The 230,686-nt window shown below is 63.6% G+C and carries 197 protein-coding genes, 3 tRNA genes and 1 other RNA gene (2 of these 201 only partly in view); 74 read left to right on the forward strand and 127 right to left on the reverse strand.

Annotated elements, in window-relative coordinates:
* The 3 genes from rpoC to ENE74_RS09730 form a co-directional block, all read left to right on the forward strand.
* On the forward strand, window positions 1–3,212 hold the 3' portion of the coding sequence (rpoC, locus tag ENE74_RS09720) for a DNA-directed RNA polymerase subunit beta' (RefSeq protein ID WP_127690752.1). 1,039 nt of this gene lie to the left of the window's left edge; the window shows 3,212 of its 4,251 coding nt (coding positions 1,040–4,251); the start codon falls outside the window, past its left edge; the stop codon is at window positions 3,210–3,212.
* A gap of 166 nt (window positions 3,213–3,378) precedes the next feature.
* Complete coding sequence (locus tag ENE74_RS09725; protein ID WP_127690753.1) at window positions 3,379–3,789, forward strand: hypothetical protein; 411 nt, start codon at window positions 3,379–3,381, stop codon at window positions 3,787–3,789.
* A gap of 77 nt (window positions 3,790–3,866) precedes the next feature.
* Window positions 3,867–4,934 (forward strand): PA0069 family radical SAM protein, encoded by a 1,068-nt coding sequence (locus ENE74_RS09730; RefSeq protein ID WP_127691156.1) that lies wholly within the window; start codon window positions 3,867–3,869, stop codon window positions 4,932–4,934.
* On the opposite strand, the gene ENE74_RS09735 is transcribed toward ENE74_RS09730, so the two are convergent.
* The 5 genes from ENE74_RS09735 to ENE74_RS09755 form a co-directional block, all read right to left on the reverse strand.
* Window positions 4,931–6,520 carry a long-chain fatty acid--CoA ligase gene (locus tag ENE74_RS09735; protein ID WP_127690754.1) on the reverse strand — a complete coding sequence of 530 codons (1,590 nt, stop codon included), beginning with the start codon at window positions 6,518–6,520 and terminating at the stop codon, window positions 4,931–4,933. The two genes, ENE74_RS09730 and ENE74_RS09735, sit on opposite strands and share 4 nt — an antisense overlap.
* Window positions 6,521–6,618: 98 nt before the next feature.
* A complete protein-coding gene (gene dnaE, locus ENE74_RS09740) occupies window positions 6,619–10,176 on the reverse strand; it encodes a DNA polymerase III subunit alpha (protein ID WP_127690755.1) in 3,558 nt (1,185 codons plus the stop codon).
* A 42-nt stretch (window positions 10,177–10,218) separates the two neighbouring features.
* Entirely contained in the window at window positions 10,219–10,698 is a 480-nt protein-coding gene (locus ENE74_RS09745; RefSeq protein ID WP_127690756.1) for a glutathione peroxidase, read from the reverse strand.
* A complete protein-coding gene (locus tag ENE74_RS09750; RefSeq protein ID WP_127690757.1) occupies window positions 10,695–11,366 on the reverse strand; it encodes an ABC transporter ATP-binding protein in 672 nt (223 codons plus the stop codon). The genes ENE74_RS09745 and ENE74_RS09750 overlap by 4 nt, the downstream gene beginning before the upstream one ends.
* Window positions 11,359–12,609 carry a lipoprotein-releasing ABC transporter permease subunit gene (locus ENE74_RS09755; RefSeq protein WP_127690758.1) on the reverse strand — a complete coding sequence of 417 codons (1,251 nt, stop codon included), beginning with the start codon at window positions 12,607–12,609 and terminating at the stop codon, window positions 11,359–11,361. The genes ENE74_RS09750 and ENE74_RS09755 overlap by 8 nt, the downstream gene beginning before the upstream one ends.
* 451 nt (window positions 12,610–13,060) lie before the next feature.
* On the opposite strand from ENE74_RS09755, the gene ENE74_RS09760 reads away from it, so the two are divergent.
* A complete protein-coding gene (locus ENE74_RS09760; protein ID WP_206517685.1) occupies window positions 13,061–13,531 on the forward strand; it encodes an Hsp20 family protein in 471 nt (156 codons plus the stop codon).
* Here the strand turns inward: ENE74_RS09760 and ENE74_RS09765 are convergent.
* Entirely contained in the window at window positions 13,516–15,717 is a 2,202-nt protein-coding gene (locus ENE74_RS09765) for a ComEC/Rec2 family competence protein (protein ID WP_127690760.1), read from the reverse strand. The two genes, ENE74_RS09760 and ENE74_RS09765, sit on opposite strands and share 16 nt — an antisense overlap.
* Before the next feature lie 37 nt (window positions 15,718–15,754).
* Between ENE74_RS09765 and gltX the strand changes: the two genes are divergently transcribed.
* Window positions 15,755–17,209 (forward strand): glutamate--tRNA ligase, encoded by a 1,455-nt coding sequence (gltX, locus tag ENE74_RS09770; protein WP_127690761.1) that lies wholly within the window; start codon window positions 15,755–15,757, stop codon window positions 17,207–17,209.
* A gap of 22 nt (window positions 17,210–17,231) precedes the next feature.
* Entirely contained in the window at window positions 17,232–18,518 is a 1,287-nt protein-coding gene (locus ENE74_RS09775; protein ID WP_127690762.1) for a citrate synthase, read from the forward strand.
* Between the two features lie 58 nt (window positions 18,519–18,576).
* Here ENE74_RS09775 and ENE74_RS09780 read toward each other — a convergent pair whose 3' ends face one another.
* Window positions 18,577–19,944 (reverse strand): sensor histidine kinase, encoded by a 1,368-nt coding sequence (locus tag ENE74_RS09780; protein WP_241241932.1) that lies wholly within the window; start codon window positions 19,942–19,944, stop codon window positions 18,577–18,579.
* Window positions 19,941–21,035: a DUF2336 domain-containing protein gene (locus tag ENE74_RS09785; protein ID WP_127690763.1), complete on the reverse strand. Its 1,095-nt coding sequence runs from the start codon at window positions 21,033–21,035 to the stop codon at window positions 19,941–19,943. Before ENE74_RS09785 ends, ENE74_RS09780 begins: the two co-directional genes overlap by 4 nt.
* Window positions 21,036–21,358: 323 nt before the next feature.
* On the opposite strand from ENE74_RS09785, the gene ENE74_RS09790 reads away from it, so the two are divergent.
* Window positions 21,359–21,637 (forward strand): Rap1a/Tai family immunity protein, encoded by a 279-nt coding sequence (locus ENE74_RS09790; RefSeq protein WP_127690764.1) that lies wholly within the window; start codon window positions 21,359–21,361, stop codon window positions 21,635–21,637.
* Window positions 21,638–21,640: 3 nt separating this feature from the next.
* Here ENE74_RS09790 and ENE74_RS09795 read toward each other — a convergent pair whose 3' ends face one another.
* From ENE74_RS09795 to ENE74_RS09810, 4 genes are all read right to left on the reverse strand, one after another.
* Window positions 21,641–22,915 (reverse strand): Xaa-Pro dipeptidase, encoded by a 1,275-nt coding sequence (locus ENE74_RS09795; RefSeq protein WP_127690765.1) that lies wholly within the window; start codon window positions 22,913–22,915, stop codon window positions 21,641–21,643.
* Window positions 22,916–22,940: 25 nt separating this feature from the next.
* Entirely contained in the window at window positions 22,941–24,338 is a 1,398-nt protein-coding gene (gene lpdA, locus ENE74_RS09800; protein ID WP_127690766.1) for a dihydrolipoyl dehydrogenase, read from the reverse strand.
* A gap of 57 nt (window positions 24,339–24,395) precedes the next feature.
* Window positions 24,396–24,728, reverse strand: coding sequence for an endonuclease domain-containing protein (locus ENE74_RS09805; RefSeq protein WP_127690767.1), 333 nt, complete (start codon window positions 24,726–24,728; stop codon window positions 24,396–24,398).
* A gap of 98 nt (window positions 24,729–24,826) precedes the next feature.
* Window positions 24,827–26,092 carry a pyruvate dehydrogenase complex dihydrolipoamide acetyltransferase gene (locus ENE74_RS09810; RefSeq protein WP_127690768.1) on the reverse strand — a complete coding sequence of 422 codons (1,266 nt, stop codon included), beginning with the start codon at window positions 26,090–26,092 and terminating at the stop codon, window positions 24,827–24,829.
* A gap of 164 nt (window positions 26,093–26,256) precedes the next feature.
* Between ENE74_RS09810 and ENE74_RS09815 the strand changes: the two genes are divergently transcribed.
* A complete protein-coding gene (locus ENE74_RS09815; RefSeq protein ID WP_127690769.1) occupies window positions 26,257–26,712 on the forward strand; it encodes a universal stress protein in 456 nt (151 codons plus the stop codon).
* A gap of 115 nt (window positions 26,713–26,827) precedes the next feature.
* Here the strand turns inward: ENE74_RS09815 and rnr are convergent, their stop codons facing one another.
* The 6 genes from rnr to ENE74_RS09845 form a co-directional block, all read right to left on the reverse strand.
* The gene (gene rnr / locus ENE74_RS09820; RefSeq protein ID WP_127690770.1) at window positions 26,828–29,176 is read right to left on the reverse strand and encodes a ribonuclease R; all 2,349 of its coding nucleotides are present in this window, start codon (window positions 29,174–29,176) and stop codon (window positions 26,828–26,830) included.
* Window positions 29,177–29,220: 44 nt separating this feature from the next.
* Entirely contained in the window at window positions 29,221–30,630 is a 1,410-nt protein-coding gene (locus ENE74_RS09825; protein ID WP_127690771.1) for an L-serine ammonia-lyase, read from the reverse strand.
* Between the two features lie 45 nt (window positions 30,631–30,675).
* Window positions 30,676–34,854: a translocation/assembly module TamB domain-containing protein gene (locus ENE74_RS09830; protein WP_127690772.1), complete on the reverse strand. Its 4,179-nt coding sequence runs from the start codon at window positions 34,852–34,854 to the stop codon at window positions 30,676–30,678.
* Complete coding sequence (locus tag ENE74_RS09835) at window positions 34,854–36,980, reverse strand: autotransporter assembly complex protein TamA (RefSeq protein WP_241241933.1); 2,127 nt, start codon at window positions 36,978–36,980, stop codon at window positions 34,854–34,856. The genes ENE74_RS09830 and ENE74_RS09835 overlap by 1 nt, the downstream gene beginning before the upstream one ends.
* A 148-nt stretch (window positions 36,981–37,128) precedes the next feature.
* On the reverse strand, window positions 37,129–37,611 hold the full coding sequence (locus ENE74_RS09840; protein WP_127690773.1) for a DUF1465 family protein: 483 nt from the start codon (window positions 37,609–37,611) through the stop codon (window positions 37,129–37,131).
* A gap of 116 nt (window positions 37,612–37,727) precedes the next feature.
* Window positions 37,728–37,925: a YdcH family protein gene (locus ENE74_RS09845; RefSeq protein ID WP_206517686.1), complete on the reverse strand. Its 198-nt coding sequence runs from the start codon at window positions 37,923–37,925 to the stop codon at window positions 37,728–37,730.
* Between the two features lie 173 nt (window positions 37,926–38,098).
* Here ENE74_RS09845 and ENE74_RS09850 point away from each other — a divergent pair, with 173 nt between their 5' ends.
* Entirely contained in the window at window positions 38,099–38,257 is a 159-nt protein-coding gene (locus ENE74_RS09850) for a YdcH family protein (protein WP_127690774.1), read from the forward strand.
* A gap of 192 nt (window positions 38,258–38,449) precedes the next feature.
* On the opposite strand, the gene ENE74_RS09855 is transcribed toward ENE74_RS09850, so the two are convergent.
* The 3 genes from ENE74_RS09855 to ENE74_RS09865 all read right to left on the reverse strand — a co-directional run bounded on the left by ENE74_RS09855 (window position 38,450) and on the right by ENE74_RS09865 (window position 40,908).
* Window positions 38,450–38,854 (reverse strand): PilZ domain-containing protein, encoded by a 405-nt coding sequence (locus ENE74_RS09855; RefSeq protein WP_127690775.1) that lies wholly within the window; start codon window positions 38,852–38,854, stop codon window positions 38,450–38,452.
* 91 nt (window positions 38,855–38,945) lie between these two features.
* Window positions 38,946–39,407, reverse strand: a complete 462-nt coding sequence (dksA, locus tag ENE74_RS09860) for an RNA polymerase-binding protein DksA (protein WP_127690776.1) — start codon at window positions 39,405–39,407, stop codon at window positions 38,946–38,948.
* Window positions 39,408–40,110: 703 nt separating this feature from the next.
* A complete protein-coding gene (locus tag ENE74_RS09865) occupies window positions 40,111–40,908 on the reverse strand; it encodes a hypothetical protein (RefSeq protein WP_206517687.1) in 798 nt (265 codons plus the stop codon).
* Between the two features lie 139 nt (window positions 40,909–41,047).
* Here ENE74_RS09865 and serS point away from each other — a divergent pair, with 139 nt between their 5' ends.
* The 3 genes from serS to ENE74_RS09880 all read left to right on the forward strand — a co-directional run bounded on the left by serS (window position 41,048) and on the right by ENE74_RS09880 (window position 44,340).
* Entirely contained in the window at window positions 41,048–42,328 is a 1,281-nt protein-coding gene (gene serS, locus ENE74_RS09870) for a serine--tRNA ligase (RefSeq protein ID WP_127690777.1), read from the forward strand.
* Window positions 42,329–42,436: 108 nt separating this feature from the next.
* Window positions 42,437–43,201 (forward strand): 5'/3'-nucleotidase SurE, encoded by a 765-nt coding sequence (surE, locus tag ENE74_RS09875; protein WP_127690778.1) that lies wholly within the window; start codon window positions 42,437–42,439, stop codon window positions 43,199–43,201.
* A gap of 83 nt (window positions 43,202–43,284) precedes the next feature.
* Complete coding sequence (locus tag ENE74_RS09880) at window positions 43,285–44,340, forward strand: potassium channel family protein (protein WP_127690779.1); 1,056 nt, start codon at window positions 43,285–43,287, stop codon at window positions 44,338–44,340.
* 7 nt (window positions 44,341–44,347) lie between these two features.
* Here ENE74_RS09880 and serB read toward each other — a convergent pair whose 3' ends face one another.
* The gene (serB, locus tag ENE74_RS09885) at window positions 44,348–45,247 is read right to left on the reverse strand and encodes a phosphoserine phosphatase SerB (RefSeq protein WP_127690780.1); all 900 of its coding nucleotides are present in this window, start codon (window positions 45,245–45,247) and stop codon (window positions 44,348–44,350) included.
* Here serB and miaA point away from each other — a divergent pair.
* The 7 genes from miaA (at window position 45,246) to leuA (ending at window position 53,282) form a co-directional block, all read left to right on the forward strand.
* On the forward strand, window positions 45,246–46,190 hold the full coding sequence (gene miaA / locus ENE74_RS09890; protein WP_127690781.1) for a tRNA (adenosine(37)-N6)-dimethylallyltransferase MiaA: 945 nt from the start codon (window positions 45,246–45,248) through the stop codon (window positions 46,188–46,190). The genes serB and miaA overlap by 2 nt on opposite strands.
* Window positions 46,191–46,382: 192 nt before the next feature.
* Window positions 46,383–48,104: a biosynthetic-type acetolactate synthase large subunit gene (ilvB, locus tag ENE74_RS09895; protein ID WP_241241964.1), complete on the forward strand. Its 1,722-nt coding sequence runs from the start codon at window positions 46,383–46,385 to the stop codon at window positions 48,102–48,104.
* 42 nt (window positions 48,105–48,146) lie between these two features.
* Complete coding sequence (locus ENE74_RS09900; protein ID WP_127690783.1) at window positions 48,147–48,512, forward strand: hypothetical protein; 366 nt, start codon at window positions 48,147–48,149, stop codon at window positions 48,510–48,512.
* Entirely contained in the window at window positions 48,512–49,027 is a 516-nt protein-coding gene (ilvN, locus tag ENE74_RS09905; protein ID WP_127690784.1) for an acetolactate synthase small subunit, read from the forward strand. The genes ENE74_RS09900 and ilvN overlap by 1 nt, the downstream gene beginning before the upstream one ends.
* A 230-nt stretch (window positions 49,028–49,257) precedes the next feature.
* On the forward strand, window positions 49,258–50,277 hold the full coding sequence (ilvC, locus tag ENE74_RS09910) for a ketol-acid reductoisomerase (RefSeq protein WP_127690785.1): 1,020 nt from the start codon (window positions 49,258–49,260) through the stop codon (window positions 50,275–50,277).
* Between the two features lie 325 nt (window positions 50,278–50,602).
* Complete coding sequence (locus ENE74_RS09915) at window positions 50,603–51,235, forward strand: YceI family protein (RefSeq protein WP_127690786.1); 633 nt, start codon at window positions 50,603–50,605, stop codon at window positions 51,233–51,235.
* A gap of 370 nt (window positions 51,236–51,605) precedes the next feature.
* Window positions 51,606–53,282, forward strand: coding sequence for a 2-isopropylmalate synthase (gene leuA, locus ENE74_RS09920; RefSeq protein WP_127690787.1), 1,677 nt, complete (start codon window positions 51,606–51,608; stop codon window positions 53,280–53,282).
* A gap of 518 nt (window positions 53,283–53,800) precedes the next feature.
* Here the strand turns inward: leuA and ENE74_RS09925 are convergent.
* On the reverse strand, window positions 53,801–55,327 hold the full coding sequence (locus ENE74_RS09925; RefSeq protein ID WP_127691161.1) for an aminoacyl--tRNA ligase-related protein: 1,527 nt from the start codon (window positions 55,325–55,327) through the stop codon (window positions 53,801–53,803).
* A 138-nt stretch (window positions 55,328–55,465) separates the two neighbouring features.
* Entirely contained in the window at window positions 55,466–56,053 is a 588-nt protein-coding gene (gene phaR, locus ENE74_RS09930; RefSeq protein WP_127690788.1) for a polyhydroxyalkanoate synthesis repressor PhaR, read from the reverse strand.
* A 97-nt stretch (window positions 56,054–56,150) separates the two neighbouring features.
* Between phaR and ENE74_RS09935 the strand changes: the two genes are divergently transcribed.
* Both ENE74_RS09935 and ENE74_RS09940 read left to right on the forward strand, forming a co-directional pair.
* Window positions 56,151–57,167, forward strand: a complete 1,017-nt coding sequence (locus ENE74_RS09935; protein WP_241241934.1) for an alpha/beta fold hydrolase — start codon at window positions 56,151–56,153, stop codon at window positions 57,165–57,167.
* Between the two features lie 43 nt (window positions 57,168–57,210).
* Window positions 57,211–58,383 (forward strand): acetyl-CoA C-acetyltransferase, encoded by a 1,173-nt coding sequence (locus ENE74_RS09940; RefSeq protein ID WP_127690790.1) that lies wholly within the window; start codon window positions 57,211–57,213, stop codon window positions 58,381–58,383.
* 42 nt (window positions 58,384–58,425) lie between these two features.
* On the opposite strand, the gene alr is transcribed toward ENE74_RS09940, so the two are convergent.
* The 12 genes from alr to ENE74_RS10000 form a co-directional block, all read right to left on the reverse strand.
* A complete protein-coding gene (gene alr / locus ENE74_RS09945; RefSeq protein ID WP_127690791.1) occupies window positions 58,426–59,478 on the reverse strand; it encodes an alanine racemase in 1,053 nt (350 codons plus the stop codon).
* A gap of 18 nt (window positions 59,479–59,496) precedes the next feature.
* Window positions 59,497–61,098 (reverse strand): MFS transporter, encoded by a 1,602-nt coding sequence (locus ENE74_RS09950; RefSeq protein ID WP_127690792.1) that lies wholly within the window; start codon window positions 61,096–61,098, stop codon window positions 59,497–59,499.
* Window positions 61,099–61,175: 77 nt separating this feature from the next.
* Window positions 61,176–61,547 (reverse strand): tRNA-binding protein, encoded by a 372-nt coding sequence (locus ENE74_RS09955; protein ID WP_127690793.1) that lies wholly within the window; start codon window positions 61,545–61,547, stop codon window positions 61,176–61,178.
* A gap of 3 nt (window positions 61,548–61,550) precedes the next feature.
* Complete coding sequence (locus tag ENE74_RS09960) at window positions 61,551–62,234, reverse strand: DUF2490 domain-containing protein (RefSeq protein ID WP_127690794.1); 684 nt, start codon at window positions 62,232–62,234, stop codon at window positions 61,551–61,553.
* Between the two features lie 87 nt (window positions 62,235–62,321).
* Entirely contained in the window at window positions 62,322–64,307 is a 1,986-nt protein-coding gene (locus ENE74_RS09965; protein WP_127690795.1) for an acetyl-CoA carboxylase biotin carboxylase subunit, read from the reverse strand.
* Window positions 64,307–64,702 carry a lysozyme inhibitor LprI family protein gene (locus ENE74_RS18720; protein WP_127690796.1) on the reverse strand — a complete coding sequence of 132 codons (396 nt, stop codon included), beginning with the start codon at window positions 64,700–64,702 and terminating at the stop codon, window positions 64,307–64,309. The genes ENE74_RS09965 and ENE74_RS18720 overlap by 1 nt, the downstream gene beginning before the upstream one ends.
* Window positions 64,703–64,835: 133 nt before the next feature.
* Window positions 64,836–65,072, reverse strand: a complete 237-nt coding sequence (locus ENE74_RS09975) for a hypothetical protein (protein WP_127690797.1) — start codon at window positions 65,070–65,072, stop codon at window positions 64,836–64,838.
* Complete coding sequence (gene bioB / locus ENE74_RS09980) at window positions 65,069–66,067, reverse strand: biotin synthase BioB (RefSeq protein ID WP_127691162.1); 999 nt, start codon at window positions 66,065–66,067, stop codon at window positions 65,069–65,071. The genes ENE74_RS09975 and bioB overlap by 4 nt, the downstream gene beginning before the upstream one ends.
* 130 nt (window positions 66,068–66,197) lie before the next feature.
* Window positions 66,198–68,333 carry a methylmalonyl-CoA mutase gene (gene scpA / locus ENE74_RS09985; protein ID WP_127690798.1) on the reverse strand — a complete coding sequence of 712 codons (2,136 nt, stop codon included), beginning with the start codon at window positions 68,331–68,333 and terminating at the stop codon, window positions 66,198–66,200.
* A 126-nt stretch (window positions 68,334–68,459) separates the two neighbouring features.
* Complete coding sequence (locus ENE74_RS09990; protein ID WP_127690799.1) at window positions 68,460–69,236, reverse strand: enoyl-CoA hydratase-related protein; 777 nt, start codon at window positions 69,234–69,236, stop codon at window positions 68,460–68,462.
* 160 nt (window positions 69,237–69,396) lie between these two features.
* Window positions 69,397–69,837 carry a methylmalonyl-CoA epimerase gene (mce, locus tag ENE74_RS09995; RefSeq protein ID WP_127690800.1) on the reverse strand — a complete coding sequence of 147 codons (441 nt, stop codon included), beginning with the start codon at window positions 69,835–69,837 and terminating at the stop codon, window positions 69,397–69,399.
* Window positions 69,838–69,918: 81 nt separating this feature from the next.
* Window positions 69,919–71,451, reverse strand: coding sequence for an acyl-CoA carboxylase subunit beta (locus ENE74_RS10000; RefSeq protein WP_127690801.1), 1,533 nt, complete (start codon window positions 71,449–71,451; stop codon window positions 69,919–69,921).
* Window positions 71,452–71,561: 110 nt separating this feature from the next.
* Between ENE74_RS10000 and ENE74_RS10005 the strand changes: the two genes are divergently transcribed.
* Complete coding sequence (locus ENE74_RS10005; protein WP_127690802.1) at window positions 71,562–72,977, forward strand: helix-turn-helix domain-containing protein; 1,416 nt, start codon at window positions 71,562–71,564, stop codon at window positions 72,975–72,977.
* Window positions 72,978–72,997: 20 nt separating this feature from the next.
* Here ENE74_RS10005 and gor read toward each other — a convergent pair whose 3' ends face one another.
* Together gor and pgi are read right to left on the reverse strand one after the other, a co-directional pair.
* Window positions 72,998–74,344 (reverse strand): glutathione-disulfide reductase, encoded by a 1,347-nt coding sequence (gene gor, locus ENE74_RS10010; protein ID WP_127690803.1) that lies wholly within the window; start codon window positions 74,342–74,344, stop codon window positions 72,998–73,000.
* Between the two features lie 48 nt (window positions 74,345–74,392).
* Entirely contained in the window at window positions 74,393–75,892 is a 1,500-nt protein-coding gene (pgi, locus tag ENE74_RS10015) for a glucose-6-phosphate isomerase (RefSeq protein ID WP_127690804.1), read from the reverse strand.
* 184 nt (window positions 75,893–76,076) lie between these two features.
* Here pgi and lepB point away from each other — a divergent pair, with 184 nt between their 5' ends.
* The 3 genes from lepB to era are packed head-to-tail and all read left to right on the forward strand — an operon-like array spanning window position 76,077 to window position 78,509.
* Window positions 76,077–76,898 (forward strand): signal peptidase I, encoded by an 822-nt coding sequence (lepB, locus tag ENE74_RS10020; protein WP_127690805.1) that lies wholly within the window; start codon window positions 76,077–76,079, stop codon window positions 76,896–76,898.
* Complete coding sequence (gene rnc, locus ENE74_RS10025) at window positions 76,898–77,563, forward strand: ribonuclease III (protein ID WP_241241935.1); 666 nt, start codon at window positions 76,898–76,900, stop codon at window positions 77,561–77,563. Before lepB ends, rnc begins: the two co-directional genes overlap by 1 nt.
* 37 nt (window positions 77,564–77,600) lie before the next feature.
* Window positions 77,601–78,509 (forward strand): GTPase Era, encoded by a 909-nt coding sequence (gene era / locus ENE74_RS10030; protein ID WP_127690806.1) that lies wholly within the window; start codon window positions 77,601–77,603, stop codon window positions 78,507–78,509.
* Window positions 78,510–78,611: 102 nt separating this feature from the next.
* On the opposite strand, the gene topA is transcribed toward era, so the two are convergent.
* From topA to plsY, 3 genes are all read right to left on the reverse strand, one after another.
* On the reverse strand, window positions 78,612–81,179 hold the full coding sequence (gene topA / locus ENE74_RS10035) for a type I DNA topoisomerase (protein WP_127690807.1): 2,568 nt from the start codon (window positions 81,177–81,179) through the stop codon (window positions 78,612–78,614).
* A gap of 105 nt (window positions 81,180–81,284) precedes the next feature.
* On the reverse strand, window positions 81,285–82,370 hold the full coding sequence (dprA, locus tag ENE74_RS10040; protein WP_127690808.1) for a DNA-processing protein DprA: 1,086 nt from the start codon (window positions 82,368–82,370) through the stop codon (window positions 81,285–81,287).
* A 3-nt stretch (window positions 82,371–82,373) separates the two neighbouring features.
* Window positions 82,374–82,973, reverse strand: a complete 600-nt coding sequence (plsY, locus tag ENE74_RS10045) for a glycerol-3-phosphate 1-O-acyltransferase PlsY (RefSeq protein ID WP_127690809.1) — start codon at window positions 82,971–82,973, stop codon at window positions 82,374–82,376.
* Between the two features lie 138 nt (window positions 82,974–83,111).
* Between plsY and murI the strand changes: the two genes are divergently transcribed.
* The 4 genes from murI (at window position 83,112) to ENE74_RS10065 (ending at window position 87,949) form a co-directional block, all read left to right on the forward strand.
* Entirely contained in the window at window positions 83,112–83,915 is an 804-nt protein-coding gene (gene murI, locus ENE74_RS10050; RefSeq protein ID WP_127690810.1) for a glutamate racemase, read from the forward strand.
* A gap of 151 nt (window positions 83,916–84,066) precedes the next feature.
* Window positions 84,067–85,287, forward strand: coding sequence for a 5-aminolevulinate synthase (gene hemA / locus ENE74_RS10055; protein ID WP_127690811.1), 1,221 nt, complete (start codon window positions 84,067–84,069; stop codon window positions 85,285–85,287).
* 48 nt (window positions 85,288–85,335) lie between these two features.
* A complete protein-coding gene (locus ENE74_RS10060; protein ID WP_127690812.1) occupies window positions 85,336–86,337 on the forward strand; it encodes a ligase-associated DNA damage response exonuclease in 1,002 nt (333 codons plus the stop codon).
* Window positions 86,330–87,949, forward strand: a complete 1,620-nt coding sequence (locus ENE74_RS10065; RefSeq protein WP_127690813.1) for a cisplatin damage response ATP-dependent DNA ligase — start codon at window positions 86,330–86,332, stop codon at window positions 87,947–87,949. The genes ENE74_RS10060 and ENE74_RS10065 overlap by 8 nt, the downstream gene beginning before the upstream one ends.
* A 174-nt stretch (window positions 87,950–88,123) precedes the next feature.
* On the opposite strand, the gene ENE74_RS10070 is transcribed toward ENE74_RS10065, so the two are convergent.
* The 4 genes from ENE74_RS10070 to ENE74_RS10085 all read right to left on the reverse strand — a co-directional run bounded on the left by ENE74_RS10070 (window position 88,124) and on the right by ENE74_RS10085 (window position 91,151).
* Window positions 88,124–88,636 (reverse strand): fasciclin domain-containing protein, encoded by a 513-nt coding sequence (locus tag ENE74_RS10070; RefSeq protein WP_241241965.1) that lies wholly within the window; start codon window positions 88,634–88,636, stop codon window positions 88,124–88,126.
* Between the two features lie 188 nt (window positions 88,637–88,824).
* Window positions 88,825–89,562: an anti-sigma factor gene (locus ENE74_RS10075; protein WP_127690815.1), complete on the reverse strand. Its 738-nt coding sequence runs from the start codon at window positions 89,560–89,562 to the stop codon at window positions 88,825–88,827.
* Window positions 89,555–90,133, reverse strand: coding sequence for a sigma-70 family RNA polymerase sigma factor (locus ENE74_RS10080; RefSeq protein ID WP_127690816.1), 579 nt, complete (start codon window positions 90,131–90,133; stop codon window positions 89,555–89,557). Before ENE74_RS10080 ends, ENE74_RS10075 begins: the two co-directional genes overlap by 8 nt.
* Window positions 90,134–90,164: 31 nt before the next feature.
* Window positions 90,165–91,151, reverse strand: a complete 987-nt coding sequence (locus ENE74_RS10085; RefSeq protein ID WP_127690817.1) for a threonine ammonia-lyase — start codon at window positions 91,149–91,151, stop codon at window positions 90,165–90,167.
* A gap of 64 nt (window positions 91,152–91,215) precedes the next feature.
* On the opposite strand from ENE74_RS10085, the gene ENE74_RS10090 reads away from it, so the two are divergent.
* From ENE74_RS10090 to ENE74_RS10105, 4 genes are all read left to right on the forward strand, one after another.
* Entirely contained in the window at window positions 91,216–92,421 is a 1,206-nt protein-coding gene (locus tag ENE74_RS10090; protein ID WP_127690818.1) for a saccharopine dehydrogenase family protein, read from the forward strand.
* Between the two features lie 50 nt (window positions 92,422–92,471).
* Window positions 92,472–93,644, forward strand: a complete 1,173-nt coding sequence (locus ENE74_RS10095; protein WP_127690819.1) for a carboxynorspermidine decarboxylase — start codon at window positions 92,472–92,474, stop codon at window positions 93,642–93,644.
* 136 nt (window positions 93,645–93,780) lie between these two features.
* The gene (locus ENE74_RS10100) at window positions 93,781–94,974 is read left to right on the forward strand and encodes a type III PLP-dependent enzyme (protein WP_127690820.1); all 1,194 of its coding nucleotides are present in this window, start codon (window positions 93,781–93,783) and stop codon (window positions 94,972–94,974) included.
* A 139-nt stretch (window positions 94,975–95,113) separates the two neighbouring features.
* Window positions 95,114–95,551 carry an MAPEG family protein gene (locus ENE74_RS10105; RefSeq protein ID WP_127690821.1) on the forward strand — a complete coding sequence of 146 codons (438 nt, stop codon included), beginning with the start codon at window positions 95,114–95,116 and terminating at the stop codon, window positions 95,549–95,551.
* Between the two features lie 6 nt (window positions 95,552–95,557).
* On the opposite strand, the gene ENE74_RS10110 is transcribed toward ENE74_RS10105, so the two are convergent.
* From ENE74_RS10110 to ENE74_RS10145, 8 genes are read right to left on the reverse strand one after another with little or no spacing between them, the layout of a single operon-like run.
* A complete protein-coding gene (locus ENE74_RS10110; protein WP_127691164.1) occupies window positions 95,558–96,772 on the reverse strand; it encodes a class I SAM-dependent RNA methyltransferase in 1,215 nt (404 codons plus the stop codon).
* The gene (locus ENE74_RS10115; protein WP_127690822.1) at window positions 96,763–98,172 is read right to left on the reverse strand and encodes an NAD(P)H-hydrate dehydratase; all 1,410 of its coding nucleotides are present in this window, start codon (window positions 98,170–98,172) and stop codon (window positions 96,763–96,765) included. The genes ENE74_RS10110 and ENE74_RS10115 overlap by 10 nt, the downstream gene beginning before the upstream one ends.
* Window positions 98,169–98,528: a hypothetical protein gene (locus ENE74_RS10120; RefSeq protein ID WP_127690823.1), complete on the reverse strand. Its 360-nt coding sequence runs from the start codon at window positions 98,526–98,528 to the stop codon at window positions 98,169–98,171. The genes ENE74_RS10115 and ENE74_RS10120 overlap by 4 nt, the downstream gene beginning before the upstream one ends.
* Window positions 98,509–100,230 (reverse strand): dihydroxy-acid dehydratase, encoded by a 1,722-nt coding sequence (gene ilvD / locus ENE74_RS10125; protein WP_127690824.1) that lies wholly within the window; start codon window positions 100,228–100,230, stop codon window positions 98,509–98,511. The genes ENE74_RS10120 and ilvD overlap by 20 nt, the downstream gene beginning before the upstream one ends.
* A 44-nt stretch (window positions 100,231–100,274) precedes the next feature.
* Window positions 100,275–100,988 (reverse strand): N-formylglutamate amidohydrolase, encoded by a 714-nt coding sequence (locus ENE74_RS10130; protein ID WP_127690825.1) that lies wholly within the window; start codon window positions 100,986–100,988, stop codon window positions 100,275–100,277.
* Window positions 100,988–101,836, reverse strand: a complete 849-nt coding sequence (locus ENE74_RS10135; protein WP_241241937.1) for a 4-(cytidine 5'-diphospho)-2-C-methyl-D-erythritol kinase — start codon at window positions 101,834–101,836, stop codon at window positions 100,988–100,990. Before ENE74_RS10135 ends, ENE74_RS10130 begins: the two co-directional genes overlap by 1 nt.
* Window positions 101,833–103,413, reverse strand: a complete 1,581-nt coding sequence (locus ENE74_RS18500) for a tetratricopeptide repeat protein (protein WP_127690827.1) — start codon at window positions 103,411–103,413, stop codon at window positions 101,833–101,835. Before ENE74_RS18500 ends, ENE74_RS10135 begins: the two co-directional genes overlap by 4 nt.
* A gap of 58 nt (window positions 103,414–103,471) precedes the next feature.
* Window positions 103,472–105,124, reverse strand: a complete 1,653-nt coding sequence (locus ENE74_RS10145) for an electron transfer flavoprotein-ubiquinone oxidoreductase (protein WP_127690828.1) — start codon at window positions 105,122–105,124, stop codon at window positions 103,472–103,474.
* A gap of 143 nt (window positions 105,125–105,267) precedes the next feature.
* Between ENE74_RS10145 and ENE74_RS10150 the strand changes: the two genes are divergently transcribed.
* Genes ENE74_RS10150 through moaB form a run of 3 tightly spaced genes read left to right on the forward strand, consistent with a single transcriptional unit; the run spans window position 105,268 to window position 108,306 of the window.
* Window positions 105,268–106,023, forward strand: coding sequence for a uracil-DNA glycosylase family protein (locus ENE74_RS10150; protein ID WP_164847444.1), 756 nt, complete (start codon window positions 105,268–105,270; stop codon window positions 106,021–106,023).
* Window positions 106,023–107,789 (forward strand): lytic transglycosylase domain-containing protein, encoded by a 1,767-nt coding sequence (locus ENE74_RS10155; RefSeq protein WP_127690830.1) that lies wholly within the window; start codon window positions 106,023–106,025, stop codon window positions 107,787–107,789. Before ENE74_RS10150 ends, ENE74_RS10155 begins: the two co-directional genes overlap by 1 nt.
* Window positions 107,779–108,306 (forward strand): molybdenum cofactor biosynthesis protein B, encoded by a 528-nt coding sequence (moaB, locus tag ENE74_RS10160; protein ID WP_127690831.1) that lies wholly within the window; start codon window positions 107,779–107,781, stop codon window positions 108,304–108,306. Before ENE74_RS10155 ends, moaB begins: the two co-directional genes overlap by 11 nt.
* A gap of 134 nt (window positions 108,307–108,440) precedes the next feature.
* Here moaB and ENE74_RS10165 read toward each other — a convergent pair whose 3' ends face one another.
* From ENE74_RS10165 to ENE74_RS10185, 5 genes are all read right to left on the reverse strand, one after another.
* Window positions 108,441–110,378: an acetyl/propionyl/methylcrotonyl-CoA carboxylase subunit alpha gene (locus tag ENE74_RS10165; protein WP_127690832.1), complete on the reverse strand. Its 1,938-nt coding sequence runs from the start codon at window positions 110,376–110,378 to the stop codon at window positions 108,441–108,443.
* On the reverse strand, window positions 110,375–110,836 hold the full coding sequence (locus tag ENE74_RS10170) for a nuclear transport factor 2 family protein (protein ID WP_127690833.1): 462 nt from the start codon (window positions 110,834–110,836) through the stop codon (window positions 110,375–110,377). The genes ENE74_RS10165 and ENE74_RS10170 overlap by 4 nt, the downstream gene beginning before the upstream one ends.
* 80 nt (window positions 110,837–110,916) lie before the next feature.
* The gene (locus ENE74_RS10175; protein WP_127690834.1) at window positions 110,917–111,411 is read right to left on the reverse strand and encodes a hypothetical protein; all 495 of its coding nucleotides are present in this window, start codon (window positions 111,409–111,411) and stop codon (window positions 110,917–110,919) included.
* On the reverse strand, window positions 111,411–113,012 hold the full coding sequence (locus tag ENE74_RS10180; RefSeq protein WP_127690835.1) for a carboxyl transferase domain-containing protein: 1,602 nt from the start codon (window positions 113,010–113,012) through the stop codon (window positions 111,411–111,413). Before ENE74_RS10180 ends, ENE74_RS10175 begins: the two co-directional genes overlap by 1 nt.
* 118 nt (window positions 113,013–113,130) lie before the next feature.
* The gene (locus ENE74_RS10185) at window positions 113,131–114,288 is read right to left on the reverse strand and encodes an isovaleryl-CoA dehydrogenase (protein ID WP_206517688.1); all 1,158 of its coding nucleotides are present in this window, start codon (window positions 114,286–114,288) and stop codon (window positions 113,131–113,133) included.
* Window positions 114,289–114,376: 88 nt separating this feature from the next.
* On the opposite strand from ENE74_RS10185, the gene ENE74_RS10190 reads away from it, so the two are divergent.
* Window positions 114,377–115,249, forward strand: coding sequence for a LysR family transcriptional regulator (locus tag ENE74_RS10190; protein WP_127690837.1), 873 nt, complete (start codon window positions 114,377–114,379; stop codon window positions 115,247–115,249).
* Between the two features lie 31 nt (window positions 115,250–115,280).
* The gene (locus ENE74_RS10195) at window positions 115,281–115,679 is read left to right on the forward strand and encodes a c-type cytochrome (RefSeq protein ID WP_127690838.1); all 399 of its coding nucleotides are present in this window, start codon (window positions 115,281–115,283) and stop codon (window positions 115,677–115,679) included.
* Between the two features lie 16 nt (window positions 115,680–115,695).
* On the opposite strand, the gene ENE74_RS10200 is transcribed toward ENE74_RS10195, so the two are convergent.
* The 3 genes from ENE74_RS10200 to ENE74_RS10210 all read right to left on the reverse strand — a co-directional run bounded on the left by ENE74_RS10200 (window position 115,696) and on the right by ENE74_RS10210 (window position 119,990).
* Window positions 115,696–116,448 carry a sulfite exporter TauE/SafE family protein gene (locus tag ENE74_RS10200; RefSeq protein WP_127690839.1) on the reverse strand — a complete coding sequence of 251 codons (753 nt, stop codon included), beginning with the start codon at window positions 116,446–116,448 and terminating at the stop codon, window positions 115,696–115,698.
* A 21-nt stretch (window positions 116,449–116,469) separates the two neighbouring features.
* Window positions 116,470–119,208, reverse strand: coding sequence for a preprotein translocase subunit SecA (gene secA / locus ENE74_RS10205; protein ID WP_127690840.1), 2,739 nt, complete (start codon window positions 119,206–119,208; stop codon window positions 116,470–116,472).
* Window positions 119,209–119,291: 83 nt separating this feature from the next.
* Window positions 119,292–119,990 carry a uracil-DNA glycosylase gene (locus ENE74_RS10210; protein ID WP_127690841.1) on the reverse strand — a complete coding sequence of 233 codons (699 nt, stop codon included), beginning with the start codon at window positions 119,988–119,990 and terminating at the stop codon, window positions 119,292–119,294.
* 23 nt (window positions 119,991–120,013) lie between these two features.
* Between ENE74_RS10210 and folK the strand changes: the two genes are divergently transcribed.
* The 3 genes from folK (at window position 120,014) to ENE74_RS10225 (ending at window position 120,972) form a co-directional block, all read left to right on the forward strand.
* The gene (gene folK / locus ENE74_RS10215; RefSeq protein ID WP_127690842.1) at window positions 120,014–120,538 is read left to right on the forward strand and encodes a 2-amino-4-hydroxy-6-hydroxymethyldihydropteridine diphosphokinase; all 525 of its coding nucleotides are present in this window, start codon (window positions 120,014–120,016) and stop codon (window positions 120,536–120,538) included.
* A 41-nt stretch (window positions 120,539–120,579) separates the two neighbouring features.
* Window positions 120,580–120,655 (forward strand) — tRNA-Lys (locus ENE74_RS10220).
* Between the two features lie 110 nt (window positions 120,656–120,765).
* On the forward strand, window positions 120,766–120,972 hold the full coding sequence (locus tag ENE74_RS10225; protein WP_127690843.1) for a hypothetical protein: 207 nt from the start codon (window positions 120,766–120,768) through the stop codon (window positions 120,970–120,972).
* Window positions 120,973–120,976: 4 nt separating this feature from the next.
* Here ENE74_RS10225 and ENE74_RS10230 read toward each other — a convergent pair whose 3' ends face one another.
* The 6 genes from ENE74_RS10230 to tpiA all read right to left on the reverse strand — a co-directional run bounded on the left by ENE74_RS10230 (window position 120,977) and on the right by tpiA (window position 127,220).
* Window positions 120,977–123,202, reverse strand: coding sequence for a DPP IV N-terminal domain-containing protein (locus tag ENE74_RS10230; RefSeq protein ID WP_127691165.1), 2,226 nt, complete (start codon window positions 123,200–123,202; stop codon window positions 120,977–120,979).
* Window positions 123,203–123,313: 111 nt separating this feature from the next.
* Window positions 123,314–123,388, reverse strand: a tRNA-Val gene (locus tag ENE74_RS10235).
* Window positions 123,389–123,485: 97 nt separating this feature from the next.
* Window positions 123,486–124,163: a Crp/Fnr family transcriptional regulator gene (locus tag ENE74_RS10240; protein ID WP_127690844.1), complete on the reverse strand. Its 678-nt coding sequence runs from the start codon at window positions 124,161–124,163 to the stop codon at window positions 123,486–123,488.
* 97 nt (window positions 124,164–124,260) lie between these two features.
* Complete coding sequence (locus ENE74_RS10245) at window positions 124,261–125,895, reverse strand: CTP synthase (protein ID WP_127690845.1); 1,635 nt, start codon at window positions 125,893–125,895, stop codon at window positions 124,261–124,263.
* 106 nt (window positions 125,896–126,001) lie between these two features.
* Complete coding sequence (gene secG, locus ENE74_RS10250; RefSeq protein ID WP_127690846.1) at window positions 126,002–126,400, reverse strand: preprotein translocase subunit SecG; 399 nt, start codon at window positions 126,398–126,400, stop codon at window positions 126,002–126,004.
* A gap of 70 nt (window positions 126,401–126,470) precedes the next feature.
* On the reverse strand, window positions 126,471–127,220 hold the full coding sequence (gene tpiA, locus ENE74_RS10255; protein ID WP_127691166.1) for a triose-phosphate isomerase: 750 nt from the start codon (window positions 127,218–127,220) through the stop codon (window positions 126,471–126,473).
* Window positions 127,221–127,409: 189 nt separating this feature from the next.
* Between tpiA and ENE74_RS10260 the strand changes: the two genes are divergently transcribed.
* From ENE74_RS10260 to ENE74_RS10290, 7 genes are all read left to right on the forward strand, one after another.
* Window positions 127,410–129,362, forward strand: coding sequence for a SurA N-terminal domain-containing protein (locus ENE74_RS10260; RefSeq protein WP_127690847.1), 1,953 nt, complete (start codon window positions 127,410–127,412; stop codon window positions 129,360–129,362).
* Window positions 129,363–129,365: 3 nt separating this feature from the next.
* On the forward strand, window positions 129,366–130,880 hold the full coding sequence (trpE, locus tag ENE74_RS10265; RefSeq protein ID WP_127690848.1) for an anthranilate synthase component I: 1,515 nt from the start codon (window positions 129,366–129,368) through the stop codon (window positions 130,878–130,880).
* A 7-nt stretch (window positions 130,881–130,887) separates the two neighbouring features.
* Window positions 130,888–131,472, forward strand: coding sequence for an anthranilate synthase component II (locus tag ENE74_RS10270; RefSeq protein ID WP_127690849.1), 585 nt, complete (start codon window positions 130,888–130,890; stop codon window positions 131,470–131,472).
* A 167-nt stretch (window positions 131,473–131,639) separates the two neighbouring features.
* A complete protein-coding gene (trpD, locus tag ENE74_RS10275; RefSeq protein ID WP_127690850.1) occupies window positions 131,640–132,632 on the forward strand; it encodes an anthranilate phosphoribosyltransferase in 993 nt (330 codons plus the stop codon).
* Complete coding sequence (gene trpC / locus ENE74_RS10280; RefSeq protein WP_127690851.1) at window positions 132,629–133,417, forward strand: indole-3-glycerol phosphate synthase TrpC; 789 nt, start codon at window positions 132,629–132,631, stop codon at window positions 133,415–133,417. The genes trpD and trpC overlap by 4 nt, the downstream gene beginning before the upstream one ends.
* A complete protein-coding gene (gene moaC, locus ENE74_RS10285; RefSeq protein ID WP_127690852.1) occupies window positions 133,414–133,902 on the forward strand; it encodes a cyclic pyranopterin monophosphate synthase MoaC in 489 nt (162 codons plus the stop codon). Before trpC ends, moaC begins: the two co-directional genes overlap by 4 nt.
* Window positions 133,902–135,083 carry a molybdopterin molybdotransferase MoeA gene (locus ENE74_RS10290; protein WP_127690853.1) on the forward strand — a complete coding sequence of 394 codons (1,182 nt, stop codon included), beginning with the start codon at window positions 133,902–133,904 and terminating at the stop codon, window positions 135,081–135,083. Before moaC ends, ENE74_RS10290 begins: the two co-directional genes overlap by 1 nt.
* Before the next feature lie 65 nt (window positions 135,084–135,148).
* Here ENE74_RS10290 and ENE74_RS18235 read toward each other — a convergent pair whose 3' ends face one another.
* Window positions 135,149–135,316: a hypothetical protein gene (locus ENE74_RS18235; RefSeq protein WP_164847445.1), complete on the reverse strand. Its 168-nt coding sequence runs from the start codon at window positions 135,314–135,316 to the stop codon at window positions 135,149–135,151.
* Between the two features lie 150 nt (window positions 135,317–135,466).
* Between ENE74_RS18235 and lexA the strand changes: the two genes are divergently transcribed.
* A complete protein-coding gene (lexA, locus tag ENE74_RS10295; protein ID WP_127690854.1) occupies window positions 135,467–136,156 on the forward strand; it encodes a transcriptional repressor LexA in 690 nt (229 codons plus the stop codon).
* A 27-nt stretch (window positions 136,157–136,183) separates the two neighbouring features.
* Here the strand turns inward: lexA and bla are convergent, their stop codons facing one another.
* From bla to ENE74_RS10315, 4 genes are read right to left on the reverse strand one after another with little or no spacing between them, the layout of a single operon-like run.
* Entirely contained in the window at window positions 136,184–137,161 is a 978-nt protein-coding gene (gene bla / locus ENE74_RS10300; protein WP_127690855.1) for a class A beta-lactamase, read from the reverse strand.
* Window positions 137,162–137,221: 60 nt separating this feature from the next.
* The gene (locus tag ENE74_RS10305) at window positions 137,222–137,557 is read right to left on the reverse strand and encodes a 2Fe-2S iron-sulfur cluster-binding protein (RefSeq protein WP_127690856.1); all 336 of its coding nucleotides are present in this window, start codon (window positions 137,555–137,557) and stop codon (window positions 137,222–137,224) included.
* The gene (locus tag ENE74_RS10310) at window positions 137,554–138,684 is read right to left on the reverse strand and encodes a cysteine desulfurase family protein (RefSeq protein WP_127690857.1); all 1,131 of its coding nucleotides are present in this window, start codon (window positions 138,682–138,684) and stop codon (window positions 137,554–137,556) included. Before ENE74_RS10310 ends, ENE74_RS10305 begins: the two co-directional genes overlap by 4 nt.
* The gene (locus ENE74_RS10315) at window positions 138,681–139,691 is read right to left on the reverse strand and encodes a cysteine desulfurase family protein (RefSeq protein ID WP_241241938.1); all 1,011 of its coding nucleotides are present in this window, start codon (window positions 139,689–139,691) and stop codon (window positions 138,681–138,683) included. The genes ENE74_RS10310 and ENE74_RS10315 overlap by 4 nt, the downstream gene beginning before the upstream one ends.
* 137 nt (window positions 139,692–139,828) lie before the next feature.
* On the opposite strand from ENE74_RS10315, the gene ENE74_RS10320 reads away from it, so the two are divergent.
* Window positions 139,829–140,485 (forward strand): alpha/beta hydrolase, encoded by a 657-nt coding sequence (locus tag ENE74_RS10320; protein WP_127690859.1) that lies wholly within the window; start codon window positions 139,829–139,831, stop codon window positions 140,483–140,485.
* 35 nt (window positions 140,486–140,520) lie between these two features.
* Here ENE74_RS10320 and ENE74_RS18240 read toward each other — a convergent pair whose 3' ends face one another.
* Entirely contained in the window at window positions 140,521–140,679 is a 159-nt protein-coding gene (locus ENE74_RS18240) for a hypothetical protein (RefSeq protein ID WP_164847446.1), read from the reverse strand.
* On the reverse strand, window positions 140,676–141,119 hold the full coding sequence (locus tag ENE74_RS10325) for a DUF3429 domain-containing protein (protein ID WP_127690860.1): 444 nt from the start codon (window positions 141,117–141,119) through the stop codon (window positions 140,676–140,678). The genes ENE74_RS18240 and ENE74_RS10325 overlap by 4 nt, the downstream gene beginning before the upstream one ends.
* Window positions 141,120–141,244: 125 nt before the next feature.
* Between ENE74_RS10325 and ffs the strand changes: the two genes are divergently transcribed.
* The 11 genes from ffs to ENE74_RS10380 all read left to right on the forward strand — a co-directional run bounded on the left by ffs (window position 141,245) and on the right by ENE74_RS10380 (window position 151,643).
* Window positions 141,245–141,342, forward strand: an RNA gene (gene ffs / locus ENE74_RS10330) — signal recognition particle sRNA small type.
* 61 nt (window positions 141,343–141,403) lie between these two features.
* Window positions 141,404–143,038, forward strand: coding sequence for a DNA polymerase III subunit gamma/tau (locus ENE74_RS10335; protein ID WP_127690861.1), 1,635 nt, complete (start codon window positions 141,404–141,406; stop codon window positions 143,036–143,038).
* Window positions 143,035–143,358: a YbaB/EbfC family nucleoid-associated protein gene (locus ENE74_RS10340; RefSeq protein ID WP_127690862.1), complete on the forward strand. Its 324-nt coding sequence runs from the start codon at window positions 143,035–143,037 to the stop codon at window positions 143,356–143,358. The genes ENE74_RS10335 and ENE74_RS10340 overlap by 4 nt, the downstream gene beginning before the upstream one ends.
* 114 nt (window positions 143,359–143,472) lie before the next feature.
* Window positions 143,473–145,869 carry an endopeptidase La gene (gene lon / locus ENE74_RS10345; RefSeq protein WP_127690863.1) on the forward strand — a complete coding sequence of 799 codons (2,397 nt, stop codon included), beginning with the start codon at window positions 143,473–143,475 and terminating at the stop codon, window positions 145,867–145,869.
* Window positions 145,870–146,002: 133 nt separating this feature from the next.
* A complete protein-coding gene (locus ENE74_RS10350) occupies window positions 146,003–146,299 on the forward strand; it encodes an HU family DNA-binding protein (RefSeq protein ID WP_277601372.1) in 297 nt (98 codons plus the stop codon).
* A gap of 269 nt (window positions 146,300–146,568) precedes the next feature.
* A tRNA-His gene (locus tag ENE74_RS10355) sits at window positions 146,569–146,645 on the forward strand.
* A 267-nt stretch (window positions 146,646–146,912) separates the two neighbouring features.
* On the forward strand, window positions 146,913–147,962 hold the full coding sequence (locus ENE74_RS10360; RefSeq protein ID WP_127690865.1) for a Leu/Phe/Val dehydrogenase: 1,050 nt from the start codon (window positions 146,913–146,915) through the stop codon (window positions 147,960–147,962).
* Between the two features lie 120 nt (window positions 147,963–148,082).
* Window positions 148,083–148,535: a ribose 5-phosphate isomerase B gene (gene rpiB / locus ENE74_RS10365; protein WP_127690866.1), complete on the forward strand. Its 453-nt coding sequence runs from the start codon at window positions 148,083–148,085 to the stop codon at window positions 148,533–148,535.
* 12 nt (window positions 148,536–148,547) lie between these two features.
* The gene (glyA, locus tag ENE74_RS10370; RefSeq protein ID WP_127690867.1) at window positions 148,548–149,882 is read left to right on the forward strand and encodes a serine hydroxymethyltransferase; all 1,335 of its coding nucleotides are present in this window, start codon (window positions 148,548–148,550) and stop codon (window positions 149,880–149,882) included.
* A gap of 129 nt (window positions 149,883–150,011) precedes the next feature.
* Window positions 150,012–150,473: a transcriptional regulator NrdR gene (gene nrdR, locus ENE74_RS10375; RefSeq protein WP_127690868.1), complete on the forward strand. Its 462-nt coding sequence runs from the start codon at window positions 150,012–150,014 to the stop codon at window positions 150,471–150,473.
* Window positions 150,474–150,548: 75 nt separating this feature from the next.
* Window positions 150,549–151,643: a TrmH family RNA methyltransferase gene (locus ENE74_RS10380; RefSeq protein ID WP_127690869.1), complete on the forward strand. Its 1,095-nt coding sequence runs from the start codon at window positions 150,549–150,551 to the stop codon at window positions 151,641–151,643.
* Window positions 151,644–151,744: 101 nt separating this feature from the next.
* Here ENE74_RS10380 and ENE74_RS10385 read toward each other — a convergent pair whose 3' ends face one another.
* The gene (locus ENE74_RS10385; protein ID WP_127690870.1) at window positions 151,745–152,053 is read right to left on the reverse strand and encodes a chorismate mutase; all 309 of its coding nucleotides are present in this window, start codon (window positions 152,051–152,053) and stop codon (window positions 151,745–151,747) included.
* 209 nt (window positions 152,054–152,262) lie between these two features.
* On the opposite strand from ENE74_RS10385, the gene rpsD reads away from it, so the two are divergent.
* Window positions 152,263–152,877, forward strand: coding sequence for a 30S ribosomal protein S4 (rpsD, locus tag ENE74_RS10390; protein WP_127690871.1), 615 nt, complete (start codon window positions 152,263–152,265; stop codon window positions 152,875–152,877).
* 62 nt (window positions 152,878–152,939) lie between these two features.
* Here the strand turns inward: rpsD and ENE74_RS10395 are convergent, their stop codons facing one another.
* Window positions 152,940–154,856: an alpha/beta hydrolase family protein gene (locus ENE74_RS10395; protein WP_241241939.1), complete on the reverse strand. Its 1,917-nt coding sequence runs from the start codon at window positions 154,854–154,856 to the stop codon at window positions 152,940–152,942.
* A 217-nt stretch (window positions 154,857–155,073) separates the two neighbouring features.
* Here ENE74_RS10395 and ENE74_RS10400 point away from each other — a divergent pair, with 217 nt between their 5' ends.
* The 4 genes from ENE74_RS10400 (at window position 155,074) to ENE74_RS10415 (ending at window position 159,488) form a co-directional block, all read left to right on the forward strand.
* On the forward strand, window positions 155,074–156,057 hold the full coding sequence (locus ENE74_RS10400) for an agmatine deiminase family protein (RefSeq protein ID WP_127690872.1): 984 nt from the start codon (window positions 155,074–155,076) through the stop codon (window positions 156,055–156,057).
* A 16-nt stretch (window positions 156,058–156,073) separates the two neighbouring features.
* A complete protein-coding gene (gene aguB, locus ENE74_RS10405) occupies window positions 156,074–156,937 on the forward strand; it encodes an N-carbamoylputrescine amidase (RefSeq protein ID WP_127690873.1) in 864 nt (287 codons plus the stop codon).
* A 524-nt stretch (window positions 156,938–157,461) separates the two neighbouring features.
* Complete coding sequence (argJ, locus tag ENE74_RS10410) at window positions 157,462–158,688, forward strand: bifunctional glutamate N-acetyltransferase/amino-acid acetyltransferase ArgJ (protein WP_127690874.1); 1,227 nt, start codon at window positions 157,462–157,464, stop codon at window positions 158,686–158,688.
* Window positions 158,689–158,696: 8 nt separating this feature from the next.
* Window positions 158,697–159,488 (forward strand): inositol monophosphatase family protein, encoded by a 792-nt coding sequence (locus ENE74_RS10415; protein WP_127690875.1) that lies wholly within the window; start codon window positions 158,697–158,699, stop codon window positions 159,486–159,488.
* A gap of 117 nt (window positions 159,489–159,605) precedes the next feature.
* Here the strand turns inward: ENE74_RS10415 and trxA are convergent, their stop codons facing one another.
* From trxA to ENE74_RS10460, 9 genes are all read right to left on the reverse strand, one after another.
* The gene (gene trxA, locus ENE74_RS10420; RefSeq protein WP_127690876.1) at window positions 159,606–159,926 is read right to left on the reverse strand and encodes a thioredoxin TrxA; all 321 of its coding nucleotides are present in this window, start codon (window positions 159,924–159,926) and stop codon (window positions 159,606–159,608) included.
* Between the two features lie 35 nt (window positions 159,927–159,961).
* Window positions 159,962–163,429, reverse strand: coding sequence for a double-strand break repair helicase AddA (addA, locus tag ENE74_RS10425; protein WP_127690877.1), 3,468 nt, complete (start codon window positions 163,427–163,429; stop codon window positions 159,962–159,964).
* Entirely contained in the window at window positions 163,407–166,391 is a 2,985-nt protein-coding gene (addB, locus tag ENE74_RS10430) for a double-strand break repair protein AddB (protein WP_127690878.1), read from the reverse strand. The genes addA and addB overlap by 23 nt, the downstream gene beginning before the upstream one ends.
* Window positions 166,384–167,103 carry a nucleotidyltransferase family protein gene (locus ENE74_RS10435; RefSeq protein WP_164847447.1) on the reverse strand — a complete coding sequence of 240 codons (720 nt, stop codon included), beginning with the start codon at window positions 167,101–167,103 and terminating at the stop codon, window positions 166,384–166,386. Before ENE74_RS10435 ends, addB begins: the two co-directional genes overlap by 8 nt.
* Window positions 167,100–168,080: an aminoglycoside phosphotransferase family protein gene (locus ENE74_RS10440; RefSeq protein WP_127691169.1), complete on the reverse strand. Its 981-nt coding sequence runs from the start codon at window positions 168,078–168,080 to the stop codon at window positions 167,100–167,102. Before ENE74_RS10440 ends, ENE74_RS10435 begins: the two co-directional genes overlap by 4 nt.
* The gene (tsaE, locus tag ENE74_RS10445; protein ID WP_277601367.1) at window positions 168,077–168,532 is read right to left on the reverse strand and encodes a tRNA (adenosine(37)-N6)-threonylcarbamoyltransferase complex ATPase subunit type 1 TsaE; all 456 of its coding nucleotides are present in this window, start codon (window positions 168,530–168,532) and stop codon (window positions 168,077–168,079) included. The genes ENE74_RS10440 and tsaE overlap by 4 nt, the downstream gene beginning before the upstream one ends.
* Window positions 168,522–170,885 carry a PAS domain-containing sensor histidine kinase gene (locus tag ENE74_RS10450; RefSeq protein WP_206517689.1) on the reverse strand — a complete coding sequence of 788 codons (2,364 nt, stop codon included), beginning with the start codon at window positions 170,883–170,885 and terminating at the stop codon, window positions 168,522–168,524. The genes tsaE and ENE74_RS10450 overlap by 11 nt, the downstream gene beginning before the upstream one ends.
* A gap of 166 nt (window positions 170,886–171,051) precedes the next feature.
* Window positions 171,052–172,464 carry an adenosylhomocysteinase gene (gene ahcY, locus ENE74_RS10455; RefSeq protein ID WP_127690879.1) on the reverse strand — a complete coding sequence of 471 codons (1,413 nt, stop codon included), beginning with the start codon at window positions 172,462–172,464 and terminating at the stop codon, window positions 171,052–171,054.
* A 132-nt stretch (window positions 172,465–172,596) separates the two neighbouring features.
* Window positions 172,597–173,157, reverse strand: a complete 561-nt coding sequence (locus ENE74_RS10460; protein WP_127690880.1) for a YqgE/AlgH family protein — start codon at window positions 173,155–173,157, stop codon at window positions 172,597–172,599.
* 139 nt (window positions 173,158–173,296) lie between these two features.
* Here ENE74_RS10460 and ENE74_RS10465 point away from each other — a divergent pair, with 139 nt between their 5' ends.
* On the forward strand, window positions 173,297–173,779 hold the full coding sequence (locus ENE74_RS10465; protein WP_127690881.1) for a peroxiredoxin: 483 nt from the start codon (window positions 173,297–173,299) through the stop codon (window positions 173,777–173,779).
* Between the two features lie 154 nt (window positions 173,780–173,933).
* On the opposite strand, the gene ENE74_RS10470 is transcribed toward ENE74_RS10465, so the two are convergent.
* Complete coding sequence (locus ENE74_RS10470) at window positions 173,934–174,299, reverse strand: hypothetical protein (protein ID WP_127690882.1); 366 nt, start codon at window positions 174,297–174,299, stop codon at window positions 173,934–173,936.
* Window positions 174,300–174,512: 213 nt separating this feature from the next.
* Window positions 174,513–175,601 carry a polysaccharide deacetylase family protein gene (locus tag ENE74_RS10475; protein WP_206517690.1) on the reverse strand — a complete coding sequence of 363 codons (1,089 nt, stop codon included), beginning with the start codon at window positions 175,599–175,601 and terminating at the stop codon, window positions 174,513–174,515.
* A gap of 100 nt (window positions 175,602–175,701) precedes the next feature.
* On the opposite strand from ENE74_RS10475, the gene ENE74_RS10480 reads away from it, so the two are divergent.
* Complete coding sequence (locus tag ENE74_RS10480) at window positions 175,702–177,186, forward strand: AMP nucleosidase (protein ID WP_127690883.1); 1,485 nt, start codon at window positions 175,702–175,704, stop codon at window positions 177,184–177,186.
* Between the two features lie 9 nt (window positions 177,187–177,195).
* Here the strand turns inward: ENE74_RS10480 and ENE74_RS10485 are convergent, their stop codons facing one another.
* The 3 genes from ENE74_RS10485 to ENE74_RS10495 form a co-directional block, all read right to left on the reverse strand.
* Complete coding sequence (locus ENE74_RS10485) at window positions 177,196–178,395, reverse strand: GGDEF domain-containing protein (RefSeq protein WP_127690884.1); 1,200 nt, start codon at window positions 178,393–178,395, stop codon at window positions 177,196–177,198.
* 239 nt (window positions 178,396–178,634) lie between these two features.
* Entirely contained in the window at window positions 178,635–179,525 is an 891-nt protein-coding gene (locus tag ENE74_RS10490) for a bestrophin family protein (RefSeq protein WP_127690885.1), read from the reverse strand.
* 81 nt (window positions 179,526–179,606) lie between these two features.
* Window positions 179,607–180,380, reverse strand: a complete 774-nt coding sequence (locus tag ENE74_RS10495; protein WP_241241940.1) for an alpha/beta fold hydrolase — start codon at window positions 180,378–180,380, stop codon at window positions 179,607–179,609.
* Window positions 180,381–180,536: 156 nt separating this feature from the next.
* Between ENE74_RS10495 and ENE74_RS10500 the strand changes: the two genes are divergently transcribed.
* The 3 genes from ENE74_RS10500 to ENE74_RS10510 are packed head-to-tail and all read left to right on the forward strand — an operon-like array spanning window position 180,537 to window position 183,666.
* Window positions 180,537–181,019, forward strand: coding sequence for a MarR family winged helix-turn-helix transcriptional regulator (locus ENE74_RS10500; RefSeq protein ID WP_127690886.1), 483 nt, complete (start codon window positions 180,537–180,539; stop codon window positions 181,017–181,019).
* Window positions 181,012–182,118, forward strand: a complete 1,107-nt coding sequence (locus ENE74_RS10505) for an HlyD family secretion protein (RefSeq protein WP_127690887.1) — start codon at window positions 181,012–181,014, stop codon at window positions 182,116–182,118. Before ENE74_RS10500 ends, ENE74_RS10505 begins: the two co-directional genes overlap by 8 nt.
* A gap of 6 nt (window positions 182,119–182,124) precedes the next feature.
* Window positions 182,125–183,666 (forward strand): DHA2 family efflux MFS transporter permease subunit, encoded by a 1,542-nt coding sequence (locus tag ENE74_RS10510; protein WP_127690888.1) that lies wholly within the window; start codon window positions 182,125–182,127, stop codon window positions 183,664–183,666.
* 3 nt (window positions 183,667–183,669) lie between these two features.
* Here ENE74_RS10510 and ENE74_RS10515 read toward each other — a convergent pair whose 3' ends face one another.
* The 12 genes from ENE74_RS10515 to ENE74_RS10570 form a co-directional block, all read right to left on the reverse strand.
* A complete protein-coding gene (locus ENE74_RS10515; protein ID WP_127690889.1) occupies window positions 183,670–184,695 on the reverse strand; it encodes an aspartate-semialdehyde dehydrogenase in 1,026 nt (341 codons plus the stop codon).
* Window positions 184,696–184,919: 224 nt separating this feature from the next.
* The gene (locus tag ENE74_RS10520) at window positions 184,920–186,815 is read right to left on the reverse strand and encodes an XrtA/PEP-CTERM system amidotransferase (RefSeq protein WP_127690890.1); all 1,896 of its coding nucleotides are present in this window, start codon (window positions 186,813–186,815) and stop codon (window positions 184,920–184,922) included.
* An 11-nt stretch (window positions 186,816–186,826) separates the two neighbouring features.
* Window positions 186,827–188,350: an exosortase A gene (gene xrtA, locus ENE74_RS10525; RefSeq protein ID WP_127690891.1), complete on the reverse strand. Its 1,524-nt coding sequence runs from the start codon at window positions 188,348–188,350 to the stop codon at window positions 186,827–186,829.
* On the reverse strand, window positions 188,347–189,594 hold the full coding sequence (locus tag ENE74_RS10530; protein ID WP_127690892.1) for a TIGR03087 family PEP-CTERM/XrtA system glycosyltransferase: 1,248 nt from the start codon (window positions 189,592–189,594) through the stop codon (window positions 188,347–188,349). The genes xrtA and ENE74_RS10530 overlap by 4 nt, the downstream gene beginning before the upstream one ends.
* Window positions 189,591–190,436 carry an XrtA system polysaccharide deacetylase gene (locus tag ENE74_RS10535; RefSeq protein ID WP_127690893.1) on the reverse strand — a complete coding sequence of 282 codons (846 nt, stop codon included), beginning with the start codon at window positions 190,434–190,436 and terminating at the stop codon, window positions 189,591–189,593. Before ENE74_RS10535 ends, ENE74_RS10530 begins: the two co-directional genes overlap by 4 nt.
* Before the next feature lie 29 nt (window positions 190,437–190,465).
* A complete protein-coding gene (locus ENE74_RS10540) occupies window positions 190,466–191,620 on the reverse strand; it encodes an XrtA/PEP-CTERM system-associated ATPase (protein WP_127690894.1) in 1,155 nt (384 codons plus the stop codon).
* An 18-nt stretch (window positions 191,621–191,638) separates the two neighbouring features.
* Window positions 191,639–193,267, reverse strand: coding sequence for a hypothetical protein (locus ENE74_RS10545; RefSeq protein ID WP_241241941.1), 1,629 nt, complete (start codon window positions 193,265–193,267; stop codon window positions 191,639–191,641).
* Entirely contained in the window at window positions 193,264–194,208 is a 945-nt protein-coding gene (locus ENE74_RS10550) for a P-loop NTPase family protein (protein ID WP_127690896.1), read from the reverse strand. The genes ENE74_RS10545 and ENE74_RS10550 overlap by 4 nt, the downstream gene beginning before the upstream one ends.
* 19 nt (window positions 194,209–194,227) lie before the next feature.
* Window positions 194,228–195,733: an XrtA system polysaccharide chain length determinant gene (locus ENE74_RS10555; protein WP_127690897.1), complete on the reverse strand. Its 1,506-nt coding sequence runs from the start codon at window positions 195,731–195,733 to the stop codon at window positions 194,228–194,230.
* Window positions 195,734–195,761: 28 nt separating this feature from the next.
* Window positions 195,762–196,406, reverse strand: coding sequence for an XrtA/PEP-CTERM system exopolysaccharide export protein (locus tag ENE74_RS10560; RefSeq protein WP_127690898.1), 645 nt, complete (start codon window positions 196,404–196,406; stop codon window positions 195,762–195,764).
* Between the two features lie 155 nt (window positions 196,407–196,561).
* Window positions 196,562–197,809, reverse strand: coding sequence for a pyridoxal-dependent decarboxylase, exosortase A system-associated (locus tag ENE74_RS10565; RefSeq protein ID WP_127690899.1), 1,248 nt, complete (start codon window positions 197,807–197,809; stop codon window positions 196,562–196,564).
* A complete protein-coding gene (locus ENE74_RS10570; RefSeq protein ID WP_127690900.1) occupies window positions 197,806–199,365 on the reverse strand; it encodes an acyl-CoA ligase (AMP-forming), exosortase A system-associated in 1,560 nt (519 codons plus the stop codon). Before ENE74_RS10570 ends, ENE74_RS10565 begins: the two co-directional genes overlap by 4 nt.
* 30 nt (window positions 199,366–199,395) lie before the next feature.
* Between ENE74_RS10570 and ENE74_RS10575 the strand changes: the two genes are divergently transcribed.
* Together ENE74_RS10575 and ENE74_RS10580 are read left to right on the forward strand one after the other, a co-directional pair.
* Complete coding sequence (locus tag ENE74_RS10575) at window positions 199,396–200,445, forward strand: GNAT family N-acetyltransferase (protein ID WP_127690901.1); 1,050 nt, start codon at window positions 199,396–199,398, stop codon at window positions 200,443–200,445.
* Between the two features lie 13 nt (window positions 200,446–200,458).
* Window positions 200,459–200,758, forward strand: a complete 300-nt coding sequence (locus ENE74_RS10580; RefSeq protein WP_127690902.1) for an acyl carrier protein — start codon at window positions 200,459–200,461, stop codon at window positions 200,756–200,758.
* 123 nt (window positions 200,759–200,881) lie between these two features.
* Here the strand turns inward: ENE74_RS10580 and ENE74_RS10585 are convergent, their stop codons facing one another.
* The 3 genes from ENE74_RS10585 to ENE74_RS10595 all read right to left on the reverse strand — a co-directional run bounded on the left by ENE74_RS10585 (window position 200,882) and on the right by ENE74_RS10595 (window position 206,014).
* Entirely contained in the window at window positions 200,882–204,202 is a 3,321-nt protein-coding gene (locus ENE74_RS10585) for a choice-of-anchor I family protein (protein ID WP_127690903.1), read from the reverse strand.
* A gap of 201 nt (window positions 204,203–204,403) precedes the next feature.
* Window positions 204,404–205,606, reverse strand: coding sequence for a hypothetical protein (locus tag ENE74_RS10590; protein ID WP_127690904.1), 1,203 nt, complete (start codon window positions 205,604–205,606; stop codon window positions 204,404–204,406).
* A 99-nt stretch (window positions 205,607–205,705) separates the two neighbouring features.
* Complete coding sequence (locus tag ENE74_RS10595) at window positions 205,706–206,014, reverse strand: Hpt domain-containing protein (RefSeq protein WP_127690905.1); 309 nt, start codon at window positions 206,012–206,014, stop codon at window positions 205,706–205,708.
* An 83-nt stretch (window positions 206,015–206,097) separates the two neighbouring features.
* On the opposite strand from ENE74_RS10595, the gene ENE74_RS10600 reads away from it, so the two are divergent.
* The gene (locus tag ENE74_RS10600; protein ID WP_127690906.1) at window positions 206,098–208,416 is read left to right on the forward strand and encodes a coiled-coil domain-containing protein; all 2,319 of its coding nucleotides are present in this window, start codon (window positions 206,098–206,100) and stop codon (window positions 208,414–208,416) included.
* A 3-nt stretch (window positions 208,417–208,419) separates the two neighbouring features.
* Here ENE74_RS10600 and ENE74_RS10605 read toward each other — a convergent pair whose 3' ends face one another.
* The 22 genes from ENE74_RS10605 to ENE74_RS10710 form a co-directional block, all read right to left on the reverse strand.
* Window positions 208,420–208,683, reverse strand: coding sequence for a DUF1467 family protein (locus tag ENE74_RS10605; RefSeq protein ID WP_127690907.1), 264 nt, complete (start codon window positions 208,681–208,683; stop codon window positions 208,420–208,422).
* A gap of 9 nt (window positions 208,684–208,692) precedes the next feature.
* Window positions 208,693–210,330 carry a ribonuclease J gene (locus ENE74_RS10610; RefSeq protein WP_127690908.1) on the reverse strand — a complete coding sequence of 546 codons (1,638 nt, stop codon included), beginning with the start codon at window positions 210,328–210,330 and terminating at the stop codon, window positions 208,693–208,695.
* 79 nt (window positions 210,331–210,409) lie between these two features.
* Window positions 210,410–211,180 carry a type III pantothenate kinase gene (locus ENE74_RS10615; protein WP_127690909.1) on the reverse strand — a complete coding sequence of 257 codons (771 nt, stop codon included), beginning with the start codon at window positions 211,178–211,180 and terminating at the stop codon, window positions 210,410–210,412.
* A 34-nt stretch (window positions 211,181–211,214) separates the two neighbouring features.
* Window positions 211,215–211,919: a biotin--[acetyl-CoA-carboxylase] ligase gene (locus ENE74_RS10620; protein WP_127690910.1), complete on the reverse strand. Its 705-nt coding sequence runs from the start codon at window positions 211,917–211,919 to the stop codon at window positions 211,215–211,217.
* A gap of 17 nt (window positions 211,920–211,936) precedes the next feature.
* Window positions 211,937–213,388: an NADH-quinone oxidoreductase subunit NuoN gene (gene nuoN, locus ENE74_RS10625; RefSeq protein ID WP_127690911.1), complete on the reverse strand. Its 1,452-nt coding sequence runs from the start codon at window positions 213,386–213,388 to the stop codon at window positions 211,937–211,939.
* On the reverse strand, window positions 213,388–214,956 hold the full coding sequence (locus tag ENE74_RS10630) for an NADH-quinone oxidoreductase subunit M (RefSeq protein WP_127690912.1): 1,569 nt from the start codon (window positions 214,954–214,956) through the stop codon (window positions 213,388–213,390). The genes nuoN and ENE74_RS10630 overlap by 1 nt, the downstream gene beginning before the upstream one ends.
* Window positions 214,956–217,031 (reverse strand): NADH-quinone oxidoreductase subunit L, encoded by a 2,076-nt coding sequence (nuoL, locus tag ENE74_RS10635; RefSeq protein WP_127690913.1) that lies wholly within the window; start codon window positions 217,029–217,031, stop codon window positions 214,956–214,958. The genes ENE74_RS10630 and nuoL overlap by 1 nt, the downstream gene beginning before the upstream one ends.
* Window positions 217,032–217,041: 10 nt before the next feature.
* Window positions 217,042–217,347 (reverse strand): NADH-quinone oxidoreductase subunit NuoK, encoded by a 306-nt coding sequence (nuoK, locus tag ENE74_RS10640; protein ID WP_127690914.1) that lies wholly within the window; start codon window positions 217,345–217,347, stop codon window positions 217,042–217,044.
* Window positions 217,348–217,486: 139 nt separating this feature from the next.
* A complete protein-coding gene (locus tag ENE74_RS10645; RefSeq protein ID WP_127690915.1) occupies window positions 217,487–218,098 on the reverse strand; it encodes an NADH-quinone oxidoreductase subunit J in 612 nt (203 codons plus the stop codon).
* A gap of 135 nt (window positions 218,099–218,233) precedes the next feature.
* Window positions 218,234–218,713 carry an NADH-quinone oxidoreductase subunit NuoI gene (gene nuoI / locus ENE74_RS10650; protein WP_127690916.1) on the reverse strand — a complete coding sequence of 160 codons (480 nt, stop codon included), beginning with the start codon at window positions 218,711–218,713 and terminating at the stop codon, window positions 218,234–218,236.
* Entirely contained in the window at window positions 218,710–219,765 is a 1,056-nt protein-coding gene (gene nuoH / locus ENE74_RS10655) for an NADH-quinone oxidoreductase subunit NuoH (RefSeq protein ID WP_127690917.1), read from the reverse strand. Before nuoH ends, nuoI begins: the two co-directional genes overlap by 4 nt.
* 109 nt (window positions 219,766–219,874) lie before the next feature.
* On the reverse strand, window positions 219,875–221,887 hold the full coding sequence (gene nuoG, locus ENE74_RS10660) for an NADH-quinone oxidoreductase subunit NuoG (protein WP_127690918.1): 2,013 nt from the start codon (window positions 221,885–221,887) through the stop codon (window positions 219,875–219,877).
* Window positions 221,887–222,297 (reverse strand): clan AA aspartic protease, encoded by a 411-nt coding sequence (locus tag ENE74_RS10665; protein WP_127690919.1) that lies wholly within the window; start codon window positions 222,295–222,297, stop codon window positions 221,887–221,889. The genes nuoG and ENE74_RS10665 overlap by 1 nt, the downstream gene beginning before the upstream one ends.
* Window positions 222,297–223,595 carry an NADH-quinone oxidoreductase subunit NuoF gene (nuoF, locus tag ENE74_RS10670; protein WP_127690920.1) on the reverse strand — a complete coding sequence of 433 codons (1,299 nt, stop codon included), beginning with the start codon at window positions 223,593–223,595 and terminating at the stop codon, window positions 222,297–222,299. Before nuoF ends, ENE74_RS10665 begins: the two co-directional genes overlap by 1 nt.
* A gap of 144 nt (window positions 223,596–223,739) precedes the next feature.
* On the reverse strand, window positions 223,740–224,405 hold the full coding sequence (locus ENE74_RS10675; RefSeq protein WP_127690921.1) for a complex I 24 kDa subunit family protein: 666 nt from the start codon (window positions 224,403–224,405) through the stop codon (window positions 223,740–223,742).
* Window positions 224,406–224,750: 345 nt separating this feature from the next.
* On the reverse strand, window positions 224,751–225,986 hold the full coding sequence (locus ENE74_RS10680; RefSeq protein ID WP_127690922.1) for an NADH-quinone oxidoreductase subunit D: 1,236 nt from the start codon (window positions 225,984–225,986) through the stop codon (window positions 224,751–224,753).
* On the reverse strand, window positions 225,986–226,873 hold the full coding sequence (locus ENE74_RS10685; protein ID WP_127690923.1) for an NADH-quinone oxidoreductase subunit C: 888 nt from the start codon (window positions 226,871–226,873) through the stop codon (window positions 225,986–225,988). Before ENE74_RS10685 ends, ENE74_RS10680 begins: the two co-directional genes overlap by 1 nt.
* A 16-nt stretch (window positions 226,874–226,889) precedes the next feature.
* The gene (locus ENE74_RS10690) at window positions 226,890–227,432 is read right to left on the reverse strand and encodes a NuoB/complex I 20 kDa subunit family protein (protein ID WP_127690924.1); all 543 of its coding nucleotides are present in this window, start codon (window positions 227,430–227,432) and stop codon (window positions 226,890–226,892) included.
* Complete coding sequence (gene ndhC, locus ENE74_RS10695) at window positions 227,423–227,797, reverse strand: NADH-quinone oxidoreductase subunit A (RefSeq protein ID WP_127690925.1); 375 nt, start codon at window positions 227,795–227,797, stop codon at window positions 227,423–227,425. Before ndhC ends, ENE74_RS10690 begins: the two co-directional genes overlap by 10 nt.
* A 211-nt stretch (window positions 227,798–228,008) precedes the next feature.
* Window positions 228,009–228,821 carry an inositol monophosphatase family protein gene (locus tag ENE74_RS10700; RefSeq protein ID WP_127690926.1) on the reverse strand — a complete coding sequence of 271 codons (813 nt, stop codon included), beginning with the start codon at window positions 228,819–228,821 and terminating at the stop codon, window positions 228,009–228,011.
* A gap of 151 nt (window positions 228,822–228,972) precedes the next feature.
* Entirely contained in the window at window positions 228,973–229,536 is a 564-nt protein-coding gene (gene efp / locus ENE74_RS10705; protein WP_127690927.1) for an elongation factor P, read from the reverse strand.
* A 91-nt stretch (window positions 229,537–229,627) separates the two neighbouring features.
* Window positions 229,628–230,686, reverse strand: the 3' portion of a protein-coding gene (locus ENE74_RS10710) for a L,D-transpeptidase family protein (RefSeq protein ID WP_127690928.1). The gene runs 21 nt beyond the window's last position; the window shows 1,059 of its 1,080 coding nt (coding positions 22–1,080); its start codon lies beyond the right edge, outside the window — the gene reads right to left on this strand; the stop codon is at window positions 229,628–229,630.

Raw genomic sequence — 230,686 nt, forward strand, 5'->3', positions numbered from 1 at the left:
GCGTCGACTATTCGGGCCGGTCGGTCATCGTGACCGGGCCGGAATTGAAGCTGCACCAGTGCGGCCTGCCGAAGAAGATGGCGCTCGAACTGTTCAAGCCGTTCATCTACGCACGCCTCGATGCCAAGGGTCTGTCGATGACCCTGAAGCAGGCGAAGAAGTGGGTGGAAAAGGAGCGCAAAGAAGTCTGGGACATCCTGGACGAGGTCATCCGTGAGCATCCCGTGATGCTCAACCGCGCACCCACGCTGCATCGTCTTGGCATTCAGGCGTTCGAGCCTGTGCTGATCGAAGGCAAGGCGATCCAGCTTCACCCGCTGGTCTGCTCGGCGTTCAACGCCGACTTCGATGGCGACCAGATGGCCGTGCACGTGCCGCTGAGCCTTGAGGCGCAGCTGGAAGCGCGCGTCCTGATGATGTCCACCAACAACATCCTGTCGCCCGCGAACGGCAAGCCGATTATCGTCCCCTCGCAGGACATGGTCCTCGGCATCTATTATCTGTCGATGGAACGCGAAGGCGAGCCGGGCGAAGGCATGATCCTGTCCGACATGCAGGAAGTGCATCAGGCGCTGTTCGCTAAGGCCGTGACCTTGCACAGCAAGATCAACAGCCGTGTGCCGCAGACCGACGAGAACGGCAAACGCTATATGAAGCGTTATGAAACCACCCCTGGCCGCATGCTGCTGGGCGAATGCCTGCCGCAGAGCCACAAGGTGCCGTTCGACGTCATCAACCGCCTGCTGACCAAGAAGGAAATCGGCGACGTCATCGATCAGGTCTATCGTCACACCGGCCAGAAGGACACGGTGCTGTTCGCTGACGCCATCATGGCGCTAGGCTTCAAGCATGCCTTCCAGGCCGGCATTTCCTTCGGCAAGGATGACATGGTCATTCCGGACTCCAAGGTCGGCACCGTGGACGAGACCAAGGCGCTGGTGAAGGATTATGAGCAGCAGTATCAGGACGGTCTCATCACCCAGCAGGAAAAGTACAACAAGGTGATCGACGCCTGGTCGCGTTGCGGCGATGTCGTGGCGAACGCGATGATGGACGAAATCCGGGCGCAGCCGAAGGACGCGAACGGCCGGATGGCGCCCATCAACTCGATCTACATGATGGCGCACTCCGGTGCCCGTGGTAGCCAGGCGCAGATGAAGCAGCTTGCCGGGATGCGCGGCCTGATGGCCAAGCCTTCGGGCGAGATCATCGAAACGCCGATCATCTCGAACTTCAAGGAAGGCCTGACCGTCCTTGAATATTTCAACTCCACCCACGGCGCCCGCAAGGGTCTGGCCGACACCGCGCTCAAGACGGCGAACTCGGGCTATCTCACCCGCCGTCTGGTCGACGTCAGCCAGGATTGCACGATCGTCGAGGAAGATTGTGGCACCAGCCGCGCGCTGGAAATGAAGGCGATCGTACAGGGCGGCAGCGTGATTGCCTCGCTCGGCGAACGTATCCTTGGCCGTACCACGGCGGAGGACATCGTCGATCCGAAGGACAACAGCGTTGCCATCCCCGAAGGCACCTTGCTGGACGAAGCCTTGATCCTGAAGATCGAGGCGATTGGTACGCAGGCTGTAAAAATCCGCTCGCCCCTTATCTGCGAGAGCAAGATGGGCGTGTGCGGCAAGTGCTACGGGCGTGATCTGGCTCGCGGTACTCCGGTCAACATCGGCGAAGCGGTTGGCGTCATCGCGGCGCAGTCCATCGGAGAGCCGGGCACGCAGCTTACGATGCGGACCTTCCACATCGGCGGCGCGGCGCAGCTCAACGAAACGTCGAACCTGGAAGCGGTGGCAGACGGTACGCTCGAACTGCTCGACATGCCGACGATCACCGACAGCCGTGGCCGTCGCCTCAGCCTTGCCCGCAATGGCGAGCTGGCGATCATCGATCAGGAAGGCCGCGAGCGCGCGGTCCATCGTCTGCCTTATGGTGCGACGATCCTGTTCGAAAATGGCGCGCCGGTGAAGCTGGGCGATCGCATCGCCGAGTGGGATCCCTTCACCATGCCGGTCATCACCGAAAAGCCCGGCGTCGTGAAGTATCAGGATCTGATCGACGGCAAGACTCTGGTGGAGCAAACCGACGAAGCGACGGGCATCGCCCAGCGCGTCGTCACGGAGTTCCGCGGATCAGCACGGTCGAAGGAAGACCTGCGGCCGCGCCTCACCCTGCTCGACGATGGCAGCGGCGAAGCGGCGCGTTACATGCTGGCGATCGGTGCCACGCTCTCGGTCGAGGACGGGCAGACCGTTCAGGCCGGTGACGTGCTCGCCCGCGTCAGCCGCGAAGCTGCCAAGACGCGCGACATCACCGGCGGTCTGCCGCGCGTCGCCGAACTGTTCGAGGCCCGCAAGCCGAAGGACAATGCGATCATCGCCAAGGTCTCCGGCCGGGTGCAGTTCCTCAAGGATTACAAGGCGAAGCGCAAGATCGCCATCGTGCCCGAGGACGGCGGCGAGCCAGTCGAATATCTGATCCCCAAGAGCAAGGTGATCGACGTGCAGGAAGGCGACTTCGTGAAGCGCGGCGACAATCTGATCGGTGGCTCGCCTGATCCGCACGATATTCTCGAAGTGCTCGGCATTGAGCCTTTGGCCGAATATCTCGTGTCGGAAATCCAGGAAGTCTATCGCTTGCAGGGCGTGAAGATCAACGACAAGCATATCGAGACGATCGTGCGCCAGATGCTGCAAAAGGTGGAAATCACCGACGGCGGTGAAACCACCCTGCTGGCGGGCGAACAGGTCGATGCGGAGGAAATGCACGAGATCAATGCCAAGCTGTCACCGGGGCAGCAGCCTGCGGTCGGCAAGCCCGTGTTGCTCGGCATCACCAAGGCGTCGCTCCAGACTCGCAGCTTCATCTCGGCGGCGTCCTTCCAGGAAACCACCCGCGTCCTTACCGAGGCTGCGGTGCAGGGTAAGAAGGATACGCTCGTCGGTCTGAAGGAAAACGTCATCGTCGGCCGCCTGATCCCGGCCGGCACCGGTGCAGGCATGAACCGTCTGCGCGTGGCGGCCTCCAGCCGCGACGCCGCGCTGCGCGCCCAGATCAGAGGGCTTCAGGCCCATCTGATCGCGCCGCAGACCGCCGCCGAGGAACATGCCGCAGAATTGCAGCAGGGACCGGAAGCGGCGATCGGTGACGATCCTCTGGGTGCCGTTCAGGGTGAAGACTTCACCACGAGCGACATGGACTGAGGGATCGGGAGCGATCCTGACGAGCATGATCCGTTGACCAAAAATATCCGTCGGAGGCTGTCCTCCGGCGGATATTTTCGTTTCGGGAACCGGACCGGACATGTTCGGTTATATGCCTCGCAAGCCATTGCCGTGAAAATCGGCGTCGCGAGGGAACGGGCTGGATATGGCCGGACGTAGCATTGTTGCAGTGGCCGCGACATTCGGGCTTGCCGGGGTGGTCGGCGTCACGCTTGGGCAGTTCGCGATCACGCAACCGCATAGGCCTTTGGAAGCCAACGCGATTGCCGATCAGGTCGGCAATCCCGACGCTTCTTATGGCCCGCCCTCTTCGGTCTACGCGGAAGCCGCGCGGCTCAACGACGCTGTTGCGCCTGCCCCCGTTTGCAAGGGCTGCGGCCCTACACTCGCCCAACGGCGCGATAACGCCTATTTCGGCGATACGGACATATCATCTGCGGACGGCAGCACGCTTGGTCCCAATGATGGCAGGCAATCGGCTGGCGACGCCTATGACCTGGAAACAGCGGAGGCATATTCCGACAGCCTCCCGGATGCCGCCCCGGAAACGCTGTAGCTTCCATCATCACCCCGATGGTTTCGTCACGGACAGGCGGCGCTTGCAAATATGTTCCTTTTATGTTCTCATCCCCTATGGCTGGCATCAGGGGACGGGGCGCAACGCAAAACAACGAAAGCGACCGCTTCTCGACAGCCCAGCGTCTTGAGGATGGGGACTGGCGCGATATGGCTGCCGACGTGGACGGCGTAGCGGCCCCGCCACGCACCAGCGTCACGATCGAGCGTGCCCGCACCATCATAGCCCGCAATGCATCGCCCGACATCGGCTTTGACCAGTCGATCAATCCCTATCGCGGCTGCGAGCACGGGTGCATTTATTGCTTCGCCCGGCCGTCGCATGCCTGGCATGATCTGTCGCCGGGTCTGGATTTCGAAACCAAGCTATTCGCCAAGCCCGATGCCGCTGCGCTGCTCCGGCGGGAACTGGGGCGACGTGGCTATGTGGTGTCGCCGATCGCAATGGGGACCAACACCGATCCGTATCAGCCAATCGAGCGCGACTGGCACATTACCCGCCAATGCATCGAAGTGCTCGCGGAAACGCGGCATCCGTTGTTCATCACCACCAAATCAGACCGTGTGCTGCGCGATATCGACTTGTTGTCGGCCATGGCGCGGGACAATCTTGTGGCTGTCGGGATATCGGTAACGACTCTGGATGCCAAGGTCGCAAGTACGTTGGAGCCGCGCGCGACGCATCCCGAAAGGCGCATCGCGGCGATCGCCCGGCTGGCCGATGCCGGAGTACCCGTCCATGCCTGCGTGTCCCCCGTGATACCGGCGATTACCGATCATGAAATTGAAACGATCGTCGCGCGCGTCGCTGCGGCGGGTGCGCAGGGCGTGTTCTGGATCCCCGTGCGCCTGCCGCACGAAGTTGCGCCACTGTTTCGCGCGTGGCTGGATGCGCATTATCCCGACCGGGCGTCGAAGGTCATGGCCATCATACGGGACATCCGCGGCGGGCGGGACAATGACCCGCGTTTCGGCCATCGAATGCGAGGTCAAGGCGTGTGGGCAGAGCTGATCCGCGCTCGCTTTGCCAAGGCCAAGGCAAAGGCTGGTCTGCCCGAAACGCGTACTGTGCTGCGCTCTGACCTTTTCCGGCCGCCAGAAGGCGATCAGTTGCGCCTGCTCTAATCGGCCAGCACGACCGATGCGTATGTTTCCCGCAACGCGGTCTTGAGCAATTTGCCGGTTGCCGTGTGCGGCAGGCTGTCGGCGAAGAGGATGCGGTCCGGTAGCCACCATTTGGCCACCCGCGTGGCCAGATGCGCCCGTATGTCGGCCTCGCTGACGTCCGATTCGCCCTTGCGGACAACGATCAGAATGGGGCGTTCGTCCCATTTCGGATGCGGCAAGCCGATTGCCGCGGCTTCGGCGACCCCCGGACAGCCGATGGCTTCGTTTTCCAGGATGACCGAACTGATCCATTCGCCGCCGGACTTGATAACGTCCTTGGCCCGATCCTTGATCTGCATGATACCGTCCGGTCGGATAATCGCGACGTCGCCGGTATCGAACCAGTTGTCGGCATCGACCGCAGGGCCACTGTCGTCGCCGAAATAGCGGGCGATCACCCAAGGTCCGCGCACCTGCAACCGCCCGGCTGTCTTGCCATCGCGCGGCAGCACAGCCCCATCGTCATCGACCAGCCGCATTTCCACCCCATAGGGCACGCCTCCCTGATGCGCGAGCAGATCGAGCTGTGCGGCACGTGGCAGCGTGGGGAAGTCAGCCGCCTTGCGCGAGACCGTGCCGATCGGCGAAAGCTCGGTCATGCCCCACAGGTGGCTGACGCCGATCCCCATGTCCATCAACCGGTTGACCATGGCGCCGGGTGCCGCCGAACCCCCGATGACAACCCGCGTCAGTGGCGGCGGGACGACCCCTGTGGCATCGGCATGCGCCAGCACGCCGAGCCATACCGTCGGAACCGCCGCGCTGTGCGTCACCTTTTCATCATGCATGAGGCGGCATAGCAACGCGGGATCGTTGACCGCCGAAAGCACCAGTTTCGATCCGGCCATCGGTGCGGCAAACGGAATGCCCCATCCGCAGACGTGAAACTGCGGAACAACGGGCAGGATGCAGCTTTCAGGCCCAAGCCCGAAACAGGCGGGCATGATGGCCGTCATCGCATGCAACACAGACGAGCGATGGCTGTACAGCACACCTTTCGGATTGCCGGTCGTGCCGCTGGTGTAGCACAGCATGCAGGGATCGCGTTCGTCGCCCTGTGCCCATGCAAAGTCGTCGTCTTCATCAGCGATCGCGTCAGCATAATGGCCCGCCGTACCATCGAAGCGGATGAAATGAGTGACGCTCGGCAAGCGCGGCTTCAGGCGTTCGACCAGCGGGGCAAAGGTGGCGTCATACAGCAGGACGCGATCTTCGGCGTGATTGGCAATATAGGCGATCTGGTCTTCGAACAGGCGCGGGTTGATCGTATGCAGCACTGCGCCCATGCCCGTTGCGCCATACCAGGATGATACATGGCGGCCGTGGTTCATCGCCAGCGTCGCCACCCTGTCACCCGGCTTTACGCCCTGCCTTACCAGATGACGTGCGAAGCGGCGTGCGTCGCTGTGGATCGTGCCCCAGGTGCTGCGCTCCACCAGGCCATCGGCATAGACGCTGACCACTTCCTGCAAGCCATATTCACGCGCCGCATGATCGATGATGGTAGACAAGCGCAGCGCGAAATCCTGCATTCCGCCAATCATCGTCACTCTCCTGTCGGCATTCTTATCGTTCGATGGTGCCCTGCCTGGAAGCGATAGACAAGAGGAACGGGAATATCGCTGAGGGGCGGTCTGCGGTATCAGGAAACGAGCGCGAGGCGGGGCGGCTCGGGTGTCGCGAAGCGATGGGCGACGACCCCCGGCACATTGGCCAGGCGTTCGGCGATTTCGGCGTCGATCATGAAATCGCGCCCCAGCCTGACCCGAACGACCCGCCCGTTTTCAAGACTGCACCGGACGCCAACATCGCTCCGTCCGCCCCGGTTGGCTGCCAATATCGCCGCGATCTGCGCGACAGCCGCAGCACTTGCGATGTCGAGCCACAATTCCATCCGTGTCGATCCGGCGATGCGCGTAAAGGGCTGGACTCCGCGCACCGTGACGCGCGGGGTTTCCTCGCCCGGCTGGCGATCCAGCTCGACCGTCAGCAAGGCGCATTCGCCATCCTTGGCAAGGGCATCGATTGCCTTGCAGGCATCGTCGTCAAAACAGCTCGCCTGGAACTGGCCGCTGCTGTCTGAAAAAGTAGCGGAGACATAGCGTCCTCCGCGCCGGGTGTCGCGCCAGCGGACATCCTCGACCAGAGCCGCCATCATCGCATGGGCACGGCCATCCCCATTCATCGCAACCGGATGTGCGCATATCGCGCCAAAGCTCCGTGCACCGCGTGCTTCAGCGATATGCCGATAGCGATCGACCGGATGGGCCGAGAAGTAGAAGCCGAAGGCCTCTTTCTCCTGCGCCATCCGGTCGGCGATAGACCAGGCGGCGTGGGGCGGAATGTGGACGTCGGCATGCGCGATTTCGGCGTCGCCGAACAGGCCGCCCTGCCCGCTTTCCCGCGCATCGGCCGCGCTGGACGCAACCGAAAGGATGGTTTCCGCCGCCGCATGGACCCCGGCGCGATCGGGATTGACGCCGTCGAATGCGCCCGCTGCGGCAAGGCTTTCGAGCTGACGGCGATTGAGCAGGCGCGGCTCCACACGATCCGCGAAATCGTCGAGATCCTTGAACGGCCCGTTGGCTTCGCGCTCCAGGACGAGCGTCTCCATGGCCTTTTCGCCCACGCCCTTGAGGCCACCCAAAGCATAACGGACAGCAAAGCCGAAGCGTGGATCATCGTCCTTGTCGTTCGGCACCGATACCGGCTCCACCGAGAAATCTGCCTCGCTCAAATTGATATCCGGCGGCAGGCAGGACAGGCCCATGCGCCGCATGTCGTCCACGAAAATGGTCAGCTTGTCGGTCAGATGGATGTCGAACGCCATCGACGCGGCATAGAACTCCGCTGGATAATGCGCCTTCAGCCATGCGGTCTGATAGGCAAGCAGCGCATAAGCGGCGGCATGCGACTTGTTGAAACCATAGCCGGCGAACTTGTCGATCAAGTCGAACAGCTCGTTCGCCTTTGCCTTGCCGATCTGACTGCGCTCGGCACAGCCCGTCACGAAGCGTTCGCGCTGCGCGTCCATCTCCGCCTTGATCTTCTTGCCCATGGCGCGGCGCAGAAGATCTGCGTCGCCCAGGGAATAGCCCGCAAGGATCTGCGCGGCCTGCATGACCTGTTCCTGATAGACGAAGATGCCATAGGTCTCTTCCAGGATCGGCGCGAGCAGATCATGCGGATATTCAATGACTTCCTGGCCATTTTTGCGCCGCCCGAACATCGGGATGTTATCCATGGGACCGGGGCGGTAGAGCGAGACCAGCGCGATAATGTCGCCGAAGCTGGTGGGCTTCACCGCCGCCAGCGTCTTGCGCATCCCTTCCGATTCAAGCTGGAACACACCCACCGTATCACCGCGCTGGAGCAGGTCATAAACCGCTGAATCATCCCATGACAGCGTATCGAGATCGACCGTCACGCCGCGCTTGGCCAGCAATTGCACCGCCTTTTGCAGGACGGAGAGTGTCTTGAGACCGAGGAAGTCGAACTTTACCAGCCCGGCTGCCTCGACATATTTCATGTCGAACTGCGTCACCGGCATGTCCGATCGGGGATCGCGATAGAGTGGCACCAGTTTTGACAGCGGGCGGTCACCGATCACCACACCGGCGGCGTGGGTGGAGCTGTGGCGGGGCAAGCCTTCCAGCTTCAGCGCAAGATCGATGAGCCGCCGCACCTGCATGTCGCCATCATATTCGGCCCGGAAATCCGCAACGCCGTTGAGCGCCCTTTCCAGGGTCCAGGGATCGGTGGGATGATTGGGGATCAGCTTGGCGAGCCGATCGACCTGCCCATAGCTCATCTGGAGGACGCGCCCGGTATCTTTCAGAACCGCGCGCGCTTTGAGCTTACCGAAGGTAATGATCTGCGCGACATGATCGCTGCCATATTTCCCCTGAACATAGCGGATCACTTCGCCGCGCCGCGTTTCGCAGAAATCGATGTCGAAGTCCGGCATCGAGACGCGTTCGGGGTTGAGGAAGCGTTCGAACAACAGGCCCAGTTGCAACGGGTCGAGATCGGTGATCGTCAGCGCCCAGGCGACGACCGACCCCGCACCGGACCCACGCCCCGGCCCTACCGGAATGTCATTCTGCTTCGCCCATTTGATGAAGTCCGCAACGATCAGGAAGTAGCCGGGAAAACCCATCTGGTTGATGATGGTCAGCTCGAAATCCAGACGGCTGAAATAGTCGGGGAAACGCGCGCGCAAGATGTCGGGGTGAAGATCGGCCGGTGGCGCGTCGTCCTGTAGCGAAACCAGTTTGCGCAACCGCATTTCCAGCCCCGCTGTGGCATCGTCCCGCAACTGCTGCTTTTCGCCTTCCAGATCGCCGGCCAGGCTGGGCAGGATCGGCTTTCGCTTGGGCGCTGCGACGGCGCAGCGTTGCGCGATCACCAGCGTATTGGCCAGCGCCTCGGGCAGATCGTCGAACAGCCGCTTCATTTCAGCGGCCGGTTTCATCCAGGCATCCTGAGAGCTTTTGCGGCGATCGTCGCTATCGACATAGGCGCTGTCGGCAATGCAAAGCATCACGTCATGCGCCGGGTGAAAATGGGGTTCGGCAAAGCAGGTCGGATTGGTCGCCACCAGCGGCAGGTCTCTGGCATAGGCCAGATCGATCAACTCGGCTTCGGCCTTGCCTTCGACCGGGTCGAGCCTGCGCACGATCTCGACATAGAGGCGATCTGGAAACAGCGATTGCAGGCGGTCGGCATAGGCACGGGCGGCGTCCGGCTGCCCTTCGGCAAACAGCCGTGCCAGCGCCCCTTCCCCACCGGCCGTCAAGGCGATCAGCCCGTCCGTGCGGCCTTCAAGATCGTCGAGCGAGACATGCGCCTGCTCCTCGATCGGCCGATCGAGATGCGCCATCGATACCAGATCGCACAAATGGCCATATCCCGTCTGATCCTGCGCGTAGAGCGCGAGCCAGTCATGCAACGGCGCCGCATTGACCGGACGACCGGGACGCGCCACGCCGATCATCGCGCCGACGATCGGCTGTACCCCCTCGCTCTTGCAGGCATCGGAAAACGCCATGGCGGCATAAAGACCATTCCGGTCGGTCAGCGCGACCGCCGGAAAGCCCAAGGCGCGAGACTGCTTCGCAATGGCCTTCGGCTCAATCGCGCCATCCAGCATGGTGTACGAAGAAAAGACACGGAGCGGGACGAAGGCGGCATGCGACATGCCAAGACCCTAGGGGAGATAGTCTGATTCGCGGAAGTGAAATCAGAGCAAGGCGTCGATCTGTGCGCGCAGCGATTCCGGCTTTACGGTCGGGGCATGGCGCGCGACCACATGGCCGCTGCGATCCACCAGAAACTTGGTGAAGTTCCACTTGATCGCCTGCGTGCCGAGCAGTCCGGGCTGCTGCGCCTTCAGCCACACGAACAGCGGATCGGCGGTCGCGCCATTGACGTCGATCTTGGCGAACAGCGGGAAGGTCACATCAAAATGGAGCGAACAGAAGCGCGCGATCTCCGCCGCATCCCCAGGCTCCTGCGCGCCGAACTGATTGCATGGAAAGCCAAGCACCGAAAGGCCGCGCTCCGCATATTCGCGATGCAGCGCCTCCAGCCCCTCATATTGCGGCGTGAACCCACATTGGCTGGCCGTATTCACGATCAGCAGCACCCGACCGGCATAGTCCGCCATCGACTGCATGGTGCCATCGGGTTTGCGCACCGTAAAGTCGGTGATGGCCGTCATGCCAATATGCCTCCATGCAGGCGGACGACGCGATCCATCTTCGCCGCCAGCCGTTCATTATGGGTTGCGACCAGCGCGGCCGATCCTTCCTCGCGCACCAGCCGCAGAAACTCGGCCAGCACGATGTCGGCAGTGGTTTCGTCCAGATTGCCCGTCGGTTCGTCGGCAAGGACCAGCGCGGGCCGATTGGCCAGCGCACGGGCGACGGCGACGCGCTGCTGCTCGCCGCCCGAAAGCTGGCTTGGCCGGTGATCCAGACGATGACCAAGGCCAAGTGTCGTCAACAGCGTTTCGGCCCGGCGGCGCGCATCGGCGGCAGTCACGTCGCGGATCATCTGCGGCAGGATGACATTCTCCACGGCGTTGAAGTCGGGCAGCAGATGATGGAACTGATAGACGAAACCCAGACTGTCACGGCGCACCCGCGTCCGGCCATCGTTCGAAAGCTGCGCGGCCTCCTCGCCCGCGATGCGGATGGACCCTTCGAACCCACCTTCGAGCAGCCCGACCGCTTGCAGCAGAGTCGATTTCCCCGACCCGGACGGACCCAGCAGCGCCACGATTTCGCCCGGAGCCACCGACAGGTGAACACCGCGCAGCACATCTATCGTCGCATCGCCCTGCGTGAAGCTGCGCCGCAGATCGCTGACGTTGAGGACATCACTCATAGCGGAGAACCTGCACGGGATCGGTATTGGCGGCCTTGAACGCCGGATAAAGCGTTGCAAGGAAGCTGAAGACCAGCGCCATGACGCAGATGCCGACGATCTCGAACGGGTCAGGCTTCGATGGCAGCTCGGTCAGGAACCGGATCGAGGGATCCCAGAGATTCTGGCCGGTGACGAACTGGATAGCGTTCACGATCGCCTGACGGAAGAACAGGAAGGTGAAGCCAAGCGCCAGGCCGGCGACCATGCCGAGCGTCCCGATCGTGATCCCGACGGTCATGAATATCTTCACAAGCCCCGATCGGGACGCACCCATAGTGCGCAGAATGGCGATGTCCCGCGTCTTGGCGCGCACCAGCATGATGAGCGAGGACAGGATGTTGAACACCGCCACCAGCACGATGATCGAAAGCACCACGAACATCGCCACCCGCTCCACCGCCAGTGCCTCGAACAGTGATGCGTTCATCTGCCGCCAGTCCGTGACGACGGCCCGTCCCGTCACTTTTTCGGCCAGGGGCTGAAGGATGGTCTGGACACGGTCGGCATTGACCGTTTCGACTTCGATCATCCCGACGACATCGCCCAGCAGCAGCAGGGTCTGTGCGTCCTCCATCGGCATGATGATGAACGCCTTGTCATATTCATAAACGCCCACTTCGAAGATCGCGGCGACGTCATAGCTGATTTCGCGCGGCACCGTGCCGAACGGTGTCGTCCGCCCGGCGGGATTGATGATGCTCAGCCGTCCGCCGACAGAAACACCCAGATTTTCGGCCAGGCGGGCGCCGATCGCAATCTTTCCGGCATTCGGCGTCAAGGCGGCAAGCGATCCGGCGAGCACCTTGCCCTTCAGCGTCTCATTGGTGCGAATGTCCTGCACCGTCATGCCGCGCACCAGCACGGCCTCCACCCGCCCCTGATAATTGCCGAGCAGCGGCTGTTCGATCAGTGGCGTCGCGCTGGTCACGCCCGGTGTCGCCTTCGCTTCCTTCAATATGTCGCGCCAGTCTGGCAGGCGACCGCCATAGCCCTGCACGACGGCATGGCCGTTCAGTCCCACGATTTTCTCGAACAGTTCGGCGCGAAAACCGTTCATCACGCTCATCACGATGATGAGCGCGGCAACGCCCAGCATCACCGCGACGAGGCTGATCCCGGCGACCAGAAAGATGAATCCTTCCCCCCTGCCCGGGAGGAGATAGCGACGCGCAATCATCCGCTCGTATCGCGAAAGAATCATGTCGGGCTCTGTAATGGTGCCAAAGTCATGACGCCGCTCTAGGCATCGCCTTTCGGCTAGGCAAGGCATGCCGCCTGTTGCCGATAGAACACAGGGCGTTCCCAAAATGAATCAGTTATTCACTTTCACCGTGACAGGCGGCGGGCGGGGGCATAGCAACACAATTGAAACATAGGCAATGGCCGTGGTTCAGGGATGTCGCAGTCCCGGTCTGGAGCTTGGGGGCTGAAAGACTGGTTGACGCGATACCAAGGGGGAGACGAGCAATCGTCCATCTACGCCCGGATCGGCAACGGTCCGGGCGTTTATGATTCCCGACAGACAGCCTCTTGAAGCCTCGCCGCTTACAACCATATTTCCTCTGTCCGGTCGCCGTTCGGGTCCGGGCAAGCATCAGGCAGGTGCCGTTATTTGGGCCTGCCGCAACATTCATTATGCTCTTGAAGGAGATATGAAAATGCGTGGTTTTGACCTTACTCCCTATCGCCGCTCGACCGTGGGTTTCGATCGTCTGTTCGACCTCATCGAAAACAACGCCCGGATCAACGCAGGCGACAACTATCCTCCTTTCAACATCGAGCGGCTGAGCGAAGACAAATATCGCGTCACGCTGGCGGTGGCAGGTTTCCGTCCTGACGAGCTGGAGATCACGGCACAGCAGAACCTGCTGCAGGTCAGCGGCCGCAAGGAAGACGTGAGCAAGACCGAGCAGGGCAAGTATCTGCATGTCGGGATCGCGAATCGCAGCTTCGACCGTCGCTTCGAACTGGCCGACTTCGTCCGCGTGGAAAGCGCCGATCTGGCCGATGGTCTACTGGTGATCGAGCTTGTGCGCGAAGTGCCCGAAGCGATGAAGCCCAAGAAGATCGCGATCAACGGCGGTCAGCTTATCGACATCAACAAGGATCAGCGCGCCGCATAAGGCCGCGGGTCACTGTTTCGTCGGGGAGCCATGCCATCATGGCTCCCCTTTTGCCGTATGGAATCGTAAAGCATCCATGGATGCGCGTCGCCCGGCATACGCACCGTTCGGAGGCTTCGATTGCGCAGCGTGATGGCAACGCCACCGGTTCGCCCGAGCATGGCCCGGTCCAGCTTCAGCCATCGCGGCACACAGCTCCGCGGCAACCGCCGGTCACTGACCACGATGTCGGCCGCGCGACATGCCGCGGCGAGCGCGGCCGGATCGACCAGATCGCGGCTGCGCGTCGCCAGCAGGCGCCAGCGTTCATGCCCGGATGACAGAAGCACGGCGCACATGTCGGCGTTGCATCGCGCGTCCGGCAAGTCGGCCAGCGCCAGCACCGCGCCGTCCATGCCCGCGCTTTCCGCCATCGCGTCGCGGACATAATCACCCGCACGATCGCGCAGCAGGGCCATGCCGCCTGCGGTCCGCACGGCAAGATGGCGGCCATCGCCGGTAACGATCAGATCGGGTGACGGCGTCGTCGCCATCATGATCGACCCCGCTGCAACAGGCAGCAGGCCGATCCAGCGCCATCGCGTGCGCCAAAGCAGGCACCACAGCCCCCCCGCGACGACCAGGGCGAATGGCAGCTTGCCAAATGTCGGCAGCAGCGCAACGGCATAAGGCTGCGCGGAGACTGCATGTGCCAGCCAGAGCAGCAGCCGCAATGCCTGCTCCACCACCCACCAGGCAGGCGTGCCGAGGCTGAGACCGGGCAGCAGGCCGATGCCGTCCAGAATCAGGGCCAGCGCCTCAAACGGCATGATAACGAAGGTGGTCAGCGGGATCGCGATCAGATTGGCGAGTGACCCCAGCACGCCTGCCTGATGGAAATGGTACAGCGCGATCGGTGCCAGCACCAGTTCAACGGCGACCCCGGTCAGGAACAAGGCCAGGATGCCGCGCGCCAGCCGCCATGGCCATCCCTCGTCACGGGCATGGGTAATGGCTCGGAACACGGGATGTTCGGCCAACGCGACGATCGCGATCACGGCCGCAAAGCTCATCTGGAAACTGGGGCCGACAAGCGATTCGGGCCACAGGCACAGCACGAAGATCGCGCCCGCTGCGATCAGCCGCAGGGTAATCGCTTCGCGCCCCAGCGCCAGCGCACCAAGCACCAGAAGCGCGGCAATACATGACCGAATCGTCGGCACATCCGCACCGGTCATCAGCGTATAGCCGATGCCCGCCAGCGCACCGCCAAGCGCGGCGATCAGCATCAGCGGCCAGTGGAGCGCGGCCCGCGGGCTGAGTGCCATCACGCGGAACAGCAGGAAAATGACGGCACCGACCAGCGCGGTGACGTGCAAGCCGCTGATCGACAGCAGATGCGCCAGGCCGCTGCGCCGCATCGCCTCGGCATCCTCCTCGCTGATGGCACCCCGATCCCCGGTCGCCAGTGTCGCCGCGATCGCGCCAGCACCACCCTCCACGCGCGACTGAATGTGCCGGGACAGCCGCTGGCGCAGCGGCTCCGTCTGCACGCTGGCGGGGGTGATGCGTTCAATCGGCGGCAAGGCCCGGCCCGTTGCCCCAATGCCCTGGAAATAGGCGCGCTGTGCAAAATCATAGGCACCCGGCACCGCAGGCGGCGCAGGCGGCATCAGACGCGCACGAAAGCGGATCACCGCGCCGGTCGTCATGAACGGCTGCCAGTCCTGATCGGCGACGTTCACCCGGATTCGGTCCGGCAGGTCGGGGCGACCGACCGGACGGATCATGAGCCGTGTCATCGCCTGTGCCGGCAGCGGCTCGACGGCGGCGATCCTGCCGTCCAGCGCGACGAAGGCCGGACGTGCCAGCGGCGCTGTGCCCAATGCCGCCGCCTTGATCCAGATGATGAGGCAGCCCGCGGCAGCCAGCAGGCCTGCCGCCACGATCATCCGGCGCAATCGCCCGCCGTGCGGCAGAAGCGCCCCCGCGACCCCCACGGCAAGCGAAAGGGTGCAAAAGGCGGCCCATGCCATCGGATCGGGCAGGATGAACCACGCGGCGATGCCGACGCCGAACCCGACGGGTAGCCAGAGCGGGACATGGTCCCTCTCCCGTTCGAGCCAGGTTTCGCAAGCCGCAAGGACCGCCGCGGCCCAGCGCCTTGCTGCACCTGCAACACGGGTTTGTCGCGGCTCAAAAGCCATGCTAGGGGCGTCGCAATTCTGGGTCACTTCTTGCCGAATGTCGGGGAATCACTGCGTGAGCGCAACCATTGAAAACGTGCCGGTCGTCACGCGCTTTGCCCCCTCTCCCACTGGATTCCTGCACATCGGCGGCGCGCGGACGGCGCTGTTCAACTGGCTCTTTGCGCGGCACCATGGTGGGACGTTCCTGCTGCGGATCGAGGACACCGATCGTGCCCGCTCCACCGAAGAAGCGATCACTGCGATCTTCGACGGTCTCGACTGGCTTGGCCTCACCAGTGACCAGGAACCGGTGTTTCAGTTTGCCCGCGCCGCCCGTCATGCGCAGGTGGCGCAGGCGATGCTGGAGGGCGGTCATGCCTATCGCTGCTATGCGACCCCGGAAGAACTGGCCGAATTGCGCGAACAGCAGCGCGCGATGAAGCAGCCGATGCGCTACGACGGGCGGTGGCGCGACCGCGATCCTTCGGAAGCGCCGGATGGTGCGCCCTTCGTCATCCGCCTGAAGGCCCCACAATCTGGCGAAACGGTGATCGAGGATGCCGTGCAGGGCCGCGTCGTCGTGCAGAATGCCGAACTTGACGACATGATCCTGCTGCGCTCCGACGGTACGCCGACGTATATGCTGGCGGTGGTGGTGGACGATCATGACATGGGCGTCACCCATGTCATTCGCGGCGACGATCATCTTAACAATGCCTTCCGGCAGCTTTGCATCATCCGCGCGATGGGCTGGCAGGAACCGGTCTACGCACACATTCCCCTTATCCACGGCTCTGATGGGGCTAAACTGTCCAAGCGGCATGGCGCACTGGGTGTCGACAGCTATCGCGACGACATGGGGATGCTGCCAGAGGCGGTGCTCAACTATCTGCTGCGGCTGGGCTGGGGCCATGGCGACGAGGAGTTCATTCCGATCGACCGGGCCATCGCCCTGTTCGATCTGGGCGGCGTCGGCCGCTCGCCGTCGCGGTTCGACATCAAGAAGCTGGAAAATCTGAACGGGCATTACATCCGCGAGGCCGAGGACAAGCGTCTGGCTGCGCTCGTCGCGCCGCGCGTTGCCGAACGTACCGGCCGGGACGTCGCGGATATCGACACGGCGCTGCTGACTGCGGCCATGGCCGCGCTGAAGCCGCGCGCGAAGACGTTGGACGAAATCGCCGATGGCGCGCTTTTTCTGTTCGCAAATCGCCCGCTGGATTTTGACGAGAAGGCGCTTGCTCTGCTAGACAATGATGCGCGCGCGCTGATCGGAACGACCGTTGACGCCCTTGCCCCTCTCCAGTCCTGGACGGCAGAGGCGATCGAGGAAGCAATACGGCATGTCGCAGAGGATGCCGGACTTGGTCTTGGCAAGGTAGCCCAGCCCCTGCGTGCAGCACTTACGGGGCGCACTACCTCGCCGGGCATATTCGATGTGCTCTTTCTGCTCGGGAAAGAGGAAACCCTGTCACGACTTTCGGACGTGCGTCATGCCCCTGCGGTCTGACGCGGCATAAACGGAGAACAATATGGCCGACACCAAAGCCACGCTAACGATCGGAGACGCCACGAAGGATTATGACATCCTCGATGGTTCGGTTGGTCCGCAGGTCATCGACGTGCGCAAGCTGTACGCCAATACCGGCATGTTCACCTACGATCCGGGGTTTACCTCGACCGCGAGTTGCGAATCCAACATCACCTACATTGATGGCGATGAAGGGATTCTCCTGCATCGCGGCTATCCGATCGAGCAACTGGCCGAACAGTCGAGCTTCATGGAAGTGGCCTATCTTCTGATGAACGGCGATCTTCCCGACAAGGAAACGCTCGACAAGTTCACCTACACGATCACGCGCCACACCATGGTGCATGAGCAGCTGTCGACATTCTATCGCGGGTTCCGCCGCGACGCGCATCCGATGGCTATTCTGTGCGGCGTCGTCGGTGCATTGTCGAGTTTCTATCATGATTCGACGGACATCAACGATCCGTTGCAGCGGACCATCGCCAGCCATCGCCTGATCGCGAAAATGCCGACGATTGCCGCCATGGCCTATAAATATTCGGTCGGTCAGCCGTTCCTCTATCCGCGCAACGACTTGTCCTATACCGGCAATTTCCTGCGCATGACCTTCGGCGTTCCGGCGGAGGAATATGTGGTCGATCCCGTCGTCGAAGCGGCGATGGACAAGATTTTCATCCTGCATGCCGACCATGAACAGAATGCCTCGACATCGACCGTGCGTCTTGCCGGGTCGTCGGGCGCCAATCCCTTCGCCTGCATCGCGGCGGGCATCGCCTGCCTGTGGGGACCGGCGCATGGCGGTGCGAACGAAGCGGCGCTCAACATGCTGCGCGAAATCGGTACGCCGGACCGTATCCCCGAATATATCGCGCGCGCGAAGAACAAGGACGATCCGTTCCGCCTGATGGGCTTTGGCCATCGCGTGTACAAAAACTTCGATCCGCGCGCCAAGGTGCTGTCGAAGGCCGCGAGCGAAGTGCTCGACAAGCTGGGCATCAACGATCCCGTGCTCGATACCGCGCGCGAGCTGGAGCAGATTGCGCTCAACGACCCCTATTTCATCGAAAAAAAGCTGTATCCAAACGTCGATTTCTACAGCGGCGTCATCCTTTCAGCGATCGGCTTCCCGACCGAGATGTTCACCGTGCTCTTCGCCCTGGCGCGCACCGTCGGCTGGGTGGCGCAATGGAACGAAATGATCTCCGACCCGGCACAGAAAATCGGTCGCCCGCGCCAGCTCTACACCGGCCCGGCGCAGCGCGACTATGTGCCGGTTGCGCAGCGGTAAGCAGCGACTGCTTGGATCCTAGCAAGAAGGCGGCACCCGCAAGGTGCCGCCTTTTTCGTCAGGCCGCAGGAAGGGTGAGGACGAAACGGGCACCCTGGCCAGGTGCGCTGTCGACTCGGATATCGCCATCCATGGCACGAGCAAGGCGGCGGGAGATATAGAGGCCAAGGCCGCTGCCCCCGGCCTCGTCTCGTCCCAACCGTTCGAACTTGTCGAAAATCCGTTCATGGTCTTCGGGGGCAATGCCGTTGCCCTGATCGGCCACGGTCACATTCGCCCGTCCGTCGTCGCTCTGATCGACACGAATCCAGACCATCGAACCTTCCGGCCCATAGCGGACGGCATTGCCGATCAGGTTGACGAGGACCTGCAGCACTCGCCGGAACTCGCCCCGCGCCATCAGATGCTCATGCTCGTCCGGCGCGTCGAGGCGTATCCGCCTGTCCGCTGCCTTGACGCCTAGCAGACCCGCGGCGCGGCGGGCCAGATCGGCGAGATCGACATCCTCGATCGTAACCGTGAAATCAGGGCGGTCGATCGCTTGTAGATCGGCCAGGTCATCGACGAGCGCCATCAGATGGCGTCCCGCTGAGGCAATGTCGGCGGCATAGCCTGCATAGTCCGGGCGCAACGGCCCTTCGCGTTGGCTGCTGATCGTCTCCGCATTGGCAATGATCCGCCCGAGCGGCTGGCGCAGCGCACGGTCAAGCCGACGCCCGAACATCGGCAGCGAAAGTCCCGGCGCATCGTCCGTGCGATCGGGCGTCTTGTACTGGACGACCGGCTGCGTCCGACAGCGATAGCCCGTCAGGCGTCCGTGCGCGTCGAACATCGGCATGCCGGACAAAAGACAGGGCGTCTCGTCCGGTCCGGTAGCACGCTGGCCATTGAACGGGCGGCGCTCTGCAAAGGCGCGCAATATCGGCAGATCGCCATCGGTGTCGGCGGCAATGCGGAACCATCCCGCCAGCCTGCTGCCGACCTTTGGCAGCATGGCGTCGTCGCTTCCGGCATCGTCGGCATCGACGACGACGAACCGCAACTGCGCGTCGATCTGCCACCACCAACCGTCGCCGCTCGCCAGCAGGTCGGCGCTCCGGCCCTTGTCCTCGGGCACAGCGGTCTGCGCCGGGCGCTCGCGCCATTCGATGATCGTGAGGTCGATCTGTTCACCCCGCGGCTGGGCGCGAACCCACATGTCGATATCGCTCGACGGTCCTGCCGCAATCACCGGTCGCGACAGCGGAATGTTGAGACGCAGCGCCAATCGCGCCAATGCCGCCAATTGCGGCACGGCCAGCGGGCCATCGACGCTGCCGCCAGCATGCCGTTGCAGCGTCGCCAGCGGCGGATCGGCGGACAGCAACCGGCCGTCGGCATGCACGGTCGCGCGCAGCACATCCTGCATGGTGATGGCGCCGGTCATGCCGCCCGCCTGCCCCGGATCGTGGCGAGCTTGGCACGCAGCGGCATCGGACAGCGAATGTCGGCCAGATGCGCGTCGGCGTCCGCCATCGTCATGGCGTCATAGTGATCGGCAAGATGAACGAGCGAAGGATCGGCCTGCGTCCCGCGCACCACTTGCAGATCGAGCAGCAGATGCCGGTAATCCTCCGCACTGCCCCCCAGGCAACGGCAGAGCGCGGCGATATCTCCCTCGCTGCCATGAACCAGGCGGTCCAGGATCATCTCCCCGCTGGTGCCGAGGATCTCCCCGGCGAGCGCCGTAAACAGCAGATAACGCCGTTCACCCAGCGCATGGCCAAGCAATGGGCCGTGCAGTCCGGCTGCCTGCGCCATCCGGGCGAGCCGCGATGCCAGCGCAAATCCGCCCGCGCCTTCGTCATGCCCGGCAAGGACATGGAGCGCCGCGTCGGTCATCGCCGCCAGCGCGACCGGTTCCTCCGCCAGGCCGGACCGGTTCAGCGTCACGGCGAGAAGCGCGGCGACGGTCCAGACCAGTTCGGCGAAATGCTCCGCAGGTAGATCGGCGCGCATCACTGCCCCTTCGGGCCCGCGTGTCGACCATCGGCTTTCCGCGCGCGCGAGGGCCGCCGCGGTTTCGACGATGGCGACATTGTCCGAATCGAGCAACGTGGCGGTGCCATGGATGCTGTCGGCGGATGTGTCGGCATGACTGCGCACGGCCTGTCCGGCCAGCAGGCTGGCGGCGGCGCGCAGGCGCATATGGGCCAGCAGGTCCGGCGAGAGCAGCGCGGGCTGGTCGCCGATGTGCGGCCAGGCAACGGGTGCCGCCAAGGCACCGCTCAGGCGGCCGACGGGGCTGCCGCGCGCCGCATCGACCATCGCTGCTTCGACCGAGGTGACGCATCCCGCAAGATGACGCCGCGTTTCGCTCATCAGCGCGTCCGGCCAGCCGTTGCGATGGTCGGCGAACAGCGCATTGAGATCGATGACATGGCGTACGCAGGCGGCCACCGGTCCTGCGCCCGAAGCGACGGGTGACCAGGAACCCGGTGGCCCGGCGTCAGATATGGCGAACGGTATGGCGCTCATGCTGCCGCTATAGAGGCCTGTCGTTAACAGGCACTAAACCTTGAAAAACGCCCGATCGAACGGGGCCGATACCGGCCTTGCCCTGCGAACCTCCGTCGCGGGATGCCGATCGCTGCCAAGGACAGACGTCCGCTTCCATTCGTCGCTGTCCTTCCGCCATCCGTCGCACAAAAGGGCGTTACCACAGCGTTAGCACTTTATTGCCGTGGTGCGTCGCGCGCCGACAGGTCATAGTGCAACGCATGGCCATTCCCGTCTGTTTGCGCGCTCTCGGCGTTGCCGCCGTCCTGCTGCCGTCGCCGCCCGCAGGTGCACAGACTTTCATGTTCGAAACTGGGACCACGCTCTACGCCAAATGCCAGAACAAGGCCCCTGAATATGCGCTGGCATGCACCGCCTATATCGTGGGCGTTGTCGACGGCATCAAGAAAGACATCTTCCTTGGCCGCGCGCCGGACAATTGCTGGCCCGACAGGCTGGGTGCGGAGCAGGTCCGCGATCTGGTGGTCAAATATCTGCGCGCCTACCCCGATCAGCGCAGCTTTCCGGCCTCGCTGACGGTGAGCGTCGCTTTGAACGACGCCTATCCCTGTCAGAAATAGGCGTCAGTCGGCGACCAGCACACCGCCCTTGATGACCGCGTCGGGCTTTTCGAGCAGGCGCACGTCGCTCAGCGGATCGCCGGTGACCGCGACCATATCGGCATAGCGGCCCACGGCGATCGCGCCGACATCCTTGTCCTTGCCCAGAGCCTCTGCCGCATTGCGGGTCGCGGCCTGAATTGCCTGGATCGGGGTCATGCCGTATTCGACCATCACCTTGAACTGTCTGCCGACCTGATCGTGCGGCATCACACCCGCGTCCGATCCGAATACCATGCGTACGCCCGCGGCATGGGCCTTGCGGAAATTGTCGCGCTGAATCTGCGCGATTTCGCGATCCTTGCGCAGATTGTCGGGGAGGACGCCGTTTTTCGCGCCTTCGGCCTGGGTATAGTCGGTGTTGTAGATATCCATCGAGAACCAGACCGGCTGCTTGCGGGCGACGGCCAGCTTGATGCCTTCGTCATCCACCAGGCTCGCATGTTCGATCGTATCGATGCCCGCCTGGATCGCGGCCCTGATTCCGGCTGCGCCATGCGCGTGGGCGGCGACGCGCAAACCCCATTGATGTGCCTCATCGGCAATGGCGCTCAGTTCCTCGACGGACAATTGCTGCTGGCCCGGCTCGGTATTGCGGGAGAAGACACCGCCCGTCGCACACACCTTGATGACCTCTGCCCCATATTTCCGCTGCTCGCGGACCCTGACGCGCAGCGCCTGGGCACCATCGGCGACCGCCTCGCCCTTTGCCTTGAAACTCGGCGGCAGATAGGTCTGGTCGCAATGACCGCCGGTTGCCCCCAGCGCATGGGCAGCGGGCACGATCCGCGGGCCTGTGGCATAGCCCTGGTCGATCGCCTGCTTCACCCCCACGTCGTTATATTGCCCCGATCCAACGTTGCGGACCGTCGTGAACCCGGCCCGCAGCATCTTGCGCGCATTGTTCGCGGCCACCACTGTCCAGAAACTGTCGGTATATTGCAGGCCGTTGTATCCGCCGACCTCTGCCAGGCTGTCGAGATGGACATGCATGTCGATCAGGCCGGGCACCAGCGTTTTGCCGCCCATATCGATCTGCCGCACGTCGCTGCCCCAGCGTACCGTGCGTGCATCCGCAATGCCGGTGATGCGACCGTCGGTGACGAATATTGCCGGATGATCCACCGTTTTGCCGGTCAGCACGTCGATCATCCGGTCAGCGGTCACGACGACCTTTTCGGCATGGGCGGCACTGCCCAGCAGCGCGGCAGCAGCGACAAGAACGCAAAGCCTCAACATGGCATATCCCCCCGAAATCTTGTCGTCAGATGTGCAGCGCGCGGCCGTAAGCGCCGAGCACGCTTTCATGCATCGATTCCGAAATGGTGGGATGCGGGAACACGGTTTCCATCAGCTCCGCCTCGGTCGTTTCCAGCGTTTTGCCGATCACATAGCCCTGAATCATCTCGGTCACTTCCGCACCGACCATATGCGCGCCGAGCAATTCGCCGGTCGCTTCGTCGAACACGGTCTTCACGAAGCCGTCGGTTTCGCCCAGCGCGATCGCCTTGCCATTGCCGATGAAGGGGAACTTGCCCACCTTCACCTTGTATCCGGCTTCCTTCGCCTTCGCCTCGGTCAGGCCGACGGAGGCGACCTGCGGATGGCAATAGGTGCAGCCCGGGATATTCAGCTTGTCCATCGGATGCGGATGGCCGCCCGAAAGATGCTCGACTGCGATAATCGCCTCATGGCTTGCCTTGTGCGCCAGCCAGGGTGCGCCGGTGATGTCGCCGATCGCATAGATGCCGGGCACGTTGGTGCGGCAATACTCGTCGGCTTCGATATGGCCGCGCGGGTCCTTGGCGATCTTCAGTTCTTCAAGGCCAATGCCTTCATTGTTCGGCACGATGCCGACCGCGACGATGACATGGCTGAACTCTTCGGTCGTGACCTTGCCGTCCTTATCCTTGATCTCCGCACTGATGCCCTTGCCCGTGTCGGTGATCTTCTGCACGCCGGTCGACGCGCGGATGTCCATCCCCTGTTTGGTGAGGTTCTTCGCCATGAAATCGCTGACGTCTGCGTCCTCCACGGGCAGGATGCGGTCGAGCATTTCCACGACCGTCACCTTCGCACCCATATCGTTGTAGAAGCTGGCAAACTCGATCCCGATCGCGCCGGAACCGATGACGAGCAGCTTGGTCGGCATTTCGGGCGGCACCATCGCATGGCGATAGGTCCAGATGCGCTTGCCGTCCGCCTTGGCGAAGGGCAGGTCGCGGGCGCGCGCGCCAGTGGCGATGATGATGTTCTTCGCCGCCAGATCGGTCGCCTTGCCATCCTTGGTGACGGAGAGCGTGCCCTTCCCCGTCAGCTTGCCGTCACCGAAATAGACGGTGATCTTGTTCTTCTTCATCAGGCCGGTGACGCCCTGATTGAGCTGCTTGGCGACGCCCCGCGAACGCGCCACGACCTTCTCGATGTCGAAAGCGGGCTTCTGCACCGACAGGCCATATTTGTCGGCATGCTGCATGTAATGATAGATTTCCGACGAGCGCAGCAGCGCCTTGGTCGGGATGCAGCCCCAGTTGAGGCAGATACCGCCCAGACTCTCGCGCTCCACGATCGCGGTCTTGAGACCCAGCTGGCTCGCGCGGATCGCGGCGACATAGCCGCCGGGACCGGAGCCAAGCACGATAAGGTCGAATTGGTCAGCCAAGGGTATCTCCTGTGTAAGGCCCCTCCCCCCTTGCGGGGGAGGGGTTGGGGAGAGGGGTTAGTCGATAAGGCGGCTCGACGCCGCCTTATCGACTTCCAGCGCAACCATGATGGCGGCGAGGACACCTTCCTCATCATTCATAATGTCATTGTTCCATAGACGAAGGATTTTGAAGCCCTGTGATTTCAACCAGTCATCCCGCTTCGTATCATAAGCATTATCCGCATGCTGTGATCCATCCACTTCGACGATCAACCGATATTCGAAACAGACAAAATCGATAATGTATGGGGTAATCGGCTGCTGGCGCTTGAACTTGAAACCACCGAGCCGCTTACCTCTCAAGAGCATCCATAATTTGCGTTCGGCTTCCGTCGGATTGGAGCGCATATGCTTGGCCCTGCCAAGCGCGACTTGCTTCGCAAGCCGCTCCCCTCTCCCCAACCCCTCCCCCGCGAGGGGGGAGGGGCTTCTCCGAGGAGCTTCTCTCAAGCCAGCATCGCCAGCGGGTTTTCCACCAGTTCCTTAAACGCCTTCATCAGTTGCGCGCCATCCGCGCCGTCGATGGCGCGGTGGTCGAAGCTGCCCGTGGCGCTCATCACGGTCGCGACGCCCAGCGCATCGTCGACGATATAGGGGCGCTTCTCGCCCGCGCCGATCGCCATGATCATCGCCTGCGGCGGGTTGATGACGGCTTCGAACTGCTTGATGCCGAACATGCCCATATTGCTGAGCGAAGCGGTGCCGCCCTGATATTCCTCCGGCTTCAGCTTGCCGTCCTTCGCGCGGGCGGCCAGATCCTTCATCTCGGCCGAGATGGTGGCCACGCCCTTGGACCCCGCATCCACGATGATCGGTGTGATGAGGCCCGAGGGGATCGATACCGCCACCGAAATATCGGCGCGCTGGAACTTGAGCAGCGTATCGCCGGCAAACTGCACGTTGCACGCCGGGACTTCCAACAGGCTCACCGCCAGCGCCTTGATGAGCAGGTCGTTGACGGACAGCTTGACGCCCCGCCCCTCCAGCCCCGCGTTCAATTCGCCGCGCAGCTTCAGCAGCTTGTCGAGGCGAATATCCACGGTCAGGTAGATATGCGGCACCGTCTGTTTGGATTCGGTCAGGCGGCGCGCAATCGTCTTGCGCATGTTGCTCAGCTTCACCGCTTCATGCGGAATGCCATGATCCTGCGCGACGATTGGCGCGGCGGCCGCTGCTGGAGCGGGAGCAGGCGCAGCACTGGGCGTCGGCTTGGCGGTCGGTTTCGCACCATCCAGATCGGCCTTGACGATGCGGCCATTGGGGCCGCTGCCTTCGATGCCCGACAGATCGACGCCGGTGGCCTCGGCGAGGCGGCGCGCGAGCGGACTGGCCTTGACGCGGTCGCCGCTCGCAGCGGGCGCCTTGGCCGGAACCGGGTCGGCCTTCGGTGCCGGAGCGGCTTCCGCCTTTGCGGGTGCGGGATCGGCCTTCGGCGCTTCGGCCTTGGGCGCAGGGGCGGCGGCGTCCTCGCCCTCGACCGTCAACGTCGCGATGACCGTGCCGACCTTCACGCCGTCGGTCCCTTCAGCCACCAATATGCTGGCGATCACGCCTTCATCGACGGCCTCGAACTCCATCGTCGCCTTGTCGGTCTCGATTTCCGCCAGAAGATCGCCGGACTTGACCGTGTCGCCTTCCTTGACCAGCCACTTCGCCAGCGAGCCTTCTTCCATGGTGGGAGACAATGCCGGCATCTGGATGTTGATTGCCATGAGGGTGCAGCCCTTCTCGTATCTGATTCCGTGGGGAGGGAAGCCCGTTACTTGACGCTTTGGCCGCTACGGTCAAGGGCGGAGACGGTGCATATCCGGCAAAGCCTTGCGCGGCGAAGATTTATGCCGCAGATTCCGGGGACGGTTTCAGGGGCGGACATAAGATGCGGACATATCTGGTGGTGGTCGATGAGACTCCCGAAGCCGAAGTGGCGCTGCGCTTCGCCGCCCGCCGTGCCGCCAAGACCGGGGGCGCCGTACAAATCCTGGCGCTGATCCCGCCCACAGAGTTCGTGCAATGGGGCGGCGTTCAGGCGACGATAGAGGAAGAGGCGCGGCAACGCGCTGAGGCGCTGGTGATGGGGGCGGCCGGTACGCTGATGCAGGAATCGGGCATCCGTCCGACAATCACCGTCAAGCAGGGCGATGCCGTCACTCTGGTGCGCAGGACGCTGGATGAAAATCCCGATATCGCCGCGCTGGTGCTGGGTGCGGCGGCCACCGGCGCACCGGGGCCACTGGTCGCCCATTTCGCCGGGACCGACGCGGGCAGCCTGCATTGTCCGATCATGGTGATACCGGGGTCGCTGGATCGGGATGCCGTGGACCGGCTGAGTTAGGTGCCAATATCAAACCGTTCGCCCTGAGCTTGTCGAAGGGTACTACTGAACGAAGTGAAGTGGCTTCGCCTGCGGCTCAGCAGAAGGCTTCGACTGCGCTCAGCCCGAACGGATTTTATCGTTTGTTCTTCCCCCGCGGATTGTTGCTGTGCCGGATGTTCCCCGGTCGCCCGCGCCGCTGCAATCCGCCGGTTGCGCGTCCGGGTCCCCGATTGGCCGGTCCGCGATTGGGGCCGCGGAAGGGCAGATGGCTCGCACCCTCGGGCAGTTCGAACCGCAGCGACCCGTTGATCGGGTCGGCCTCGACCAGCCGCAGTTTCAGCCGCTGACCCTGCGTATAGCGATCGCCCGTGGTCATCCCTTCCAGCGCGCGGCCCGCCTCGTCATAATAGAACCGCTCGGCCCCCAGCGTCGATACCGGCACCAGCCCGTCACCGCCCAGCCCATCCACCGTCGCGAAAAAGCCGAAGTTCTGGACACCCGTGATTCGTGCATCCATCACTTCGCCGACATGCAGCGCAAGATAGGCCGCGACATAGCGGTCGACGGTTTCCCGTTCGGCTTCCATCGCCCGCCGTTCATGCTGGCTGATGAGTTCGCCCACACGGCTCATATTGGCCATGTCCTCGCCCGATAGCGATGTCTTGTCGGGCAGGTTCCTGTCCTTCGGTGCGGGCATTTCCAGCCCATAGGCCCCCACCAGCGCGCGATGGACCAAAAGGTCCGCATAGCGCCGGATAGGCGAGGTGAAATGGCCGTAGCTGCCCAGCGCCAGGCCGAAATGCCCTGCGTTCTGCGGCCCGTAATAGGCCTGCGTCTGGGTCCGCAGGATTTGCTCCATGATCTGCGGCTTCACATCGCTGTCGCCGATCTTTTCGATCAGGCGGTTGAACGTCGCCGGGCGGATCACCTGCCCCATCGCGAACTCGATGTCGAAGGTCTTGAGATAGTCCTTCAGCGCAATCAGCTTTTCCCGGCTCGGCGGCTCGTGGATGCGGTACATCACCGGCGCTTTCTTCGCCTCCAGCGCCTTGGCGGCGGCGACATTGGCGGCGATCATGTAATCCTCGATCAGGCGATGTGCATCGAGCCGCTCGCGCACCGCGACGCTGACGATCTTGCCCGCTTCGTCCAGCACCACCCGCCGTTCGGGCAAGTCGAGATCGAGCGGCTCCCGCTTGTCCCGTGCCTTGGCCAGCAATGCCCAGCACGCCCAGAGCGGCTTGAGGGCCGTTTCCAGCAACGGGTTGGCCGCCGTGCCGTCGATCGCCGCCTGCGCCTGCTCGTAAGGGATATTCGCCGCCACCCGGATCACCGCGCGGGTAAAGCGCCAGGACGTGACCTTGCCGTTCCGGTCGATGACGAGATGGCAGGCCAGTGCGGCGCGATCTTCCCGGGCGCGCAGCGAACACATGTCGGACGACAACTGATGCGGCAGCATCGGCACGACGCGATCGGGGAAGTAGACGCTGTTGCCGCGTTTGCGCGCTTCCTTGTCCAGCGCGCTGCCGGGACGGACATAATAAGACACGTCGGCGATGGCGACGATGGCGCGGAAGCCGTCGGGATTGGCGTCGTCATCATCGGGCGCGGCCCACACCGCATCGTCAAAGTCGCGAGCGTCCACCGGATCGATCGCGACGATCGGCAGATGGCGCAAATCCTCGCGCTTCGCTTCATGCAAAGGCAATCTGGCAACGGTCAGCGCCTCTTCCTCGACCCGGTCAGGAAAGGTGAAGGGAATACCGAACTTGTGAATGGCGATCAGGCTGAAACTCTTGGCCGCAAACGGGTCGCCCAGCACGTCTGTTATCCGCGCGGTTACTTTTGGCGCGCGTCCGCCTGCTTCCGCCAATACCAGATCGCCCGGCTTTGCCTGTCCCATGTCGGAAATGCGGGCGACAGTGCGGTTGCGCTTATCGACCGGGCGGAGCACCAGCGCGCCGCCTTCCTGCTTTTCGACTACGCCCAGCAGCAGTTCTTCGCCCTTGGCCAGCTTCTTCATGGGATGCGCGACCCAGCCCGCACCCGCTTCCTCGGTCCGCGCCAATATGCGGTCGCCCACCGTCAACGCGCTGCGCTTCCCACGCTCCACGATGCGCAGGCGCGGTGGGGGGACACCATCGGCTTCCCAGCGTTCGGGGATGCCGATCAGCGTGCTGCCATCGACATCCGCGATCCGCAGCACCGTGACTTTGGGCACGCCACCCATTTTGTGGAAGGCCCGCGCCGGGCCGATGTCGAGCAGGCCCTCGTCTGCCATATCCTTCAGCAGCGCCTTGAGCGTGATCTTCTCCTGCCCCTTCAGCCCGAAGGCGCGCGCGATTTCCCGCTTTCCGGCCGGGGTTTCGGCGGTCGTGATGAAATCGATGATCTGCTCGCGCGACGGAAAGCCGGCCGGACGGACCTTGGCGGGTTTCGGGCGCGGTGATGCGGTGCGGGGCACTTTGGGAGGGGAAGCCATAGCCCGCTATAGGGCCGGGCATGACCGGTTACGAGTCCCGCCTGTCAACAGGCCACGACATTGACCGCCAGCCCCCCAAGGCTTGTCTCCTTGTAGCGACTGGCCATGTCTTCGCCCGTCTGGCGCATCGTCTCGATCACCGCGTCGAGACTGACGATGTGCCGCCCGTCGCCCTGTAGCGCCAGATAGGCGGCGTTGATCGCCTTCACCGCACCCATGGTGTTGCGTTCGATGCAGGGGATCTGGACGAGCCCGCCGATGGGATCGCAGGTGAGGCCCAGATTATGCTCCATCCCGATTTCGGCGGCATTCTCCACCTGCGCATTCGTGCCGCCCAGCACCGCCGCCAGCCCCGCCGCCGCCATGGAGCAGGCAACGCCCACTTCACCCTGGCACCCCATTTCGGCGGCGGAGATTGACGCGCGCTTCTTGTAGAGAAAGCCGATCGCCGCGGCCGTGAGCAGCAACAGCCGCTCGCCTTCGCGGTCGGCACCCGGCACGAACTTGCGGTAATAACGAAGGACCGCCGGAATGACGCCCGCCGCGCCGTTCGTCGGTGCCGTCACGACACGGCCTCCGGCGGCGTTTTCCTCGTTCACGGCCAGCGCGAACAGGCTGACCCATTCAAATATCGCCGCAGGCTGCATGCCTTCCTGACCTGCGCGGAGCCGGGCATGGATCGCCTTCGCGCGCCTGCGGACCTTGAGGCCACCGGGCAGCATGCCTTCCTCCCGCATGCCGCGATCGATAGATCCGTGCATCGCATCGATCACCGTGTCGAGAAACGCCTCCGTCTCGGCCTGCGTGCGCCAGGCCCCTTCGTTCCGCAAAACGATCGTGCCGATGCACAGCCCTGTTTCCTCGCCACGTTCCAGCAATTCGACGCCCGATGAAAAGGGCAGCGGCTGCACCAGATTATGGCCCAGCGCTGGTGCCGTATCCCCCGCACAGTCGATGGTCTCACCCGCCACGACCGCACCGCCGCCGACCGAAAAATATTCCCGGACCACTGTTTCCCCGCCCGCCATCCGCGCGCTGAAACGCATCCCGTTGCTGTGCTGCTCCAGAAAATCGCCCTTGCAGAACAGCAGGTCGCGGCTTTCGAGGAACGGGATCGTCCACGCGCCGAACCGAATCACCGCCTCCGCGCGGATGGCCGCTATGCGCGCGCTCATATTTTCGGGATCGACAGCTTCCGGCGTTTCGCCGCACAGCCCCAGCAGGATCGCAGTGTCGGTCGCATGGCCATGGCCCGTCAGCGCCAGCGATCCGAACAGTTCGCACGTGATGCCCTCCGGACAGGCGGCCAGACTTTCCATGAACATCCGCGCGGCGCGCATCGGCCCCACCGTATGCGAACTGGATGGCCCGACGCCCACGGTGAACAGGTCGACGACGCTGATCGCTGCGCTCGCATCTATCCGGGAACGCTGTCGGGGGCGGGGATCGGTCATGCTCCGCTCATGACTTCGAATGCAATGTCACGTCAATGGGCTTTCTCAATAATCCTTCGACACCCGCACGTTGGCGCTCTGCCGTCCCAGCGTAGAAACGCTCGACAGGAGCGAAAGCCACCGCGTGACCTGATACTCGATCCGCGTCGCCGAATAGCCCTGCCCGTCGGTGATGATCTCCACATAGGTGCGCCGCGTCAGATATTTGCCCGCTGCAACAGACGTGCCCTGTCCCTGCGTCGGGTCGGCGGGCAATATGCGCAGCCGGTCGAGGCCCGCCGCCTTGCGCACGGCATTGATCGGGTCGAGGCCGCCGCCACCGCCCTGCAGCGAAGTTACGGCGGCGGCCAGTTGAAGGGCCTCGGGCGCCGACAAATTGGTGATCGAGGTGCCGAACAACAGCCGGGACAGAAGCTCGTCTTCCGGCAAGGCGGGCACACTGGTGAAGCTGATGACCGGCTTCAGGCTGGTCCCCGTCACCCGGATGGCCGCGTTGATGCCGTTGATGTTCGCCTCCGCCTCGATATTGAGCGTCGGGTCGGTCGGGGTTGCGCCGTCAAAGCGGATTCGCCCTTCGGTCAAGTCGAACCGCCGTCCGGCAAACTCGTAACCACCCCGCACCAGATCGACCGTGCCCTGAATGGCCGGTGCCGTCACCGTGCCGCCGATATCCAGGTTGGCGCGCCATTCGCTGTCGAGGCCAAGGCCGGTAACCGTCAGGCGATTGCGCGCCCGCGCCTTGATCGCCAGTCTCCAGGATGCGGTCGTCGCCGCCCGCTCGAACTCCTCGCCGCGCCGGTTGACTTCGATGACGCGCAGTTCCGGTATCGCTGCAACCGCCGCCGCCTGTCCCAGGGTGAAGCGGCTGCGGATCATGTCCACATCGCCCGCTATCGTGCCGCCGATGCCGTCGGACGTGATGCTGATCGGCCCCGTCACGGTCGCGCCGATATCGTCGCGTTCCAGCAGCGTCGCATTGTCGGCCTGCATCTTGAGGTCCATGGCCACGCCTTTCCCGCCACCGAAATCGAAAGCGCCACTGCCGCTGACGGTGCCACCGCCGCGCGCGGTCCCCGCAAAGCTGGAAATGACAAGCCGCGATCCGCTGAACCGGCCGCGCGTCTTGATGTTGCTCACCCGCATGCCCGTGATCGGACTGTCGATCGTTGCATTGTCGCTGGCGATCGAGCCAGTGATAACGGGATTGGCCAGCGTACCACGCACGTCCGCCGCAATCGCTGCCGGGCCGGTCAGGTCGATGATCTCGATCCCCGTGAGACGCCACAGCGTATCCGCCGTCCCGTTATAGCGAAGCTGCGCGAACAGGGGCGCGCCCTCGATACGCTGCATCAGGTCGCCTGACCCGAGCGGCGTCAGCAGCGCCTGCGCCCGCCCGATCGTCTTGTTTTCGGCGGTGATGATCGCGCGCGCGGCCAGGCGCGTCGCCGTCAGGTCCGCATTCACGCCGACATCGACCGGTCGCGAGCTGAGCGCAAGGCCCGATCGTGTCAGACCCCTGATGCGCAGATGCGCCTCACCGGTCGGCACCCCGTCGCGCGGCTTGGCATAGCTCAGCGTGCCCGTCGCAAGGCCGCCCAATCCCAGCTCGTCATAAACAAGATCGAGCATGGCCAGAGGCAATTTGTCGAGCCGCGCTTCGATCTCGGTCGCTTCGCCGCCCAGCCGCCCGGCAAATTGCGCGCTGCCGCCCCGATAGCGGATCGTGGTCGGTGCGAGCCGCCAGCCGTCGTCGGTCCGCGTCAGTATCGCGCGACGGCTCACCGCAACCGGGCGCCTATCGAGCGTGCCCGTCAGCATCAGGCCGATCTGGTCCGGCGCGACATCGACGTCGAACTTCAGGTCGAACAGGCGACCACGCTGACCGACGATACCGCCGGTGACCTTGCCCTTGCCATCGGTCAGCTTCGCCTTGGCATCCATGCGGTTGATCCGCATCGGGCCGATCAGCAGCCCACGGGCGGTTATATCGGCATCGACGCTCGTGCCCGCGGGGTCGAGCAGCAGGCTGGCCGTCAGCTTGCCGCGCCGCACGCTGATCGCGGTTGGCCCGTCGAACCGGGCGTCGGTTGCCGTCAGCTCGGTCGTGATCTGCTGGATGCCGTTCACTGGCTTCATTCCGACGAAACCGGCAACGGCCCCGGTCACGTCCAGCCGCCCGTCTAGGCCTCCAGTCACCGGCAGGATCGTGCCACGCGCCACGGCACCGGCCACCGCCAGCCGCTCGACATTGATCGCCGTCTGCCCGCCCGCAGGTAACGCGATCGTGCCATTGCCTGAAAACGGACCAAGCACCGATCCGCCCTCCGCCGTGAAGCGATAGCCGATCGGATCGGGCAGCAGCTTGACCGCCACCGCCCGCAGACCCGCCGCGTCGAGCGGTCGGGCCAGGACTAGATCGACAGCGGGCCGGTCGATCCTGCCATCCAGCACCAGCGTAAGCGGGCCATAGGTCTGATGGTTGCCGCCGCCTTCGAAATGGAATGTCCCGTCGGGCCGTCGGTAGCCATTGGCCGACAGGCTGAGCAGCGGCGCATCGAGCTTGATCCCGCTCAGCAGCAATCGGCCGTCCGCGCCCAGCGCCAAGGCCGATCGCAGCCGCGGCAGTCCACCGCCCAGGGTTCGGAAAAAGCTGTTGTCGAGCCTGCGCATCCGCGCATCGGCCTGCCCGCGCAGACTGAAGCCGCCGCCCGCGCCCGGCACCGCCTGCACCTTCGATCGCACATCCACGATGCCAAGGCCGGGAATGACGAGGCCGTTGATGTCGCCTGTCAGCCCGATGTCATAGCGTCCGGTCTTGAGGTCGGCGAGCACGACAAGCGCACCGCGCAACTTGTCCGATCGGACTTGCAGCGGTGTGGACGTGATCGTCTGCCCGTTGATCTGCAACGCCCCTGCCAGCGTGAAATTGCGAACGATGCCTGCAACCATGTCGCCCTGCCCGTCGAGCTGCCGCGCCGACAGGTTGACGGGCAGGATGATTGGTCCGCCATCGGCACGCCGCCCCTGCCCGCGCGCCTTCACGTCGCGCAGCACCGTCTTTCCGAAAGCAAGGCGCGTGGCCGACAGCAGATATTCGAAACCCACGGTCCTGATCGGTCCGTCAAGCCGTACCCGCGCAAACACATCCTGACCGGTCATCGTCTTGAGCAACGCTTGCGGCCGGGCCAGCTTCGCGTCGATCAGCAGATTGTCGAACCCGCTGTTGCGCAGGTCGATCGCGCCGTCAGCGGTCAGGTCGATCGCCGCCGACCGAACTTTCAGAACCCCGTCGATGACGCGGTTTTCCAATGTCCCGCTGGCCGTCAGATCGAGCTTTGGCGCGGACAGGCGCTGGATGAGGCCATTGCCCGCGATCGCCTGTCCCTCAACAGTACCGCTGAGCTGATAGCCACCCTTCTGTGCGCCAAGCCGCAGGGATATCGCAGGCACCTTGTCGAGCGTTGCGATCGCCGTTCCGTTCCACCGGGTCCATGTGCCGTCGCCTTGCACCCGCAGATTGGCGTCCTGCGTCAGCCCGGCCATTTTCCCCAGCACGCCGCCCCTGGGCGCATTGACCGTCACATCGACATCGAAACGGTCATCGTCCGGGCGGCTGTCGAGCGCGAGCAGAAGCGCGTCCGCGCCGTCAAGCACCCGCGCCGACAGATCGATGACCGCGCGGCCTGCGCGTATGTCGGCATCGCCTTCGATCGTCGCAACCTGCGCCCGCCCCGTCACGGCCTGGGCGAGCGTCAGCCGCTCGACGCGAAGCTGCATCAGGCGAATATCGAAATCGGGCAGGATTGGACCCTGCACGCGGGAGGGACGAAGCGCGGGCAGCTTGTGCAGCGTTGCGCGCGGCATGATCAGCCGGTCGATGTCCAGCCGGTTCGAAAGCCAGGCGATCGGCCACCAGTCAAGCTGCACACGCGGCGCGGAAAAGAACAGGCCGCCCGGATCGTAAATCCGCAGGTCGATCAGCCGCGCCTTGCTGTAGATACTGCCTTCGATCGCGCCGACACGAATGCGCAGGCCCGATTCCGGCGCGACCCGCTCGATCCGGCTAATGAGAAAACGATGCCCGGCGCTGGTATCCAGCCAAAGCGCCGCGCCCGCAATTGCGAGCACGAGCGTCAGGATGATGCCCGATACCCAACGTTGCCAGCGCCGGCCGGTCTTGCGTGGGGGCACGCTGGCCACGGCAGGTTCGTCCGTCTGTGCCATCAGAAGGCCTGCCCCAGCGAGACGTAGACCGCGATCTTGCTGTCGCCCGGCTGCGGATTGATGGGCGTTCCGACGTCGATGCGGATCGGCCCGAAATTGCTGTAATAGCGCAGGCCGACACCGGCCCCGATGCGTAGATCGCTGAACCGCGGCAGCGCGGCGGTCGAGATATTGCCCGCGTCGATGAACGGCACCACACCGAAAGTGCCGAAGCGCACGCGGGCCTCCAGCGAGAACTCCGCCAAGCTCTTGCCGCCGATCGGATCGTTGTTGGCGTCGCGCGGTCCGATTGCCTGATAGCCATAGCCGCGCACCGATCCCCCGCCGCCAGCATAGAAACGCCGCGACGGCGCAATGCGATTGACGGTCGATCCCAATATTGTGCCGAGCCGCGCGCGCGCCGCCAAAGTGACGCTTTCGCCCATCGGCTGATAGACGCTGCCGTCGATCTGGGTGCGGACATAGGCGAAGGTGCTGTTCTGGAAAGACACTTCCGGGCTTATCCGGCCGCCCAGGCGGAACCCGCGCGTCGGATTGAGCAAATCGTCGCTGCCGTCATAGGTGAGGCCGCTCGGCAAGGCCCCGATCAGAAAGGTGCGCCGCCCGCCCGCCAGGCGGCTGAAACTGTCCCGTTCCTGCGAGGCGATCAGTTCCGCGCCGACGCTCCACACCCATTTCTTCTGGAAGATGATGTTGGTCTGCCGCTCCAGCGCACCCGAAAGCTGGATCGTCCGCGCGGCAAAGGCGTCACGGTTGATGTTGCTGACCGAAAGCAGCCCGGTCAGCACCTGATCGCGCTTCATGAAGTTGTTGCGGCGATAGGTGAGCGATCCGGTCTGCTCCTGCGTGCCCAGAACGCCGCGCGCGGTGACCGCCCCCTCCGGCGGGAAGAAATTGCGATGCTGCCAGCTTGCCTCGACGCGAAACCCTTCCCCTGTGCCATAGCCGACTTCCCCGGCTATGGTGCGCGGCGGGGCGGCGGTGACGTCCACGGCCAGATCGACATGCTCGCCGTCGCCCGCATCGGTCGGTGTCAGGGTGACGGACGACACAAGGCCCGTCGCCACCAGCGCGCGCCGCAAATCCTCGACATCCGATGCCATGTACATATCGTCAGGCCGGAACCGGGCGATCCGTTGCACATGTCGCGCGCTGAAAAGATCATCGTCCTGCAGCACGATCTGGCCGAACCGGCGATAGCCGCCCGGCGTCACGATGATATCGAGATCGCCCTGGCGCGCCTCATGATCCACGCGCACCACCGGCTCATCCACCTTGGCGAACGGAAAGCCGTTTTCCCCCAGGGCCGTCGACAGCGATGCCTGCGCCCCGACAATCCGGTCGGCGTCGATCGGATCGCCGATCTTGACCGTGAACGCCTCGCGCAGCACCGGTTCCTTCGGCCCTGCCGCCTCGATCCCCGGCAAGTCGATCGATGCCAGCAGATATAATGTGCCCGGCACCACGTCCATCGTCACCAGCAACCGGTCGTCGCCCGCGGCGGGCGCGGCGACCGACCCGCGGATACGCGCATCATAATAGCCCTTCGCCCGCATCAGCCGGTCGAGCAGTTCGGTATCTTCCCTGATCCGGCGATTGATCTGCGCGAGGTTGGCGGGCTTGCCATCGCCTTGCTTGAGCGCCGAAAGCTCGTCGAAGCGGCTCGAAAACAGGCTGTCGGTGATGCCATCTAGCCCGTCCAGCACAACGCGGTAACGGCGTTCTCCGGCGGCATCCATGTCAGCCTCCGTCAGCGCCGGGCCATCCGCCGCCTGCCCGGCCGCGCCTGTTGTTCCCGGCTGGCTGGCGGCCTCGGCAGCATCGGCCACCGGCACGGCCTCCTCAGTGGCCTCTGCGGGTGCGCTGCTGTCCGGTGTTTCGGCCAAGGGCGGCGCGATGATGTCGCTGGCGTCCATATCCGGCCAATCGACACCGATATCGGGCAAGGGCGCGAGCGCCGCCTCAGGATCGATCGACAACGCATCGGTCGTCGCCGCATTCGGCTCCGTCTGATCGGCTTCTGTGCCGGACGTTGCCGGCATAGTCGGTACGCTGGTCTGCGCCCGCGCAAGCGGCGGGACCAGCGATGCGGACGCCAGCCCGAGCCAGACAATGCGCGACGACATGATGAGCAACAATCTGGGCCGCGCGCCGTATACCATCATCCCGCTCTAGCCGATAAATTGACGACGGCGCCAGCCATGATGACCGGTCGACAGCGCATTGCGCATTTCAACGCGTCAGAACGCGACGGGTTGCACAGCCATATGCGCTTCAGAACGCCTTGGCCAGCCGATCGATCAGCGCATGGGCGGGGCCGTGGCGCATTTCGGGCGCAAGCGCCTGCCCTTCCCAGAACCGCGACTCCAGCCGCTTGACCCGGTCGTAAAGATCGCCGCTGCCTGAAATGAGCGCGCGCGCCGCAAAAGGAAAATGCGCAATGCCATGCATTTCGGTCGCGGCCGCCTCGCCCAGGCTGAAACGTTCCTCACGCAATATCGCGGTGTCGATCTCGCCCCGCTGCCAGGCCTTTTGCCCGAGCAGCCATGCGATGACATGCATAAGACGCGTCGTCACCTTCAGCGATTCGCACGAAAAGACGATGCGGCTCATCGGCTCCAGCGCCTCGCGGTCCGACGCGCCCAGGCGATCGAAATAGGCGCGTGCCTCATCGGCCATCACCATTGCCTCGACATAGAGGCTGTCGACCAGACGGCGGTGGAGCCCGGTATCGAGGATATAGGATGCAGCGGCCATGATTGAGGATGGCATAATGCCGAGCCGCTGTCAGGCATGTTTACGCTTATGCAACGATGATATCGGCTGCTGTCCCATTTCGGTTCGATGGAGCGCCGTTCGGCGGCGACCGCTGGTCAGGCTATGATGTCGGGAATCAGCGCATCCTCAAGCACCGCGATCTCGTCGCGCAGCCGCAGCTTGCGCTTCTTCAGCCGTGCAAGCTGCAACTGATCCCCGGTTCCACTGTGCACCAGGGCGCCGATCGCCATATCGAGATCGCGATGCTCGATTCGCAACAGTTCGAGGCGTCGCATGATGTCTTCGGGCGTCATGCGGAGCATCATTGCCGATCATCGATGCCGGTGCAATCCACTGTCTTTGTCGAGGCATGATGCGGATTGTCGCAAATCCCGGCGCACTTGTCGCAGACCACAAAAAGAAGCGAGACAGACCACGCGAATCATGATCTATTCGATCATCCGGAACTTATGTGAAGGAGACCAAAATGGACAATACGCACTTGTCTGCCCTGCAAGCCAAGCATGCAGGTATCGAAGCCCGGATCAAGGCTGAAACAAGCCGCCCCCTGCCCGATGCGATCCTGGTAGCGACCCTTAAAAAGCGCAAATTGCGCGTGAAGGAAGAGATCGCTTCGGCGCATTGACGCCACCCGTTGCGCTGGTCTCCGCGGACCACGGGGACCAGCCCAGACGGTCGGGCACCATCCTGACAGGCAGCCTAACTTTCCAGCAGCTAATGTATCGTTCCTCGGCTTTCGCAGGGGAACAAGACATACATGCGCGAAGGGGATAATCGCCATCCCCGCATCCTCAGCCGAGCGGCTGTTTTCCGGTCTTCAGCGGCGATTGACCGGAAAGGTAGGCCGAAGATAATCCGGCATATGCTTGATGGCGTCGCTCTCGGCGATCGGGCGTCGCGCGGCCTGCGGATCTATCTCCCGGTCGAAAGTCACCCCGATACGATCGTCTCTGACCCAGGCCACCGTGCCCCTGACCGTGCCGACCCCGCGCAATTTCATCGATACGCGATCGCCGACCGCAACCGGCGTTTCGCAATCCGCCATCAGCCCGGTGGCCGACAAGTTGCGGACACGTGCGCTGCCCATGTCCCGGCCGTCGGCTGCGCTCAGCACGGTGAGCAGAAACAGGCTGTCGCGGCGTGACCGGCGTGCCGGACCGCGTTCATCCGGCCCCAGCTCGCCCGGAGCCAGCTTGCCCGGATCATCAGCTTCGTTGTTCATCGATGAAATATCCAGATCGACCGCTTATCTGCCGGTCCGGATAGCATGGTGAGAATGGAGGAAGCGTTAATCCGCCGCCGGTCCCCGCCGATCAGTCGTCGCGTGAGACCTTTTCCTGACGCTCGTGCCGTTCCTGCGCCTCGACTGTCATCGTCGCGATCGGCCGGGCCTCGAGGCGGCCAAGCGAAATCGGCTCGCCGGTCACTTCGCAATAGCCATATTCGCCGTCATCGATCCGTCGCAGCGCCGCGTCGATCTTGGCAATCAGCTTGCGCTGACGGTCGCGGGTGCGCAGTTCGATCGACCAGTCGGTTTCGCTCGACGCGCGGTCATTGAGATCGGGTTCGCGCAGCGGCTCGTTCTGCAGAACGGCAAGCGTCCCTTCCGCTTCCGCCAATATCTGCTTCTTCCAGTCCAGCAGCTTCTGGCGAAAATACTCGACTTGCAGGGGGTTCATGAACTCTTCGTCCGCCGACGGGCGATAATCTTCCGGCAAGGCGACAGCGCCTTGTGCCGATGCGCCGCCTTTGCCGGAATTGAGGACCGATGCCATTGCGCTCTCCGAAACGGGACAGGGACCGGGGCGGGAACCCGGCCGCCTGTTATGATTGAGCGCGCCTATAGCCACCGCAAAGGCCTGATACAAGCGGCCTTTCATGCGTCTCGCGGCGATCCCCCACGCCGTGCCGAATCAATATTGCCGACCATGCACGCCGACGGCGGGACAAGGCTGTGCGGCTGACGGATTTCGACATGAGGCATGCACCTGACGGTGCCGGGCTGTATCGCGCTGGGACATTAACCATGTTCCTTTACGCCGACTTCATGCTTTTCTTGCCGCCCCGTTCCCAAACGCAGTTAACGCCGTTGCAGTTAACGCTTTCTTTTGCCTTTCTTGCAGAAGGAGTTGTCTCACCTCGTCCGCAGGACCATCGGATGACGGCGTGGCACAGGAATTAATAAGAGTGTGAAGCTATGTCGGTTCGGATGGCTCTAGCCAAACTTTGCGCTGTCACCTGCGGGGGTGCTCTGATCGGCGGCGGCGCCGTCCATGTGGCGGAAAAGCCGCGCCCGGCCAACGTCCAGAGCCTGAAAATAACCAAGAAGGCGCCGGCCAAGCGCCGCTATGCGCAGCGTGTCGTCAAGAAACGGATCGTGCGGACCGCTGCCAATTGCGCGCCGCAGACCATTACTGTGACGACTCAGGCCGCACCCATTCCTATGCCCATGCCTGCGCCCTTGGCGGAAGGCCCCTCTTATGCAGGCGGCGGCGGTGGCGGCGTACCGGTCGTGATCGGCGGCGGCGGCGGCTTTGGTGGCAGCGGCGGCGGGTTCTTCGGCGGCTTTTTCGGCGGCAGCGGCGGTGGCGGCGGCAGCGTCGTCGTATCATCGACCACCAGCGGCGGATCGACATCGACCAGTGGCGGGTCCAGCTCCACCAGCGGCGGCTCGACCAGCTCGGGCGGATCGTCCACGTCCACGGGCGGCGTATCGACGTCTACCGGCGGTGTTTCCACGTCGACCGGTGGCGTCTCCACGTCCACCGGCGGTCTCAGCTCCACCAGCTCTACGGGTGGATCGAGCACATCGACAGGGGGCGTCAGTTCCACAAGTTCTACTGGCGGCGTCAGCTCCACCAGTTCGACGGGCGGCTCCAGCACCTCCACCGGTGGATCCAGCACATCGACCGGCGGGGTAAGCTCGACATCGACCTCCTCAACCGGCGGATCGTCCACATCCTCGTCCACCGGCGGCGTCAGCACGACCTCGTCGACATCGACGGGTGGCGTCAGCACCACGTCGTCCACGTCGTCGGGTACTATCTCGTCATCCAGCTTCGGCGCGACGAGCAGTTCGACATCGACCTCTTCGTCCACATCTTCGTCGACGAGCAGCAGCACGTCGAGCAGCACCAGCTCCTCGACGTCCTCGGGCAGCAGCGGCTCCAGCGGCGGACACCCGCCGCCGCCGACCGACGTGCCCGCGCCGCCGATGGTACTGCTGTTCGGCGCTGCCGCGGCCGCGCTCGTGGCGCGCCGCCGCTTTGCCGCCAAGGCACCCGTCGAGGCCAGCGAAGCGGCCTGAGCACAATCTTCTGCGGGGGAGATGAGGGCGGGCCTGCCAGTCGGGTCCGCCCTTTTCTGTGCGCTCGTCCCTTGCGCCGTTTACCGTGCGGCGGCATAGGGTGCGGCCATGCATGACATCCGCGCCATCAGGGACAATCCCGCCGCTTTCGACGCTGCGCTTGCCAGGCGTGGCCTGCCGCCACAGTCGTCCGAAATACTGGCGCTGGACGAGAAGCGCCGCGCCATCGCGACCGCGCTGCAAATCAATCAGGCGCGTCGCAACGAAGCCAGCAAGGCGATCGGTCAGGCGATGGCCGCCAGCGACGCCACCACCGCCGATGCGCTGAAAGCCGAAGTGGCTTCGCTCAAGGAAAGCCTGCCCGCGATGGAGCAGGAAGATCGCGATACGTCCGCGGCCCTCGATGCCATGCTTCTCGCCATCCCCAACCTGCCTGCCGACGATGTGCCGGAAGGTGCCGACGAAGCCGCCAATGTCGAAGTCTTGCGCTGGGGCGCGCCACGCGCGTTCGATTTCACGCCACAGGATCACGCCGATTTCGGTCCGGCACTCGGCCTCGATTTCGAAAGCGCCGCTGCCATGTCCGGCGCGCGCTTTGCGGCGCTGCGCGGCGGCATGGCGCGGCTGCACAGGGCGCTGGCCCAGTTCATGCTGGACCGGCAATCGGGCGAAAACGGCTATGAGGAAGTCAATCCGCCCCTGCTGGTGCGCGACGATGCGCTGTACGGCACCGGGCAATTGCCGAAGTTCGCCGAAGACCTGTTCCATACGACCGACGGCCGCTGGCTCATCCCCACCGCCGAAGTTACCTTGACCAACCTCGTGCGCGACCAGATCGTCCCGCTCGATGGGCTGCCGCTGCGCTTCACGGCGCTCACACCCTGCTTCCGGTCCGAGGCCGGCTCGGCGGGGCGCGACACGCGCGGCTTCATCCGCCAGCATCAGTTCGAGAAGGTGGAGCTGGTGGCCATCTGCTCGCCGGACGATTCACCTGCCGAACATGAGCGCATGGTCGCCGCGGCCGAAGGCATTCTCCAGGCACTCGACCTGCCCTATCGCAAGATGCTGCTGTGCAGTGGCGACATGGGCTTTTCCGCCGCCAAGACCTTCGACCTCGAAGTCTGGTTGCCCAGTCAGCAGACCTATCGCGAAATCAGCAGCATTTCCAACTGCGGCGACTTTCAGGCGCGACGCATGAATGCCCGCTTCAAGCCGGAGGGGGAGAAAGCGACGCGCTTCCTCCATACGCTGAACGGCTCCGGCCTCGCCGTCGGCCGCACGCTTGTCGCCGTGCTCGAAAATTATCAGCAGGCGGACGCGTCCGTCATCATCCCCGACGTCCTTGCCCCCTATATGGGCGGCGTGACGCGGCTCGAACCGCGCCCCTAGCCGTTCGCCCTGAGCGAAGTCGAAGGGTTCCACCGAACGCAGTGAGGTACCTTCGCTTTCGCTCAGGCGACGGCTTCGACAAGCTCAGCCCGAACGGAGTTTTTTTCCATGCGTATCCTCCTGACCAACGATGACGGCGTCCACGCCCCCGGCCTCAAGGTGCTGGAAACCATTACCCGCACCCTTTCGGACGATATCTGGATCGTCGCCCCGTCGGAGGAACAGTCCGGTGCCGGACACAGCCTTACCCTCTCCCGCCCCCTGCGCATCCGCAAGCATGGTGAAAAGCACTATAGCGTCAGCGGCACGCCGACCGATGCCGTCATGATGGCGATGGGGCAGCTGATGAAGGATTGCCCGCCCGACCTCATCCTTTCGGGCGTCAATCGCGGCGCCAATCTGGCGGAGGACGTGACCTATTCCGGCACCGTCGCCGCCGCGATGGAAGGCGCGATCTCGGGCGTGCGGTCGATCGCGCTCAGCCAGGTCTACGCACGTGAGGGCATGGGCGACAGCGTGCCGTTCGCCTGTGCCGAGGCATGGGGCGAAAAGGTGCTACGCCCGCTGATCGCCATGCCCGCGGGCAAGCGGATGCTCATCAACGTCAATTTCCCCGCGATCGATCCTGATGCGGTGAAAGGGATCCGCGTCGTTCGCCAGGGATTCCACGACATCGACCGCACCCGCATCGTGGAGGGGACCGATCCGCGCGGCTATCGCTATTACTGGTTCGGCCTCGGCGACAGCGATGCCGTGCCCGCAGGCACCGACCTCGAAGCCATCGCTCAGGGCTATATCACCGTAACGCCACTGCATTACGACCTGACGCACGACGGCTCGATGGATGCGGTGGCGGCGGCATTTGGTCACTGACCCCGTTCCGAACGCGGGGGTCGCGTCCCCACGTCCTGCCGTCGCGATTGCGTGTTGAGCCGTTACTGGCCTAGGCTCGCGTGATGCGTGTGCCATCCCATCATTCTCGCCCGGACAGGTCGCGAGGCGTTTCGCATTTTCTACGAAGGCGGTCCTCCTTGCCTGCGTGGGCCGATCTGGCGTGGCGAGTCGCGCTGGTGTTCGGCCTGATTTCCGTTGTGCTCGCGATCCACTGGATCGATCGCGACGGTCTGAAGGACAATCTGGACAATCACATCAGCTTCGTCGACGTTCTGTACTTCACGACCGTCACGGTCACGACCGTGGGCTATGGCGACATCGTGCCGGTCAGTCCGCAGACTCGCCTGTTCGAAACGTTCATCGTCACGCCGATCCGGCTGTTCGTCTGGCTCATCTTTCTGGGCACGGCCTATAGTTTCTTCCTTCGCAACACAGTGTACAGGTGGCGCATGGCCCGCATCCAGAAAGCTCTTGAAGGGCATATCGTCGTGGCCGGTTTCGGCACCAGCAATGCCGAGGCGGTGCGCGAACTCATCGCCCGTGGCAACGATCCGCATCGAATCGTCGTGATCGATTGCGACGAGCATGCCCTGGAAGATGCCGAGGAACTGGGCTGCAATATCCTGTGCGGCGATGCGACACGCGACCGGACATTGAAAGACGTGCGGATCGACCGCGCCTGTTCGATGATCGTGTCCGGCGGACGGGACGACACGTCCATTCTCATCACGCTCACCGCGCGTCATCTGGCGCCCGGCGTGCCCATCAGCATCGTCGTGCGTAACGAAGACAATGAATTGCCCGCGCGGCAGGCCGGCGCCACGACCGTCATCAATCCGGTCAGCTTCGCCGGTCTGCTGCTGGCAGGAAGCTGTTCCGGTCAGCATATTGCCGACTACATGGCCGATCTTGCGGCCGCCGGTGGCCGCGTCAAACTTTCCGAACGTGTGGCGGCGGCGAACGAAGTCGGCCTGCCCCTGCAAGCGATCCGAACAGGCATCGCCGTCCGCATCTATCGCGATGGCCGTCCGATCGGCTTCTGGGAAGCGGGTGCGCAGGCGGTCAAGGCAGGCGACATGATCGTGGAAATCGTGCCGGGCGACGGCGAAACGCGCTGATCGCCGCTCAGTCCGGCACCCAGTCAGCCCGCCCGATCCCTTGCGCATAGAGCAGCACCCGCAGGTCGCCGTGGACGATCTCTGCGTCGGCGGCGGCGCGGGTCTTTTCCTTCGCATGATAGGCGACGCCCAGCCCGGCCGCCTCGATCATCGGAATGTCGTTTGCGCCATCGCCGACCGCCAGTGTCGCCTCCCGCGCTATGCCCGATCGCGCCATCGCCGCGCCGAGTTCGAACCGCTTGCGCGCAGCGTCGACAATCGGGTCGTGCACCGTTCCCGTCAGCTTGCCGCCTGCAATGTCCAGAACATTGGCAATCGCCGTGTCGAAGCCGATCTCCGCGGCCACCGGATCGGCAAAGCGCGTGAACCCGCCCGACACCAGCACGGCCCATGCGCCGCGTGCCCGCATCGTTCGGATCAGCGCCCTGGCGCCCGGCATGATGCGTACCCGCTCCGTCCGGCACTGCTCGATCACCGCCTCGTCCAGGTCTTTCAGCAAGGCAACCCTCGCCCGCAGCGCCGCTGCAAAGTCCAGTTCCCCCTGCATTGCGCGCTCGGTGATTTCGGCGATCTCCGCCTTGATACCCGCATAGTCCGCCAATTCGTCGATGCACTCGACGGTAATCATCGTCGAATCCATGTCCGCCACGATGAGCTGCTTTTCCCGGTGCGCCACAGGCTGAACGATCACGTCGATCCCCTGCCCCAGGCCCTGTCCCTGCCCCAACCCGGTCAGGACCGCCCGCGCCGTCGCCGGATCGGTATCGAAGAACAGGTCGGCCGCCACTTCGGGATCGATCCAGCGGCTCTCGCCGGGTCGGCATCCGGCATCGTGCAGCCGGTCGCGCGCATCGGCAATATCCCCCTGCCCGATTGCGGCGCTTGCCACTAAGGTCGCAACGAACATGGACACCTCTAATCCCGCCACGGGCGAATCCCGCCCGCCGCTCGCGCTTATTGCCGGGCCGACCGCCAGCGGCAAGAGCGCGCTCGCCATTGCCCTGGCGGAGCGGACCAACGGTGTCGTCATCAATTGCGACGCAAGCCAGGTCTACGCCGATCTTGCGATCATATCCGCCAGGCCGACGCCCGAAGACATGGCCCGCGCGCCACATCGCCTGTTTGGCCATATCGACGGTACGGAGGCCTGTTCGGCGGCGCGCTGGGCCGCGGAGGCCCGCAGCGAGATCGCCGCCGCCCATACCGATGGCCGCCTGCCGATACTGGTCGGCGGCACCGGGCTCTACATCCGCACCTTGCTGGACGGCATTGCGCCGGTGCCGGAGATAGATCCGGCCGTCCGGGCGGAAATCCGCGCCATGCCGGTGGCGCAGGCCCATGCCGCGCTGAGGATCGAAGACCCCGATGCCGCGCTGCGTCTGGCCCCCGCCGATACCACCCGCGTTGCCCGCGCTTTGGAAGTCGCGCGCGCCACCGGGCGCACGCTGGCCGATTGGCAACGGCACAAGGTGGGTGGCATTGGCGCATCCGTAAGTCTGTGCGCGCTCATATTGCAGCCGCCGCGCGACTGGCTGCTCGACCGGTGCGACCGTCGGTTTGTTGGGATGCTGGAAAGCGGGGGTGTCGAGGAAGTGCGCGCTCTGGTGGACCGCGGTCTCAACCCGATGCTGCCGGTGATGCGCGCAATCGGCGTCCGCGAAATTGCGGCATGGGATGCCGGTGCCATCGACCGCGAAACCATGATCGCGCAAGGGCAACTGGCAACCCGGCAATATGCCAAGCGCCAGTACACATGGTTCTCCAATCAGCCGCCACCGGCATGGCATCGCTTTCATGGAGCAGTGGATAACAAAATCAATGGAAAATTGGTTAGATTATTTCACAAATAGGTGTTGACAGGTTATTTTATAATTCATAGAGCGCCGCTCCAACACTGGACTTGTCAATCGCATGGGACTGGCCCATGGCGGAAAAGCCCAGTTGACAGGAGATTTGACGTGGCCGATACCCAGGCCGTTGCCGCCAGCCAGCCCGCCGCGCCCGCAGCGCGCAGCAAGGCGCGCGAACGCAGCGGCGCAGACATTCTGTGCGAATGCCTGGTCGATCTGGGGGTCGAGGTGGTGTTCGGCTATCCCGGCGGGGCGGTCCTGCCCATCTATGATGCGCTCTACGCCCATCCGAAGATCAAGCATATCCTGGTGCGTCATGAACAGGCCGCGACCCATGCGGCCGAAGGCTATGCACGCTCGACGGGGAAGCCGGGTGTGGTTCTCGTCACGTCCGGTCCCGGCGCGACCAATGCAATCACCGGCATCACCGATGCGCTGATGGATTCGATCCCGATGATCGTCATCACCGGTCAGGTCGCCACCCATCTGATCGGCACCGATGCCTTTCAGGAAGCCGACACGGTGGGCCTGACCCGCCACTGCACCAAGCATAATTATCTGGTGAAGACCCCCGGCCGTCTCGCGCATGTCATTCACGAGGCTTTCCATATCGCCACATCGGGCCGCCCCGGCCCCGTCGTCATCGACATTCCGAAGGATGTCCAGGTCGCGACTGCGCCTTATTCCCGGCCCGATCCGATCGACCATCCCAGCTACCGCCCGGCCTTCCATGGCGACCCGCGCCTGATCGAATCCGCTGTCGAGATGCTGATGGCGGCCGAGCGGCCCATTCTCTACACGGGCGGCGGCGTCATCAATTCCGGGCCGGAGGCCGCCGCGCATCTGCGGGCGCTCGCCGCTATGACCGGCGCGCCGGTCACGTCGACGCTGATGGGCCTCGGTGCCTTCCCCGCCTCCAGCCCGCAATGGCTGGGCATGTTGGGCATGCACGGCACTTATGAAGCCAATTTCGCGATGAACAAGGCGGATCTCATCCTCTGCCTCGGCGCGCGCTTCGACGATCGGGTGACCGGGCGGCTCGACGCCTTTTCGCCCAACAGCAAGAAGATCCATGTCGATATCGACCGCAGTTCGGTGAACAAGAATGTCCTGGTCGATCTTGCCGTCATCGGCGACGTCGGCAGCGTGATGGCGGACATGATCGCGCTGCTGGAAAAGCGTGGCTATACGCGGCCCGATTTCGCCGAATGGTGGGCACGGATCGAAGGATGGCGCGCGCGCCGCAGCCTCGATTATGTCGAGGGCGGCGAAGAGATCATGCCGCAGCGCGCGATCGCCGACCTGTTTGCCGCCACGCGCGGCAAGGATGTCATCATCACCACCGAAGTCGGCCAGCATCAGATGTGGGCCGCGCAGCATTTCCATTTCGACGATCCCAACAAATGGCTCACATCGGGGGGCCTGGGCACCATGGGCTATGGCCTGCCCGCCGCGATCGGCGCGCAACTTGGCAATCCCGACGCTCTGGTCATCGACATCGCCGGTGACGCGTCGATCCAGATGAACATTCAGGAGCTGGGCACCGCGACGCAATATCGCCTGCCGGTGAAGATCTTCATCCTGAACAATGAATATATGGGCATGGTCCGCCAGTGGCAGGAGCTGACCTACGAAAGCCGCTACTCGGAAAGCTACAGCGACAGCCTGCCCGATTTCGTGAAGCTGGCTGAGGCCTATGGCTGGACCGGCATCCGCATCGATGGGCATGACGATCTGGCCGCCGGTATCCAGCGGATGATCGACACCCCCGGTCCGGTTCTGGTCGATTGCCGCGTGGCAAAGCTTTCCAATTGTTTCCCGATGATCCCTTCGGGTGCCGCGCATACCGACATGCTGCTTGACCCCAGCATGGTATCCGGCACGATGGATGACGAAGCAAAAGCCCTCGTCTGACCGCTCGTCGGCCAGCAGAGGTCATCCACCAGGGAGAGTGTCGTGACCACCCATCTGAAGCTGCGCATCCACGTGACCGAACCGTGGGATTTCGAGCGGATCACGGGCGTGACCGAACTCACCGGCTGGACGACGGACCATGTGTACGGTCCCGGGGAAGAGCCGAACGATGAATGGGAAGTGATGCTGGACGAAGGCTTCGATTACAACGGGCGTCGCTTTGCGCGGCTGCTCGTCAGCGCGCGCTATGTCGGCGAGCATCTCGAACGCATATTCGATGCGGTCGTCGGCTTTCCCGTGCGGATCGCGCATCGCAGCGGCGACGGCGGCTGGCATTATGCCTATGCCGGTATGCTTTCCGTCCGTCGCGAAACCGAAGACAAGGCCAAGGAAGAGACGCCCTCCTGATGCATATCACTGAAGAACAAAGCCAGCGGCACGTCCTGTCGCTGACCGTTGCCAACGAAGCGGGCATCCTTGCGCGTATCGCAGGCATGTTCACCGCACGCGGCTATAATATCGACAGCCTGACCGTGGCGGACATCACGCAGGATCATTCGATCAGCCGCATTACGATCGTGACCAACGGGCCGCCGCGCATGATCGACCAGATCATCGCCCAGCTGGACCGGCTGGTGCCGGTGCATCGCGTCGTCGACCTGACGGAGGTTGGCCCCTATGTCGAGCGCGAACTGGCGCTGGTGAAAGTGGCGGGAACGGGCGATCACCGGATCGAGGCCCTGCGCCTCGCCGAAGTGTTCCGGGCAAAGGTTGTCGATACCACGATCGAGAGCTTCATCTTCGAAATTACCGGAACGACCGAGAAGATCGACACCTTCGCCGGGCTGATGCGCCAGATCGGTCTGGTCGAGATCGGCCGCACCGGCGTCGTCGGCCTCATCCGGGGCAAGGCCGCGATCTGACCTGTTACCCTCGCCCCCTTGGGGGAGAGGGATGCGCAGACTTGGCAGCTGGCTGCCTAGTCGTAGCTGGGTGAGGGGGGTGCGCTGCCACAGGCAGCGCGTGAGCCGAAGGCTCACTCGACCTCTCTCCAACTTCATCTAGGCCTGGCTCCGCCAGACCAAGATTTCGTATCCTCCCCCTGTCGCGGGGGAGGAAAAGTTTGAACTGCAATTGGGAAACGGAAACTATCATGCGCGTCTATTATGATCGGGATGCCGACCTGGGCATCATCAAGGGCAAGAAGATCGCCATCGTCGGCTATGGCAGCCAGGGGCATGCGCATGCGCAGAACCTGCGCGACAGCGGCGTCGCCGACGTCGCCATTGCCCTGCGTCCGGGCAGCGCGACCGCGAAGAAGGCGGAAGGCGCGGGCTTCAAGGTGCTGAGCAATGCCGAAGCGGCGAAATGGGCTGACATCGTCATGATCCTGGCGCCCGACGAACATCAGGCCGCGCTCTACGCCGATGATCTGCATGTCAACATGAAGCAGGGCGCGGCGCTGGCCTTCGCACATGGCCTCAATGTCCATTTCGGGCTGATCGAGCCGCGCGCTGATCTTGACGTCTTCATGATCGCGCCCAAGGGGCCGGGCCACACGGTCCGCTCCGAATATGTCCGCGGCGGCGGCGTCCCCTGCCTCATCGCCATCGCGCAGGACGCGACCGGCAATGCGCAGGATGTGGCGCTTTCCTATGCGTCGGCCGTCGGCGGCGGTCGTTCGGGGATCATCGAAACGACGTTCCGCGAGGAATGCGAAACCGATCTGTTCGGCGAGCAGGCGGTGCTCTGCGGCGGCCTCACCCATCTGATCCAGGCCGGGTTCGAAACGCTGACCGAAGCCGGCTATGCCCCGGAAATGGCCTATTTCGAATGTCTTCACGAAGTGAAGCTGATCGTCGATCTGATGTATGAAGGCGGCATCGCCAACATGCGCTATTCGATCAGCAATACCGCGGAATATGGCGACATCCACACCGGCCCGCGCATCATCACCGATGCGACGAAGAAGGAAATGAAGCGCGTGCTGGAGGATATCCAGTCGGGTCGCTTCGTCAAACGCTTCATCCTCGACAACCGCGCCGGTCAGCCGGAACTGAAGGCCAGCCGCAAGCTCGCCGCCGCCCATCCGATCGAGCAGACCGGTGTCCAGTTGCGCGCGATGATGCCCTGGATCGGCGCGAACAAGCTGGTGGACAAGGACAAGAACTGACCATTCGTAGCCCTTGGGCTTCGAATGGTCATCCTGAACGTGTCTGGCGATTATGCCATTCGCGCATGCATGTCTTGTTCCCCTGCGAAAGCAGGGGTCCAGGGCGTCAAATGCTGTACCGTGCGGACCTGGACCCCCGCTTCCGCGGGGGAACGGTAGCTTGCTTGCCGAAAAGCTATGGCTGCCAACCTGTTTCAGGATCACACGCAAAGACGCATCCACCCGGAAACGATAAGTTGCACGTCCCTTTCGATTTGCAACTGGAATGATGGCGGGGCGCTGCTTATGTTGGCAGCGCCCCGTTTCTTCTGGAGGAGACTGCCTCATGCGTCGTTATCTCGCCCCCGCCGCGCTCGCGCTCGGCTTGCTCGCCTTGTCCCCCCTCGCCCTTGCACCGGTTACGGCGCAGAATGCAGCGGCGCAGCGCCCCGGCCAGCCCGATCCCGCCCGCGTTACCGCCGGCACCTACACGATTGACGGCAACCATACGCAGGCCGTGTTCGCCTATGACCATCTGGGTTTCACCTCGAACGCCGGTATCATCAGCGGTTTCACCGGCTCTCTGGTGCTGGACCCGAGGGCGCCCGAAACATCCAAGCTGACCGTCGATATCCCCATCGCGACCCTGCAAACCGGCATCCCCAAGTTCCAGGAGCATCTGGCATCGGCGGACTTCTTTGACTTCGCCAAGTTCCCGACTGCCAAGTTCGTTGCGACAGGCATCAAGGTCGACGGGACGACCGCCGACATTACCGGCGATCTGACGCTGCATGGCGTCACCAAGTCGATCACCCTGGACGCGAAGTTCGTCGGCGCAGGCATGTCGATGCAGAAGAAGGAAACCGTCGGCTTCGCGGCCACCGGCGTCATCAAGCGCAGCGATTTCGGCCTCGGTAAATATGCCCCGATGGTGAGCGACGAAGTCGAACTAAAAATCGTCGCCGCATTCGAGAAGTAAGGCGGTGATTCCTCCCCTGCAAGGGGAGGTGGCAGTGCGCAGCACTGACGGAGGAGTGTCACCGTTGCGATAGGGTGACGCCCCTCCACCACCCGCTTTGCGGGCGGTCCCCCTCCCCCTTCAGGGGAGGATCGAAAAACACAAAATTGCCCCCTCCCCCTTTACGGCGCGTCACAAATGCCGTTATGGGGAACCTATGCAGCGCAGCCTTGCCCTCACGCTACGACTTACACGCCCTTAGGCGTGACCTTGGTGCTGCCTTGCGCGGTGGCACATTTCGCCTAAGGGCTATTCGCAGACAATCGTGAACCCCCGGACGCCAAGCGCCTTTTCGTGCCGTGCATCGTCCGCCCGCAGGAATGCCATTCCCATGATGCTGACCGATCCTTCGACGAAATACCGCCCCTTTCCCCAAGTCGATCTGCCCGACCGCCAGTGGCCGACCCGTACCATCACCCGCGCGCCGCGCTGGCTCTCCACCGATCTGCGGGACGGCAATCAGGCCCTGATCGATCCCATGAATGCCGAAAAGAAGCAGCGGTTCTTCGATCTGCTCGTGCGGATCGGCGTCAAGGAAATCGAAGTCGGTTTCCCGTCGGCCGGGGCGACCGAGTTCGATTTCATCAGCGGCCTGGTCCAGTCCGGCGCCATTCCCGACGACGTCACGATACAAGTGCTCACGCAGGCGCGCCGCGACCTCATCGAAAAAAGCTTCGAGAGCCTGCGCGGCGCAAAGACGGCGATCGTCCATGTCTACAACGCCGTCTCCCCCGCATGGCGCCGCATCGTCTTCGGCATGGACCGCAGCGAGGTGAAGCAGATCGCGATCGATGCGGCAAAGATATTACGCGACGAAGCGGCGAAGCAGCCGGATACGGACTGGCGTTTCGAATATAGCCCGGAAACCTTCTCCACCGCCGAACTGGATTTCAGTCTGGAATGCTGCGAGGCGGTGATGGCGATATTGCAGCCGACAGCGGAAAAGCCACTGATCCTCAATCTGCCCGCCACGGTGGAGGCCGCCACCCCCAATGTCTACGCCGACCAGATCGAATGGATGGGCAAGCATATATCGAAGCGCGATCACGTGCTGCTGTCGCTGCACCCGCACAATGATCGCGGCACAGGCGTCGCCGCCGCCGAACTGGGGCTGATGGCCGGTGCCGATCGCGTCGAAGGCTGTCTTTTCGGCAATGGCGAGCGGACCGGCAATGTCGATCTGGTGACGCTCGGCCTCAATCTCTACACGCAGGGCGTGCCGCCGGGCATAGACTTTTCGGATATCGACGAGATCATCCAGACGGTCGAATATTGCAATCAGTTGCCTGTCCATCCCCGCCATCCCTATGCCGGAGAACTGGTGTTCACGGCCTTTTCCGGCAGCCATCAGGATGCGATCAAGAAGGGCTTCGCTGCGCAGGAAATCCGCAACGACGATCTTTGGGACGTTCCCTATCTGCCGATCGACCCGGCGGACCTGGGCCGCAGCTACGAAGCAGTCATCCGCGTCAATTCGCAGTCGGGCAAGGGCGGGGTCGCCTGGGTCTTGCAGCAGGACAAGGGCCTGAAGCTTCCCAAGAGAATGCAGGCCGATTTCAGTCGCGTGGTGCAGGATGTGGCCGACCAGACCAGTCGCGAACTGGTAGCCGCCGATATCTGGCAGGCGTTCGAACGCCATTATGCGCTCGGCTCGGATCAGCCTTACAAACTGCTCGACTATCATGAGACCGGCGCCAGCGGCGACCGGATCTTCGTCGGCAAGATCACACATGAAGGCGGCGAACGCAGCATATCGGGGCGCGGCAACGGGCTTATCTCCGGGGTGCTCGCCGCGTTGCGGGATGAGCTGGGGATAGAAATGGACGTGGTCGATTATAACGAACACGCCATCGGTGCAGGCTCGAACGTCAATGCCGCCGCCTATGTCGAATGCCGCACGCCGGACGGGATCACCGTCTTTGGCGTCGGCATGGATGCCGACGTGGCGACGGCCTCGGTGCAGGCGGTCCTGTCTGCGGCAAACGGTCTGGCTGCGCGGCGGGGCTGAACCCCCGGATACACCGACCAGCCCCCGTCATGCTGACGAAAGTTAGCATCCATTGGCTCTCTGTAGCTATGCCCTTCCAGCAAATAAGATACCGTTCCCCCACGAAAGCGGGGGTCCAGGAGCGCACGGGATAGCATTTGGTGCTCTGGACCCCTGCTTTCGCAGGGGAACAAACCTCCATCCTCGAAGGGGATAATCGCCTTTGCCCCTTATAGGCGGATGCGTCATACCTGAGCAGCAATGGATACTGACCTTCGTCAGGATGACGGGGGATCGGGAATTGGGCCGTCGGCCTATCCTGTCCTACAGAAGCCGCCATCCGCTATGCCGAGGGCATGCAAAGCATGTCTGCCCCGCGCCTCACACCCACGCCACCGGATTTTACAAACTCCAGCTTTTCTCCGCTTTTCAACGCCGCAACTTCCGCAACTTCACGCCGCGCGGCACGCCACGGCACCTTGCCCGCAGACATCAACATTCTGCGTGCAAACCGCGTGTTGAGCTTTACCGTTTTTGCCTCAGTAGGATCGCCCGACCAGCACGCGTTCTACCGCCGGTTCGCCGGTAAAGATGCAGGCACCTTCGGCAGGCGCAGCATCCAGCGGCACGTTGCGCAACGTCAGCTTCTCGCTCTTGAGCCACTGCACGACCTTTTCAAGCGCATCGCCGGTCGGTTTGCTCCACGATACTTCGGCCCAGCCCGGCTTCGCGCTGGCTGCGAAATGGGCCTTCAGCGCATCGATACTGGCAATGCTGCGGTCGATATTGCCATGCAGCCGCCCCGTCGCCTCGGCATGGAGGGTCGCTTGAATATCGGTCAGCATGTCGGCCGCGCTGGATATGAAATCCGCTTTGGAAAGGATGGCGCTGTCCAGCTTGCCGTCCGCCTTGTACAGCCGGTCGCGGCGCAGCACGGAGACATTGCCACCGGCGACATCGCGTCCGCCCACTTCGACGATGATCGGCGCGCCTTTCTTGACCCAGCCCCATCGCTTGATCGCCGCCTTGGCCGGGCGACGATCGAGCAGCACCCGCACCGGCTCTCGAAAGGCGTTCAGTGCCTGCAACGCGCCCAGCAATTCTGCGCAATATTCAAGAACAGCCGCATCCTCCGGCCCGTCGCGCAGCATCGGCACGATGACGATCTGGTGGGGGGCGATGCGCGGCGGCACACGCAGCCCGTCGTCATCACCATGCACCATGATGACGCCGCCGATCATCCGCGTGGACACGCCCCAGCTTGTCGTCTGCGCCAGTTCCTGAACGCCTTCGCTGTTCTGGAAACGGATGTTCTGCGCAGACGAGAATGTCGTGCCCAGAAAATGCGAAGTCCCGGCCTGCAACGCCTTGCCGTCCTGCATCATCGCCTCGATCGAGTAGGTCGCGACGGCGCCGGGGAAGCGTTCGTTCTCGGGCTTTTCCCCCGCAATCACCGGCAGCGCCAGACAGTCCTCGGCAAAGGCGCGATACACTTCCAGCATTTTGAGGGTCTCTTCGCGCGCCTCCGCCTCGGTGGCATGCGCGGTATGCCCTTCCTGCCACAGAAACTCGCTGGTGCGCAGGAACATCCGCGTCCGCATTTCCCAGCGCACGACATTGGCCCACTGGTTGATGAGGACGGGCAGGTCGCGCCAGCTCTGAACCCAGCGGGAAAAGGCAGCACCGATCACCGTTTCGGATGTCGGCCGCACGACCAGCGGCTCCTCCAGCTTCGCGTCGGGATCGGGCACCAGCCGCCCGTCCTGCTGGATCAACCGGTGATGCGTGACGACCGCCATTTCCTTGGCAAAGCCATCGACATGCTCGGCCTCCTTCTCGAAATAGCTCAAGGGAATGAACAGCGGGAAATAGCAGTTCTCATGCCCCGTGCGCTTGATCTCCGCATCGAGCAGCGCCTGTATCCGCTCCCATATCCCATAGCCCCACGGGCGGATGACCATGCAGCCGCGCACCCCCGATTCCTCGGCAAGGTCCGCTTCGCTGATGACCGCCTGATACCAGGCGGCGAAATCCTGATCGCGGGTTACGGGAAGGGCGTGCTTGATGGTCATGACGGGCCTGATCTGAAATGGAGTTGCGGCCATAGAGCAAGGATACGGCCGAAGTCGAGACGGTTGCGTCGCCACAAAAGCAAAGGGCCGCCATGCGGCAGCCCTTTTCCGCTCGACGATCGGCGACGCAGCTTACGGCGCCAGCTTCTCGATCTTGGCGTTGAGCGAAGCAAGCTGCGCTTTCAGTTGCGCGATCTCGTCGTCCTTCTCCGCGGAATCGGCCGGCGGCGCAGGGGTTGCAACCGTCGGCATGTCGAAACCAGGCATCCCCTTCGTCTTGAAAGCCGCCGTCGCCGCCTCGAACATTTCCAGGTTGCGCTTGGCGATCTCGGCCAGCGGGCCACCGGCAAAGGCGCCTTGCATGGCATCCTGAAACTGCTTCTGGTTCTTGCGAAATGCCTCCATCGACGCTTCGAGATATTGCGGCACCATCGACTGCATGGAATCGCCATACATGGAAATCAACTGGCGCAGGAAGTTGACGGGCAGCATGTTCTTGCCGCGCTGTTCCTCGTCCATGATGATTTGCGTCAGAACATTGTGCGTGATGTCCTCGTTCGTCTTCGCATCGAGCACCACGAACTCGCGCCCCTCGCGCGTCATCTGCGACAACAGGTCCAGCGTGATGTAGCTCGATGTTTCGGTATTATAGAGCCGCCGGTTGGCATATTTCTTTATGATGACCGTTTCCGACTCACCGGCCGCTTTCGATTTAGCCATGAAAAATGCTCCATCCCGAGAAGATGCTGCAATAGCACCAAAAGTTGCCGCACCGCAACATGGGCCGAGACCGCTGCCATTGTTTCTTGCGATATTGATGGAGCAAACGCAGCATGATCCTTTGCTGCGCACGCGCGCACTGGCCGGATTGCAGCGATATCAGACGGTGGAACGGCCTGCGCCTCCTCTCCCTGCGCAAGTCGTCGCACAGGCAGGATCGGCGCGGCTGTTGCAATATGGGCCAGTTTTGTCGGCCGATCGCGCGCCGGTCGTCTTCGTGCCGTCGCTCATCAACCCGCCCGATGTGCTCGACCTGTCGGAGCATGCGTCGATGATGCGGTGGATGGCGGCGCAGGGTCACGGCGTCCTGCTGGTCGATTGGGGGTGCCCTTCCGCCACAGACCCGTCAGGAAAGGATAGCGATGGCGACCTTGCCTGGCATGTGACGGCACGACTGTTGCCGCTGATCGCGCAGATCCGGCATCCTTCGCCCCCGGTTCTTGTCGGCTATTGCCTGGGCGGCACATTGGCGCTTGCGGCCGCCTGCCTGCACCCGGTGCGGGCCATGGCGACGATTGCCGCGCCCTGGGATTTTGATGCGCTGCCGCAGCAGAATCGTGATGCCATCGGCGGACTATGGGCGCAGGCGAGGCCGATGTGCGAACGCCTCGGCTATGTACCGATGGAAGTGCTCCAGTCGGGATTCTGGAAGCTCGATCCGGCGCGGACGATCGCCAAATATGCCGACTTCGCCGACCTTGCCGATGATGGGGACGCCATGGCGGCGTTTCTCGCCGTGGAAGACTGGGCCAATGCCGGGCCGCCCCTGACCCTTGCGGCAGGGCGTGATCTGTTCGCGCATCTCTATGGTGAGAATGTCACCGGACAAGGCCGTTGGATCGTCGGCGATCGCCCGGTCAATCCGGCGCTGCCCGGCATCCCCACGCTGTCGATTGCATCGACCAACGACCATATCGTCCCCGCCGGAACAGCGCCGCCTCTTGCCGAACGCTGGACGCGCGACCTTGGTCATGTCGGCATGATCGTCAGCCGTCGCGCGCCCGAATTGCTGTGGCGGCCGCTCTCGCAATGGCTGTTCAACCACGGGGGCTGATGGTAGAGCGCGCAGCACGATCCGCCTGACTGGAGACTGTCCCATGACCAACATCGTCATCACTGCCGCCAAGCGTACACCTGTCGGCAGTTTCCTGGGTGCCTTCGCATCACTTCCGGCACACGAGCTTGGCCGCATCGCGATTGAGGCGGCGCTGGCGCAGGCCGGGGTATCGCCGGACGATGTCGACGAAGTGATCCTGGGCCAGGTTCTGACGGCGGGCCAGGGACAAAATCCCGCCCGTCAGGCGGCCGTCAATGCCGGCATCCCGGTCGATCGCACCGCATTCGGCGTCAATCAGGTCTGCGGATCTGGGCTGCGCGCCGTCGCACTGGCGGCACAGGCGATCCAGACCGGCGACGCGAAGATCATGGTTGCGGGCGGACAGGAAAGCATGTCGATGTCCGGCCATGCCCAATTCCTGCGCGGCGGCACGAAGATGGGCAACATCAGCCTGACCGACACGATGGTCAACGATGGCCTGACGGACGCGTTCAACGGCTATCATATGGGGATCACCGCCGAAAATCTGGCGGAGAAATATCAGATCACCCGCGAGGATCAGGACCGCTTTGCCGTGGCCAGCCAGAACAAGGCGGAAGCGGCGCGGGCTGAGGGCCGCTTCACCGATGAGATCGCACCGGTGACCATTAAGGGCCGCAAGGGCGACACCGTGGTCGATCAGGATGAATATATCCGCACCGGCGCGACGATCGAGGCGATGGCGGGCCTTCGCCCGGCCTTCAAGAAGGACGGCACGGTCACGGCTGCCAATGCAAGCGGCCTGAACGACGGCGCAGCCGCGATCGTGCTGATGTCCGAGGAAGAAGCGACCAAGCGCGGCGCAACGGTGCTCGGCCGGATCGCCTCCTGGGCCACATGCGGTGTCGATCCCTCGATCATGGGCATCGGTCCTGCCCCTGCAAGCCGCAAGGCGCTGGAAAAGGCAGGCTGGTCGATCGGCGATCTGGACCTGATCGAGGCGAACGAGGCTTTTGCCGCCCAGGCGCTGTCGGTCGGCAAGGAACTGGGCTGGGATGCCGACAAGGTGAACGTCAACGGCGGCGCGATCGCCATCGGCCATCCGATCGGTGCCTCGGGTGCGCGGGTGCTGACGACCTTGCTCTACGAAATGGCCCGCCGCGATGCCAAAAAGGGCCTCGTGACGCTCTGCATCGGCGGCGGCATGGGCATCGCCATGTGCATCGCGCGGTAAGCACTGACGAGGGGCGCGCTGTTGTCAGCGCACCCCTCTGCCTCACACCCAGCGTCGTTCGAACCGCGCGCCAAGGCCGGTGAGCAATTCATACTGCGACAGGCCCGACGCGGCCGATGCGGTCGGCAGGTCATAGAGAATATCGAGCCAGTCCCCCTCCCCGACGTCGGCGGCATCGGACACATCCCCGATCAGCAGGTCCATGGAAACGCGCCCGATGACGGGGAGTGTCCGGTCGCCTGCGCGTACCGCCCCGGTGCCCGAAAAGCCGCGCAGATAGCCGTCCGCATAGCCGATATTGAGGATGGCGACATCCATATCCTTCGGCGCTGTGAAGGTCGCATTATAGCCGATCCCGTCTCCTGCCTGCACGGTGCGACGCTGAAGCACCTGCGCCTGGGGCGTCACGACCTGCCGGATATGGCCGGCATAAGCGGCACGCGCGATACCGCCATAGAGCGCGAGGCCGGGACGTGTCAGATCGAAATGATAGTCGATGCCATGGCCGATCCCGGCACTGTTGGCCAGGCTATATCTCTGGGCCGGGATCCTGTCCACCAACACCGCGAAGCGGTCACGCTGCACAGCGTTCAACGGATGCGGTTCGTCCGCACAGGCCAGATGGCTCATCAGCGTATCGATCTGCAACCCGGCCGTCAGCGCGGCACAGTCGTCCCGCCAGTCGAGGCCCAGCCGGTTCATGCCGGTATCGATCATGACATCGCAGGCACCGCCACCGGCATTGCGCCAACGGGCAATCTGCTGTGGCGTGGACAGTACCGGGCGCGCCCTTCCGTCCAGCGCGATCGCCACATCTTCATGCCGAACGCCATGCAGCACCGAAAGCGACAGTCCGTTGGCCATCGGCATCAGCGCCTGCGCCTCTGCCCAGGTGGCGACGAAGAAGTCCCGGCATCCGGCCGTCGCCAAATGGTGCATCACCTCGGCCGCACCCAGTCCATATCCGTTGGCCTTGATCGCGGCTCCGCATGCGGCGCTGCCGCTCTGTGCGGCCAGCCAGCGCCAGTTGGCGATCAGCGCGGCGCTGTCCAGCATCAGGCGCAGCGGCGGCGTAAAGTCGGGAGGAACGGCCATAGCCCGGCGATAGCCGGGTCAGTCCTTCGCGTCGAGCCTTGCCCCGCGCGTTTCGGGCAGACCCCACATCGTGACTACCAGCGCCATCGCGACGACGACGATCGTGTACCACAGGCCGGAATAGGGATCGCCCGTCCGCGCAACGATATATTGGCTGACCAGCGGCAGAAAGCCGCCAAAATAGCCTGTCCCGATATGATAGGGAATGGACATCGAGCTATAGCGGATGCGCGCAGGGAAAAGCTCTGAAAGCAGCGCCGCCACCGGGCCATATGTCGCCCCGGACAGGGCACCAAGCGCCAATATGCCGAGCAATATCTTGAGCGAGTCGGCAAGCGACGGCTTGACCTTGGCCAAGTTGTAGCCAGCTTCCGCCAGTCGGCTGTCGAGCACTTCGGGCCGGGTATCCGGCTGAACGACGCCGCCGATCGAGACAGCGGTTACAGGCGCAACGGCCTTGTCATAATGGACGCCCTTTTTGGAGAAATAGTCGAGCAGCCGCGCGCATTGCGTGGCCTGCACCTTGGCAAACGGATCATAGCCGCAATCGGGTCCGCTCACCACCACAGGCGCACGGCGCGCGGCCTCCGCAAGGCCCGGATTGGCCGCGCCGCCGATCAGATGGAATATCGGGAACAGCAACAGCAAGGTGGCGGCATAGCCGATGACGATCGGCTTCTTGCGCCCGAACCGGTCCGACAGATGACCGAAATACAGGAACCAGAACAGGCCGCTCGCCGCGCCGATGCCGACCAGGATCTGCGCCGTCTGCGGCTCCACGCGCAAGGCGTTCTGCAGAAAATAGAGGACCTGGAACATTGCGGTGTACCAGATCACCGTCAGCCCCGCCGCGATGCCGAACAGGGCGACGAACAGCCGCTTGCCATTGCCGGGATAGGTGAATGTCTCCTTCAGCGGATTGCGGGAGCATTCCCCTGCCGCTTTCATAGCCTTGAAGACGGGGCTTTCGTTGAGCTTCATCCGTATCCACAGGGATATGGCAAGCAGCAGCAGGGAAAACAGAAACGGAATGCGCCAGCCCCAGGCATCCCATGCCTCCGCACCGACCAGCCATTGTGTGCCCAGCACGACGACGATCGACAGGATAAAACCGCCCACGACACTGGCCTGAATGAAGCTGGTGTAGAAACCCCTTCGCTCGACCGGTGCATGTTCGGCGACATAGATGGCCGCGCCGCCATATTCCCCACCCAGCGCCAGCCCCTGCATGATACGCAGGATAATGAGGATGACGGGCGCGGCAGCACCGATCGACGCTGCCGAAGGCACCAGCCCTACCCCAGCGGTCGCAATCCCCATCAGCGTGATCGTCGCGAGAAACGTGTATTTGCGCCCCAGCCTGTCCCCGAAATAGCCGAAGAGCACCGCGCCGAGCGGACGAAAACCAAAGCCTACCGCAAAGCCGGCCAGCGAATAGAGCAACTCAACCGAAGCGTTGTCAGTCGGAAAGAAGGTGCGCCCGATAATGGCCGCCAGCGTGCCGTAGATGAAGAAATCATACCATTCGAAAACGGTTCCCAGCGAGGATGCCGCGATCACCAGTCGATCGCGCTTCACATCCAGTTGGTAGTCTTCACAATCCTGCACCGCAGTTGCCATCTCGTCCCCACTCGTCTGGCCTCTGTACCAAGGCGTTGTCGCTTGTCTTGGCGGCTTTTGGCGGATGCTGCAACCTGTCAGAACAGCCTGACGCCATTGGGCACCGGCTTGTCCGGGGCAAACAAGGTGACGGCGCCCTGCGTATCAGGAAAGCCCAGCGTGAGTACCTGCGACATGAACTTGCCGATCTGGCGCGGCGGAAAGTTGATGACGGCCGCCACCTGACGGCCGATCAGCGCGTCTGCCGCATAATTCTCCGTAATCTGCGCGCTGCTCCGCCGGGTGCCGATGGCCGGGCCGAAATCGATGAGCAGCTTGAACGCTGGCTTGCGCGCTTCGGGAAAGGGTTCGACCGACAGGATCGTGCCGATACGGATATCCACCTTCAGAAAGGTCGCAAAATCGGTGTCCGCTTCGGCAGGGGCAGTCGGATCATGGCTGACATGCATGGGTCAGGGCCTCAGCATCAGGTTGACCGCAAGCACGTGATTCATGCCGTCGCGCCGCCCCCGGTTGTTCACATATTGGTTCAGATAGCCGATTTCGACAGTCGACTTGCCCGACAGCGGCACTTCAACGCCTGCAAAGCTGCGCAGCCGGTCAAAGCCGCTGCGTGCGCCCCAGTCCGTGTCGTTCAGCGCCACAAAGGCCTCCACCGAAACAAGCGCCGCCACGCTGCCTGGCTTGCCCGAGAGCGGACGCGCATAGCGCAGCATTTCGCGCGCGCGCCACCCCAGATCGTCGCCGCTCGACAGCCATCGCTGTTCAAGACGCGTCCGGGATGTGAACGCGCCGCCGGCAACGCGCCCTATTGCCCAGTTGATCTGCTGAAACGCCCGGTCTTCCCTCAGGTCCGGCCCGCCGGATCGCGGACTGCGTACCGCAGCATAGCCCTGATAGATGCTGAGGCGGTCATTGAGCCGCACACCGACTGCCGGACGCAGGATGATCTGATTGACGTCGGCACCGTCTCCCCCAAAGCGCGGCTGAAGTTCGAGCAGATACAGCAAATCGCCCTTTACACTGCCTTGCGCCAGCGTGAGGAACCAGAATTGCTCATCCTGCGTGGGTGCAGCACGCACCGGGGTAGCGACGAAAGCCGCCAGTGCCACCATCGCCAGCATCGCAATCCGCATGTCATTCTCCGAGCCTGGCCGTCCGTCGTGGTGGCGCGCAGGGCGTTTAGGCTGCGGCGTTGTCGGAGGCAAGATGCGGCACCGCGGTCATGCCATCTCCAGAATGATCGCGTCGACCGCCAGACTGTCCCCCGCCTTTGCCGATACCGACTTCACCGTTCCGCTTTTCTGGGCGCGCAGGATATTTTCCATCTTCATCGCTTCGATCACGGCCAAAGGCTGCCCCGCCTCCACCTTGTCGCCTTCCGCCACATTGAGCGACACCAGCAACCCGGGCATGGGGCAGATGAGGAAGCGGGACAGATCGGGCGGCACCTTGTCGATCATATGCTTGCCCAGCGGCGCGATATGGCCGGGCAAGACGCGGGCGACATGGCTCGCGCCGTGCGTCGTGAGGCGGAACCCACCGCGCACCGGCGCAATGCGCACGGCGAGCGTCTCGTCGCCGAACTCCGCCTCCACGATCCGGTCGCCCGGCGTATATTCCAGCGCGATGTCGATCGGCTCGCCATCGACCGTCACTTCATCCAGCGCGATCGTGACATCGTGCAGCGCCTCGCCAAGGCGCACCTGCCATGCGCTCGGCGGCTTCAATCGGCGGCCAAGCTGCCCGTCGATCCGCCGCGCGCGATCGGCCTGCGCCATGCCCGCAAAAGCAGCGATGGCGGCAAGACGGCGCAGCAATTCGGATGAGGCAGGCGCACCCTGAAACCCTTCAGGATATTCCTCCGCGATGAAGCCTGTGGTGATGTTCCCGCTGCGGAACCGCTCATGCTGCATGATGGCCGAGAGGAAATCGATGTTATGCCCCGGCCCCTCGATCTCGAAACGATCGAGCGCCTCGATCTGCTTGTCGATCGCCTCGATGCGGGTCGGCGCATAAGTGACGAGCTTGGCGATCATCGGATCGTAGAACATCGAGACTTCGCCGCCTTCGGTCACGCCATCGTCGACGCGCACGCCCTCCACGATTTCGGGGGGAGTGTAGCGCGACAACCGCCCGATCGACGGCAGGAAACCGCGATAGGGATCCTCCGCATAGACGCGGTTCTCCACCGCCCAGCCGATGATCTTCACGTCATCCTGCGTAAACCCCAGCGGCTCGCCATTGGCGACGCGGATCATCTGCTCGACCAGATCAAGGCCGGTAATCTGCTCGGTCACGGGATGCTCGACCTGCAGCCGGGTGTTCATTTCCAGGAAGTAGAAGCCGTCGCCGGTCTTGTCCGCGCCGGAGACGATCAGTTCGACCGTGCCTGCGCTGAAATAGCCGACCGCACGGGCCAGGGCGACCGCCTGCTCTCCCATCTTGCGCCGCATGTCCGGGCTGACGAACGGCGACGGCGCTTCCTCGACGACTTTCTGATGCCGCCGCTGGATCGAACATTCGCGCTCGTTCAGATAGACGATATTGCCATGCTGGTCGCCCAGCACCTGTATCTCGATATGGCGCGGGCTTTCGATGAATTTCTCGATGAACACGCGATCATCGCCGAAGCTGGCAAGCCCCTCGCGCTTGGTCGCCTCGAATCCTTCGCGGACATCCTGCTCGCTATAGGCAAGGCGCATCCCCTTGCCGCCGCCACCCGCCGACGCTTTCATCATCACCGGATAGCCGATCTCGTTCGAGATACGCACGGCATGTTCGGTATCTTCGATCACGCCGACGAAACCGGGAACGACATTGACGCCCGCGGCCTTCGCCAGTTTCTTGGACTCGATCTTGTCCCCCATCGCCGCGATCGCATTGGCAGGCGGGCCCACAAAGATGATGCCTTCCGCATCCAGCGCCAACCGAAAACTCTCCCGCTCGGACAGGAAACCGTAGCCGGGATGCACCGCATCGGCACCCGTCGCCTTGCAGGCTTCGATGATCTTGTCGGCCAGCAGATAAGATTGCGCAGCAGGCGGCGGGCCAAGATGCACTGCCTCATCCGCCATCAGCACATGCGGACTGCGCGCATCCGCATCCGAATAGACCGCGACGGTGGCGATGCCCATTTTCTTTGCTGTGCGGATGACCCGACAGGCAATCTCGCCCCGGTTCGCGATGAGGATTTTTTTGATTGGCATTATGGCTCCGTGAAATCTTTAAAAAGTTGTTGAAGCTGATCAATGCGGGCACGTGTCAGATCGTGAGCACACTGGCTGACTATGACATTCTGAAGCGACCCACCTTGTGCCCAATCGGAGCGGGCGGCACATTCAGCATCGCGCCAAGCCAGCCACGTCCGCTGTGCTTTCAACAGATCGTTTTCCGCCGACGGCTTATCTCTTCTAGGTGTCGGCTTAAAATACTTGTCAGCGTCACGCGCGGCGGCGCGGACCTTGGGCCACACTGCATTTAGTTCGACATCGGCTGACCTGAAAGCGCGGCTCCAGCACTCCGCAGAGGGCAAATCTCCGCCACGATCATCGCAAACCGGATTTGCAGCAGCAGTTGCAGCAGCTATTATCAACACAATCATTTCAAGATGTCACCGCTGCAACCGTCACCCTGAACTTGTTTCAGGGTCCATCCGTCGCCACGCGCCGCTGCTCCCGGAGGCGCGATGGATGCTGAAACAAGTTCAGCATGACGAGGGACGGTCGGGCCTGTCGTCATTTATCTACTCCCGAAAGCCGGGCCTTGAAAAACGCAACAGTCAGTCCCGTAAAAATGACAAGCGACAAAAAGCCGGTAATAGCAGGCCATATACCATTGCAATCAGCCGGAGCCTCCGGCCCCATTCCGCAACTACCAATCCCAGCCAGCAGAATAAGAAACATCGCAATCAGCCAATAGACAATGCTGAGCACCGCAAAGAGTCCGATCTTCTTGGCACGCGGCTTGGTCACTCCGCTGCCTCCATCTCTACCGCTACCTCAACCGCCGCCTGCATCGGCACGACACCCAGCTTCGCGAACAACGCCGCGTCCTTGTCGTCCCCCGCATTGGCCGTCGTCAGCAGGCGATCGCCTGTGAAGATGCTGTTCGCGCCCGCCATGAAGCACAAAGCCTGACAGGCCTCGCTCATGCTCTCTCGCCCCGCGCTCAGGCGCACCATCGACAGCGGCATCACGATCCGTGCCACTGCGACGGTGCGGACAAACTCGATCTCGTCGATCTTCGCCAGCGGCGTGTCGGCCAGCATATCGCCCAGCACCGTGCCCTTGACGGGCACCAGCGCGTTGATCGGCACGCTTTCGGGATGCGGCATCGTAGCGAGCGCATGGAGGAAGCCGACACGATCCTCCCGCTTCTCGCCCATGCCAACGATGCCGCCGCTGCACACATTGATCCCCGCGCCGCGCACATTTTCCAGTGTCTCGATGCGATCCTCAAAGGTGCGCGTCGTGATGACGTTCGCGTAATTCTCCGGCGCGGTGTCGATATTGTGGTTGTAGTAATCAAGGCCCGCATCGGCGAGCTGCTTCGCCTGCCCCTCGTTCAGCATCCCCAGCGTCATGCAGGTTTCCAGGCCCATCTGCCGCACGCCCTTCACCATTTCGATGATGGCGGGCATGTCGCGATCCTTGGGGCTGCGCCACGCCGCGCCCATGCAGAATCGGCTGGAACCGGCATCCTTCGCCTGCGCCGCCGCCTGAAGCACGGCGCGCGGGTCCATCAGCTTGGTGGCCTTCAGGCCGGTTTCGGCATGGACCGACTGATTGCAATAGCCGCAATCCTCCACGCATCCGCCGGTCTTGATCGACAGCAGCGTCGAAAGCTGCACCGCGTTACGCGGATGATGCGCGCGATGGACCGTCTGCGCCTCGAACAGCAGGTCGTTGAACGGCAGGTCGAACAGCGCGGCGATTTCCGCGCGGGTCCAGTCGGTGCGGGCTTCCATATCAGTCACTTGCCACCTCCGTTCGGGCTGAGCTTGTCGAAGCCCTCGCCTGAGCGCAGTGAAGGCACTTCGCTTCGCTCAGTGTAGCCCTTCGACTGGCTCAGGGCGAACGGATGAAGGTTCGAGAGTGTCACGCGGCATCCTCCAGCGGGGGCATGTTGTGGCCGAGCAGGCGCAGCACGTCCGCGGCGCATTCGACCACATTGGAACCGGGGCCATAAATCCCCTGCACACCCGCGTCACGCAGATAGTCATAGTCCTGCGGGGGGATCACGCCGCCGGCGATCACCTTGATGTCGTTGCGCCCCTGTTCGCGCAGCAGGCGGATAAGCTCGGGGATCAGCGTCTTGTGCCCCGCCGCCAGGGAAGACGCACCGACGACATCGACTCCGCTTTCGATCGCCAGAACAACGGTTTCTTCGGGCGTCTGGAACAGCGGACCGGATACCACATCGAACCCCATGTCGCCGAAGGCCGACGCGATCACATTCGCCCCGCGATCATGTCCGTCCTGCCCCATTTTGGCGACCATCAGTCTGGGCTTGCGACCCAGCCGCCGCTCGACAGCCGCAACGCCATCCAGAACCTGCTGCCAGCGCGCGTCGCCGTCATAGGGTGCCGAATAGACGCCCTTCACCGGCGTCGGCACCGTGCCATAGCGCCCGAACACATCTTCCATCGCCGCGCTGATTTCGCCCAGCGTCGCGCGGGCACGGGCGGCATCCACGGCCAGCGCCAGCAGATTGCCGCTGCCCCTCGCCCCTTCGCGCAAGGCATCCAGCGCAGCCTGACAGGCCGCCTCGTCGCGCGATGCCTTGACGGCGTTGATCCGGGCGACCTGTCCTTCGCGCACCTTCGCATTGTCGACTTCCAGCGTTTCCAGCGCATCCTCGGCCGCGAGACGATATTTGTTGACGCCGACGATCACGTCCTCACCACGATCGACCCGCGCCTGCCGCGCGGCGGCGGCTTCCTCGATCATCGCCTTGGGCCAGCCTGCCGCCACGGCCTTCGCCATGCCGCCATCGGCGTCCACGCGCTCGATGATCTCCCACGCCTTGTCGACAAGTTCCTGCGTCAGGCTCTCGATATAATAGCTGCCCCCCAGCGGATCGACGACATTGCACATGCCGGTCTCTTCCTGGATCACGATCTGGGTATTGCGCGCGATGCGGGCCGAGAAATCCGTGGGCAGTGCGATCGCTTCATCCAGCGCATTGGTGTGCAGCGACTGGGTGCCGCCGAGCATCGCGGCCATCGCCTCGATGGTGGTGCGGATGACGTTGTTATACGGGTCCTGCTCCGTCAGCGACACGCCCGAAGTCTGGCAATGGGTCCGCAGCATCTTGCTGCGCTCGTCCTGCGCGCCCAGATTGGTCATCACCCGGTGCCAAAGTACCCGTGCCGCGCGCAGCTTCGCAATCTCCATGAAAAAGTTCATGCCGATCGCGAAAAAGAAGGACAGCCGCCCCGCGAACTTGTCGATGTCGAGACCCGAGGCGACGCCATACTTCACATATTCGCGTCCGTCCGCGATGGTGAACGCCAGCTCCTGCACCTGCGTCGCGCCGGCCTCCTGCATGTGATAGCCGGAGATAGAGATGCTGTTGAACTTAGGCATCTCGCGGGACGTGTAGCCGAAGATATCGCTGATGATCCGCATGCTGGGTTCGGGCGGATAGATGTAGGTGTTGCGGACCATGAACTCCTTGAGGATGTCGTTCTGGATGGTCCCGTCGAGCAGCTTGCGATCAACCCCCTGCTCCTCCCCCGCCACGATGAAGAAGGCAAGGATCGGGATCACCGCACCATTCATCGTCATGCTGACCGACATCTTGTCGAGCGGAATACCGTCAAACAGGATTTTCATGTCCTCGACGGTATCGATAGCAACACCGGCCTTGCCCACATCGCCCACGACGCGGGGATGGTCGCTGTCATAGCCCCGGTGAGTGGCCAGATCGAACGCGACCGAAAGCCCTTTCTGCCCGGCGGCCAGGTTGCGGCGATAGAAGGCGTTTGATTCCTCGGCGGTCGAAAAGCCGGCATATTGCCGAATGGTCCATGGCCGCCCCGCATACATGCTTGCGCGCACGCCACGGGTAAAGGGCGCGAAACCGGGCAGCCCCGGATCGACCGTCACATCTTCCGCCGTGTAGAGCGGCTTGACGGCAATACCCTCCGGCGTCTGCCAGATCAGGTCTTTGCCTTTGACTTCCTTGCTCGCGGCCGCCTGCCACGCATCAGGAGTTGGTTTGTCGGCCATATTTCGATTCTTCTTCCCCGTTCGCCTTGAGCCTGTTGAAAGGCCCAACCGAACATAGTGAGGTGCCTTCGTTTTCGCTCAGGCGCAGGCTTCGATTTCGCTCAGCCCGAACGATTGTCACGCTGTTCATTTGCCCTCGAACTTGGCGGGACGCTTTGCGAGGAAGGCCTGCACGCCTTCCTTGAAATCCGCGCTGCGTCCCGCCTCCCGCTGGTGCGCGCGTTCCAGCGCCAGCCCCTGCGAGAAACTCGATGTCTGCGTTTCGGCGATACCCTTGCGGATCAGGCCCAGCGCCACCGTTGGCATGGCGGCCAGCCGCGTCGCCAGCGCCATCGCTTCGTCCGCCAAAGCCGCATCCTCGACAGCCTTGTAGATCAGGCCCCAGTCAGCCGCCTTCGCCGCAGGCAGGCGCTCGCCCAGCATCATCAGCTCGGTGGCGCGCGCCTTGCCGATCAGGCGCGGCAAGGTCCATGTCGCGCCGCCGTCGGGCACCAGGCCGATATTGACGAATGCCTGAAGGAAATAGGCCGATTGTGCCGCAACCACGAAATCGCAGGCGAGCGCCAGCGAGGCACCGATCCCCGCGCAGGCCCCATGCACCTGCGCCACCATGGGCAGAGTGGAAGCGACATAGCGCTCCATGCAGGGATTATAGTCCTTCTCCAATATCTCGCCGACATCGTCGGGCAATCCGCCTTCGGCCTGCAAGTCGGTGCCGCTGCAGAAACCTTTGCCTTCCGCCTTGATCAGAATCGCGCGCGCGCCCTGCCCCGGAAAGGCTTCTATCGCATCGGCGATCTCGTAGAACATCTGCGGCGTCAGCGCGTTGAGCCGCTCCGGCCGGTTGAGCGACAGGATGCCGACGCCATCGGAGACGGATGTAAGGATGGTTTGGTAGGTCATGATGCTGTCCTTGTCGGCGCTGCGCGATACGTATCACAACCGTTCGGGCTGAGCTTGTCGAAGCCTTCCCCTGAACGCCGTGAAGGGCCTTCGCGCGGCTCAGGTTTACCCTTCGACAGGCTCAGGGCGAACGGAGAATGAAAATCCCGGGTCGACACCCTCAATGCCCTGCCCCCTTCGGCGTTTCCATGATCTCCGTCAGCACCCCGTTCATATCCTTGGGATGCACGAAGAAGATCAGTGTTCCATGCGCCCCGATGCGCGGCTCGCCTAGCACCTTGGTGCCCTTGGCCTCGAACCACGCTTTCGCCGCGTGAATGTCCGGCACTTCATAGCACATATGATGCTGCCCGCCCGCCGGGTTCTTGGCGAGAAAGCCATGGATCGGCGACGCCTCGCCCAGCGGTTCGATCAACTCGATCTGCGTACCTGCCGTCCCATTCTCGCCGGGCGTATCAACGAAACACACTTTCACGCCCTGCGCGGGCAGGTCGAAAGGCTCATGAATATGCGTCGCGCCCATCACGTCGCGGTAGTATGCGATGCTCGCTGCGATGGAGGGCGTGGCGATGCCGATATGGTTGAGGCGACCAAGCTTCATGGGCGTTCCTCAATCGTCACCCCAGCGAAAGCTGGGGCCACATGCGGCATGAGGTGCCAGCCGTCGCTGGCATGACGATCACTAGAGCGGAATATTGTCATGTTTCTTCCACGGATTTTCGAGCGCCTTGTTCTTCAGCTTCCGCAGCCCCAGCGCGATCCGCCGCCGCGTCGAATGCGGCTGGATCACTTCGTCGATGAAGCCTTTTGACGCCGCCACGAACGGATTGGCGAAGCGCGCCTCATATTCCGCCGTGCGTTCCGCAATCTCCTCCGCAGTCTTGCCGCGGAAGATGATCTCCACCGCGCCCTTCGCGCCCATCACCGCGATTTCGGCAGTCGGCCAAGCATAGTTCAGATCGCCGCGCAGATGCTTTGACGCCATCACGTCATAGGCGCCACCATAGGCCTTGCGCGTGATGACAGTGATCTTCGGCACGGTCGCCTCGGCATAAGCGAACAGCAGTTTCGCGCCATGTTTGATGATGCCGTTATGCTCCTGCGCCGTGCCGGGCAGGAATCCGGGCACGTCGACGAAGGTGACGATCGGGATGTCGAACGCATCGCAGAAGCGCACGAACCGTGCGGCTTTCTTCGACGAATTGATGTCGAGACAGCCGGCCAACACCATCGGCTGATTGGCGACGAAGCCCACTGTCCGGCCCTCGATGCGGCCGAACCCCACGATGATGTTGCCGGCATGCGCAGGCTGCACCTCGAAGAAGTCGCCTTCATCGGCGATTTTCCGGATCAGCTCATGCATGTCGTACGGCTGATTGGCGTTTGCGGGGACCAGCGTGTCGAGGCTGTCCTCGATCCTGTCCCAATCATCGGCGGTGGGCCGTTCGGGGGTGGGCTCCCGATTGGAAGCCGGAAGAAAGTCCACGAAGTCGCGGACGCTCAACAGCGCCTCGATATCATTGTCGAAGGCAACATCGGCGACCCCCGACTTCGTGGTATGCGTCACCGCTCCCCCGAGTTCCTCCTGCGTGACGATCTCGTTGGTAACGGTCTTCACTACATCGGGGCCGGTGACGAACATGTAACTGCTATCCTTCACCATGAAGATGAAGTCGGTCATCGCGGGGGAATAGACTGCGCCGCCCGCGCATGGCCCCATGATGACGCTGATCTGCGGGATGACGCCGCTGGCCAGCACGTTGCGCTGAAACACTTCGGCATAGCCGCCCAGCGATGCGACGCCCTCCTGAATGCGGGCGCCGCCGCTGTCGTTAAGGCCGATGACGGGCGCGCCGACCTTCATCGCCATATCCATGATCTTGCAGATTTTCTGCGCATGCCGTTCGGACAGGGAGCCGCCGAACACCGTGAAACCCTGGCTGAACACGAACACCAGCCGCCCGTTGATCGTGCCCGACCCGGTGACGACGCCGTCGCCCGGTATCTTCGTCTCGTCCATGCCGAAATCGGTGCAGTTATGCTCGACATACATGTCGAGTTCCTCGAAGCTGCCTTCGTCCAGCAGCACATCAAGCCGTTCGCGCGCTGTCAGGCGGCCCTTGGCATGCTGAGCGTCAATGCGCTTCTGCCCGCCCCCAAGGCGTGCCGCCTCCCGCATCGCTTCCAGCTTTTCGATAACGGCGAGTTTCGACATGCGCGTCTCCGGTCCGATAATCCCGTGCTGTCCATTTCAGGCTTTATGGCAAAGGGCAAATGTGAATTAGCGGAATTGCAAAAAGAGATTTTGCAAACTATTGCGAAGCGATGGCACGCGGCGCACGGATTTTCGCGGGGCAGAAGCTGCGACAGCTTCGCCTCGACCAGCGGATGGACCAGGCCGCGATGGCCGGGGTGCTCGGTATCTCGGTATCCTATCTCAGCCAGCTCGAAAATGACGATCGTCCGCTGACGGCCAAGGTCAAGGCGGCGCTTGCGAATGCCTTTCCACTCGACTGGGCGGCGTTCGACGCGCGCGAGGAACAGCAGATGCTGGGTGCCTTCACCTTCGCACTTGCTCATCCCGATGTCGCCAGCGGGCCGCTGGAGGCCGAGCGGATCGAGAAGTTGCACCTTCAGTTTCCCGAGTTCGCCGGGCGGTTCGTCGATCTGCACCGGGCCTATGCCCGCGCGAACGAACGGCTCAACATGCTGGAGGAAGCCATCGCCAACGATATGGCGGCGCAGGCCCGCATGCCTTGGGAGGCGGTGCGGGACTGGTTTCACGACGCAGGCAATTATATTCATCCGCTCGATTGCCTGGCGGAGGACCTGGCTGACGGGCTGGGGAGCGACGGCCGCATGTCCGAGGCGATGCTGATCGCGGCATTGCATGCGCGTCATGGGATCGAAACACATGTGCAGGAGGCCCGCGACACTGCCCTGCGCGTTTATGATGCGGACAACAGACGGCTATTCGTGAATGCCGCATTGCCGCCAGAAAGCCGCAAGTTCATGCTCGCCTTTCAGCTTGCCATGGCCGAAGGTGCCGCGTTGATTGCCGATGTCACAGCAAAGGCAGGTTTGTCCGCGCCGGGATCGGACCGGCTCCTCGCCATCGGCCTTGCCAATTATGCCGCAGGCGCGCTGCTGATGCCTTATGCACGGTTTCGGGACACGGCCCGTGAAGTCAGGCACGACATCGACCAGTTGGCCCGTCGCTTTGGCGTCAGTTTTGAGCAGGCATGCCATCGGCTGTCCACGCTCCAGCGGCCGGGGATGCGCGGCATTCCCTTTTTCTTCTGCCGCGTCGACATGGCCGGGAACATCACGAAGCGGCACAGCGCGACCCGGCTGCAATTCGCCCGCTTCGGGGGTGCCTGTCCGTTATGGATCGTGCATGAGGCGGTCGCCATCCCGGATCGCATCCTTGTGCAACTGGGGGAAACACCGGACGGTGTGCGCTATGTCTCCATGGCCAAGGGGCTGGTGAAACCCTCGGGCAGCTATGCCCGCGCGCCGCGCCGCTATGCCGTGGTGCTGGGCTGCGAGATCGAACATGCGGGCAATTTCGTCTATGCCGACGGCCTGCAACTGCATGACGAGGCGGCCGCCACGCCGATCGGCGTCACCTGCCGCCTGTGCCCCCGCCAAAGCTGCGACCAGCGCGCCTTTCCGCCTGCCGACCGGCCCATTCGCGTCGATCCCGACAACCGGCAGGTCGTGCCCTACGCGATCGAATAGCCGTCGGCTTTCCCATTGGATTACTTCAGCAGAACCAGTTCCTCGGCCATGCTGGGATGCAGCGCCACGGTGTCGTCGAAATCCTGCTTGGTCAGCCCGGCCTTCACCGCCACGGCAGCCGCCTGCAATATCTCCGGCGCATCCGGCCCGATCATATGCAGGCCGACGACGCGATCGGTCGCTGCATCGACAATCATCTTGTAAAGTGATCGCTCGTTGCGCCCCGCCAGCACATTCTTCATCGGGCGAAAATCTGACGTGAACACCTTTACGGTGCCCAGGCTGTTGCGGGCCTCCGCCTCGGTCATGCCCACCGCGCCGATCGGCGGGTCACAGAATACCGCGGACGGAATGCAGTCATAATCCACTGTGCGCGGGTTGTTGCCGAACACCGTATCGGCAAAGGCATGGCCCTCGCGGATCGCCACCGGGGTCAATTGCACGCGATTGGTGACATCGCCGACCGCATAGATGCTCGCGCAACTTGACTGGCTGAACGCGTCCACCTTGATCGCCCCTAAACCGTCGAGTTCGACGTCGGCGTTCTCAAGACCCAGACCCGTGGTATTGGGTTGCCGCCCGATCGCAAACAGTACCATGTCGCAAGGGATGGGCTCGCCGCCCTGAATGTGGGCGACCAAGGGGCCCTCATCCGTCTTCTCTATCCGATCGAATGCGGCATTGAAGCGGAAGTTGATACCCTTGACCATGCTGATTTGAAGCAGGCGATCGCGGATCTGCGCATCGTAACTGCGCAGGATCGTGTCGGACCGGTTCACCAGTGTGACATGCGCACCGAACGCGTGAAAGATCCCCGCGAACTCGTTGGCGATATAGCCGCCGCCCGCGATCACGATCCGCTTCGGCACCGCGTCGATATGGAACACTTCGTTGGACGTAATGGCATGTTCGGCACCCTCGATATCGGGCACCAGCGGCCATGCGCCCGTCGCGACCAGAATATGCTTCGCGGTGACGGTCCGTCCGCTGGCAAGCTGCACCTCATGCGGTCCGGCGATCGTTGCGCGCTCATGAAAGCTGTCCACATGGTTGGTATCGAGCGTGTGCTGATAAATGCCGTTCAGTCGATCCACATCGGCCAGCACATTGTCCCGCAAGGTCTGCCAGTCGAACGCGCATTCGGGTACATTCCAGCCAAAGCGGCGTGCATCCTTCAAATCCCCCGCGAAATGCGCGCCGTAGACGAGGAGCTTCTTGGGGACGCAGCCGCGGATAACACAGGTGCCGCCAACACGATATTCCTCGGCGATCGCCACCTTTGCGCCATGTGCCGCCGAAATCCGGGCCGCCCGCACACCGCCCGACCCCGCACCGATGACGAACAGGTCGTAGTCATAATCGCTCATCATGATCGCCTTGCTTGTTTTAGGAGATATGGCGTCCCCCTGCGCCGCTTACAAACCCGCCAGGTCGATCAGCGCCATCGTCGAAGGATCGAAGCCGGTTGGCCCATCCTGCTCGATCGACTTGGCGATCTGCTTGCCCAGTTCGACGCCGAACTGGTCGAAGGGATTGATCTCCATCAGCGCCGCATTGGCGAAGGTGCGATGTTCGTAGAAGGCGATCAGCGCGCCCAGCGCCTGCGGCGTCACATCATCAAGCAGTATTGTCGTGGACGGGCGATTGCCGGGATAGGCGCGAGCGGGATCGTCGGGATTGGCCTTGCCTTGCATCAGCGCGGCACCCTGCGCAAAGCAGTTGACCAGCAAGGTACGATGATGCGCCGGATCGAGCGCATGGCCCGGCTCGATCGACGCAATGAACTCGACCGGCACGATATGGGTGCCCTGATGCAGTAACTGGAACACCGCATGTTGCGCGTCGGTGCCGACCCCGCCCCAGGTGATCGGCGATGTCGGTCCGTCAACAGGCGATCCGTCGGCCTTCACGCTCTTGCCATTGCTCTCCATCTCAAGCTGCTGGAGATAGGAAGGCAGCAGGCGCAGCCGCTCGTCATAAGCGAACACCGCGCGCGTCTGACATGCCATGACCCGCGCATAAAAGAGATCGGCAAAAGCCGCGATCAGCGGCGCATTGGCTGTAGGATCGGCCAGTCGGAAGTGGCGGTCCATGATCGCCGCGCCTTCCAGCAGGCTTTCGAACGCATCCCAGCCGAGCGCCAGCGCGGCGGGGAAACCGATTGAAGACCAGAGCGAATAGCGCCCGCCCACAGTCTCGCTGAAAGGCAATATGCGCGTTTCATCAACTCCCCATGCCATCGCCTTGTCCGGCGCGGCAGTCAGCGCGATCACCTTGCCATAAGGGTCGTCCACGCCTGCCTCGATCATCCAGTTGATCGTGCTCGCGGCATTCAGCATCGTTTCGGTGGTGGTGAAGGTTTTCGATGCAACGGCAAGGATCGTGGCATGCGGATCGAACCGGTCGAGCGCCGCTTCCAGCGCGGTGCCATCGACATTGGACACGATGGCGACATCATAGCGTTTTTCATCGCGGCCGAGCGCGTCGACGATCAGGTTCGGGCCAAGCGCCGATCCGCCGATGCCGACATGGATGATATGCCGCACTGGGCCGAGCGCCTCTGCCTCAATCGCGTCAACCAGCGCGCGCATTCTGCTATGGAGCGCCTTTGCGGCGGCGACGCTTTGCGCATTGCCCTCGCCCCGCTCTGCGGAATGTTCCGCAGCACGCTCTTCGGTATTATTGATCTTCTCCCCCGCGAACAACGCCTCCCGCCTGCCAGCGAAATCGGTCTCAAGCGCGAGTGCGTGAAAAGCATTGAGCAGATCATCGGTCAGATGCGTCTTGCTCCAGTCAAATCGCAGCGGCCCGACCGACAGCGTCATTTTCCAAAGACGATCGGCGTCCGCATCAAAGATCGTCTTGAGCTCGGGTACGGGCAGCGCGTGGATAGCCGTCCAGGATGGGCTGGGCATGAAAGATCCTTCCGAATGAATGCTGCCGGATTGCGAACGCTGCCCCGCTGCACGACGGAGAGTCGTCGCATCCATAAACAATGAATGCGGGCGTTGCATAGGCTTTGCATATGACCGTCCCTTGACGGCAGTCGGCCAAGGCCGCAAAGCCGCGACGGACGGTTATGAGAAGCGAAAGTCAAGCATGAGCAGCACATCGGAGACGCGGGACTTTCTCTGGTTCCTCGCCAGGTTGACGATATTCGTCATCGTGTTGCGCAGTTTCATCATGTCGCCGTTCAACATTCCCTCCGAATCGATGCAGCCGCGGCTGCTGATCGGCGATTATCTGCTGGTCGCGAAATGGCCCTATGGCTATTCCCGCTACAGCCTGCCGTTCAGTGTACCCCTGATCCCCGGACGCATCTTCGCCTCGCAACCCCAGCGCGGCGACGTTGTGGTGTTCAAGGCGCCGCCCGATCAGGCCAATGACTATATCAAGCGCGTGATCGGCCTGCCCGGCGATCTCATATCCGTGCAGCGCGGCACGGTGATGCTGAACGGGCAGGCTATCCCGAAAAAGCAAGTTGCCGACCTGGTTATTCCCGCATCGGCCAACATGGTCGCCGCGTCGCTGAAGGACGGCAACCCATCGCCTTGCTATCGTGTCCAGTTCGAGGAAATGACAAAGAACGGCCGCATGTGTCGCTATCCGCAATATCGCGAGACGTTGCCGAACGGCAAAAGCTACAACGTTCTCGATCTCGATCCCGACGGGCCGGCGGACGATCGCGAAACCATCATGGTGCCCGAGGGGCATCTGTTCTTGATGGGTGACAATCGCGACCGCAGCGCGGACAGCCGCTTTCCGGCTGAGGTCGGCGGCGGTATCGGCCTGGTGCCGCAGCAAAATCTGGTCGGACGAGCGATGATATCGGTCTTTTCCACCGATGGCAGCGCACAATGGCTGCTCCCCTGGACATGGTTCACCGCCGCGCGGTGGGACCGGATCGGCGAACGCTTTTGATGCGCGCCGATACGGCGGCATGGCTTACGGCGCTTACGCAACATGCGCCGCAGGATGCCGCGCTGTTCGTTCAGGCGCTGACGCATGGCAGTGCCGCTGCTGCCAATTATGAGCGGCTGGAGTTTCTGGGCGACCGGGTATTGGGCGTGGCCATTGCAGAGTGGCTGTTCGAACATTTCCCTTCCGAGCCCGAGGGCAAGCTGTCCCGCCGCTTCAATGCGCTGGTTTCGGGCGAGACATGCGCAGATATTGCGCGCGATGTCGGCGTTCCCGCGCAACTGGTGCTGGGCAAGCAGGCGCGTGACGATGGCGCGGCTGATAGTGACAATGTGCTGGGCGACGTTATGGAAGCGATCATCGGCGCGCTGTTTCTTGATGCCGGAATGGATGCCGCCAAGGCCCTGGTGCGTCGGCTCTGGGCCGGTCGGGTCGACACACAGGACAGCGCGCCCAAGCATCCAAAGTCCGCGCTTCAGGAATGGGCCGCCGCCAACCGCCGCCGCCCGCCAGAATATGTGATGACCGGTAAAAGCGGACCGCATCACAATTTGCGCTTCGCCGTCACGGTATCGATCAAGGGCGTCGGCGAAGCATCGGCGCAAGGTGCTTCCAAACAGGAAGCCGAAACCGAAGCGGCCAAGGCAATGCTGGCGCAATTGGGCTAGGGTTCCCCTTTTACGTCCGGTCCTCTATGGCGCGCGCATGACAAACGCTGAAAATCGGACGCGCTGCGGCGTCGTTGCCGTCGTCGGAGCACCGAACGCGGGCAAATCCACGCTCGTCAACGCGCTGGTGGGCCAGAAAGTCGCCATTACCAGCCCCAAGGCGCAAACCACGCGGACGCGCGTGATGGGCCTTGCCATCGAGGGCAACACACAGATTATTCTGGTCGATACGCCCGGCATCTTCGAGCCGAAGCGACGCCTTGATCGCGCGATGGTTCAGGCAGCCTGGGGCGGCACGCAGAATGCCGATCTTATCGCACTTGTCATTGACGGCAAGGCAGGGCTTGGCCCGAAGCTGGAGCGCGCCGTCGAGGGCCTGAAGGAACGACGCGAGCGCAAAATCCTCATCATCAACAAGGTCGACATCGCGACCAAGGAGAAGCTGCTAGTCCATGCCGAGCGGCTGAACGAGAAAATCGGCTTCGAGGAAATCTTTTTCGTCAGCGCGGCGACCGGCGACGGCCTGCCAGAGTTCAAGGCACATATCGCGGGGATGATGCCCGAAGGACCATGGCATTTCCCCGAAGACCAGGTGTCCGATGCGACCGACCGGATGCTGGCGGCGGAAATTACCCGCGAGCAGCTCTATCATCAGCTCCACGCCGAACTGCCCTATGCCGCGGCAGTCGAGACGGAGAAATATACCGAGCGCCCGGACGGATCGCTGGAGATTCACCAGCAAATCCTCATCGCCCGCCCCACCCAGCGCGCGATCGTGCTGGGCAAGAACGGCCAGCGCCTCAAGCAGATCGGATCGCAGGCCCGCGCCGAACTCGCCGCGCTGATCGGCAAGCCCGTCCACCTCTACCTCCACGTCAAGGTGAAGGAAAATTGGGAGGACGACCGCAGCGTCTATCGCGACATCGGGCTGGACTGGGTGGAGTGAACGACCCGTAATGCCGTCATGCCAGCGAAAGCTGGCATCTCTCTGCCTCGATTGGATCGATCAAGACAGTGAGATCCCAGCTTTCGCTGGGATGACGCAGTGTTATTCCGCCGCCTCCGCTTTGGTCTTCGCCGCCATCTTCTGCCCCGTCGTCTTCTTCCCCGTTGCCTTCTTCGCCCCGGCCTTCTTCGGCGCAGCCTTCTTCTTACCCTTTTTCGCCGGAGCCGCGGCTGCCCGTGCGTCGATGATCTGCGCCGCTTCCTCCAGCGTCAGTGCATCCTTGTCCACCGTCTTGGGCAGGGTCGCATTGGTCTCGCCATCGGTCACATAGGCACCGTAGCGGCCTTCCATCAGCTTGATTTCCGCTTCGGTACGCGGATGCTGGCCCAATATCTTGAGCGGCTCACGGCCGCCGGTGCGGGGGCCGCGATTGGCCGCTTCGGCCAGCTTCACGACGGCACTGTTCATGCCGACTTCGAATATCTCCGCCGTTGACGAAAGGCGGCCATATTTGCCGTCATGTAGCAGATAGGGGCCGAACCGGCCAATGTTGGCGACGATCGGCTTGCCCGTTTCGGGATGATCGCCCACCGTGCGCGGCAGGCTGAGCAGCTTGACCGCCCAGTCCAGCGTCAACTCGCCGTCGGGCAGGTCTTTGGGGATGGAGCCGCGCTTCGCCTCCTTGCCGTCGCCCATTTCGATATAGGGGCCAAAGCGTCCGCTCTTGCGGATGATGTCCTGCCCGGTCTCGGGATGTTGACCCAGAACTTCCGGCCCGCTGTCGGCAGCGCCTTCCCCGCCCGGCTGCCCGAACTTACGCGTATACTTGCATTCGGGATAATTGGAGCAGGCGATGAACGCGCCGAAGCGTCCTCCACGCAGGGAGAGCTTGCCATCGTCGCACAACGGGCAGGCGCGCGGATCGGTGCCGTCCGCCCTGGGCGGGAAGAGCATGGGCTCCAGGAACTTGTCCAGCTCCGCCGTGATATCGGACGGCTTCTGCTCCATCACTTCCAGCGTCTTGGGCTTGAAGTCCTTCCAGAAGGCTTCCAGCACAGCCTGCCATTGCGCACGGCCGCCGGACACGTCGTCCAGCTCATCCTCCATGCCCGCCGTGAAATCGTAGCTTACGTAGCGTTCGAAGAACCGCTCCAGAAATGCCGTGACGAGCCGCCCGCTTTCCTCCGCGAAGAAGCGGTTCTTCTCGATCCGCACATAGTCGCGATCCTTGAGTGTCTGGAGCGTCGAGGCATAAGTGGACGGTCGTCCGATGCCCAGCTCCTCCAGCCGCTTGACGAGGCTGGCTTCGGAATAACGCGGTGGCGGCTGCGTGAAGTGCTGCTCGGCATTCACGGCCTTCTTCGCGGGCACATCGCCGTGCGCGATTCGCGGAAGCAGCTTGCCGTCCTCGTCCTCCGCGTCGTCACGGCCTTCCTCGTAGAGCGCGAGGAAGCCGGGGAAAATCACGACCTGCCCGGTGGCGCGCAGCGTATGGCTGCCGCTGCCATCGACCATGTCGATGGTCGTGCGCTCCATCCGCGCCGACGCCATCTGACTCGCCAGCGCCCGCTTGAAAATCAGGTCGTAGAGGCGCGCATGATCGCCGCTCCCCACCTTGTCGCGGGAAAACTCGGTCGGGCGGATCGCTTCATGCGCTTCCTGCGCATTCTTCGCCTTGGTCTGATACTGGCGCGGCTTTTCCGGCAGATAGCCGCCGTCATAGCGTTCGGTGATCGCCTTGCGCGCGGCCGAAATGGCGCTGCCGTCCATCTGCACACCGTCGGTCCGCATATAGGTGATCGCGCCATCCTCGTAGAGCTGCTGCGCGACCCGCATGGTATGACTAGCCGAGAAACCGAGCTTGCGCGCCGCCTCCTGTTGCAGTGTCGATGTCGTGAACGGCGGCGGCGGATTACGTGTGACGGGCTTGGTCTCGACCGTCTGGACGGTGAAGCGTCCCGCCTCGACATCGGCCTTGGCGGCCAGGGCATCACCCTCCCTGCCGATCGTCAGCCGCTCGATCTTCTCGCCTTTCCATCGGATCAGGCGCGCGGTGAAGCCTACCCCGCCCTGCTCCATCTCCGCCGATACGGACCAATATTCCTGCGGCGTGAAGCTCTCGATTTCCCGCTCGCGCTCGACGACAAGCCGCAATGCGACGGACTGTACGCGTCCGGCGGATTTGGCACCGGGCAACTTGCGCCAGAGCACCGGCGACAGCGTGAAACCCACGAGATAATCGAGTGCGCGGCGGGCGCGATAGGCGTCGATCAGGTCCTCGTCCAGCGCGCGGGGATGCGCCATGGCGTCCAGCACGGCTGCCTTGGTGATGGCATTGAACGTCACGCGATCAACCACGGCGGGCAACGCCTTTTTCTGCCGCAGCACTTCCTGCACATGCCAGCTAATCGCTTCCCCTTCGCGATCGGGGTCAGTCGCGAGAATAAGCCGCGTCGCCTTTTTCGCCTCGTCGGTAATCGCCTTGAGTTGACGGGCCTTGTCGCCGTAATTTTCCCAAGACATGGCAAAGCCGTCGTCCGGGTTCACCGACCCGTCCTTGGGCGGCAAGTCGCGGATATGGCCATAGGATGCCAGAACGTGAAAATCCCCGCCCAGATATTTCTCGATGGTCTTCGCCTTGGCCGGCGATTCTACGATGACAAGCTGCATGATGCTGTCGAAAACCCCTGTTGAATCGATCTCTCGCGTACACGCGCGAGTCTGAAAGCGGAACGGGACTGCCGTCAAGCGGCCCCATATCTGTCGAAATATCCCTCAAGGGATGCGGCTGATCCGTCCTCCTGCATGACGCTCGACCCGACCCGCCAGTTCGAGTTCCAGCAGGACGATTTGCACCAGCGGTGCCGAAAGGCCGGACTGGCGGATCAATTCATCCACCGGCACCGGCACCGGCCCCAGCAGGGCGCCGATTGTGCGGCGGTCGGCATCGCTTGCATCCCCCTGCGACGGCGATGGCGTAAACAGCGCGGGCGGCTCGCGGAAGCGCAGCGCATCGATCGGCCCGATCGCTTCCAGAATGTCCGCAGCCGACTGGACCAGCGTTGCGCCGTCGCGGATGAGCTGGTTGCACCCCTGCGCCCTCGGATCGAGCGGCGATCCCGGCACGGCCATCACATCGCGCCCGGCCTCGGCCGCCAGTCGCGCCGTGATCAGAGAGCCGGACTTGGGTGCTGCCTCGACGACCACGGTTCCCACCGACAGGCCGGCGATGATACGGTTGCGTGACGGAAAGTGCCGGGCGAGCGGTTGCGTGCCGGGCGGTTGTTCCGCCAGCAGCAGACCACGCTGCGCGACATCGTCCTGCAAGGCGGCGTTTTCGGGTGGATAGGCGATGTCGATACCGCTGGCGATCACGCCGATCGTGCCACCGTCGATCGCGCCCTGATGCGCGGCCGTATCGATACCGCGCGCGAGGCCGGACACAACGACGACACCCTCGGCGGCAAGACCCTGCGCCAGTATCCGCGCGAACCGACAGGCCGCCGCCGAAGCGTTACGTGCTCCCACCATGCCGACGCAGCGTCGCATGGCAAGTCGCAGATCACCACGATAGATGAGCGCGGGCGGCGCACCTTCCATTTCGGCCAGCAGACCCGGATAATCCGGCTCGCCGATGAAGACATAGTTTGCGCCCAGTTTCTGGCTGCGCGCGATCTCCCGCGCGACATCGGCGGGATCGGCGAGCCGCGGCGGTCGACCGCCACCTCGGGCCGCAAGATCGGGAATGGCGGCGAGTGCCATGCTCGCTGACCCGAAACGCGCGACAAGGGCGCGATAGGTAATCGGGCCAATCTGCCCCGACCGCGCCAGACGCAGGCAATCGATGCGCGCCTGATCCATGGCTCAGTGCTTCGCCCCGACCTTTGGCTCGGTGCCCGCGCGCAGGCGGTGGATATTGGCCCGGTGACGCCACAGCACGATGGCAGTCATTGCCGCAAATCCCTGCGCCAGTTGCGGGTGCCCCAGCGCATAGGCAGATAGTGGCGCGCTGATCGCCGCACTCATGCCGCCAACCGACGACCAGCGCAGCAGCAGCAGCATAGCGATCCAGACGCCCGCGAACACCAGCCCGCTAGGCCAGTGTAGCGCCAGGACGACGCCCATCATCGTCGCGACGCCCTTGCCACCGGCAAAACGCAACCAGATTGGATAGCAATGGCCAATAAAGGCCATCACGCCGGCCAGAACAGGGCCGTGCGCGGGATCGATCAGACCGCCCAGTGCAACGGCTGCGGCACCCTTGCCCATGTCGAGCAGCAACGTCGCCGCCGCCAGCCCCTTGCGGCCTGTGCGCAGCACGTTCGTCGCACCGATATTGCCCGATCCGATCTTCCGGATGTCGCCTGCACCTGCGAGGCGCGTAACGATCAGTCCGAACGGTATCGACCCGACCAGATAGCCTACAGCAAGCGTGATGATGGCAATGAGCCACGGCGAAAGCATGCAAAATCCCCTTGGGTGATGGGCGCAATCATAGGCGTGGCAGGAAATGGGGCAAGCGGCCTTTCGCGCAAGTTTCGCCGTGGCCGCGCATCGCGCCGCCCGGTTGACTTCACCTGCGGGCACAAGGCAAGGATCGGTATGGCCGTTCCCGCTGATGCCCCGTTGCTGTTCTTCGACTCCGGTGTCGGCGGCCTTTCGATACTGGCCCCGACACAGCGTGTGATACCGACAGCGCCGATCGTCTATGCGGCCGATTCCGCCGGGTTCCCCTATGGCACGAAGAGCGAGGCGGAAATCGCGGCGCGCGTCCCCGCGCTGCTGGGTCGGCTTGTCGAACGATACCGGCCGCGGCTTGTCGTCATTGCCTGCAATACGGCGTCGACCATCGCATTGCCCGTCGTGCGCGCGGCGCTGGACGTGCCCGTGGTCGGCACGGTTCCTGCGATCAAGCCTGCCGCTCTGTTATCGAAGAGCCGGGTATTCGGCGTGCTGGGCACGGACGCAACGGTGCGCCAGCCTTATGTCGACCGGCTTGCAGCCGAACATGGCGCGGATTGTACGGTCTTGCGCCACGGATCGGCGGCACTGGTCCAGCTTGCCGAGGCGAAGCTGCGCGGCGAGCGGCCCGATCCGGCCATCGCCCGTGATGCGCTGGCCGGGCTGCTGGATCAGACGGACGGGGACCGGATGGACGTTGTTGTCCTTGCCTGCACGCATTTTCCGCTGGTGGAACCGGAACTGGCGGCGGCCGCGCCACATCCTATCCGCTTTGTTCATGGCGGCGAGGGCATTGCGCGGCGCATCGCCTATCTTACGCAAGATCAACCCTGGCCCGATGCCGCATCGCCGGGGACGGCGATCTTCACACGCCTCGACGATGCCGTGCTGAAACTGGAAAATGCATTGGCAGGGTTCGGCATCAGGCGGATGGAGGCGCTGTAGCGGCGCGGCCTAGACGCGCGGGGTAGGACAATTGGTCCGATTTCCCTGATCGCAATTTCTCCTTATCTTGCGAACCGTTCTCGCTGGTAATCGGCGATCCGGGACGATAAACGCCCGTTTCAGAGGATGCGGACTTAGGGACGGCATGCAGGTGAACTACAAGCATATCTTCAGCCAGGCTATCGACCGTCTGCACAGCGAAGGGCGCTATCGCGTCTTCATAGACATTTTGCGGAACAAGGGTGCATTCCCCAATGCGCGCTGCTTCCACGGGCATAACGGTCCCAAGCCGATCACCGTGTGGTGTTCCAACGATTATCTCGCGATGGGCCAGCATCCCAAGGTTGTCGCCGCAATGGAAGAGGCGCTGCACGATGTCGGTGCTGGCTCTGGCGGCACCCGTAATATCGGCGGCAATACGCACTATCATGTCGATCTGGAGGCCGAACTTGCCGATCTGCATGGCAAAGAGGCGGCGCTGCTGTTCACCAGCGGCTATGTGTCGAACGAAGCCACTCTCTCGACCCTCGCGAAGCTGCTGCCGGGTTGCATCATCTACTCCGATGAACTGAACCATGCGTCGATGATCGCGGGCATCCGCAATTCGGGTTGCGAAAAGAAGGTGTTCCGGCACAATGATGTCGCGCATCTTCGGGAATTGCTGGAGGAATCCGACCCGCAGGCACCCAAGCTGATCGCGTTCGAAAGCGTCTATTCGATGGATGGCGATGTCGCGCCGATCGACGCACTGTGCGATCTGGCGGACGAGTTCAACGCGCTCACCTATCTCGATGAAGTGCATGCCGTGGGCATGTACGGGCCGCGCGGCGGCGGCATTTCGGATCGTGACGGCGTCGCCCAGCGCCTGACCATCATCGAAGGTACGCTGGGCAAGGCCTTTGGCGTCATGGGGGGCTATATCGCCGCCGACCAGATGATTATCGATGTGATACGCAGCTACGCGCCCGGGTTCATCTTCACCACGTCGCTCTCGCCAGTGCTCGTCGCCGGTGCGCTCGCGAGCGTGCGGCATCTGAAGGCATCGAGCGAGGAGCGCGACGGACAACAGGCCGCCGCTGCCACGCTCAAGGGGATGATGCGCGACGCGGGCCTGCCGGTCATGCCGTCCGTTACCCACATCGTGCCGCTGATGGTCGGCGATCCGGTGAAGGCGAAGAAGATCAGCGACATCCTGCTCGCCGAATATGGCGTCTATGTGCAGCCCATCAATTATCCCACCGTGCCGCGCGGTACGGAGCGCCTGCGCTTTACCCCCGGCCCGGCACATGACGAAGCGATGATGCGGGATCTGGTTTCGGCCCTGGTCGAAATCTGGGACCGGATGGAATTGCAACTCGCGATGGCGGCATAATTCGCGCCTCTTGCGGAACCGGTAGCTGCCCTCCCATCTTGAGGGCCTATGCCCCCAACACCTCACTGGATAGAGCCGCACCCCACCGGCATCTATGTGCGCCCCGCCGATGCGTGGATCGATCCCGCCCAACCACGTGATCGTGCGCTGGTGACGCATGGCCATGCCGATCATGCGCGTGGCGGGCACGGGCATGTGTGGGCCACGCGCGAGACGCTAGCGATCATGGGCCTGCGCTACGGCACGGCGGACGGCACGCCACTTGCCTATGACGAGACGTTCAAGTTGGGGGATGTCGCAATCCGCTATGTGCCCGCCGGTCATGTGCTGGGATCGGCGCAGATCGTGCTCGAACATGCGGGCGAGCGGGTGGTGGTGACGGGCGACTACAAACGCCGCAGCGATCCCACTTGCCCGGCGTTTGTGCCGGTGCCCTGCGACATTTTCGTGACCGAAGCGACGTTCGGCCTTCCCGTGTTCCGCCATCCCGACACCGACGAGGAAATCGACCGGCTAGTCGGCGCACTGCATGCCCATCCCGATCGCTGCGTGCTGGTTGGCGCCTATGCGCTGGGCAAGGCCCAACGGATCATCTGCACGTTGCGGGCGCGGGGCCATCACGATCCCATCTACATCCACGGCGCGCTCGAGAAAATGTGTGCGTTGTATGAGGATTTCGGCGTGGCGCTGGGGGAACTGCGTCCGGCGGCGGGCGTCGCGGCGAAGGACATGCGCGGGCATGTCATCGTGGCACCGCCGTCGGCCCTCAACGATCGCTGGAGCCGCCGCCTGCCCGACCCGATAACGGCCATGGCATCAGGCTGGATGCGGGTCAGACAGCGCGCGCGGCAACGTAATGTCGAGCTGCCGCTCATCATTTCGGATCACGCAGACTGGGATGAACTGACCGCTACGATCCGCGAAGTCGCGCCCAGCGAAACCTGGGTGACGCACGGGCGGGAGGAGGCGCTCGTCCACTGGTGCGCGATGCGGCAGATGCGCGCGCGGGCGCTGGCCATGGTCGGCCGGGAGGACGAGGACGATGCGTGACTTCGCCCAGTTGCTCGACGGCCTCGTCTACACGCCTTCGCGCAATGGCAAGCTGACGCTGATTGCCGACTATATGCGCCGCACGCCTGATCCGGATCGCGGATGGGCACTGGCCGCGCTGACCGGCGGGCTGGACCTGAAAACCGTCAAGGCGTCGGCGATCAGCGACATGATCCGCCAGCGCGTCGATCCTGTGCTGTACGAAATGAGCCGCGATTATGTCGGTGATCTGGCTGAAACCGTTTCCCTTTTGTGGGTAAAGCCCGACGACGAACCCGACTACCAGAACACAGCCAGCCGGGCAGGCGACGATGCGACTGTCAGGCTGGACGCGGTGGTGCAGCAGTTGTCGGCAGGCAGCCGCGCCGATGCCCCCGCGCGGCTAGCGGCCATTCTCGACCATTTGGATACCAGCGGGCGGTTCGCGGTGCTCAAACTTGCGACCGGCGGGTTGCGCGTCGGGATTTCCTCTCGGCTGGCCAAGACCGCGCTGGCCCAGGCCTTCAATGTGCCGGTCGATGACATTGAGGAAAGCTGGCATGCTCTGGCCCCGCCCTATGCGCCGCTGTTCGACTGGCTGGAAGGGCGCAGCCCGCGGCCCGATCCCGCAGGTGTGCCCTTTTTCCGGCCTTTCATGCTGGCGCATCCGCTGGAGGATGCCACGGTCGATCTGGCGGATTATGCCGCGGAGTGGAAATGGGACGGTATCCGGGTGCAGATCGTGGGCACCGGCGGGCAAACCCGTCTGTTCAGTCGCGCCGGCGATGATATCACGGCAAGCTTTCCCGATGTTGCGGAGGCTTTTGACGGCCATGCCGTGCTCGACGGCGAATTGCTGGTCAAAGGCGAAACGCAGGGCGCCGATGTCCATGGCGGTGCCGCGGCCAGTTTCAACGCCCTGCAGCAGCGTCTGGGCCGCAAGACGGTGTCGGCCAAGATGCTGGGCGACTATCCCGCCTTCGTGCGCCTGTATGATATTCTGTACGACGGCGAGGAGGATCTGCGGGCGCTGCCCTGGCACATGCGGCGGGCGCGTCTCGAGGCCTATATGCCGTCCCTCAACAGCAACCGGTTCGATTTGTCGGCCGTCATCGAAGCCGACGACTTTGCGGCACTCGAAGACATCCGCGCGGGCGCGCGTGACGCCGCGATCGAGGGGATCATGCTGAAGCGCCGCGACAGCCCCTATGTCGCAGGACGACGCACCGGCCTGTGGTACAAATGGAAGCGCGATCCGCTGACCGCCGATTGCGTCATGATGTATGCCCAGCGCGGCCACGGCAAACGCTCGTCCTATTATTCGGACTATACGTTCGGCTGCTGGAATGAGGATGGGGAACTGTTGCCGGTAGGCAAGGCCTATTCCGGGTTCACTGACGAGGAACTGAAGTGGCTCGACCGCTTCGTGCGCGGCCACACCGTCAACCGGTTCGGGCCGGTGCGCGAAGTGGAAAAGACGCTGGTACTCGAAGTGGCGTTCGATTCGATCCATGAAAGCAAGCGCCACAAATCGGGCCTCGCCATGCGCTTTCCGCGCATTGCCCGCATCCGGCGGGACAAGCCTGCGGAGGAAGCAGACCAGATCGCCACATTGCGATCGATGATCGCCTAGACCTTGTGCGCTTTTGATCGGATCAAAAACGCGGTCTAGTTCCTTGTTTTGCCGTGATTTCCGAGCCGTGAAATATTCCATTTCACTCGAAATCACTCTAACGCGTAAAGCCCGCCGATCGGGGGGACTGATCGGCGGGCTCGCAGCAATCCAGCGACAGTGCCGCCGTCAGGTTCAGGGCATCAGAACCGTGTCGACGACGTGAATGACGCCATTGGACTGCATGACATTGGGGATGGTGATCTTCGACTTGCCGCCCTTCGCGTCGGTCAGATACCAGCCACCGGCTTCCTTCGCGACCGACAGGGTTTCACCCTGTACCGTCGTCAACGTCGCCTTGCCGCCATTGGCCTTCGCCTGCGTCTCGATGTCGGCAGCGGTCAGGCGTCCGGGGACTACATGATAGGTCAGGATGGTTGTCAGCGTCGCCTTGTTTTCCGGCTTCACCAGCGTTTCGACCGTGCCGGCGGGAAGCTTCGCAAATGCGTCGTTGGTCGGCGCGAATACGGTGAACGGGCCGGGGCCTTTCAGCGTATCGACCAGCCCGGCGGCCTGCACGGCGGCGACCAGCGTGGTATGATCCTTCGAGTTCACGGCATTGTCGACGATGTCCTTGTTTTCATACATCGCAGCGCCGCCAACCATGGGGTTGGCTGCATAGGCGACACTGGCGCCAGCCATGAGCATGGCACCGGCGATCGAAAGGGATAGTCTGGAAAGGGGGAGTCTCATTGGGGGGCGTCCTTCCTGTTGCAGCGTCCCGGATATGCCGGGTTGCACGGCAGATACGCGTGGTATCGCGCGAAGGATGCATCGCACCGATCATATATTTTGCGATTCGGCTGTGACCTGCGTCACAGGTAAAAAAATGTGCCTCAGAGGATCGTGATTTTCCCGACCGCGACCGGCGCGCTGCTGGGCGCGGCATGCGGCGCCGAGGCCGCTGGTTCCATCGTAATGGCCATGGTCACGCCATCGTCGAGCATGATGCGCAGGGCGCGCGGCACCGCCAGTCGCGTGGTGCCGTTGGCGGATATCAGGCCGAGCGAACGGGGCTTGCCGTCCGCCGGAATCAACCACAATTCGGGCGCAAGATCGCCCTGAGGCACATTTTCCGCCCGCAGATTGAGCTGCGCGGTTGTCGCGTCATACCGTGCCGCGACCAGCATGTCGCTGCCCTGGCCGGTCATCTGCGCGACCGCCATCTGAGCAGGCGGCGCTGGCACCTGAACAATCTGCGGCGTCGCTGTCGGCGGTGGCGCGGGTGCGCGAAACAGAAGAATGAAGGCAAGCGAAGCGGCGATCGCGCCCGAAAGGATGGCGCCGCCACGCCATAGTTTCAGTCGGCGAACCAGACCATCGGCCTGCCCTTCACCGTCCAGGCGCATGCTGATCGCCGTCCACGCCTCGGGCGGCGCGACCTGCCCGGCAAAATCCAGATGCAGCGGCGCAAGGCGCCGTTCCCACGCCGCGACCAGATCGGCAAAGCCGGGATCGGCCAGTTGCAGGCGCAAGGCCTGAGCCCGCTCCGGCCCCGTCAGCAGCCCGAGCGCCAGCTCGCCTGCAAGGGCGTCGCGATCGTCCGGTGGGGGTGGTGCAGCGGCGTCAACCATCCTCAAGGCACCCCTTGAGGCGTTGGAGGCCCCGCCTGATCCAGCTCTTCATCGTGCCAAGGGGCACGTTCATCCGTTCCGCAAGGTCGGCATAGGTCAGCCCGTCGAAGAATGCAGCGCGGATGGCGGTTCCGGCACGCTCGTCCAGCGCATCGATGCAATGATGAATCCGTCCCGTTTCCTGCATCTCCTCGATGCTCTCATCGGCGCGAAGACGCTCGTCAGCGATTGCCAATGCTGCGTCCTCGGGTGCGGTAGCGACGCGGCCGGACGCACGCTGCCAGTCGATCGCGGCATTCCGGGCAATGGCGCACAGCCATGTGATCGGGCTGGCCCGCGACGCATCGAAACGCCCGGCCCTGTTCCAGATCTTGATGTACACGTCCTGCAATATGTCCTCCGCCGCCGCACGGTCGTTGGAGATACGCAGGCAGATTCCAAATAGTTTCGCGGAGGTGAGATCATAGACCCTGCGCAGCGCGGCGCGGTCGCGGCGGGCAACATCATGCAGAGCGGCAACCAGATGATTGCGCGCGCTGTCGGCCGCGGTCGCTGGATCTGCCTCGCTCACGCGCCGGACAGTATCGGCGGGCGAAATGTTTTCAAGTGCCTATCATCGCGCAATAGGTTGCCGGATCGACATTGCGGCCCGAGAGCGTGACGATGGTCGCATCGTCCACCGCAATCTTGCCTGCGAGTACCGCCGCCAGCGCGACTGCGCCGCCCGGCTCCAGCACCAGGCCCAGCCGGGTCATGGCAAAGCGCATTGCGTCGGCAACTTCCGGCTCGGAGACCGCAACGCCGGACGCCCCCCGTGCCTGCAAAATGTCGAACGTCAGTGGCGCGATGCGTAACGTCTGCAACGCATCGCAGCGGGTCGGCGGTGGATTGGGGCCAACCGGCACGATCGCGCCGTGCCGCAGGGACTCCCCGAAATCGTCCCAGCCTTCCGGTTCGACAATCGTGATGCGCGCATCGGGCACGGCGAGCGCACACCCGCTGGCGAGTCCACCACCGCCACAGCAGATCACAAGCTGCGTCGGCATCTTGCCCGTCTGCTCCTCCATTTGGCGCGCCGCTTCCAGCGCCGTCGTGCCCTGCCCTTCGACAACCCAGGGATCGTCGAAACTCGGCACAAGGATCGCCCCGCTGTCCCGCGCGAGACGTTCGGCGATGACCTCCCGCCTTTCGGTCATCCGGTCATAGAAGATAACGCGCGCGCCCATGGCCCGCGTCGATTCGACTTTCGCCAGGGGCGCGTCGGCGGGCATGACGATGGTGGCGGGCATGGCCAGTCTGCGCGCGCTCCAGGCGATACCCTGCGCATGATTGCCGGACGAGAAGGCGACGACCCCCGCGGCGCGTTCCTCCGCCGTCATGTCGGACAGGCGATGCCACGCACCGCGGATCTTGAATGCGCCGATGGGTTGCAGCGATTCGGCCTTGCACCATATGCGCGCGCCGGCAATTTCCACCGGAAGCAGCGGCGTCGGTGGCAGGATGGCACGGATCTTCCCGTCGGCACGCAGGATACCGGCCAGATCGGGCTGACGGGCGGTGGCGGTCGACGCCTGACTTTGCGCTGTCATCGTTCCTCCCTATATGGGCGCATTCGCGCGGGGCAGACCTGCGTCAAAGCATGGAGCATGGGAATTGAGCAAGGTTCTTGTCATCGGCGCAGGCGGCGTCGGATCGGTGGCCGTTCACAAGATGGCGATGAACAGTAACATATTTTCCGACATCACGCTGGCCAGTCGCCGGATCGAGAAATGCGATGCGACTGCCGAATCCGTCAAAGCGCGCACGGGCGTGACCATCGCCACTGCGCAGGTGGATGCTGACGACATCGACGCGACCGCCGCGCTGATTGCCCGGGTTCAGCCGAAACTCGTCGTGAACCTTGCTCTGCCCTATCAGGATCTGGCGATCATGGAAGCGTGCCTGAAGACCGGCGTGCATTACATGGACACCGCCAATTACGAACCGCGCGACGAAGCCAAGTTCGAATATCACTGGCAATGGGCCTATCAGGACCGGTTCCGGGAAGCGGGCCTCACCGCCTTGCTGGGGTCCGGTTTCGACCCCGGCGTGACCAGCGTGTTCGCGACCTATCTCAAGAAACATTATCTCGACACGATCGAGACGCTCGACATCCTCGATTGCAACGGCGGCGACCACGGCCAGCATTTCGCGACCAATTTCAACCCGGAAATCAACATCCGCGAAGTGACCGCCGTGGCACGGCACTGGGAAAATGGCGCGTGGGTGGAAACGCCGCCGCTCAGCCACAAGCAGAGCTTCGACTTCGAACAGGTCGGCGTGAAAAACATGTATCTCATGTATCATGAGGAACTGGAGTCCCTGAAGACGCATCTGCCGGAAATCCGCCGCATCCGTTTTTGGATGACGTTCGGAGACGCCTATCTCAAGCATCTCGAAGTGCTCCAGAATGTCGGCATGACGCGGATCGATCCGGTGCTGTACGAAGGCAAGGAGATCATACCCTTGCAGTTCCTGAAGGCCGTGCTCCCCGAACCAGCCTCGCTGGGCGTGACGACCAAGGGCAAGACCAATATCGGCGATATCGCGACCGGCACGAAGGACGGCGTTCAAAAGACCTTCTATATCTGGAACGTCTGCGATCATGAGGAAGCCTATGCGGAAACCGGCAATCAGGCCGTCAGCTACACCACCGGCGTTCCCGCGATGATCGGGGCGGCGATGCTGCTGACCGGCGCATGGGGCGGCGCAGGCGTGTTCAACATGGAACAGTTCGACCCCGATCCTTTCATGGCCATGCTGAACGAGCACGGACTGCCCTGGCAAGTCAAGGAACTGGACGCGCCGCTCGCTTTTTAGAGCTGTTGTCCTGCGAGAGCGGGAACGCTCCGGTTGGTAAGGATGGAACAATGGAAACCCGTGCCGGTGATCCCGGAGCTTTCGCGCATTTCGATTTGCAGCGCGTGCCCTCGCCCAGCTTCGTGGTCGATGAGGCCGCCTTGCGCCGCAATCTGGCGATCCTGAAGGATGTGCGCGACCGTGCGGGCATCAGGATGCTTGGCGCGCTAAAGGCGTTTTCGATGTGGTCGCTGGGCGGTGTCGTCGGCGAGTATCTTGACGGCGTGTGCGCATCCGGCCTGTACGAGGCGCGCCTGGGGCGCGAGGAGTACAAGGGCGAAGTGGCAACCTATTGCGCGGGGTACAAGGCGCAGGACTTGCCCGAAATCCTGCGCATTTCCGATCATGTGATTTTCAACAGCCCCTATCAGATCGCCCGCTTCAAACCGCAGATCGAAGCCGCACGGCGCGCCGGGGAGACGTTCGACATCGGGCTGCGGATCAACCCGCTGCACGCGGAAGGCGAGGTCGCGAAATATGATCCCTGCCAGCCGCACAGCCGCCTTGGCTTTCCGATCGATCAGTTGAAGCCTGAGCATCTGGACGGCGTATCGGGCCTGCATTTCCACTCATTGTGCGAACAGGATTTCCTGCCGCTTGAACGCACCTGGCGGGCAATCGAGCCGCATGTCGCGCCCTATTACGGGCAGCTTGCCTGGCTCAATTTCGGCGGCGGGCATCATATCACGCGCGCCGACTATCAGCGCGAATCGCTCATCACCTTTCTGCAACAGGTGCGCCAGGAAAGCGGCCTGACGCTGTATCTGGAACCGGGCGAGGCAATGGCGCTGGACGCCGGCATATTGGTTGGCGAAGTGCTCGACGTCATCGACAACGGCATGGCCGTCGCGATCACCGATATATCCGCGACCTGCCACATGCCTGATGTCATCGAGGCACCCTATCGCCCCGCCATGTTGCATGAACGCAGCGATGGCCCGGCCACGCGCCTGGGTGGTCCCTCCTGCCTCGCGGGCGATATCATCGGCGATTATCGCGTTCCGGGCACGGTCGAACCCGGCGCACGGATCGCGTTCCTCGATCAGGCGCATTACTCCATGGTGAAGACGAATATGTTCAACGGCGTGCCCCTGCCGAGCATCTATCTGTGGAACAGCGAGAGCGACGAACTCAAGGAAATCCGCAGCTTTGGCTATGAGGATTTCAAGTCGCGCCTTTCGTGACAATATTGTTACAAGTTTTTTTATACAACCGCTTTACAGGGGGGCGCCTTGGCCATATATCGACCGTCCGCTGCCCCATGGGACTTCCACCGCAAGGCAGCTTAATGCCCTTGAACTACACTGGAGGTCCCTTGAATTGTACGAGCATCCCAGCGCGCTGGGGGTAGCAATTGCCCTCAAACCGGCAGCCCCGGTAACGCTTATTCGCCCGCAGGCAGCAGCCCGCGCCGCCCGATTCTTCGTCGAGAAGTTTCCGGGGCGTTCGCTTTATGCCGTAAAGGCCAATCCCTCGCCCGATCTGATTCGGACGCTCTGGGACAACGGCATCACGCATTATGACGTGGCGTCGATCGTTGAAGTGCGCCTGGTCGCCGCGACCCTGCCGGATGCGAAGCTGTGCTTCATGCATCCCGTCAAGGCCGAGGAAGCGATTGCCGAAGCCTATCATGTGCATGGTGTCCGCACCTTCTCGCTCGACACGATCGACGAGCTGGAAAAGATCATGCGCGCCACTGGCAACGCGACCGATCTGGAGCTGTGTGTCCGCATCCGGGTGTCGTCCGATTATTCGGAGCTGAGCCTTGCATCGAAGTTTGGTGCTGAGCTGGGCGAGACGAAGGAATTGCTGATGGCCACGCGCCAGGCGGCCGATGCCCTGGGCATCTGCTTCCATGTCGGCAGCCAGGCGATGTCGCCGCATGCCTACACGCAGGCAATCGAGCGCGTACGCGCCGCCATCGTCGATGCGGCCGTCACGGTCGACATCATCGATGTGGGTGGCGGTTTTCCCTCGGTCTATCCGGGTATGGAACCCCCGGCCCTCGAGCTGTATTTCGACGCGATCTACCGTGGCTTCGAAAGCCTGCCGGTGTCCTATTCGTCGGAACTGTGGTGCGAACCGGGTCGGGCGCTGTCGGCGGAGTATAGCTCGCTCATCGTGCGGGTGGAGCGTCGCCGGGGTGACGAACTCTACATCAACGACGGCGCATATGGCGCATTGTTCGATGCTGCGCATATCGGCTGGCGCTTTCCCGTCACGCTGTTGCGTACCGTTGACAGCAAGGCGGATATGAAGGGCTTCAGCTTCTACGGGCCGACATGCGACGACATGGATCATATGGTCGGGCCATTCATGCTCCCCGCCGATATCGATGTTGGCGACTATATCGAAATCGGGATGCTCGGTGCTTATGGCTGCGCCATGCGGACCGGTTTCAACGGCTTCTCGTCGGAAACCGTCGTGACGGTCGATGATGAGCCGATGGCTAGCCTCTATCGGCAGGATATCGCCGCGCCGCGCCGTGCCAATGTGGTGAATATCGGCCAGTAAGCGCATCTTTGGCCGACGTGATCGGCCCAATGCACAATGTCCCCCGTCCATTTCGGACGGGGGATTTTTTTCGTGCCGTCCGGTTGTGCAATGCAACGCATCTGCGATAGTCAGCCGTACCATGTAGAGGGAACAACAAATGACTTTTCAGATACTGGCCCCGGCAGCGGCGCTCGCGATGTGGAGCATGATCATGCTGCTTTGGCTGGTGGCCACGCGCCTTCCCGCGATGGCGAAGCTGAAACTGAAGCCGGAAAATATCGTCGGCGGACGCGGGCAGGATCTCGACAAAGTGGTGCCGCCGAAGGTCGCCTGGAAATCCCACAACTATGCGCATCTCATGGAGCAGCCGACGCTGTTCTATCCGGTGGTCATCATGCTCGCGCTCATGGGTCAGGGCGAAGGGCTCAACCTGTGGCTTGCCTGGGCCTATACCGGCCTGCGGATCGCGCACAGCCTGTGGCAGGCGCTGGTAAACACCATTCCGGTTCGATTGCTGTTGTTCGTGCTGTCCACCACGGCGCTTTTCGGCCTGTGCCTGCATGCGCTGATCGCGGCGCTGCACATGCATCCATAACAGCCGTCAGACGCGACGGAACACAGCCGCCAACTCCACATGCGTGGTCCAGCGGAACTGACCGACCGGCTGGACGCTTTCCAGAATATAGCCACCTTCGACCAGCAGCTTGGCATCGCGCGCAAAGCTGCCGGGATTGCAGGAGACATAGGCGATAACGGGCACGCTCGCCTGCGCCAGTTGCAGCACCTGCTCGCGCGCGCCCGCGCGGGGCGGATCGAGCAGGATCGCATCGAACCGGTCGATCTCTTCGGGCATCAGCGGGCGGCGGAACAGATCACGATGATCGACGGCAAGTCGGCGACCGGACCGATTGGCGCCGCTCTTGAGCGCCAACACGAGATCGCGGGCGGCTTCCGCAGTGTAGACCGCCTTCCCCTCCCCCAGGGCAAGGGCAAAGGTGCCAAGACCCGCGAACAGATCCGCCCAGCGGGCAGCAGGCGCAAGGGCATCGCACACTGCCCCGACCAGTGCCGCCTCGCCATCCGCGGTTGCCTGCAGGAACGCGAAAGGCGGAAAGGGCACCGCCACCCCGCCGAAACTGACGGTTACGGGATCAGGCTCCCACCGGGTTTGCGGGCCATAGCCATCATCCAAGGTCAGCCGCGCCAGACCATTGTCCTGCGCGAAACGGGTGAGCATCTCCGTCGCGGCGAGACCCTCCGCATCGACACCTTCCAGCACAAGGTCCACGCCTCGGTCGGTCAGCGTCATGCGCGCATGGACCGCGCGGCGATCCCCCACCATCGGGTGCAACAGGGCGCGCAACGGTGCGACCAGCGCGAACAGTGCCGGATGGAGGATGCTGCACATCATCATGTCGATGATCCGGTGGCTACCTTCGCTGGCAAAGCCCAGATGCAGTGCCTTGCCGAAGCGCGCGGCGCGCAGCGAAGCGCGGCGGCGGCTGTGTGGCGGAGAGACATGGGCCGGATGGACCACGCCCGCGGCAACAGCCTGTCCCGCGAGAGCACCCGTCACCCGATCTCGCACGAAATCGGCAAAGCTCGGGTCGTCGACATGTTGCAACTGACAACCGCCGCACAAGGGAAAATGGCGGCAGGGCGGATCGACATGATGCGCGCCGCGGATCAGGCCCGCCCCGCCGCCAGGTTCCAGACGGTCTCCCGGCGCGCTCATCGGCACATGCCGCCCATCCGCAGTTACGCCGTCGCCCTTTGCGGCAAGGCGAACGACAAGATCGGGATCTGTCAGCACGATGATCCTTTCGAGAGGCGCGCGGCGATAGCTGCTGGCAGGGCAGCGATCAACTGATCGGCCACAAACGCCGCGCCCGCCCTGCGCGCCGCGTCGCCGTCGAGCCATACCGCTTCGCATGCGGCCCGAAAAGGATCGCCTGTCACCGCCAGCCGCGCAGCACATAACCCGGCAAGAACGTCGCCCGTACCTGCAGTCGACAGCCATGACGATGCGGGCGACGATACCGCGATGCGGCCGTCTGGAGCCGCGATGATGCTCCGCGCACCTTTGAGAATGACGACCGCTTTGGAACGCTGCGCCGCCTCCTGAGCCCGGGCGAGCCAAGTTCCAGATACCTGTCCGTACAGCGCATCGAACTCGCCCATGTGCGGGGTGAGGATAGCTTTGCCAGGCAATAGATCGAAACCCGTTTCCCGTAACGCCAGCAAAGCGTCGGCATCGATGACGGCGGGATGTCCATGAGTCAGTGCAGCCCGCACTCGCGCGACTGCGGCAGCGCCCCGTCCCAGCCCTGGCCCGATCAGAAGAGCGGCGATCCGCGCATCGGACAAGGCGTTCCGGCTGTCGGGTTCGTGATCGGCTATCTGGATTATCGCATGCGGCAGGCCCGATATGGGGTGCGGCGTAACCAACCGGACATAGCCCGCCCCGCCGTGCGCCGCGCTGCAGGCGGCCAGCGCCGCTGCACCTGGCATATCGCCTGCGACAACCGCGACCAGGCCGCGGGTATATTTATGCGCATCCCGCGCCGGGGCGTGAAGGATGGGCGGCCCAAGAAGGCGAGTCATCGCGCTGCTGGTGTCGATGCCAATATCCGCACAGACAATCTGACGGGAAAGGTCTGCAGCGGGTGCCAGCACATGCGCAGGCTTCAGCGCGCCGAGAGCGATGCACATATCGTAATGCGGCGGGACGGATAGCAATGCGCCGTCATCGGTACTGACGCCGCTTGGAAGGTCGATAGCAAAGCACTTGCGTGCGGCCCCGGCCAGCGATCGCAATCGGCTGGCGAGAGCGTCGTCGATGCCACGGGTGAGGCCCGTTCCGAACAGCGCATCGACCAGAAGCGTCGCGGGCGCTGTATCGCCAATATCGTCCACCGGCCCGTCCCACAGCATCCGCGCCTGTCTTGCCGAAGGGGTGCGACTGTCACCTGTCGTGGCCACGCGCACCGGCACGCCCTGCGTGCGCAACAGGCGGGCGATGACGAACCCGTCACCACCGTTATTGCCCGGCCCGCACAGCACAAGCGTGTCGCGCAACCCGCCCACGCGCCATATCAACGCTGCGGCGACAGCGCCCGCGCGTTCCATCACATCATATTCAGGGATGCCCGTAGCGAACAGTTCCGCTTCCGCCGCCCGCATCTCTGCGGCCGACAGAATGGCAGCACCGGTCATGGGCGCGTTACGAAAGTGGCAGGCAATTCATAGGCGTCGTTCCCCACGATCACCCGAATCCTGCCCTTGTCGAGCACTTCGACCTTGGCGGCATCCGCACCATCCGCCGTCACGATACCGCGTCCGTCATCCACCACCACGAACCGGCGAAAGCCGCCGTCGGGATGACGGATGACGATCCTGTCCCCTTCATTCTCCCGGCGACATAGCGGAGCCATGGCCGTAGCGGTGCCCAAGCGGCAGGGCACCGTATCGGGTGCCTTCGGATCGGGCGGCGGCAACGCATTTTGCTCGTCGCACGCCGTCACTATCAGCAGCGCAATCAGCGCCGCGCGGTCAAATGTCCGCATAGACATGGGTTTCGGCGCTCCCTCCCGGATGCGTGACAGCACCCTGATAGGCCGGTCCGACATTTTGTGCATAGCGCCATAGCGCACCGGACTGATAATCGTGCGCCCTTGGCTGCCATGCGGCGCGGCGCGCGGCGAGCACCGCCTCCTCGACATGCAGATCGATAGTCCCGGCCTCCGCGTCGATAGCAATGATGTCGCCGTCTTCCACCAGCGCGATCGGCCCGCCTGCCGCAGCCTCCGGCCCGACATGCCCGATGCAGAAACCGCGCGTCGCGCCGGAAAAGCGCCCGTCGGTGATGAGCGCCACACTCTCGCCCATGCCCTGGCCATAGAGCGCGGCGGTGGTCGAGAGCATCTCGCGCATGCCGGGGCCGCCCTTTGGCCCTTCATAGCGGATGACGATCACCGATCCCTCCCGTATCTGCCGGGCCTCGACCGCTGCGAAGCATTCCTCCTCGCAATCGAACACCTGCGCAGGGCCGGTGAATTGCAGGCGCGCCATGCCTGCCACCTTCACGATCGCGCCATCGGGTGCCAGGCTGCCGCGCAGGCCGACAACGCCGCCTGTGGGGCTGAGTGGCGTCTTGACGTCATAAATGACTTTCTGGTCGGGGTTCCAGGTGATTTCCGCGATATTCTCGCCAAGCGTCCTGCCGGTCACGGTCATGCAGTCGCCATGCAGCAGACCATTATCGAGCAAGGTCTTCATGAGCATGTAAACGCCGCCCGCTTCATACATGTCGCGCGCAACATAGCGACCGCCCGGCTGAAGGTCCGCGATATAGGGCGTCGTCTTGAAGATTTCGGCCACATCGAACAGGTCAAAGGCGATGCCCGCTTCATGCGCCATGGCGGGCAGATGCAGGCCGCCATTGGTCGATCCGCCCGTCGCGGCGACGACGCGCGCGGCATTTTCGAACGCTTCGCGGGTGCATATGTCGCGCGGGCGAATGTTGCGCGCCAACAGTTCCATCACCTGCTCCCCGGCTGCCACCGCAATGTCGGCGCGCGACGCATAAGGCGCGGGGGCCATGTTGCTGTTGGGCAGCGAAAGTCCGATCGCTTCGCCGACGCAGGCCATGGTGTTGGCGGTATACTGCCCGCCGCACGCGCCATGCCCCGGACAGGCCACCTTTTCCAGATCGGTCAGTTCCTTGAGCGGGCAATTGCCGGCCGCATATTTCCCCACGATCTCGAACACGTCCTTGACCGTCACGTCGCGATCCTGAAAGCGCCCAGGCAGGATCGACCCGCCATAGACAAAGATCGACGGCACGTTGAGACGCAGCATGGCCATCATCATGCCCGGCAAGGACTTGTCGCACCCGGCAAAGCCCACCAGCGCGTCGTAACAATGGCCGCGCATCGACAATTCGATCGAATCGGCAATGACTTCGCGGCTGACGAGCGAGGATTTCATCCCCTGGTGCCCCATGGCGATGCCGTCGGTTACCGTGATCGTATTGAACCGGCGTGGCATGCCGCCCGCGCGGTTCACACCGTCGCGGCACACGTCTGCCTGCGCATTGAGCGTCGTATTGCACGGCGCGCTGTCGTTACCGGCGGACGCGATCCCGACGAAGGGCCGCGCGATCTCTTCCTCGGTCAGGCCCATCGCATAATAATAGCTGCGGTGCGGCGCGCGCTCCGGCCCGACCGAAACATGGCGGCTGGGGAGCTTCGACTTGTCGAAATTATGTGTCATGATCGGCCCTTCTGTGCGCGCGCCTCTTTCCAAAAAGCAGGCCGTTACGCAAGGGCGTTGCGGCATGCCTCGATCACGGGCGCCAGATAATCGACAAAACGCGCCTGCCCGGATGCATCGCCCGTCAGATCCTGGCGCATCTCCACCCCCAGATAAGGAATGCCCCTCGCCTCCGCATGGCGGTTCATCGTCGCGTTGAGGATCGTGCCGGAATAAGGCAACTGGTCGCCAACGTGCAGTCCTGCACGCGCAAGCATCGGGATCGCGATCCGGGCGGCGCGGTCATCGCGATTGTAGAGAACGCCGACGTGCCAGGGCCGGTCCTCGTCTCGCGATGACAGGGCGGGCGTAAAGCTGTGCAGCGACAGGATGAACGGCCGCGCCATCCCGTCCAGCGCCTGCGTGACCGCCGCGTGATAGGGCCGATAGAAGCGATCGATCCGCGCCTGCCGATCGACACCGGCATTGCCCGCTATCACATGGCCATCGCTCTCCAACGGGATCAGGCCCGGCGCATCTTCCTCCCGGTTGAGATCGATCACCAGGCGCGAGGCGCCGCCCAGTATCGCGCCGCAGCCGAGACGCGCGCACAACATGCGGGCGACCTGCGCCACGCCGATGTCGATGGCGATATGGCTGTCCATTAAGGCCGGATCGATGCCAAGGTCGATATCGTCGGGCACATGGGCCGACGCATGATCGGCGACGATCAGCACGTCGGAATCGCGCGCAGGGATCAGCGTGAAGGGAACTGTCATCAGGCGCGCACCCTGCTCGATAAGGTCCACCAATGGGCAGGCATGGCCGCAGCGGCGGCATCGCGCTGCGCAGAATCATCGAACAGCGCAAAGCAGGTTGCGCCAGAACCGGACATGCGCGCCAGGCGGACGCCGGGCTGCGCGGCAAGGCTCTCCAGAACTGCACCGATCTGCGGAACGAGCGCAACAGCGGGAGGATAGAGATCGTTGCGTCCCTCCGCGATCAGGGCGTCGAGCGTATCGGCGACGAGCGGGCCACGATCCACCCGATCCCATCCCGCAAACACCGGCGCGGTCGAAAGGCCGATGCCGGGATTGACGAGCAGCAACGGCATGCCGCCCAGCCCGTCGATCGCACACAGATCCAGTGCTTCGCCGCGCCCCGTACCCATCAGCGTTCGGCTGACGAGACAGGCCGGTACATCCGATCCGATCGTGGCGGCCAGAGCATGCATAGGCCGATCGATGGCCCACAGCCGCGCCAGCATCCGCAATGCCGCCGCCGCATCCGCCGATCCGCCGCCGATCCCCGAGGCGACGGGCAGACGCTTGTTAAGGTGAATTGCCGCGCCGACAGTGATGTTGAATGCGTTCTTCAGGGCATGGGCCGCGCGCACAACCAGATTGTCAGCACCGCTATCCAACCCGGCACCGAAAGGCCCATCGATCGTCAGCGAAAGCTGGCCGTCGTCGCGGGTAACGGCATGGAGCCGGTCGCCATCCTCGGCGAAGGCGAACAGGCTTTCAATGTCGTGATAGCCATCGTCCCGACGCCTCCTGACATGGAGCGCAAGGTTGATCTTGGCATAGGCGACCTCGGACAGGGCAGCAGATGGAAAGGCGGTCAAGGGGCGGCAAGCTCCGGTCGAAAGCCCGCCTTTGCCTTGGCATTGATCCGATCCGCTGCCGGTCCCTCGGCAAACAGCCCCGCCGCCGCCCAGGCATAGCGCGCCTCGAACCGACGGCCGACCGCCCATAGCGCATCGCCCAGATGTTCGTTGATCGTGGCATCGTCCGGCGCGCCCGATGCCGCCTTTTCCAGCGGGGCAATCGCGCTTTTCGCGTCACCCGCCACGAAATGCGCCCAGCCCAGCGAATCGGAAATCGACGGATCGTCCGGGCGCAGCGCGCTCGCCTTGCGCAGCAGCGCCAAGGCGGCGGGGACGTTCTGCCGCCGTTCTACCTGCGCATAGCCCAGATAGTTGAGGACAACCGGCTCTTGCGGGGCCAGTTCCGCAGCGCGGGTCAACGCCCGTTTCGCCTCGTCCCAGCGCCCGCCGCGTTCGAGCGCGCTGCCTTCGAGCAGATGGAGCGACCAGGGCACCGTACCATCGGGATATAGGCGCTGCGCCGCGCGATAGGCGTCGGCTGCATCCCCGAATTGCCCGGCATCGGCCAGCAGATTGCCAAGCTGAAGATATTGGGCGGCCGTCGCGCCGTCCCGCGTCGTGGCGGCGCGCGCCAGTTGCAGCGCTTCGCTTTGCTGCCCGCCCTGTGCCAGCGCCGCGATCCGCAAAGCATCCGCCGCTGCCGCCCACAGGCTGCGCGGCGGCACTTTCGACGCTTCGGCTATCGCCGGTTCGTACAGGCCGGACGCCGCGAGCTCGCGCGCAATGCCTACCCGCATCTCGTCGCTAGCCGGATCGGCAAAGCTGGCGAGCCGCGCAAGATTGAGCGCCAATGTGCGGCTGTCGCCTTCACCGACATCGGCCGCGAGGCGGGAGAGCAGGCGCGCCATGCCCTGCTGCGGCGTCATCGGAGGGGCCGTGATACGCGCGCCATTCGCCAGCAGGGCCTGCGCAGGGGCCAGTCCCGGCTCTGCAAGATCGAGCAGCTTGTCCGCCTCCGCCCGCTGGCCAAGCGCGGCAAGGCGCAGCGCCAGAGCAACGCGCAATCCAGGCAGAACGTCGGTGCGCAGCGACAAGGCGCGCGCGATGGCCGGGCGCGCCGCATCCACATCCCCCCGCGCCAGCGCCTGAAGCGCGACATGTTCGTCCCGATAACGTCCGGCGAGTGCGCCAAAGGCGCTCTTTGTATCGATTTCCGGCGGCGCATAGGGGCCATCGGCCACCGACACCCAGCTTGCGACATAGGGCGCCAGGAAGGCGAACGTTTCTTCGGCTTCCAATCGATCGGCAAGGGCGCGGGCATTATCCCAGTCCTTGCGCGACAGGCTCTCGACGATCAGCAGCAGCACGGCGTCGCGCGGCAACACACCGGCAGAGTCCAGTACCCGCGCCGCTTTCACCGCGAGCACCCGATCCCCCGCCTCCATCGCCTGCCGATAGGATCGCAGTGCCAGCACGGCATTGCCCGGATCGGCGGCAAGCGCCGTGGCATAGCCATCGACGGCGATCCGCCCTGCCCCGTCGGCATCCGCCAGACGCGCCCGCGCATAGGCATGCAGGGCAGGCGTGTCGACCACAGCGTCCGCACCAACTGGAAAAGCCAGCACGGCCAGGCCGAGGAAAAGGATCGGGCGCCTACATATTGGGATAGTTCGGTCCTCCGCCGCCTTCCGGTGTTACCCAGTTGATGTTCTGCGTCGGGTCCTTGATATCGCAAGTCTTGCAGTGAACGCAATTCTGCGCGTTGATCTGAAAACGCGGATTGCCCTCTTCTTCCCCCACCACTTCGTAAACCCCGGCCGGGCAGTATCGCTGCGCCGGTTCATCATAGAGCGGCAGGTTGTAAGCGATCGGAACGGACGGGTCCTTGAGTTGCAGGTGGACCGGCTGGTCTTCCTCATGATTGGTGTTCGACAGGAAAACCGAGGACAAGCGGTCAAAGCTGATGACGCCATCGGGCTTGGGATAGGCGATGGCGTGGCAATGTTCCTTGCGCCACAGCTTCTCGTGATCGGGCTTGTGCTTCAGGGTGAAGGGCAATCCGATCTTCAGCGTCCGCATCCACATGTCGATGCCAGCCAGCACCGTGCCGATGCTGTTGCCCAGCTTGGCCAGCAGCGGCTCGGCATTCCGCACAAGTGTGAGTTCGTCGGCAATCCAGCTCGACCGCACCGCCGCATCATAGGTCGAGAGCGCATCGCTCTCGCGCCCGGCCTGCACGGCGGCGAACGCGGCTTCGGCGGCCAGCATGCCCGATTTCATGGCGGTATGCGTGCCCTTGATCCGGGGCACGTTCACGAAACCGGCGGAACAGCCGATCAGCACGCCGCCCGGGAAGTCTAGCCTGGGCACCGACTGCCAGCCACCTTCGTTGATCGCCCGCGCGCCATAAGATACGCGCCGCCCGCCTTCCAGATATTGCCGGATGGACGGATGCTGCTTCCACCGCTGGAACTCCTCGAACGGATAGAGATGCGGGTTGCGATACCCCAGGCCGACGACGAAGCCCAAGGCGACCTGCCCGTTGGCCTGATGATAGAGGAAGCCGCCGCCATAGGCATCGGTCAGCGGCCAGCCCTGCGTATGGATGACGAGGCCCGGCTGATGCTTCGCCGGGTCGATGTCCCACAATTCCTTCATGCCCAGGCCATAGACCTGCGGGCTGCAATCGGCATCCAGGGCAAACTGCCTCTTGAGGATTTTGGTGAGATGCCCGCGCGCGCCCTCGGCGAAAAAGGTATATTTGGCGTGGAGTTCCAGCCCCGGCTGATAGTCCGCCTTCTGCTCGCCTTCGCGGCTGATACCCATGTCGCCGGTCGCGACACCCTTCACTGAGCCATCGTCGTTGTACAGGATTTCGGCGGCGGCGAAGCCCGGGAAAATCTCTACGCCCAGTGCCTCGGCCTGCTCGGCCAGCCAGCGGCACAGATTAGCCAGCGATCCGGTATAGGTGCCCTTGTTGTTCATGAACGGCGGCAGGAGCAGATGGGGCATGGAAAACTGCCCCTTTTCGCTCAGCATCCAGTGCCGGTTGTCCGTCACCGGAACTTCCGCAAGCGAACATCCCGACGTGCGCCAGTCCGGCAGCAGTTCGTCGAGCGCCTTGGGATCGATCACCGCGCCAGACAGGATATGCGCGCCGATCTCGGAGCCTTTTTCCAGAACGCAGACGGCGAGGTCCGTGCCCGCTTCGCCCGCAAGCTGTTTCAGGCGGATCGCCGCGCTCAGCCCAGCGGGACCGCCGCCTACGATCACGATGTCATACGGCATCGATTCCCGGTCACTCATCCTTCTTCTCCTCTCAGGCGCGTGGCCCTGCACGGCATGGCGCCTGTCATCCAATCGTCGCTTTTGAAAAACGTCCTGACAGATCGGGCGATGGCTATTCTTGACCGCCTCGTCAACCTCTGCGCCAAGCTAGGAGCATGGACATGATGGGGGTGGATAGAGCACAAAGTGCCGCGGCGTCGTTGATCGACTGGTGGGCGCTTGCCGGTGTCAGTCACACAGTGTCGGAAACGCCAGTCAACTGGCTTGCGCCAATTGCCGGGCGGGATGCGGCGGCCTCGTCTGCACCCGTCCACGCGCCTCTGGCTGACGTAGCGTCGGCGCGCGCGCTGATGCCCGAAACGCTTGATGCCTTTCACGCCTGGCTGGCCCGCGACACCACGCTAGTCGAGGCGCAATGGCCGCAGTTGGACGCGCAGGCGCGTCGCGTTCTTCCTGCCGGAACGGCTGCGCCAAGGCTTATGGTGATTGCCGATTTTCCTGATGCAGACGATCTGGCGACGGGAAAATTGCTGAGCGGAGAGGCGGGACGGCTGTTCGAAGCCATGCTCGGCGCACTCGGGCAGGCACGCGATTCGGTCTATCTTGCATCGCTTGCCGTGTCGCGTCCGGCGGGCGGATTGCTATCCGATCAGGATGCCATGGCGCTTGCCGAACGCATGCGACACCATGTTGCGCTGGTAGGTCCGCAGCATGTCATGCTGATCGGCGACAAGACGAGCCGTGCGCTTTTACCGATGGCTGACCCTGTAAATCCCCTTGGTTTACGTGCCCTTAACCTTGGCCGGGCCACTGTGGACGCGATCGGTATTGCGCATCCCCGCTTCTTGTTGAAGCACCCCTCGGCCAAGGCGCAATGCTGGCGAACGATGCAAATCCTGCTAGAGGCCATGGCTTGATGAACCGCGTGACGCTTGCTTCCCTTTTTGCCATGGCCGTGATGGCGCCTGCTGCCGCGCATGCGGCCGATCCGCATGAAAATATTCCCGGCCTGCCTGACGCTGCCGCCAAAGCGCAGACGACTGCTTCGATAGAAACCCGATACCGCAGCATCTTTGCGGCGCTGGATATGCAGCAATGGGCAGACGCCAAGGCGCAGATCACCGCGCTCGACAGCCGCGATCCCGTCCGTGCCTTTGCTCTGGCGGAACTGTATCTCGCCAAGGCGTCGCCGCGTGTCGAACTGTTCGATCTGCTCGATCTCATCAACACCGCAAGCTGGTTGCCGCAGGCCGATCAGCTGGCCCGTCTGGCGCAGAAGCGCGGCGCGCAGATGTTGCCCGCTCTGCCGCAGGTACAGAAGCTCGTCTGGCTGGGTGCCGCCCCGCGCCGGGAATATATCGCCACCGTCAAGACCGACATGGTCGCGCAGGCATTGGGCACCAAGGTGTTGCCGCTGATCAAGGCGGACAATCCCGCAGGCGCGGAAATGGAAATTGCGGCGGTCGCACCGATGCTGACGCCCCAGGGCCGCACCGAATGGCGTCAGCGCGTGGCCTGGTCCTATTATATCGAGAATGACGATGCCAATGCCCGCCGTCTGGCGACGCAGGCGCTGACGGACAATATCGGCGGCGACTGGGCGGTACAGGCGCATTGGACGATCGGGCTGGCGGCCTGGCGACAGGATGACTGCCGCGCATCGGGCGCTTCCTTCGCCAATGTCGCGGCGTTGGCAGGCAATGCGGACATGCGCGCGGCCGGGGCCTATTGGGCGGCGCGCGCTTATATGAATTGCGGCGATCCGGCGCGCGTGGCTGGATTGCTGAAAACGGCGGCGAAGGCGGACGAGACATTTTACGGGCTGCTCGCGCGCGAAACCCTGGGCCTCACCCCGCGCACGGCGGTCGACACATTGCCATTCGGCAAGGATGGCTTGCCCCCTGCACTCAAGGACGTGCCCAACGCCCGGCTTGCGGTCACGCTGTCCGCGATCGGCCGCCAGGCCAAGGCCGACATGGCGCTCAGGCATCAGGCGCGGATCGGCGGCATGGCGCATTATGACGCGCTGCTGCGGCTGGCGGGCACCCTGAGTCTGCCCGAGACGCAGCTATGGCTGGCGCATAACGGTCCGGCCGGAAAGCAGCCTGCCAGCTTCGCCCGCTATCCGGCACCCGACTGGAAACCCGACGGCGGATGGCGTGTCGATCCTGCCCTTGTTTTCGCGCATACCTTGCAGGAATCGGGATTCCGCGCCGATGCCGTCAGCAGTGCGGGCGCGCGTGGTCTGATGCAGGTCCGCCCCGGCACCGCCGGTGATGTCGCGGGCGGCAGCGTCAGCATGGCGCAGCTGCATATGCCGTCCACCAACATGGAATATGGGCAACGCTATCTGGAACAGTTGCGCGACATGCCGGAAACCGGCGGCCTGCTGCCCAAGGTCATGGCCGCATATAATGCCGGGCCAACACCAGTCGGCCGCTGGAATTACGAAGTGAAGGACGGCGGCGATCCGCTGCTCTTCATCGAAAGCGTCCCCTATTATGAAACCCGCGCTTATGTGAATATCGTGATGCGCAATTACTGGATGTATCAGCTTCAGGCGAAGGGGGCGGCGGATTGCCTGACCGGCATGGCGCAGGGCCTGTGGCCGCGCTTCCCCGGCACCAAGGGGACCAGCCTCGTGCGGATGAGTGCGAAGGGTAAAGTCAGCAGTGCCTATTGACGAAGGCGTCGCCTTCACGCCGGTGCGTATCGCCGTGCTCACCGTATCGGATACGCGCGGCCTTGCCGAAGACAGGTCGGGCGACGCGCTGGTCGACCGGATTGAACGCGCCGGGCACATCGTCGCGGACCGCCGGATCGAGCGGGACGACAAGGACAGCATCGTCGCGCGCCTGCATGGATGGATCGACGATCCACAGGTCGATTGCATCATCACCACCGGCGGCACGGGCGTTACCGGGCGCGACGTGACGCCCGAGGCGCTGGCGCGTGTGCAGGACAAGGAAATACCGGGGTTCGGCGAACTCTTCCGCTGGCTCAGCTACCAGACCATCGGCACATCGACGATCCAATCGCGCGCCACCGCCTGCGTCGCGCGCGGCACCTACATCTTCGCGCTGCCCGGATCGACCGGCGCGGTGAAAGATGCGTGGGACGGGATATTGGCAAGCCAACTCGACAACCGCTTCCGCCCCTGCAATTTCGTGGACCTGATGCCGCGGTTGAAGGAGCGGTAGGGGGACTTTTCGCTAGGCCCCACATCTAACTCGTCATGCTGAACTTGTTTCAGCATCCATAAGCTCAAACCTGTCGAAGGCGCTCCGACGTGACCACCAATGGATCCTGACCTTCGTCAGGATGACGGCAGCGGCTATTCGACAGCCGCCACCACCCGCGCCAGCACCGCCCCCTCGCTCACCTGCCCGCCTTCGCTGGCATCAAGGTCCGCCACCGTCCCGTCATAAGGCGCGACGAGGCTATGCTCCATCTTCATCGCCTCCAGCGTCAGCAGCTTCTGCCCCTTGGTTACTGTTTCGCCTTCGGACACGAGCAGCGCGATGATGCGGCCGGGCATGGGGGAGATGATCGCGCCGTCTGAAGCTGCGCCTGCGGCACCGCCTTCCGTACGGTCCGGCGCAATCGCGAAAACCCGTCCGTCATAGACGCCTGAAAGGATCACATCACCGCTCGCGTCGATCCACGCGGGGAAATCCTCCCATGGATCGTTCACCGTAGCCACATAAGGCGCGCCATCCACACGCAGATGCACGTCGCGATTCATGGGCGCATTCAGCCGGAACGAAAGCAAACCCGTCCGCAGACGGCGTTGCGCTTCATACCGTCCGGTCAGGCCGGTGCCGGTCTGGCTTAGGGCACCCCTACTGGCAGCCATGATGCAAGCCATCGCGCCTGCATGCACGACATCCTCCGGCGGGGCATCATCTGGCATAAGGGCATCGCCGCGCTGTGCGATAAGCCCGGTATCGAGATCGGCAGCAAGAAAACGCGGATCGTCGAGGCATGCCGCCAGAAATGCCGCGTTGGTCTTGACCGGCCATATCCGTGTCTCGGTGCATGCCTGACGCAGGGCGGCAGCGGCGGCGTCGCGATCATGGCCCCATGCGACAAGCTTGGCGATCATCGGATCGTAAAAGGGGCTGACATCCGCGCCTTCCACCACGCCTGTTTCGACGCGCACACGATCGTCAGGCAGGATCATATAGTCGAGCCGCCCCACGCTCGGCAAAAAGCCTTTAGCCGGATCCTCCGCATAGAGCCGCGCTTCCATCGCCCAGCCGTTGATCGACAGTTCATCCTGCCGCTTGGGCAACACTTCCCCACTCGCCACGCGCAACTGCCATTCGACCAGATCGACGCCAGTGATTTCCTCCGTCACGGGATGTTCGACCTGCAACCGGGTGTTCATTTCCATGAACCACACGCGGTCGGCTTCAATAAATCCCTTGGACCCGTCGGCGATGAACTCGATCGTCCCAGCGCCGACATAATCGACCGCTTTGGCGGCACGAACGGCAGCGGCGCAAATAAGACTGCGGGTATATTCGGTAATACCGGGCGCGGGCGCTTCCTCGATCACCTTCTGATGCCGCCGCTGGAGCGAGCAATCGCGCTCGAACAGGTGGACGACATTGCCATGCGTATCGCCGAACACCTGCACTTCGATATGGCGCGGATTGGTAATCCATTTTTCCAGCAGCACCTGATCGTTGCCGAAGCTGGACGCCGCTTCCCGCTGGCAGGAGAGCAGCGCATCGGCAAAGTCCGCCGCGCTATCGACCTTCCGCATCCCCTTGCCGCCGCCACCCGCGACCGCCTTGATGAGCACGGGATAGCCGATTGCCTCCGCTTCGGTGCTCAGCCGCTCGAACGACTGGTCCGCGCCCAGATAGCCCGGCGTCACCGGCACGCCCGCCGCGATCATCCGTTCCTTGGCCGCGTCTTTCAGCCCCATGGCGCGGATGCTGTCCGGCCTCGGCCCCACCCAGATCAGCCCCGCATCGATCACGGCCTGCGCGAAATCGGCATTTTCGGACAGGAAACCGTAACCCGGATGGATCGCCTCCGCGCCGGTGGCCCTGGCGGCGGCGATGATCTTCTCCCCCACCAAATAGCTTTCGCGCGCGGGCGACGGACCGATATGCACCGCCTCGTCCGCCTGTCGCACATGCAGCGCCTTTGCGTCGGCATCGGAATAGACTGCGACCGTGCGGATACCCATCGCCCCCGCCGTGCGGATGATGCGACAGGCAATCTCGCCGCGATTGGCGATAAGGAGGGACTGGATCATGGCGCTTCGCAGGCTTTCATGTTGGACGAAAACGTCAGGTTCATCACTTTCCAGGCCTTCTGTTCGCGCACCAGATCGAAATGGTCGTAGCCGCAATTGACGAGTTTCCCGCCCGCCACGACCGTGAACCGCGCCCAGACGACCGCCACATCCTGATCCACATGCACGACAGGATCGAAAATGCGCTCCTCAAACGCCGTCTCCGGCTTCATCCGCGCGGCAAACTGCGCCCAGCTTTGCTTGCGCACCGCCCCGTCAGCGCCTCGGCCCGGCGCTGTCACCCAACCATCGGGATACACATGGCGCAACAGGGCAGTCGCATCACCTGTTTCGAGGGCTGCGAAAATGGCGTTGACGGGGGCGAGAATTGCCGCCTGCTGTTCGGACGGTACCTGTCGAGCGGGCAACGCTTGGGCGCTTAAGACCAACCAGAGAAACAGGGTTAAGAGCTTTTTCATATTCCTGACTCCTCAGCATTGGTCAGTGCAAAAGATCCACCGCTCTGCTGTGCGTTATCCGCGTGCGGCTTATCCGATTTTCAAGAGACGCGCCGAAAAACGGCTATCCCAACTATCCCGCCTACAAACCCGCCAACGATAATCGCTTGCCAAACTGACATGCTGGAAAGCTCGCCCGCAACGACGCCATATTCCATGACCATTGCCCCCACAGACCCATAATAGGCGCCGCCTAGCAACCAGAAGCGACGTAACAATGCTACCGATAGAGTTATAGTCGAGGCGAAGATGACCAAGCTCGCGACAAAGGCAGAACTATGGTAGTCGGCCTGCTCCATCGCTTGGTAAGCGATAATTGCTAGCCAGGCGCAAGGCACGATGACTGGCAAGTAGATCGCGAGATACAGGATTCCTAAACAGCCGTCACTGCTACTGCCGGACGAAGCGATGGCTGCACCCTCTGCGGGTTTGTTTTCGCCATTTCTAGGTTCGTATCCTGCGGGCCGATAACGCCAGTCTTTGAAATCAACGTCGTGTTGTTTCTGATGCCCCTCGTTCATCACTTCCCCCGTCATTACATCCTGAACACGCCAAAGTGCGCCCGCTCGGGCACCGGCGCATTCAGTGTAGCAGCAAACGCCAGTCCCAGCACATCGCGCGTCTGCGCCGGATCGATCACCCCGTCGTCCCACAGCCGTGCCGTCGCGTAATAGGGGTTGCCTTCGTCCTCATATTTCTGCCGCACCGGGGCCTTGAACGCTTCGGCTTCCTCCGGCGTCCACTCCGCCGCATCGCGATGCACCGTCGCCAGCACGGATGCCGCCTGCTCCCCGCCCATCACGCTGATCCGCGCATTGGGCCAGGTGAAAAGAAAGCGCGGGGCATAGGCGCGGCCGCACATGCCATAATTGCCCGCGCCGAAACTGCCGCCGATCAGCACGGTGATCTTCGGCACCTGCGCCGTCGCCACCGCCGTCACCAACTTCGCGCCATGCTTGGCGATGCCTTCGGCTTCATATTTGCCGCCGACCATGAAGCCGGAGATGTTCTGCAGGAACAGTAAAGGTATGCGCCGCTGGCAGGCCAGTTCAATGAAATGCGCGCCTTTGACGGCGCTCTCGCTGAACAGCACGCCGTTATTGGCGAGGATCGCGACCGGCATCCCCCAGATATGCGCAAAACCGCAGACGAGCGTGGTCCCGTACAGCGCCTTGAACTCGTGAAACTCCGACCCGTCCACGATCCGCGCGATGACTTCGCGCACATCATAGGGCGCGCGCACATCCTGCGGGATAATGCCGTACAGTTCCGCCGGATCATATTTCGGCGGGCGCGCCTCTTTCATCGCGATATCGGGGGTACGATCCTCGGGCAGCGTCGAAACAATGTCGCGCACGATCGTCAGGGCATGGGCGTCATTCTCCGCCACATGATCGACCACGCCGGACTTGCGCCCGTGCAGGTCGCCGCCGCCCAGATCCTCCGCCGTGATTTCCTCACCCGTCGCCGCCTTCACCAGCGGCGGCCCGGCCAGAAAGATCGTCCCCTGATGGCGCACGATCACGCTTTCGTCCGACATGGCGGGCACATAGGCGCCACCCGCCGTACAGCTTCCCATGACGCAGGCAATCTGCGCAATGCCCATGCCGCTCATCTGCGCCTGATTGTAGAAGATGCGGCCGAAATGATCGCGATCGGGGAAAACTTCCGCCTGATGCGGCAGGTTCGCGCCGCCGCTGTCGACCAGATAGATGCAGGGCAGCCGGTTCGCCTGCGCGATTTCCTGCGCGCGCAGATGCTTCTTCACGGTCAGCGGATAATAAGTGCCGCCTTTGACCGTCGCATCGTTGCAGGCGATCATCACCTGCCGCCCCGACACGCGCCCGATCCCCGCGATAATGCCGGCGCCGGGCACTTCATCGTCGTAGAGACCGTTGGCCGCCAATTGGCCGATTTCGAGGAACGGCGAACCGGGATCGAGCAGCCGCTCGACGCGATCGCGGGGCAGCAGCTTGCCGCGCGCCGTGTGACGTTCACGCGCCTTTTCCAAACCGCCGCGCGCGGTTTGCGCGACACGCGCATAGAGCGCATCGCGCAGAGCGATATTGTGCGCGGCATTGGCGCGGAAGGTTTCGCTGTCTGGCTGGACGGCAGTGGGGAGGACGGGGGCGGTCATATGGCTCCCCTCCCCTTCAGGGAAGGGGCCGGGGGTGGGGGCTGTAAATGCCTCGATGGGACATCCCCCACCCCAACCCCTCCCCTGAAGGGGAGGGGCTTTTTCGCAAATCCCCCCATCACGCCCCACCCCCGATCAATTCCCGCCCGATCAGCATCCGTCTGATTTCGTTGGTTCCCGCGCCGATGTCCAGCAGCTTGGCGTCGCGCAGATAGCGTTCTACCGGCCAGTCCTTCGTATAGCCCGCGCCGCCCAGCGCCTGCACCGCCTCCAGCGCCACTTTCACGGCGTTCTCGCTGGCGAGCAGGATCGCGCCCGCCGCATCGAAGCGCGTCGTGCGCCCCGCGTCGCAGGATTTCGCGACAGCGTAGACATAGGCGCGGGCGGAATTGAGCGCGACATACATGTCGGCGACCTTCGCCTGCATCAGCTGGAACGTACCGATCGGCTGGCCGAATTGCTTGCGTTCGCGGACATAGGGAATGACGGTATCGAGACAGGCCTGCATGATGCCCAGCTGGATACCCGCCAGCACCGCGCGCTCATAATCCAGGCCGCTCATCAGCACGCCGACACCACCGCCCGCCGGGCCCATCACATTTTCGTCCGGCACGAAGCAGTCGTCGAACACCAGTTCGGCGGTCGGCGATCCGCGCATGCCCATTTTGTCGATCTTCTGCCCGATCGAAAAGCCCACGAAATCCCTTTCGATCAGGAAGGCGGTGATGCCGCGCGATCCCGCCGCGCTGTCGGACTTGGCATAGACGACCAGCGTGTCGGCATAGGCCGCGTTGGTGATCCAGAACTTAGTGCCGTTGAGCCGCCAGCCCCCATCCACGCGATCGGCCTTCAGCTTCATGCCCACGACATCGGAGCCTGCGCCCGCTTCCGACATCGCAAGGCTGCCGACATGCGCGCCCGATATCAGCGGCGGCAGATATTTCGCCTTCTGCGCCGCACTGCCCCAGCGCGCGATCTGGTTGATGCACAAATTGCTGTGTGCGCCATAGGAAAGTCCAACCGAAGCAGACGCCCGCGACACTTCCTCGCACGCAACCACATGCTCCAGATAGCCGAGGCCCAAGCCGCCATCGCTTTCCGGCACAGTGATGCCGTGCAGGCCGAGTTCCCCCATGGCAGGCCACAGGTCGCGCGGAAACCAGTCGTCGGCGTCCACCTTCGCCGCAATCGGCGCAATTTGCTCGGTGGCGAAGCGGCGTGTCGTCTCGCGGATCATGTCGGCGTTTTCGCCCAGCGCGAAATCGAAATCGGTCATGCGCATCTCTCCTGTTTCCAGCCAGGATAGCGCGCTTTGCGATGCAAGAAAAATTGAAAGACAGCGAAAGAGTGTATAGACCTGATCTATGATCGATCGTTATCTGCTGCGCTATTTTCTGGCGGTCGTCGACCATGGCACATTTTCCCGCGCGGCGGCGCATTGCAACGTGTCGCAGCCCACACTGTCGGTCGGTATCGCGAAGCTGGAACGGCTGCTGGCCGCGCCGCTGTTCGTCCGGTCCAATCAGCGGGTCCGATTGACCGATGCCGGCACCCGATTTCTGGTGCATGCGCGCCGCATCGAAAGCGAGTTCATGGCGGCGGCGCAGGCCGTGGTCGGCAGCGATAGGATGCCGCTGCTGCGGATCGGCTGGCTGGGCAGCGTGGCAAGCCATCTGCTCGCCCCGGCCGTCCGCACCACCGCGCAGGCTGGCCACCCGATCGAGATGGTCGAAGGCAGCGAGCGCGAATTGCTGGGGTTCCTGGCGCGCGGGCGGATCGATGTGGCGCTTTCCCTGGTGGAACGCGGCGGCGATCGCTTTCTGGAAGAACCGTTGATGCGCGAAGGCTATGCGCTGGCGCTGCCTGCGACACATCGGCTGGCGGCGCAGGATGTGATCGCGGCCGAGGACATAGGCGGCGAGGTGATGATCGTGCGGCGGCATTGCGAAGTGCTGTCCGAAACCAGTCGCCACTTCACCGAACGCGGCATCCGCCCGCATTTCGCCTTTCGCTCGACGCAGGATGACCGGGTGCTGGCGATGATCGGCGCAGGGCTTGGCCTGACCGTCATGCCGCAAAGCCATGTCGCACCCGATGTGGTGCGCCCGGCGCTGGCGGGCTTTGCGGTGCGCCGCGCGGTCGGCCTGCTCTACGGCGCACAGGCCGAACGATGGCGGGATGACCCTCACCCGTTTCTGGATGCCGTCCGCGCGAATCTTTCCATTTTCGGCAATTGACGCGCGAGGCGGAAACGCTAGGGTTTGGTGCATGACCAATGAGAGCTTTTTCCGCGCCGCGCGCCTGCTTGCCTTGTCGGGCGCAGCGATTCTTTCCACCGTTCCAGCCTTCGCCGCCGGTGATGCGGTCGCAGGCAAGAAAAGTTTCGCGCAGTGCCAGATGTGCCATACGGCCGAAACCGGCGGGGCAAGCCGGATCGGTCCAAACCTGGCCGGTATTGTCGGGTCGAAAGCAGCATCGAAGCCGGGTTTCGCTTATTCTGCCGCGCTCAAGAAGACCGGCTGGACCTGGAATGCCAAGACGCTGGACGCCTTTCTGAAAAAGCCCGCCGTCGCCGTGCCCGGCACGAAAATGATCTATGCGGGCATGCCGGATGATACGACGCGGGCGAACGTGATCGCCTATCTGGCGACGCTGAAAGCGAAATGATCCTGTCGGGCGGGGGTCAGAACCAGCCCGCCCATTTTGCCAGCATCCGCACGGCTACATACAGGATGAGCACGGCGGTCACCCGGCGTACCAGCGATGCGGGCAACAGCCTGATGCCGATGATGCTGCCCAGTTGCCCGCCAATAAGCACCGCAAGACCCAGCGGCCAATAAGACAGCAGTTCTGCCTCCAGCACCGGATCGGCGATTTTCATGATCTGACCGGCAAGGCCTGCGATCGAATTGACGAGAATGAAGACGCTGGCGCAGGCCGCGATGCGCTTGGCCCGTGCCCAGCCGATCAGATGCATGACCGGCGCCAGGAAAATGCCGCCACCGATGCCGACAAGGCCGGAGAGCAGCCCGACGCCCGCCCCGATCAGCGGGGTGACGATACGGCTTTGGCTATCCGGCAGATCGTCGCGCCGCTCGGGCTGGAACAGCAAAAGCAGCCCCGCAATCAGCAGCGAGAGCCCAAGCAATCCCGTAAACAGGCTTTCGGAAATGGGTGTACGGCCGCCCAGCCAAGCCAGCGGCGCGGACAGCATCAATATCGGCCACAGCCGTCGCCATGGCACCAGCCCCGCCCGCGCGAAACGGATCGATCCCCCGGTTACGACAATGATGTTGCACAGCAAGGCGATTGCCGGGAGGATGCGATAATCGACACCCCATAGCGCGAGCAGCGCGTTGTAGGTCGATCCGCCGCCAAAGCCGACTGCTGCATAGAGCGCGGCCGTCAGGCCGAACAGCAGCGCCAGCACCGTCATCCCAGCACCGTCATCGGCCTGTCAGGCCAGCTGGCCGTGGCAATGCTTGTACTTCAAGCCCGAACCGCAAGGGCATGGCGCGTTGCGACTGATATTCTGATCGGCATAGGGGTCGCCACCCATCGCGCCGATCCCGAAGGTCGGCCTTTGCATCGTCGATGTGATGAAGCCGGAAGATGCCCCGTCACGATCGGCACTGTCGTCTTCGCCCGTAAACGGATCGATATGAGTCGTGATGAAGTCGGGCAGAACAGGCAGGTCGAATTGCGACATGGGGTCATTGTCCATGCGGAACTGGACGCGGGCGATCGTCTGGGTCACATCCTCGCGGATGTTCGCGAGCATTCGCTCGAACAGAGCGAAGGCTTCCTGCTTATATTCGTTGATCGGCGTCTTCTGCGCATAGGCGCGCAGATGCACCACCTGGCGCAGCGCATCGAGCGTCGACAGATGCTCTTTCCAGTGATGGTCGAGGCTCTGGAGCAGAATGCTCTTTTCGATCCCGTGCCAGCTTTCGGCATCGACCTGGGCGATCTTTTCCTCGACATGCGCATCGGCCAGCGCGGTGATGCGCTCCTCGATCAGTTCGGGATCGATGGCATCCTCGTTCAGCCAGGCATCGATATCGGGCTCCACCCCTAGTATCTCTGCGCTGCGCGTCTTCAGCGCCTCGATATTCCACTGCTCGGGATAGGTGCCCTGCGGACAGCAATCGGCGACGATGTCGTTCACGGTTTCGCGGCGCATATCGACCACCACGTCGTCTACGGTATCGGCGTCCATGATATCGGCGCGCTGTTCGTAGATGACCTTGCGCTGGTCGTTCATCACGTCATCATATTCGACGACCTGCTTGCGAATGTCGTAATTGCGCGCCTCGACCTTTTTCTGCGCGGTCTCGATCGCCTTGCTCAGCCACTTGGAGCCGATCGCCTCGCCATCCGCCATATTGTTGTTCATCATCCGGGCGAACAACGTGTCCGGGCCGAAAATGCGCAGCAGATCGTCTTCCAAACTGAGGTAGAAACGGGAGAGACCCGGATCACCCTGCCGGCCCGAACGGCCGCGCAACTGGTTATCGATGCGGCGGCTTTCATGCCGTTCCGTGCCCAGCACGAACAGGCCACCGGCGGCCAGCACTTCGGCCTTTTCGGCTTCGATCTCGGCCTCGATCTTGGCAATCGCGGCGTCGCGCGCGGCGCCCTCGGGCATGTCGCCCAGTTCCTGCTCGATACGGAACTCGGCATTGCCGCCCAGCTTGATGTCCGTCCCGCGCCCGGCCATGTTGGTCGCGATAGTCACCGCGCCCTTCCGTCCCGCCTGCGCGACGATATAGGCTTCCTGTTCGTGGAAGCGCGCGTTGAGCACGGCATGCTCCACGCCTTCCTCCTTCAGGAAATCGGACAGCATTTCGGACTTTTCGATGGAAACGGTGCCGACCAGCACCGGCTGGCCGATCTTCGCCTTCTCGCCGATGGCGCGGGCAATGGCGCGAAACTTGTCCTGCGTATTCTTGTAGAACTCGTCCTCCTCGTCCACGCGCCGCACCGGCACGTTGGTGGGGATGGTCACGACGTTCATCTTGTAGATTTCGAAGAACTCGGTCGCTTCGGTTGCCGCGGTGCCGGTCATGCCCGACAGCTTGGGATACATGCGGAAATAATTCTGGAAGGTGATCGAGGCGAGCGTCTGGTTCTCCGGCTCGATCTCCACGCCTTCCTTCGCCTCGACCGCCTGATGCAGCCCGTCGGACCAGCGCCGTCCGTCCATCATGCGACCGGTAAACTCGTCGATGATGACGACCTTTCCGTCCTTCACGATATAATCGATGTCGCGGCGGAACATCACAACGGCGCGCAGCGCCTGGTTCACATGATGGACAACCTGCGTATTCTCGAAGTCGTAAAGGTTGGTGCCTTCGATCAGACCGGCCTGCTCCAGCAGACGCTCTATCTTTTCGGTGCCGTCTTCGGTCAGCGTGATGTTGCGCTGCTTCTCGTCCTTTTCGTAATCGCCTTCGACGAGCTGCTTCACGATCAGGTCGACGGAGCGATAAAGGTCCGACTTGTCGTCGGTCGGACCGGAAATGATGAGCGGCGTGCGCGCTTCGTCGATCAAAATGGAGTCGACTTCATCGATGATCGCATAGTTGAACGGCCGCTGGACCATCGACGCGCGATCATATTTCATGTTGTCGCGCAGATAATCGAATCCCAGTTCGTTATTCGTCGCATAAGTGATGTCCGCGGCATAGGCCTCGCGCCGCTCATCCTCGCGCATGTTGGGCACGATCACGCCGGTGGTCAGCCCCAGAAAGCGGTAGATCTGCCCCATCCAGTCGCAGTCGCGACGGACGAGATAGTCGTTGACCGTCACGACATGCACGCCCTTGCCTTCCAGGGCGTTGAGATAAGTGGCCAGTGTCGCCACCAGCGTCTTCCCCTCGCCGGTCCGCATTTCCGCAATTTCACCGCGGTGGAGGACGATGCCGCCAATCATCTGCACATCGAAATGGCGCATGCCCAGCACCCGCCGGGAGGCTTCGCGCACCGTGGCGAAGGCATAGGGCAGAATGTCGTCGAGCGTTTCCCCCGCCGAAAGCCGCTCGCGGAATCGCGTCGTCTGCGCGGCGAGATCGGCATCGGACAGGGCGGCCATGTCAGGCTCCAGCGCGGCGATCCGGTCGACGATCTTCTGCATCGACTTGACGTACCGGTCGTTGGATGACCCGAAGAGCGTTTTGGCGAGTGCGCCGAGCATGAAGTTTCCTACTTTTCCGGGGGCGGACAGGCCCGTGCAGACCATGGACCACTATGCGCCGCGATGTAGGGGGCAGGCGTGGCTTAGTCAATTGAGCGATGCGTGGTCCCGTCGCGCAAGGTCAGCGCCCGCGCGAATACGGCCTCGAACATCGCCGCCGTCAATCGCCCCGTGTTCGTATTGTACCGCGAACAGTGATAGCTGTCGATCAGCACCCGGCCATCGGGCATCCGGTGTTCGGCCAGATGGCCGAACCGCGCCTTGGGCAGCCGTCCGCCCAGAACCTTGATTGCGGACTGATGCGCGATCTGCCCAAGGGCAATGAATATCCGTGCATGCGGCAGCCCCGCGACGCCCTGCGCCAGAAAGGGGCGGCAAGTGCGGATTTCCTCAGGCGTCGGCTTGTTCTGTGGCGGCAGGCATTTGACGGCATTCAGGATGATGATGTCCCGCAGCATCAGGCCATCGTCTACCCGACTGTCATAGGTTCCTTCGGTCAGGCCGAACTTTTCCAGCGTCGCGAACAGCAGGTCGCCTGCATAATCGCCCGTAAAGGGTCGCCCTGTCCGGTTCGCGCCATGTTTGCCAGGCGCAAGGCCGATGATCGCGATGCGCGCCTGCGGATCGCCGAACGCGCGGACGGGGCCGTTCCACCAGGCGGGAAACGCGTCTCGGCATGCATGGCGATAGGCAACAAGACGCGGGCACAGCGGGCAATCGCGCGGCGGTTCGGCGTCCGGCAGCGGGCTTTCCGGCGCAATGGCGGGGATTTGCAAAGTCATCGGCAGGCGATAGGCCGTGCACGATGACCAACGCAAGCGAACAGACCTTCACCTATGTTGTTGCGATCGGCTCCAACCGGCCGCTGTCCGCCCGCCTGCATCCGACAGCGCTCGTCGATGCCGCAATCGACGCGCTCGACTCCCCGCCGCTGCACCTTCTGGCGCGCTCCCATACCATCCGCAGCGCGCCGCTCGGCCCGTCACGAAGGCATTATGCCAATGCGGTGGCGATCGTGGCGTCCAGCCTGCCGCCCCCCGCCCTGCTCGACCGGCTGCAAGCGATCGAGCGGAACCATGGCCGCCGCCGCCGCCAACGTTGGGGCGCGCGCACGCTCGATCTGGACATTATCCTGTGGTCCGGCGGCATCTGGACCGACCCGCGCCTGACGGTGCCGCACCCCGCCTTCCGCATGCGCGATTTCGTTCTCGCCCCATTGGCGATGCTCGCGCCGCAATGGCGTGACCCAGGCACAGGAAGGACCGTGGCGCAGCTTCGCCGCCGCCTGATCGCGCGGAAGCCGGTTGACCCGCGCGCCAACCCCCTTTAGGGGACCGCTACTCGATCGCCAGGCCTGACGCCGCGCGCCGTGGGTCCATAGCTCAGTCGGTAGAGCAACTGACTTTTAATCAGTAGGTCGCTGGTTCGAACCCAGCTGGACTCACCATATCGCCTTGCATCGCTGTCGTCATCCTGACGCAAATACCGGTCTTATGGCATCTTTGCCTTGCGGGACCGGCCACGGCATCGATATGCTGCGCAGCATAGGAGAGCCACATGACACAAACGCCGCCGCCGTCCCCCGCCGAGGCGCCCGCCCCCGATACCGCAGCGCCTGCACCCGCGACACCGGCACCGCCCGCTCCGCCAGCGACCTCTGCGCCATCGAACAGCCTCATGAAGAAAGGCGTGGCCGTCGGCGCAGCGGTGGGAATAGGATCGGCGGCGATTGTCGCCGCGCTGCTGTATACGCGGCGACGCTGAACCTTCACTGCGGCGGCTGATGGCGATCCAGGAAATCCAGGATCGTCCGCCACAGATGTACTGAAATCTTCGGTCCCGCCACGCGGTGAGTCTGTCCTGGATAGACCATCGTCTCGAACGGCACCGCCGCGCCCTGCATCCGCGCCATGATCGCAGTCGAATTGTCGAACACGACATTGTCGTCCGACATGCCGTGGATCAGCAGCAACGGGTCTTTCAGCGCGGTCGCCTCGTCCAGCGCGCCCGATGCCGGATAGGCGGTATCCCGCGCCTTGGGATCGCCCAGATAGCGTTCGGTGTAATGGGTGTCATACAGGCCCCAGTCGGTCACCGGTGCGCCCGATATCCCCGCCATGAACGTGCCCGGGGCCTTCTGAAGCAGCCTCAGTGTCATATAGCCGCCATAGGACCAGCCATAGGTTGCAATCCGCTTGGAATCCACGAACGGCTGGCTCTTGAGCCAGTTCACGCCGGCAAGCTGGTCCTCCACCTCAACCGTCCCCATCGCCCGATACAGCGCATCCTCGAATGCCTTGCCGCGATCGGGCGTGCCGCGATTGTCGATGGCATAGACGATCCAGCCCCGCTGCACGAGATATTGGGTGAGCGGCGTGTCCCACTGATTGGTAACCTGACGCCCGGCACCCGGCCCGCCATAATGGATCATGAAGACGGGATAGCGTCGGCCGGGCTCCAGCACAGGCGTCAGCATCTTGGTGTACAGAGTCGATCCATCCGCCGCCTTGATCGTGCCGAACGTCGTCTTGACATGCCCCGCCTTGTACGGCGCATAAGGATGCTGCGGCGTGATCGCATTTTCAGATAGCCAGCGCAGCCGCGTACCGCCGCTGTCCGCCAGATAGATCTGACGGGGATTGTCGCTGTTGCTGCGTGTCACGATGATGCGGCTGGCGGCGGTGTCCATGACGGCGGCGTTCCACCACCCGCTGCCGGTCAGTTGACGTGGGGTGCCGGGGCGCTTTCCCGGCCGGATGGATGCGCTGTACAATTGATCTTCCAGCGGCGTCTCGCGGTTGCCGGTAAAATAGACCAGACCGCGTGCCTCGTCGACACCGGTCACCTGCTTCACTTCCCATGGCCCTTCGGTCAGCGCCGTCCACCGCTCGCCCTGAACCCGATAGAGATGGCCATGGCCGCTCCGCTCCGACCACCACAGGAAGCTGCCGTCCGAAAGCGCCCGGAAATTATTGTGCAGGTTGATCCAAGTCTTCGCCCGCTCGGTCAGGATGATGCGGCCTTTGCCGGTCGCGGGGTCGACCGCAATCAGATCGAGCCGTTTCTGGTCGCGGCTTTCGCGCTGAACATACAATGTGTTGCCATCTTTGGCCCAGGCAACACGCGCCAGATAGACGTCGGGATCGGTGCCGAGATCGACTTTCACCTGCCCCGATCCGTCCGGCTTCATCACATAGAGATCGACGATCGCATTGGGCGTACCCGCTTTGGGATAGCGTTGCGCATAAACGCGGGTGCCGTCGGCGCCGATCGCCGCGCGGGTAACGATGCCCACCGGACTTTCATCGACCCGCGCGACAGCGATATAGCGATCGCCCGGCGCCCACCAATGGCCCGTCGATCGGTCCATTTCCTCCTGCGCCACAAACTCCGCGACGCCCCAGTTCACCGTTTCGGATGCACCCTGCGTCAATTGCCGCTCGGCTGATCCGCCGGCGGCTGTCACGAAGAGATTGCCGTCACGTACGAAGGAGACATAACCACCCGCCGGGCTGACGGTCGGGTTCAGCTCGCCCTGCGGTGTGTCGGTGATCCGCGTAACCTTGCCATCCAGCGTGGCGAGATAGAGATCGCCGTCGAGCGGCACCATGATCCGCTTGCCGTCCGGTGCCCAGTCATAGGCGACGATGCCCTTGCTGTCGCCGATCCGCGCACGCTCGCGCTGCATCTTCTCTGCTTCGCTGAGCGCCGCCCCGCTGCCGACTTTCTGCGAATCGACCAGCATCCGCTCCGCGCCAGTGGCGGTATCGATCGCCCAGAGATCATAGCGTTCCTTTTCGTTCGCGCGCGGCTTGAGCAGCGTCACCAGCTTGCCGTCGGGCGAAAGCGCCAGTCCGCGCGGCTGCGGACCGGACAAGTCCGGGCTGGCGAATATCCGCTCCAACGTCAGCGCCGCCGGTGCGCCACCCTGCGCCGATGCGGCGGTGCCCAGCATCAGCGCGACAATCGCCACGCCCGATTTTGCCGATCTCATCATATCCGTCCCTTTCCTGTCCTTCAGCGCCGCAGCGTTGACAACCGCTTAGACCGGCATGAGCCGGTTCGTCGAGAGCGGGCGGAAACGATTGGGAAGAGGGGGGAACCATGGTGGGCGCGGCAAGGATTGAACTTGCGACCCCACCCGTGTGAAGGGTGTGCTCTACCACTGAGCTACGCGCCCCCGAAGGGAGCCGCGCATTGGCATTGCGGCGCGCGCCTGTCAAGCGGGGGCAATCAGGCGGGGGCACCGATCTTCAAACCATCCCTATTCGCCCGCCTCACTCCATCGCGTCGGCGATATCCTCCAGCATCTCGGGGTCGGTCACATGGATGCGCCCCTGCTCCAGCGCGACGATGCCGCCCTGCGCCCAAATCGCCAGTTGCCGGTTGATGTTCTCCCGGCTGATCCCGGCGAACAAGGCCAGCTCGGTCTGGCTGAGAGAAATCACCCCGCCCTCGCTCGTCCTGAGCAGCCGCAGCAGGAACCGCGCGAGCCGCGGCGCGGCACCATAAGCGCGGTCGGTCTCGATCGTGTCGTTGGCCAGCCGCAGACGCATCGCCATTTCGCGCATCAGACGCAGGGCAATACGGTGATTCGCGGCGATCACCCGTTCGAACACCGGGCGCGCCAATGTCAGATAGCGCACCGGACCCATTGCGATCACGCTGGCGGTACGCAGCCCTCCGTCGATCAGCGCGATTTCGCCCAACACCGATCCCGCGCCTGCATATTCCAGCACGATTTCGCGCCCGTTCGCGGAATAGACGGTCACCCGTGCCTGGCCCTCCAGCAGGATAAGCAGGAAATCACCGGGATCGCCCTGCTGCAACAGGACAGCGGCCTTCTTCGCCTTGTGTTCATGCGCGTCGGCCAGCAGGGAGCCCAGATCGTCCGGCCCAAGCGAACGGAGCAGGCTGTGCTCGGGCAGCTTGGCGTAAAGCGTGACAATATCCATGCGGTCCCTCCCTGCCACGGCTTATGCGGCGGGAGGGCGGAATTGCCAAGGGGCCAGCCAACAGCGTGCCCCCCCCGAAAGCAGGAGAACGGAAGGCTTAAACCAGCCTGCTTTGCTTCACTGCGGCCTCGATGAAGCTCGCAAAAAGTGGATGCGGATCGAACGGCTTGGATTTCAGCTCGGGGTGAAACTGGACGCCGACGAACCAGGGATGATCGGGCCGTTCGACGATTTCCGGCAGCGTGCCATCGGGCGACATGCCCGAAAAGATCAGGCCGCCCTTTTCCAGCGGCGCACGATAGCCCGCGTTCACTTCATAGCGATGGCGGTGCCGCTCGCTGATGTCGTCCGCCTTGTAAATGCCCGCGACCACGCTGTTGCCGCTCAACTTCGCGGGATAGGCGCCCAGCCGCATCGTGCCGCCCAGATCGCCGCCTTCTTCCCGCTTCTGCAACCCTTCGGTCGTCATCCATTCGGTGATGAGGCCGACGACCGGCTCGCTGGTAGGTCCGAACTCCGTGGTGGATGCGTCGGCGATGCCCGCGGTGTTGCGCGCCCCCTCGATGCAGGCCATCTGCATGCCCAGGCAAATGCCGAAAAATGGCACCTGCCGCTCGCGGGCGAAGCGGACGCTGGCGATCTTGCCCTCGCTGCCGCGCACCCCGAAGCCGCCGGGCACCAATATGCCGTGCATCGGTTCGAGCGCGGCGGTGATGCTGTCATCGTCCTTCTCGAACAACTCGGCATCGATCCAGCGGATATGCACCTTCACCCGGTTGGCAAGGCCGCCATGCACCAGCGCCTCGTGCAGCGACTTGTAGGCATCGGGCAGGCCGACATATTTGCCCACCACGCCGATCGTCACCTCGCCTTCGGGATTGGCGTGGCGATCCATGATGTCGATCCAGCGGTCGAGCACCGGCGCCTTGGCATTGTCGATGCCGAACGCGCGCAGCACTTCCTCGTCCAGCCCTTCGGCGTGATATTGGGTCGGCACCGAATAGATGCTGGTCGCGTCCAGCGCGGGAATCACGGCTTCCTTGCGGACATTGCAGAACAGGGCGATCTTCGCCCGCTCGCTGTCCGGCAACGGCTGTTCGCAGCGGCACAGCAATATGTCGGGCTGGATGCCCAGCGATGTCAGTTCCCGCACGCTGTGCTGCGTCGGCTTCGTCTTCAACTCGCCCGCCGCCGCGATATACGGCACCAGCGTGACGTGGACGAAGATCGACTGGCCCCGGCCCAGGTCATTGTGCAGTTGCCGGATCGCTTCCATGAACGGCAGGCTTTCGATGTCGCCCACGGTGCCGCCGATCTCGCACAGCACGAAATCAAGCCCGTCCGTATCGGCCAGCGCGAATGCCTTGATCTCGTCGGTCACATGCGGGATCACCTGCACCGTCGCGCCAAGATAATCGCCGCGCCGTTCCTTGGTGATGATCGTCTGATAGACACGACCCTGCGTCACATTGTCGGACTGGCGGGCGGACACGCCGGTAAAGCGTTCGTAGTGGCCAAGGTCGAGATCGGTCTCGGCGCCGTCGTCCGTCACATAGACTTCGCCATGCTGATAGGGCGACATCGTCCCCGGATCGACGTTGAGATAAGGATCGAACTTGCGGATTCGCACGCGATATCCCCGCGCCTGCAACAGTGCTGCCAGCGATGCCGCCATCAGGCCCTTGCCAAGCGAGGAGACCACGCCGCCGGTGATGAATATATACCGCGCCATGGGAAAAGAGGCTTAGCCTTTCAGCAAGGTGTTGGGCAAGCGCACGAATCCGCGCGCCCGCAAAAATAGTTTCTGCGCGACAAAAACCGGGTCGAAACGCGAAGGATCAGTTGGCGAGCGGAACGCTCTCATTGCTTGCGGGAGCCGACGCGCTGCCATTGCCGACCGCCTGCGCGGCACCGGCCAGCGGATCGCCGCCAGCGGCAATCGGCGGCCCGGCATTGCCCGCTGGCGCAGCAGGCGCCGTCTTGGCCAGCGAGGTGTCGATGCTGCCGGGCGCATGCTGAACCGACGCAATCACCGCCAGCACGATGCTCAGGCTGACAAACAATGTCGCCAGCACGGTGGTCGATCGCGTCAGGAAATTGGCCGCCCCCCGCGCCGACATCAACCCCGACGGACTGCCACCGACGCCAAGGCCGCCGCCTTCGGACCGCTGCATCAGAATGACGGTGACAAGCGCCGCGGCGATGATCGCCTGCACGACGAGAAGGAAAGTGAACATGCGACTATGCTGCCTGGAATAAGAGTGTTGCGGCGCACATAGCGAGGTTGCCCTATCGGTTCAACCTTGCTCAGCCCGCGGCGGCTGCCGCCGCGATGATCGGCCCGAAACTCTCCGCCTTCAGGCTGGCCCCGCCGACCAGCCCGCCATCGACGTCGGCCAGCGCAAAGACATCGGCCGCATTGGCGGCGTTCACCGATCCCCCATAGAGTATCCGCATATGCGCGCCGTCCGCACCGATCGCATCGACCAGTGCCGCCCGGATTGCGCCGTGCATTTCGGATATCTGGTCCATCGTCGGGATGCGGCCCGTGCCGATGCACCAGACCGGCTCATAGGCGATCGACAGCCAGTCCGCGGCGGCAGCCTGCGGCAAGGATGCCGAAAGCTGCGAGAGCACGAATGGCAAGGCCGCACCGGCGTCCCGCGTATCCAGGCTCTCACCGACACAGAGTATGACTTTGAGGCCCTGCGCGCGGGCGGCGCATGCCTTTGCGGCGACATCGGCATCGGTCTCGTGCTGGTCGGCGCGTCGCTCGCTGTGGCCGACGATCACCCAGGTCGCGCCGACTTCCTTCAGCATTGCGGCGGAGAGGCAACCGGTATGCGCGCCGCTGTCCTGCGCATGGCAGTCCTGCCCGCCAATGAAAGCACCGCCCCGTGCTTCCGACGCGGAAAGAATCAGTGTCGCAGGGACGCACAAGCCCACCTCGACGGACGCATGCGTGTTGGCCTCCGCCCCGATCGCGGCGACCTGCGGCAGGTGCGCGCGCAAGCCATTCATTTTCCAGTTGCCCACCACCAGCTTGCGGCGGCCGATTATGCCTTCGTTCATCGCTCCACGATCTCCTGCACGAAATGGGATGCTGCGCCGCCGCATAACGCTTCCTGCGGCATTGTCCACCCGCGCCCGCCCGCAACCCCGCCTGCGCGGCTCGCCCCTCGACAGCAGGCGGATTCGATCCTAAAGCGGCCCGGACCTTGCCTTTGCCCCTTGTTGCGGACCGTTATGCTCAGCTTCTTCCGTCGTATCCTGCGCTCGAAATTCGGCGTTTTCATCTCGCTCGCCTTTCTGGCGATCATCGCCTTTGCCTTTGCCGCCGGGGATATCACCAATCTTGGCGGGATGAGCGGTATCGGTGGCAGCGGCGGTGTTGCGGCCAAGGCAGGCGGCGAAACGCTGACCGTCACGGAGCTGCAATCCCGTGCCCAACGCGCTTTCGAACAGCAGCGCAGCCAGAACCCGACGCTCCAGATCGGCGAGTTCATTGCCCAGGGCGGGGTGGAGCAGGTATTTGACCAGATGGTCGCCGGGGTCACTGTCAGTGCCTATGCCGACGATCAGGGCATGGCCGTTTCGAAGCGGATGGTCGATGCCGAAATCGCCAGCATTCCGGCCTTCCAGGACGCGTCCGGCAAGTTCAGCGAAACCCTGTTCCGCCAGTTGCTGGCGCGGGAGGGCATCCAGGAACCGGCCTTGCGCGCGGACATCGCGCGCGATCTGATCGGCAAGCAGCTGATCGGCCCGGCGGGTCTTGGCGTGCAGCTTGGCCGCGACATGGTGTTGCCTTATGCCTCGCTACTGCTTGAGGCGCGCAGCGGCCGCATCGCCGCCATACCGGCGGGTGCCTTCGCGCCAAAGACGCCACCGACCGACGCGCAGGTGCAGGCCTATTACACCAAAAACGCCGATCGCTATTCGATCCCGGAACAGCGCCGCCTGCGCTATGCGGTGATCGATTCCTCGCGCTTTGTCGGCGCGGCGACCCCCACGGACGCCGAAATCGCAGCCTATTACGCACAGAACAAAGCAAGCTATGCGGCGCGCGAAACGCGCAGCTTCGACCGGCTGGTCATGCCGACGGAAGCCGCCGCAAAGGCGATCGCCGCCGAAGTCAAGGGCGGCAAGTCGATGGCGCAGGCCGCGCAGGCGGCCGGGCTGGCCGTCGCCACGCTCAAGGACCAGTCGCGCGATGCGATGGCGCGCGACGGCAACGCCGCGCTGGCGCAGGCCGCTTTCGCTGCCCCTACCGATGCCGTGGTCGGCCCCGTGCGGACGCCGCTCGGCTGGCAGGTGCTGCGCGTCACCGCGATCAACGGCGTCCCCGAACGCACGCTCGCGCAGGTCCGCCCCGAAATCATCGCTACGCTGCGGACGCGCAAGACCGAACAGTTGCTCGGCGATTTCACTGGAAAGATTGAGGATCAGGTCGGCGACGGCGCGACCTTCGACGATGTTGCGAAGGACAACGGCCTCGCCGTCGAAACATCCCGCCTCGTGATTTCGACCGGGCAGGATGTGCAGGACACCATTTTCCAGCCTGGTCCCGATCTTAAGATTTTGCTGAAGCCCGGTTTCGACATGAGCGCGGATGACGATGCGCAACTGGTGCCGCTGGTGCCGGGGCAACGCTATGCTCTGCTGGACGTGGCGGACATCGTCGCCCCGGCGCCGCCGCCACTCGCCAAGGTGCGCGCGATTATCGCCGAACAATATCTGCTCAGCCTCGGCGCCGCCAAGGCCAAACAGGTTGCCGACCAGATTCGCGTGCAGGTTGCAAAGGGCACCCCGCTCGATGCCGCGCTCAAATCGACCGGCGTCACCCTGCCCGCACCGCAGACCGTTGCCGGGCGTCGCGCCGATCTGCTGCGCGGCCAGCAGCGCCCGTCGCCTGAAATCGCCTTGCTGTTCGCGATGACGCCCAAAAGCGTCAAGACGCTCGATCTGCCGGGCGGACAGGGCACGCTTGTCGTCGTGCTCGATCAGATCCAGCGCGCCGACGCCGCGTCGCAGCCCGCGCTGGTGGAGCGCGTCCGCGGCCAGTTCGTGCAGGTGGTTGGTGGCGAATATGCCGATCAGTTCGAACGCGCGATGGAAAAACGCCTGCGCGTGAAACGCGATGCGGCCGCCATCGAAAAGGCGAAGCAGGCGCTGCGCACCGCCAATGGCGTGACGCCCTGATCCGTGCGCGACGGCCAACATGCCGATGACACTGCCCGGCAGGCGCTCAACGCCGGCCGGTCTGCGCTGGTCTGGCGTCGCCAGATCGCCGACACCGATACGCCGATCTCCGCCGCGCTGAAACTGTTCGAAGCCGACCGGGGCGACTTCCTCCTCGAATCGGTCGAGGGCGGCGCCGTGCGCGGACGCTACAGCCTGATCGGCCTTGCGCCCGATCTGGTGTTTCGCGCCACCGGCAACCGCGCTGAAATCAACCGCAACTGGCAGACCGACCGGACAGCGTTCGGTCTCGCCGCGCAGGATACGCTGGCCGCATTGCGCGCGCTGGTGGAGGAGTGCCGGGCGGATATGGACCCCGCCCTGCCTTCCGCGCTCGCCTGTCTCGTGGGCTATTTCGGCTATGAGACGATCGGCCTCGTCGAGAAACTGCCGCGTCCGCCGGCCAACCCCATTGCGGTGCCCGACATGCTGTTCGTGCGGCCGACCGTCATCCTCATCTTCGATCGTCTGGCCGATGCGCTCTATCTGGTCGCGCCAGTCTGGAAAGGCAGCTTTGTCGATGCCGACAGGGCGATCGCGGCCGCGCATGACCGGATCGATGCCGCCGCCGCGCGGCTCGCCGGACCCATCCCGGACAGCGCCCCGCCGCCCGACCTCCCCGATGTTGTCGTCATGCCCGTCCTGCCGGAGGGGCGCTATGGCGACATGGTGTTGCGGGCAAAAGACTATATCGTTGCCGGTGACATCTTTCAGGTCGTCCTTGCCCAACGCTTCACCAGCCCGTTCACGCTCCCCCCGATCGCCCTCTATCGCGCGCTGCGGCGGATCAATCCTTCGCCCTTCCTCTATTATCTCGATCTCCCCGGCTTCGCGCTCATCGGCTCAAGCCCGGAAATCCTCGTCCGGGCGCGCGATGGGGAAGTCACCATCCGTCCGATAGCAGGCACGCGTCCGCGCGGGCGAACGGCGACAGAGGATGCCGCCAATCGCGACAGCCTGCTCGCCGATCCCAAGGAACGGGCCGAACATCTGATGCTGCTGGACCTGGGCCGCAACGATGTCGGCCGCGTCGCCCGCGCGGGCACAGTGACGGTGACGGACAGCTATGGCGTGGAGTTCTACAGCCACGTCATGCATGTCGTCTCCAACGTGGTGGGGCAAATAGCCCCCGGTAAAGACGCGCTCGATGCGCTGTTCGCGGGCTTTCCCGCAGGCACGGTGAGCGGCGCGCCCAAGGTTCGCGCCTGCGAGATCATCGCCGAGCTGGAACCGGAAACGCGCGGGGCTTATGCGGGCGGCGTCGGCTATTTCTCGCCCGACGGCAATATGGACAGTTGCATCGTCCTGCGCACCGCCGTGCTCAAGGACGGGGTGATGCATGTGCAGGCCGGTGCAGGCATTGTTGCCGACAGCGATCCCGCCTACGAACAGCGCGAATGCGAGGCCAAGAGCGGCGCCCTGATCGCGGCAGCTCGCGAAGCCGTGGCGATTGCGCGCGAAGCGGCTTTCGGGCAGTGATGCGGCCATGATCCTCGTCATCGACAATTATGACAGCTTCACCTGGAACCTTGTCCATTACCTCATGGAACTGGGCGCGGAAGTCGAAGTGGTCCGCAACGACGCCATGTCGGCCGGGCAGGCGATGTCCTCCGGCGCGGAGGCGTTTCTGCTTTCGCCCGGTCCCTGCACCCCCAATGAAGCGGGCATCAGCCTTGATATCGTGGGCGCCTGCGCCGATGCGGGCAAGCCGCTGCTGGGCGTATGCCTGGGCCATCAGTCGATCGGGCAATATTTCGGCGGGCGCGTGGTGCGCGGCGGCCTGATGCACGGCAAGACGTCACCGATCGCCCATGACGGCACCGGGCTGTTCGTCGATCTGCCCTCGCCGTTCACCGCCACCCGCTATCACTCGCTGATCGTGGAGGATGTGCCCGATTGCCTGATCGTCAACGCGACCAGCGACGATGGCTCCGTCATGGGCTTCCGTCACCGCGACCTGCCGATCCACAGCGTGCAGTTCCATCCCGAAAGCATCGCCACCGAACATGGCCACGCCATGCTCGCCAATTTCATGACGGCAGCGGGCATGAAGGTGAAGGCGCGGGCGTAAAGGCACCGCTGTTCCCCGGCGAAAGCCGGGGCCCAGGGCAACACCGTGCCGTCCTTTGAGGCTCTGGGCCCCGGCTTTCGCCGGGGAACGATGCATACAGACGGGACTTGGCGTTAAACGCACGGATAGTTGTTTTGCGGCTTCAAGAACCGCGCTAATGCCTCCCCATGTCCGCCCTGCCCGACCCATCGCTGCCGCTCGACGCCCCCACTGCCGCGCAGGCGTTTGCCACGATGCTCGACGGCGCACCATCCGATACCGACATCGCCGATTTCCTGATCGTGATGAGCGACCGGGGCGAGACCGCGATTGAGATCGCCGCCGCGGCGCAGGCGATGCGTGACCGGATGATCTCCATATCCGCGCCCGCCAACGCTATCGACGTATGCGGCACCGGCGGGGACGGGCATCATACGCTCAACGTTTCCACGGCCGTCGCGCTGGTTGTCGCGGCCTGCAATGTGCCGGTTGCCAAGCATGGCAATCGCGCGGCCTCCTCCAAGGCGGGAGCGGCCGATACGCTGGAGGCGCTGGGGCTGGACCTCGCCCGCGCCGCGGACATCGCCGAACGCTCGTTGGCCGATCTCGGCATCTGTTTCCTGTTTGCGCAGAACCATCATCCCGCGCTCCGGCGTCTCGGCCCGATCCGCAAGGCGCTGGGCCGCCGCACGATCTTCAATCTGATGGGTCCGCTTGCCAATCCCGCCCGCGTCCGCCGCCAGCTTATCGGCATCGCCCGTCCCGCCTATGTGCCCATCTATGCCGAAGCGCTCGCCATGCTGGGTGCCGATCGCGCCTTGGTGGTTTCGGGCGACGAGGGGCTTGACGAGCTTTCGGTCGAGGGCGGCAACGACGTCGCCGATGTGACGCCCGATGGCATCGTTGCCATGCGCCGCTGGTCCCCGACCGATGCGGGCCTGCCTACCCATCCGATCGACGCCATCCGCGGCGGCGATCCCGCCCACAATGCCGCCGCGTTGCGCGCGCTGCTGATGGGTGAGGCTGGTCCCTACCGCGACGCCGTGCTGTTCAATGCCGCCGCGGCCCTGATCGTCGCGGGCGCGGTTGACGATCTGCGCGCCGGGGCCGAAGAAGCCGCCGAAGCCATCGACAAGGGGCTGGCCAATGCCCTGCTCAACTGCTGGATCGCCTACCCATGACCAACAAGCTCATCGAGATTTGCGCCACGAAACGCCAGGAAGTCGCCGCGCGCCGGGCTGCGACGACGGTGGCTGCACTGGACGCCCGCGCCGCCGAACAAAGCGCCCCGCGCGGTTTCCGTGCCGCGCTCGATGCGGCTGCGCGCAACGGCTTCGGCCTCATCGCCGAAGTCAAGAAAGCCAGCCCGTCCAAAGGCCTGATCCGCGCCGATTTCGATCCTGCCGCCCATGCCGTCGCCTATCAGGCGGGCGGCGCGGCCTGCCTCTCCGTGCTGACCGATGCACCCTATTTCCAGGGGCATGAGGATTATCTGATGGCCGCCCGGTCGGCCTGTGCACTGCCCGTTCTGCGAAAGGATTTCATGGTCGACCCCTGGCAGGTGCTGGAAAGCCGGTCGATCGGGGCAGACGCCATCCTCATCATCGTAGCGGCACTCGATGACGTGCAGATGACCGATATCGAACAGGCGGCGATCGCGCTGGGCATGGATGTGCTGGTCGAGGTGCATGATGCGGCCGAACTGGAACGCGCGCTGGCGCTCACATCGCGCCTGATCGGCGTCAACAATCGCGACCTGCGCGATTTCACGGTCGATTTCGCGCGGACCTTTGAACTCGTCGATCGCGCGCCTGCGGATTGCACCTTCGTCGCCGAAAGCGGTCTCACCACCCGCGCCGATCTCGACGCGATGGCCGCACGCGGCGTCCGCTGCTTCCTGATCGGGGAGGCGTTGATGCGGCAGGCCGATGTCGAGGCCGCGACCCGCGCGCTGCTCGCCGTATGACAGGGGGGCTGACCCATATCGATGCCGACGGCGCGGCACATATGGTCGACGTGTCGGCCAAGGCCAGCACCGTCCGGCAGGCGGTGGCGACGGGGCGGATAAGCATGTCGGCGGAGGCGGCCGACGCCATTGCGCAGGGTCTGGTCAAGAAAGGCGACGTGCTGGCCGTCGCCCGCGTCGCCGGGATCATGGCGGCGAAAAAGACCGCCGACCTTGTTCCGCTCTGCCACCCGCTGCCCTTGAGCGCGGTCACCGTCGATTTCCTGCTCGACGCGCACGGCGTGACGGCCACGGCCACGGCCCGCACGACCGCGCAGACCGGCGTCGAAATGGAAGCCATGACCGCCGTGTCGGTCGCTCTCCTCACCGTCTATGACATGGCAAAGGCCATCGACAAGGCCATGGTCGTCAAGGATATCCGGCTGCTTGCGAAGACGGGGGGCAAGTCGGGCGACTGGCATGCACCCGCTGGACCCGTCGCCTGATGCCCCTGATGCCGGTCGCCGAGGCGCAGACCCGCCTCCTCGCGCTGGCGAACCCCTTGCCTGTCGAGGACGCCGCCCTGCTCGCCTGTACCGGACGCTGGCTCTCCGCCGATGTCCATGCAACCCGCGATCAGCCTTGGGCCGATCTTTCCGCCATGGACGGCTATGCCTTGCGCGCAGGCGAAGGGCCTTGGGATGTCGTTCAGGAAAGCACGGCAGGCGGGCCGGTACCTCGCCCGCTCGGGCCGGGCGAAGCGGCCCGCATCTTCACCGGCGCGCCGCTTCCCGCGGGGGCGGACAGCATCCTCATGCAGGAAAATGCCGAAAGGAACGGCGATCGCCTGTCCCGCGCAACAGCCGACGCGCTCGAACCCGGTGTCCACATCCGCCGCCTAGGATCAGATTTTGCGACAGGCGATCGGCTGCTTCCCGCCGGTACGAGGCTCCAGGCCCCGCAACTCGCGCTGGCGGCGCTGGGTGGCCATGCGATGCTTCCCGTCCGCCGTTGCCCGCGCATCGCCATCATCTCGACCGGCAATGAACTGGTGCCGGCCGGTGCCCCGGTTCCGCCCGGTACATTGCCGTCGTCCAATGCCGTGTTGCTCTCCGCCATGCTGGCCGCGCTGCCGTGCGACATCGAGGATCAGGGCATCGTGCCCGACGATCTCTCCGCCATGACGCACGCCTTTGCCACAGCGGGGCAGGCCGACATCATCGTTACGACAGGCGGGGCATCGGTGGGCGATCACGATCTGGTGCGCCCTGCCTTTGCAGCAGCCGGGGGCCAGCTCGATTTCTGGAAAATACGGATGCGGCCCGGCAAGCCGCTCATCGCGGGTACACGCGGCGCGTCGGTTTTTCTGGGCCTGCCCGGCAATCCGGTTTCGGCGTTCGTAACGGCTCATCTGTTCCTGCTGCCGCTCGTCCGCCATCTGCTCGGCAGTCCAGCACCGTTGCCATCGACTGCCCGTGCGGTGCTCGCAGCAGGCATCGGCCCGGCCGGAGAGCGCGACGAATATCTGCGCGCGCGGATGACGGTTGATGGCGCAATGGCCCTGAACGCGCAGGACAGCGCCGCAACGCATGCTCTCGCGCAGGCCGACTGCCTTATTCTGCGCCCTGCCGGATCGCCCGCCGCACGCCCCGGCGAAAACATTACGATACTGCCTCTCCCGGCGTGACCTGACATACACGAAAAAGGGGCCGCCGCAGCGACCCCTTTCCATGTCTCCGACTGGACGACCTGTCAGCGTTGCTGTTCGCGGCCTGGGGACTGATCGTCCCGCTTGTCGCCGCCAAGCTGGCCCTGCCGGTTTTCCTGCTGCTGCTGGCGGTCCCGCTCGGCACCCTGGCCGGGCTTGCGATCCAAATCGCGGTCGTTATCGATATTGTCGTTCCGATTCTGGTCGGTCATCATCTCTCTCCTGTCCCTCGGGGGCGGGGACACGCAATGAACCGTCGGACGCTGTCGCTGTTCCCCACGGTGCGCCCAAGCGTTCACCGCTTGACGCGAACAGAAGCGTTTCCTATACGTTCCCCGTCCGTTCCACAGGATGAGGTCGATATGCTCACGCTCAAGCAACAGGAACTGCTGATTTTCATCCATCACCGGCTGGAACAGGGCGGCGTGTCGCCGTCGTTCGAGGAGATGAAGGATGCGCTCGATCTGCGATCCAAGTCGGGGATTCATCGGCTGATCAATGCATTGGAGGAGCGCGGTTTCATCCGCCGCCTGCCCAATCGCGCGCGCGCGCTCGAAGTCGTCAAGCTGCCCGACGGCGTGGAACGGAGCCGGGGCGATGTTCCCGTCATGCCGCCGCGTCTTGCGACGACGCAGGCCGCGTCGGTGCCTCTGCCTCCTGCCGCCAATGACGTGATCGACATTCCCTTGCACGGGCGTATCGCCGCCGGTGTCCCGATCGAGGCGATGGAGGGTCAGAACATGCTGTCGGTTCCGGCCGCCCTGCTCGGCGCGGGCGAACATTATGCGCTGGAAGTGTCCGGCGATTCGATGATCGAGGCCGGCATATTGGATGGCGATTTCGCGCTGATCCAGCGGACGGAGACCGCGCGTGAGGGGCAAATCGTCGTCGCGCTGATCGACGATGCGGAAGCGACGCTCAAATATTTCCGCAAGGATGGCGGACGTATCCGGCTCGATCCGGCGAACAGCGCTTATGAACCGCAGATCTACGATCCGCGTCAGGTCCGCATCCAGGGCAAGCTGGCGGGGCTGCTGCGCCGCTACAACTGATCCTTCGGTGATCCTGGCGCGCGCCGGTCAGGCGGGCGGCCCTTCTGCGTTGCGGCGCTCGATTTCGGTCACGATCGTGATCGCGGCGCGCGCCGCTTCGGCGATGCCGGCCTCGGCCGCCTTGGCATCGACGGTCGGCCGGTCGAGATAGATGGCCAACACATAATCCCGGCCCGATGGCGACCGGAGGATGGCGACATCGTTATAGGCTGTGCCGCAGGTGCCTGTCTTGCTGCCCACCGTCCAGTCGGCGGGCGTCCCCGCCCGTATCCGCGCAGCACCGGTCGAGCTGGCTTCCATCCACCCGCGCAGGCGCGCCGCAGCGGCGGCGGGCATGTCCTGAAACAGCAGCCGCGCCATGACGGTCGCCATCGCGACGGGGCTGGTCGTGTCACGCGGATCGTCCGGCGCATTTTCATTCAGCGCAGGCTCGGTACGGTCAAGCCGGGTCAGCGCGTCGCCATGCGCACGCAGAAATGCCGTAAGGCCATCCGGGCCGCCGACCAGCGGCAGCAACAGATTGGCGGCGCTGTTGTCGCTCACTTCCACCGCAGCCTTGGCCAGATCGGCAATGGCCATGCGTCCCTTCTTCAGGTTCGCCTTCACCACCGGCGCATAATCCAGCAGATCAGCCTGCGTCACCGGCAGGGTGCCGTCCATGCCATAGCGTCCCTTTTCGGCACCCATCAGCACCGCGGCCGCCAGCGGTGCCTTGAAGGTCGAGCACATGGCGAACCGCTCTTCCCGGTTGAAGCCGATCAGCAGATTGCCTTCCCGATCGACCAGTGCGATGCCGAGGCGACCACCCGTCGCCGCCTCGATCTTGCGGGGATTGGCGGCCGCCACCGGCTTGATCGCCTCCTCCAGCGATTCGATGCGAAAGCGCGACAGCGGCGCGTCACCCTCCGTAGACGACTGTGCACCCGCCGGCGCGGCAAGCTGCGCTACGATCAAGGCAGCACTGAACATCAGGGATCGCATGGTCAAACTATGCCGGGCCTGCATGCGTCTGTCTACGCCCACTCGTTCACGCCGATCCATCCATGCCCGCCGTGCAATGCCGCGCTACATGCCCTGCATATTATGCGATTCAGGGGGGATCTGAACCGTCAGGCTTGCCATGTTTTCGGTCAGCACGATCTGGCAGGCAAGGCGGCTGGTGCGCGTAGCGGATGCCGCCAGATCCAGCATGTCCTCCTCCGCCTCGCTGGCGCGCGGCAGCAACGCGAAATCGTCGGACGCCACGATCACATGACAGGTCGAGCAGGCCATCTGCCCCTCGCATGTCCCTTCAAGAGGCTGGCCGATGCCCTGCGCGATATCGAGCAGCACCGATCCGGTCGGGGCATCGATCTCGCTTCGCTGTTTCCCGTCGGCACTGATGAAGGTGACTTTCGTCATGGCCCATGCGCTCCGCTGGCGACCGGCGCCTGTTGCGCGGCCGCATCCACAATCGCCTTGGCTGCATCCTCCAGTTCGTCGATGCGTGTATACCGGCCAAAGCCGATCCGCACCGATCCCCGCGCTTCTTTGTCCGATAGGCCGATCGCTTGCAAGACGTGACTGGGCCGCCCCGATCCGCTGGCGCAGGCTGATCCCAGCGAAAAGGCGATATCACGGCAATCGGACAGCAGCCGGGCACCGTCGATACCATCCCGCCGGATGTTGAGATTCCCGCGATAACGGGCATCGACGCTGCCGTTCACCGTCCAGCCGTCGAACAGTGCCAGCGCCCGATCCCACAGCATCGCGACATGCGCGCCGTCCGCTGCGGCCTGTGTCGCGGCAAGCTGCGCCGCCATGCCAAACCCGGCGCACAGCGCGGGGGACAGCGTGCCCGATCGCAATCCCTGCTCCTGGCCCCCGCCGTGGAGCAGCGGCGGCAGATCGATACCCGCGCGCAGCCACAAGGCGCCGACACCTTTGGGTCCGTGAATCTTGTGCGCGCTGATCGCGATGGCGTCGGCCTCGCCGGGCAGTGGCACCCGGCCGAAGCCCTGCACGGCATCGCACAGAAACGGCGCGCCGGCATCATGGGCCATCGCCGCCAGCGCATCGACCGGCTGAATGACGCCGATCTCGTTGTTGACCAGCATGGCGCTCACCAGCGCGGTGCCCTCGGTGATGGCCGCCCGCGCGCGATCCAGATCGACGATCCCGTCTGCGCCGACCGGCAGCAGCACGATCTCGAACCCCCGCATGCTGAAGGCCATCGCCGTATCGCGGACGGCCGCATGTTCGCTTGCCAGCGTCACGATCCGCCGCCGACCCGCGGGCGCGGCCTGCGCAAAGCCGTGGATGGCGATGTTGAGCGCTTCGGTCGCGCCGGACGTGAAGATGATCCGCCCTACCCCGAGCGCCATCGCCGCCGCAATCCGCTCGCGCGCCAGTTCGACATGCGCTGCGGCCTGTCGCCCCATGCGGTGCATGCTGTGGGGATTGCCGAACTGATCGCGCAGCAACGGCATCATCGCCTCGAACACCTCTGGCGCCAGCGGCGTCGTCGCCTGATAATCCAGATAGATCATCCGCGTATCGCCTTCCACGCCGCCATGAACCGCGCGATGTCATCAGCGCCGGTATGCGGACCGAAGCTCACGCGGACAACTTCACCTGCCGCCGCCGCATCCCATCCCATCGCCGTGAGGACATGGCTTGCCTTCAGGGTGCCCGACGAACAGGCGCTGCCCGCCGACACCGATATGCCCGCCATGTCGAACCGGATGAGTTGCGCGCGGGCCGAAATGCCCGGCATGCGATAGCTTGCGATCGTCGCGATGCGATGGCTGTCGGCGGCAACGACTTCGCCGCCCGCATCGGTTATCGCTGCGTCAAGGTCCGCCCGCAGCCGCGCTGCCGCGTCCATCCAGTCGCGCGGCGACTCGAGCGCCGCCGCCATGGCGAGGACGGCAGGCAGATTCTCCGTACCCGCGCGATAACCCTGCTCCTGCCCGCCACTCGGTCGCAACTGCGTCAGATCCTTCACCAGCAATGCGCCGATCCCCGGCGGCCCGCCAAACTTGTGCGCGCTGATCGCGATCATGTCCGCGTCCGGCAGGGGCAGCTTTCCCGCACTCTGCGCACAATCGGCAAACAGATGCGGGATTGCGGCGAGGGGCTGGATGACGCCGGTCTCGTTGTTCACATGCTGGATGGCCTGCACGGCGGCGTCGCTGGCATCCGGCACGACCACGCCATCCGCGCCCACGGCCAACCGCTTCGCGCCCGGCGTTACCCGGAGCACCGCATCATGCTCCACCGGCGAAGTGACGATCCGGTCGGCGATGTTGCGCGTCAGCGCGATGGCAATCGCCTCGCTCGCGCCGGACGTGAAAATGATATGGCCGCTCCATCCCAGCGCCTTGCCGATGCGCGCGCGCGCGTCCTCCAGCATGGCCCGGGCCGCGCGTCCGTCGGCATGCGGGCTGGACGGATTGGCCCAGCGCATCATGCCTTCCGTCATCGCCGTCACCGCCTGCGGCAGCATCGGCGTCGTCGCGGCATGGTCCAGATAGATGCGGGCGGCGTCGGGCATAACCGGCGGGTACACACTCATTGATTGCGAAAAGGGGCGCTGCATCTATATAGGCGGCAAATCCGCCATAGCCACCGGCGAAAGCGGGGCGCGCCCCGCGCTCCCTGCGCCCTGGCCAAGAAGACAAGAGCACCGCCATGCCCGATGTGATTTTCCCCGGCCCCGAAGGTCGTCTGGAAGGCCGTTTCAGCCCTCCCCCGCGCCCCCGCGCACCCGTCGCCATGATCCTGCACCCCCATCCGCAGGGCGGCGGCACGATGAACGACCGCATCACGCAGGCGCTGTACAAGACGTTCGTGCGGCGTGGCTTTGCCGTGCTGCGCTTCAATTTCCGGGGCGTCGGTCGCAGCCAGGGGACGTTCGACAACGGCATCGGGGAGCTTTCGGATGCGGCGGCCGCGCTCGACTGGGTGCAGAGCTTCCATCCCGAAGCGCAGACGACATGGATCGCAGGCTTTTCGTTCGGTGCATGGATTTCGATGCAGCTTCTGATGCGGCGCCCGGAAATCCGCGGCTTCATCTCGGTCGCGCCACCCGCGAACATGTATGACTTCAGCTTCCTCGCGCCCTGCCCCTCCTCGGGCATCATCGTGCAGGGCACAGCGGACGAAGTGGTGACGGCCAATGCCGTGCAGAAGCTGGTGGACAAGCTGCGCACGCAAAAGGGCATCACCATCCATCATGACGAAATTCGTGGCGCCAACCACTTTTTCGAACATGAACTGGATCAGCTCATGAAATCAGTCGACAATTATCTCGACATGCGCCTGGCGCCGGATTCCCCGATCCGCTGATGTCAATCCTCCCCTGGCAGGGGGGGATCGATAGCCTAAATCACCCACACCGCGACATTGCCGAACATCACCAGCCCGGCGACCAGCATCAGGGCGGCCTGTTTCCGGTCGTGATTCTTCGCCAGCATAGTAATGCCCCCGCCCGTCAGCGCGATGCCCGCCAGCATCAGAATCGACAGCACCGTGCCGCTCATATCAGCGCCGCGATCGCCAGACAGACGGTCGCAAGTCCGCCCGACAACGGCACCCGCAGCGCCAGCCACCAGGAGGGCGCGATGCTCATCCGGACCAGCCTGCGATCGACCAGCAATGTGCCCATCAGCGCCATCGCCAGCACCACCAGCGACGGCCCCGGCCATTCCTGTCCGACGGCCCAGGGCCAGGCGGTGGCGAAGCTCACAAGTTGCGGGATAACCGCCGCGCTGTAGAGCCAGGGCGGCGCGCTCGGCTGTGCGGCGGCAAAGCCCCACCAGATGCCCCCCAGAAAGGCGAGGATCGTCGCCGCATAGAAATAGACAAGCGAAATCGCCAGAAACGACCATGACGACCCGCCCCAGATGACGGCGGCCAGCGCGAGCAGCGGCGGCAGCAATCCGGCTAGGCCAAGAATGAAGGGCAGGCGCAAGGTGGACATGCCCCCGCAATACCGAAGCGGACCGGAGAGGGAAAGGGAAAGCACCCCTGATTGGGCACGGCTTATGGCGCAAGGCCGACCGGCGGCACCCACTTGCACCGCGCCTGCAAACCCGCCATATGCGCGACGGGAGTCGGGCGGACGTGGTCGTCGCCAACCGGGTCAGGTCCTGACGGAAGCAGCCACAACGATTTCGCTGCGGGTCGTTCCGGCTCCCACCGCCTCTGATATTTTGGCTGGCCCAATCCTTCGACATCCTTCCTGCAACCGGCTAAACCCTGCCGATGTCCGATTCCACGCAGCCCTATCGCGTCCTCGCGCGCAAATATCGCCCGCGCAATTTCCGCGAACTGATCGGTCAGGATGCGATGGTGCAGACGCTGGGCAACGCCATCAAACGCGGCAGGCTCGCCCATGCCTTTTTGATGACCGGCGTTCGCGGCGTCGGCAAGACGTCGACAGCGCGGCTCATTGCCAAGGCGCTGAACTGCATCGGCCCCGATGGTCAGGGTGGCCCGACGATCGACCCCTGCGGTCTGTGCGACCCCTGCGTCGCGATTGCGGAGGGGCGGCATATCGACGTGATCGAAATGGATGCCGCAAGCCATACCGGCGTCGATGACGTGCGGGAGATTATCGAGGCGGTGCGCTATGCCGCCGTCTCCGCGCGCTACAAGGTCTACATTATCGACGAAGTCCATATGCTCTCGAAAAACGCGTTCAACGCGTTGCTCAAGACACTGGAGGAACCGCCCGAACATGTGAAGTTCCTGTTCGCGACAACGGAAGTCAACAAGGTGCCGGTCACCGTTCTGTCGCGTTGCCAACGGTTCGACCTCCGGCGCATCTCGGCCGAAAAGCTCACCGCGCATTTCACGCATGTTACGGATGCGGAAGGCGTGCGCGCCGAACCGGCGGCACTTTCGCTGATCGCGCAGGCGGCGGAAGGGTCGGCGCGCGATGGCCTCTCGATCCTCGATCAGGCAATTGCTCATGCCGATCTCGATCAGGGCGAACCGCTGGTGACGGCGGCGCAGGTGCGCGACATGCTGGGCCTGTCCGATCGCGGGACGGTGCGGCGGGTGCTTGGCCTGCTGCTCGCGGGCGATGCCCCTGCCCTGCTGGCGACGGTGCGCGAACAGCATGATCTGGGCGTGGAACCGCTCGCGCTGATGCGCGGCCTGCTCGAAATCGTCCATGCCATCACAGTGACGAAGGCCGGGCGTGGGGGCGACGATCCCGCGCAGTCGGCCGAGGAGCGGGAAGCCTTGGCGGACTGGGCGGCCGGGCTCAGCTTTGCCGCCCTGCACCGCCTGTGGCAATTGCTGCTGAAAGGGCATGACGAAGTCGCGAACGCAGTCCTGCCGCTCGAGGCCTGCGAAATGGCGTTGCTGCGGGCGGTCCATGCGGCAACCTTGCCCGATCCGGCCGAACTTGCGCGCCTGTTGCGGGACGGCGGCAGCGTCATGCCACCGTCGGCATCGGCGACCGCGCCGGTTGCTGCGCCTGCCGACCCATCGGCTTCGCCGTCGACTCGCCAAACAATGTCCGCTCCACCCAGTTTCGCGGACCTCGTCACGCTGCTGGCGAAAAGTGGAGCGGCGCTGCTCGCCAACAGCCTGCACGATGAAGCAGGCCTGATCCGTTATGCGCCGCCCGAACTGGTGATCGCCACGCGTCGGCCGATCGATCTGAAGGATTTGACGACTCGCCTCAACGCCGCCACCGGCATGGCCTGGGCGGTTTCGCTAGGTGAAGGGCCCGGCGAACCGACGCTATGGGACCAGGAGAAAGCGGCCGAAGACAGCGCCCGTCAGGCGATCCTGTCCACACCGATCGTCAGCGCCGCGATGGCGGCTTTTCCCCAAGCGGAGCTTCTGCCGCAGGGCGATAACGAAGAATGGAGTGCAAGCGCATGAAAGACTTGAACGAAATCCTGGGCATGGCGACTCGCGTGCAGGAGGAACTGGCCCGCGCGCAGGAAAATCTCGACAAGATCGAAGTCGAAGGCGTGGCCGGCGGTGGCGTGGTGAAGGTCCGCGCGACGGCCAAGGGCCGCATCGTTGGCGTATCGATCGACGAAAGCCTGCTGATGCCATCCGAAAAGCAGATATTGGAAGATCTGATCGCCGCCGCGCTCAACGATGCGCGCAAGAAGGCGGATGAGGCCAGCAACAGCGAAATGGGCAAGCTTACCAGTGGCTTGCCGTTGCCGCCGGGATTCAAGCTGCCGTTCTGACGGCGTTCACGCAAGGGCGCTAAGGTCGTCGGCTTGCCCGTGCGGAATTGAACCGGCACCACGATACGCCCATATAGCGACCAAAGGCGCCCGTTCGCGCGCCACGGAGATTGCATGACTACCACTTATCCGCTGCTGCCCCTGCGCGACATCGTCGTGTTTCCGCAGATGATCGTTCCGCTCTTCGTCGGTCGCGACAAGAGCGTCGTTGCGCTGGAAAAGGCCATGGAAGCGAACAAGGAAATCTTCCTCGTGTCGCAACTCGATCCGGCGGAGGACGATCCCGACCGGGAGGCGCTGTACGATACCGGCGTCGTCGCCACCGTGCTTCAGCTTTTGAAGCTGCCCGACGGCACCGTGCGCGTGCTTGTCGAGGGGCGCCAGCGTGCGCGCCTGACCGAGCTTGTCACCCTGCCCGATCATCTTGCCGCGCACGTCACGATCGCGGAGGATGTCGTCGCCGACAGCCCGGAAGCCGCCGCGCTGATGCGTTCGGTGGTCGAACAGTTCGAAAATTACGCAAAGCTCAACAAGAAGCTGCCCGCCGAAACGCCGGTGCAGCTGCGCGAGATCGAGGACGCAGGGCGTCTGGCGGACGCCATCTCGGCCAATATCAACGTCAAGGTGGCCGACAAGCAGTCGCTGCTGGTCGAACCGGACCCGGTCAAGCGCCTCGAAATGGTGTTCGCCTTCATGGAAGGCGAGCTAGGCGTGCTTCAGGTCGAGAAGAAGATTCGCGGCCGCGTGAAGCGCCAGATGGAAAAGACCCAGCGCGAATATTATCTCAACGAGCAGCTCAAGGCGATCCAGCGCGAGCTGGGCAATGGCGAAGGCGAAGACGCCGACGAATTGGCCGAGCTGACGCAGAAGATCGCGAAAGCCAAGCTCAGCAAGGAAGCCCGCACCAAGGCGACGGCCGAGCTGAAGAAACTCAAGACCATGCAGCCGATGTCAGCCGAGGCGACGGTCGTGCGCAACTATCTCGACGTGTTGCTTGGCTTGCCCTGGGGCAAGAAGGGCAAGGTCAAGACGGACCTGAAGCGCGCGCAGGAAATCCTCGACGCCGATCATTTCGCGCTGGAAAAGGTCAAGGACCGCATCGTCGAATATCTGGCGGTGCAGGCACGCACCAACAAGCTCAAAGGCCCGATCCTGTGCCTTGTCGGCCCGCCCGGCGTGGGCAAGACCTCGCTGGGCCGCTCGATCGCGAAGGCGACCGGGCGTGAGTTCGTGCGCCAGTCGCTTGGCGGCGTGCGCGACGAAGCCGAAATCCGGGGTCACCGCCGCACCTATATCGGCTCGCTGCCCGGCAAGATCGTCACCAACCTGAAAAAGGCCGGGACGATGAACCCCCTTTTCCTGCTCGATGAGATCGACAAGCTGGGTCAGGATTTCCGTGGCGATCCCGCTTCGGCGCTGCTCGAAGTGCTCGATCCGGAACAGAACAGCAAGTTCCAGGATCATTATCTGGAGATCGACGTCGATCTGTCCGACGTGATGTTCGTCACCACCGCGAACAGCCTTAACCTGCCGCAGGCTTTGCTCGACCGCATGGAGATCATCCGGCTCGAAGGCTATACCGAGGACGAAAAGGTGGAGATCGCGCAGCGGCATCTGCTGCCCAAGCAAGTCGAGGCGCATGGTCTCACGCCGCAGGAGTTCGAAGTGACGGAGGCCGCGGTGCGCGACCTCATCCGGTACTACACCCGCGAAGCCGGTGTCCGCACCCTGGAGCGCGAAGTCGCGCGCCTCGCCCGCAAGGCGCTGCGCAAGATCCTCGAAGGCGAATATGCGCAGGTCGTCATTACGCCCGAGAACCTCTCCGATTACGCCGGTGTGCGCAAGTTCCGCCACGGGGTGAGCGAGGAGGAAAATCAGATCGGGGCCGTCACGGGTTTGGCGTGGACCGAAGTGGGCGGCGAACTGCTGACGATCGAGTCCGTGACCGTGCCGGGCAAGGGGCAGATCCGCACCACCGGCAAGCTCGGCGACGTGATGACCGAATCGATCCAGGCTGCGCTGTCCTATGTGAAGGCGCGCTCGCCCGGCTATGGCATCAAGCCCAGCATCTTCACCCGCAAGGACATTCACATCCATCTGCCCGAAGGCGCGGTGCCCAAGGATGGCCCTTCGGCAGGCATCGGCATGGTGACGTCGATCGTCAGCACGCTGACGGGCGTCGCCGTCCACAAGGATGTGGCGATGACCGGCGAAGTGACGCTGCGCGGCCGGGTGCTGCCGATCGGCGGCCTCAAGGAAAAGCTGCTGGCGGCGCTCCGTGGCGGGATCAAGACGGTCCTCATCCCGGCCGACAACGAAAAGGATCTGGCGGAGATACCCGCCAACATTCTGGATGGGCTGGAAATCATCCCGGTCGCGCATGTCGATCAGGTGCTGGCGCGCGCGCTGGTCGCGCCACTGGAAGCGATCAGCTGGACCGAGGAAGACGATCTGGCGGCCCAGCCAGCCCCAACCGTTTCGGGCGATTCTGATGTTGCACTGCGGCATTAACCGCTGATTTTGCGGCTTTTCGTCCCAATGTGAACGAATCATGTCACCGGCCGCAGGATTTTGTCGCTTTCCCTTTGACAGCGGCAAAATCCTGCGCCTTTATTACGGGTCTGACCCGTGATTCCACAGACATATCAGAGCAGGGGGTTCCCAGAACATGAACAAACAGGATCTCATCAGTGCCGTCGCTGACAGCAGCGGTCTCAGCAAAAGCGACACTATCAAGGCAGTCGAAGGCGTATTCGAAGCCGTCACCAGCGCGCTCAAGAAGGGCGACGAAGTACGGCTCGTCGGATTTGGCACATTTTCCGTGTCGAAGCGCAAGGCATCGACCGGCCGCAATCCTCGCACCGGCGAAACCATGACGATCAAGGCATCGTCGCAGCCCAAGTTCAAGGCGGGCAAGGGCCTGAAGGACGCCGTCAACTAGGCGGCTTTCCGCGGACGGCCTCAGGGCGTCCGGCGTTTCTCCACATTGCGGGTGCGACAGGAGAGTGTGCGGTGTCAGGCGTTGGCCCTGCCACCCATGTTTGGCGAAGGAGCGGGGCGCACGCCCCGCTTTTTCCGTTTCATGCCATGTAATTCACCGTGGTCGACGCGGTTATTTGCACGGTGACGGCCAAAGGATGCTTGACGCTTTGGCCTCGTCAGCCTTAAGGGCCGTTCTCCCGCAACCGGCCCGCCGGTCCTGCGGGCGTGGCGATCGTAGCTCAGCTGGTTAGAGCGCCGGTTTGTGGTACCGGAGGTCGTGGGTTCAAGCCCCATCGGTCGCCCCATTCTTCCCATAATATGGCTGTTTTCGTAACGGCGCTCCAGGATGCATCTCGCCTCTCTTCCGTTGTTCCCCGGCGAAAGCCGGGGTCCAGGGCAATAAAGTGCTGGTCTGTGGGATCGTTTCCCTCGGCCTTCGCGGGGGAACGGCTTCCTGCATATCCGCGAGTCTCCCGCCGCGCTGCATTTCCCGTTGGCTTTTCGCACATCATGTGATTATTGCGTGATTCCGTAATTTTATTACTCGACATCCAGCGTCGCGGTGAGGTCATATGAGTGCTGCCTGGGATTTGCCCGATTTCGACGATCATGAAGCGGTTCATCTTTTCCGGGATCGCGCCACCGGCCTGACGGCGGTAATCGCCATTCATTCGACGGTGCTCGGCCCTGGCGCGGGCGGCACCCGTTTCTGGCATTATGCCGACCGCGCCGATGCCATTACCGATGCCCTGCGCCTGTCGCGCGGCATGAGCTACAAGAATGCGATGGCGGGCCTGCCGATGGGCGGGGCCAAGGGCGTCATCCTCGCCGATGCAGAGCGGACCAAGACGCCGCAAATGCTCGAAGCCTTCGGCCGCGCCGTCGACTCGCTCGGCGGCCGATATGTGACGGCCGAGGATGTCGGCATTTCCGAAAGCGACATGATCGCCATTGCGCGCGGCACCCGCCATGTCTCCGGCCTGCCGGTCGGCGCGGGCGATGCCGGGGGCGATCCCGGTCCCTTTACCGCTTATGGCATCTATCTTGGTGTCAAGGCGGCGGTGCAGCAGGCATTGGGCAAGTCCGACATGGCGGGTGTGCATGTCGCCATCCAGGGTGTCGGCAGCGTCGGCGGCGGCCTTGCCCGCTATCTCGCGCAGGATGGCGCACGGCTGACCCTGGCGGACGTGAACGGCGACCGTGCCCGCGCGCTGGCCGCCGATCTGGGCGCGACCGCGGTGGAGGCGGAAGCGATCATCGGCGTGGAGGCAGACGTGTTCAGCCCCAATGCGCTGGGTGCCATTCTCAACGCATATTCCATTCCGCTGCTCAAGACCGCTATCGTCGCGGGCGGCGCGAACAATCAGCTGGCAACGCCCGCCGATGCGCAGCGCCTCCACGCGCGGGGTATCCTCTACGCCCCGGATTATGTCATCAACGCAGGCGGCATCATCAACGTTGCGCTCGAATATCTGGGTCAGGGCGATCGCGACGAAGTAAACGGCCGGATCGCGCGGATTCCCGATCGCCTGCGCGCCATCTGGACGGAAAGCGCTGCCTCCGGCCGCCCCGCCGCAGATGTCGCTGACAGCATGGCCCAGAAACTGATTGGACGCAGTTGAACCCTGAATGGACGGCACAATGGCGGAAAGACCGTCGCGGATTCGTAACATGGTCAAACGCTGCCATCGGCACTAGATAGGCGGCAACCGAATCACCGTTGAGTGCAGGGCCGCCATTCCATGCGTATCGCCATCGCGTCCGATCATGCTGCCGTCGATCTGAAGGCGAGCCTTGCCGAATGGCTGCGCGCAAGCGGCCACGACGTCGATGATCTCGGCCCCGCCACCGCCGATCGCGTCGATTACCCGGATTATGGCTATAGACTGGCGCAGGCCGTCGCGGATGGCAGCGCGGAGCGCGGCATCGCGCTCTGCGGCTCCGGCATCGGCATTTCGATCGCCGTCAACCGCAACCCCGCCTGCCGCGCGGCGCTCGTCTCCGAGCCGCTTTCGGCGGCACTGGCGCGGGAGCATAATGACGCCAATGTCCTTGCCATGGGCGCGCGCCTGACCGGGCCGGACATGGCAAAGGCCTGTGTAGAGGCATTTCTGTCAACCGGCTTTGGCGGCGGGCGGCATGCCGGTCGCGTCGACAAACTTTCGTCCCCTCCCATCCGCCATCCTTTGCCCTGAAGGAATTATTGCATGAGCAACGCCGCCCTCCTGTCCCCGGCCGCCTCCATCGACGATGTCGATGCCATTCGCGCGGAAGGCTTCTTCACTCGGTCGCTCGCGCAGACCGATCCGCTGATCGCCGCCGCCATCGCCGATGAACTGAAGCGTGAACAGGGCCAGATCGAACTGATCGCGTCGGAAAACATCGTCAGCCAGGCGGTGCTGGAGGCGCAGGGCAGCGTGTTCACCAACAAATATGCCGAAGGCTATCCGGGCAAGCGTTATTATCAAGGCTGCGCGCCGTCCGATGCCGTAGAGCAGCTAGCGATCGACCGCGCCAAGCAACTCTTCGGCTGCGGCTTCGCCAATGTGCAGCCGCATTCGGGTGCGCAGGCGAACGGCGCGGTCATGCTGGCACTGACGAAGCCCGGTGACACGATCATGGGCCTGTCACTCGATGCGGGCGGCCACCTTACCCATGGCGCAAAGCCTGCGCTGTCCGGCAAATGGTATAATGCCGTGCAATATGGCGTCGATGAGACCACCCATCTGATCGACTATGACGCCGTGGAGGCGCTGGCCATCGCCAACAACCCCACGCTCATCATCGCGGGCGGCTCGGCCTATCCCCGCCAGATCGATTTCGCCCGCTTCCGCGCGATCGCGGACAAGGTGGGCGCAATCTTCATGGTCGACATGGCCCATTTCGCCGGGCTGGTCGCAGGCGGCGTGCACCCAACGCCCTTCGGCCACGCCCATGTCGTCACCACCACCACGCACAAGACGCTGCGCGGTCCGCGCGGCGGCATGATCATGACGAATGACGAGGCAATCGCCAAGAAGATCAATTCGGCGGTGTTCCCCGGCCTTCAGGGCGGCCCGCTGATGCATGTCATCGCGGCCAAGGCGGTCGCGTTCGGCGAGGCGCTGACGCCGCAGTTCAAGGCCTATTCCGCCGCTGTCATCGCCAATGCGCAGGCGCTCGCCGCCCGCCTCAAGGCTCGCGGATTGGACGTCATTTCCGGCGGCACGGACACGCATCTCGCGCTCATCGACCTGCGCCCCTATGGCATCAGCGGCAAGGATGCGGACGAGGCGCTGGAACGCAGCCACATCACCTGCAACAAGAATGGCGTGCCGGGCGATCCCCTGCCCCCCACCAAGACCAGCGGCATTCGCGTCGGCTCTCCGGCAGGGACGACCCGCGGCTTCGGCGTAGCGGAGTTCGAGGCGATCGGCGAGATGATCGCGGATGTGCTGGCGGCCCTGCGCGATCACGGAGAGGCAGGCGATCCCGCGGTCGAGGCGGACGTCCGCGCCCGCGTCTCCGCGCTATGTGCCCGCTTCCCGATCTATGGGGGCTGATCCTCGATCAACCGTTCGCCCTGAGCGCAGCCGAAGGGCACTGCTGAGCCGAGGGCGAAGCGCCTTCGCCTGCGGCTCGGGCATCGGCTTCGACACGCTCAGCCCGAACGGAAAAGGTAAGTTTGCGTAATGCGGTGCCCCTTTTGCGGCCATGAAGACAGCCAGGTAAAGGACAGCCGCCCGACGGAAGACAATGGCGCGATCCGCAGGCGACGCCAGTGCGAAGCCTGCGCCGCGCGCTTCACCACGTTCGAACGCATTCAGCTCCGCGAAGTCTGGGTCCTGAAAAGCGAAGGCCGCCGCGAACCCTTCGAGCGCGACAAGCTGGCCCGCTCGATCGGCATCGCCTGCCGCAAGCGCCCCATCGACGCGGTGCGTATCGAGAAGCTCGTGTCGGGTATCCAGCGCCAGCTCGAAACCAGCGGCGATACGGAAGTGGAGGCCAAGACCATCGGCGAAATGGTGATGGACGGCCTCAAGGGTCTCGACAGCGTCGCCTACATCCGTTTCGCGAGCGTCTACAAGGATTTCGGCGAAGCCCGCGATTTCGAGGATTTCGCGAGCACGGTGAAGGAAGTAGGCGGTGAGTGAGGGCGGTTACACACTTCCGTTCGCCCTGAGCGAAGTCGAAGGGCCAGGCCGAGCGCAGAGAGGCCAAAAGCCGCGATGAGCTTCCACACCTACATTCTAAGGTGCGCCGACGGGTCTTATTACACAGGCCATACCGATGATCTGGACCGCCGTATCGCCCAGCATCAATCCGGTGAGATCAGGGGATACACCCACGACAAACGTCCTGTCGAACTCATGTGGTCGGCAGCATTCGCAACACGCGCGGAGGCCCTGTCCGCCGAAATCCAGATAAAAGGGTGGTCGAGGAAAAAGAAAGAAGCCCTGATTGCTGAAAATTGGGATCGGTTGAAGAAAGCCGCTACGCCAAAGCGCCATGCCGATACCTTGGGCACCTCGCTTCCGCTCGGGACGGCCCTTCGACTTCGCTCAGGGCGAACGGATGAAGAAAAGCCCGTTCCTTCAGACCCCCTCCCCCCTCTCATCGTCCTTGTCCGCCCGCAACTGGGCGAAAACATCGGCAAGGCCGCGCGGGCCATGCTCAATTTCGGGCTGACGGAGATGCGCATCGTCGCTCCCCGCGATGGCTGGCCCAATCCCGATGCCGGCCCTGCCGCCGCCGGCGCGGACATCGTGCTGGAGCGTGCGCAGATATTCGACAGTCTTGCCGAGGCCGTGGCCGATTGCGCGCATGTCTATGCCACCACCGTGCGCAAGCGCGGCGTCACCAAGCCGGTCGTGACGCCGGAAGCGGCCGCCCGCGAAATCCACAGCACGCCGGGGCGCAGCGCCCTGGTGTTCGGGCCGGAACGCTCTGGCCTCGAAACCGATGATGTGGCCGTTGCCCGCACGATCGTGACGGTACCGATCAACCCGCAATTCGGCTCGCTCAATCTCGCGCAGGCCGTCATCCTGTGCGCCTATGAATGGTCGAAGGGTGTGTCGCTGGCCTCGCCCACCGTGAACGATCTTGGCGTGCCCGCGCCGCAGGAAGAGCTGGAGGGCATGATCGTTCAGCTTGAAAATATGCTCGATGCCGCGGGCTATTTCTTCCCGCCCGATCGCACACCGGCGACGAAACGCACCTTGCGCGGTGTCCTCACAAAGCCGGGCTGGAACAGCCTGGAAGTCCGCACCCTGCGCGGCGTCCTTTCCGCCCTCGCCAAGGATCGCCCGCGCGGTCAGGCGTGAAGTTCACCTTCGCGCAGAGACGCGGAGCCGCAAAGACTGTCGAAGGTTTTTTCCTGAATGGATATTCTCTCCGCGCCTCGGCGTCTCCGCGCGAACCCGACCTATCCCTTCAACCGCGCAAACTCCACCATTTCATAGTCTATCGACGCTTCCACCAGCGTCTCCCACATCGCTGCGATCGCGTCTGCGGGTATGCCCAGCTTCGCGGCTTCCGCCGCGGCCTGCGCAATCACCTGCCCCTTGCGGGCCTCGTCACGCACATCGGCACGGTCGGGCTTGATGCGGGCGGCGGCGCGCATATAGGCGAAGCGGTCGGCCAGCAGCGCCACGATGCGCGCATCCAAGGCATCGACACCCGCGCGCACCTGCGCCATGGTCATACAGTCTTCCGGGGAAAATAGGTCAGCCATGCCTTCCCCTATGCACTGGCAGGGCCACTGTCGAGAGGGCGCGACAGGGTTGACATGCTGCGCGTGCGCCGTCATAGCCGCGCCTTCGCAATTGGCCCTGCACCCCGGTGAAGCAGTGGCCCCGCCACGCATCGCCGTGTCGGCGCGAGGACCGGGAGGAACGCCATCCACAGCGGATGGCCGACGTCGTAGCAATTGAAGGATACTCTATGTCTAAGCGCCAGAGCGCCAAGTATAAACTCGACCGCCGGATGGGCGAGAACATCTGGGGTCGCCCCAAGTCGCCCGTCAACAAGCGCGAATATGGCCCCGGCCAGCACGGCCAGCGCCGCAAGGGCAAGGTCTCCGACTATGGCATTCAGCTGCGCGCCAAGCAGAAGCTGAAGGGCTATTACGGCGATGTGACCGAAAAGCAGTTCAAGAAGTCCTATGTCGAAGCCGCCCGGATGAAGGGCGACACCGGCCAGAACATGATCGGCCTGCTGGAACGCCGCCTTGACGCGGTCGTCTATCGCGCCAAGTTCGCGCCGACCATCTTCGCCGCGCGCCAGATCGTGAGCCACGGCCACATCTATGTGAACGGCGTGAAGTGCAACATTGCCTCGCGTCTGGTGAAGCCGGGCGACGAAATCACGCTGGGCAAGAAGGCGCAGGATATGGCGCTGGTGATGGAAGCACAGAGCCTGCCCGAGCGCGACATTCCCGACTATATCGCTCCGGATGGCGCCGCGAAGATCACCTATGTCCGCGTGCCCACGCTGGATGAAGTGCCCTATCCGGTAAAGATGGAGCCCAATCTGGTCGTCGAGTTCTACTCGCGCTGACCGGCACTTTCAAACGAACCAAAAAAGGCGGTTTCCACCACGGAAACCGCCTTTTTTTGGTTCTACTGACCCAATGCTGTCTTGAGAAACGCGTGACTTTTTTTCAGCATATCGACGCGTGCATTGCTGTCATCAAGATAATGATCCAGCCCATCGTAGATTACGAGCGTCGATGATGCCCCCTCCTTCTTCAACCGCGCATCCATCAGGCGCGCATGACCAACGGCAACGTTCCTGTCGACGGTACCATGAAACATCATGACAGGCACCGCGAACGCCTTGGCATGGCGCGCAGGCGACCCTTCCTCGATATGCTGCCCATTTCCCACGAACGCGCTGACATTCTGGTAATTGCTCCAGTTCCGCCATTGCTCCTTTAGGCGGTCGAGATCCGTTACAGGCGCTATTGCAACCACGGCCTTGAACAACCCGGGGTCGACCACCGCGGATTGTAACGCGGCATGGCCGCCATAGGACCAGCCCACAATGGCAAGCCGCGCGGGATCGGCGATGCCCTGCGCCACCAGCCAGCGCCCTCCCGCATCGATGTCCGCGACGGCGGTTCGCCAGTTCTGGAATCCGTTCTTCTGAAACCATTGGTCGCCATAGCCTGAAGACCCACGAAAATTAGGTTGCAGCACGACATACCCTTGATTGGCATAAAACTGGCTAAGCCAGTCGAACCCCCATTCATCGCGAGCCCCTGGGCCCCCATGAGGCAGGACGATCGCGGGCAGGCGCTTGGCAGCGGCGGCATCGGCAATCTGCGGCGGCAACGTCAGATAGCCCGGGATCATCGTTCCATCCGTGGCGGGATAGCTGACCGCCCGCACCGTGGACAACGCCACCCCAGCAAGCTGCGGCCGATCCGAGATCAGTTCCTCCAAGCGGTTACCTGCCTTGTCGAACAGATAATAGCGACCGGGATCGACGTCGCTGCCTACCCAAAGCAATAATCGGCTTTCATCCTGCGAAGAATCTATGAAGCGGACAAGTGGCAGTTTGGGCAACGCCTTCGACAGGGCCGCGGCCAGCTTCGCCAGCTTCTCGTCTATGTAAAAGACTTCGCGACGATCCGTGGCGTAGCTTACGCCGATGACGCGACGATTGCGCCCTATCCGCACGAAGCCGTCTATGTCGACTTGTGGATGTGCGAAAAGCAGCGTCTGCGTTCCGCTGCCGTCGAGCTTCATGGAAAATGCGGCGAGCCTGCCGTCCACCCGCTTGAAGCCGTAAGCGACGTCGAGCGTCGAATCGACCGCATAAGGGATGAAGCCGTTCCCACCATCGTCAACCACGCTCAGCGGTTCCCAGTTTCGGGAACCCTTCTTGCGGAAGCTGTAATGGGTGACGTTCTTCGAGTAGCCATCGACAGTCCGGGGTCGCATCGCCAGGATACGAACTGTTCCCGTCCCATCGGAGATATAGTCGCTGGCGTCGCGTTTGGGCTGTTCGCGCTGAATTGTGCGCAATGTCCGGGTATCGACATCGTCTACCCCTATGCCCTCGTCCGTCTGGCCAAGCCGCGTGCCCGTTGTCGTCTCGGGAACATATTCGCGCATCATCAGCACATGGCCGTCCTCCGCTGCTGTCCAGTCGATGACTTCGCCACCGAACAGGCTGTAGCCGAGCGCCGTTCCCGACCCTCTTTTGTTACGCAACATGATGAGATTTTTGCCGTCGGCATCGACGGCCACAATACGCGTCACATAGACAATTTCGGTATTGTCGAGCTGACTAATGCCATAAACGTTGCACAACAGTCGACTGTTCGACGCCCATTTGCAACTTTCGATACGGTCCGGCTTGCCTTCGGCCACCAGCACCGGCGTCGCCCCGACTGTCCCCTCTTTGCTGAGATCGGTAATATAAACGGCCGCGCCTTGTCCGGCCATGGGCTGAACGAACGCCAGCATTCGACCATCGGGGGAGAGGCTCGCATCGACTACTGATTGTCTCGCACCGAACCTCGTTGCCATCGTATCGGCATCGTTTGCACTCGCCAATGACGGTGACGCGCAGCCTAGGAACGCCGCGCCGATCATGATGTAACAGGACTGCATGTTTCCCCGCTCTTTGCCCCGCGCGAAAGTGCCATAGACTTGAATTTTTTCAAGCCGATCCGGCAAAGAAAAAAGCCCTTCGACAGGGCATGCGATGCGCGATAAAGGGCCAGCACATACAGCGGAGCATCCCATGACCTATCGCATGCCTGCCGAATGGGCACCGCACGACTGGGTGTGGATCGGCTTTCCCGGCGACGCCAATGAATGGCCCGCAACGCTCGCCGATGCCCAGCGGCAGATTGCCGCCTTTGCCGACGCGGTGCATGCCGGGGGGCGGGGTGAGCAGGTGCGGCTCGTTGCGGCGGACGACACCAATGCCGCCATCGCCCGGTCGCTGGTCGGCGACGGCGTGATCGTCCAGACCGAACGGCACGGCGACATCTGGCTGCGCGATACTGCCCCGATCTGCGTCCATGACGGCACACACCGCGCGCTCGTCGATTTCGGTTTCAACGGCTGGGGCGGCAAATATGTGATGGCGGGGGATGAGGATATCGGCGCGCGCCTCGCCGCGCAGGCCGATTTGCCCGTCACCAGCGCCCCCTGGATATTCGAGGGCGGCGCGGTCGATACCGACGGCACCGGCCTGTTCGTCACCACCGAACAATGCCTGCTGAACCCCAACCGCAACCCGGATCTGGACAAGGGGAAGATCGAGACGCTGCTGGCGGGCAGCCTGGGGCTGTCCGACATGCTCTGGCTGGGCGATGGTCTCCTTAACGATCATACCGATGGCCATGTCGACAATCTCGCCCGCTTCGTCGCGCCCGGCGTGCTCGCCTTGCCGGTCGCGACCGATGCGGACGATCCCAATGCCGCGGTCTACGCCGATGCCCGTGCCCGTGCGAAGGCGCATGGGGTCGATGTGTGCGACATGCCCTCGCCGGGCTGCGTCAAGGCCGATGGCGAAATCATCCCCGCCAGCTATATGAACTTCTACATCGGCAACGCCGCCGTGGTGGTGCCGCTCTACGGCCGCGCCAACGATCAGGCTGCGCTTGATGCCTTGCGCCCCTTCTTCCCCGGCCGGGACATTGTGGGATTGCGCAGCGATGCCATATTGGCGGGCGGCGGCAGCTTCCACTGCTCCAGCCAGCAGATGCCTTCCGCTTAAGGGGAGCCAGGAAAGAATGACCCAAGTCACCGTCGCCGCCCTCCAGCTCGCCTTGACCGACGATATCGACGAGAATATCGCCCATGTCGAAACGCATGTGCGCAAGGCGGCGGCGCGCGGGGCAAAGATCGTCCTGCCGCCCGAGCTGTTCGAGGGCCCCTATTTCTGCCGGGTAGAGGACGAGGCGCTGTTCGCCCGCGCGCAACCGGTGGAAAGCCATCCCGCCGTCCTTGCGATGCAGGCCCTTGCGAAGGAGCTGGAAATCTACATCCCCACCAGTTTCTTCGAGCGTGACGGGCAGCATCATTATAATTCGCTCGCGATGATCGAAGATGGCGGCGCGATCATGGGCGTCTATCGCAAGAGCCACATTCCCGATGGCCCCGGTTACGAGGAGAAATATTATTTCCGCCCCGGCAACAGCGGGTTCAAGGTCTGGCCAACGAAATATGGCACCATCGGTGTCGGCATCTGCTGGGACCAATGGTATCCCGAGTCCGCGCGCGTCATGGCGCTGATGGGCGCGGAAATGCTGTTCTATCCGACTGCGATCGGTTCGGAACCCTATGATGCCACGCTCGATACCAGCCGCATGTGGCGGCGCGCGATGCAGGGCCATGCAGTCAGCAACTGCATGCCCGTCATCGCCGCCAACCGGATCGGCACGGAGGCGGAGGCCGACGGGACACAGCAGACCTTCTACGGCCACAGCTTCATCAGCGACGAATGGGGCGACCTCATCGCCGATGCCGACGCGCGCGAACATGGCGCGCTGGTCGCCACCTTGGACCTGGCCGCCGCCCGCACACACCGCGCCGGCATGGGCTTCTTCCGCGACCGGCGGCCGGATCTCTACGCAAGGATCGCGCAGGATATCTGAAGAGGCGGTATAAAGCCCCTCCCCTTCAGGGGAGGGGTTGGAGTGGGGGAGTCCAGCGAACACAAATACGGCTGTTGCCGCGCCTACATTCCCCACCCCCTGCCCCTCGCCTGAAGAGGAGGGGAGAAGTAATCCAAGTCTTCCTCGTCATACTGAACTTGTTTCAGCATCCATTAGCTCAGCACTCCCGCAAGCGCGCGATCTAAGCACCAATGGATCCTGACCTTCGTCAGGATGACGTGCGCCAGGGTGGGCAACGCCCCAAACCCTGTCCTACACCCCCCAATCATGGCACCACCACCGCCATGCAAAACCCCCAAACCCTGTCCTACATCCCTTAATCATGGCACCACCACCGCCATGCAAAACCCCCAAACCCCGCGTTTCCAACATCTCCAACAGCATTTCGCAGAAACGGCGGATTTCCGCGCTGTTCAACGCCGCAACTTACGCAACTTTGCAGGATATCGGACCGCCCGTCTCACCCCTTTGAACCGCCCCGCTTTTCCGCTATGCGCCTGCCGATGACAGAGCGTTCGCCCCTTGCCCCCGCCGCTTTCCCTGCCCTGCCCGATATCGGCGGCGTCACGCTGCGGATCGCCCGCGCGCAGTACAAGAAATGGGACCGGTGCGACCTGACCTATGTCGAGCTGGCCCCCGGCACCGCCGTTGCGGGCGTCACGACGCAAAGCCTCTGCCCTTCGCCCGAAGTCGAATGGTGCCGCGACGCCCTGCCGCTCGGGCAGGCGCGCGCGCTGGTCGTCAACGCGGGGAACAGCAACGCCTTCACCGGCCATCGCGGCCGTGCCGCCGTGGAGGCCATCGCCGCCCGCGTCGCCCGGCACCTCGATTGCGTGCCCAGCGACGTGTTCATTTCCTCGACGGGCGTCATCGGCGTGCCGCTGCCTATCGACAAGGCGGAAGCCGGTCTGGACGCCGCGTTCGCCGCACCGCCCTGTAGCTGGGAAGACGCCGCCGCCACGATCATGACGACCGACACCTTTGCCAAGGCTGCGGTGACGCAGGCGGTGGTGGACGGTCGCACCGTCAGCCTGGTCGGCATCATCAAGGGGTCCGGCATGATCGCGCCGGATATGGCAACCATGCTGGGCTATATCTTCACCGACGCCGCCGTCGATGCGCCCTTCCTGCAAAGCCTGCTCGCCAGTGCCAACCGCAGCAGCTTCTCCTGCATCACGGTGGACAGCGACACCTCGACGTCGGACACCGTCCTCGCCTTCGCCACCGGGGCGGCGGGCAACGCCCCGCTCGCCAGCTTCGAGGATGCAGGTGCGGACGCTTTCGCCGCCGCGCTGGCCGATCTGTGCCGTCAGCTCGCGCATCTGGTGGTGCGCGACGGCGAAGGGGCCAGCAAATTCATCACAATCACTGTGGACGGTGCGACGAGCGATACCAGCGCGCACAGGATCGCCCTGTCCATCGCCAACTCGCCGCTGGTCAAGACCGCGATCGCGGGTGAGGACGCCAATTGGGGTCGCATCGTCATGGCGGTCGGCAAGGCGGGGGAACCGGCCGACCGCGACCGGCTCTCGATCCGTTTCGGCGGGACAGAGGTGGCGCGCTGCGGTCTCGCTGTCGATGGCTATGACGAAGCGCCCGTCGCTGCGCATCTGAAGGGGCGGGACATCGCCATCGATGTCAATCTTGGCCTGGGCGATGGCCGCGCGACCGTATGGACCTGCGACCTCACCCACGGCTACATATCCATCAACGCCGATTATCGGAGCTGACCCTCACCATGCACGCCCTGTACCGCTCTGTCGCCGCGCTCATGGAAACGGTCGCGGCGGAGGTCGTGTTGCCGCGCTATCAGAATCTGGCGCAGGACGAGATCGAGGAAAAAGCAGCGGACGATTATGTGACGATCGCCGACAAGGAAAGCGAACTGCGCCTGCACGAAGGGCTGTTGCGGATCCTGCCCGAAGCAGGCGTCATCGGCGAGGAAGCCGTCGCCGCCGATCCTTCGGTTCTCGACGCCGCGGGCCGGGGGCTTCAGTGGATCATCGACCCGATCGACGGCACCGGCAATTTCGCGGCGGGTCGCCCGCCCTTCGGCATCATGATCGGGCTGGTGGATGACGGGATCATCCAGGCGGGCTGGATACTCGATCCGCTGACCGGCCGGATGTGCCATGCGGCGCTGGGTGGCGGCGCCTTTATCGACGAGGAACGGATCATCGCGCGGGAAAGCGGTGCCGACCTGCCCATCGCCGCGCTCGCCGTTTATTTTCTCAGCGCGGAACAGCGCGCTGATATCGCCGTCCGCGCCGAGGGAAAGCTCACCCTGGTGGACATTCCGCGCTGCGCCGCAGAGCAATATCCCCGCCTTGTCCTCGGCCAGAACGACATATCTTTGTTTGAACGCTCGCACCCGTGGGATCACGCGCCCGGCGCACTGATCCTGAACGAAGCGGGCGGCAGGCTCGCCCGCCGCGACGGCACACCCTATATCATCGGCGACAGACGCACCGGCCTGCTCGGCGCATCCTCACCGCGCATGTGGGACAGGGCGGCAGAGATATTGTGCTGATTGCATAGCATATTGTCTTGTTCCCCTGCGGAAGCAGGGGTCCAGGGCAACGAAGTATGATTCTTTGGGACTCTGGCCCCCTGCTTCCGCAGGGGAACAAAGACAGGGAAAAAGGCCTTACAGCTCCCCTTCGATCCAGCCCTTGAGCTGGCTCTTGGGCGCAGCGCCCACTTTGGTCGCGGCAATTTCGCCGCCCTTGAACAGGATCATCGTGGGAATGCCGCGCACGCCATATTTGGTGGGGGCATCGGGGTTTTCATCGATATTGATTTTGACGATATCGAGCTGGCCCGCCAACTCGTCGGAGATTTCCTCCAGCGCCGGGCCGATCATCTTGCACGGGCCGCACCATTCCGCCCAGAAATCGACCAGCACGGGCTTGTCGGCCTCAATCACGTCGGACTGGAAACTGGCATCGGAAACGGCCTTGGTGGGCATAGGGAAACTCCTCGATAGAAAACTTGGCACCGTATCTAGGGGCTGTTGCCTTCGCCCTCAACGGGCAAGGCAGCCAATTTGTCCTGCGTCGCGGCAAAGCCCGGCTTGTGCGGCGTCAAAGACGCATCGGGCAGCAGGATCAGCGTCGGCCCGGCCGTGTAGAGCAGCGCCGCCTCGATCCGCCGGTCGGGGAAGATCACCGCCAGCGCCGCCGCATAGGCCGCCATCTGCCGCAGATGCGACAGCGGCACGGCATCGGCGGCAGTGGGCACGCTGCGGCCCGTCTTGAAATCGACGATCTGCACCCGGTCCGGCGTCACCAGCAGGCGATCGACCGTCCCGCTGATGACATCGCCGCCGACCACCGCCGCAATGGGTGCCTCTGCCAGCGCCTCGGGCGAGAACAGCGTTGCAAAGGCGCTGTCGTTCAACACCGCCAGGACATGCGCCACCAGCGCCGCGCGTTCCCTTGTATCCTTCACCCCCGCCACGCGCGCCAGCCATCGGTCGGCCGCGCCTGCCCGTTCGACCGGCGCAATGTCCGGCAGGCGTTCGAACAGGCTGTGCAGCCAGGTGCCCCGCTCCGCCGCCGCCCGCTGTGCCGCCGATGGCGGAGGATAGGGCAGCTCGTCGGTGACCGGGGCGGACGGGGCAAGCGGTCGCGGCGGACGGGCCTCGATCGGCGCGGCGCTGCGCAACCATGCGGGTTCCTCGACCGGATCGGCAACAGCCGTCACCTCCCTGTGTGCCTTTGCAACCGGCAGCGCCTCGGTTCCACGCCATATCAATCGCCCGTTCCAAAGCGGGTCGGCCTCCCACTGCGCGCCCAGCGCCTGCATGCCCCGCGCGACGGCCGCGTGCCAGCTTTCCTCGGGCACCACACCCTTGCGCCGTGCCGCAAGCGATCCTGCGACGACCAGTCGCTCCTCGGCACGGGTCATGGCGACATAGAGCAGCCGCCAATGCTCCTGCCGATCGGCGCGCCGGGCCTGCTCTACGGCCTCCGCCACCGATCCAAAGCGTTCGGCCTTGCGCGGCGGCACCAGCGGCAGACCCTGCCAGGGCACCACTTCGTTGCGGTTGCCGGCATCAGGATCATGCGCCGCATCGGCCAGGATCACGACTGGCGCCTGCAATCCCTTGGCCCCATGCACCGTCAACAGCCGCACCGCATCGCCCTGCGCCGCAGCATCCCGCACGATTTCGACATCGCCTCGGTCGAACCAGTCGACGAACCGTTGCAGCGTCGGCTGGCTATCAGTTTCGAAAGCGAGCGCCGCATTGAGCAGTTCCTCAATCGGATCGCGCGCCTCCGACCCCAGCCGCCCGATCAGCGCCCGCCGCCCCTGCATCGGACCGGACAATATATGCTCCAGATAGCGGTAGGGCGTCGTGAAATCGGCCTGCGCCAGCAAGTGGCGTAATGGCGCGATCCATGTCTCGTCCACCGTGGCGCGCAAATGCGCCCACAGACCGATGCGCCGCCCATGCGCCCGGTCGAACAGGTCGCCCTGGCTCCACCCGATCAGTGGCGACACCAGCAGATTGGCAAGGTTGAGATCATCCTCGGGCTGCACCGCAAAGCGCAGTGCGGCCAGCAGATCGCGTACAGCAAGCGGCGCGTTCAAACGCAGCCGGTCGATCCCCGCGACATTGACGTCCGCCTCATACAGCCGGGCGACGATCAGCCGGGCCAGGTCACCGCGCTTGCGCACCAGGATCATGACGTCACCGGCGGTCATGTCGCGGCCCTTGCTGGCGAGCAGGGTCGGCGTCTTCGTCCAGAGGCGGACCTGGTCGGCAATCTGCCCGGCGAGCAGGCGATCCTGATCGCTCAGCCAGCTCTCCTCGCCTTCCGGCTCCCCGTCCTCATCGGCCCCGTCCGGGCGAACGACGCTGACCGGCGGCAGCAGCAGCACTTCACCGGGATGCCGGTTGGCGCTGACATGCCGCACCCCGTCGGCGGCAAAGCCCAACGCGCCGGGGGGCAGTGCGGCCAGCGTCGCATCCACGACATCCAGCACGGGGGGGGTGGAGCGGAAGCTCTGATCGAGCGACAGATTGTGGAAGGGATGCGAGACGCCTTCTGCCAGCCTGTGAAACACGGCCCGCGCCTTCTCGAACGCTTCCGGGCTGGTTCCCTGAAAGCCGAAGATCGCCTGCTTGAAATCGCCCACGGTGAACAGGGTGCGCAGACGATCGCCCTTCGCCCCTTCGCCCGCGAAATACTCCTCCGCCAGCGCTTTCACTATGTCCCATTGCTCGTTGTTCGTATCCTGCGCTTCATCGACGAGGATATGGTCGGTCTGCTGGTCGAGCTTGTAGCGCACCCAGTCGCCCATGCCGGGTGTGCCAAGCAGGCTTTTCGCCCGCGCGATCAGGTCATCGAAATCGACGGCGCCCGCCGCCCGCTTGGCCTCCGCATAGGCCAGCGCATAGGCGCGGCCCGCCTCCAGCGCCTCGGCCAGCATCGCGGCATAGGCGGCCCTATCGCGCAGGTTCAGCAAATCCCGGCACCGCTCGCCCAGCCGCACCGCCAGCCCGGCATAATCGGCGTCGGCGGCGATGAGTTTGGCGGTATATTTCCGCGGCTCGCCCTTGTCGGTGTGGAAGACTTTCACGAGCGTGGTCAGCGTGGCGGCGCGCGCTTCAGGATTTGCAGCCCGCCAGGCGCCAATCCGGTCCGCATCGGTCAGGCCGCTCGCCGTGCCCCATGCCGCATTGGCTGCCGCGATCCGGGCCAGCGCCCGCATATCGAACTGGTCATCGGCACAGGCCGCCGCAATCGCCGCCTCGATGTCGCCCTCCGGCAGATCGAGCGCGGCAAACAGCCATGCGCGGATGTCGGACGGCAGTTGCGCCATGGCATCGCCATGCCGCGCACAGCGCATCAGATAGGCTTCGGCCGCGCCTTCACCCAGCCGCAGGCTCAGCGCCTGCATGGCGGCGATCAGCTTATGGTCGCCTCCGGCCTCGGCGCGCAACACGATATCGGCCAGCGTCTGGCGCGCCAGTTCCGCCTGCGCGCGGGCTTCCAGAGGTCGAAAACCGGGGATCAGACCCGCCTCGACCGGAAAGGCGGAGAGAAGCTGCTGGCAGAAGGCATGGATCGTCTGGATGCGCAATCCGCCGCCGGTCGCCTCCAGCACTTCGGCGAACAGTCGCCGGGCAGTCTCGCGCGCATCCGGGCCGGAGGGTTCGCCCAGCGCCTCCAGATCGCTGAACAGCGCCGGATCGTCCATCTGCACCCAAGCGGCCAGACGATTATGAATGCGCTCGGCCATTTCGGCGGCCCCGGCCTTGGTGAACGTCAGGCACAGGATATTCTCCGGCCGCACCCCGCTCAGCAGCAGGCGATAGACGCGCGCGGTCAACACGTGCGTCTTGCCGGTCCCGGCGGAGGCCGACAGCCACACATGCCCGTCCGGCGCGGAGGCCAGCGCCTGATCGCCTTTCAGCGCCTGAAGGGCGGACGGCCCCTTAGCCATTGCCGCCCCGGCCATACCATTCCTCCAGCCGCATCAGATGATCATAATCGGTATAGGTCGGAATCTCGGGATGCAGCTTGGCGGTGAACTGCTCGTTCCCGGTCAGCCATCGGCCAACCGCATCCGAAAAGCTGTCCAGAGCACTGGCGGTAAAGTCCGCCGTGATGATCTTGCCGCGCTTTCCCACCGGATCGGCGGGGCTTTCGCGATAGCCGAAATCCTCGCCTTTCTTTCCCAGCGACCAATATTCGAAGGCCCCCGCCAGACCAGTGACATTCTTTTCGGCAAAGCCGCCATGTTCAAGGATCAGGCCCAGCAGGCCAAGCTGCATCGCAAAGCCCGCCTGCACCTGTTTCGCGCTCGGCGGCTTGCCCGACTTGTAATCCACGATTGCCCATCTGCCGTCAGTCAGGCGATCGATGCGGTCGGCGGTGCCGTTCAGCGTCACGCCCGCGATCACCGCCTCGCCCTTTTCCTCTACGAGCAGGATGCGCCGCCCTTCGCGGCTGTCCTGCGCCACCTGCACCGCGATCCAGCGGATCGCCGCCAGCAGCCGGGGTGCCCACAGCGCGCGCATCAGCGGGTGTGCGTCGGCCCGGCGCAGCAAGGCCTCGGCGCGGGCTTCCAGCTTTGCGGGATCGCGCTGGTCCTCCATGGCCCAGAGTTGCAGGATGCGATGGACCTCGGTCCCGCGCCAGGCCGCGCTGGGATCGGCATCGACAGGATCGAGCGGACTGAGCCCCAGCATCTTGCGCGCGTAAAAGGCGAACGGGTCGGCCTTCAGACGATCGACATCGGTAACGGCGATCTTCTGCGGGCGCAGCGCCGGCGGCGGGCATGGCATCGGCCGTTCTGCCGGGCTTGGCGTTTCTACATGATCGAGCGCCCGCGCCAGCGCGCCATAGCGATCCGCCGTCTTCCATTCAGGCCCGGCCATCGCCTTCAGCCGCAGCCAGAAGCGCGAGGCGACGGCCGGTGCGCTGGCATCGCGCCGCGCCCGCGTGATCAGCACCCGGGGAGCGCCCAGCGCGCTGGCGAAGTCATGCGCCGCCACGCCGATCCGACGTTCCAGCCCCGGCAGGCCCAGTTCCTGCCGGATGCGCGGCGCAAGCCAGGGATCGGGCGCTGGCAGCGCGGGCCAGGTGCCTTCGTTCAGCCCGGCAAGCACCATCAGGTCGGCCTGCTGCAACTGCGCTTCGACGAGGCCCAGAATCGACAGGCGCGGATGGCCCCCCTGCGGCGGACGCACGGCGACTTGCCCCAGCATCCGCTCCATGAGCGCGGGCATCGCCTGCGCGCCCGCGTCCTGCGGACCAAGCGGTGCGGCCGCCTCCATGTCGCCGAACAGGGCGGCGGCGGCGCGCCCCTGATGCCCGGCCCACACGGCATCGCCACTCAGAACGCCTGCCGTCTCGCGCAATATCGCCAGCAGCGGCGGCAGGGCATCGGCACCCGCAAAGGCCTGTTCGAGCGGCACGAGCAATGCGCGCGCTTCCGGCCACCAAGCAGCCACCTGCGCGCGCACCAGCGCCAACCGATCATCGGCACGCGGCGCGAGCAGGCGATCGATCCCCGCCAACCCCGGCGCGGGCCGTGGTCCCCGGATCACCAGATCGAGACGCCGGACCTGTTCCAGCCAGCCAAGACGCCGCTCGCCGCGCATGACAAGCGGATGTTTCAACAGGTTGAGAAGGGCGACCGGCGCAAAGCGGTCGGCCGCCGCTTCGGCCAGCGCCACCAGCAGCGTGCCCGGCGGCAGACGGGACAAAGGCTGGCCCGCCGAATCGTCCGCCTCTATGCCCCAGCGGCGCAGATGCGCGGCCACACGCATCGCCAGCGCGCGGTCTGGCGTCACCAGCGCCACGGTCTGCTCCGGCGTCTCCAGCGCCTCGCGCAGCGCGATCGCAATCGCCTGCGCTTCCTCCGCGGGCGTCGCCACTTCCAGCGCACTGATCCCGCTCAGCGAACGCTCCGCCGTCTTGAGGTCGCGCCATTTCGCCGTAAGCTGCGGCGCCAGCATGGCGTGGGAAATGGCACGGCTGCGTACGGCGCGTGCGTCATGCCCACCGCCCCAGCGCCACAGCGCCACTTCCTCCCGCGCCACCCCCATCTGGTCGAGCAGGCGCTTGAGCGCATATTGCGGGTGCGTTTCCTGCGGTCGCCGCCGGATGCCTGTCAACGGATCGGGCGGAAACGGCCCGATCGCGTCCCATTCCTCCGCCGTCATGGTCTGGTCCAGATCGGCCAGCACCACTTGCCCCAGCGCCATCCGCGCCACTTGACGCAACAGGCCCGCTACCGCCGGGGCCGTGCTCGCGATCCCGGCGGCGATCACGAAACCGGGCGGCGGCGTTTGCGACCATCGGGTCGCAACATGCGCCAGCAAGCGGTTACGCCGGTCCGCCATGTCGATCATCCCTCGCTCGGCGAGGACAGTGGGCCACAGGCTCCAGATGATCTCGAACATCTCCAGCGCCTTCTGCCAATGCACCGAAAGCTCTGCCCGGACGTTCAGGTCGCGCAGGCGACGCGGATCCACCTGCTCGATCAGCAACTGATCCAAGGCATGCGCCAGCGCCTGCGCCAGGCGGATCGCTTCGGCGGCATCCACAGGCACGCCGCTGCGCGCCCGGGCGCGCTGCACCAGTTGCGCCAGGATCATCTGACGCTCCATCGCCGGAATGGCGGGCGGAATATCCGCACCCGCGCCCAGCGGGTCCAAGGCACTGCCCAGCGTCTCGTCCAGTTCCGGGTCGCCGACCGGCACCAGCCGGGGCAGCAGCAGCCCGCCTTTTACCCGCCGGACGAACGCATCCGCTATCGCCCGCGCCGCACGGTTGGTCGGCACCAATATGATCCCGCGCGCCAGCGCCATCGGATCGTCGCCATGCTGCGCCAGCAAGCCTGCCGCCAGCGCATCGGAAAAGGCGCGGTGCGCCGGAATGGTGTAGACAGCGGGACGGCGCCGCTCAGCCATGCGCGATAATCGCCTCGACCATCGGAATTGCCTGCGGCGTACCGACGTCGAACCACAGACCTTGATGCGCGACACCAAAGAGACGACCGGCGGCGATGGCCCTGTTCCAGAACACATTGGTCGAAAACACGGCATCGGGCGGATCGGTAATCAGGCGCGGCGAGAGGATCTGGACGCCGGTGAACACGAAGGGCGCGACATGGCCGGGCTTGCGGCGGGAAAGGCGCCCCAGTGCATCCATATGAAAGTCGCCCGGTCCGCTGTGACAATTGGCGCGGGCATGAGGCACGACGAGCAGCAGCGCGTCCATCCGCCGGTCATCCCAATGATCGGCGAGCAGGCCGATGCTGTCGCGCGGCCCATCGATCCACAGATTGTCGCTATTGGCGCACAGAAAGGGCGCGGTGCCCAGCAGCGGCAGCGCCTTGACCAGACCGCCGCCGGTTTCCAGCAGCCGGTCACGCTCGTCGGACACGATCAGGTCCATCGGCCCCTTGCGTGTTTTCAGATGCGCCTCGACCGTGCTGGCAAGATAATGGACGTTCACGACCACCTTGCGAATGCCCGCCGCCTCGATCCGGTCGAGCGCATGGTCCATCAGTGCCTTGCCGGCGACCTTGACGAGGGGCTTCGGCCGCGTCGCTGTCAGCGGACGCATCCTTTTGCCAAGGCCAGCCGCCATCAGCATCGCGGTATCGATGGTAGCGGTCATGATATGTCGGGGATCAGGCGGCGTTTGTCGTCGGGCACGTTCGCCGCAAACCAGTCCGCCACGGGCCGCAGCGCAGGATGCGCGAGATCCCGTTCCAGCAAACCCCACATGCGCGGCAGGAAATCGAGGTAGCGCGGCTTTCCATCGCGCTTCCACAGGCGTGTGAATATGCCGATGATCTTCGCGTTGCGCTGCGCACCCAGCACCGCATAGGCCGCATCGAAATCGCCCCGCGGGGCGGCGATATCGCGGTAATATCCCAGCATCGCGGCCTCCAGATCGGGCGAAACGTCCCGCCGCGCATCCTGCAGAAGGGATACCAGATCATAGGCCGGGTGACCGACCAGCGCATCCTGAAAATCAAGCAGGCCAAGCCCGCGCGACCGCGCATGGCCCGGGATCAGCATGATGTTTTCGGCGTGATAGTCTCGCAGCACCGTCACCCTTGGCGCGTTGTCGTTCTCGACCAAGGGCAGCACGGCGTCCCAAGCGACGCCATAGCCCGCGACATCGACCGAAAGGCCGACGGCCGGGCAATACCACTCGACCAGCAATGCCGCTTCGCGTTGATAGACGGGCCGGTCATAGGGCGGCAGATCGGCGGGTGGCAGGCGATGCAGATCGGACAGCAGTGCCACAGCGCGCTGATAGATGGCCGTTTCCTCATGCGGAGAGGCATCGAGATATTCGCGCATGCGGATATCGCCGAAATCCTCGAGCAGAACGAGACCATGATCGAGGTCCCGTGCCAATATGCCCGGCGCGGCGAACCCCTGCGCAGTCAGATGATCGGCAATCGCAAGAAACGGGCGCGGGTCTTCGTGCGGTGGCGGCGCATCCATCAGAACCGCCTGCCGGGTGCCGTCGTGGATACGGAAATAGCGGCGGAAAGAAGCGTCGCCCGCCAACGGCAATATCTGGGCCTTGCCCCAGCCTGCGCGGGAGAGGAAGGACGGCGCAGCGGCGGGCGGTGTCATCGTGGGGGCCATCTGTCCCTCCAAGCGTCCGGCACCTGTGCTGTCAAGCACCGGCTGCCGTCATCGGCGACGGCTATCGACAGACAGAGCGCATGATCCCACAGCCGGTCGCCGATCCGCTCGGGCCACTCGATGATGACAAGGCTGTCGATCATATAATCGTCCAGCCCCAGTTCGCGGATATCGGCATCATCCTCCAGCCGGTACAGATCGACATGTGCGACGGGCAGGCGGACGATCGGCGGATCATAGGGCTGGACCAGTGCAAAGCTTGGGCTGGGCGCTTCCTCGACAAGCCCAAGGGCATGCAGCAGCCCCCGCGCCAATGTCGTCTTGCCCGCGCCCAGGCCACCACGCAGCGCAATCACGTCTCCAGCCCGCACGACTTCGGCAATCCCGGCGCCCAGCGCGCGCATCGCCCCCTCGTCCGGGATATGAACCTCAGTTTGCAAGGGCGCTCTCGCGCGGTAGGTCGATCGTCACCAGCGTCCCCTGCCCCGGTTCGGACACCAAGGTCAGGGTGCCGCCGTGGGCATCCACAAGCTGGCGGGCGAGCGGAAGACCCAGGCCGAGTGCCTCGCCGCGCTGCGCCTGGTCGGCACGGCTGAACCGATCGAATATCCGTCCCTGATCGGCCGGTTCGATCCCCGGCCCATTGTCCGACACGATGAGGCGCGCCGTGCGCATCTGCCCGTCGCCATAGAGCAACACCCGGCTGCCCGGCTTGCTGTAGCGCACGGCGTTGTCCAGCAGCCGATCCAGTGCTTGCCCCAGTCGCCGGGCGTCGCCTGTGATGCGACCCAACGACGGTTTGAGGTCGATGACGAAATCCAGCGCCTTGGATTGTGCCATGTCGGCTACGCGCGCGGCACATTCCTTCGCGAGACTTTCAAGATCAACGGACCGCCGGTCCAGCGGCAGCGCCCCGGCCTCGCCCTGGGTCAGGTCGAGCACATTGTCGATCAGCACTGCCAGCCGCCCGGTGCTCTGCATGATCGCATCGACATAATCGCGCGCCGCATCGGGAAGCTCGCCCGCAAAGCCTGCCTGCATCATTTCGGCAAAGCCCGATATCGACGTGAGCGGCGTGCGCAGTTCATAGCTCATGTTGGTGAGAAACGCATTTTTGAGCTTGTCGGTCTCCACCAGCGCCTCGTTCCGGTCACGCAGTACCTGTTCCATCCGGCGGCTGTCGGTCACATCGAGCATCGTGAACAGCGCATTGCCATCTGGCAAGGGGATCGCTGCGAAATCAAACGCCCGCCCGTCCGAGAAGGCGACACGGCCGTTCCGCTGCTTGCGCTCCACGGTCGCGGCGCGAACCAGCTCGCGGACCAGGCTGGCCTGCTGCGGCTTGGCGAGCGACTTGGCAACCTTCTGCATCAGTTCGTCGATGCGCGGATGTGACGCCAGCAGGGTTTCATCCACGCCCCATATCTGGCGGAAGCGACTGTTCCACAAGTGCAGCCGCCCGTCCGACGCAAACACGCCGATCGCCTCGAACAGATTGTCAAACGTCGCGGTGCGGACCCGCAACAGCGTATCGCGCGCGCTCGACAACTGCACCTGCTCAGTCCGGTCTTCGAAAATCAGCAGAAGGCCGCCATCGGGCAGCGGCTGGGCAAAGACGCGCAGATGGGTGCCATCGGCCAGCAGCCAGTTTTCCTCCTTCGCGTCTGGCGAGAGGAACCAGTCGCGCCGCTCGCTCCGCCAGGCAGGAAAATCCCGATGCTCCGGGATACGCCCGGCTTCGCGCATCCGATCGAGAACCCGCTCGAACGCCGGTGCTTCAGCGAGATGCTCGGGCTGCAGCGCGAACAGGCTGCTGAACGGCTGGTTCCAGAATTGAAGCGAACGATCGGCGGCAAACTGCGCGACACCGGCAGACAGGCGGTCGAGCAGGTCGTGCTGCGCCGTCTCGAACCGGCGATGCTCGGCGCGCGCCTGCTCCAGCTCGTGCATGTCGATGGCGAAGCCCGCAATGCCCGCTTCGCCCAATGGCACATCGACGACGCGCATCACTCGGCGCGCCCCGTCGATCGTCGCGGGGACCAGCCGGGCAAGCGGTGTTCCGTTCTCGGCGGCTTCGGCTGCGGCGGCCATCGGGCTTTTCCCGTCCATCGCCTCGACCAGTTCGATCCCTTCGCCGATCACCTGCTGCGCCGACCGGGCATCGACGGCGGTAACATAGGCGCTGTTCACTAGAGCAAGGCGCAAGTCCGGCGTGCGATGCCACATCGGCAACGGTGCGGCCTCGATCAGGCCCGAAAGCGATTCGAGTGCCGCGCGCAACTGTGCCCGTTCGGCTTGCAAGGCGAGGATTTCCGTCTGCGCATCGGTCGCGTCGAATATCCAGAGCATAACGCTGCCCGGCCCGCCCATGCTCGGCCCTGCGGGCGCCCCGCGCACGAGCAGCGAACGTTCCGACCCGACTGCGCTGACGGCACGCGCAAAGCTCTTGCCTGCGCGCTGGGCAGCCGCAATATCCGTCGCGAGCGATGCTGCATCCTGCGGGCGCAAGCCACCGTCTACGGCTGTCAGTTCTGACGCGAAGGCGGGGACTCGGTCCCTGCCTAGCCAGTTCGCCAGCCGCTCCGGCGTCTCGACACGACCGTCGGCGGCGATCATCACGGGTAATGCCGGGGCAGACTGCAACAACGTGGCAAGCCGGTCGGCCTGCGCGCGGGCGTGCGCCCCTTCGCGTCGCATCCGCAAACCGCTGTGCACAGCCCATACGCCTGCCGCCAGCCACAGGGCCAGGATGACGCCGACCAGCATCATTGCCACCGGCGACAGCGTCAGCATATCCGCCCGAACCTGTCCTGCCCCATCGTCCCGATCATGCCTCTCGCCTATCGCAAAGCGGCGGCTGCGGGAAGCCGTTGATACAGTCTGAGTTGAATTACGAAGCCAAAAGACAAAAGGGCGTCAGTTGCCTGACGCCCTCTCACCTGTGGCAATCCACTATCGATCAGTAGCGATAATGATCCGGCTTGAACGGGCCCTCGGGCGATACGCCGATATAGTCCGCCTGCTGCTTGGTCAGCTTGGTCAGCTTGACGCCCAGCTTTTCGAGATGCAGCGCCGCCACCTTCTCGTCGAGATGCTTGGGCAGCACATAGACGTCGTTCTTGTAGGCCGAACGGTTGGTCCACAATTCAATCTGCGCCAGTACCTGATTGGTGAAGCTGGTCGACATGACGAAGCTGGGATGGCCGGTCGCGTTGCCCAGATTGACCAGACGGCCCTTGGAAAGGACGATCAGCTTCTTGCCATCGGGAAACTCGACTTCGTCGACCTGCGGCTTGATCTCGCTCCACTTCATGTTGCTGAGCGCCCCGATCTGAATCTCACTGTCGAAATGGCCGATGTTGCACACGATCGCCATATTCTTCATCTCGCGCATATGGTCGAGCGTGATCACGTCGGCGTTGCCGGTGGCGGTGCAGAAGATGTCGGCACGCTTCACCGCGTCCTCCATCGTCACGACTTCGAACCCTTCCATCGCCGCCTGAAGCGCACAGATCGGATCGACTTCGGTCACCAGCACGCGCGCGCCGCCGTTGCGCAGCGATTGGGCCGAACCCTTGCCGACGTCGCCGAAGCCCGCGACACAGGCAACCTTGCCAGCCAGCATCACGTCGGTGGCGCGGCGGATGGCATCGACCAACGATTCCTTGCAGCCGTACAGATTGTCGAACTTGCTCTTCGTCACGCTGTCGTTGACGTTGATCGCGGGAAACGGCAGCTTGCCCTTCTTCGACAATTCATACAGGCGATGGACGCCGGTGGTCGTCTCTTCCGAAACGCCCTGGATCGCCTGCACAGTCTTGGTCAGGAAGCCCGGCTTTTCGGCGAGCACGCGCTTCAGCGTCGCACAGAAGATTTCCTCTTCCTCGTTGGACGGCGTGAACAGTGCCTCACCCGCTTCGACCCGTGCACCCCACAGGGCGAACATCGTAGCGTCGCCGCCATCATCGAGAATGAGGTTGCAGGTTTCGCCATTGCCCCAATCGAAGATACGTTCGACATAATCCCAATATTCTTCAAGGCTTTCGCCCTTCACCGCAAATACCGGAACGCCCGATGCGGCGATCGCGGCCGCGGCGTGGTCCTGCGTCGAATAGATGTTGCACGTCGCCCAGCGCACCTGCGCGCCCAGAGCGGTCAGCGTCTCGATCAGCACCGCAGTCTGGATCGTCATATGCAGCGATCCGGTGATACGCGCGCCCTTAAGCGGCTGTGCCGCACCGAACTCCGCGCGCAACGCCATCAGGCCGGGCATTTCGGTTTCGGCAATATCCATTTCCTTGCGGCCGAAATCGGCAAGCGCAATATCCTTGATGACATAGTCGGCCGTATCGATGGCGGGGGCTGTAGCCACGGGGCAATCTCCTGATGGTTGACGCGGCTGTTCACTGATCGGCGAACGCGCGGCGATGGGGCCTCCTACCAATCGCTTGTCCCCGAATCAAGGCGACATAAAGATTTCTTTATATCGGTAATTCAGGCGTGCCTATGCCTGGCCGGGCGCACTGGTGAGCATCGCGGCGTCGATACCGCTCGCCGCGAAGGCGCGCGACCATCGGCTGCGGGTCGGCGTTTCGAACAGCAATTGCGAACTCGCAGGCGCCAAAAACCAGCCATGGCGCGTCATTTCGCTTTCAAGCTGCCCCGCACCCCATCCGGCATAGCCCAAGGCGACGAGATAGCGGCTGGGTCCCCGTCCTTCGGCGATCGCCTTCAATATGTCGAGCGAGCCGGAAAGGCCCCAAAGCCGGTCCACCTGCACCATGTCCTGCCCGCCCCAGTCGAGCGAATGCAGCACGAATCCCCGCTGCGGTTCCACCGGGCCACCGCACAGCACCGGCGTGTCGGGAACGGCGCTGCCGTCGAGATCGAAGTTTGCAAGAAGCGCCCGCAACCCCAGGCCGCCCATTTCCGTGCTGATATCGATACCCATCGCGCCGTCGACATCGTGCACGCACAGTGCGATGACGGCATGGTCGAAATTGGGATCGCCCATGCCGGGCATCGCCAGCAGCAGATTGCCGACATAAAAAGGCGGAAGGTCCATCATTGGCTTATAGGACTTTGGCGAGACAGCGCCAACCGCCTTGCCAAATTATGCCGCCGGCGCGGGTTGACGAACGGCATCGTGCGCACGACTTCCCGGTCGCGCCCCTCCCTTCCACCACGCAACAGGAGATACCTGCATGACCATAGCCAAAGGCGACACCCTGCCCGAAACCACATTTGTTACGATGACCGAAAACGGTCCCGAAGCGGTCGAAAGCAAAAGCTATTTCGCGGGCAAGAAGATTGCGCTGTTTTCCGTTCCTGGCGCCTTCACCCCGACCTGCTCGGCCAAGCATCTGCCGGGCTTCATCGAGAAGGCGGCCGAATTGAAGGCAAAGGGCGTCGACGAAATCGCCTGTACGGCGGTCAACGATCCGTTCGTCATGGGGGCATGGGGGAAATCCGCGGGCGCGGACGGCACCGTCACCATGCTGGCCGACGGCAACGGCGCGTTTGCCAAGGCTGTCGGCCTGGAGATGGACGGCAGCAAGTTCGGGCTAGGCACGCGCGGCCAGCGTTTTTCGATGATCGTCAACGACGGCGTGGTCGAGGAACTGAATGTCGAGGCACCCGGTGATTTCAAGGTGTCGAGCGCCGACCACATGCTCGGCCAGCTCTGACAAGTCGGGGGCATCCGATCGCTACGGTGCGGGTGCCCCTGTGACCTCTGCTACTCGGCAAGTCGTGAACCGGCTTGAGGGCTATGTCCGGCATTTACCATTTCAGCCGAAAAGCTGCCTGTCAGCAAACGACCCCTAAGCAGACATTGTCGTTCTAGAGCATCGCCCACCCTACGAGGGCCAACATCACTCCGGCTGCGGCGATCCAGACCACTGCAGACGCGTCTGCGACATATACCCAACGCCGTGATTGCGACAGCAACGGGCTAGCCTTCTCAATGGCCTTAGGATTTACGCCGGTTTGGTCTGTCAAAACCTGAGCGAAGCGCGGCCACAGGTCTTCCCCACAATTGTCGGAAGGCAGCGCTTGGCAGAGCGATGCGAACACGTCGCCAGCAGTGTGCCATTGTGCCGCGTGGGACTTATCAAGCTTGACCCCAAAGGCGTGTTCAACTTCGCCGATGGCAACGATCTCGTCACCGTCCCCGCCAAGTCCGACGCTGGTAGGCGAAGTGCTCATGAGCACACCATAAGGCGATCCGCCGGGGCCGCAATGGCAAAAAACCACCGACTTTGGGTCACTCAGGCACCGTTTTGGACCGGCCCATAATCTGCCACGCATAGCTGCTCTGGATTGCCGCAGTCGCGGACTCGGCTCGCAGATCTCCGCTAATCAATTGGAATAATGATACCGAAACCAATTCAGCGTAACAATTTCCTGCCTGCACCTGGTCTAGAACGCCGTCAACGCATCCATAGCGAGATTCTGCAAAGGCACCAGATGGTGCAGGGGATGGATGATCCGCTGCGACGCCATCCACAGCCGACCGTGGGGCATCAGCCGGGGTGACGGCGTTTCACCGAACAGATGGTTGGAAAGAAACTGTTCCCCCAGACGCAGGGCGGTACGGACGGGACTGTGCGGCAATGTCTCCACATGGCGCCAGGGCGGCGGCACGACCGGCGGACACGCAATGTAGGTGCCAGTCGTGATATCCTTTCGCCCGGCGAGCAGCGCGCACAGCCTGTCAAACCGGCGGGCCACAATCGGGTTCACCGTGCCCTGACGCCGGTTGAGCAGCTCGAAACTGTGCGAAACGAGCGAGAAGCTCGCTTGGTTCGACGCCACCGCATGTTCGATTGCCGCCGCCATTTCCCAGGCGGACAGCGCGGTTAACTGAACATGACGGCGGCCCTCGCCCCAACCCGTTATCGCGCCGACGGGCACTTCGATCACGCCACAATGATCGACAGGTGCCAGCACGTCAGCCGACAATGTAATGCGGCACGCCGAACGGGCGATGCCGGGGCAGAAACTGCTGTCATAGCGGATGCCGAGGCGCGCCAGCGCGCGCAGCGTATCGTCGTTCGCGCCATAATTGCCAGCGCGAAAAGCAATCGGGGCGGGTGCGCCTGCATCCGTCAGCAGGTCGCGTGCCACCCCGATGATCCGAAACTGATCCGCCAGGCTGAAATCGCCGATATTCCTGCCGGTCCGGCCATCGACCGGTGACCGCTCCGCAAAGGCAAGCCATTCGCTGTGGACATGCAATTGCACATCATGCCCATGGTCCAGGATCGGATGCACGATGCGCTTGACGATATCGGGGCCAACCACAAGCCCAGGTAAGGGATCGACAAAGAAAACAGCCTTGAGACCATGCGCGTCGAGCCGACGCATCTGGTGGACGATCCCGACGTCACCCGTCGCCGTACGCCCCAGAATCGCCCGATCAAAGTTTTCGGACAGGCCCTCACGGCCATGATGCGCGAAATGGCTGGCCGAAAGCTCGGTATCGACAGTGATATAGACGCGCGTCATTCCGCGGACTTAGCCAATCAAGTTTAACCGACCGTTGCGCGCCCGGCGTAATTCCGTCTCGCAAATTGCACGAGGCCCGCTTTCGGGTTAACAGGCGTCGATGACAGGCATAATCGGTTCATCCCATCCTTCACCGCCAGGCATCGGCGCCGCCATCGTGGCCCAGCTGGACGATATCTATCAGCAATCGATCCATGCCTTGCGGCAGGCGATGCAGGATTATGCCCGCGACGGACAGGTGCCGGGTCCGCAGGCAAAAGTCGACCGTCGGTTCTGCTATCCCCAATTGCGCATCCATTATCGCGGGGAAAGCGATGCGCCACCGCCCGGACGGTCCTTTGCCCGGCTGTCCCACGCGGGGGACTATGTGACGACGATCACCCGGCCTGCCATGTTCGCCGCCTATCTGGCCGAACAGATTGATCTGCTGGTCGCCGACTATGGCGTCGAAGTGGAAGTCGGCCGAAGCGCCCAGGAAATCCCTTTTCCCTATGTGCTGGACGGGCTCGACATGAGTGCGCTGGACGGCGTGCCGCCGACCGAACTGGCGCGGCATTTTCCGGCGACCGAGCTCGCCGAAATCGGGGACGAAATCGCCGACGGTCTGTTCCTTCCGGGGCTTGGCGGAGAACGGCCGCTCGCGCTGTTTGACGGATTGCGAACCGATTTCTCGCTCGCCCGTCTCAAACATTATACCGGAACGCCTGCCGAGCATGTGCAACACTACATCCTCTTCACCAACTATCATCGCTATGTGGACGAGTTCGTGGCCTGGGCCTGTGCGGAGCTTAAGAAGCCCGACAGCCGCTATACGGCCTTGTCCGGTGCCGGCGGCGTCTATGTGACCCCCGAAACCGCGGACCCCGCACGGATGATCGCAGACAGCGCATGGCGACGGCATCAGATGCCCGCCTATCATCTTATTGCGAACGATCGCAGCGGCATTTCGCTGGTCAACATCGGCGTCGGCCCATCCAATGCCAAGACGATCTGCGATCATCTCGCGGTCGTGCGGCCGGAGGCTTGGCTGATGATCGGTCATTGCGGCGGCCTGCGCCCCTCGCAACGGATCGGCGATTATGTGCTCGCGCATGCCTATTTGCGGGACGATCATGTTCTCGACGACGTGCTGCCGCCGGAAATCCCGGTGCCCGCCATCGCCGAGGTGCAGGTCGCGATGGCGGAAGCGGCCGAGGATGTTCTGGGCGGGGGCAATCCGGATGACTTCAAGCGGCGGTTGCGAACCGGCACGATCGTCACCACCGACGACCGTAACTGGGAACTGCGCTATTCAAAGTCGGCGCTGCGGTTCAGCCTCTCCCGTGCCGTTGGTATTGACATGGAAAGCGCGACGATCGCAGCGCAGGGTTATCGTTTTCGCGTACCCTATGGCACACTGCTCTGCGTGTCCGACAAGCCGATCCATGGCGAATTGAAACTGCCGGGTCAGGCGAACCGTTTCTATGAGGAAGCGATCGCGGGGCATCTGCGCGTGGGTCTAGAAACCTGCGAGCGGTTGCGGCAGCAAGGGGCCAGGCTGCACAGCCGCAAGCTGCGCGCCTTCAACGAGCCGCCATTCCGGTAACTCGATCGCTCAGGCCACGGCCGCCAACGGATCGAGAGGTGCCGCCGATGGTGCGCCGATCGCGCTGTTCCAGACCGTCACCCGGTTGCGCCCCCTCTGCTTGGACATGTACAGCGCATGGTCCGCCCGATGGATGAGATCATCGAGCCCCCTGTCGCCCGATTGCAGCGCCGTGACGCCGAAACTGGCGCTGATGCTGCCCGTCAGCATCCGGTCTATCGCCAGTTGCTCCAGCCCCGCGCGTACCCGTTCCATCACGTCAGCCGCGTCATGTTCGCTCGCATCGACCAGCAGCACGCAAAACTCGTCGCCGCCTAGCCTCGCTGCAATATCTTCCTTACGGATGGCGCCAAGAAGGACGCGTGAAAAGGCACGCAGCGCTGCGTCGCCGGTCATATGACCGTGGCTGTCGTTTACGGCCTTGAACCGATCCATGTCGCAGATCACCGCCGCAAGACGCCGGTCCTGTCGCAGGGCATGCGCAACCGCGCGCGCGCCCGCTTCCTCCATGCCGCGGCGGTTGAGAAGCCCGGTAAGCTGGTCGAAACTCACCAGCATGCGCAATTGCGCCGACAGGTCCCCGGCAATCAGAACGATCGCGGTAACGCCCGCAGCGAGATAGACGGCGGGCAGACCGATGGCGAGCACCGCGCGATATACGGCAAGACCGCTCTCGCCCGTTCCGTCACGCAATGTAGAACCGACGCCGACCAGCACGATCTGAAACAAGGCGAACAGGACAAGTACCCAGAAATAGGCTCGCTCCGGCGCCTTGAACGCGCGACCGCGGGGCCAGATGGCGGCGGCGGCGGCGGCGATCATCACCGCAGTATAGCCGCTTGCGATCGTGCCCTGCATCGCGCGCGTGCCGATCGGGCTATAGGCGATCGCGCAACCGATCATCGCGATGCCCCCGCCCAGCATGAACTGCCCCCAGCGTATGGGCTGTCGCGCCCGCTGCCGCGCGCCGATCGGGACAAGCGAACTGCTCACGATGATGCAGGCGGCGGCCAGAAACATCATCGGGGGGCTTTTCAGCGTCACGCCCAATGTGTTGAACACCCATTGCAGGACGGAAACGCCATAAGACATCGCCCAGAACAGGACATAGCGTTCCCGCCCGAAATGCTGCCACGCCAGAGTCATGGTCAGGCACATGATGGTGCTGGTAAAAAACAGCAGGGACAGGATGACTATCGTCGCGCTCACCGTGGGCCACTCACTCCTTTCGTCGCGTCACGCTCTCGCAATGGAGGCCAACATCCTTATGCCCGCACCATCATAGCCAATAGTGATGGCGGAACGGTAAACGCACGAAATCGTTCAGGCACGTCCATAGTCTCCCCCGAGGCCTCGACAAGACTGTCCAGCCGACATCGCCCGGTCAAGCGGTCATGACGTCGCGTTTCGACGATGGCCGGATTATCTGCCGGACCGTTGCACAGATGTCACCACAGCACGCCCTTCACTTCGCCCAGCGGCGCCGGAGCGGCGTCTCCGATGGACTGAAGCAGGTCAATCTCGATCGTGCGGCACATGGCACTCATCGGCACATCATGGACGTCGTTCGCGAACGGGTCGACGAGATCGTCACCGATCTGGAGAATCGCCAGAAACATCAGGCCGGCAATCGTCGAGCCGACAGGCGTGGCCATGCCCAGCGTCTCGACCAGGCCGATGGGCAACAGGACACAGAAGATCCTCGTGAACAGCGCCGGGAAAAAGCGGTACTGCATGGGCAGCGGTGTGTTTTTGAGCCGTTCCATGCCGCCTTGGGCGTTGGCGATGTCGATCAGCACGGCCTCGATCCGGGATTGCTGGATCGTGTCGAGATATCCAATGCGCTGCGCGGCGGCGATGCGGCGGCCCGTGCCGTCCAGAACGGCATTGGGGCGGTTCGTGCGTTCCTCGACTTCCGCCATTGCGCTCGCATCCAGATATTGCGCGAGTTCGGGGCACTGCTGCTGACGCCGCAGGGCACAGCGCAGCGCGTGGACATAGGCGATCTGCCGCTGGACGAGGGTGCGCTTCAGCGGCACGACCCCGTCGCGCCGGTCATCCATAAAGGCGGTGATGGCACGGGAGAAGGAACGCGACGCATTGATCATGGCGCCCCAAAGGATGCGCCCTTCCCACCACCGCTGATAGGCAGACGTGGCACGGAACCCTAGGAACAGCGCCAGCGCGGAGCCGAAGATGGTGAGTGGCAACGCCGGTGCCTTGAACGGAAGCACGAAATAGACGACGGTCACCAGCACATCCCAGACAAACAGGACCGTCAGCGGCTTCCACACTTCCCGGACGATACGTGTCACCCGCGGCGTATCGGGTATGATCATGATGCAACGTTCCCCACAAGCAAATATCGGGGGTCAGAACACGGGCATCGGCAATTGGTTGCGGTGCATCAATACTCTGGGTCAACCGGCGAGGAATGCCGCCATCGCCTCGCCCAGTTCGCGATGGGTAACGCTGCCCATATGCGTACCGGGCACTTCGGCGAGGCGGGCATCGGGCAGCAACGCCGCCAGCGCCTCGGGCGATCCATTATCGCGATCCTCGGCGCCGCACACCACAAGCACCGGCAGATGGACAGCCTTCAGCGCATCGACATCGACATCGCCGAAACTGTTGAGCAGCAGTGTGGCGGCCACGGGGTCCACTTTCATGGATTTCATGAATTGCAGTGACAGCCATCGGGGATCGCCATGCCGGATCGTTTCGCGATCGGCAATAACCGAAAGGAAAAAGTCGCGCCGCCTGCCCCAGCCCGAAAGGCCTTCCAGCCCCATTCCAGCCAGAACCGCGCGGCGGGGCCGCAGGCCTTGTGCCAGCAGCAAGGCGCAGGTCCGCGCGCCAAGGGAAAATCCGCCGAGATCAAAGTCCGTCAGGCCATAATGCGCAATTATCGCCTCGACATCGCGCGCAAGCACGTCGGGTGGATAGGCAGAGGCATCATGCGGCGCGGCGCTGTCGCCATGGACGCGGAAATCGGGCATCAGCACGCGAAAGCCCCGGGCCGCGATGGCCGCCGCCGTGCCGAACTTGATCCAGTTGACATAGGCGCTGGAAAACAGGCCGTGGAGCAGCAGAACCGGACGCCCCTCCCCCATTTCGTGCACGGCCAGCATCGTTTCGCCGAACCCGCGGACCTGTGTTATTATCATGCCTTCGACAGCCTGTGTCACAGCCATTTTCCCATTCTGCGGCAAGCGTAGTGGGACGGCGGATACGCACCGCGCCGCCCGCTGTCGAGGACGAACAGGGCGCATGCCAGACCATTTGCGCAAATATCAACAGGCAGGACAAAGGCTCTGGAAATTATAACTATGCTTATTATATGAATCCTTATGACAGACCATCTCGGATTCTACTTGAGCGACATCGCCCGCCTCATGCGCAAGCATTTCGACGAAGCGGCGCGCGATATGGGCGTGACCGGCGCGCAATGGCGGGTGTTGTTCACCCTGGTGCGAATGCCCGGCATCAATCAGGGGCAGATCGCCGAGCGGCTGGAAGTCGAGCCGATCACGACATGCCGCATGATCGACCGGCTCGAGCAGGCGGGCCTCGTCGAACGACGGCGCGATCCGGCCGACCGGCGGGTCTGGCAAATCCATCTGACTGCCGCCGCCCAGCCCTTGCTGGCCGAACTCGAAGCCATTGCTGACAGGATGACGGCGCACAGCCTGCGCGGATTTTCGCCAGTCGAAACAACGCAGCTTCGCGACATGCTCGATCGCCTCCGTACCAATCTTCTTGAGGATCTGGATCAGGATGCGCGCGCGATTGGCGATGCGGCATCCCATGGGAAGGAAGTGCATCATGGCTGAAGCCGACCGCCCGATACGCGCGCAGACAGCGGGCACTGCGCCGTCCGCAACCGTTGCCCGAGACGATGGGCCGCCGAACGGCACGATTAAGACTCCCCCCCGTGGGCGTAGGCTCGCCCTGCTGCTGTCCGTGCCTCTGGCGATACTGGCCGTCGGCGGATATTTCTATGCGGTCAGCGGGCAATCCGTGTCGACGGACAATGCCTATGTGAAACAGGATGTCGTCTCGGTCAGCAGTGATGTCGGCGGCCGCATCGTCGCCGTGCATGTCCGCGAGAACCAGCAGGTGCAGGCCGGTGACATATTGTTTCAGGTCGATCCCGAACCCTATAAAGTGGCGCTGGCGCAGGCGGATGCCGCGATTGCGGCCGCGCAGGTCAAGGTGACTGAATTGCGCACCGACTACAGCACCAGCGGTGTCAGTGTGACCGGGGCGCAAAGCGACGTGACGTTCACGCAGGCTGAGTTGCAACGACAGCAGGAACTGATGGCGCGTGGCTTTACGACCAAGGCTCGTCTGCAAGCGGCGCAAAATGCTTATCAAAATGCCGTGCTGCGCGTACAATTGGCCCAAGTCGATGCCCAGAAGGCGAAAGCGGCGCTCTCCACCGGTGCGCAGGTGCCCGGCGAGAACCCCGACATCGCGGCCGCACGGGCGCAGCGTGCCAAGGCATTGCTGGACCTTCAGCGGACGACGGTACGCGCGCCCGTTTCCGGCCGGATCAGCCAGTCGGAAAGGCTTCAGGTCGGGCAGATGATGATGACCGGTCTACCCGCCGTCAGCATCGTGGCCAGCAACCGGAGCTGGATAGAGGCGAACTTCAAGGAAACTGATCTCGACCATATGTATCCCGGACAGGCCGCGACCGTGAGGCTGGACGCTTATCCGGACCTCGAACTGCGGGGGCATGTGGACAGCATTGGCGCTGGTACCGGTTCGGAGTTTGCCGTCCTTCCGGCGCAGAATGCCAATGGCAACTGGGTGAAGGTGACGCAGCGTGTACCGGTCCGCATCGCAATCGACGGGACGGCGCAGCGCCCGCTGATCGCGGGACAGTCTGCCCGGATCGTCGTGGATATCCGCAAGGCGAGCCAGTAAGTCGTCATGGCATCGCCTGCGGCCGACCTACCCAATGTGACCGTTCGTCACAAATGGCTGCTGACCTTTTCGGTCATGGCAGCGATGCTGATGCAGGTATTGGATACGACGATCGCCAACGTCGCCCTGCCACACATGCAGGCGTCGCTCGGCGCAACGCAGGACAGCATAAGCTGGGTTCTGACAAGCTATATTCTCGCGTCGGCAGTGGCGATTCCGCTCACCGGATGGCTGTCCGAACGATTTGGCGCGCGCATGTTGTTCATCGGGTCCGTCGCGTTGTTCGTGGTGGCATCGATATTGTGCGGCATCGCCACCAGCCTGCCGGAAATGGTCGCCTTCCGGCTGCTTCAGGGGGTTGGCGGCGCGTTCCTCGGGCCGCTGGCGCAGACAGTCATGCTCGACATCAACCGGCCGTCGGATCATCCCAAGGCGATGTCGATCTATGGCATGGGGGTGATGATCGGGCCGATCCTGGGGCCCATATTGGGTGGCTGGCTGACGGAAAATTATGACTGGCGCTGGGTGTTCCTCGTCAACATCCCGATCGGCATCGCCTGTTTTGCCGGGCTTTGGCTGCTGCTGCCACGACAGGCGACTCGCAGGCGCAGCTTCGATCTGGCGGGCTGGAGCATGATTGCGCTCGGCCTTTCCGCCCTGCAACTCATGCTCGACCGCGGGCCGCATGTCGACTGGTTCGGATCGACCGAAATCTGGGTCGAGGCGGGCCTGGCAGTCACGGGCCTCTGGATGTTCGGTGTCCACATGATGACCGCGCGCAGGCCGCTGTTCCCGGCAGGCATGATGCAGGACAGGAACCTGGTGACCGGCACGCTGTTCATGTTCGTCATGGGGCTAGTGATGATGGCCGCGATGGCGCTGCTGCCGCCGATGCTGCAAAATCTGTTCGGCTATCCGGTGCTCGATACAGGAGTGCTCCTGTCGGCGCGCGGCGTGGGTGTGCTGATCGCCATGGGCATAGCCGGGCGGATCACCACGCTGGTCGATCCCAGACTGCTCGTCGGTCTGGGCTTTGCCATCATGGCGGGTTCGCTCTGGATGATGACCGGCTGGTCTCTGGAGATGGACTGGCGCCCCATCGTGTTCACCGGCTTCATTCAGGGCCTTGGCCTCGGTCTGCTGTTTGTGCCGCTGAATGTTTTGAGCTTCGCGACCCTGCCCGGCCAATATCGAACAGATGCCGCCAGTCTGCTGAACCTCTCCCGCAATCTCGGCTCGTCGGTCGGCATTGCGATCGTCACCGCGCTGCTCGCACGCAACCTGCAAGTCAGCCATGCCGATATTGCCGCGACCGTGACGCCCTATAATCTGCCAGTCGATCCGGGCATGGCCAGCGCCTTGGGCGCACCGGGCGATATGGCGATGACGGCGCTGGACGCCATGGTAAACCGGCAGGCGGCAATGATCGCCTATCTCGACGATTTCCACATGATGATGTTCGTGGCGCTGGCCGCGATCCCGCTGCTTCTGCTGCTCCGCAAGCCCGCGCGGAAGGCAGACGACCTTCTGCACATGGCTATGGAATAACGATCACCCTTTCTTGAGGTGACGGCGGCCGAGCAGTTCGGCGATCTGTACGGCGTTGAGCGCGGCCCCTTTGCGCAGATTGTCCGAGACGCACCACAACACCAGGCCGTTTTCGACGGTCGGATCTTCGCGGACGCGGCTGACGAACGTCGCATAATCGCCCACGCATTCGACCGGCGTCACATATCCGCCGTTCTCGCGCTTGTCGACCAGCATCACGCCGGGTGCTTCGCGCAGGATCGCCTGCGCCTTGCTCGCCGAAATCTCGTCCTCGAACTCGATGTTGATCGCTTCGCTGTGGCCGACAAAGACCGGCACACGGACGCAGGTGGCGACGACCTTGATCTTCGGATCGAGGATCTTCTTGGTCTCGACAACCATTTTCCACTCTTCCTTGGTGAAGCCGTCATCCAGGAAGCTGTCGATATGCGGAATCACATTGAAGGCGATCTGCTTGGTGAACTTTTTGGGTTCGGCTGGATCCCCCACGAAGATGTTGCGCGACTGCTCGAACAGTTCGTCCATGCCTTCCTTGCCTGCGCCGGATACCGACTGATAGGTCGATACGACGACGCGGGTGATCGTCGCTGCATCATGCAGGGGCTTGAGCGCCACGACCATCTGCGCGGTCGAGCAATTCGGATTGGCGATGATGTTCTTTTTAGCATAGCCGTCGATCGCGTCCGGGTTCACTTCGGGCACGATCAGCGGCACATCCGGGTCCATGCGATAGAGCGACGAATTGTCGATTACCACACAGCCTGCAGCAGCCGCCTTTGGCGCATAGATTTTCGTCGGTTCGGACCCGGCGGAAAACAGCGCGATATCCCATCCGGCAAAGTCGAAATGCTCGACATTCTTCACCTTCAGCATCCGGCCGGTGTCGCCATATTCGATCGTGGTGCCGGTCGAGCGTGACGAGGCGAGAACCGCGATCTCGTCAGCCGGAAACTCGCGCTCGGCAAGAATGTTCAGCATTTCGCGGCCCACATTCCCGGTGGCTCCGACGACGACGACCCGATAACCCATGACATGCTCCACTCGATTGCCACTGATCTGTGGCGGCTAGGCGCATAGCGTCCTGCCCCCGTTTGTCCAGTGAAGCTTTGCTTGGCAGCGGCAAAGTTGCGGAAGTTGCGGCGTTCGAAAACCCTAGACCGCGTTCGCTTTTGATGGGATCAAAAGCGCGGTCTAGTTCTTTGTTCGGCCGTGATTTCCAAGGCGTGAAATGTTCCATTTCACTCGAAATTACTTTAAAGCCCGAACAGCCGGGCAAGCGATTTTTCGAGCATGACCAGTTGCCACAGGAGCCGACCGTGATCGGCAAGGCCCGCGCGATGGTCCGCCGCCGCCCGCGCGATCGCCTTGAGATCGAACAGGTCGGTGCGCGCGATGGCCGATCCGCCCGCGACCGCGCTTGCCTGTCCGGCAAGCGGCCCGCGGAACCATTCCGAAATCGGCGTTACAAAGCCCATTTTCGGCCGGTAGAGAATATCCTGCGGCAGATAGGCTTCCATCGCCTTCTTCATCAGATATTTGCCGCTGTTGCCGCGGATGCGCTGGCCGACGGGCAGGCGCGCGGCGAACGCCATCAGCCGATGGTCGAGCAACGGCTCCCGTGCCTCCAGCCCCACCGCCATGCTCATCCGGTCCGTCTTTGTCAGGATGTCGCCTGGCAGCCAGATCGTCATGTCGGCATATTGCGCGCGGTCAAGCGGATCGCGCGCCGGGGCATTCCGCATGGCAGCCACATAGCGATCCTCGGCGCGATGCCCGGCAAGCGCGGCGGCCATGCCGGGTGTATAGAGCTTCTGCCGCAGCGCATGCGGCGTCACGCCCACCGACGCGGCATAGGCCTCCGCACCGTCCTGCGCGAGTTCTAGAAAAGTCGACTTGGCGCGCAGGCCGCGCGGCGCCCAGTCCGCCTTGGGGTACAGGCGACCCAGCGTCCCGAACAGCGGACGGCGCACCGCCTCGGGGATCAGCGCCCGCAGCTTCTCGCCCTGATGCTGAAAACGGTGGCGGCGGTATCCGGCAAAGGCTTCGTCCGCGCCATCGCCCGACAAGGCGACGGTTACGTTTTCGCGCGCCAGCTCGCAAACCCGATAGGTCGGCAGTGCCGAAGCATCCGCAAAAGGCTCATCGAAATGGTAGGCCAGCGTATCGATCAGGCCGTAATCGTCCGCCGATACGATGCGCGTGCGATGATCGGTGGCGAAGCGGCGGGCGATGCGGTCGGCATAGGCCGTTTCATCCAGCGCGGCGACGTCAAAGCCGATCGTGCACGTCTTGACCGCCTGCCCGCTCGCCTCCGCCATCAGCGCCACCACGCTGCTGCTGTCGACGCCGCCGGACAGGAACGCGCCCAAGGGCACATCGGCGACCATGCGTGAACGGACGGCAGCCCGCATCAGAGAAACCAGTTCTTCTTCAAGTGCTTGCGGGCTATTGCTGCTGCGATCTGCGAAGCTGATGTTCCAGTATCGCTGCGCCTTGCCCACCGGCTGGCCGCGCACCAGCCGCAGCGTTTCGCCGGCCCCCAGCTTGCGGACGCCCGCGACCAAGCAGGCATCGTCTGGCACATAGCCATAGGCCATATAGTCCTCGATCGCCGTTACGTCCGGTTCCCGTCGCAATAGAGGATGCGCCAGCAACCCTTTGAGTTCCGATGCGAATATAATACTGCCATCGGAAAGCGGTGCGTAGAGCAGCGGCTTGACGCCCAGCCGGTCGCGAACCAGCCAGAGCGCGTTGGCATGCGCATCATATAAGGCGAAAGCGAACATGCCATCGAAGCGATGGACGCAATCCTCGCCCCATTGGCGATAGCCATGCAGGATGACTTCGGTATCGCTCCCGGTGCGGAACCGATGCCCCTTCGCTTCCAGTTCCCGGCGCACCTCCGCGAAGTTATAAATCTCGCCGTTGAAGGTCACCACCAGGCTTTCGTCGGGCGTTGCCATCGGCTGCGCACCACCGCCCAGGTCGATTATCGACAGGCGACGATGGCCAAGACCAATGCCAGGGGCCGTCCAAACGCCCGATCCGTCCGGCCCGCGGTGGGCAATGGCGTCAGTCATCCGCACCACGCGGGCGGGATCGACGGGCTTGGCCGTCTCGATATGAAAAATGCCTGCGATGCCGCACATGGCGAGAGGCTCTAGCGGATGCCTGCGCTGGCGTCAGCCAAATCCTGCACTGGTCCCAATGCCCGCAGGAAAGACGCCATGGCGGCCTGCGCTGACTGTCCAGCACGCTCTTCCGCGGAAATCATGACGGCGACGGCGCGCTGATCCCCGCCGAGCAGGCGGACCTTGAGCGTCGCGAGCTTCACGTTAGTCCCGCTACCGGTCAATACGCCGCCGACCCGATAGAAGGTCATGACGTCGCGCACCACCGGGCCGGGCGCGGTGATCCGCTCCCCGCGCGCGCCGGGCGGTGCGGGCATCGGCTGCGTCCACGCCCATGCGCTGTCCGGCGCGATCGCCCCCTGGCCAAAGCCGACCAGCTCACGCCCTTCGTTCTGACGCGCATAAAGGACGACGGCGAGGTCCACCACCTGACCCTGCGCATTGGCATAGCGCCCCATCAGGAAACGGTCTGCCCCGGCGAAACGCGGGGCCCAGCCATAGGCTTGCGGCGCACCGGAGCGAGCCCAGCCCGGCACATTCGGAAGGGTCACAGTATCAGGCAGCGCCGCCTGCCGCACGGCCGACAGCGCTGACCAGGCGGGCGCAGCGGCCAGCAGCGCGATCGCCGCCGGAACGGCATAGCCCAACGCCATCGTGCGGGGCGAGGGTGAAGGCATGGCGGCCGGATCGAACCAGGGATCGGTCGGCCTGCGATCAAAGAACGGCCAGGCGGCCGCCATCACCAGCGCGATCACGATACCGAAGAACAGCCAGCCGAACAGCACATGATCGAACCCTTTGGCCGCGTCGATGCCGTGCATCTGCGCCACCATCATTGTCGCAAAGGCCCGCACGCCGTTTGCGATCACCGAGAGCGTCAGCGCGCCGGTCACGAACAGGATGCGGCGCGACCAGCGCCGGAAGCAGACGTTGGCGACAAGTACGCCATAAGCGGTCATGGCGATGACGAACTTCGCGCCCGAACAGGCTTCCGCCACCTTGAAATAGCCACCCGGTGTCGTGATGAATACGCCTTCCATATGTGCGGGAACGCCTGCCAGCGCCAGCATCGCCATCGATAGGTGCGCCGTCAGCAGCTGGAGCGCAGGTACGATTTCCTCGCCGAAGGGCACCATGAAAAAGGCGTAGAACAGCGGAAAGGCAAGGCCGCGGGATACGACCGGACCCAGCAGCGCCATGACGGCACCCTGCATCATGACGATGACGCCGCCTTGCCGGAACAGAGCGACGCCCGCTGCCTCGCCGAGCAGCCAGGCGAACGCCCCCAGCCCCATCCACGCCAGCCCGGGCGCCCATGGCTGCGGCGTCAGGGCGCGCACGCCGGGCAGCCGCTGCTGCACGAGCCAGCCGATCAGGAATGGAATGAACAGGCAATGCTGAAAGGTGGAGGCAGTCCACCAGATCGCCACCATGTCGGCGACATCGCGCGCGAACAGCAACCCGATCGCAAACCCGACGACCACAAGCGCCGATATATGGGTGCGCCAGACACTGCCGGACTGCGCCGATGCGGGCAGGCTTGCCGCGGTCATGCCGCCATGCCCCCGGTCAGCAATTGCGGGAGATCGGCCAGCACCGCGTCCCAATCATAGCGTTCGACGACGCGCGCCCGTGCCGCCCGGCCCATTGCCAGGGCGCGATCGGGATCGGCGAGCAGCGCCAGCACCATGGCGGCTTCCTCCGCAGGGTCGGCCGCGATCATCAGATGCGCGCCCGGCAGCGCGTCGATGCCTTCGGCCGCCTGCGGGGAGGCGACGACGGGCCGCGCCATCGCCATGGCCTCCAGCACCTTGTTCTGGATGCCACGCGCGATCCGCAACGGCGCGACGACGACATCGGCACCGGCCAGCCAGCCGCGTACGTCCGCCACGCCGCCCGTCACCGTCACGCCGGGTAGCTCGGCGAGCGCCTGAACCGCCCGAGTGGGATTACGCCCGACGATGGCGAAACGGGCGTCGGGTTCATGATTGCGAATATGGGGCAGCACAGCCCGCGCGAAGCTCTCGACGGCCTCTATATTGGGGCGATAGTCCATTTGCCCGGTAAAGACGATCAATGGTCCGGCGCCGCGCTTTTCCGCCGTCAAGGCGTCGAACGGAGCGTCGGGATCGAAATAGGACAATGCCACGCCATTATCCACATGCCGCACGCGATCGAGGCCCGCCCCGGTCGCCGCGCGGAACATGGTCGCTTCCGCATCGCTGACGAACAGGCTGACGTCCGCCCGGCGCGCCACCGCTTGCTCGAACGCGAACAAGCACTTGCCTTCGCGCCGGTTGATCCAGCCCATCGGGCCGGATTGCGCCGCGCCGTAAGCCGCATATTTAGCCGAATCGAAATCGACGAAATCCATGACGAAACGGGTCTGCGGCGGCAAATCGGGCACGAAATGCGCCATCTGCACCGAATAAGCGAAAACGGCGCGGATGGGGCGCTCAGCCAGCATGCGCTGCACCCAGCGATGCATGTCGGGATGATCGTAGAGCGCGACGAGCAGCGATTGCCGCCGCACCAGCCCGCGCAGACCCTGAAGCGGGCGCGATCCGGGCAGCGAAAGGACGTTCATCGTCTCGGCGATGGCCGCCAGATCGGGCGCGAAGGAAAAATCGCGCTCGTCATCCGCGAAACAGCCGACATGCACGGGCGCGATGCGGGCCAGCCGCTGAAGAATGTTGAACGCACGAATCTTGTCCCCCCGGTCGGGCGGAAAGGGTATGCGGTGGCAGAGAAACAGGATTTCCCCTTCGCCCGCGCGCCAGGGCGTGGCGCTGCTCATGCGATCCGTGCAGCTTCCCGCGCGGCGACGGCATCCACCCTGCCCCATGCGAAATCGCCGATCAGCCGCCGCAGCTTGTGCGCCATGACGCCAAGATTGGCATAATGACGCAGCTTGGAACGCAGCGGTGCGTCGACGACGATAGGCTGGCCGGGGTCGATCTCCCACGGGTGGAAATAGATGATCGCGGGGCGGCTTTCGGCGTCGTTGACCTGCCGGACGGCCCAGCGCGAGAATGCATAGGGCAACAGCCGGAAAAAGCCGCCGCCACCCGCCGCCAAAGTGCGCCCGGCAAAGCGCGCCGTGGTGACCGGCAGTTCGATCAGGGCACTCCCGTCGAGCGGTTTCCAGGCAAAGCGCGGCGAATCGGGCCAGCCGTAATGATCGTGCCGTACCGGGGCCACGCTGCTCGAATAGGCATAGCCTTCTTCAGCGAGGATGCGATGCGCCCAGGGCGTGCGCGTGTCTATCGAAAAGCTCGGCGCGCGATAGCCCGTTACGGCAACACCCGAGGCATCTTCGAGCAGCGCGCGCGCCTTGCGCAGGTCCGCGCGCCAGTCTTCAGGCGCGAAGGTGAAGACGCGCTGATGATCGTAGCCATGGCTGGCAAGTTCATGCCCCGCATCGACAATCCGCCGCATCAGCGCGGGATAGCGTTCCGCGACCCAGCCCAGAGTGAAGAATGTCGCCTTGACGTCGGCGTCGGCGAACAGGGCAAGCACGCAGTCGGTATTGCGTTCGACACGATGCGCCAGCGTCGCCCAGTCCGCCCGATCGATCGTCCTTTCGAACGCCCCGACCTGGAACCAGTCCTCGACATCCACCGAAAGGGCGTTGTGCATGGCTTCCTCTTGTCCGCCGGGCAGCCCGGTCAGGCGGCCTGGCTCTGCCGCGCGATGCCGTGATCGTCGCGTTCCACCCAGTCGACAAGCAGCGTGAGGACGCGACGCAGCGCCTGTTCCTGCTCCTGCTGCCGTCCGTCCACGGCATCGAGGCGCTTGTCGAAATAGGCCAGCACTTCCACCACTTCGTCACGGTCGGCAATGCCCGCCTGTGACGCCATGGCGCTGCGCAAGGCCGCCATGTCCGCACGCAACACTTCCAACTCGTCACGCATGGCATCAAGCGCAGCCGAAGACGGCGCAGGCGGCGCGGCAGCGGGCATGGGATCGGTGGCCCGGTCCAGCGCGGATGGCGCGACGCTTTCCGGTTCCTCGCTGTCTTCCCCCATATCCGCGAGCACGGCGGCGACGGCATCGCCATCCAGCACCTGGCGTTGCTCGATCGCGCCGAGCAGGAGCAGGCGGCTGGCAACGGCGTTGAGACGGCGCGGCACGCCGTCGCTGGCCGCATGCAGCGCGGCAAAGGCGTCTGCGGTAAACTGCGGGTTGCCCTGCCAGCCGACCAGACGCAGCCGGTGCAGGATATAGGGTTCGGTCTCGCTTGCCTGCATGGGTTCAAGATGATGCGTCGCGATCACGCGCTGGCGCAGCTGCTCCAGCTCCGGTGACTTCATGAGGTCGCGAAACTCGGGCTGGCCGAGCAGGAAAATCTGAAGCAGCGCCTGCCCGCCAAGCTGGAAATTGCTCAGCATCCGCAATTCCTCGATCGCGGAGACGGCAAGGTTCTGCGCCTCATCGACGATCAGCAGGCTGCGCTTGCCGGCGCGCGCCTGGGCGTGAAGGAACGCTTCGATCCGTTGCAGCAGCGGCGCCTTGGGTACACCATCGGCGGCGAGGCCGAAGCTCTGCGCGGCAAGGCGCAAAATGTCGTCGCCGCCAACCTGGGTCGACACGATCTTGGCAGCGGTCAGTCGCGCGGGATCGACCGTGCCCATGACGTGGCCCACCAGCGTCGTCTTGCCTGCGCCGATATCGCCGGTAATGACGATGAAACCTTCACCCTGCGCCAGGCCATAACCCAGATAGGACAAGGCCTTGCGATGCGTGGCGCTTTCGAAATAGAAATGCGGGTCCGGCGTCAACTGGAACGGGCGGCCCGTCAATCTGTAGAACTGATCGTACATAGCTGTCTCTCCGCCCCGTCAGAACTGATAGCGCAGGCCGACCTGGCCCAGTGCGCTGATGATCGTGTCTATGCCGTCCTGGTCTGTCGAATCCACCCCGACCGACGCCGTTGCAGTCAGGCGACGGCCGAAATTGCGGAAATAGCCTGCATTGGCACCGATGTTCCACACGTCGCCAAAGCCCGCCAGGCCGTTGCCATCGATGCCGCTGTCATAATAATTCAGGTAAACCAGTCCGTTGATGCCCGAACTTGCATCCAGACGGCGGTTGGCGAACAGATTGGCATAGTAATTTTCATCGCGTGATCCATCGACGGACGCGAAGATCGAACTGTCCGGCGCGATGAAGGTGCGCCGCGAATATCCGACGCCGACGCCCCAGTCCGTCCGGCCCTTGCTGGTCGCAAACTGGCCGGCGATGCCACGACGACGGAAGTTGGAACCGCTGATCGCGCTCAATGCATCGTTGAAGCACTGGCCGCTGCCGGTGGTCGAAAAGACGCAGGGGTTGATGTCGCCGCTGAGCGGGTTCCGCACCACGTCGAAGTCGGTCGAAAGCCCCGCAAGATTGTTGCCGAGCAGTCGGCCGAAGCTCTCGATGCTGTCATAGACGGCGATGTTGACGGACGTGTCCTGATCCGGCTGCCAGGCGAAGGTGCCGGTATAGTTGGTATAGCCATAGCGGCGGCCGACCCGTGCTTCGAGCGACGTACGGCGACTGGGACGCCACAACACCCCTACGTCCCAGATGAGACCATCGGTGTTGTAGGACAGGAGGCGCGGTGCGGATGTGTCCGCAATCAGATTGCCACGGCTGCTGAGCACCGGTGCACCGGTTGCGTCGAGCAGCGCGGGACGCTGGCTGATTTCCACATCCTCATAGCCAAGGCCGCCGACGATCGCGAGCGTGCCGCTGAGCGGGACGGTCACGTCGCCGCGCAGATATCTGTCGTCGAACCGCTGGTCGAGGACGTTGGTGTCTTCCCGGTTGATGCCGCCGCCGACTGACCAGCCGAACGGCAGGTCACCCGGCTGCATTCCGGCGGAAAAGGTCGCCATGTGGCCGACGCTCTCGTCAAACCGCCCAAGGCCCACCGTACCGGGCAGACCGATGCCGAAATCATCCTCCACCCGCGTGTAACCGAGCCGATAGGCGGCATTCAGATTGACGTCGCCCACCCGCGTCGTCAGCGTCGGACCGATATAGCCCGAATAGATCTGGCTGGTGGAGCCGATGTTGCCGGTGAGCTGCGTATTGGCGCCAACGACGCCATCCGTCCGCACACGCGTTGCTATGGCGCCGCCTTCGATGCTGAGCGTATCGCGGATCAGGTTCGCGCGGCCGCGCAGCAAGCCGCTCAGCGCGCTCTGGTCCGGCACGTCCTCGCCCCCGCCGAAACGGTGTTCATAGCGCGCGCTGACGCCCACTTCGGCGCGCCGCGTGGTGATCGTCGCGTCCACCCCGGCGGCGACCGACGTATAGGTCAGCACCTCGTCGCTGCCGCCCTGCAGATCGGCAATGACGATCTGGTTCAGTTCAAGATACGGCACGACATCGGTGCGCGCCTGCGCCGCGCCCGGCATCGCGACCGACGCCAACAGGGCCGCAGGCAGCAGGCCATGTGTCAGGATGCGCGGCATCCTCATTCCCCTTTTCCGTAATAATTGCCGAAGCGGCGGCCGCTGGCGGAAAACTTCACGCCGTTCAGCAGCAGCTGGACATGATTGCAGGCCTTCAGCAGCGTCGCCGCATCGCGCAGGGCGCTTTCGGTCGTGCGATCCGCGCGAACGACCATCAGCGCCTGGCCGACATGACTTGCCAGAACGGCCGCTGGCGATGCCGCCAGCAGGGGCGGCGAATCGAACAGGACGATCCGGTTCGGATTGCCTGCCGTCAGGGCATCCAGAAGCTGGGCGGTGCGGGCAGAGGCGAGATATTCGGTATCGTTGTTCGTGCGCGCGCCAGCGGGCAGCACCGCGAGCGAGGGGTAATCGGTGCGCAGCACGCAGCTTTCGATCGACAGCGCAGGATCGGCCAGCACGTCCATGAACCCCGGACCATCGGGAAGGCCAAGCGTCGCGCAGATGCTGGGCTTGGCGACATCGCCATCGACCAGCAGCACGTCGATATCCTTTTCCGCCGCCAGGGAGAGCGCAAGATTGACCGCGCAGAAGGTCTTGCCATCGCCGGGATGCGCCGAACAGATCAGGATGTTCTGACCGCGCGCCACGGCATCTTCGCCATTGCCACCACGCATGCCGAGCAGCAACTGGCGCTTGACGATGCGAAACTCCTCGCCGATGCCGGTCACCGGACCGTCGGGCAGGATGAAGCCCGCCTCCGCCAGCTTGTCCCGGTCGATGGCGTGGACCGGCCCCGTCCAGCTTTGCACAGGAGCCACGTAGGGCAGATCGGACGACGCCATGGCGGCAGCCGTCGGACCCGCCATCTGCGGGATGACCGGCGGCATCCCCGGGCCGCGCAGCGCCGCGCCGAAGTCATAAGCGTCGGCCGCCCGCTCCAGCAGCGATCCGCCGGGCGAACGGGCCGTTTGCGCGTTCAGGTCTATGGGGCTGTATTTGGTCATCGTCTGTCCCTTTGCCCCGTCACGCCATGCCGCGCTGAATGAACTCGACGGCGATCAGCAGCAGGCAGACGCCCGCCAGCCCCCCGCTGCCCGCGAAGAACAGCCGCATGCGCTGCTTGCGCACGGCATTCTGCGCGGTGGTGAGCGTTTCCGTGATCGCGCCGATGACGGGCAGGCCAGCGGCCCGTTCCAGCCGGTCGGCCGTGGGATAGGTGCTGCGCACCTGCCCCATGGCAAAGGCCGTGCCGATCCCGCCACCGATGCCGACGACCAGAACCGCCAGCAACAGCAAGGGGCGATTGGGCGCGGCCGGCATGGAAGGTACGGCCGGCGGCTCGATCACCCGGAACTTGACCGCGCCGGTTTCATTCTGGACATCGCCGCGCAGACGCACCGTCTCGCGATCGGCGAGCACCTTGTCATATTGCGTTTTCAGCGCCTCATAATCGCGATTGAGCCGTTCCTGTTCGGACGCCACCCCCGGTTCGGACAGTTGGCGCTGCGACATTGCGTTCAGATCGGCCTGAATCTGCCCCTTGCGCGCACTGAGCGCCTGCACGGTGGCGGCGCGTTCGGCCTGCATCGATTTGAGCGAAGTGTAGGTGGGATTGGGTGTGCCGGTCACCGCCGCTGCCCCGCCCTGCCCCCTCAGCGCCGCCGCTTGACGACGCAACGCCACCACATCGGGATGATTGTCGGTCCATCCGCGTGCCTTGGCGGCGGCGATCTCCGACAGGACCGAACCCAGCGCCGTGGTGCCGCCCGTGCCGCCCGAAATGGTCGGCGGCGTACCGGCAAGCTGCGCGTTCATCGCCGATAGCGCGCTTTGCGCGGCGACGAGCTGGCTCTCGATGGCATTCAGCTCCGTCCGCGCGGCGTCCATCCGCTGGCTGATCGATCCCGCGCCGGGCAGAAGGCCCATATATTTTTGCTCGAACTCGACGCGCTTCTGGTCAACCGCCTGCAACTGGCGGCCGCGTTCCTGCACCTGTGCGTCGAGAAAGGCGAGGCTCTGGCGAGTCTCGTCACGATCGCCGGCGACATTTTCCTCCTCGAATATGTCGATCAGCTTTTGCGCGACCTGCGCCGCGAGGCGTGCATTGGCGCTATCCGACAGGCTGGTGTCAGAGGAGGATGCCGTGATCTCGAACAGATTGTCCTGCGTCGAAACGACCTTGATGTTGGTACGCAGCGCCGCAACCTTGGCGGCCAGATCGCGGTCGCCTGCAATCGCCTGGCCCAGATCGGTGCCGCGCACGACCTTTTCGAGATTGGCGGCGCTGGCCAGCGTCTGCCGCACGCGATCGAGATCCTGCTGCTGTTCGACGGGCGTTATGCCGATCTGTCCGGGCAGGATCGACTTGGTCTGGACGTAGACTTTCGCTTTCGCTTCATAGCGGTTGGGGATCAGCGACACTGCCAACCACCCGGCCATGCATATGCCCCAGGCGACACCCAGCGCCAGCCAGCGGCGGTTCCACACGCCGTGCAGCGCAATCAGGATTTCGTCGTAAAGGCCGGGCATAATATTATGATATTCCTTACATTATCGTTCAGAACATGCTTTCGGGGATGATGATGACGTCACCCGGTGCAAGCAGGACATTGGCGCGCGTGTCGCCTTTCTTGATCAGGTCGTTGATCCGCACGGCAAACTCTTTCTGCTTGCCGGTGGCGCGTTCGTGCCGGATCAGACGCGCGCGATTGCCCGCCGCAAACTCGGAAAGGCCGCCAACCGAGATCATTGCGTCGAGCAACGTCATGTTCGCGCGATAGGGAATGGATGCGGGCTTTTCGGTGGCACCAACGATGCGGATCTGCTGGCTGAACGTGCCCGAGAAATTGTTGACGATCACCGATACCAGAGGATTTTCTATATATTTGGTCAGCGCGCCCTTGATGTCTTCGGACAATTGTGCGGGCGTCTTGCCGACGGCGGGCAGGTCGGTGATGAGCGGCGTGGTGATGCGGCCATCGGGGCGCACCTGCACCTTCGCGCCCAGTTCCGGGTTGCGCCATACGAAGATCGTCAGTTCATCGAGCGGGCCGATCACATATTCCTCGCCCGGCCCCTCGTCCGCGCCAACGAAAGAGGCGGTGGGAAGCTGCGGCACGGATCGCTGCGTGGCGCAGCTTGAAAGCGAAAGCGCCAGAAGGGAAAGGCCCAGAGAGAAACGGCCGAAAGCACCCGATACCATGATGTCGTCACCTCTTTTGCCGACGCGCCGCCATCGCTGCCCAAGAGGCGGGGCAGCGGCGAAGGCGCAGGACTTCAGCCGCCTTCTTGCGCGCAAAGGGTAAAGATAGCGTTAGGCGTGGCGGCGTCCGGCGACGATTCCGGTACGTTCGGGTGTCAGCCGACCAGCATTTCGCATGGCGGCGGATGGCCAAGAAAGGCGGTGGGGCTGGCCGTTGCGCCATAAGCCCCGGCCAGGAACAGGGCGACGAGATCGCCGACCTCGACCGGCGGCAGCGCGACGCGATCGCCCAGCCGGTCGAGCGGCGTGCAGAGGCATCCGACCACGGTAACCGGGGCGTCGGCGGGGGGACTGTCGAAGCGGTTGGCCAGTGCGATCGGATAATTGCGCCGCACCACCGTGCCGAAATTGCCGCTCGCCGCCAGTTGGTGATGCAGGCCGCCATCGACGACGACGAACCGCTCGCCCTGGCTGTCCTTCACGTCGACCACTCGCGTGAGATAGACGCCCGCCTCACCCACCAGCCAGCGCCCCAGTTCCAGCGCGAACCGGCTGTCACGCAACACCGGCGGGCGGGTGGCAAGGGCTTCACCGAGCGCCACGCCGATGGGGCGAATATCCAGCCGCGCGTCACCGGGAAAATAGGGAAGGCCAAAGCCGCCGCCCAGATTGACGAGCGGCGGCGTTGCCCCGACTGCTTCGGACAGGCTGGCCGCCAGCGCGATCGTCGCCGCCTGCGTCTCGATCAGCGCCAGGGGATCGAGCGCCTGGCTGCCTGCAAAGATATGCCAGCCGCGCCAGTCTGCGCCCGCATCGATCAGATGGCGCGCCAGCGCCGCCGCGCGATCGGCGTCAACGCCAAAGGGCCTGGCCCCGCCGCCCATACGCATCCCCGACCCCCTCAAGTCGAAATTCGGGTTGACGCGCACCACAAGGCGCGCCGTCACGCCGGTGCGGCTGGCGATCGCCAGCGCGCGCATCGCTTCACCTTCGGATTCGAGATTGAGGGTAACACCTGCCGCGATTGCCGCTGCGATTTCGTCATCGCGCTTGCCCGGGCCGGCAAAACTGATGTGATCGGCGGCCTGCCCTGCGGCCAGAGCCATCGTCAATTCGCCGCCGGACGCTATGTCGAACCCATCGACCAACGGCACCATCCGTTCCAGCAAGGGCGCGTAAGGATTGGCCTTGATCGCATAATGCAGCAGCAGGTCAGGCGGCATGACGTCACGGAAATGGCGTATCTGTGCTTCGACAACGGCCATGTCGTAGACGAACAGCGGCGTGTCGCCTGCCTCGTCCACCAGCGATGCCGCGCCGCAACCGCCGATTAGCAGCATGCCTTCCTCGCTTGCGAACCAGGCCGGTATCGACCCATGTGGTTTGAACCCGGTGGCGCTCATGCCGGATGATCCGCGAGGATCGCAGCACGGTCCAGCTTCCCATTGGCGTTGACCGGAAAGTGCGTGACGAAGCGGATATCGCGCGGTTGCATGAAATTGGGCAGTTCCTGCTTCAGATGCGCGCGCACGTCGGTTTCCAGCGCCGCCGGATCGACGCCGCTGTCCGTCCTGAGCAACAGGCGCACTGCCGCGCCCAGCCGTTCGTCCGGCACGCCCAGCGCCACTGCTTGCGCGACGCCGCGCACCGCCAGTGCCGCGTCCTCGATTTCGTTCGGGCTTATGCGATTGCCCGCCGATTTTATCATCGCATCGTTACGGCCGACGAAGTACAGCAAGTCCTCGGCACTGCGGCGGACCATGTCACCGGACCATACCGCTGTGCCACCATAGGTGGACGCAGGCGGCGCGGGGCGGAACCGCTCCGCCGTGCGGGCCGGGTCGCGCCAGTATCCCTGCGCCACCAGCGGACCGCAATGCACCAGTTCGCCCGGTTCGTCATCGTCGGTCACCGCGCCGTCGGGGCGGACTACCAGTATTTCGGCAAACGGAATGGCCGCCCCCATGCTGTCGGGATGCATATCGACCAGCGCGGGTGGCAGATAGGTGGAGCGAAACGCCTCCGTCAGGCCATACATGGGATAGAGGTCCGCCTGCGGAAAGAGCGTCCGCAGCTTCGATACCAGCGCGGGAGTCAGCGCCCCGCCGCTGTTGGTGAGGCGTCGGAGCTGCGCCGCGACCTCCGGCGGCCAGTCCAGCTCGACAAGCTGCACCCAGAGCGGCGGCACCCCCGCCAGCGTCGTCACCCGCCGCCGCTCGATCGATTTGATGACGTCGCGCGGCGTAAGATAGTCCAGCGGGACGACGCAGCCACCGGCATACCAGGTCGAAAAAAGCTGATTCTGGCCATAATCGAAGCTGAACGGCAGAACGCAGAGCGTCCGGTCCTCGGCAGCCATGCGGAGATAGTGGGCGACCGATACCGCGCCCAGCCACAGGTTCGCATGGCTCAGCATCACCCCCTTGGGCCGCCCGGTCGATCCGCTGGTATAGAGGATCGCCGCCAGCGCATCGGGTGCGGCGCCCGACGGCGGCAGCGAAGGCCCGCCGGTCATGGCGCAGGCCGTGTCGCTCTCGCTGTGCCGCTCGCAATCGCCCGGCACATCGTCGTCGTGCAGGCTCTCAAGCCGGGCGTCGGTCGCGATCAGCAGCCTCGCGCCGCTGTCGGCAAGGATGTGCGCCACCTGCGCGCGCTTCAGCAGAGGATTGATCGGCACATGGACGAGGCCCGCGCGTGGTGCCGCCATGGGCATCAGCGCGGCGACCGGGCCCTTGGCGATCCAGCTTGCCACCCGATCGCCGGGCGCAAGGCCAAAGCCCGCGAGCCAGGCGGCGAGATGGCCAAGCGTCGCTTCCATTTCGGCAAAATCCATATGACCCGCGCGACCGTCCAGCGCCGGGCGGGTCGGCTCGCCACGCAGCAGAATATGGTCGATCGGGCGCACCTGCGCTGGCGGCGGGGGCAGCGGCGCGACATCCGGCGCAGCGTTTAACCTCATCTCCAGACTTCCCCTGTACCATGCTTCGTCATGGCAGCAGATAGTCCTTTGGTGGAGCGATGGGAATATCGCAGCTTCGTCGAGGCGTGGCGCCATGCCGCCCGGCCCCTCGACCGGGATCGGCAGGCATGCCTGTTCGACCGCTTTACGTGGATGGAACTGCTCCATCGCCATTGCATGCCCGATACGGCGCCGCACATACTTTCCGCGCGGTTGGGTGACGCGCAGGGCTGGCTGTTCCTGACCGAAAGCCGCCAACGACAGTTGGGCGCAATGGCCAACTGGTACAGCTTTGCCTTTCGCCCGCAGTTTTCCGGGGCCAACGATCCGGCAACGCGCTATGCCCTGACGCGCGCCATGGCGGCACAACTCTTGGCAACAACGGCGCGAATCGACCTTTATCCCATCGAGGAAGCCGACGACCGAACGATGCTGTGCGATGCCTTACGCGCCGCCGGATGGTTCGTGACGGCACGACCGTTGGGGACACGGCACGTCCTCAATCTCGATGGCCGGGACTTTGCGACATACTGGGCGATGCGGCCCGGACCGCTGCGAACATTGGTGCGGCGCAAGGCGCGGAGCACGGCGCTCGCTTTTTCGATCCATCATGCGATGAGCGACGCGCTGTGGCGCGATTATCTGCATGTCTATGATCGAAGCTGGAAAGACGCCGAACCTTATTATCCGTTTCTGCGCGCGCTGGCCGAACAGGAAGCAGCGGCAGGCACATTGCGGCTCGGCTTTGCCCGCACGGCGGATGGCGTACCGGTCGCAGCCCAGTTCTGGACCATCGAAAATGCTGTCGCGCTGATTCACAAGCTGGCGCATGATGCCGCGCTGGACGCGCAGTCGCCGGGCACCCTGCTCAGCCACCATATGTTTCGCGCGGCAATCGATGACGATCGGGTAAGCCGGATCGACTACGGCACCGGCGACAATGGCTACAAGGCCGACTGGATGGAGCGGCGGATCGCGCTGTACCGGATCGATGCCTACAATCCACGCTTCGCCGGAAGCTGGCTCCCTGCCGCGCGCGGGCGGATTTCAACACTTGTGGCAGACCGGTGGAGGCGATAGGGCGGCAGCCGCCATGACCGGAAAACCGACCGATGCCGCCGCCCTGTCTCACGACGGGCACGAAACCGACCGCCTGCTGCGCGCCATCCTGCGCGACGTGCTGGCGCTCGAAAGCCGACAGGTCGATGCGTTTACGGAGACGACGCCGCTGTTCGGCGCCTTGCCCGAGCTGGATTCCATGGCCGTCGCGGGGCTGCTCACCGAAATGGAAGATCGCCTGCACATCATCATCGAGGATGACGATGTCGATGGCGACACATTTGAAACCTACGGAAATCTGCTGGCGTTCGCGCAGATGAAAACCAGCCGCTGATCGGATGCAGGCGTCAATAGGCCGACAGCGTTTCGGCCTAATTTACAATCATTAACGGGAAGGCCCTGCCATACGGTCTCAACCGCATGGCAGGGCCTTCCTTAGTCAAGCATCCCTATTCTGTTACAGCACCAGTTCGCTGGCAGTCAGAACCAGATTGCCTGCCAACTCGATCGCGAAATCGGCATCGCCATCGCCATCGGTATCGCCGTAAACGAAGGTCGAAGCGCCGGTCTGCTCGAACCGGACCTCACGCGCGGTACCGGAAAATCCGGCCGCGCCGATAAACGCGAGACCGGACAGGGCCGAGAGATCAATGACGTCACCCGACGCCACGTCGAAGTCGCGGATGATATCCGCCTTCAAAAGCGATGGGGTGAAATCGGCGGCTGCAAAGACGAACCGGTCGTCCCCGGCACCGCCTTCCAGCACGTCGCGACCAGCGCCGCCGGTCAGCACGTCATTGCCTGCACCCCCGACCAGTCGGTCATCGCCCGCAAGACCCGACAGCGTGTCATTACCCGCGTTGCCGAACAGCGTATTGGCAAGTCCGTTGCCGACGCCGACAGCATTGCCGCCGCCCTGGAACTGCAACACTTCAACATTGGCACCCAGCGTGTAGCTGAGCAGCGTGGTCTTCACGGTGTCGGTGCCCTGCGCCGTCTGCTCGATCACGACATCGCCGGTGCTGTCGACGAAATAGCTGTCATTGCCTTCGCCGCCCTGCATATTGTCGTTGCCCGCGCCGCCTTCCAGCACGTCGTTGCCGCCGCCGCCGACGAGCACGTCGTTGCCATCGAAGCCACGCAGACGATCGGCGCCGTCCAGGCCCTCCAGCCGGTCGCGCGTCGCATCACCCAGCAGCGTTTCGGCGGCTTCGGTTCCAGACTGGATGTCGGCGACATCGGCCGAATAGAGCGTCAGCGTGCCGCTGACCTCATTGGCCGTCAACACGATAGCCTGACCCGTCGGGCTGTCGGCGGCTGAAACGAAGGTCAGGACTTCCGGCGCATAATCTGCGGCCGTAGCAGGCGTGAAGCCCACAAAAGTCGCATTCGCGGGATCGGTCACGTCGTAGGTCATCAGACCGCCGGTGCGCTCCAGCGTCACGAAGGCATAGAGGCGGCCGTCGACTTCCCCGACCACGACGCCTTCGGGCTCCGGCCCCTTGTTGTCGGACCGGTCGTCGATCGCGCTGCCGTTTTCGACGTTGAAGATATCGGGGCGATAGGCGGCAAAGATTGCCTCGAACTCGCCGCCTGTCTCACGCACCTTCTCGATCGTGCCATCAGCGTTCTGGCGGAAGATCGAAATGCCGCGGCCGCCATAAGTCGTGATCTGGTCGATGTCGCCATCGCCGTCGGTGTCGCCTGCGGTCGAGATGACGTTGAGACGACCAAGCGCATTGGCATTCTTGAGCGCCGCCGCGTCGGGATAAGCGGTGGGATCGAGAACATAGCTGGCGGCGGACAGGCGCACTTCGTCCGCCACCCCGACACGCGCATCGCCTTCGTTCGCGGTAACGAAATAAGTGACGCCGCCGACAGAGAAGCTGGCGATGGCGTCGGGCTGCGGCAGGCTGTCGACATCGAAGTTCTCAAGGCTGATGCCGTCGCGGTCGCTGGCGTCAAAGGCATTGCCCGCAAGGCTGCGGTCGATCGATCCCAGTGGCAGAATGGACAAAGGCTGCGTCGCGGTCGGGTCCGTCAGGTCGATGACGGCAACGCCGTTCACTTCCTGAAGCGTCACATAGGCGCGGGTGCCGTCCGGCGAGACGCTGATATATTCCGGCTCGAACTCGGCACCGGCCGACTGGCCGGGGTAAGTGTTGAAGCCCGCAGCCTTCAGGTCCGCTTCGCTGCCGTTCAGCGCGGCGAAGGTGATGGTGTTGAGAACCGTCGCCGCAGCCGCGCCACCGGATGTATCGATGATGGTGACGCCGCCGGCAGGATTGTTGGACGCACTGATCGTCTCGGCTTCGTTCGCGACCAGCAGGCGACTGCCGTCCGGCGAGAATGTGAGCTGGTCGGGCAGGACGCCGACAGTGATGGTCTGCACCAAGTCGCCGGTGGCTGCATCGAACAGCGCAACGGTGCCCGGCTGATCGGGCGACTGGCTCTGATACGCCACGGCAAGAATGCCATTCTTGACCGCGACCGAATTGACCGGACCGGCATCCGGCAGGCTGTTGAGGTCAATCGACCCAACGGCCGTCAAACTGCCGTCGCTGCCGACCTGGGTGATGTCGATCAGATTGAGCGCGGCGTTGGTGGTGAAGGCGCGATCGGTGGTCGGGTCGAACGCAACCGATTCGGCGCGGCCCGCTGCCGTCGTACCGCTGCCTTCTATCGATCCGATACGCACCATTTCGAGGACGCCGGTGGGCACGGGTACAGTGAGCGAACCGGCAAGCGATTCCGCCTCGTCCAGAATGGTGATGCCGCCGAACGGCGTTTCGGGCACATCGTCGTTCTGGATGACGCCCGTCGCTGTCGCCGTCGCGCCGTTGATGCTTGCCGCCACGCTGCCGTTGCTGACATCAGTCAGGTTGAGGCGGAAACTTTCATTGCCTTCAATCAGCGTATCGCCGCTCACTTCGATGGTGACGGTGGTGCTGGTTGCCCCGGCCGCGATCACGGCACTGAAATTGCCCGGCAGTGTCCCGCCGAAATCGGCAGCATCGGTCGCGGTCGCGCTGAACGTACCGCTGACGGTGGCATCACCCGTGGTGCCGCCGGTACGCGCGATCGTGAAGGTATAGGCGACCGTGCCGCTGTTGCCTTCCGCCTGCGTGATGCTGAGCGAATCCGTGGCGAAGCCGATCGTCTGCGTTTCCGCCGAACCGACCGTGAAGGCGGTGGTATCGAACGGTAGATCGGGCGCGACGCCATCGGCGCTGTTGTCGCCGTCCGCATCCTGGATCGTCCAGTTCGCGACATCGTTGATGGCAGTGCGATAATCGGCAAAGTCCGTCGCGCCGCTGCGCGCGCCATTGAATACGCCGATGTCGGCATCGGTATCGGCCGCGCCAAGGTCAATCGCGGTTTCGCCGACCACAAGGCCGGTGCCGGTCAGCGTGCCGCCGTCGACACCGAAGCCGGCATTGGCGATCGCGGCAAGGAAGGCGGTCGGCGTGTTGGGTGCGCCGACGAAAGCGTAGATGATTTCCGCATTATTGCCGATGCCGCTCGATCCCGAAACGCTGCCGAAGGCACTGCTCGGCGAGGAGCTGTAGCTGTTGATGGTGACCACCGTGCCGGCTGCGATCGCATTCGTCGCCGTGAACCGCACTTCGCCTTCGCCGGTATTAAATGCGCTGCCCTGCCATTCGCGATCGTTGAAATTGATGACGGTGCCTGCCGGAATCTCCTCCAGCGCAACAAAGGCGATATCGTCGTTTCCATCAGCGTTATAGCCGGTGAACGCAATTGAACCTGGTCCCATCACTGTCTCTCCTGGAATATCTTGGCCCCCGCGCAATTCAGATTACATGCCCGCACCAAGGCGGACGCTGCGTCAGAGTTGCGCACGTCTGCTCGGCTATTCGACTTAAATGACTCTTGGATGACGATTCGGACGTGATGCCCCAATACGGGACATCAACGGCGGCATGTAAGTTAACAGGACCTTAGCGGCGTCACGACGTCAGGCGCGCCGCATCAGCACCATCATGCCGACCGACGCGATGGCGCAGAGCGTGGCGGCGCTGATTCCCGGCTGGACGCCCGCGAAGAGCGTCGCCAGGATCAGAAACAGCACGGCGGTCGCAGGCGTAAACAGCGCCCAGGGCGCAATATCGCCCGTGCGTCGCCATCGCACGGCCAAGGTGACGATGCCCAGCAGCATGGCAAGCGGCAAGCCCGCCAGTGACGGTGCAGCGGCATTGCCCACGACGACAATACCCAAGAGCACGAGCGCATAGGGTGCCAGCGCCAACCAGCCATCATCCGGCCCGCGCCGCGCCATTTCGCCCAGCCGGTCGGCAGTCAGGGACGCAAGGATGCTGGTGAGCATCAGCAGCATGCCGAAAATCGGCCAATCCAGCATCGCGGCAATCATGCCGATCGCGGCCAGCGCCATGCCGCCGATACGCAATTGAAGAGCGGGCACCTGCGTGCGCAGCAGCATCGGCGCGATGCGTAGCGCGATCGGGCGAAGCAGATAATGATCCACCGCGCCATCACGGCTTGTCCCCCGCCCGTCCCGCCCCAGCTGCGCTTGCGCAACCAGATCGGCCGCAGCCTGGCTGTCGACCAGGGCGACGCGCCCTTCGAGGATTTCGTCCTGCGGCACCACGATGCGATGCGCACCTGCCTGCACCGCAGCGCGGACCAGCGTCAGTTCCATGTCCCAGTCGCCGAGCATGTCGAGCGTGCCGAACAGCAGATCGGGCGACACCAGCAACAATCCGGCCCAGCGATGCTGGCCGTCAATCCGCTCCAAGGCCGCCGTCGCCCGGCTGTCGTCGGCGACAAGCAGGACATTGGCGGGTTGCGCGGCGATCGCGGCATAATGCTGTTGAGCGATGATGGCGCCGTCCGCGACCAGCAGCATGTCCTTGTCGCGCGGCGCTTCGCGGACCAGCGATACCATGTCACGCACCAGCGCCACCGCTATGCCGTCGGCCGTCAGCCGATCGATCGCGCGCGAGAGCGGCTGCGTCACCGTGCCGACGAGAATGAAGACACGGCTTGCACCGGCCTGCGCGGCCTGCCGCACCTGATATTCCACCAGGCTGTAGCCGGCGAAATGCAGGCCCGCCCGCAAGGTACCGGATGACCCCGAGGACATATCCCCCGGTTCGCCCGCAATGGCATGGCTGGCACAGATGACGGCCGCAAAGGACATGGATATGACGGGACCCGGCTTGAATTGCTCTGCCCTGTCTTTCGCAACGCAGGCGGCACGATGCAAGCAATGCTTTGTCCGGCGGGCCGGACCGGGCGGCTAGGCGTGCCCCAACTCGAACGTAACAAGCGCCGCTTTTATGCGGGTCACGATCTTCGGATCACCCGGCGCCGAAGCGGCGGCTTCTTCGGCCAGTGCCATCAGCCCGGCCACGCCAAAACTGGCGGCCAGCCCCTTCAATCGCCATGCCGCCAGTTGCCAGTTGGCGTCGCACCGTGCCCGCCCCAGCAGGTCCACCTGCCGATTCGCACTTTCCAGAAATGCACGGCGCAGGTCGGCGATCAGGGCGAGATCATCGCCCACTGCGGCGGCCAGTGCCGACTCCAAAGCTCCCGGATCATAAGACATGCGTCATGCATACGCGGCGGGCCGTTAAGTTTTGGTTGCGAATGGCCATTTCCGTCCCATCAAAACATGTTACACAGCATGTCATGAACGGGGGCCAGAAAATCGTCGACCTGTGGCGCGATACCGATCGTGCTGCGGCGCAAGCGACCGGAAATGAACAGGAATTGCTGTTGGAAGACAGCCTGACCGATCCCGATGACCCGGGGCAAGCGGCGTGGGACGAGGTCGATCCAGCCCCGCCGTCGCGACGCTTTACGATCGTCGGCTTCCTGTTCGGCCTTGTGGCTGCAACCTGGCTGATCTTCAGCCTGTGGGTGCTGCTGGGGCGCGGTCGCCCGCTGCCCGCACTCGAAGCCCTGCCGATGACGGTCGCAACGATCGCCATGCCACTCGCGCTGCTTGCAACCGCCTATCTGTTGCTGATGCGCAGCAGCCGTAGCGAGGCCTTGCGTTTTGCCGATACCGCGCGGCTACTCCGCGCCGAAAGCGCCGCACTGGAGGCCCGTGTGCAGCGGCTGGGCCAGCAGCTAGCGACGGCCCGCGACGCGATGGTCGAACAGGCATCGCTGCTCGAAAGCTATGGCGCCTCGGCCAGCGCCAATATGGAAGCCTCCGCAAAGATCATCGCCGCCCATGCCGCGAGCGCCGCCGCCAGCGCATCGACCGCCGAACGCGCCGGGCAGCAGCTTGCCGACCAGTTGCGCAGCATGACGCAGGACATGCCGCTGCTGGAGGATCGCGCCGCAGAGATGACCGCGCGGCTGATCGACAGCGGCCATGCCCTTTCCGAACGGATTGATGGGCTAGAATCGCGTCTGCACGCCATCGCCGAACTGTCCGACGATGCGCGCAGTCGCACATTGGCGGCGACGAAGAGCCTCACCAGCCAGCTTTCGCAGTTGCAGGATGCGACCCGCGCCACATCGGACGAAGTGAACGGGATGGCCGAACTCGCCGCAAACCGGATCGACGTGGCACTCGACCGCGCCCGTACCGCGCTGACGGAAACGAGCACGGGGCTCGATGCGCAGAGCAGCATGCTTGCGACGCTGGTTGATCGTGCCCGCGCAACGCTGGGTGACATCGGCCAGGATACGATGCGCGACTTTGCCGAGCACAGCGCCGAAATCGAATCGCGCCTGCACGATCTCGACCGTCTGATCGAAGGGCAGACGATGCTGGCGTCGGGGCTGAGCAGCGGCCTTGGCGAACAGCTTGCGATGCTGGAGGCGCGCTTTGCGAGTTTCGAAGCGGACGGACTGGCCCGCAACGAGCGTCTGGCGCGCGCGCTTGCGAAGCTGGCGACCGAAGCGGAGCGCATGGATCAGGCGCTGGTCGCGGGGAACAGCACGGCCGAGCAACTTATCGGCAAATCCGAAACGCTGATGCTGGCCATCGATTCGAGCGTCCGCGAAGTGGACGAGACCTATCCGCTCGCATTGCAGCGGCTAAACGGCCGGATCGGCGAAACGCGCGGGCTGCTCGCGGCGGCCGCCCCGGAAATCGAGGCGCTGGAGGCCGTGGCCGATGCGATATTGGGCCGCACGCAGGAAGCCGAGGAACTGCTGCGCGGCCAGAGCCGCCGCCTCACCGAGTGGCTGGAAAGCACCGAAGGCGGGCTGAAAGCCAACCGCATGCAGGTGGACGGATTGCAGGATGCCCTCGATACCGCAGGCAACAGTGCGACGCGCCTGACCGAAAGTGCCGGGCCGCAGCTTATCGCGGCATTGCTGCGCGTGAAGGATACGGCCGATCAGGCCGCCGACCGGGCGCGGCAGGCGCTGGCACGCGCCATACCCGAAGCGGCGCAGGCACTGGGCGATGCCAGCGAACAGGCGATGCAGAAGGCGATCGGCGACCGGGTGACCGCGCAGATCGCGGAAGTCGCTCAGGTAGCCGAACAGGCCGTGAAAGCTGCGCATCAGGCATCGGACCGGCTGATGCGGCAACTGCTGACCATCGCCGACACCAGTGCCAGCATCGAGCAGCGCATCAATGACGCCGAACAGGCCGCCGAAAGCCGCGATCGCGACAATTTCGCGCGTCGTTCCGCGCTGCTGATCGAATCGCTCAACAGCACCGCGATCGACGTCGCCAAGATTTTGTCGAACGACGTGTCAGATTCGGCCTGGGCCGCCTATCTGAAGGGGGATCGCGGCGTCTTCACCCGCCGCGCGGTGAAGCTGCTCGATGCGGGTCAGTCTCGCGAGATCGCGCTGCATTATGATAACGACGGCGAGTTTCGCGAACATGTGAACCGCTACATCCACGATTTCGAAGGCATGCTGCGCACCATCCTTTCCGCCCGCGACGGCAGCGCCCTGGCGGTCACGATGCTCTCCTCGGACATGGGCAAGCTGTACGTCGCGCTGGCGCAGGCGATCGAGCGGTTGCGGCAGTAAGGGTCAGCGACCCAGCGCGATGATGCTTTCCGCCGTCACCCAGCCGAACACATAATTGGCATAATAGATAGCAAACAGGATCGTCGCGAGGATGGTGGCGCGCAAAGCCACTATCCCCGGACGAAAGTTGCTCGGCGCGCTGTCCGCCTGTCCCTTCATCAGGGTTTCGCCGGTTTCATCCGGCGTCCGCAAGCCGAACGGCAGGACGATGAAACCGGCCATCACCCAGAACAGGAAATAGATGGCGACAATGGCATAAAGGTTCATGACCGTGCCTTACGCCGCGACGATCAGCACGTCCACAATCGGCTTTTTCCCGGTCCAGCGGGTTGCGGCCCGGCGCACGGCAAGGCGGATCCGTTCGCGCACGGCGTCCTCCTCCTTCGATCCTTTCGCCACCACGTCCGCCGCCTCGTTCGCGGCCTCAATGGTGAAGGCGTCCTTGTCTTCCTCCACCGGCACGCCCTGCATGCGGATGGTGGGACGACCCAGCAGACGGCCCTGCCGGTCGATCGCCACAGCCACGCTGATCTGGCCATGCAAGGCGACCTTGCGCCGTTCGTTCATCGTCGCGCCGTCAGCAGGCAGGATCACGTCGCCATCGAGGACAAGCCGTCCGACGCTTTCCTGGCCGATGATCTGCGGCGCACCGGGCGCAAGGCGCACGAGATCGCCGTTTTTCTGGACCACTGCATGCGGAATGCCTTCGCTGAGGCCCAGCCGTCCCTGTTCGGCCATGTGGCGGATCTCGCCATGCACCGGCAGCAATATCTGCGGGCGTATCCACTTGTACATCGCCTGCAATTCGGGGCGGCCGGGATGACCGGACACATGCACTTCGGCCTGCCGGTCGGTCACCATCACGATGCCCTGATCGGCCAAAGCATTCTGGATGCGGCCGATCGCGATTTCATTGCCGGGAATCTGCTTGGACGAGAAGATGACGGTATCGCCTTCGTCGAGCTTTATGGGATGACTGTCGAAGGCGATGCGGGCGAGCGCCGCGCGGCTTTCCCCCTGCCCGCCCGTGGCGATGATCATCACCTTGTTGCGCGGCAGGTCCATGGCATCGTCCCAATCGACCATCGGCGGAAAATCACGCAGATAACCTGCACTTTTCGCATTGGTGATGATCCGGTCGAGCGATCGGCCCGCCACGCAGAGTTGACGGCCGGTCGCATTGGCGACTTCCCCCAGCGTCTGCAACCGCGCGGCGTTGGAAGCGAAGGTCGTGACGAGCACCCGCTGGCGTGCGGCCCCGACCACCTCCATCAGCCCTTCGCGGACATCGCCTTCGGACCCGCTTGCCTCGGGATTGAAAACATTGGTGCTGTCGCAGACTAGCGCGAGCACCCCCTTGTCACCGACGGCGGTCAACTGTTCGGGGGTGGAGGGAACGCCCAGCAACGGCCGATCATCCAGCTTCCAGTCGCCGGTATGGAAGATGGTGCCATAAGGCGTGTCGATCACCAGCGCATTGCCTTCGGGAATCGAATGGGCGAGCGGCATATAGCGGAAGCCGAACGGCCCGAGTTGCAGGTTGCCGCCATTTTCGATGACGTGCAGCTTGACCTGGTTGGCGATGCCTTCCTCTTCCAGCTTGCCCCGGATCAGTCCTGCGGTGAAGGGCGTCGCATAGAGCGGAACGCCAAGGTCCGCCGCCAGATAGGGGATCGCGCCGATATGATCTTCATGCCCGTGAGTCAGCACGATGCCGAGCAGATCGTCACGATGATCCTCGATGAAGCTGAGGTCCGGCAGTATGAGTTCGACGCCGGGATAGCCCGGATCGGCGAAGGTCAGGCCAAGATCGACCATGACCCATTTGCCCTGGCAGCCATACAGATTGACGTTCATGCCGATCTCGCCCGACCCGCCGAGGGCCAGGAAAAGCAGTTCATTCTTGGGTGTCATTACGTAACAAAACTCCTGTCGCGCCGTCACCACCTGGTGCGGCGCTTGTGGTCAATGGTGCTGGAGAATGATCCAGCGGTCAGATTCTGCCGTGCATCAGCGCCAGACCCTGAATGGTGAGGTCGGGCGCGATGGCATCGAAAATATCGGTGTGGGCGTCGAACAGGACCGCGAGGCCGCCTGTGGATATCACGCGGACGGGGCGACCGATTTCGGCGCGCATCCGGGCAACCAGCCCTTCGATCATCGCGACATAGCCCCAGAACACACCGATCTGCATCTGCGCTTCGGTGGTGCGGCCGATGACCGAGCGATCCTCCGGCGCGGCAATCGCTATGCGCGGCAGCTTGGCCGCCGCACTGACCAGTGCATCGAGCGAGAGGTTGATGCCCGGCGCAATGATCCCGCCCTTGTAAGCACCGCTGTAGTCAACGACGTCGAAGGTGGTCGCGGTGCCGAAATCGATCACGATCAGATCACCTGTATAGAGATGATGCGCGGCGATGGCATTTACAACCCGGTCGGCCCCGACCGAGGCGGGTTCGGCGACATCCAGCGCGATGCCCCATTCGACCGGTGCCTGCCCCGCAATCAGCGGTGTGACCTTGAAATATTTGCTGGCAAGCACTTCGAGATTGTGCAGCGCGCGAGGCACCACCGTGGCGATGATGACGGCATCGACATCCGCCATCGCAAAGCCTTCCAGCATCAAGAGCTGGTTCAGCCATACGGCATATTCGTCGGCCGTGCGGCGCGGATCCGTGGCAATCCGCCAGCGGGCGCGGATGGCACCGTTGTCGACGAGCGCAAAGACGACATTGGTATTGCCGGCATCGACGGCGAGAAGCATCAGAATTGTCCCATCGGGATTGAACAGGCTGCGCTCATAGCAGGAATATGTCGCCTGCGTGAATGGTCCTCTTGCCGCCGTCGGCCAGATCGACGATCAGCGCGCCTTCGGCATCCAGCGTTGCGAAACGTCCATCGATCGTCGTGCCATCAGGCAGGCTGGCGCGCAGTGATGTGCCAGCGGGATGCGCCGCAGCCAGCCAGCGATGCCGGATCGCTTCGAGACCATATTGACGCCAGTCATGCAGCCGGTCAGCAAATCCGCTGGCCAGACGCGCCACCAGCGTGGCGACATCGCTTTCGACTGCACCCAGCGCCCAGAGGCTGGTCGTCGGGCGATCCGGCAGCGACGGATGGGCACGGACATTCACCCCGATGCCGATGACGATCGCATCGCCCGTGCGCTCCAAGAGCATACCGGCCAGCTTCGCCGCGCCGACCATGATATCATTGGGCCATTTGATGCGCGCACGGCCCGGAACCAGAGCCTCGATCACCTCCCACGTTGCGACGGCGGCAACGAGGGCGAGCGTAGGCGCCGGAGGATCGCCCGGTGCCAGGCGTACAAGCGTCGAGCAATAGAGGTTGCCCGGCGGACTTTCCCAGTTTCGGGCAAGACGCCCCCGGCCGCCGCTTTGCATGTCGGCGCGCAGCCAAAGCCCCTCGGCCGCGCCGCCTTCTGCCCATGCCAGCATGTCGGCATTGGTGGAACGCGTTTCCGATACCGTGCGGATGTCGATCGTCGGAGCCTCGACCGTCAGAACAGCGCCGCCGCCGCCGCGGCGCTTGCCCGGTCAAGCACGGGATTGAGCAGATAGCCCAGCACGATAATGGTCGCGCAAACGGCGATCAGCGCATTTTCGATGACGGGCGTGCCCGATGCATAAGCCGGAGCAGGCGCATCGAAGTACATCGTCTTGATAATCTTGAGATAATAGAAAGCGCCGATCACCGATGCGGCAATGCCAACCGCCGCCAGCCCCAGCAGATCGGCCGCCACGGCGGCATCGAACACCAGAAACTTGGCCCAGAAACCGAACAGCGGCGGGATGCCCGCCAGGCTGAACATGAAGATCGCCAGCGCCGCCGCCAGCCCCTTGCGCGACTGCGACAGGCCGGAAAGGCTGGCGATCGTCTCGACCGGCCTGCCGTCCGCGTCGCGCATCTGAAGCACGCAGACGAAGCCGCCGATGGTCATCACGACATAGATCGCCATATAGCTCATCGTCGCCGCTACCCCGGCGGGCGTTCCCGCAGCCAGGCCGATAAGCGCGAAACCGACGTTGTTGATCGAGGAATAGGCCAGCAGTCGCTTGATGTTCGTCTGGCCGATCGCCGCGACTGCGCCGAACAGGATCGAGGCCAGCGCCACGAAGATCACGATCTGCTGCCACGCCATGCCGCCCGGCCCGAGTGCCTCGATCGCGACGCGGATGGTAAGGCCCATCGCCGCAACCTTCGGCGCGCTGGCGAAGAAGGTCGTGACCGGTGTCGGCGCGCCTTCATACACGTCCGGCGTCCACATGTGGAACGGCACCGCGCTGATCTTAAACGCGAGGCCCGCGAGCACGAAGACCATGCCGAACAACAGACCGTTGGAGAGGCCATTGTCTATCGCAGCGGCGATCCCGTCAAAGCTGGTGCTGCCCGAAAAGCCGTAAAGCAGCGAAATGCCGTAGAGCAGGATACCGCTGGCAAGCGCACCGAGCACGAAATATTTCAGACCCGCTTCGGCCGACCGGCTGTCCTGCCGCATGAAACTGGCCAGCACATAGGCCGCCAGGCTGTTGAGTTCGAGACCGACATACAGCGTCATCATGTCGCCTGCCGATACCATCATCCCCATGCCGATACAGGCCATGAGGATCAGGATCGGATATTCGCACCGCACCGCACCTGTGCCCTTGCCATCCACTGGCGCGAAGAATCGGGGCGCGACGATGATCGACGCGGCAGCGGCAACATAGATGAGTATCTTGGCAAATGCGGCAAAGGCATCGGCGCGATAGAGACCATCAAAGGCGTCGCCGCCATGGCCGGGCAGGCCGGTCAGCGTCGCCCCGGCGGCCACCAGCGTTGCCACGGACAGCCAGCCGACCAAGCCGGCAAGGCGATCACCGGCATAGGCCGCGATCATAAGCAGGATGAGCGATCCGCCGGTCAGCACCAGTTCCGGTGCGACCATCATCAGGGAAGCCGTCTCGATCATCAGTGCGCCTCCCCCGGCGTATCATGGGTTTGTCCGTGCTCGCCGGCCGCAGCCGCAGCAGCAGCGGGATTACCCGCCGTCAGCGCGGCATCGCCCGCGGGCCTGGCGCGGTCGATCCGGGCGACCAGTGCCGCGACATCGGCGCGCATCGGCGCCAGAAAGCTTTCAGGGTAAATGCCCATCCACAGCACGGCGGCGGCGATGGGCGCCAGCAGCCACAGTTCCCGGCCCGACAGGTCCGGCATGGCCCGTGCATCGTCGTTGACCAGATCGCCATAGCAGACCCGGCGATAGAGATAGAGCATATAGGCTGCGCCCAGGATGATGCCGGTCGTGCAAACGATCGCCACCCAGCTCGACGCTTCATAGACGCCCATCAGCGCCAGAAATTCGCCGACGAAGTTGCTCGTTCCAGGCAGGCCGACGGCGGCCATGGTGAAGAGCAGGAACAGCACGGCATATTTGGGCATGTTGATGGCGAGGCCACCATAGCGGCTGATTTCGCGCGTGTGCAGCCGGTCGTAGATGACGCCGACGCACAGGAACAGCGCACCCGACACGAGACCATGGCCCAGCATCACCATCATCGCGCCCTCGATACCCTGCGCATTGAAGGCGAACAGCCCGACGGTCACGATCGCCATATGCGCGACCGAGGAATAGGCGATCAGCTTTTTCATGTCGCTCTGCACCAGTGCGACGAGCGAGGTATAGACCACCGCGACCATCGACAGGCCGAACACCAGCGGCGCGAATTGCGCGGACGCTTCCGGGAACATCGGCAGCGAGAAGCGGATGAAGCCGTAGCCACCCATCTTCAACAACACGCCCGCCAAGATCACAGAGCCCGCGGTCGGTGCCTGAACGTGCGCGTCGGGCAACCAGGTGTGGACCGGCCACATCGGCATCTTGACCGCAAAGCTCGCGAAGAAGGCCAGCCACAGCCAGGACTGCGCCTGCGGGCTGAAATCGAACGCCATCAAGGTCGGGATATCGGTGGTTCCTGCCTGCTGCACCATCCACATCATTGCGATCAGCATCAGCACGGAGCCGAGCAGCGTGTAGAGGAAGAACTTGTAGCTGGCGTAGATGCGTTCGGCCCCGCCCCAGATCCCGATGATGAGATACATCGGGATCAGGCCCGCTTCGAACATCACGTAGAACAGGAAGATGTCCTGCGCGGTGAAGACGCCGATCATCAGCACCTCCATCAGCAGGAACGCCGCCATATATTCGCCGACGCGCTTGTCGATCGCCAGCCAGCTCGCGCCGATGCAGATCGGCATCAGAAACACTGTCAGTACGATCAGCATAAGCGCGATGCCATCGATGCCGAGCGCCCAGGCGAAACGCCCAAAAATCGGCGCATATTCGGTGAATTGCCACTGCGCGCCCATCGCCGACTGATCGAAGGTCAACCACAGGACGATGCCGAGAGCCAGATCGACAAGCGTAGCGGCCAGCGCGATCATGCGCGCCGTCTTGTCGCTCGCATAGAGGCAGGCGATCGCCGCCGCCATCGGGACAGCCATCATCAGCGTGAGAATGGGAAAGCCAAGCTGGTTCATTATCGTGCAATCGCCCAGGTTGCAGCCGCGGCTAGCCCGAGCAGCATCACCAGCGCATAAGTGTAAAGATAGCCCGACTGGAGCCGTCGCGTGATCTTCCCGCCCTGTACCACCAGCGCCGCCAGACCATTGGGGCCGAAGCGATCGATCAGGCCTACGTCGCCAGCCTTCCAGAATATCCGACCGATCGCAAAGGCAGGCTTCACAAACAGCACATTATAAAGCTCGTCGAAGTACCATTTGTTGAGCAGGAACTGATAGAGTACGCCGAACTGCCCGACGAACTGCCGCGGCCATTCGGGATAGCGGATATAGGCGAGCCAGGCGATCGCCAGGCCCGACAGCATCACCGCCGCCGGTGCTAGCTTCACCCACAGGGGCACTTCATGCATCGCATGCATCAGATGCGTGTCGAACGCGATCGCCCCCTGCCAGAAGGCAGCGCCTTGCTCTGCCTCCACGAAACTGTGGTGGAAGACGAAACCGGCGAAAATTGCCCCGATGCTGAGGACGATCAGCGGAATCAGCATCGACCAGGGGCTTTCATGCGGATGATAACCGCCAGTGCCCGTCAGCGGCGTGTAATGGGCGTAATCGCCCTCGCCATGCGCCTTGCTACCATCCACATGGTCGTCATGCCCATGATCGGCATGCCCATGATCCCCGTGGCCATGCGCGTCATGCACGGCATGCTGGATATGTTCCGATGCGGCCCAGCGCGGCGTGCCGAAAAAGGTCAGGAACACCAGTCGCCAGCTGTAGAAGCTGGTAAGCAATGCGGCGAAGACACCGACATAGAAAGCGAGCTGCCCGCTGCCGCCCGAGGCATAAGCCGCTTCAAGGATGGCGTCTTTCGAATAAAAGCCCGCAAAGCCGAACACGCCGATGATGCCCACCCCGGTGATCGCCAGCGTCCCCGCCGTCATCGCCCAGAAAGTGATGGGGATTTCGTTACGCAGGCCGCCATAATAGCGCATGTCCTGTTCATGGTGCATCGCATGGATCACCGATCCCGCGCCCAGGAACAGCAGCGCCTTGAAGAAGGCGTGGGTGAACAGATGGAACATCGACGCGCCATAGGCACCAACGCCTGCGGCAAAGAACATATAGCCAAGCTGCGAACAGGTCGAATAGGCGATCACCCGCTTGATGTCGTTCTGCACCGTGCCGACCGTCGCGGCGAACAGGCAGGTCGCCGCACCCACGAAGGTTACCACGCCCAGTGCGGTCGGGCTGGTCTCGAACATCGGCGAGAGGCGACACACCATGAACACGCCGGCCGTCACCATCGTTGCCGCGTGGATCAGCGCGGAAACGGGCGTCGGCCCTTCCATCGCGTCAGGCAACCAGGTGTGGAGGCCAAGCTGCGCCGATTTACCCATCGCGCCGATGAACAGCAGGAGGCAAAGCACCGTCATCGTATCGAAACGACCGCCCAAGAAACCGATGGTCGATCCCGCCATGGACGGTGCGGCTTCCAGGATTTCGGGAATGGAGATCGTGCCGAACACCAGGAAGGTGCCGAAAATCCCCATCATGAAGCCGAGGTCGCCAACACGATTGACCACGAACGCCTTGATCGCGGCGGCATTGGCGCTGGGCTTGCGGAACCAGAAACCGATGAGGAGATAGGAGGCGAGGCCCACCCCTTCCCAGCCGAAGAACATCTGGAGCAGGTTGTTCGCCGTCACCAGCATCAGCATCGCGAAGGTGAAGAGCGAGAGATAGGCGAAGAAGCGCGGCTGGTCCGGGTCTTCCTCCATATAGCCCCAGCTATACAGATGAACGAGGGCGGAGACGCTGGTGATGACGACCAGCATCACTGCCGTCATCGTATCGACGCGCAGCGCCCAGGCCGCATCGAAATCGCCCGAGCGTATCCAGGTGAATACCGGCTCCACATAGGGCGCGGCGTCACCCGCCACGAAGGACAGGAAAATCGGCCAGCTCAGCGCGCAGGACGCGAAGAGCGCGCCCGTCGTTACGATCTTTGCCGGCACATTGCCGATGATACGGTTGCCAAGGCCCGCGATGATCGCGGCGAGCAGCGGAAAAAGGACGATAAGGGAGATCATGTCGAGGTCTTCAGCCCTTCATCCGGTTGACATCATCGACGGCAATTGTGCCGCGGCCGCGGAAATAGATGACGAGGATGGCAAGGCCAATCGCCGCCTCGCCCGCCGCGACGGTGAGGACGAACATGGAGAATACCTGCCCCACCAGATCGCCGAGAAAGGCGCTGAACGCGACAAGGTTGATATTCACCGCCAGCAATATCAGCTCGATCGCCATCAGGATGATGATGACGTTCTTGCGATTGATGAAGATGCCCAGCACCCCCATCACGAACAGGATGGCGCTGACCACGAGATAATGTTGCAGGCCGATCATGCGGCTGCCTCCATGAAAGACACCCGTTCGCCCTGAGCGAAGTCGAAGGGCACGCCTGAACGCAGTGAAGGCACTTCACTACGTTCAGTACAGGGCTTCGACAGGCTCAGCCCGAACGGATTTAGGTTAGAGGCCCGCATCACAGCTCCACCCCCTGCCCGACCGGCTGCTTCACATTGCGAACGGCATCCTGCGGACGGCGGCGGTTCTGCTTGTCGATATTCTGCCCGCGCACCCCGCCCCGCGCCCGGTGCGTCAGCACGATGGCGCCGACCATCGCCACCAGCAAGACGATGCCCGCTGCCTCGAACAGGAAGATATAGCGCGTATACAGCAGCGCCCCGATCGCCTGGATGTTCGACACCTCGCCCGTCACCGGCGCTGCGCGCTGCGCCAGCTCGATCGGACCCGCCGACCAGATGCCGACCCCCAGCACGATCTCCGCCAGCAGAACGACCGCGATGGCAATGCCGAAGGGCAGGTAGTTGACGAAACCGGCGCGCAATTCGGCAAAGTCGATGTCCAGCATCATGACGACGAACATGAACAGCACCGCGACCGCGCCGACATAGACGATCACCAGCAGCATCGCGATGAACTCCGCACCGAGCAGGATCATCAGGCCCGCCGCGTTGAAGAACGCCAGGATCAGCCACAGCACCGAATGCACCGGATTGCGCGAGAAAATGGTCATCGCACCACTCGCGATCACCACCGTCGCGAAAAGGTAAAAGGCGAGAACGTGAATCAAATTACGACCCCCATAATCCGTTCGGGCTGAGCTTGTCGAAGCCCTCTGCTGAGCGAAGTGAAGCACCTTCGCTGCGCTCAGGCTGGCCCTTCGACAGGCTCAGGGCGAACGGGTATGATGTGAATACGGCGCCCATTACCGATAGGGCGCATCGGCGGCAAGGTTCGCAGCGAGTGCGCGTTCCCACTTGTCGCCATTTTCAAGCAGCTTGCTCTTGTCGTAAATCAACTCCTCGCGCGTTTCGGTCGAAAACTCGAAGTTCGGGCCTTCGACGATCGCGTCCACCGGGCAGGCTTCCTGACACAGGCCGCAATAGATGCACTTGGTCATGTCGATATCGTAGCGGGTGGTGCGGCGGCTGCCATCGTCGCGCGGCTGCGCCTCGATGGTGATCGCCTGCGCCGGACAGACGGCCTCGCACAGCTTGCATGCGATGCACCGCTCCTCGCCATTGGGATAACGACGCAACGCATGTTCCCCCCGGAACCGCGGCGAAATCGGGTTCTTCTCATAAGGGTAATTAATGGTCGCCTTGGGTTTGAAGAAATATTTCAAGGTCAGCCAGTGCGCCTTCAAAAACTCGACGAGAAAGAAGGATTTGATCGCGTGGATCATGCTGCGCCTCCATAGCGCGTGAACATCAGGAACCCGGACACCAGCACCACCCAGCCAAGCGACAGTGGCAGGAAGATTTTCCAGCCCAGGCGCATCAACTGGTCGTAGCGGTAGCGCGGTACGGTCGCCTTCACCCATGAGAAGATGAAGAAGAAGACGAGAATCTTGGCGAAGAGCCAAATGATGCCGGGGATGTCGAACCACGGAATCAGGTCGATATCGAGAGGCGGCAGATATCCGCCCCAGAACAGGATGGCGTTCAGCGCGCACATCAGGATGACGTTGGCATATTCGCCCAGCCAGTACAGCGCGAACGCCATCGAGCTATATTCGGTCTGGTATCCCGCGACGAGTTCGCTCTCCGCTTCGGTCAGGTCGAACGGCGCGCGCGCGGTTTCGGCCATGGCAGAGATGAGGAATACGACCGCCATCGGGAACAGCAAAGGATTGAATCCATTGCCGTTGAGGAACCCGAAATAGCCTTTCTGGCTCTCCACGATCACACCCAGATTGAACGATCCCGCCCACAGCACGACGGAGATCAGCACGAAGCCGATCGAGACTTCATAGGAAATCATCTGCGCCGATGCGCGCATCGCCGAGAAGAAGGGATATTTGGAGTTGGACGCCCAGCCCGCGATGACGACGCCGTAGACGCCCAGCGAACTGATCGCGAGGATATAGAGCAATCCGACATTGATGTCAGACAGCACCACGCCGACATCGAACGGGATCACTGCCCACGCCATCAAAGCGACGGTGAAGGTGATGATCGGCGCGATCAGGAACAGCCCGCGATTGGCCGCCGAGGGAATGATCGTTTCCTGCAGGAACACTTTGATGCCATCGGCGAAGGATTGCAGCAGGCCGAACGGCCCGACGACATTCGGCCCTTTGCGCAGCGCCATCGCCGCCCAGATTTTTCGGTCCGCATAGATAATCATCGCGACGGCCAGCATCACCGGAAAGGCGATGAGCAAGATGCCCGCGATGGTCGAGGTGAACCATGCCCCTTCGTAGGACATGCCGAGGCTTTGGAAGAAGGCGGTCATGACAAAACGATCCCCCAAAGCCTGTTCGGTTCGAGCTTGTCGAGAACGATGTGCAGGGTTCTCGACAAGCTCGAACCGAACGGATGTGCTGTTGATTGGATAGAGCGCATCACTCCGCCGCCTCCGCGAAATCTTCGCCCTGGATCAGTTCCGCCGAGCATCGCTGCATGGTGGGGCTGGCGCGGCAGATGGCGTTGGTCAGGTAGAAATCCTTGATCGGCATCGCGAACGCGCCTTCGGGATTGGCAGGCAGGGACGGCGGTGCCCAGTCATAGGCCGCCAGCCCTTCGACACCCAGCGCGGGCACGGCTTTCGCCATTTCCACGCGCAACGCCTCGAAGCTGTCGAACGGCAAGGTCACCCCCAGCACATCGGAAAGCGCGCGCAGGATCGACCAGTCTTCGCGCGCATCGCCGGGGGCGAACACGGCTTTCTCACTGCGCTGTACACGCCCTTCCAGATTAACGTAGGTGCCCGCCTTTTCCGCATAAGTCGCGCCGGGCAGGATCACGTCGGCATGATGCGCGCCATTGTCGCCATGATGGCCGATGAACACCTTGAAGCTGTCGGCAAACAGATCGTAATTCACCTCATCCGCACCCAGGGCGAACAGCAGCTTCGGTTTCGCCGCAGCCACCGCCTTGATGCCGCCATCCATCGCATAGCCAAGCATCAGCCCGCCCATGCGCGCAGCGGCAAAGTGCAGCACATTATAGCCGTTCCATCCCTCGCGGATCAGGTTCAGCGATTGGGCCAGCGCCAGCGTCGCGCCCTGCGCGCCATCCTTCGCCAACGCACCACCGCCGACGATCATCGCAGGTCGCGCCGCCTTGCCGAATGCCTCTGTCACCGCATCAGGCAGCTTGCCCAACAACGCCGCATCATTGCCCAGCCATTCGGCCTTGTAGGTCAGGTCGACTTCCGGCCCGATCGCAAAGACCTTCGCGCCTTTCTTGATCGCCTTGCGGATGCGCGTGTTGATGAGCGGCGCTTCCCAGCGCAGGTTGGTGTTGACCAGCAGAATGACATCCGCCGTCTCGATCCCCGCGATGCCGCTGTTGAAGTTTACAGCGGCAAGGTTCGAAACGTCATAGGCAAGGCCCGTCTGCCGCCCTTCCAGCATCGTTCCGCCCAGTTTCTCCACCAGCAGCTTGCCCGCGAACAAGGTCTCGCAATCGAGCAGATCGCCCGCGACCGCCGCGACCGACCCACCAGCAGCCTCCGCCACTGCCGCGATGGCGGCAAAGGCCTCCGCCCAGCTTGCCTCGATCAGCTTCCCGTCCTTGCGGACATAGGGCTTGTCGAGGCGGCGGCGGATCAGACCATCGACATGATGGCGGCTCTTGTCCGAAATCCATTCCTCGTTCACGTCGTCATTGATGCGCGGCAAGGCGCGCAGCACCTGACGGCCCCGGCTGTCGAGGCGGATGTTCGCGCCCAGCGCATCCATCACGTCGATGGCGAAGTTCTTCTTCAGCTCCCACGGCCGCGCCTCGAACGCATAGGGCTTGGCCGTCAGCGCGCCGACCGGGCACAGGTCCACGACATTGCCGGACAGTTCGCTCTTCGCGGCATGTTCCAGATAGGTCGTGATCTGCATGTTCTCGCCGCGATAGATCGCGCCGATTTCCGGTACGCCCGCGACTTCCTCGGCAAAGCGCACGCAGCGGGTGCACTGGATGCAGCGGGTCATCACCGTCTTGACGATCGGACCCATATATTTCTCGGTCACGGCGCGCTTGTTTTCGTCATAGCGCGACGCACCGCGCCCGTAGGCGATCGACTGGTCCTGCAAATCGCATTCGCCACCCTGGTCGCAGATCGGGCAATCGAGCGGATGGTTGATAAGGAGAAACTCCATCACCCCTTCGCGCGCCTTCTTCACCATCAGGCTGTCGGTGCGGATCTCCTGCCCCTCGGCGGCGGGCAGCGCGCAGCTCGCCTGCGGCTTGGGCGGGCCGGGCTTCACTTCGACCAGACACATGCGGCAATTGCCCGCGATGCTGAGGCGCTCATGATAGCAGAAACGCGGGATTTCCTTCCCCGCCATCTCGCACGCCTGAAGAACAGTCGCGCCCGCGGGCACTTCGATCTCTACGCCGTCTACGGTGAGTTTAGGCATTATTCGCTATCCTTCCGCACAGCGCGGACGCCCATCGCCAGCGCGCCGGGAATGTTCGGATTTTCCGGGTTGGGAATGAGTTGCATGCGGCGGGGATCAACCAGAACATCCATCGATTCCATCGGAATGGCCCCGAGCAGAACAACATCGCCCATCACCATAGCTCCGGTAAAGGCATGGCGTCCGAAGACTTCCACCTTGACTGGTCCAACATAATCCACCGCTTCCTTGCGGCCATCGGCGAACGTCACGATCCGCTGCTCGATCGCTTCAAGTTTCAGTTGCTTTGCGACCAGCGCCGGAATGCACAGATCAATCGCACCGGAATCGACCAGTGCCTTGGCATCGATCTCTTCCATCTGCGGATTGGCCGCGTTGGACAGGCGGATATGCTGATACACCAGACCCATTATTCCGCTGCCTCCATCACCGGGGCCGCGCCATGCTTCTCGTTGATCCGCCGCTCGATTTCGGGCCGGAAATGCTTGATAAGTCCCTGGATCGGCCAAGCGGCCGCATCGCCCAGCGCGCAGATGGTGTGGCCTTCGACTTGCTTGGTCACTTCCTGCAGCATGTCGATTTCGCCGATTTCCGCGTCGCCTGTCCGCAGCCGTTCCATCACGCGCCACATCCAGCCCGTGCCTTCGCGGCAGGGGGTGCACTGGCCGCAGCTTTCATGCTTGTAGAAATAGCTCAGGCGACTGATCGCACGCACGATGTCCGTAGACTTGTCCATCACGATGACGGCGGCCGTACCTAGACCCGATCCGACAGCCTTCAGCCCGTCAAAGTCCATCGGCGCGTCGATGATCTGGGCAGCCGGGACCAAAGGCACCGACGACCCACCGGGGATCACCGCCAGCAGATTGTCCCACCCGCCGCGAATGCCACCGCAATGCGTGTCGATGAGGTCCTTGAAGGAAATACCCATTTCCTCCTCGACCACGCAGGGTTTGTTCACATGGCCGCTGATCTGGTAGAGTTTCGTGCCCTTGTTCCCGTCCCGCCCGAAGCTGGCGAACCAGGCCGCGCCGCGCCGCAGGATCGTGGGGACGACGGCGATGCTCTCGACATTATTGACCGTGGTGGGGCAGCCATAGAGGCCCGCACCCGCCGGGAACGGGGGTTTCAGGCGCGGCTGGCCCTTCTTGCCCTCCAGGCTTTCGATCATCGCGGTTTCTTCGCCGCAGATGTATGCGCCCGCGCCGCGATGCACGAACACGTCGAAATCATAGCCGGAACCCGACGCATTCTTGCCGAGAAAGCCCTTTTCATAGGCTTGCGCGACGGCGGCCTCCAACACCTTGACTTCGTAGATATATTCGCCGCGAATGTAGATATAGGCCGCGCGCGCCCGCATCGCGAAGCCCGCGATCAGCGCACCCTCGATCAGCTTGTGCGGATCGTGGCGGATGATCTCGCGATCCTTGCAACTGCCCGGCTCGGATTCGTCGGCATTGATGACGAGGAAGCTGGGGCGGCCATCCTTGCTTTCCTTCGGCATGAAGGACCATTTCATGCCGGTCGGGAAACCCGCGCCGCCGCGCCCGCGCAAGCCGGACGCCTTGATTTCCTCGATGATCGCATCCTGCCCGCGCGCCATCAGGCCCTTGGTGTCGTCCCAGTCGCCACGCACCTGCGCGCCATCAAGACCCCAGTCCTGAAAGCCGTAGAGATTTGTGAAGATGCGATCCTTGTCAGCGAGCATGACAGACCACTCCGTTAAAAACACCGTTCGGGCTGAGCCTGTCGAAGTCCTCAACCGAACGCAGTGAGGTATTAAAGCCTTCGACAAGCTCAGGCTGACCCTTTGACAGGCTCAGGGCGAACGGGTTGCGGGGGAAGCGTGTCATCACCACGCCCCCCGATAATCATGGTTCCCCGCAACCATCTCTTTCAGGGTCGTGGGGCCGCCTTCGGGGCAACTGGTCTGGCGGTCGATCTGCGGGCCGATCTTCGGCTGCTCGCCCGCGGCCAGCGTATCCAGAACCGCGATCGTCTTATCGTAATCGAGGTCTTCGTAGTTATCGTCGTTGATCTGAACCATCGGCGCATTGGCGCACGCGCCCAGACACTCGACTTCGGTCAACGTGAACAGGCCGTCGGGCGTGGTATGCCCCTTGATCAGCCCCTTATTCTTGCACGCCGCAAGCACATCATCGGAGCCACGCAACATGCACGGCGTCGTGCCGCAGACCTGCACATGATAGCGGCCGACCGGCGCGAGGTTATACATGGTGTAGAAGGTCACGACTTCATACACACGCATGAACGGCATATCGAGTTGCGCCGCAACGAACTCGATCACCGGCACCGGCAACCAGCCCTGCGTATGCGTCTCCGCCCCCACCTGCCGCTGGGCCAGATCGAGCAGCGCCATCACCGCCGACTGCTGCCGCCCGTCGGGATAGCGCGCGACATAGGCTTTCGCCTTGATCGCATTGGCCGGCGTCCACTCGAAATCGCCCCAGCGGGCGCGCACTTCGGTTTCATCGGGAATCTGGGGTGCGTCAGCCATCTTATTTTCCGTAGTGCGGCGAAACCGCACTTACCTTTTTATCCGTCAATCTAAATGAAACTCGAAGGGGTGATTTCACGCCTTGGCAAGTCCACGATGCTGTCAATTCATTGATATTGGGAGCAAGTGGCTCGCCATCCAGCGGCTGAGGCGTTGGCTCAACTCGAATAAGCGTGCAATTCGCCGCACCAGGGAAATAGCTGGCAGGTGCATTACTGTCTTGGCGTATATATGCTAGAACTTCACTCGCGCCCTCGCCTTGCATGCTAAAGGCCGGAGATTCCGCAGCCTGCGAACAAGCAGGTATTGCGAGTGCTAGCAGAGACCAATGTGCATGCACCTTCCTCACCGGTCACACTCCCCGAACACGATATCCATCGCGCCAAGAACGGCGGTGACGTCGGCGAGCATGTGGCCCTTCATCATGAAGTCCATCGCCTGCAAATGCGAGAAGGCGGTCGGGCGGATCTTGCAGCGATAGGGTTTGTTCGACCCGTCACTGACCAGATAGACGCCGAATTCGCCCTTGGGGCTTTCGGTCGCAACATAGACTTCGCCGGCGGGCACGTGGAAGCCTTCGGTATAGAGCTTGAAGTGGTGGATGAGGGCTTCCATCGACCGCTTCATTTCGGCGCGGCGCGGTGGCGCAACCTTGCGGTCGTCGGTCAGCACCGGGCCTTCGGGCATCTGCTGGAGGCATTGCTTCATGATGCGGGCGGACTGGCGCACTTCCTCGACGCGCACCATGAACCGATCATAGCAATCGCCGCTGGTGCCGACCGGCACGTCGAAATCCATGCGATCGTATACATCATAGGGCTGCGCCTTGCGGATGTCCCACGGGATACCGGAACCGCGGATCATTGGGCCGGAAAAGCCCCATTTGATCGCGTCTTCCTTGCTCACCGTCGCGATATCGACATTGCGCTGCTTGAAGATGCGATTGTCCGCGACAAGGCTGATCGCATCCTCGAAAAGGCGTGGCAAACGGTTATCGAGCCAGTCGCCGATGTCGGTCAGCAGCTTCAGCGGCACATCCTGATGCACGCCGCCGGGACGGAACCACGCCGCATGCATGCGCGCGCCGGACGCCCGCTCGTAGAAGTTCATGCAATCCTCGCGGATTTCGAACATCCACAGGTTCGGCGTCATCGCGCCCACGTCCATCACATGAGAACCCAGGTTCAGCATATGATTGGAAATGCGCGTCAGTTCCGCAAAGAACACGCGCAGATATTGCGCGCGCAGCGGCACTTCGAGATTCAGCAGCTTCTCGATCGCCAGCACATAGCTGTGCTCCATGCACAAAGGCGAACAATAATCGAGCCGGTCGAAATAGGGCAGCGCCTGAAGATATGTCTTGTATTCGATCAGCTTCTCGGTGCCGCGATGGAGCAGGCCGACATGCGGATCGACGCGCTCCACGATCTCCCCGTCCAGCTCCAGCACCAGGCGCAACACGCCATGCGCGGCGGGATGCTGCGGGCCGAAGTTGATCGTGTAGTTCTGGATTTCCGTGTCGCCCGACGTCGGGTCCGCCGCGTCTGTCACATGATCCAGTTCGTCGAGATAGTCAGCCATCAGCTTTCACCCTTGGGCGCTTTGGGCTTGCGCGCAGATTTCGGCTTCGCAGCCCCCTCGCCCGTCGCCTCCGCCTTGGGCTTGGCTGCGCGCGGTTTGCGGACCGGCTTGTGCGCTTCTTTTTCGGCGCCTTCGCCTGCGCCGGTCCGGCCCTTGTGCTCGGTCGTCTTCGGCGTGGCAGCGGCGGGCGCACCCTTGGGTGCGGTATCCGCAGGCGCCGCAGCTGGCGCAGGCGTCGCGGCGGGCGAAGCCGCAGGCGTCGGCGCGCCGGGTGCCTGCCCGACCTTCTCGTCGCCAGGCAGAACATACTCTGCGCCTTCCCAGGGCGACATGAAATCGAAACTGCGGAAATCCTGCGCCAGTTTCACCGGCTCATAGACGACCCGCTTTTCTTCCTCGGAATAGCGCAGCTCGACGTGGCCGGTCAGCGGAAAGTCCTTGCGCTGCGGATGCCCCTTGAACCCGTAATCGGTCAGGATACGGCGCAGGTCACCGTTGCCGGAGAAGATGACGCCGTACATGTCGAACACTTCGCGTTCCAGCCAGCCCGCAACCGGCCACAGCCCGGTGACGGACGGCACCGGTGTATCTTCGTCGGCGGAGACCTTCACCCGCAGGCGATGATTCCGCGTCAGGCTGAGCAGATGATAGACCACCTCGAACCGTTCCGCACGTTCGGGATAATCGACGCCCGCGATCTCCATAAGCTGCTGATACTGCGCCTTGTCGCGCAGCGCCGCCATCGCCTCGACCAGACGATCGCGGTCGACTGTCAGGCTCAGCTCGTCGGCGTGATCGACGCTATCGAGCAGCATCGATCCCAACAGGCCTGCCAGCTCGTCGGCTATACCGTCTATGACGGCAATCCTGGGTGCGGAATGGCTCATCTTTAACGCTTGCCCCTCACCGCTCGATCGTCCCGATGCGGCGGATTTTCCGCTGCAACTGCATCACGCCATAGAGCAACGCCTCGGCGGTCGGCGGACATCCGGGGACGTAGATGTCCACCGGCACGATCCGGTCGCAGCCGCGTACGACGCTGTAACTGTAATGGTAATAGCCGCCGCCGTTCGCGCAGCTTCCCATGGAAATCACATATTTCGGCTCCGACATCTGGTCATACACGCGGCGCAGCGCCGGGGCCATCTTGTTGCACAGCGTGCCCGCGACGATCATGACATCGCTCTGGCGCGGGGACGCGCGCGGCGCCGCACCGAAACGCTCCATGTCGTAACGCGGCATGTTGACGTGAATCATCTCCACCGCACAGCACGCCAGACCAAAGGTCATCCACCAGAGCGAGCCTGTGCGCGCCCAGGTGAACAGGTCTTCGGTCGAGGTGACCAGAAATCCCTTATCCTGCACTTCCGCATTCAGATCGTTGAAGAATGCGGTGTCTGGCAGGGTGCCCTGCGGAGGGACAGCCGGGCTGAGTTCTACTCCCAATCGAGTGCTCCCTTTTTCCAGGCATATATGAGACCGAGAACGAGTTCGAAGATGAAAACCATCATCGTCGCCCATCCGGCCCAGCCGATCTGGTCGAGGCTGACGGCCCAGGGAAACAGAAACGCCGCTTCCAGATCGAAGATGATGAACAGGATCGCCACCAGATAGAAACGCACGTCGAACTGGCTGCGCGGCTCCTCGAACGCGGGGAAGCCGCATTCATATTCGCTGAGCTTCGCGGCATCCGGCTTGTGTGCGCCGGTCAACCGGGAAACCGCCATCGGCAGGAACACGAAGGCACAGGACAGACCGAGCGCAACGGCCAGAAACAGCAGGATCGGCAGATATTGGGCGAGATCGACCAACGGAATCCCCATGGCGAAAGTGGCGTGTTGGAGCGGCTTTAGGACTGCTGCACCCGCGAAGCAAGGGCGTGAAACGTGAGAATGATTCTCAATTATGGTGCCCTAGAGTTCCGTTTTGCCGTTCGGTTCGAACAGCTTCGAGCGAAGACGAGAAGCGCCCGTCGAGAAGCGTTCTCGACAAGCTCGAACCGACCGGCGGGAGTGGTATCGCCTATCGCAAGGCCCCTGCGACCAGCTTGTGCAATTTGCTGTGGATCACGTCATTGCCCGCCAGCACTTCGCGCCGTTCCAGGACCTGATCGCCGCCACGGAAATCGGTGACGAAACCGCCAGCCTCGCGCACCAGGAGCATCCCAGCGGCCACGTCCCATGTGGATAGCCCGCTTTCCCAGAATCCGTCATATCGACCGGCGGCGACATGCGCCAAATCCAATGTTGCGGCGCCGAAGCGGCGGATGCCCGCAACGGCGGGTGCCACGGCCCCGAAGATCCGGCTCCACTGCGCTATGTCGCCATGGCCGAAGAACGGGATGCCCGTTGAAATCAGCGCATCGTCCATATTGCGCCGGGCCGAAACGCGCAGCCGCCGGTCGTGCAGCCAAGCCCCGCGGTTCTTTTCCGCCCAATAGCTTTCATCGGTGATCGGCTGATAGACGATGCCCGTCGTGATCTCCCGCTTGCCGTTGGGCATCGGTTCCTCGACCGCGATCGAAATCGCGAAATGCGGGATGCCGTGCAGGAAGTTGGTGGTGCCGTCCAGCGGATCGATGATCCAGCGCGGCTTGCTGGGATCACCCGCAATCTCGCCGCCTTCCTCCGCCAATATGCCCCAGTCGGGCCGCGCCTTGCGCAGTTCCTCGACCACCGTTTCCTCCGCGCGCTTGTCGGCGATGCTGACGAAATCAGCCGGGCCCTTGCGGCTGACCTGCAAATGCTCGACTTCGCCGAAATCACGGCGCAACCGCGGCGCGGCCTTGCGCGCGGCGCGTTCCATAACGGTGAGCAGGCCTGAATGCGATACCATGACAAAACTCCCCCCTCCCTTTCAAGGGAGGGGCCGGGGGTGGGTGCGATTGCGCAGCAATCGCTGGCGTAAGCCAAGGGGCAAGACCGGACGCTCCCTGCGGTCGCGACCCACCCCTTCCCCCTCCCTTGAAAGGGAGGGGCTCACAAAGTCAGTCCGCGCGCTTCACATATTCGCGCGCATAGACATCGACGACGATGCGCGTGCCCGCCACGATATGCGGCGGCACCATCACGCGCACGCCATTGTCCAGGATCGCAGGCTTGTAGGATGCGGATGCCGTCTGCCCCTTCACCACCGCGTCGGCCTCCACGACCGTCGCTTCGATCGTGTCGGGTAATTGGACCGAAATCGGGCGATCCTCATACATTTCCAGCGTCACTTCCATGCCGTCCTGCAGAAACTCCGCGGCCTCGCCGATCAGGTCTGCGGCCAGATTGATCTGCTCATAATTTTCCTGGTCCATGAAGACGAGCATGTCGCCCTCGGCATAGAGATACTGGAAATCCTTGGTATCAAGGCGGATACGCTCGACGCTTTCGGCGGAGCGGAAACGCACGTTGTTCTTGCGCCCGTCGATCAGGTTCTTCAGCTCGACCTGCATATAGGCACCACCCTTGCCGGGCTGCGTATGTTGAATCTTGACGGCGCGCCACAGGCTGCCTTCATATTCGATGTTGTTGCCAGGACGAATGTCCACGCCGCTGATCTTCATGCGCTCGATCTCGCTATTCAGGATTTGAAAAGAACCGGTGGCGCGCCTTACAGCGACGGCGCTTTCAGGGCAAGGGGGCGTCCGCGACGGCTTATGGCTCGAAATGCGCCTTCACGCCCGTCGCCACCATCTGCGCCAGGCGCACCGCGTCCCAGTTGGTCAGGCGGATGCACCCGTGGCTCTCGCTCCGCCCGATCAATTCGGGATTGGGCGTGCCGTGGATGCCGTAATGCGGTTTGGACAGGTCGATCCACACGGATCCCACATCGCTGTTCGGCCCGGACGGCAGGGTCACGCTGTCCTCGCTGTCGCTCACGTCCCAGAACAGGCGGGGATTATAGTGAAATTGGGGATTGCGGCTGACGCCCTTGATCGTCCAGTCGCCGATCGGCAACGGATCATGTTCGCTGCCCATGGTCGCGGGAAATTGCGCGATCAGCCTGCCGTCCTCGGCATAGGCACGCAGCACCCCTTCGGACTTGTCGACCACGATCCGGTCCGCCTTGGACTGGCGCGCGGACACGCCCAGTTGCATCAGCGTCTCGCGCCACTGGATGTTGTCGGGCGCATCGGTCAGATCGACTTCGCCGACATTGGGCACCCGGATGATGCCGTCACGCCGCCCGTTGGCCGGGTTCAGCGTTGCCAGCACCGCAGGGGTGGTATGAAAACGCTCCGCCAGCATTTCGGCGATGTCGCGATAGGCGAGCATGGGCAGCTTCGCTTTCTCCTTAGCGTCCTTCGGCATTTGCGGCACGAACGCCGCTTTCGCAAAGCCTTCGGGTATCCGCACCAGCCGTGTGGCCGGGCGGTCCTTCCATCGCTCCAGCGCCTTTATCGTCGCCGCATCATATTTCCCGGTGTCGGGCAGGTCATTGGCGATCTGGAACCCGCGCAGCGCCAGCGCATAGTCGCGCCCTTCCTTGCCGTCGATGATCTTGGGCGAAAAGCCCAGGCTGTCGAGCAGCGCCTGCGTCCGCATCACCGGATTGTCCGGCCAGCCCGTGTCCGGCCCGGCATCGGCAAAGCCATAGGCCGTCGCCATCACAGCCTGTGGATCAACGGGTTTGGGTGCAACGGCCGGAACCGCAGCATTGCTGCTTGCCGGGTCATCGGAAAGTCCGCACGCCGAAAGCAGCAACGCCGCCGC

This window comes from Sphingobium algorifonticola, from assembly GCF_004005485.1.
Lineage (GTDB): Bacteria > Pseudomonadota > Alphaproteobacteria > Sphingomonadales > Sphingomonadaceae > Sphingobium > Sphingobium algorifonticola.

Coding starts and splice junctions, on each gene's coding strand:
- ENE74_RS09725 (WP_127690753.1), top strand. CDS start 3,379: ATGGCCGGACGTAGCATTGTTGCAGTGGCCGCGACATTCGGGCTTGCC.
- ENE74_RS09730 (WP_127691156.1), top strand. CDS start 3,867: ATGGCTGGCATCAGGGGACGGGGCGCAACGCAAAACAACGAAAGCGAC.
- ENE74_RS09735 (WP_127690754.1), bottom strand. CDS start 6,520: ATGATTGGCGGAATGCAGGATTTCGCGCTGCGCTTGTCTACCATCATC.
- dnaE (WP_127690755.1), bottom strand. CDS start 10,176: ATGTCGCATGCCGCCTTCGTCCCGCTCCGTGTCTTTTCTTCGTACACC.
- ENE74_RS09745 (WP_127690756.1), bottom strand. CDS start 10,698: ATGACGGCCATCACCGACTTTACGGTGCGCAAACCCGATGGCACCATG.
- ENE74_RS09750 (WP_127690757.1), bottom strand. CDS start 11,366: ATGAGTGATGTCCTCAACGTCAGCGATCTGCGGCGCAGCTTCACGCAG.
- ENE74_RS09755 (WP_127690758.1), bottom strand. CDS start 12,609: ATGATTCTTTCGCGATACGAGCGGATGATTGCGCGTCGCTATCTCCTC.
- ENE74_RS09760 (WP_206517685.1), top strand. CDS start 13,061: ATGAAAATGCGTGGTTTTGACCTTACTCCCTATCGCCGCTCGACCGTG.
- ENE74_RS09765 (WP_127690760.1), bottom strand. CDS start 15,717: ATGGCTTTTGAGCCGCGACAAACCCGTGTTGCAGGTGCAGCAAGGCGC.
- gltX (WP_127690761.1), top strand. CDS start 15,755: ATGTCGGGGAATCACTGCGTGAGCGCAACCATTGAAAACGTGCCGGTC.
- ENE74_RS09775 (WP_127690762.1), top strand. CDS start 17,232: ATGGCCGACACCAAAGCCACGCTAACGATCGGAGACGCCACGAAGGAT.
- ENE74_RS09780 (WP_241241932.1), bottom strand. CDS start 19,944: ATGACCGGCGCCATCACCATGCAGGATGTGCTGCGCGCGACCGTGCAT.
- ENE74_RS09785 (WP_127690763.1), bottom strand. CDS start 21,035: ATGAGCGCCATACCGTTCGCCATATCTGACGCCGGGCCACCGGGTTCC.
- ENE74_RS09790 (WP_127690764.1), top strand. CDS start 21,359: ATGTTCGAAACTGGGACCACGCTCTACGCCAAATGCCAGAACAAGGCC.
- ENE74_RS09795 (WP_127690765.1), bottom strand. CDS start 22,915: ATGTTGAGGCTTTGCGTTCTTGTCGCTGCTGCCGCGCTGCTGGGCAGT.
- ENE74_RS09805 (WP_127690767.1), bottom strand. CDS start 24,728: ATGCGCTCCAATCCGACGGAAGCCGAACGCAAATTATGGATGCTCTTG.
- ENE74_RS09810 (WP_127690768.1), bottom strand. CDS start 26,092: ATGGCAATCAACATCCAGATGCCGGCATTGTCTCCCACCATGGAAGAA.
- ENE74_RS09815 (WP_127690769.1), top strand. CDS start 26,257: ATGCGGACATATCTGGTGGTGGTCGATGAGACTCCCGAAGCCGAAGTG.
- rnr (WP_127690770.1), bottom strand. CDS start 29,176: ATGGCTTCCCCTCCCAAAGTGCCCCGCACCGCATCACCGCGCCCGAAA.
- ENE74_RS09825 (WP_127690771.1), bottom strand. CDS start 30,630: ATGACCGATCCCCGCCCCCGACAGCGTTCCCGGATAGATGCGAGCGCA.
- ENE74_RS09830 (WP_127690772.1), bottom strand. CDS start 34,854: ATGGCACAGACGGACGAACCTGCCGTGGCCAGCGTGCCCCCACGCAAG.
- ENE74_RS09835 (WP_241241933.1), bottom strand. CDS start 36,980: ATGTCGTCGCGCATTGTCTGGCTCGGGCTGGCGTCCGCATCGCTGGTC.
- ENE74_RS09840 (WP_127690773.1), bottom strand. CDS start 37,611: ATGGCCGCTGCATCCTATATCCTCGATACCGGGCTCCACCGCCGTCTG.
- ENE74_RS09845 (WP_206517686.1), bottom strand. CDS start 37,925: ATGACGCCCGAAGACATCATGCGACGCCTCGAACTGTTGCGAATCGAG.
- ENE74_RS09850 (WP_127690774.1), top strand. CDS start 38,099: ATGGACAATACGCACTTGTCTGCCCTGCAAGCCAAGCATGCAGGTATC.
- ENE74_RS09855 (WP_127690775.1), bottom strand. CDS start 38,854: ATGAACAACGAAGCTGATGATCCGGGCAAGCTGGCTCCGGGCGAGCTG.
- dksA (WP_127690776.1), bottom strand. CDS start 39,407: ATGGCATCGGTCCTCAATTCCGGCAAAGGCGGCGCATCGGCACAAGGC.
- serS (WP_127690777.1), top strand. CDS start 41,048: ATGCATGACATCCGCGCCATCAGGGACAATCCCGCCGCTTTCGACGCT.
- surE (WP_127690778.1), top strand. CDS start 42,437: ATGCGTATCCTCCTGACCAACGATGACGGCGTCCACGCCCCCGGCCTC.
- ENE74_RS09880 (WP_127690779.1), top strand. CDS start 43,285: ATGCGTGTGCCATCCCATCATTCTCGCCCGGACAGGTCGCGAGGCGTT.
- miaA (WP_127690781.1), top strand. CDS start 45,246: ATGGACACCTCTAATCCCGCCACGGGCGAATCCCGCCCGCCGCTCGCG.
- serB (WP_127690780.1), bottom strand. CDS start 45,247: ATGTTCGTTGCGACCTTAGTGGCAAGCGCCGCAATCGGGCAGGGGGAT.
- ilvN (WP_127690784.1), top strand. CDS start 48,512: ATGCATATCACTGAAGAACAAAGCCAGCGGCACGTCCTGTCGCTGACC.
- ilvC (WP_127690785.1), top strand. CDS start 49,258: ATGCGCGTCTATTATGATCGGGATGCCGACCTGGGCATCATCAAGGGC.
- ENE74_RS09915 (WP_127690786.1), top strand. CDS start 50,603: ATGCGTCGTTATCTCGCCCCCGCCGCGCTCGCGCTCGGCTTGCTCGCC.
- leuA (WP_127690787.1), top strand. CDS start 51,606: ATGATGCTGACCGATCCTTCGACGAAATACCGCCCCTTTCCCCAAGTC.
- phaR (WP_127690788.1), bottom strand. CDS start 56,053: ATGGCTAAATCGAAAGCGGCCGGTGAGTCGGAAACGGTCATCATAAAG.
- ENE74_RS09935 (WP_241241934.1), top strand. CDS start 56,151: ATGGAGCAAACGCAGCATGATCCTTTGCTGCGCACGCGCGCACTGGCC.
- ENE74_RS09940 (WP_127690790.1), top strand. CDS start 57,211: ATGACCAACATCGTCATCACTGCCGCCAAGCGTACACCTGTCGGCAGT.
- alr (WP_127690791.1), bottom strand. CDS start 59,478: ATGGCCGTTCCTCCCGACTTTACGCCGCCGCTGCGCCTGATGCTGGAC.
- ENE74_RS09950 (WP_127690792.1), bottom strand. CDS start 61,098: ATGGCAACTGCGGTGCAGGATTGTGAAGACTACCAACTGGATGTGAAG.
- ENE74_RS09955 (WP_127690793.1), bottom strand. CDS start 61,547: ATGCATGTCAGCCATGATCCGACTGCCCCTGCCGAAGCGGACACCGAT.
- ENE74_RS09960 (WP_127690794.1), bottom strand. CDS start 62,234: ATGCGGATTGCGATGCTGGCGATGGTGGCACTGGCGGCTTTCGTCGCT.
- ENE74_RS09965 (WP_127690795.1), bottom strand. CDS start 64,307: ATGCCAATCAAAAAAATCCTCATCGCGAACCGGGGCGAGATTGCCTGT.
- ENE74_RS18720 (WP_127690796.1), bottom strand. CDS start 64,702: ATGATTGTGTTGATAATAGCTGCTGCAACTGCTGCTGCAAATCCGGTT.
- bioB (WP_127691162.1), bottom strand. CDS start 66,067: ATGGAAGCCCGCACCGACTGGACCCGCGCGGAAATCGCCGCGCTGTTC.
- scpA (WP_127690798.1), bottom strand. CDS start 68,333: ATGGCCGACAAACCAACTCCTGATGCGTGGCAGGCGGCCGCGAGCAAG.
- ENE74_RS09990 (WP_127690799.1), bottom strand. CDS start 69,236: ATGACCTACCAAACCATCCTTACATCCGTCTCCGATGGCGTCGGCATC.
- mce (WP_127690800.1), bottom strand. CDS start 69,837: ATGAAGCTTGGTCGCCTCAACCATATCGGCATCGCCACGCCCTCCATC.
- ENE74_RS10000 (WP_127690801.1), bottom strand. CDS start 71,451: ATGTCGAAACTCGCCGTTATCGAAAAGCTGGAAGCGATGCGGGAGGCG.
- ENE74_RS10005 (WP_127690802.1), top strand. CDS start 71,562: ATGGCACGCGGCGCACGGATTTTCGCGGGGCAGAAGCTGCGACAGCTT.
- gor (WP_127690803.1), bottom strand. CDS start 74,344: ATGAGCGATTATGACTACGACCTGTTCGTCATCGGTGCGGGGTCGGGC.
- pgi (WP_127690804.1), bottom strand. CDS start 75,892: ATGCCCAGCCCATCCTGGACGGCTATCCACGCGCTGCCCGTACCCGAG.
- lepB (WP_127690805.1), top strand. CDS start 76,077: ATGAGCAGCACATCGGAGACGCGGGACTTTCTCTGGTTCCTCGCCAGG.
- rnc (WP_241241935.1), top strand. CDS start 76,898: ATGCGCGCCGATACGGCGGCATGGCTTACGGCGCTTACGCAACATGCG.
- era (WP_127690806.1), top strand. CDS start 77,601: ATGACAAACGCTGAAAATCGGACGCGCTGCGGCGTCGTTGCCGTCGTC.
- topA (WP_127690807.1), bottom strand. CDS start 81,179: ATGCAGCTTGTCATCGTAGAATCGCCGGCCAAGGCGAAGACCATCGAG.
- dprA (WP_127690808.1), bottom strand. CDS start 82,370: ATGGATCAGGCGCGCATCGATTGCCTGCGTCTGGCGCGGTCGGGGCAG.
- plsY (WP_127690809.1), bottom strand. CDS start 82,973: ATGCTTTCGCCGTGGCTCATTGCCATCATCACGCTTGCTGTAGGCTAT.
- murI (WP_127690810.1), top strand. CDS start 83,112: ATGGCCGTTCCCGCTGATGCCCCGTTGCTGTTCTTCGACTCCGGTGTC.
- ENE74_RS10060 (WP_127690812.1), top strand. CDS start 85,336: ATGCCCCCAACACCTCACTGGATAGAGCCGCACCCCACCGGCATCTAT.
- ENE74_RS10065 (WP_127690813.1), top strand. CDS start 86,330: ATGCGTGACTTCGCCCAGTTGCTCGACGGCCTCGTCTACACGCCTTCG.
- ENE74_RS10070 (WP_241241965.1), bottom strand. CDS start 88,636: ATGCTCATGGCTGGCGCCAGTGTCGCCTATGCAGCCAACCCCATGGTT.
- ENE74_RS10075 (WP_127690815.1), bottom strand. CDS start 89,562: ATGGTTGACGCCGCTGCACCACCCCCACCGGACGATCGCGACGCCCTT.
- ENE74_RS10085 (WP_127690817.1), bottom strand. CDS start 91,151: ATGACAGCGCAAAGTCAGGCGTCGACCGCCACCGCCCGTCAGCCCGAT.
- ENE74_RS10095 (WP_127690819.1), top strand. CDS start 92,472: ATGGAAACCCGTGCCGGTGATCCCGGAGCTTTCGCGCATTTCGATTTG.
- ENE74_RS10105 (WP_127690821.1), top strand. CDS start 95,114: ATGACTTTTCAGATACTGGCCCCGGCAGCGGCGCTCGCGATGTGGAGC.
- ENE74_RS10115 (WP_127690822.1), bottom strand. CDS start 98,172: ATGACCGGTGCTGCCATTCTGTCGGCCGCAGAGATGCGGGCGGCGGAA.
- ENE74_RS10120 (WP_127690823.1), bottom strand. CDS start 98,528: ATGTCTATGCGGACATTTGACCGCGCGGCGCTGATTGCGCTGCTGATA.
- ilvD (WP_127690824.1), bottom strand. CDS start 100,230: ATGACACATAATTTCGACAAGTCGAAGCTCCCCAGCCGCCATGTTTCG.
- ENE74_RS10130 (WP_127690825.1), bottom strand. CDS start 100,988: ATGACAGTTCCCTTCACGCTGATCCCTGCGCGCGATTCCGACGTGCTG.
- ENE74_RS10145 (WP_127690828.1), bottom strand. CDS start 105,124: ATGAGTGACCGGGAATCGATGCCGTATGACATCGTGATCGTAGGCGGC.
- ENE74_RS10150 (WP_164847444.1), top strand. CDS start 105,268: ATGATGGGGGTGGATAGAGCACAAAGTGCCGCGGCGTCGTTGATCGAC.
- ENE74_RS10155 (WP_127690830.1), top strand. CDS start 106,023: ATGAACCGCGTGACGCTTGCTTCCCTTTTTGCCATGGCCGTGATGGCG.
- ENE74_RS10165 (WP_127690832.1), bottom strand. CDS start 110,378: ATGATCCAGTCCCTCCTTATCGCCAATCGCGGCGAGATTGCCTGTCGC.
- ENE74_RS10170 (WP_127690833.1), bottom strand. CDS start 110,836: ATGAAAAAGCTCTTAACCCTGTTTCTCTGGTTGGTCTTAAGCGCCCAA.
- ENE74_RS10175 (WP_127690834.1), bottom strand. CDS start 111,411: ATGACGGGGGAAGTGATGAACGAGGGGCATCAGAAACAACACGACGTT.
- ENE74_RS10180 (WP_127690835.1), bottom strand. CDS start 113,012: ATGACCGCCCCCGTCCTCCCCACTGCCGTCCAGCCAGACAGCGAAACC.
- ENE74_RS10185 (WP_206517688.1), bottom strand. CDS start 114,288: ATGACCGATTTCGATTTCGCGCTGGGCGAAAACGCCGACATGATCCGC.
- ENE74_RS10190 (WP_127690837.1), top strand. CDS start 114,377: ATGATCGATCGTTATCTGCTGCGCTATTTTCTGGCGGTCGTCGACCAT.
- ENE74_RS10195 (WP_127690838.1), top strand. CDS start 115,281: ATGACCAATGAGAGCTTTTTCCGCGCCGCGCGCCTGCTTGCCTTGTCG.
- ENE74_RS10200 (WP_127690839.1), bottom strand. CDS start 116,448: ATGACGGTGCTGGCGCTGCTGTTCGGCCTGACGGCCGCGCTCTATGCA.
- secA (WP_127690840.1), bottom strand. CDS start 119,208: ATGCTCGGCGCACTCGCCAAAACGCTCTTCGGGTCATCCAACGACCGG.
- ENE74_RS10210 (WP_127690841.1), bottom strand. CDS start 119,990: ATGACTTTGCAAATCCCCGCCATTGCGCCGGAAAGCCCGCTGCCGGAC.
- folK (WP_127690842.1), top strand. CDS start 120,014: ATGACCAACGCAAGCGAACAGACCTTCACCTATGTTGTTGCGATCGGC.
- ENE74_RS10225 (WP_127690843.1), top strand. CDS start 120,766: ATGACACAAACGCCGCCGCCGTCCCCCGCCGAGGCGCCCGCCCCCGAT.
- ENE74_RS10230 (WP_127691165.1), bottom strand. CDS start 123,202: ATGAGATCGGCAAAATCGGGCGTGGCGATTGTCGCGCTGATGCTGGGC.
- ENE74_RS10240 (WP_127690844.1), bottom strand. CDS start 124,163: ATGGATATTGTCACGCTTTACGCCAAGCTGCCCGAGCACAGCCTGCTC.
- ENE74_RS10245 (WP_127690845.1), bottom strand. CDS start 125,895: ATGGCGCGGTATATATTCATCACCGGCGGCGTGGTCTCCTCGCTTGGC.
- secG (WP_127690846.1), bottom strand. CDS start 126,400: ATGTTCACTTTCCTTCTCGTCGTGCAGGCGATCATCGCCGCGGCGCTT.
- ENE74_RS10260 (WP_127690847.1), top strand. CDS start 127,410: ATGCTCAGCTTCTTCCGTCGTATCCTGCGCTCGAAATTCGGCGTTTTC.
- ENE74_RS10270 (WP_127690849.1), top strand. CDS start 130,888: ATGATCCTCGTCATCGACAATTATGACAGCTTCACCTGGAACCTTGTC.
- trpD (WP_127690850.1), top strand. CDS start 131,640: ATGTCCGCCCTGCCCGACCCATCGCTGCCGCTCGACGCCCCCACTGCC.
- trpC (WP_127690851.1), top strand. CDS start 132,629: ATGACCAACAAGCTCATCGAGATTTGCGCCACGAAACGCCAGGAAGTC.
- moaC (WP_127690852.1), top strand. CDS start 133,414: ATGACAGGGGGGCTGACCCATATCGATGCCGACGGCGCGGCACATATG.
- ENE74_RS10290 (WP_127690853.1), top strand. CDS start 133,902: ATGCCCCTGATGCCGGTCGCCGAGGCGCAGACCCGCCTCCTCGCGCTG.
- ENE74_RS18235 (WP_164847445.1), bottom strand. CDS start 135,316: ATGACCGACCAGAATCGGAACGACAATATCGATAACGACCGCGATTTG.
- lexA (WP_127690854.1), top strand. CDS start 135,467: ATGCTCACGCTCAAGCAACAGGAACTGCTGATTTTCATCCATCACCGG.
- bla (WP_127690855.1), bottom strand. CDS start 137,161: ATGCAGGCCCGGCATAGTTTGACCATGCGATCCCTGATGTTCAGTGCT.
- ENE74_RS10305 (WP_127690856.1), bottom strand. CDS start 137,557: ATGACGAAAGTCACCTTCATCAGTGCCGACGGGAAACAGCGAAGCGAG.
- ENE74_RS10310 (WP_127690857.1), bottom strand. CDS start 138,684: ATGATCTATCTGGATTATCAGGCGACGACGCCGCTGGCGCCAGAGGTG.
- ENE74_RS10315 (WP_241241938.1), bottom strand. CDS start 139,691: ATGCCCGACGCCGCCCGCATCTATCTGGACCATGCCGCGACGACGCCG.
- ENE74_RS10320 (WP_127690859.1), top strand. CDS start 139,829: ATGCCCGATGTGATTTTCCCCGGCCCCGAAGGTCGTCTGGAAGGCCGT.
- ENE74_RS18240 (WP_164847446.1), bottom strand. CDS start 140,679: ATGAGCGGCACGGTGCTGTCGATTCTGATGCTGGCGGGCATCGCGCTG.
- ENE74_RS10325 (WP_127690860.1), bottom strand. CDS start 141,119: ATGTCCACCTTGCGCCTGCCCTTCATTCTTGGCCTAGCCGGATTGCTG.
- ENE74_RS10335 (WP_127690861.1), top strand. CDS start 141,404: ATGTCCGATTCCACGCAGCCCTATCGCGTCCTCGCGCGCAAATATCGC.
- ENE74_RS10340 (WP_127690862.1), top strand. CDS start 143,035: ATGAAAGACTTGAACGAAATCCTGGGCATGGCGACTCGCGTGCAGGAG.
- lon (WP_127690863.1), top strand. CDS start 143,473: ATGACTACCACTTATCCGCTGCTGCCCCTGCGCGACATCGTCGTGTTT.
- ENE74_RS10360 (WP_127690865.1), top strand. CDS start 146,913: ATGAGTGCTGCCTGGGATTTGCCCGATTTCGACGATCATGAAGCGGTT.
- rpiB (WP_127690866.1), top strand. CDS start 148,083: ATGCGTATCGCCATCGCGTCCGATCATGCTGCCGTCGATCTGAAGGCG.
- glyA (WP_127690867.1), top strand. CDS start 148,548: ATGAGCAACGCCGCCCTCCTGTCCCCGGCCGCCTCCATCGACGATGTC.
- nrdR (WP_127690868.1), top strand. CDS start 150,012: ATGCGGTGCCCCTTTTGCGGCCATGAAGACAGCCAGGTAAAGGACAGC.
- ENE74_RS10380 (WP_127690869.1), top strand. CDS start 150,549: ATGAGCTTCCACACCTACATTCTAAGGTGCGCCGACGGGTCTTATTAC.
- ENE74_RS10385 (WP_127690870.1), bottom strand. CDS start 152,053: ATGGCTGACCTATTTTCCCCGGAAGACTGTATGACCATGGCGCAGGTG.
- rpsD (WP_127690871.1), top strand. CDS start 152,263: ATGTCTAAGCGCCAGAGCGCCAAGTATAAACTCGACCGCCGGATGGGC.
- ENE74_RS10395 (WP_241241939.1), bottom strand. CDS start 154,856: ATGGCAACGAGGTTCGGTGCGAGACAATCAGTAGTCGATGCGAGCCTC.
- ENE74_RS10400 (WP_127690872.1), top strand. CDS start 155,074: ATGACCTATCGCATGCCTGCCGAATGGGCACCGCACGACTGGGTGTGG.
- aguB (WP_127690873.1), top strand. CDS start 156,074: ATGACCCAAGTCACCGTCGCCGCCCTCCAGCTCGCCTTGACCGACGAT.
- argJ (WP_127690874.1), top strand. CDS start 157,462: ATGACAGAGCGTTCGCCCCTTGCCCCCGCCGCTTTCCCTGCCCTGCCC.
- ENE74_RS10415 (WP_127690875.1), top strand. CDS start 158,697: ATGCACGCCCTGTACCGCTCTGTCGCCGCGCTCATGGAAACGGTCGCG.
- trxA (WP_127690876.1), bottom strand. CDS start 159,926: ATGCCCACCAAGGCCGTTTCCGATGCCAGTTTCCAGTCCGACGTGATT.
- addA (WP_127690877.1), bottom strand. CDS start 163,429: ATGGCCGGGGCGGCAATGGCTAAGGGGCCGTCCGCCCTTCAGGCGCTG.
- addB (WP_127690878.1), bottom strand. CDS start 166,391: ATGGCTGAGCGGCGCCGTCCCGCTGTCTACACCATTCCGGCGCACCGC.
- ENE74_RS10435 (WP_164847447.1), bottom strand. CDS start 167,103: ATGACCGCTACCATCGATACCGCGATGCTGATGGCGGCTGGCCTTGGC.
- ENE74_RS10440 (WP_127691169.1), bottom strand. CDS start 168,080: ATGACACCGCCCGCCGCTGCGCCGTCCTTCCTCTCCCGCGCAGGCTGG.
- ENE74_RS10450 (WP_206517689.1), bottom strand. CDS start 170,885: ATGCTGACGCTGTCGCCGGTGGCAATGATGCTGGTCGGCGTCATCCTG.
- ENE74_RS10460 (WP_127690880.1), bottom strand. CDS start 173,157: ATGGACCTTCCGCCTTTTTATGTCGGCAATCTGCTGCTGGCGATGCCC.
- ENE74_RS10465 (WP_127690881.1), top strand. CDS start 173,297: ATGACCATAGCCAAAGGCGACACCCTGCCCGAAACCACATTTGTTACG.
- ENE74_RS10470 (WP_127690882.1), bottom strand. CDS start 174,299: ATGAGCACTTCGCCTACCAGCGTCGGACTTGGCGGGGACGGTGACGAG.
- ENE74_RS10475 (WP_206517690.1), bottom strand. CDS start 175,601: ATGACGCGCGTCTATATCACTGTCGATACCGAGCTTTCGGCCAGCCAT.
- ENE74_RS10480 (WP_127690883.1), top strand. CDS start 175,702: ATGACAGGCATAATCGGTTCATCCCATCCTTCACCGCCAGGCATCGGC.
- ENE74_RS10490 (WP_127690885.1), bottom strand. CDS start 179,525: ATGATCATACCCGATACGCCGCGGGTGACACGTATCGTCCGGGAAGTG.
- ENE74_RS10495 (WP_241241940.1), bottom strand. CDS start 180,380: ATGGCTGTGACACAGGCTGTCGAAGGCATGATAATAACACAGGTCCGC.
- ENE74_RS10500 (WP_127690886.1), top strand. CDS start 180,537: ATGACAGACCATCTCGGATTCTACTTGAGCGACATCGCCCGCCTCATG.
- ENE74_RS10505 (WP_127690887.1), top strand. CDS start 181,012: ATGGCTGAAGCCGACCGCCCGATACGCGCGCAGACAGCGGGCACTGCG.
- ENE74_RS10510 (WP_127690888.1), top strand. CDS start 182,125: ATGGCATCGCCTGCGGCCGACCTACCCAATGTGACCGTTCGTCACAAA.
- ENE74_RS10515 (WP_127690889.1), bottom strand. CDS start 184,695: ATGGGTTATCGGGTCGTCGTCGTCGGAGCCACCGGGAATGTGGGCCGC.
- ENE74_RS10520 (WP_127690890.1), bottom strand. CDS start 186,815: ATGTGCGGCATCGCAGGCATTTTTCATATCGAGACGGCCAAGCCCGTC.
- xrtA (WP_127690891.1), bottom strand. CDS start 188,350: ATGACCGCGGCAAGCCTGCCCGCATCGGCGCAGTCCGGCAGTGTCTGG.
- ENE74_RS10530 (WP_127690892.1), bottom strand. CDS start 189,594: ATGAGCAGCGCCACGCCCTGGCGCGCGGGCGAAGGGGAAATCCTGTTT.
- ENE74_RS10535 (WP_127690893.1), bottom strand. CDS start 190,436: ATGCACAACGCCCTTTCGGTGGATGTCGAGGACTGGTTCCAGGTCGGG.
- ENE74_RS10540 (WP_127690894.1), bottom strand. CDS start 191,620: ATGTACGATCAGTTCTACAGATTGACGGGCCGCCCGTTCCAGTTGACG.
- ENE74_RS10545 (WP_241241941.1), bottom strand. CDS start 193,267: ATGAGGATGCCGCGCATCCTGACACATGGCCTGCTGCCTGCGGCCCTG.
- ENE74_RS10550 (WP_127690896.1), bottom strand. CDS start 194,208: ATGACCAAATACAGCCCCATAGACCTGAACGCGCAAACGGCCCGTTCG.
- ENE74_RS10555 (WP_127690897.1), bottom strand. CDS start 195,733: ATGCCCGGCCTTTACGACGAAATCCTGATTGCGCTGCACGGCGTGTGG.
- ENE74_RS10560 (WP_127690898.1), bottom strand. CDS start 196,406: ATGGTATCGGGTGCTTTCGGCCGTTTCTCTCTGGGCCTTTCCCTTCTG.
- ENE74_RS10565 (WP_127690899.1), bottom strand. CDS start 197,809: ATGAGCGCCACCGGGTTCAAACCACATGGGTCGATACCGGCCTGGTTC.
- ENE74_RS10570 (WP_127690900.1), bottom strand. CDS start 199,365: ATGAGGTTAAACGCTGCGCCGGATGTCGCGCCGCTGCCCCCGCCGCCA.
- ENE74_RS10575 (WP_127690901.1), top strand. CDS start 199,396: ATGGCAGCAGATAGTCCTTTGGTGGAGCGATGGGAATATCGCAGCTTC.
- ENE74_RS10580 (WP_127690902.1), top strand. CDS start 200,459: ATGACCGGAAAACCGACCGATGCCGCCGCCCTGTCTCACGACGGGCAC.
- ENE74_RS10585 (WP_127690903.1), bottom strand. CDS start 204,202: ATGGGACCAGGTTCAATTGCGTTCACCGGCTATAACGCTGATGGAAAC.
- ENE74_RS10590 (WP_127690904.1), bottom strand. CDS start 205,606: ATGTCCTTTGCGGCCGTCATCTGTGCCAGCCATGCCATTGCGGGCGAA.
- ENE74_RS10595 (WP_127690905.1), bottom strand. CDS start 206,014: ATGTCTTATGATCCGGGAGCTTTGGAGTCGGCACTGGCCGCCGCAGTG.
- ENE74_RS10600 (WP_127690906.1), top strand. CDS start 206,098: ATGAACGGGGGCCAGAAAATCGTCGACCTGTGGCGCGATACCGATCGT.
- ENE74_RS10605 (WP_127690907.1), bottom strand. CDS start 208,683: ATGAACCTTTATGCCATTGTCGCCATCTATTTCCTGTTCTGGGTGATG.
- ENE74_RS10610 (WP_127690908.1), bottom strand. CDS start 210,330: ATGACACCCAAGAATGAACTGCTTTTCCTGGCCCTCGGCGGGTCGGGC.
- ENE74_RS10615 (WP_127690909.1), bottom strand. CDS start 211,180: ATGCTTCTCGCCGTCGATGCCGGCAATACCAATGTCGTCTTTGCGCTC.
- nuoN (WP_127690911.1), bottom strand. CDS start 213,388: ATGATCGAGACGGCTTCCCTGATGATGGTCGCACCGGAACTGGTGCTG.
- ENE74_RS10630 (WP_127690912.1), bottom strand. CDS start 214,956: ATGAACCAGCTTGGCTTTCCCATTCTCACGCTGATGATGGCTGTCCCG.
- nuoL (WP_127690913.1), bottom strand. CDS start 217,031: ATGATCTCCCTTATCGTCCTTTTTCCGCTGCTCGCCGCGATCATCGCG.
- nuoK (WP_127690914.1), bottom strand. CDS start 217,347: ATGATCGGCCTGCAACATTATCTCGTGGTCAGCGCCATCCTGTTCGTG.
- nuoI (WP_127690916.1), bottom strand. CDS start 218,713: ATGATCCACGCGATCAAATCCTTCTTTCTCGTCGAGTTTTTGAAGGCG.
- nuoH (WP_127690917.1), bottom strand. CDS start 219,765: ATGACCGCCTTCTTCCAAAGCCTCGGCATGTCCTACGAAGGGGCATGG.
- nuoG (WP_127690918.1), bottom strand. CDS start 221,887: ATGCCTAAACTCACCGTAGACGGCGTAGAGATCGAAGTGCCCGCGGGC.
- ENE74_RS10665 (WP_127690919.1), bottom strand. CDS start 222,297: ATGGGTCTGGTGTATCAGCATATCCGCCTGTCCAACGCGGCCAATCCG.
- nuoF (WP_127690920.1), bottom strand. CDS start 223,595: ATGCTCGCTGACAAGGATCGCATCTTCACAAATCTCTACGGCTTTCAG.
- ENE74_RS10675 (WP_127690921.1), bottom strand. CDS start 224,405: ATGGCTGACGCACCCCAGATTCCCGATGAAACCGAAGTGCGCGCCCGC.
- ENE74_RS10680 (WP_127690922.1), bottom strand. CDS start 225,986: ATGGCTGACTATCTCGACGAACTGGATCATGTGACAGACGCGGCGGAC.
- ENE74_RS10685 (WP_127690923.1), bottom strand. CDS start 226,873: ATGAGCCATTCCGCACCCAGGATTGCCGTCATAGACGGTATAGCCGAC.
- ENE74_RS10700 (WP_127690926.1), bottom strand. CDS start 228,821: ATGGTATCGCATTCAGGCCTGCTCACCGTTATGGAACGCGCCGCGCGC.
- efp (WP_127690927.1), bottom strand. CDS start 229,536: ATGAAGATCAGCGGCGTGGACATTCGTCCTGGCAACAACATCGAATAT.